The organism is Mycobacterium sp. DL592 (genome assembly GCF_011694515.1).
Lineage (GTDB): Bacteria > Actinomycetota > Actinomycetes > Mycobacteriales > Mycobacteriaceae > Mycobacterium.
Genome location: NZ_CP050192.1, coordinates 3,088,779 through 3,296,071, shown reverse-complemented (window position 1 = coordinate 3,296,071; position 207,293 = coordinate 3,088,779). Strand labels below are relative to the sequence as shown.

Below are 207,293 nucleotides of genomic sequence, written 5' to 3'. Positions count from 1 at the left end.
CGGATAGACTCTCGGGCAGACGGAGTTGGTCGTTTTGAATTTTTTATTGTTCTTGATGACGCAGCGACCACCGAGTACTACACTCTCCTGTTCGTCGGCTGCGTCGTATGTGTATAAGAGACGGCCGGCGCGGCGGCCACCGGCATTGCGGCGGCCGGGGCGGGAGCAGCCGCCGGCACAGCAGCCGGCGCCGGGGCGGGTACCGCGGCAGCCAGCGGGGCCGGGGCCAGCGCCGAGGAGTCCGGGGTCGCAGCCGGGATCGCGTTGCCCAGCATCTCGGGCAGCGTCTCCGGGGATGCGGTGAACTGCTCGATGATGCTTCCGCACGGCACCCCGGGGCTTGATGCGGTGTCGGCGCCGGCCAGCGGGTGCAGGGAGAAACCGAACAAGATCAGCGCAGAGATGCCGACCGACAGAACTGCCGGACGGTCGATGTTCGGTGACAAGACTTCCCCGTCTCTGGTGATCTTGATTCGTCAATCAGACGGTATCGGGTTGCGGGCCGCAGACAAGGCGACGTGGGCGCCTTTATGAAACCGATGCACGGCAGAGTCGCATCGGTGATACGAATTCTGAATCCATTGCGACTCAAGGCGTTTACCGCTGCACGAGCAGCGAACCGACCAGCTCAGGTGTTGTCGGCGTTGCTCCGCGGGAAACCGCCACCCTGGGGGAAGAGCGGGAAGACGACGTCGTCGAGCTTCTCCGGGTCGCCCGCGGTGCGGTTGATCGTTGCGCCCCAGATGTTTCCGTCCGGCGATACCTGCAGGGCCCACGCGTGGCCGTGCGTGTCCTGCCGCACCACCTCGGGCTGGCCGGTGACGGCGCCGGTGCCCTGGGCCAGCCGCACCGCGACCGTCTGCTTGGTGTTGACCAGGTTCACCAGGACCGTACCGTCCAGCGCCGCGCAGCCCGCCACGCCCGGCCGGTCGGGCCACGTCCACACAGTGGATGCTTTGGAGTCCGGGCCGATGCGCTGCAGCCGGTCGCCGGCCGGAGTGCGGTCGGTGATGTAGAGCGACTTGTCCGTCGGGTCGATGCACATACCACCGCCCGAACCCATGCCCGACAGGGCGGTCGTCGGCGCAGCCTGATTGACGGTGGTCGGCTGCTCGATGCGAATTACCTTGCCCGCCAACGAATTCGGGTCTGCTGCCAGGGCGGGATTGCCCGCGTCACCGGTCTGCACCACCAGGGTGGTCGGGCTGGTGAAGATCAGCGAACCCGTGTTGCCGACCGCGCCCTTGGGAATGCCGGCCAGGATCTCCTTGGGGATGTCGCCGTCGGCCACCCGGATCACCCGGTTGTCAGTCGGCGTGCTGATGTAGGCGTACATCAGCCGGTCCTGCGAATAGGTGGGCGACAGCACGATGTCCAGCAGTCCGCCGTCGCCGCTCGGATCGACCGGGATGACGGTGCGGATCTTCGGTTCGGCGCTGACCGACACCTCTTTGACCGCGCCGGTGGTGCGCTCGGCGACCAACGCCGTCTTGCTGTCCGGTCCCATGATCAGACCGCTGGTGCTTTCCAGGCAGCCCTGCATGACCCCCGGTGCGGGGCAGGCTTTCGGGAACGGCTTGGGCGGCAGCGGCGGGGGAGGCGGCGGCGTCGACGTCGGGCCCGGCGCGAGCTGGGGGGCGGTGGTGAACGGCTGCGAAATCGCATCGTTGAACTTCGCGCAGCCAGAGGACACCAGGGCCGCCGCGCACACCGCGGCCAGCACACCACGGACCGGGCGGCGCATTCGCATGCCCGCCAGGTTACGGATACAGCCCCGGTGTTCGCCACGACGGTACGGGCGAGCATGTCGGCGGGTAGGAATTTCCACTGGCGGAAGCGCCGCTCAAATCCCCGATTTGCGCGAAGTTGCACTTACTCTGACTTTCGTGACGAGTCAAGGCCCCGAAACGCGCTGGCAACGCCCCGACGACTCCTCGGCTCGACCCGCGTCGGCCCAGCTCGTCGACCCGGAAGACGATCTCCCGTCGGCCACCTACGGCGGCGACTTCGAGACCACGAAGATCCCGCACTACAACCCGACAGTCCCCGGTTCCGACGCGGCGCCGTCGACCGGTTACGGGTTGCTGCACGACCCCGAGCCGCTGCCCTACGTGCAGCCACATGCCCAGCCCGCACCGATCACCGCTGCCGGGCCGATGGAGATCGAACCCATCGACGCTGAGGAACGGGCCAAGGCGGCCGGCAAGCGCGGTACCCAGGATCTCGGTCTGCTGTTGCTGCGGATCGTCGTCGGCGTCATCTTCATCGCCCACGGCCTGCAGAAAGCATTCGGCTGGTTCGGCGGGCAGGGGATGGGCGGGTTCCAGACCGCGCTCGCCGATGCCGGCTACCAGCACGCCGGAATCCTCACCTATGTCGGCGCAGGCGCGCAGATCGTCATCGGCGTGCTCCTGGTGCTCGGACTGTTCACCCCACTGGCCGCGGCCGGCGGTTTGGCCTACCTGGTCAACAGCCTGCTCACCGTCATCGCCGCCCAGCGTCAGGACGGCTACTTGTCGGTGTTCGGCGCCCAGGGGATGGAATACCTGATCGTGCTCATCGCGGCCGTCGCCTCGATCATTCTGGTTGGTCCGGGCCGCTACGGATTCGACGCCGGCCGGGGCTGGGCACGCAGGCCGTTCGTTGGCTCGTTCGTCGCGCTGCTGGTGGGCGTGGGCGGCGGGGTGGCCGCATGGTTCTTCCTGCACGGCAGGCTGGGCTGACCACTCCGCGCGCGGAGCCTCACTCGTAAGGGTTGGGCACCCGGCCGCCACTGGCCGAGGTCAGCAGCGGCAGCGTCGCGAACGTCACCGCGGGCAGCCTCAACTCTGAGTCGTCGCGGAGGCGGGCCTTGGCCCAGGCGCTCCGGTCGAATCGCAGCCCCTGGACGTCGTCCCACCGCACCGTCCGGCTGCCCAACAGGGTGCGCGCGGTGACCGTCTCCCGGTCGGCCACGGTGCGAAACCGCACGATGGCCACCGAGGCGACCACCGGGATCACCAGCAGCGCCATGCCCCACCTCGGGAACAACGGCACCAACGCCAGCAACGCCAGGGCCAGGAAGCCGGAGGCGAAGTGAGCCATCGGCGACATCTTGATCACCACCGGCTTTGCGGGTTCGGTGGTGGCCGAGGTCGGGTCGGGGACGGAACCGGAGGGCATGCCTGCATCATCCCATCACCGCCGAGGCAACCGAGATTTGACGCCTGACCAGTGCGGAGGCTACCGTCGGCATATGAAGTTCGGCGGAATGCTCGTAGTAATTGGCCAGCGCGTTGGTGCCGCGCTTGCCCCGACCCGGGCATAGCCACTCGCACCAGCGCGCAACCCTCGTACAGCCGCCGACGCTGACGGGGGTTTTTTCTTGCCCCAAGGAAACAACACGAGGACATCGAGGACAACGTGAGCGCACCGACCACGCGAGCACCCGAGCCAACGGCGGCTGCCCCCGCCAACGGCGCCGACGCCGCAGCGCAGACCACCGGTAAGACCGCCCCCGCGTCGGCGTTGCCGGCACCCAAACGCATCGCCCCCTACCAGCTCACCGGGGCCGAGTCCGTGGTGCGGTCGCTGGAGGAACTCGGCGTCGACACCATCTTCGGGATTCCCGGCGGCGCGGTGCTGCCGGTCTACGACCCGCTGTTCGACTCCAAGAAACTGCGCCACGTCCTGGTCCGCCATGAGCAGGGTGCGGGCCACGCGGCCAGCGGATACGCGCACGCCACCGGCAAGGTCGGCGTCATGATGGCCACCTCCGGTCCGGGCGCGACCAACCTCGTCACGCCGCTGGCCGACGCCCAGATGGACTCCATCCCGGTGGTTGCCATCACCGGGCAGGTCGGCCGCTCGCTGATCGGCACCGATGCCTTCCAGGAAGCCGACATCTCCGGCATCACGATGCCGATCACCAAGCACAACTTCCTCGTGCGCGAGGGTGACGACATCCCCAAGGTGATCGCCGAGGCATTCCACATCGCCGCCACCGGGCGTCCCGGCGCGGTGCTCGTCGACATCCCCAAGGACGTGCTGCAGGCCCAGTGCACCTTCGCCTGGCCGCCGCAGATCGACCTGCCCGGCTACAAGCCCAACACCAAGCCGCACAGCCGTCAGATCCGCGAGGCCGCCAAGCTCATCGCGGCTGCCCGCAAGCCGGTGCTCTATGTCGGCGGCGGCGTGATCCGCGGCGAGGCCACCAGCGAGTTGCTGGACCTGGCCGAGCTGACCGGCATCCCGGTGGTCACCACCCTGATGGCGCGTGGCGCATTCCCGGACAGCCACCCGCAGAACCTGGGCATGCCCGGCATGCACGGCACGGTCGCTGCAGTGGCCGCGCTGCAGAAGAGCGACCTGCTCATCGCCCTGGGCGCCCGATTCGACGACCGGGTGACCGGCAAGCTGGACTCCTTCGCGCCCGAGGCCAAGGTGATCCACGTCGACATCGACCCCGCCGAGATCGGCAAGAACCGCAATGCCGACGTCCCGATCGTGGGTGACGTGAAGCTGGCGATCGCGGAACTCATTGAGGCGCTGCGGAAAACCACCGGCGGGCAGGAGCGAAGCGACCTGGGAATCGGCAAAGCGCCCGAGAAGGCGGATCTGGACAACTGGTGGGAGTACCTGTCCGGAATCCGGGCCACCTACCCGCTGAGCTGGGACCCCCAGAGCGACGGCAGCCTCAGCCCCGAGTACGTCATCTCCGAGCTGGGCAAAATCGCCGGACCGGACGCCATCTACGTCGCAGGCGTTGGCCAGCACCAGATGTGGGCCGCGCAGTTCATCAAATACGAGAACCCGCGCACCTGGCTGAACTCCGGCGGGCTGGGCACCATGGGCTACGCCATCCCGGCGGCCATGGGAGCCAAGATGGCCCGTCCCGACGCCGAGGTGTGGGCCATCGACGGCGACGGCTGCTTCCAGATGACCAATCAGGAGCTGGCCACCTGTGCCCTCGAGGGTGTGCCGATCAAGGTCGCGCTGATCAACAACGGCAACCTCGGCATGGTGCGCCAGTGGCAGACCCTGTTCTACGGCGAGCGCTACAGCAATACCGGCCTGTCCACGCACAGCCATCGCATCCCCGATTTCGTCAAGCTGGCCGAGGCCATGGGCTGTGTCGGATTGCGTTGTGAGCGTGAGGAAGACGTGGTCGACGTGATCAACCAGGCGCGCGCCATCAACGACCGCCCGGTGGTGATCGACTTCATCGTCGGCGCCGACGCACAGGTGTGGCCGATGGTCGCCGCGGGCACCGGCAACGACGAGATCATGGCCGCGCGCAACATCCGTCCGCTGTTCGACGACAACGAAGAAGGGCGCGCCTAATGGCCGGCTCAGCTAATAGCACTGTCACCCATACGCTTTCGGTGCTGGTCGAAGACAAGCCCGGTGTGCTGGCCCGCGTCGCGGCGCTGTTCTCCCGGCGTGGCTTCAACATCGAGTCACTGGCGGTCGGTGCCACCGAGCAGAAGAACATGTCGCGGATGACGATCGTGGTCACCGCGGAGGAGACCCCGCTCGAACAGATCACCAAGCAGCTCAACAAGCTGATCAACGTGATCAAGATCGTCGAGCAGGACGAGGAGAACTCGGTTGCCCGCGAACTGGCGTTGATCAAGGTCCGCGCCGACGCCGGTACGCGCAGCCAGGTGATCGAGGCGGTCAACCTGTTCCGCGCGAAGGTCATCGACGTCTCCACCGAGTCGCTGACCGTTGAGGCCACCGGAACCCCGGAGAAACTCGAAGCGCTGCTGCGGGTGCTCGAGCCCTACGGTATCCGTGAGATCGTGCAGTCCGGAGTGGTGTCGCTGTCCCGCGGCCCGCGCGGAATGACCAACGCCAAGTAACAGACCCCACCGAAGAAACAAACAGAAAGGCAAAGGCCACCGTGGCTGCAAATACCATCGAGATGTTCTACGACGACGATGCCGACCTCTCGATCATCCAGGGCCGCAAGGTCGGAGTGATCGGATACGGCAGCCAGGGGCATGCCCATTCGCTGAGCCTGCGGGACTCCGGCGTGCAGGTGAAGGTGGGCCTCAAGGAAGGCTCGAAGTCGCGGGCCAAGGTGGAGGAGCAGGGCCTCGAGGTCGACACTCCCGCCGAGGTCGCCAAGTGGGCCGACGTGATCATGCTGCTCGCGCCCGACACCGCGCAGGCCGAGATCTTCACCAACGACATCGAGCCCAACCTCAAGCCCGGCGACGCGCTGTTCTTCGGGCACGGCCTGAACATCCACTTCGGTCTGATCAAGCCCCCGGCCGACGTCACCATCGGCATGGTCGCCCCCAAGGGCCCCGGCCACCTGGTGCGCCGCCAGTTCGTCGACGGCAAGGGCGTGCCCTGCCTGGTCGCCGTCGAGCAGGACCCGACCGGTGACGGCCTGGCGCTGGCGCTGTCCTACGCCAAGGGCATCGGCGGCACCCGCGCCGGCGTCATCAAGACCACCTTCAAGGATGAGACCGAAACCGACCTGTTCGGTGAGCAGGCCGTGCTGTGCGGTGGCACCGAGGAACTGGTGAAGACCGGCTTCGAGGTCATGGTCGAGGCGGGCTACGCCCCCGAGCTGGCCTACTTCGAGGTGCTGCACGAGCTCAAGCTGATCGTCGACCTGATGTACGAGGGCGGCATCGCCCGGATGAACTACTCGGTGTCCGACACCGCGGAGTTCGGCGGCTACCTGTCGGGCCCGCGCGTGATCGACGCCGACACCAAGGAGCGGATGCGCGCCATCCTCAAGGACATTCAGGACGGCAGCTTCGTCAAGGAACTCGTCGCCAACGTCGAGGGCGGCAACAAGCGCCTCGAGAAGCTGCGCAAGGAGAACGCCGAGCACCCGATCGAGGTCACCGGCAAGAAGCTGCGCGACCTGATGAGCTGGGTCGACCGGCCGATCACCGAAACCGCCTGACGGCACCCGCCGCGAATCGGCGCGCTTGTCACCGCCCACCAGCGGTGATAAGCGCGCCGTTTTCGTTTCTCAGGGGGCGATCTCAGTTGGTTGTCAGTGGAAACTGGGAGAAGGCCACCTCCGGTCAGACCGCTGCGGCCTATGCGGGTTCAGTGAAGTTGTCACTTCCGCATTCCAGGTTGCAGTCGGGCGGGCCGGGGTCCGCAAAGGGTTTCTGAATGCGCTGATTGTTTGAGTGGCGGTTGCAAAACACCAGCTCAACGCCCCTTTTAAGCGCGTTGTCAGCGTTCTCGCAGCTGTTTGAGGGCGAGATCGAGGCTAAGTTTCTCTCACTCAGTACGCGTGAGGCAAGGAGCGGCCGATGACAGAGACTTTGGAGGGCGGGCCGGGTCGGTTGCTGGGCATGCCTTGGCTGAACATTGTGGGTGTTGTCGCCGTCGTGGTGGCATCGGTGCTGCTCGTGGCGAAGAACCTGCCTGACGACACTCCGAATCAGATCCTCAACGTGTCCTACGACCCCACTCGTGAGGTGTACGCCGCGCTGGACAAGGACTTCGTCGACAACTATCGCAAGCAATCCGGCATAACCCTCGATATCAAGCAATCCCACGGCGGTTCCGGCCGGCAGGCGCGAAGCGTTATCGACGGCGCGCAGAAGGCCAATGTCGTCTCGCTGGCGCTGATCAGCGATGTCGACGCGTTGCGCAAACGGGGCCTGATCCAGCCGGACTGGCAGAAGCGGCTGCCGCACAACTCGGTGCCGTACACCTCGACGATCGTGTTCGTGGTCCATAAGGGAAACCCCAAAGGCATCCACGACTGGCCGGACCTCGCCAACGACGGCGTCGCGGTGGTGACTCCCGACCCGCGTACTTCAGGCAACGGCCAGCTGACCGTGCTGGCGGGGTGGGGTGCGGTCATCACCCGCGGCGGGACGGAGTCGCAGGCGCTTGACTATCTGAAGGCGCTGTACCGGAACGTGGTCGTGCAGGACGAGGGCGCCAGGAGTTCGGCGCAGAGCTTCTCCGACCGCCAGATCGGCGACGTGCAGCTGGCCTGGGAGAACGAAGCGCTGCGTGAGGCGGCGGACAGCAAGGGCGCACTGGAGGTCGTCTATCCGCCGGTAAGTCTTCTCGCCGAGCCGGCCGTCGCGTGGGTCGACGCCAACGACACCAACAGCAAGACGGCCGCGTTCGCCAAGGCGTATCTGGAGTATCTGTACACCGATCCCGCGCAGGAGCTGTTCGCGCAGTACGGATATCGGCCGTCCAACGCAGCGATCTTGGCCAAGCACTCCGACCGGCTGCCGAACATCAAGCTGTTCCCTGTTACCGCTATCGCCAACGACTGGGACGATGCGCGGCAACGCTTCTTCGGCACGAACGGCATCTACGACATCGTCTCGGCATCGGTGCCGGCTGCGGTGTCCGGTCACTCGATCTCCAGCGGCCTGGGAAGGGGCGGAGCATGAGTCTTTCGCTTAACTACAGCTGGGCCACCGGCCGCCGTGATCTGGTCGCCGGTCTGACCGTCGCGGCCGTGGCGCTGCCGCAGGGCATCGCGTACGCCCTCATCGCGGGCGTGGACCCCAAATACGGGGTCTACTCGGCGATTGTCGTCACGACCATCGCCTCGATCTTCGGTTCGTCCTCGCATCTGATCAACGGGCCGACGAGCGCGATCTCGTTGCTGGTGTTCAGCTCGCTGGCGTTCATCGATCCGGAAAATCGGACCGTCCTGTTCGAAGCGCTGTTCGCGCTCGGGATCCTGGCCGGTACGTTCCAGATCCTCATTGCCGTGTTCAAACTGGGTGACCTGACGCGTTATATCTCCGAATCGGTCATCATCGGGTTCATGGCCGCTGCGGCGTTGCTGCTGGCGATAGGTCAGATCGCCAACGCGCTCGGTGTCAAGAACAAGGGCAACGCCCACATGCAGGTGCTGGAACGGCTGTACCTCACCGTGTTTCACGGTGACCCGATCAACCTGCGCGCAGTGTTCCTCAGCATCACCGCCGTCGTCCTGGCCGTCGGACTGCGAAAACTGGTGCAGCGCTTTGGGTTGCCGCAGATCGACCTGCTGACAGTGCTGATCGTCGCGGCGGTGATCGCGTATCTGGCGGGATGGTCCACCGCGGGTAAAGGTGGTAAGACGGCCGTCGCCCTCGCCGCAAAGGTTCCACAGAGCCTGCCGTCGCCCCACATTCCCTCTGTGGATCTCGGATCGCTCGCACAGCTGTCCCAGGGTGCGCTGGCGATCGCCTTCATCGGTCTCATTGAGGCGCTGTCGATCGCGAAGGCCATTGCGCACCAGTCACACCAGAAGATCGACTACAACCGCCAGATCCTCGCCGAGGGCCTGGCCAACCTGGTCGGCGGCTTCTTCCAGAGCGTGCCCGGTTCCGGCTCGCTGTCCCGATCGGCGATCAACTACCAGGCCGGTGCGCTGACCCGGTTCTCGGGAATCGTGTCCGCCGCCGCGGTCGCGGTGGCGCTGCTGCTCTTTGCGCCGCTGCTGCACTACGTTCCCGAATCTGCCCTGGCCGGGCTGCTGCTCGTCACCGCCGTGCGTCTCGTCGACTTCCGGCGGCTGGTCACGACGGTGAAGGCATCGCGTTATGACGCAGGGTTGGTGGTGATCACGGGCCTGACCGGTGTGCTGATCGACCTGGATAAGGCTGTGCTGCTCGGGATTGCGTTGTCCATCGTCTTGTTCGTGCCCCGTGCCGCTAAGCTCAAGGCCGCTGAACTGACCGTCACGCCGGACCGTGTGGTGCGTGAGCGCCTCGGCGATGATCCGGAGGATCCGTCCTTGGCCATCTTCGATCTGGAAGGCGAGTTGTTCTTCGGCGCTGCTCCGGAGCTCGATCGCTATCTGGATACACTGCGCGACCGGATACGGACTCAGCAGCTGCTGTTCGTCATCTTGCGGCTCAAGCGAGTACGCAACCCCGACGCAGTGACCATTGAGCGGCTGGAGCACTTCCTGCGTGAAGAAAACGGGCGCGAACACGAGGGTGTCCGCACGGCGATCCTGCTCGCCGGTGTGCGTCCCGATGCGCTGAAGGTCTTGCACAACATCGGGTTTGACGAGTGGTTCCCTGCCGAGCAGGTGTTCCCTGAAGAAGCCGAAGAGTACTCCGCGACACTGCGGGCGGTGCGCTTTGCCAGGTCCAGAATCAGCGTCGCAGAGCCGGAAGCAGTGCCCGTCGAAACCAATGGTGAGAAGCGTCGCGACCCGCTCTATTACCTGGTGTGACTAATCGTGGAACAGTCGGGGCTCGCCGAGGTCGTCGATTATCGCGGTGAGCTGATCGACGAGTCGTCCGCGGTCAGTTTGATGGCACACCGCCCAGCCAGGCGCTGATGGTGGTGGAGGCGCCCCGCATCGCAGCGCCGGCCGACGAAGGCTGGGCAGAGTGCCGGGCCCCCGACCACCGGATCGGCACGCTTCGGTCGGAACCGATCCGCTTCATCACCAGTGTCGACGTCAGACGTTGCACGCCCGGTAGCGCGCCGAGCCCGTTGTCGTAGATGTTCTGGTAGGCGAGCAGGTCGTGGGCGAGCACGCGCAACGTGAAGTCCGGCTCGCCTAAGAGCCGTTCGGGGGTGACGATGTATCGGTTGGCCGTGACGTCTCGCTCGAACGCGGCGATGGTTCTCCTGGTCGGTACGCACCATCGTGACGAAGACGAATATTTCGGTCAAACACTTTCTATGCGGATAGTTCTCCCACCGAAAGCCGTGGATCTGTCAGGATCGGCGAATCTTCGGAAAGATGATTCCGGACTGTGGTGGTTCGCATTGCCGGGAGACTTTTGGCGACGGAGGAATCCGGGTTGTCACGAGGTCGAGCGCCCTAAGCAGTGGAGGAACCCGCTGACGTCGACTGAAAATGAATCGCAGGCTTTGGGTGGTGCTCATGCCCGGCGGTTGGCGAATGCCATCAAGACTGTTCCGCAGTTGGCGGCCATACACTCCGACAAGCCGACACCGTGAGAACCACCAAACGGTTCCTCGTTGTCCGTCATCAGGCAATCACCCGTCTTGGAACGGCCTGACGATCGGCGGCAGCCGCCTCGACACGGTATTGCTGGCGTTCACTGGATGTCATCGCACCCCACACCCCGTGTGGTTCTGGGGTGTTCAATGCGTGTGAAAGACATTGGGCTCTCACCGGGCAGTCGGTGCAGATGCTCTTGGCTTGCCGCTCAAGTCGAAGACGATTAGCGCGTGGGCCGTCTTCGGGGAAGAACACCTCTACCGGCTCGCCGACGCATCGTCCGATCGTCTGCCACTCCCATTCGACGGCCAACGGCGGCGGCAGTCGTTGACCGGAGCGAGCAGACAGCGATAACGGATAGCGCGACACCACGATGGCAAGTACTCCTCTCGGCGGTTTGTTGCTCTGATCATCAGCGTTCAGCCTCGCCAATCCGAGGTATCCGATCGATGTGAATCTAGAGGATGGCGCTGACCGGTAGCGCCGACAGCTCGGCGACGTTTCTCCTTCGCCGGGGTCTCAGGTTTCGTAATGATCCGCCTGGTGCGATCCGGTCTGCGACCCAGGGCTTAAAGGAAAAGCCCTGCGCTGACGGGCTTTAGCTGAACGCGTCGTTGAGAGTCACGGAGCGCAGGTTGCGCTCGTGAATGAAATCAAGCAGCTGTCCGTAACAGCTCGTGGTCGGCGCCAGGATTGTTGTGGGCCAACACGATCTGTTGCGGTGGGAGGGAACTTGAGGCAGCGGTGACGAGGTCGGGCGCCGCGACCGGCTTGGATTGACCGACGGTTCCCGCTCTACAGCGTGATGGTGGGGCAGCCGAAATCGGCCGCTTCGCGGTCGGTGTCGGCGTTGTCGCGACCGTAGGGCGGCCGGAGAATGTAGGAGATTGGGGCGCAAGCGTGTACGCGGACTGCACCAAGCTTCCCCGGCGACCGGCCTCGGCGCCCATCGAGGGGACCGGACAACCTTCCCTGGGTAGTCCCGATGGTCGATAGACAGGTAGCTGGCGACGATCGCCTTCAAAGCTTCGGCAGGTTGATGACTCTCCGCTGTGGATCCTGCAACATTGAGTCGATCGGTAGTGCTGCTCACAGCAGTCGTCGGGGACGCTGTCGAAGGCGAATTGTTAGATGAGCCGGGGAGATCCGCTGCGAAGCGCTATCTGCTGCGCGACCCTTTTGAGGGTGCCGCGTCCGCATTCGACGCGGCTGCGGTCGCGGGCCTTACCGCGGACGGTCGAACGTTGGGGCCGTGTCAAGCCAGCCCTCGCCGCCAATGCACCACACGGCATGATGATCTTGTCCACGATGTTCGGGGAACCCGCATTATGACAAGGGCAGCCCGGGTGCCCAGATCCGATCTGGCGTCGACCAACTCGCCAGAACCCGATGCATTAAAGCGTGCTGGCCGGCCCGTATAACTTGATGATCGCCCAGCACAACGCCAACCACCTCGACGAACTAGCACAGGCTTGCGTGCAAGGAACATAGCTGCTGCCGATTGCATGGACGGTGGCACTCAGCGGCGCGATCGCAGCGCTGACCGGACTTGAACGTAGCAATGACCCAGGGGCGGCCACCTGACCATCACTTTGAGCTGATTTGCCGAACACCTTCAGGCGCTCAGGGGGCGAGACTCGGCAGCGGCAGGCCGAATTCGCGCTTGAGCACGGTACGCGCGGCGTAGTACCCCGACATGCCGTGCACCCCGCCGCCGGGAGGGGTGGCCGACGAGCACAGGTAGGCCTGGGGAATCGGCGTCGACCACGGGTTGACCCGCGGGGTCGGTCCGAGCAGCGCACGCACCACAGAGTTACCGCCCACCCCGATGTCGCCGCCGACATAGTTGGCGTCGTGGTCGGCCAGCCGGGCGGCCGGGATGCTGCGCGACGCGACGACGATGTCGCAGAAGCCCGGGGCGAAGCGCTCCATGATCGCGGTGATGGCCTGGGTCTGGTCGAGGGTCGATCCCGCAGGCACGTGGGCATAGGTCCAGAACGGTCGACGCCCTTGGGAGTCGATGCGTGTGAGATCGGCGGTATAGGGCGTGGCACCCAGAACCATCGGCCATTCGGCGTGGCGCCCGGCGGCGATCTCCTTCTCGGCGTGCGCCATCTGAGCGCGGGAGCCGCCGAGGTGGAAGGTGGCAGCCGAGGCCAGCCGGGAATCCGCCCACGGAATCTCATCGGAGAGCACGAAGTCGACCTTGGCGACGCCGGGCCCGAAGGTGTAGCGCCGCAACGCCTTTGCATACCGGTCTGGCAGCTGGTCGCCGTAGATGTTGAGCAACGCGGTCGGTGCGGTGTCGTAGAGCACCACCCCCGAGGGCGGTGTCCGCACTTCGGCATTGGTTTCCAGAACACCGCCGTGAGCCTGTAGGTCGGCGATCATGGCGTCGGTGATGGCCTGGCTTCCGCCCACCGGCACCGGCCAGCCGACCGTGTGGCCCAGCGTCGCCAGCATCAGCCCAGCGCCCGCGGCAACCAACGACGGCATCCGCGAAATCGTGTGTGCTGCAACACCGGTGAACAGTGCACGGGCGTCTTCGCCGCGCAGCGAACCCCAGGCCGGCGTGCCCTGCTCGAGCATCCGGCGCGCCAGGGCCACCGACGCCGGGATGTTGGTGGGGACCGAGCGTTTGTTGCCGAGCAGCAGCCCGAGCACGGTGTCCGCGTTGCGAGTCAGCGGCTCGAACAGCGCCTGCCACGAAGCCCCCTGCTGGAGGCCGGCACTGGTGCGCGCCAGGTCGTGGTAGGCGATCGCGGCCCCGCCACCGGGCAGCGGGTTCGCGTAGGAGATCTCCGGCACCGCCAGCCCGACCCCGCGCGCCGGTAGGTCGAACTCGGCGAAGAACGGTGACGCCAGCGCCAGCGGGTGGATCGCCGAGCAGATGTCGTGGCGCACCTCGCCGTATTCGGGGTCGGCCAGGGTGCGGGACCCGCCGCCCAGCGTGGGCTGGGCTTCCAGAACCCGCACGGACAGGCCGGCTCGCGCGCAGATGACGGCGGCCGCCAGCCCGTTGGGACCGCTGCCGACTACGGTGACGTCCACCTGTCCAGTACACCCCAGATGTCGCGACGAGGGCGAGCAGGGCGGGACAGGTGGGCCGCTGCGCTCGGTCCGTTCTGGCCCGCGGCGCCGCCACGATAGGCTGACCGGCGTGAATCTGCCCGTTGTGTTGATCGCCGACAAACTCGCCGAGTCGACCGTCGCCGCCCTCGGCGACAACGTCGAGGTGCGCTGGGTCGACGGCCCGGACCGCCCAGAACTGCTGGCAGCGGTAGCCGACGCCGACGCGCTGCTGGTGCGCTCGGCGACCACCGTGGACGCCGAGGTGATCGCGGCCGCACCCAAGCTCAAGATCGTCGCCCGCGCGGGCGTCGGCCTGGACAACGTCGACGTCCCCGCGGCCACCGCCGCGGGTGTGCTCGTCGTCAACGCGCCGACCTCCAACATCCACAGCGCCGCCGAGCACGCGCTGGCGCTGATGCTGGCCGCCGCCCGGCAGATCCCGGCCGCTGACGCCACCCTCCGGGAGCACACCTGGAAGCGGTCGTCGTTCAACGGCACCGAGATCTTCGGCAAGACCGTCGGCGTCGTCGGCCTCGGCCGCATCGGCCAGCTCGTCGCCGCGCGCCTGGCCGCCTTCGGCACGCACGTCGTCGCCTACGACCCCTACGTCCCGCCGGCCCGCGCCGCGCAGCTCGGCATCGAGCTGCTGTCCCTCGATGAGCTGCTGCCCCGGGCGGATTTCATCTCCGTCCATCTGCCCAAGACCCCGGAGACCGCCGGCTTGCTGGGCAAGGAGGCGCTGGCCAAGACCAAGCCGGGCGTCATCATCGTCAACGCCGCGCGCGGCGGCCTTATCGACGAGCACGCGCTGGCCGAGGCGATCACCAGCGGCCATGTCCGCGCCGCCGGGCTCGACGTGTTCTCCACCGAACCCTGCACCGACAGCCCACTGTTCGAGCTGCCCCAGGTCGTGGTCACCCCGCATCTGGGCGCATCGACCACCGAGGCGCAGGACCGGGCCGGCACCGACGTCGCCGAAAGCGTGAAGCTGGCGCTGGCGGGGGAGTTCGTCCCGGACGCGGTCAACGTCGGTGCGGGTGCGGTCAGCGAAGAGGTGTCGCCGTGGCTGGACCTGGTGCGCAAGCTCGGCGTGCTCGTCGGCGTATTGGCCACCGAGCCGCCCACCACGCTGTCGGTTCGGGTCAGCGGCGAGCTGGCAGCCGAAGACGTTGAGGTACTGAAACTTTCGGCCCTGCGAGGGTTCTTCTCCACCGTCACCGACCAGCAGGTCACCTTTGTCAACGCCCCCGGTCTGGCCAACGACCGCGGCCTGCAGACCGAATTGAGTACGGCCACCGAGAGCATCAACCATCGCAGCGTGGTCGACGTGCGTGCGCTCGCGGCGGACGGCTCGGCGATCAACGTCTCCGGCACCCTGTCCGGCCCGCAGCAGACCGAGAAGATCGTCCAGATCAACGGACGCAACTTCGATCTGCGGGCCGAGGGCGTCAACCTGATCCTGAACTACACCGACCAGCCGGGTGCGCTCGGCAAGATCGGCACCCTGCTCGGCGGTGCGGACGTCAATATCCTTGCCGCGCAGATGAGCCAGGACACCAGTGGCACGGCGGCGACGGTGATGCTGCGGCTGGACCGCGACGTGCCTGCCGATGTGCGTGGGGCGATCGGTGCCGCCGTCGGTGCGGTGACTCTGGAAGTGGTGGATTTCTCATGAAACGCGCCATCGACGATGCAGAGCGAAGCGATGAGGAGGAGTGGCGCAGATGAAATTGGCTGTGATCGCGGGCGACGGTATCGGCCCGGAAGTCATCGCAGAAGCACTGCAGGTGCTCGACGTCGTGCTGCCCGGTGTGGACATCACCGAGTACGACCTCGGTGCGCGGCGCTACCACGCCACTGGTGAACTGCTCACCGAGCAGACCATCGAGGAACTCAAGGGCTACGACGCGATCCTGCTCGGCGCCATCGGCGACCCGTCGGTGCCCAGCGGTGTGCTCGAACGGGGCCTGCTGCTCAAACTGCGTTTCGCCCTCGACCATCACGTCAACCTGCGGCCGGGCCGGCTGTACCCCGGTGTCAGCAGCCCGCTGTCCGGGGTGACGGGTATCGACTTCGTCGTGGTGCGCGAGGGCACCGAAGGTCCCTACACCGGCAACGGTGGGGCGCTGCGTGTCGGGACACCGCACGAGGTGGCCACCGAGGTCAGCGTGAACACCGCGTTCGGTGTCGAGCGCGTGGTGCGTGATGCCTTCGCGCGGGCCCAATCCCGCCGCAAGCATCTGACGCTGGTGCACAAGACCAACGTGCTGACGTTCGCGGGCAGTCTGTGGTCGCGGGTGGTCGCCGAAGTCGGCGCGCAGTACCCCGAGGTCGAGGTCGCCTATCAGCACATCGACGCGGCCACCATCCACATGGTTACCGACCCGGGCCGATTCGACGTCATCGTCACCGACAACCTGTTCGGCGACATCATCACCGACCTGGCTGCCGCAGTGTGCGGCGGAATCGGATTGGCGGCCAGCGGCAATATCGACGCCACCGGCACCAACCCGTCGATGTTCGAGCCCGTGCATGGCAGCGCGCCGGACATCGCGGGCCAGGGCATCGCCGATCCCACCGCTGCGGTGATGTCGGTGTCCTTGCTGCTGAACCACATTGGCGAGGACGCCGCCGCGGCTCGTGTCGACAAGTCCGTCGCCAACCATCTGGCCACGCGGGGAGATAAGACCTACTCCACCCGCGAGGTCGGCGAGCGGATTCGCGCGGCGCTCTAGCTCTGGGTGCTCGGCGGGTCGGCCGGCACCAACTTCAGCGCGGCGAGCGGGAACAGCGCGCACACCGCGAACGCCGCCGGAAAGCCCAGCACCCCGATCACGGCGCCGAACAACGGCGGCGTGATCCCGGTGGTGAACAGTTGGCTGGTGTTCTGCGTTCCCAGCGCCCGCCCGCTCCAGAACGGCCCGGCGATCTCGGCGATGGCGGTGAACGCCAACCCGTTGTCGCTGACCGTGATCACCGAGGCTGCGACCATCACCGCGATACTCAGCGGGGAGTGCAGCGCATCGGTGACCGCGAGGGCGAGCATCGAAGCGGCCGCGGCGACGGCGATGAGCCGGATCGGGCGCAGCCGCAGACCCATCGAGTCCGACCAGCGCCCGGCGGCGATGCGGCCCAGCGCGCCCAGCAACTGGGCGGCCAGCATCAGCACACCCGCGGATTCCGGTGACCATCCGCGATCGGCGATCAGCCACACCAGAGTGAAGGTCCACACCACACACTGCGGAACTACCAGCAGCACCGAGACCGCGTGGATTCGCCACAGCACGGCCGAACCGCGGTACGGGTTGGCCAGGTCTTCAGCGGGAGCCTCCGCGCGCGGCGTCCGTGGCGGGTCCAGCACCAAGCCCGCGCACACGATGGCCGCCACCGCGCACACCAATGCCGGGAACAGCAGAGCGGGCCCGACGCCGTGTTCCTGTGCCAGCCGCGGGATCACCAGAGCACCGAAGCCGACGCCCAGTGGCGTAGCGGTCTGGCGGATACCCATCACCAGCCCGCGCTGCTGCGGCGGAAACCAGCCCACCACCAGCCGACCGCTTGCCGAGTTGCTGCTGGCCGCTGCCATGCCCCCGAGCAGCAGGAACACGCCCATGACGGGCAGTGAGTGTGCGGTCGAGGCGGCGAAGGACGCCGCTGCGGTCAGCGCCGAACCGACGGTGAGGACGAACCGTTCCCCGATGCGGTCCACCACGTAGCCCCAGGCGATGAGGGTGACCACCATGCCGAAACTCGGCAGCGCCGAGATCAGTCCGGCCTTCGCCAGATCCATGCCCATCGTGGTGTGCAGCGTGGGAATCAGGAAGGCGACGCCGTTGATGAAGACGTTGGCCGACAGGGTGGCGAACAGCGCGATGACGAGCATCGACCAGCGCCGCACGGTGCTGATGTCGTCGGTGCTCACCCGGTCATGATCGCATGCAGTTCCCACGATGCTGAATCTGATTCCCACATAATGAGATACGCGAAGTGACAAATCTCGCAGTGGATGTGCGGGTGCAGGTCTGCGTGACTCCTCACTCAACGCGCAACGACCGACCACTAGGCTTTACCGAATGCGCCTGGGAAGAATTGCCAGTCCCGACGGGGTCGCCTTCGTCAGCATCGAAGGCGACGGGTCGGACCTCCAAGCCCGTGAGATCGCCGAGCATCCGTTCGGCACCCCCACCTTCACCGGGCGGAGCTGGCCGCTGGCCGACGTCCGGCTGCTGGCGCCGATCCTGGCCAGCAAGGTGGTCTGCATGGGCAAGAACTACCAGGCCCACATCGAGGAGATGGGTGGTGAGGCGCCGGAGGATCCGGTGATCTTCCTCAAACCCAACACCGCGATCATCGGCCCGGGCGTGCCGATCCAGCTGCCCGCCAACGCCTCGCCGGTCCACCATGAGGGGGAGCTGGCGGTGGTGATCGGCCGGCCGTGCAAGGACGTTCCCGCCGCGCGGGCGTTCGAGAACATCCTCGGCTACACCATCGCCAACGACGTCTCGGCACGTGATCAGCAGAAGGCCGACGGCCAGTGGATGCGCGCCAAGGGCCACGACACCTTCTGCCCGGTCGGGCCCTGGATCGTCACCGATCTGGACCCCTCGGATCTGGAGATCCGCACCGAGGTCAACGGCGAAGTGCGCCAACTGAGCCGGACCTCGATGATGATCCACGACATCGGCGCCATCATCGAGTGGATCTCGGCCGTCATGACCCTGCTGCCCGGCGACCTCATCCTCACCGGCACCCCCGAAGGTGTGGGTCCGATCGAGCACGGTGACACCGTCAGCGTCAGCATCGAGGGCATCGGCACCCTCACCAATCCCGTCGTGCGAAAGGGCAAATGATGACCGGGGCGGCTGATAAGCCTGTGCGCGTGCGGTTTTGCCCGTCACCGACCGGCATTCCACATGTCGGTATGGTGCGCACCGCATTGTTCAACTGGGCCTACGCCCGGCACACCGGTGGCACCTTCGTGTTTCGCATCGAGGACACCGACGCCCAGCGCGACTCCGAGGAAAGCTATGCCGCACTGCTGGAAGCGCTGCGCTGGCTGGGACTGAACTGGGACGAGGGACCCGAGGTCGGCGGCCCGCACGAGCCCTACCGCCAGTCCCAGCGCAAGGACCTCTACGCGGACGTGGTGGCCAAACTCGTCGAGGCCGGTGAGGCCTACCCGGCCTACTCCACCCCCGAAGAGGTGGAGGCGCGGCATCTGGCCGCCGGCCGCAATCCCAAACTGGGCTACGACAATTACGACCGGGACCTGACCGACGAACAGCGCGCCGCCTATGCCGCCGAGGGCCGTAACGCCGTGCTGCGGCTGCGGATGCCCGACAAGGACATCAGCTGGCACGACCTGGTGCGCGGCAAGACGACCTTCGCCGCCGGCACGGTGCCCGATTTCGCGCTCACCCGCGCGACCGGAGAACCGTTGTACACCTTGGTCAATCCCGTCGACGACGCGCTGATGAAGATCACCCATGTGCTGCGCGGCGAGGACCTGCTGCCCTCCACGCCGCGCCAAATCGCCCTGTATCAGGCGCTGATCCGCATCGGTGTGACCGATCAGGTTCCCGAATTCGCCCATCTCCCACCGGTATTGGGCGAGGGGACCAAGAAGCTGTCCAAGCGCGACCCGGAATCGAATCTGTTCCTGCATCGCGAGCGCGGGTTCATTCCCGAGGGTCTGCTGAACTATCTGGCGTTGCTGGGCTGGGGGATCGCCGAGGATCGTGACATCTTCAGCATCGAGGAGATGGTGGCCGCCTTCGACGTCGTCGACGTCAACTCCAACCCGGCCCGCTTCGACCAGAAGAAGGCCGATGCGGTCAACGCCGAACACATCCGGCGCCTCGACCCGGCCGAATTCGCCAGCCGGCTGGCCGGTTACCTCGCTGAGCACGGCCATGACACCGGCTTGGACGACGCCGCATTCGCCACCGCCGCGGAACTGGTGCAGACCCGCATCGTCGTGCTCTCCGACGCCTGGGGGCTATTGAAATTCCTCGACGACGGCTCCTACGAACTCGATCCGAAGGCCGCAGCCAAGGAACTCGGGCCCGATGCGGTGCCGGTGCTCGATGCGGCCATCACCGCACTCGAGGGAGTAGGCCTGTGGACGACCTCCGGCATCGAGGAGGCGCTCAAAGCCGCGCTGCTCGAAGGCCTCGAACTCAAGCCACGCAAGGCCTTCGGGCCGATCCGGGTGGCCGCCACCGGAGCCACCGTCAGCCCGCCGCTGTTCGAGTCGCTGGAGCTGCTCGGCCGCGACCGGGCGCTGCTGCGGCTGCGGGCGGCCCGGGACGGCGCCGGGGGGCTGGAATAGCCGGGCCGAAATCTTTGATAGTGTGCTCGTCGGCCCGCAACTGATGCCGGACAGGCGTACGTCACCCGCTAAACTGACAGCCTTCCGACCAGCGGTTATAGGCAGCCAATGGGGTATGGTGTAATTGGCAACACAGCTGATTCTGGTTCAGCCATTCTAGGTTCGAGTCCTGGTACCCCAGCAATTTCGTCGGTGAAGTGCCCGATTTCATCGGGTAGGTGCTCAATTTCGTCGGTACGACGCTCTGAGCTATGCTGACTTCCCGGTGCGCCGCAAGGCGCGCCACGGATTGGTTCTGGCCCCGTCGTCTAGCGGCCTAGGACGCCGCCCTCTCACGGCGGTAGCGTGGGTTCGAATCCCATCGGGGCTACCAAACCAACAACCCCTGGAATTTCTCCGGGGGTTGTTTTCTTTTTCCCAGGTGCGTGCGCGAGGCGCATAATGCGGCGATGAACGTGCACCGCGGGGGACGCACGCGAGTCCGGCCGGCGATCGCCATCGCCACCGCGCTGCTGATCGCAGTGGCGGCGGCGGGGCCGTGGCAGTCGCGGCTGGCCCTCGGCGCGCCGGTGATCCCCGGCCCCTACGCGTCGCTGCTGGCCGCCTCGAGCAACCTCGGCCCGTCGCACGCTGATGATGCCCAGCTCACGTTCACGCTGTCCGGGACCACCCGCCCCGGCACCCTGATCGGGTGGGCGCAGTCCCGCGGCCTGACGGTGCGCTGGCGGGACGGCGACGACTGGGCGGTGGTCAGCGGTCCCGCGCAACGGCTCTCGGACGCCTTCGCCGTGCCGATCCACGACTACCGGGGCCGTCGCGGTCAGGTGTTCTACGCCTCCCCGAGCCAGCCGGAGCTACCCGCCGCCGTGCGCGGTGAGGCCACCGCGGTCGGGCGGATCCTGAGCTACCTGCCCTACCGGATGGCGCGCCCCGATCTACCGCTGGATGTGCCCAGGCCGGGCTTGAGCCCTCGGCATCTACTCACCGCCTACAACGCGGCACCGCTCGCCGCCGCGGGCTACACCGGCAAGGGCGCCACCGTCGTATTCTTCGCCTTCGACGGCTTCGACCAACGCGATCTCGACATGTACGCCGACACCTCCGGGCTGCCGCGGTTCACCCCGGTCGTGGTCGACGGTCCACTCGGTCCCGCGCACGGCGAGACCGTGATGGATCTGGAAGTGGCACACGCCATCGCCCCCGACGCCCAACTCGTGGTGGTCAACGCGCGTCCGACGCTCGACGGCGGGGGCACGTTCGAGAAGATCGGCCGGATGTTCGACGTCGCGGCCGACCGGTACCCGGGCTCGGTGTGGAGCCTGTCGATCGGGTGGGGCTGTGAGGCTCTGGTCACCGCGGCCGACCTGGCGCCGGTGCGGACCGCCTTGACCAACGCCCACCGCCGCGGCATCGCGGTCTTTGACGCCAGCGGCGACGCCGGCGGGCTGGAATGCAAGGGCGGCCAAGACTGGTCGGCCGCCCCCGGACCCGACGACATAGGTGTGGACTCGGTGGCGTCGCTGCCGGAGATCACCTCGGTCGGCGGGACCACGCTGTCGACCGATCTGGAGGGCAGGTGGATCGAGGAGCGGGCCTGGGTCGACGTACCGCTGTCGCAAGGCTCCAGCGGGGGAGTGTCTCGGTTGTTCGACCGCCCCGGCTATCAGCACGAGGTGTCCACCGGACGCGATACGCAGCACCGGCTGGTTCCCGACGTGTCAGCCGTGGCCGACCCCTTCACCGGGGTGAAGCTGATCTTTGAGCAGAACCCCAGAATCGGCGGCGGCACCTCGCAGGCCGCGCCAATCTGGGCAGGACTGACAGTGTTGATGAATCAATACGTGATCGCCCGCGGTGGACGGCCGCTCGGTGACATCAACACCCTGCTGTATCACGTGGCCGAGGGGTCGAGACTCCCCGGATTCCGCGATATCGCGTTGGGCGGCAACGCAGTTGACGTCCCAGGCGACGGATACGACCTCGTGACCGGGCTCGGCAGCCCCAACGTCGCCAACCTCGCCAGCAACCTCCTCGACGCGCAGATCGCACGATCGATCGCCGGCGACTACCTGTCCGCAGGCGGATGACGAGTTCCCTCTTCCCGCAGCTCTCCCCGGGCGGGCGTAGGAGTTTCGGTGTCGCACTGCTGCTTCTGGTGGCGGTACTGGTGGGCCTTGCTCTGCTGCGATGGCAGGCGCCCATGATCACGATCGCCTCGTTCGGCCTGACGATGCTGTTCGGCCTTTATGTGTGGCAGATCCGGCCCGGGGTGCGCGACATCGTGGTCACGGTCGTCGTCGGCCTCGGATTGGGCGTGGGGTGGGCGGTGGTCGTCGGCCCGATCGTCGCCCAGGCCTACGGTGCCGCGCTCGGCTCGCAGACCAATCTTCGCCACGTGCTGGTGGCCGGCATCGCCGTTCCGATCAGCGGCGCGCTGTTGATGATCGTTCCCGCTGCGGTGGTGCGGGCGCTCGACCGGTGTGCCCGGGCGCCGTTGTACGGCTTCGCCATCGGGGCGCTCGGGGCGTCGGCTTTCAACTCCGCTGCCACCGCCACTCTGTTGGTGCCGCAGCTGGCGATGGGTGTGGTCGCACACGATCAGTCGGCGACGAGCCTGCTGGCCGAGGCGGTCGTCGAAGGCGTGGCGTGGGCGGTGTCGTGTCTGGCCGTCGGCGGAATCGTCGGTATCGCGCTGTGGCGCCCCGCCGACGACGCGCAGCGCCACCGCAGGGTCGTGGCCGTCTCGCTGGCGGTGGCGGTGTGCGTGGTGACCGCGCTGGGTTTGGTCGACGTCGCTCCGCTGCCATTGCGGGTCTACATTGCCGTGCAACTGCTCATTGCGGTGGTGGCTGTGATCGCGCTGCGGTTCGCCGTTAACGCAGCGACGCGGGACGGCGCCATCGAGCTGGCGAGCCCGAACCCGCGTCGCACCAACTACGTCGCCGTCCTGGCGCCGTTGGCGGCGATCCTCGGCGTCGTGGCCGCCGCGGGCGGGGGCACCTCGGCGCTCATCACCCCGGTGGCCAAGGCGTACGTGTGTCCGCCGGACTGCGGGCGGCCGCCGCTGGGCACGCCGGTGGAGACAAACCCGCGCTACAGCGGGGACAACGGTGCGTTCTCGGTGGCCTATCCAGACAAGGGTTCGGCCTACGACGTGAGTTTCGACCCGGATGGACTGCAGGGTGTGAAACTGAAGTACACCGGCGGCGACACGGGGACCATGCTGCTCTTCGGTGAGCACGCCGACGGTCGCGATCCCCGGCAGATCGTCGAGCAGGTACTGCGCAGCAAGTACCCGGATGCGTCCGTCAGCTACGAAATCCCCAACGCATCAGTCGGTTACCAGCCGGGCTACGGCGTCATCGCCGACGTCTACTCGCGCGACTCGGCGGCGTCGTTCACCAGGCTGCGGGTGATCGTCATGGCCGCGGTCAAGCACGACTACGCGCTGATCGCGGCTGCCGCGGGGCCCTACCACGAGTTCAGCCCGGATTACGGGACAGGCCACCCCTCGGGGGCCAACATGGAACTCGCCATGGACATGGGCAAGTATGTCAACAGTTTCCGGTGGGGAGGCGACCGCTACGGGCGGCGCTCGTGACGGCCTGCCTACTGCCCGGGCGCGGTGGAACCGGCGATCGGCATCGCCGGCATGCCGAGCTTGCGGTGATCCCACGAGCGGGTGCGGTTGGTGACGATCCGCACCGCGATCCGTTTGTTCATCATCATGTCGACGGCCGGCTTGAGCTCGTCGGTGTAGGGCCCGTTGTAGCGCTCCCACACGTTGACCCCGACCTTGAAGATGGTGTCCGGGTCGTCCACGATCTCGGCGGTACCCTCGAACGCCACACCGCGCAGGGTGTCGTAGGTCATGCCGTCCTCGATCAGGAAACTGACCCGAGGGTTGCGGCGCAGGTTCACCGTCTTCTGCGACTTGGCCTTGGTCTCGACCCAGATCTCGCCGTCGATCACGCCGTACCACATCGCCACCAGGTGCGGCTGGCCGTCAGGTCCGATGGTGGCCATCGTGCCGGTGCGGCTGCGGTTGACGAAGTCGACGATCTCCTCGTCGGTCATCACGATCTGGTTGCGCTGGTTGGTTCCCATGGCCTGTCAGTGTGGCAGGTGGCTCACCGGCCGTTGCACAGAGATCACAAACGGCGGGTGAGCGCCTCGGCGGCGGACAACAGGTCGGCCGCCCAGCGTGCGCCCGGACGCCGGCCCATCCGGTCGATCGGCCCGGAAACCGACACCGCCGCGATGACCGCGCCGCTGCGATCGCGAACCGGCGCAGAGACACTGGCCACTCCGGGCTCGCGTTCGGCCGCGCTCTGCGCCCAGCCGCGGCGGCGTACCTCGGCCAGGGTCCGCTCGGTGAACTTCGCCGATGGGAGCACGGCCTGCTGGGTGGCGGTGTCGCTGTAGGCCAGCAGCACTTTGGCCCCGGAGCCGGCCGTCAGCGGCAGGCGGGCCCCGACCGGAACCGTATCGCGAAGGCCCGCAGGCGGTTCCAGGGCTGCGATGCACACCCGCGTGGTGCCCTCGAGGCGGTACAGCTGCACGCTCTCGCCGGTGATCTCCCGCAGCCTGGGCAGAACGGCGGCGCCCGCGGCCAGCAGGGGATCGTTGACCTGTGCGGCCAGTTCGCTCAGTGCCGGTCCCAGCCGCCAGCGCCCGGCGCTGTCGCGGGCCAGCAGACGGTGCACTTCTAGTCCGGCGGCCAGCCGATGGGCCGTTGCGCGCGGCAGCCCGGTGCGCTCGCAGAGTTCGGCGAGCCCGCAGGGTGACTCGGCAATCGAATGCAGCACGCCCACCGCTTTGTCGAGCACGCCGATGCCGCTATCCTGTCTCATATCGAGATACTAACGTCCCGAAATGTGAGATGGCTAGCTTCCGCCCTGGAGCGGCCGACGGAGGAATCGAGAAGTGATGGCCCAGACCGACAAGCCCAGAACGCTGCCCGAGAAGGTGTGGGACGACCATGTGGTGGTCCCCGGCACGGGCACTGGCGGCTCGCGTGAACCCGATCTGATCTATATCGATCTCCACCTCGTCCACGAGGTGACCAGCCCGCAGGCTTTCGACGGCCTCCGGTTGGCCGGACGGCCGGTGCACCGCCCGGATCTGACGATCGCCACCGAGGACCACAACGTGCCCACGGTCGACATCGACAAGCCGATCGCCGACCCGATCTCGCGCACCCAGGTCGACACCCTGCGACACAACTGCGCTGAGTTCGGCATCCGGTTGCACCGGATGGGCGACGCGGAACAAGGCATCGTGCACGTGATGGGACCGCAACTCGGCCTCACCCAGCCCGGCATGACGATCGTTTGTGGCGACAGCCACACCTCCACCCATGGCGCGTTCGGCGCCATCGCGATGGGAATCGGCACCTCGGAGGTCGAGCATGTGCTGGCGACACAGACACTTCCGTTGCGTCCGTTCAAGACCATGGCGGTCAACGTCGACGGTCAGCTGCCGCCCGGGGTGACGGCCAAGGACATCATCCTGGCCGTTATCGCCAAGATCGGCACCGGCGGCGGCCAGGGCTATGTCATCGAATATCGGGGCAGCACCATCGAATCGCTGTCGATGGAAGGCCGCATGACGGTCTGCAATATGAGCATCGAGGCGGGTGCACGCGCCGGCCTGGTCGCTCCCGACGAGGTCACCTACGAGTTCCTGCGTGGCCGCCCGTACGCGCCGACCGGCGCGGATTGGGATGCCGCGGTGGATGCTTGGGAGAAGCTGAAGACCGACCCCGGGGCCGAATTCGACACCGAGGTCTACATCGACGCGACGACACTGAGCCCGTTCGTGACGTGGGGTACCAATCCCGGTCAGGGCGTCCCGCTGTCCGCGTCGGTGCCCGACCCGGAGTTGATGGCCGATTCCGAGCGGCAATCAGCCGAGAAGGCTTTGGCATACATGGACCTTCGACCGGGTACCCCGATGCGCGAGGTGGCTGTCGACGCCGTATTCGTCGGCTCGTGCACGAATGGCCGGATCGAGGATCTGCGGGCAGTCGCCGAAGTGCTGCGCGGCCGCAAGGTCGCCGACGGCGTGCGGATGCTGGTTGTGCCCGGCTCGATGCGGGTGCGTGCCCAGGCCGAATCCGAAGGCCTCGGCGAGATCTTCACCGCCGCAGGCGCCGAATGGCGTCAGGCGGGCTGCTCGATGTGTTTGGGAATGAACCCCGATCAGCTGGCGCCGGGCGAGCGTTGCGCCTCGACGTCGAACCGGAACTTCGAAGGCAGGCAGGGCAAGGGCAGCCGCACGCACCTGGTTTCGCCTGCTGTCGCCGCCGCCACCGCGGTGCGCGGCACGCTGTCCTCGCCCGCTGATCTCGAAAACTAGCCCTGCTAAGGAGAACACGATGGATGCCTTTCACACCCATACCGGCATCGGCGTTCCGTTGCGACGGTCCAATGTCGACACCGACCAGATCATTCCGGCGGTGTATTTGAAGCGGGTCACCCGAACTGGTTTCGAGGACGGACTTTTCGCCGCATGGCGCAACGATCCGTCATTTATCCTCAATCTGAGTCCATTCGACCGGGGCTCAGTGTTGGTCGCCGGCCCCGATTTCGGCACCGGCTCATCGCGGGAGCACGCGGTCTGGGCGCTCATGGACTACGGATTCCGAGTGGTCATCTCGTCCCGATTCGCCGACATCTTCCGTGGCAATGCCGGCAAGGCGGGCCTGTTGGCGGCCGAAGTTGCCCAAGATGACGTCGAACTGCTGTGGAAGCTGCTCGAGCAGAATCCGGGGCTGGAAATCACTGTGAATCTTCAAGATCGGAATATCACCGCCGGAACAGCCGTGGTGCCGTTCACGATTGACGATTACACGGCATGGCGGCTGCTCGAGGGTCTCGACGATATAGGCCTCACGCTGCGGAAACTCGAAGAAATCGAGGCTTACGAAGCAGCTCGGCCGAGCTGGAAGCCGCGCATCGTCGCCCCGTCCTGAGACCCCCCGAGAGCCGAATTCCCGCCCCTGGCGGGGGGTTCGCGGTTCGGGGATTCACCGCCCTAGGGCGGCAACCGGTTTGCTGAAATCCTCCTAAGCAATACCTGAAATTGGGCGTGGCACTTGGAAATCTGCTGGCCTTGGGTTTACCGTGTTTGTCAGTCGGTCCAGAAAGGACCACTGTTTTCGGAGGATTTGAATGAACAAAGCAGAGCTGATCGACGCTCTCACCGCGAAGCTGAACGTGGATCGTCGGCAGGCTACTGACGCGGTCGAGAACATCGTCGACACCATTGTGCGCGCGGTGCACAAGGGCGACAGTGTGACCATCACCGGTTTCGGTGTTTTCGAACAGCGTCGTCGTGCCGCCCGCGTTGCGCGCAATCCGCGCACCGGTGAAACCGTGAAAGTGAAGCCGACCTCCGTTCCGGCCTTCCGCCCGGGCGCTCAGTTCAAGGCTGTCGTCTCTGGCGCGCAGAAGCTTCCGGCCGAAGGACCTGCGGTCAAGCGCGGCGCTGTCGGTGGCCCGGTCAAGAAGGCTGCCGTCAAGAAGGCGGTCCGCAAGGCCGTCGTGAAGAAGGCTCCGGTCAAGAAGGCCGCTCCTGCCAAGAAGGCTCCGGTCAAGAAGGCCGCTCCGGCTAAGAAGGCTCCGGCCAAGAAGGCGGCTCCGGTCAAGAAGGCCGCTCCTGCGAAGAAGGCTCCGGTCAAGAAGGCCGCTCCTGCCAAGAAGGCTCCGGTCAAGAAGGCCGCTCCGGCTAAGAAGGCCGCTCCTGCCAAGAAGGCTCCGGCCAAGAAGGCGGCTCCGGTCAAGAAGGCCGCTCCCGCCAAGAAGGCCCCGGCCAAGAAGGCTCCGGCCAAGAAGGGCCGTCGCTAAAGTTCACCGTCGGATACGCCGCGGGCCCAGCGCCCGCGGCGTATTCGCGTTTTCGGGGTCCGAAAGCGGGCTAGCCTCTGCGGGCCAGCGGGCTGGCGATGTAGTCGGCCGCGACGATGTCGGCGCCCGACAGCGACAGCACCCAGGTACTTCCCTTGCGGTTGCGGACCTTGTCCGGCTTACCGACGTCGCCCTCGCGCCACCATGCCAGCAGATACGGAATTACTTTGCCCTGTGTGCAGATCACCGGGGTGCCGCCGCGGGCGACGATGTCGAGCACTCGATTCCGTGCGGCCTTCGGGTCCTCCGCGTAGGCCTCTTCGGTGAGGTCGGCCTCTTTGATGATCGAGACACCGAGTTCTTGTGCCAAGGGTTCGACGGTCTGCATGCAGCGGGCCCGGTCGGCGGCATGGATGACGGTGGGCCCGAACGCCATCAACTGCGCGACCAACGATTCGGCCTGCGCGCGACCGTTCTTGTCCAAGGGCCGGCTCCGGTCGTCACCCTTGTAGCGGGACTTCACCCCGGCAGTCGCGTGCCGCACGATCAACACCGTCTGGGTGTCAGCGGGATGTTCGGCGAACTTCTTGAGCACGTCGCGGTCATGCGGATAGGTGAGCCGTTCGGAGGCGTCCTCCGGTGAGAGCCACTCCAGCCGGTCGACTTCGTCGCCGGGAGTGAACTCACCCCCGACAGCGCGGGCCGCCCAGTAGTGCACCACCTTGATGCCTTCGGGGATGGGATAACTCACCTCGGTCAGCCAACGGCCCAGGTGTGACCGCTGCCCGGTCTCTTCCCAGATCTCGCGTACCGCCGCCGCCGGTTCGTTCTCGCCGGCGTCGAGCTTGCCCTTGGGCAGCGACCAGTCGTCATAGCGCGGGCGGTGGATCACCGCGAGGCGCGTCTCGCCGGTCTCGGGATCCGGCCGCCAGAGCACGGCTCCCGCAGCGATTACGCGCTGGGCAGGCTTGCCCTTCTTAGTCGAAACATTCTTCGCCGATCTGGTCTTCGTGTCGCTGCGTGACGTCCCCTTGGCCACTTCAACTCCCACAAGTCAATTCGGGTCCCGCCGCGGGGCAGAACCTGCCGGCTGCAATGGAAGGTGCTCTCAGCGCTGCCGATGGAGTTCCATCAGCCACACTTGGTGGTCGCGGACCTGGCGACCGTCCTGTGGTGACGCCGTCCAGCTGCCGTCGGATCCGAGTTCCCAGCATCGGGTCGACGGGTCCATCGCCGACTCGAAGATCTCGTCGAGATATCCGGTGAGGCGTGGATCCTTCACCTGAGCCAGCACCTCGACGCGACGGTCGAGGTTGCGGTGCATCATGTCGGCGCTGCCGATGAAGAACTCGTTGATGGCATTGAAGTGGAAAATCCGCGAGTGTTCCAGGAACTGGCCGAGAATCGACCGCACGACGATGTTCTCGGAGAAACCCTCGACACCCGGTTTGAGCGCACAGATCCCGCGCACGACGATCTCGACCCGCACGCCGTTCTGCGAGGCGCGGTAGAGCGCATCGATAACCTGCTCGTCGACAAGGGCGTTGGCCTTCAGGCGGATCCGGCCGTTGCCTGCGGCACGGTGTGCTTCGATCTCGCGATCGATGCGTTCGACAATGCCCCGCCGAACACCGTGCGGAGCCACCAGCAGGTTGCGGTAGCTCACCTTGCGCGAGTAGCCGGTCAGCGAGTTGAACAGGTCGGTCAGGTCGGCCCCGATGTCGGGCGAGGCCGTCAGCAAGCCGACGTCCTCGTAAAGCCGGGCCGTCTTCGGGTTGTAATTGCCGGTGCCGATGTGGCAGTAACGGCGGATCGTCGAGCCTTCGCGGCGGACCACCAGGCAGGTCTTGCAGTGGGTCTTGAGCCCGATCAGCCCGTAGACCACATGCACGCCAGCATCTTCCAAGGCGCGGGCCCACTTGATATTGGCCTGCTCGTCGAAGCGTGCCTTGAGCTCCACCAGCGCAACCACCTGCTTACCTGCGGCGGCAGCCTCGATCAGGGCGTTGACGATCGGGGAGTCACCGGAGGTCCGATACAGAGTCTGCTTGATGGCCAGCACATTCGGATCCGCGGCGGCCTGCTCGATGAACCGCTGCACGCTCGTCGAGAACGAGTGGTACGGGTGATGCACCAGCACGTCGCCGTCACGCAGTGTCGAGAAGATGCTCTTCGGGGTTTCGCGCTCACCGAAGGCCTGGTGGGTGGCCGGCACGAACGGGCGGTCCTTGAGTGCGGGGCGGTCGACGCCGTAGACCTGCCACAGCGCCGAAAGATCCAGCAGGCCCGGCACCTCCACCACATCTCCGGGATGGACGTCCAATTCACGCAGCAGCAATTCGAGCATGTGCTCGGTCATGTCGTCGGCGACCTCGAGCCGCACCGGCGGCCCGAACCGTCGCCGTGCCAGTTCCCGCTCCAGAGCCTGCAGCAGGTCTTCGTCGCGGTCCTCGACATCCATGTCGGCGTTGCGCGTGATCCGGAAGGCGTGCTGCTCCACGATTTCCATGCCCGGGAACAACACCGGAAGGAACGCCGCGATGAGCTCTTCCATGGGCAGGAACCGAACCGACTTGTCCTCCGGATCGGCGCTCTTGAGCACGACGAAGCGATCCACGTTGTCGGGCACCTTGACCCGGGCGAAGTGCTCGCCGCCGTCCTCGGGTGAGCGGACGGCGACGGCGAGGTTCAGGCTCAGGCCGCTGACGAACGGGAACGGGTGCGCCGGATCGACGGCCAGCGGCGTGAGGACCGGGAAAACCTGGTCGTGAAAGTACTTCGATAGATCGGCGCGATCGGCCTCGCTCAGTTCATTCCACGTGACGATGTGGATGCCCTCTTCGGCTAGGCCGGGCCGGACCGATTCCAGGAAAACCTGGGCGTGGCGCAGGGAAATCTGCCGGGTGCGGTCACCGATACGGCGCAACTGCTCGCGGGGTGTCAATCCGTCGGCCGAGCGGACCGACAGGCCCATCTCGTCGCGTCGCTTGAGTCCCGCGACGCGGACCATGTAGAACTCGTCGAGATTGGAGGCGAAGATCGCCAGGAACTTCGCGCGCTCCAGCAGTGGCATCGAGGTGTCGGCGGCCAGCGCCAGCACCCGGGCATTGAAATCCAGCCAGCTCAGTTCGCGGTTGAGGTAGCGGTCCTCGGGCAGAGCGTCGTCCACCGCCGCCGCGGTGGCCGCGGGCGGGGCGTCCGGTGTCTCTCCCGGCTGCCAGTCGTCGTCCGTGGATCTCGGTTCTGCTTCCGTATCGGTCACATCAGCGATCATCCCTCATCTGCGCGGGGCGCGGACGCCTGCCGCTCAAAGTCAACTGCAGTTCAGGCTTTGTTCAGGTCGATTGCCCGGATCGTCGCGCTTCCGACACCGAGCCGGCGGGCCTGCTGCAGGTCGTCGGGGGTGTCGATGTCACAGCGCAGCCCCGGCCAGGCCCCGGTCAGCTCGACCGCGCCGGACTCGCGATGCCACTGGGCCGACTGGGTGCCGAACCGCGGATCCAGGGGCACCCCGAACGCGAAGAGCGCCGCGGTTCCGCTCGTGTGGCGGTCGCTGACGAAGCTGCGCTCATAGGAGCGGGCCTGCGAAAGGGCCTCTTCGAGTTCGGCGGGCTTCAGCGCGGGCAGATCACCCTGCAGCACAACGGTGTTGGGGGTGTGGCTGCTCACCGCCGTCCACGCCGTCAGCACGGCGGTGTTGAGCGGATCAGGATGACCGGGCGCGGTGGGGTCGGGCAGAACATCGGCGCCGAGCGCGCGAACGGTCGCCGCTGCGGTCTCATCGGGGGTGACGACAGTGATCGAGCGCACCGCCTCGACTCCTTGGGCCGCGGTGATCGTGTCCACCAGCATCGCCAGCACCACCTGTTCGCGCACCCCGTCGGCGAAGACCGGCGCCAACCGGGTCTTGGCTGCCGAGAGCCGCTTGACCGCGATGATCAGTCCGACATCGGGCCCACTGCTCATGCAGGCCATCCTGCCAGCGCCGGCCGGTGCGGCACCGCCGCGGTGGTACCTGGCGCCCGCGAGCAGACCCAAAATCGCACTGTCGGGGCGCCAATCGCGCGATTTTGCGCCTGTTCGCGGGTGATCGGCTGCCCTGGGTACGTTATGGGGATGACGAGCACGGTGGGAACGGCCGCGGTGATGGGCGCCGGCGCATGGGGGACAGCGCTGGCCAAGGTGCTGGCCGACGCGGGCTCGGATGTGCGGCTGTGGGTGCGCCGGCCCGAGGTGGCCGAGGAGATCAACACCAAGCACACCAACACCCGCTATCTGCCCGGTGTCGACCTTTCCGACCGGATCCGCGCGACCACCGATCCGGCTGAGGCGCTCGACGGCCTGACCACCGTTCTGCTCGGGGTCCCGTCGCAAACCCTGCGCACCAACCTCGAACACTGGCGCGACCTGCTGGCCGACGGCGCCACCCTGGTCAGTCTGGCCAAGGGCATCGAACTGGACACGCTGATGCGGATGAGCCAGGTCATCGTTCAGGTCACCGGGGTGGATCCCGGTCAGGTCGCGGTGGTCTCCGGCCCCAACCTGGCTGCCGAGATCGCCGATGAACAGCCCGCAGCCACCGTGGTGGCCTGCACCGACTCCGGGCGCGCCGTCGCGCTGCAGCGGGCGATGAGCACCGGGTATCTGCGGCCCTACACCAACGCCGACGTCATCGGCACCGAGATCGGCGGCGCCTGTAAGAACGTCATCGCGCTGGCCTGCGGGATGGCGGCCGGGGTGGGTCTGGGGGAGAACACCGCCGCGGCCATCATCACCCGCGGGCTTGCCGAGATCATGCGCCTGGGCATCGCGCTGGGCGCCAAACCCGCCACCCTGGCCGGGCTGGCCGGTGTCGGCGACCTGGTGGCCACCTGCACCTCACCGCGGTCGCGCAACCGGACCTTCGGGGAGCGGCTCGGCCGCGGTGAAACACTGGACGCGGCGCTGCGTGCCACCGACGGGCACGTCGCTGAGGGCGTCACCTCCTGCACCTCGATTCTGGCGCTGGCCTCCAGCTACGACGTCGAGATGCCGCTCACCGACGCCGTGCAGCAGGTGTGCCACAAGGGACTTTCGGTCGATCAGGCCGTGGTCCTGCTGCTCGGCCGAAGCACCAAACCGGAGTAGGGCGATGGTCGACGGTTACGGCGATTCCACACGTGCGGTGAAAGCGGTTGGTGCCGAAGCTGTTCCGGGGCAGCCGGTGAGCCCCGGCCCGGTACCGGCCTCGGCGTTCCACCTGTCGCCCGATGAGGGCAGCGAGCCGGACACCTACGGGCGCAGCTCCAATCCGAGCTGGCGGCAACTCGAGTCGGCTCTCGCCCAACTCGAAGGCGCCACCGCCGCACTGAGCTTCAGTTCCGGGATGGCGGCGATCACCGCTGCGCTGCGAGTGGTGACCAAGCCGGGTTCGGTGCTGGTGGTGCCCGCCGACGGGTACTACCAGGTCCGCCGATTTGCAGCTGAAAGCCTTGCGCCCCTGGGCATTATCGTGCGGGAAGCGTCGGCGGCGTTGATCTACGAGGCGGCCGAGCAGGCGGATGCGGTGCTGGCCGAGACCCCGACCAACCCCAACCTCGACGTGGTCGACCTGCATCGGCTGGCCGGGATCTGTCGCCGGCGAGGCGCGCGGCTGGTGGTCGACAACACCACCGCGACGCCGCTGGGCCAGCAGCCGCTGTCGCTGGGCGCCGACCTCGTGGTGTCCAGCGCCACCAAGGCCCTGGCCGGCCACAGCGATCTGCTGGCCGGCTATGCCGCGGGCAGCCAGCCCGAGCTGATGGCCGCGGTGGAACGCGAGCGCCTGCTCTCCGGCGCCATCCTGGGCGCCTTCGAGGCCTGGCTGGTGCTGCGCAGCATCGGAAGTGTGGGTCTGCGCTTCGGCCGCCAGTGCCAGAACGCGCTGGCCCTGGCCGCCGCGCTGCGCAGCCATCCCGCGGTGCGTGCGGTGCGCTACCCGGGCTTGCCGGAGGACCCGTCGTACCCGGCGGCCGCCGCGCAGATGCGCCACTTCGGTGGGCTGGTGAGCGTGGAGCTCGCCGACGCGCAGGCCGTCCACGACCTGGTGGGCCGCAGCGAGCTGCTGGTGGCCTCGACCAGCTTCGGCGGGCTGCACACCTCGGTGGACCGCCGGGCCCGCTGGGGTGACCCGGTCAGCGACGGTTTCGCCCGGATCTCGGCAGGTATCGAGGACACCGACGACCTGGTGGCCGACGTGCTGCGGGCGCTTGACCCGAGGTGAACGGCATCACCGCTGCTCACGCCGCCGGATCGTGCGCCCCATCGCCGGGCTGTAGCCTCTCTAGGTTGTGACACGCATCCGCGTCGCCGTCGTCTACGGCGGCCGCAGCTCCGAGCACGCCATCTCGTGCGTGTCAGCGGGCAGTATCCTGCGCCATCTCGACCCGCAGCGTTTCGAGGTGGTGGCCATCGGCATCACGCCCGAAGGCTCCTGGGTGTTGACCGACGCCCGGCCCGAAACCCTGGCGATCAGCGGACGCCAGCTGCCCGAGGTCAGCGGTGCCTCGGGGGCCGCACTGGCGCTGACGGCCGACCCGCTGCGCCGCGGCGAACTGGTCTCACTCGAGCCGGGCGCGGGGGAGATCCTCACCTCGGTCGACGTCGTGTTCCCGATCCTGCACGGCCCCTACGGCGAGGACGGCACCATCCAGGGCTTGCTCGAGCTGGCCGGGGTGCCGTACGTGGGTGCCGGGGTCTTCGCCAGCGCTGCGGGAATGGACAAGGAGTTCACCAAGAAGCTGCTCGCCGCCGGCGGTCTGCCGATCGGCGATCACGTGGTGTTGCGGCCGCGGCAGGCCGCGCCGACTCTGGATGACATTGAGCGCCTTGGCTTCCCGATGTTCGTGAAACCGTCGCGCGGTGGCTCCTCGATCGGTGTGAGCCGGGTGATGCACGCTGACGAGCTGCCGGGGGCGATCGCCGAGGCGCGCAGGCACGACCCCAAGGTGATCATCGAGGCCGCGATCGTGGGTCGCGAACTCGAATGCGGCGTACTGGAATTCCCGGACGGCTCGGTGCGGGCCAGCGCGATCGGAGAGATCCGGGTCGCCGGGGTGCGGGGCCGCGAGGACGGGTTCTACGACTTCGCCACCAAGTACCTCGATGACGCGGCTGAGTTGGACGTACCGGCAAAGATCGACGACGATGTCGCAGAAGAACTGCAGCGCTTGGCAATTCGGGCCTTCGAGGCGCTGGACTGCCAGGGCCTGGCCCGAGTCGACTTCTTCCTCACCGAGGACGGTCCGGTGGTCAACGAGATCAACACGATGCCGGGGTTCACCACGATCTCGATGTTCCCTCGGATGTGGGGCGCCAGCGGCGTCGACTACCCGACGCTGGTCGGCACCATGGTGGATACCGCGCTGGCCCGCGGAACGGGACTTCGCTAGCGCGCCGCTCCCGGCCTGATCGCCACCGCGGGCAGCGTGCGCGCGATCAGGTCCGACACCGCCTGGATGGGGGTGGGACCCGAGCCGGACGGCAGGGTCAGCGCCACATAGACCGGCCGGTCCACGCTGACCCAGGTGCTGCGGTCGGTGGCGGAGTCGTCGAGCCGGAACCACTGCACCTGGTTGACCATCTGAATGGGGGAGCCGACGACGAACTCGGCAGGCCGGTCGATGCCGCATCGCAGGATCACCGCGTCGCCGTCGGCACCGGCCCGCCAGGCCGCGGTCCCGGCCGGGGCCGGTGCCATGGCCGCCGCGCGGTCGGCGTCGCCGAGTCTTGCGGGCAAGACGTCGATCAGGGCGTGGCAGTCGGCGGAGTCTGCCCGTGGGGCCGGCACCGACGCGATCGCCACCGGCTGGGTAGGAGCGCTGCGGGTGGCGGCGATGGCCAGGACCGCGCCGATGGCGATCACGGCGACCACCAGTGCGGCGATCAGGACGGCGCGGGGCGGACCGTCGGAGATGTCGGCCTCGTCCGCAGCGGGCAGCGGCTCAGTCGGCATCGGCGATCGGGCAGGTGAGCGTGCGGGTGATCCCGGCAACCTGCTGAACGCTGGGAACGATGTTCGTGGTGAGGTCGGCGGTGCTGTTCGCGCCGATGCGGACGACGACGTCATAGGGCCCGGTGACGTACTCCGAGGACAGCACGCCCGGCAACGAGGCCACCTGCTTGGCGACGACCTCGGCGCGACCCACCTCGGTCTGGATCAGCATGTACGCCTCGGCCACCCGTCGTCTCCTCGTCTCGATGTTTGCCGTGCGCGCTGCCGCCCCGCCTACACTGACGTGTCCTGTTCGCGACGCGGGCTGCGCGTCGGCAGGGACCAAACTTACCGCAGGTTGGGACGCCTTGCGGCGGTGGAGCGCGCCGCTGCGGAAGGGGAGACGTGGTGGCCGAGGGCCCGGAACCGACGCTGCACGAGTTGGGTGAGTTCCCGATGATCGACCGCCTGGTGGCCGGACGCCGCCAGCCACCCGGCGTGACGGTGGGCCCCGGCGACGACGCCGCGGTGCTGAGCACGCCGGACGGGCGAGTGGTGGTCACCACCGACATGCTCGTCGAGGGTCGGCACTTCCGCCTGGATTGGTCTGCGCCACATGATGTGGGGCGCAAGGCGATTGCGCAGAATGCCGCCGACGTCGAGGCCATGGGCGCCCGCGCCACGGCGTTCGTCGTCGCATTCGGCGCCCCGTCCGACACCCCGGCCCGGCAACTGCAGGACGTGGCCGACGGAATGTGGCAGGAGGCCGGGCAGTTCGGTGCCGGGATCGTCGGCGGCGACCTGGTTGCCAGCCCGCAGTGGGTGATCTCGGTGACGGCACTGGGCGACCTGGCCGGTCGCGCTCCGGTGCTGCGCAGCGGGGCGTGCGCCGGGTCGGTGATCGCGGTAATCGGTGAGCTGGGCCGCTCGGCTGCCGGATACTCCTTGTGGCGCAACAGTATTGACGATTTCGATGATCTGAAACGTTGGCATCTGGTGCCGCGGCCGCCGTACGGGCAGGGCGCGCGCGCCGCCGACGCCGGAGCCTTGGCGATGACCGACGTGTCGGACGGGTTGCTCGCCGACCTCGGTCATCTCGCGCAGGCATCTGGGGTGGTGGTCGACCTGGCTACGGACTCGCTGCGTCCAGATGTCGACGCCGTCGCGGCCGCGGCGGCGGCCGCCGGCGCTGACCCGTGGTCGCTGGTGCTGGCCGGTGGCGAAGATCACGCCCTGGTGGCATGCTTCGCCGGCGATGTCCCCGACGGGTGGCGGGTGATCGGCACGGTCACCGACGGTGCGCCCGCGGTGCTGGTGGACGGGCGACCGTGGGCCGGACCGGCGGGTTGGCAATCCTTCGACTGACCGCCTCGGTAGGTTTGCCTCCGTGACGACGACCGCCCGACCCCTGAATGAACTCGTCGAGGACGGCTGGGCCCGGGCCCTGGCACCGGTGGCCGACCAGGTGACGCAGATGGGCCAGTTCCTGCGTACCGAGATCGCCGAGGGGCGGCGCTATCTGCCCGCCGGCCCGAATGTGCTGCGGGCGTTCACCTTCCCGTTCGAGTCGGTGCGGGTGCTCATCGTCGGCCAGGATCCCTACCCGACACCGGGCCATGCGGTGGGTCTGAGCTTCTCGGTGGCTCCGCAGGTGCGGCCGTTGCCGCGCAGCCTGTCCAATATCTTCACCGAGTACACCGCCGACCTCGGATATCCGGCACCGTCCAACGGTGATCTGACGCCGTGGGCGCAGCGCGGCGTCATGCTGCTCAACAGGGTGTTGACCGTGAGCCCCGGCACGCCCGCCTCGCATCGCGGCAAGGGCTGGGAGGCGGTCACCGAGTGCGCGATCCGGGCGTTGGTCGCGCGTGACCAGCCCATGGTGGCGATCCTGTGGGGCCGCGACGCCGCCACGCTCAAACCGATGTTGGACGGTTCCGGCGGGCAGGAGCGAAGCGACTCGGGGATTCAGCACAGTAAGTGCCTGGCCATCGAGTCGGCCCACCCCTCGCCGCTGTCGGCGTCACGGGGCTTCTTCGGGTCGCGGCCGTTCAGCAGAGCCAACGAACTGCTGGCTGGTATGGGTGCCGAACCGATCGACTGGCGGCTGCCCTAGCAGCGACGACTGCCGTGGGCCCGGCCGACCGGCCAGGCGTCTGCGCCGACGGGCCGCTACCGCAGGGCACGTTCGTGTGCCCGCCGATCTCGTTCATATGCCCGTGACCGTCGGAGCGCCCGCGCCTGCGTAGTGCGCGAGACAGATCAGCCGCGGGTGACCTTGCCTGCCTTGAGGCAGGAGGTGCAGACGTTGACACGCTGCTTGTTGCCGCCGGGGCGGGTCACGGCGTGCACGGTCTGAATGTTCGGGTCCCAGCGACGGCTGGTCCGGCGATGGGAATGCGACACCGACTTACCGAAGCCGGGGCCCTTTCCGCAGATCTCGCACACGGCAGCCATGTAGAACTCCTCTGTAGTAAACGTCTGGTCAAGGGGCCAACGACCGAACTACGGGTGACCCGACAACCTGACAAGAATAGCCGTCGGGTGAACCGAACGCCAAAATGGCCCCGCTGATCGCGCTGAGCTGGGCCGTCAGAGCTGCCCGTGGCGCGGCGGAGGGGTGCCCGACAGGGTGTGCCTGCCGATGTGCTGCAACTTCCAGCGGGTCGCGTCGTGCAGCGTGTGCGTGCGGGCGTCGCGCCAGTACCGGGCCAGGTTGGCCGCATCGGTGGCGCTGCGGGTGCCGCCCAGCTCGAACAGCACGCTGGCGGCCTCCAGCGAAGCCCGCACCGCCGCCACCTTGGCCACCGCCACCGCGACCGACGCCGCGGCCGTCGTCTCGTCCGTGGTGTCGGCCCGCGCGGCGTCGACCGCCCGGGCGGCCTCGGCAAGCAGCGCCTGAGCGCCGCGCACGGTGACCGTGACCTCGCCGGCCACCTGGATCAGCGTCGGATCCTCGGCGGCGACCGGGACACCGGCCTCGAAGTGCGGGCGTGCCTTGCCGGCTTGTCGGACGCCCTCGGCGAGCGCGCCGGTGGCGATGCCCACGTCCAGCGCCGCGTGCAGGAGCTGGGCCCGCGCCCCGTAGATCGTCGGCCGGGTGAAGATCGGCGTGTAGGGCACCACGTGGGCGGCAGGCACCCGGACCCGGTCGAGCGTCACGGTTCCTGAAGCAGTGGTGCGCTGTCCCATCCCGTCCCAGTCGTCGACGACGTCCAGGCCCGCCGCGTCGCGTGGGACGAACGCCACTGCCTTGGGGGTCCGCGAATTCGGGGTGGCCCCGTTGCCGTCGGACAGCGACGCGCGCACCACGATCCAGTCGGCGAACAGCGCTCCCGTCGAGTAGAACTTGCGGCCGCTGAGCAGGAAGTCGCCCCCGGCGGGCACCAGTGCGGTCGTGTCCATGTCGATCGGGTGGGGGCCGCGCTCGGACTGTGCGTTGGCCACCAGCGCCCCGTCGAGGATCTGGCCGTAGAAGAACGCCTTCTGCTCGTGGGTGCCCTCCAACCGGAGCGCCTCGGAGAAGGTGAAGTGCGAGTGCGGAATCTGGGCCAGTGAGGGATCGCCGTGACCCAGCAGGCGGAACACCTCGGCGAGCACCGTCGCGGGGGCGTCGATGCCGCCGTAGGCCACCGGTACCGGCAAGGCCAGCAGCCCGGACCGTTTGAGTTGTTCGACCTGGGCGTAGGGCAGTTCGCGGCAGGCGTCCCGGGCGGGTGCCCCGACGGCGAAGGACTCCGAGAGTTCGGCGGCCACCGCCAACGCCTGCTGCACCGAGGCGATACGGGTGGTGCCGGCGTCGGCGCTGGGTGAGGCGGTCATCAGATCCCTTGAACGTGCCTGATAGATGCGCTGCCATGATCGCGCGTCACATCGGCGGTCGAGGCCGGCGTCGACGCGAAATGCCACGGCTGGCCGTGAATCCGTGGCGCCGCAGGTGTGCTGGGCAGGTCGAGGTGAGTCGCACACCGCCGCGGCACCGATAAAAATCACGCTGATCGAGATGCGCTGATGCCGCACGCCCGAAAGGTTCGCCGGTGACGGCGAACTGTCGGGCCGACTGGCTAGGCTGACGCGACGGAAGCGGTGTGCCAGGGATCGCGAGGGAGGTGCCGATGCCGGACCGACGGCTGGACGCATCAGCCCTGCGCGACTGGGCCCATACCGCCGTCGGCGACCTGATCACTCACACCGACGAGATCAACCGGCTCAACGTGTTCCCGGTGGCCGACTCCGATACCGGAACCAACATGTTGTTCACCATGCGGTCGGCGCTGGCCGAAGCCAAGTCCTCGGCCGGCTCGGGCGACGTGACCGCGGTGGCGGCGGCGCTGTCGGAGGGTGCGCTGCACGGTGCCCGCGGCAACTCCGGTGTCATCTTGTCTCAGATCCTCCGGGGGCTCGCCGACGTGACCGCGTCGGCTGCCGCCGACACCGAGGGCGCACTGGCCGATATTGACGCGGTTCTGCTCGGGGCGGCGCTGCGCCACGGTGTCGGGTTAGTGGTGTCCTCGATGGGCGGGCAGATGGTCGACGGCACCATCGTCTCGGTGCTGCAGGCCGCCGCCGAAACGATCGAGCATCGGGCAGCCGAGGGCGCCGGGCTGGCCGGCGCCCTCGCCGCGGCGGGCGACGCGGCCGCCGCCGCCCTCGAGCGCACCCCCGATCAGCTGGCCGTGCTGGCCGATGCCGGGGTGGTCGACGCCGGCGGGCGTGGCTTGCTGGTGCTGATCGACGCATTGACCGCGACGATCGGTGGTGACGCGGCGCATCGGCGCGCGTACGAACCGGCGCCGCCGCCGATGGAGAGCGTCCCGGCCGACACCGCCCCGCCGCAGTTCGAGGTGATGTATCTGCTGGCCGACTGTGACGCGGCGGCGGTGGAGGCGCTGCGCACGCGGTTGGGTGAACTCGGTGATTCGGTGGGTATCGCCGCCTCGGCGGGAGAGTCGGTGGACCGCTACTCGGTGCACGTCCACACCGACGACGCCGGTGCGGCCGTGGAGGCCGGGCTGGCGGTCGGTGCGGTCAGCAAGATCCAGATTTCGGTGCTGACCACCGGTGCAGCCCGGGTGTCGCCGGGCGGCTGGAGCCGTGAGCGCGCGGTGCTCGCCGTCGTCGACGGCGACGGCGCAGAGGAGTTGTTCAGCCAGGAGGGCGCTTTCGTGCTGCGGCCGGAGTTGGTGTCGGCGGACCCGGCCAACGGGATCAGCGCCCGCCGGCTGCTGCGTGCCCTCGTCGATACCGGTGCCGCCCAGGTCATGGTGCTGCCCAACGGCTATGTGGCCGCCGAAGAGATGGTGGCCGGTGCCACCGCGGGGATCGGGTGGGGGATCGACGTCGTCGCGCTGCCGGCCGCCTCGATGGTGCAGGGACTGGCGGCGCTGGCCGTTCACGATGCCGGTCGCCAGGCGGTCGACGACGGGTACACAATGGCCCGCGCCGCGGCAGCGGCCCGGCACGGCTCGGTGCGGATCGCCACCGAGCAGGCCCTCACCTGGGCGGGCACCTGCCATCCCGGCGACGGTCTGGGCATCGCCGGTGACGAGGTGCTCGTCGTCGGCAAGGACGTTACCGACGCGGCCGCCGGGCTGATCGACCTGCTGCTGGTGTCCGGCGGGGAACTGGTGACGGTGCTGATCGGCCAGGGTATCGACCCGGACATCGCCGACGCGCTGACCGAGCATGTGCACCGCAGGCATCCGGGCATCGAGCTGGTGACGTACTGCACCGGACACCGCGGGGACGCACTGTTGATCGGGGTGGAGTAGCCGTGGTCGGGCTCACGGACCGACTGGACGGGATCGTCGGCGCCAAAGCCGCCGGCCTGCTCGACGACGTGTTCGGCTTCCGGACCGTTGACGACCTGCTGCGGCACTACCCACGCAAGTACAGCCACGGCATGACGGTCTGGGGCGAAGACGAGGTGCCCCCGGAAGAAGGCGAACACGTCACGTTCGTCGGCGAGATCGACAAGGCTGAGGTGCGCTGGACCAACCGCAGCCCGAAGCGCGAATACCTGGTGATCACCCTGAATCAGGGGCGGCGCAAGGTCACCGCGACGTTCTTCAACGCCAAGTACCTCAAGAAGGGCTTGGTCGAGGGCACCCGGCTGATGTTGTCCGGCGAGGTCGGCTACTTCCGCAGCACCATGCAGCTCACCCACCCCGACTTCCTGGTGCTCAGCTCACCCAACGGCGATCGCCAGTTCGGCAGCAAGTCGCTCAAGACCATCGCCGACGTGTCGAAGGCCGAGACCGGTGAGTTCTCGATGTCGGCGTTCGAACGTGACTTCTTCCCGATCTACTCGGCCAGCTCCAAACTGCAGAGCTGGGAGATCTACGCCTGCGTGCGTCAGGTGCTCGCAGTGCTCGATCCGATCCCTGACCCGCTGCCGGAAAGCGTTGTGCGCCATTACGGTTTGCTCGACGAAGACTCCGCTCTGCGGGCTATTCATCTCGCCGAGAACGATGCCGAGCGGGAGGAGGCGCGCCACCGGCTGCTGTTCGACGAGGCCGTCGGGCTGCAGTGGGCGCTGGCCCAGCGCCGCAACAGCGAGCTGGCCGAGTCCGGCCCGCCCGCGCCACGGCGCGACGACGGCCTGGCTGCCGCCCTCATGGGTCGGTTGCCGTTCGAGTTGACCGCCGGCCAGCACGAGGTCCTCGGCGTGATCTGCGATGAGCTGGCCGCGACCAAACCGATGCACCGGCTGCTGCAGGGCGAGGTGGGGTCGGGCAAGACCATCGTGTCGGTGCTGGCGATGTTGCAGATGGTCGACGCCGGGTATCAGTGCGCACTGTTGGCGCCCACCGAAGTCCTTGCCGCCCAACATGCCCGGTCCATCCGCGATGTGCTGGGGCCGCTGGCGATGGCCGGGCAGCTCGGCGGCGCCGAGGGTGCGACGCGGATCGCGCTGCTGACCGGGTCGATGTCGGCGGCGCAGAAACGTCAGGTCCGCGACGAAGTGGCATCCGGTGAGGCGGGCATCGTCGTCGGCACCCACGCGCTGCTCCAAGACGCGGTCGAGTTCCACAACCTGGGCTTCGTCGTTGTCGACGAGCAGCACCGGTTCGGTGTCGAGCAGCGAGATCGGTTGCGGGCCAAGGCTCCTGAGGGGCTGACCCCGCACCTTCTAGTGATGACGGCCACGCCGATCCCGCGGACTGTGGCGCTGACGGTATACGGCGACCTGGAAACCTCGACGCTGCGCGAACTTCCGCGCGGGCGCCAGCCGATCACCACCAACACGATCTTCGTCACGGACAAGCCGCAGTGGCTGTCCCGGGCCTGGCAGCGGATCGCCGAGGAGGTCGCGGCGGGCCGTCAGGCCTATGTCGTGGCGTCGCGTATCGATGAGGACGACAAGACTGGCGGCGAGCAGGCCGGGCCGCCCGCCGAGACGGTGGTGAAGCTCTACGACCGCCTCAAGGGCGGGCCGCTGGCCGCGCTGCGGCTCGGGCTCATGCACGGCCGGCTCTCCGCCGATGAGAAGGACGCGGTGATGGCCTCGTTCCGCGCCGGTGAGATCGATGTCCTGGTGTGCACCACCGTCATCGAGGTCGGTGTCGACGTACCCAACGCCACGGTGATGGTGGTGATGGACGCCGACCGGTTCGGGATCAGCCAGCTGCACCAGTTGCGGGGCCGGATCGGTCGCGGCTCGCATCCGAGCCTGTGCCTGCTGGCCACCAAACTGCCGGAGGGTTCCAAAGCGGGTGAGCGGCTCAATGCTGTCGCGGGCACCCTGGACGGGTTCGTGCTGGCCGACCTCGACCTGCAGGAGCGCCGCGAGGGAGATGTGTTGGGGCTCAACCAATCCGGGCGCCCGATTACGCTGCGATTCCTGTCGCTGGCCGAGCATCTGGACCTGATCGTCGAGGCCAGGGAGCTTTGTCAGCAGCTGTATGCCGCCAATCCCACGGACGCGGGTATGGCGGTGTTGGCCGGACAGTTCACCGGCTCGGATCGAGTCGACTTCCTGGACAAGGCGTGAGACGCGTCCACCTGATCTGGCTGGCGGCGATCACCGCGCTCGCTGTGATCGTCGCCGTCCAGGTGGTCAGCGCCGCGGGTGACGAGCGGGAACTGACGGCCCGCGCCGACGTTCCCACCGTGGCCCCCGGTTCCGATGTACTGGCCGGGATTGTCGTTGTGCCGCAACGGCAACGCGGCTATGACTATCGGCGTGCCGCGTTCGGCGACGCCTGGGACGACGACAACGGTGCGCCGTTGGGGCACAACGGCTGCGACACCCGCAACGACATCCTCGACCGCGACCTCGTCGACAAGGCCTACGTGTCGGTCACCCGCTGCCCCCACGCCGTGGCCAGCGGTGTGCTGCACGACCCGTACACCAACGAGACCATCTCGTTCGTGCGCGGCGCCCAGGTCGGTGCCGCCGTGCAGATCGATCACATCGTGCCGCTGGCCTATGCCTGGGACATGGGCGCGCGGGACTGGCCGGATGCCATGCGGATTCGGTTCGCCAACGATCCGGCCAACCTGATCGCGGTGGCCGGGCAGGCCAATCAGGACAAGGGCGACCAGGGTCCGGGCAGCTGGATGCCGCCGAATCACGCGTTCTGGTGCCAGTACGCGATGCAGTTCATCGCGGTGCTGCGCGGCTACGCCCTGCCCGTCGACGAGAGCTCGGCGAACGAACTGCGCGAGGCGGCCAGTTCCTGTCCCAGCGGCTAGGCGCGTAGCTCCTTGGCCAGCTCACCGAACGCGCCCACCCACTTGTCCATGTCCGCGTCGGTGTGCGCCAGCGACACCAGCCACTGATCGTCCATGCCGGGCGGTGTCAATACGCCACGGTTGATACCCCACAACCAACCCAGTTCGGCGACCTCGAAGTCGGTGCTGAGTTTGTAGTCGCGGTAGTTGCGGATCGGGGTGGGTGACCAGGTGACCGCGCCCTTGACGCCGAAGCCGACGGTGTGGGCCGGCAGTTCGTACTCGCGGATGATGGTGTCCATCGCCTCCATCGCGTTGTCATTGACCTGTTCGGCCGCCGCCAACGCTTGAGGGGTGGCGATCTCGTCGACCGCGGCCGCCGCGGCCATGCAGAGCGGGTTGCCGTTGTAGGTGCCGAAGTGGGCCATGCGGTTGTCGACGACGGCCTGCATGACTTCAGCGGTGCCGCCGAAGGCGGCCAGCGGCAGGCCGCCGCCGATCGACTTGGCCAACGTGATGAGGTCCGGCTTGACGCCCAGACGGGCGGCCGCGCCATGGGCGCCGGCGGTCAGGCCGGTCTTGACCTCGTCGAAGATCAGCAGCACGTTGTGCGCGTCGCAGAGTTCGCGAACCCCGGCAAGATAGCCGGCGTCGGGCAACACGATGCCCAGGTTCTCGATGACCGGCTCCATGATCACGCACGCGATGCGTGCAGCGTTGGCGGCCAGGACGCGTTCCATCTGGCCGAGGTCGTTGTAGGCCACGACGAACACTTCGCCGGGCTCGACGTCGAAGGGCACCTGCGGGGTCGGGTTGTCCGCGGGACCGGTTTCGGAAAGGTCGGGCTTGACCGACACCGAAAGGCCGTCGTAGCCGCCGTGGTAGCCGCCTTCGATCTTCACGATTGCCTTGCGGCCGGTGTAGGCGCGTGCGGTGCGCACCGCATAGCCCGTCGATTCGGTGCCCGAGTTGGTGAACCGCAACATGTCCAGCCCGAAGCGTTGCTTGAACCTCTCGGCAACCTCGGTCGAGACCGGCGACGGGGTCACGAACAGCGTGCCGATGTCGTCGAGAGACTCCTTGACCTTGGCGACCACCGTGGGGTTGAGGTGGCCGACGAGCATCGCGCCGAAGCCCATCGACAGGTCCAGCACCTGACGGTCGTCACAGTCCGTGACGTAGGCGCCGCGGGCGGACTTCACACCCATCGGATACGGATCCCAGTACTGGAAGCTACTGGTCACGCCCAGCGGCAACGTCTTGCTCGACCGGGCCGCGTGATCGGCCGAGCCGGGAGTGGTCTTGGCGTACCGCTCCCACTCCTTGGCCATCAGTGCCGAGACCCGCGCAGGGTTCAGTGGCGTGTACGACGCCGGCAGCTGCCGCCAGCCGGCGGGATCATGGGCGGGAAACGTGCCAGTGTCTTGGCTCATCGAGATTCCTCTTCAACCAATCGGTATTACCTCGCGGCAGCCTAACCGTCAGCTCCACCCGGCGGTCGAAAACAGCCGGTGACGCCGATGGCATTGTCCGCCAGCGGGATCGGTAGCCGAGCTACGCGCCGGTGTAGGTGTCCGGATTGGGCCGGAACCGGGTGCCGTCGTCGAGACCGTTGATGGTCTCGACCTCGTCGGCGGTCAGCTCGAAGTCGAACACGTCGATGTTCTCGGCGATCCGCTGCGGGTTCGACGAGCGGGGGATCACCACGTTGCCCAGCTGCAGGCTCCAGCGGATCAGCACCTGCGCCGGGGACTTGCCGTGGGCGGCCGCCACCGCGGCGATCGCCGGGTTCTCCAACAGCTTGCCCACGCCCAGCGGGCTGTATGCCTCGGTGACGATCGAGTAGTCGGCGTGCACGGCACGGAGCTCAGCCTGGTTGAGCAGCGGATGCAGCTCGACCTGGTTGACCGCGGGGGTGAAGTACGACAGATCGATGATGTTCGACAGGTGCTCGGGGGTGAAGTTCGAGACGCCGATGGACTTGGTGTAGCCGTCCTCGCGGATCCGCAGGAGCCCACCCCATGCGTCGACGTACTTGCCGTTCTGTTCGGCGGGCCAGTGAATGAGGTAGAGATCCACGTAGTCGAGGCCGAGGCGTTCGAGGCTGGCCTTGATGGCGTCCTGCGAGGCCTGGAAACCCTGGTCTGCGGTGGCCAGCTTGGTGGTGATGAACAGCTCGTCGCGCGGGACACCGGAGGCGGCGACGGCCCGGCCGACGGCTTCCTCGTTGCCACCGACCGAGGCGGTGTCGATCAGGCGGTAGCCGGCAGCCAGGGCATCGGTCACCGCCCGCTCAGCCTCATCCGGCGACAACTCGGCGACACCAAGCCCGATCACGGGGATGGTGTTGTCGTCGTTGAGTGTGACGGTGGGGATCTCGGCCGCCGGTGCCATGTCACCTGCCTGTGCTGTCGAAGGTCATTCGCCGGTGACCTCCCAGATCGCGGGTCACCGACGTCGCCGCTGAGGATAGTACCCAGCACGACACACGTCTGATCAGGGCCGTGGCACCGCGCGGCGCGGGCCCGAGTAATTGTCGAATCCGTTAATCGAGCCCTGTGCGAAGCTGAGGCCATGGCAGCGAAACGAGGCCCCCTGGCGCAGAAGGCGCTCGCGGTGGGCAACCGGGCCGGGGTGAAGGCGATCCCGCATCTACCGGGTGGACTCAAGCGGCTGGTCTCCGGCGGGCGGGCCGTCACGATCGACGGAAACACCCTCGACCCGTCGCTTCAGATGCTGGCTACCGCGCAGCGGTTGCAGGGGCTGACCGGATTCAGCGCCGGCGGCGACCCGGTCGCCAGCCGCGTGCAGACGGCACAACTCTCTGCCAGCTTCGACGAGCCGGACATCCTGGTGGCCGGCACGGCTGCGGTGTCGATACCCGGGCCCGCGGGGGTGATCCCGGCCCGGCACTACCGCCCGCTGGGCGACGGCCGGGCGCCGCTGCTGGTCTTCTATCACGGCGGTGGCTATGTGGTCGGTGACCTGGAAAGCCACGATGCGGCCTGCCGGCTGATCTGCCGGGACGGCGGCGTCCACGTGCTGGCCGTCGACTACCGGCTGGCGCCCGAACAAAAGGCCCCGGCCGCCGTCGACGACGGCTACGCGGCCTACCTGTGGGCGTGCGAGCATGCCGCCGACCTCGGCGCCGACCCCGACCGGGTGGCCGTCGGCGGCGACAGCGCCGGCGGGAACCTGGCGACCCTGGTGGCTCTGCGGGTCCGCGATGCCGGCGGGCCCAGACCTGCGCTGCAGTGGCTGATCTATCCGGTCACCGACTTCCGAGGGCAGAGCCGGTCGCGAACGCTGTTCGCCGACGGTTTCCTGCTCACCCGCCAGGACATGGACTTCTTCACCGAATCGCTGCTCGGGGGGTCCGGCCTGGACGCCGCCGACCCGCGGGTATCGCCGCTGCTGGCCGATGACCTCAGCGGGCTGCCGCCCGCATTGGTCATCACGGCGGGCTTCGATCCGCTGCGCGACGAGGGCGAGCAGTACGCGGCAAAACTGCAGGACGCCGGCGTCGTCGTCGATGCGCGGCGGATGGGGTCGATGACCCACGCCTTCCTCAATCTCAATGCACTCGGCGGGCAGGTCGCCGGGGCCAACGCGGAGATGATCTCGGCGCTGCGCGCCCACCTGGCCCGCGCCTGACCGGAAGCCGGCACCGCGCCGGTACTCTTAAGAGGCCAACACGCCAGTCCTGAATCAGCGAGGATCTCCCGACCCGTGGCCAATAACAAGAAAAGCACGCCCCGCTACGACCTGAAGGCTGCGGACCGCAAGCGCAACCTGGCTATCCAGCTGGGCCTGACCGCGATCGTCGTCATCTTCGCCGTCGCCCTGGTGCTCTACATCGTGATGGGCCACGACAAGAAGACCGCCGCCGGCGACGCCCAGGCCGTCCGGATCACCTCGTCCGCGCTGATCAAGAAGGACGGCAGTGACGAGCCCAAGGCCGTTCTGTCGCTCTACGAGGACTTCCAGTGCCCGCACTGCCGCGACTTCGAGAAGGCCTACGGCCCGACCATCAGCAAGCTGGTCGACGCCGGTGCCATCGCCGCCGACTACTACTCGGTCGCCATCCTCAACTCGCGGCTCAACGACAACTACTCCACTCGCGCGGCCAACGCCGCCTACTGCGTCGGCGACGCGGACAAGGAAGCCTTCACCCGCTACCACTCCGCCTTGTTCGCCATGCAGCCCGAGGAAGGTGCGGGCGGTGCCCCGGACAACGCCCGGCTGATCGAGACCGCCCGGCAGGCCGGGGTGCCGACCGACAAGGTCTCGTCGTGCATCAACGGCGGTAAGTACAGCGACATGGTCGACGGCCTGGCGGCGGCGGCCAAGATCACCGCCACCCCGACGATCCGGCTCAACGGCCAGGACATCAGCCCCGCCTCGCCGGATGAGCTGATCGCCAAGGTCAAGGCGATCGTGGGTAACGTGCACGCGCTGGCGCCGGCGTCCTCCCCGGCTCCGCCCGCCCCGGCACCCGCAGCACCGTGAGCGTGGCGACGCCGGCACCCGTCGGGCCGACTGAACCCGCCGAATCGGCGGGCAGTACGGCCGGGGTCTCGGTGCGCGCAACCAGTGCCTGGTGGGTGCTGATCGCCGGTGTGATCGGCTTCGTGGCGGCGGCGACGCTGACGATCGAGAAGATCGAGATGCTGAAGAACCCGGCCTACGTGCCGAGCTGCAGTATCAACCCGGTGCTGTCGTGCGGCTCGGTGATGGTGACCCACCAGGCGTCGGTGTTCGGCTTCCCCAACCCGCTGATGGGTATCGCCGGATTCTCGGTCGCCATCGTGACCGGCGTGCTGGCGGTAACCAAAGTCCGCCTGCCGCAGTGGTATTGGGTGGGTCTGATGATCGGCACCGGCCTCGGTGTGGTGTTCGTGCACTGGCTGATCTACCAGTCGCTGTACGTCATCGGCGCGCTGTGCCCGTACTGCATGGTGGTGTGGTCGGTAACCATCCCGCTGTTCGTGGTGGTCACATCGATCGCGCTGCGCCCACTGGCCGGAAACGCCGTGCTGCGCGGCATCTACACCTGGCGCTGGTCGATCGTCACGCTGTGGTTCACAGCGGTGATTCTGTTGATCCTGGTTCGCTTTTGGAGTTACTGGTCGACGTTGATCTAGCAGCGTCGAATGTGCACTGAGGATAGGGTCCGACTGTGATCTCCAAAGTCCTGGTCGCCAACCGCGGTGAGATCGCGATCCGCGCTTTCCGCGCCGCCTATGAGATGGGCATCGGCACGGTTGCCGTCTATCCCTACGAGGATCGCAATTCTCTGCACCGGCTCAAGGCCGACGAGTCGTATCAGATCGGCGACATCGGCCATCCGGTGCGGGCCTACCTCTCGGTCGGCGAGATCGTCGAGACGGCGTTGACGTGCGGGGCCGACGCGATCTACCCCGGATACGGATTCCTCTCGGAGAACCCCGAACTGGCCGCGGCGTGCGCGGCGGCGGGCATCACCTTCATCGGCCCCGAGGCCGGCATCCTGGAGCTGACCGGCAACAAGGCGCGTGCGATCGCCGCCGCCCGGGAGGCCGGGCTGCCGGTGCTGGCGTCCTCGGTGCCCTCGGCATCGGTCGACGAGTTGGTCGCCGCCGCGGCGACCATGGAGTTCCCCCTTTTCGTCAAGGCCGTCGCCGGCGGTGGTGGGCGCGGGATGCGACGGGTGAGCGATCCTGATGCCCTGCCGGAGGCGATCGAGGCGGCCAGCCGCGAGGCGGAGTCCGCCTTCGGCGACCCGACAGTGTTCCTCGAGCAGGCGGTGGTCAATCCGCGCCACATCGAGGTCCAGATCCTGGCCGACACCCACGGCAACGTCATCCACCTCTACGAACGCGACTGCAGCGTGCAGCGCCGTCATCAGAAGGTGATCGAGCTCGCCCCGGCACCCAATCTCGACGAGGTTCTGCGCGAACGCATCTGCGCCGACGCAGTCGCCTTCGCCCGGCACATCGGGTACACCTGTGCGGGCACGGTCGAGTTCCTGCTCGACGAGCGGGGCCGGCACGTCTTCATCGAGATGAATCCCCGAATCCAGGTGGAGCACACCGTCACCGAGGAGATCACCGACGTCGACCTGGTGTCCTCGCAGCTGAAGATCGCCGCCGGGGCCACACTGGCGGAGCTGGGCCTGTCCCAGGACGCGGTGCGCCCGCACGGTGCGGCGCTGCAGTGCCGTATCACCACCGAGGACCCGGCCAACGGGTTCCGTCCCGACACCGGCCGGATCACCACGTACCGTTCCCCGGGCGGCGCGGGGGTCCGGCTGGACGGCGGCACCCATCTCGGTGCCGAGATCAGCGGGCATTTCGACTCGATGCTGGTCAAGCTCACCTGTCGCGGCCGCGATTTTCCGACTGCGGTGGCGCGGGCCATGCGTGCGGTCGCCGAGTTCCGCATCCGCGGGGTGTCGACGAATATCCCGTTCCTGCAAGCTGTTCTGGACGATCCGGACTTTCGGGCCGGCCGTGTCACGACGTCGTTCATCGACGAGCGGCCGCGGTTGTTGACCTCGCGTACGTCGGCGGACCGCGGTACGAAGATGCTGAAGTTCCTCGCCGAGGTCACGGTGAACTCGCCGTACCGGGATTCTGAGCGGGTCTACCCCCAGGACAAGCTGCCCGCGATCGATATCGCGGGCACCACCCCGGCGCCAGGCAGCAAGCAGCGCCTGACCGAACTCGGTCCCGAGGGATTTGCGCAGTGGCTCAAGGATTCTGCGGCCGTCAGGGTGACCGACACGACCTTCCGCGATGCCCACCAGTCACTGCTGGCGACCCGCGTGCGGGCCTCGGGGCTGCTGATGGTGGCGCCCTACATCGCGCGGATGATGCCGCAGCTGTTGTCGATCGAATGCTGGGGCGGCGCGACTTACGATGTGGCGCTTCGCTTTTTGAAGGAAGACCCGTGGGAGCGGCTGATCGCATTGCGTGAGGCCATCCCCAACATATGTCTGCAGATGCTGCTGCGCGGCCGCAACACGGTGGGCTACACCCCCTATCCGGAGACGGTGACGCACGCGTTCGTCGACGAGGCCGCCCGCAGCGGCGTCGACATCTTCCGGATCTTCGACGCGCTCAACAACGTCGAGTCCATGCGGCCCGCGATCGACGCGGTGCGCGACACCGGAACGGCGGTCGCCGAGGTGGCGATGTCCTACACCGGCGACCTGTCCAACCCGGCCGAGACGCTGTACACGCTGGACTACTGGCTTCGGCTGGCCGAGCAGATCGTCGATGCGGGCGCGCACGTGCTGGCCATCAAGGACATGGCCGGCCTGCTGCGGCCGCCGGCGGCGCACACCCTGGTCTCGGCGCTGCGCAGCCGCTTCGACCTACCGGTGCACGTCCACACCCACGACACCCCGGGCGGACAGCTGGCCACCTACACGGCGGCTTGGCATGCCGGGGCCAGCGCGGTCGACGGGGCGGCCGCTCCGCTGTCGGGCACCACCAGCCAGCCGCCGCTGTCGGCGATCGTCGCGGCCGCCGCGCACACCTCGTTCGACACCGGGCTGGATCTGGCTGCGGTGTGCGACCTCGAGCCGTACTGGGAGGCGCTGCGGCGGGTCTACGCCCCGTTCGAGGCCGGCCTTCCCGCGCCGACCGGGCGCGTCTACCACCACGAGATTCCCGGTGGGCAGCTGAGCAATCTGCGCACCCAGGCCATCGCGCTGGGGCTGGGCGACCGCTTCGAGGACGTCGAGAACGCCTACGCGGGTGCCGATCGCATCCTGGGCAGGCTGGTCAAGGTGACCCCGTCGAGCAAGGTCGTCGGGGATCTGGCGCTGGCCTTGGTCGGGGCCGGGATCACCGCCGAGGAGTTCGCCGCAGACCCCGCCCGCCACGACATCCCGGACTCGGTGATCGGCTTCCTGCGCGGCGAGCTCGGTGACCCGCCCGGGGGATGGCCGGAACCGTTGCGCACCAAGGCATTACAGGGGCGTGGCCCGGTGAAGCCCGAGCAGCCGCTGTCGGCCGAGGACGAGAAGGTGCTCGCCGAACCCGGCCCGGCCCGCCAGGCCGCGTTGAACCGGCTGCTGTTCCCCGGCCCGACCCGCGAATTCGAGGCCCACCGCGAGGAATACGGCGACACCTCGGGGCTGAGTGCCAACCAGTTCTTCCGCGGCCTGCGCCACGGCGACGAGCATCGCATTCAGCTCGAACGCGGTGTCGAGCTGATCGTCGGGCTCGAAGCGATCTCCGATCCCGACGAGCGCGGCATGCGCACCGTCATGTGCATCATCAACGGCCAGTTGCGTCCGGTGAAGGTTCGCGACCGCAGCATCGACGACACCGTGCCGACCGCCGAGAAGGCCGACCGCACCAACCCCGATCACGTCGCTGCCCCGTTCGCCGGGGTGGTCACCGTCGGACTGGCCGTCGGCGACGAGGTCGCGGCCGGGCAGACGATCGCCACCATCGAGGCGATGAAGATGGAGGCGGCCATCACCGCACCCAAGGCCGGCGTCGTCAACCGGGTCGCGGTCGCGAGCACCGCCGGTGTCGAAGGCGGGGATCTGCTGGTGGTGATCGGGGGTCCAGGTCCGGCGGGCTGGGGGTACCGCCCGGCCGCAGGCGAGGGGGCGAGCGAAGCGACCGGGGGATTATCCTGACCCGGATCGTCGCCGGTGTGGCGGGGGGCCGGCGAATCGATGTGCCGGCCAAGGGAACTCGACCGACCACCGACAGGGTGCGCGAAGCGCTGTTCAACGTCCTGGGCGCCCGGCGTGACTTCGACGGACTGCACGTCCTGGATCTGTTCGCCGGCTCGGGAGCGCTCGGGCTCGAGGCGCTGTCGCGCGGTGCGGCCTCGGCGGTGTTCGTCGAAAGCGATTCGCGCGCAGCCGCGGTCATCACCCGCAATATCGCGGCGCTCGGGTTGGCCGGTGCGACGGTGCGCCGCGGTGCGGTGGCCGCGGTACTGGCGGCGCTTGCACCGCGGCCGGCGGACCTGGTGCTGGCCGACCCGCCCTACGACGTACCCGCTGCCGAGGTCGAGGCCATGCTGGAGCTGTTGGCGCGCAACGGCTGGGTCGCGCCCGACGCGGTGGTGGTGGTCGAGCGGTCGGTGTCCTCGCCGCTTGTGAGCTGGCCGTCGGGCTGGACGGCATGGCCCGCGCGGCGCTACGGCGACACCCGGGTTGAGGCCGCCGAGGTGCCGTGAGCGCCTGCTAGCGTCTGCGTATGAGTGGCGCTGTCTGCCCGGGGTCGTTCGATCCGGTGACGTTGGGGCACGTCGACATCTTCGAACGGGCCGCCGCGCAGTTCGACGAGGTGGTCGTCGCGGTGCTGATCAACCCGAACAAGTCGGGGATGTTCGACATCGACGAGCGCATCGCGATGATCGAGGAAGCCACCAGCCATCTGCCGAACCTGCGAGCCGAGTCCGGCAGCGGCCTGGTCGTCGACTTCGTCAAGCAGCGCGGCCTGACCGCGATCGTCAAAGGTCTGCGTACCGGAACGGACTTCGAGTACGAGCTGCAGATGGCGCAGATGAACAGGCACATCGCCGGGGTGGACACCTTCTTCGTCGCGACCACGCCGCAGTACTCGTTCGTGTCGTCGTCGCTGGCCAAAGAGGTGGCCAGCCTCGGCGGCGATGTCTCGGCGCTGCTGCCCGATGCGGTGAACCGTCGCCTGCAGGCCAAGCTGGCGCAGCGCCGCTGACCTTTCGCCGCGAGCGTGCATGTCGGTACGCCGTCACGCGGCCGCCGGCGTACCTTCACGCACTCTGGCGCATCGGCACCTCCGGTCCGGCCAGGGCCACATAATGGTCGGAGAGTGCGGGGTGGGCCGCCCTCTGACCAGTGGTCCTGCCAGATTCGGTGGCCGACACACCGACACGGCACCGCAGTCACAGGCGTAACACCAGGCACACTGGTCACTACCAACTACGCCAGGAGGGCGGCGCCGTGTACCGAGTTTTTGAAGCGCTCGACGAACTGAGCGCAATCGTCGAAGAGGCCCGTGGCGTGCCGATGACGGCCGGCTGCGTCGTTCCGCGCGGTGATGTGCTGGAACTGGTCGACGACATCAAGGACGCCATCCCCGGCGAACTCGACGACGCCCAGGACGTGCTCGATGCCCGCGACGCGCTGCTGCGCGAAGCCAAGGAGCACGCCGACTCCATGGTCGCCAACGCCACCGCGGAGGCCGACTCCCTGCTCAGCCACTCCCGCGCCGAGGCCGACCGGCTGCTCGCCGACGCCAAGTCGCAGGCCGACCGCATGGTGGCAGAAGCTCGCCAGCACAGCGAGCGCATGGTGCACGAAGCCCGCGAGGAGGCATCGCGGCTGGCTGCGACGTCCAAGCGTGAGTACGAGGCGGCCACCAGCCGGGCCAAGGCCGAGGCCGACCGCCTGGTGGAAAGCGGCAACATGTCCTACGAGAAGGCCGTCCAGGAAGGCATCAAGGAGCAGCAGCGACTGGTCTCCCAGACCGAGGTCGTGCAGGCTGCCAACGCCGAGGCCACCAAGCTGATCGACACCGCACACGCCGAAGCCGACCGGTTGCGCGGCGAGTGCGACATCTACGTCGACAACAAACTCGCCCAGTTCGAGGACTACCTCAACGGAACGTTGCGCTCGGTGAGCCGCGGCCGTCACCAGCTGCGCACCGCCGCCGGAACCCACGACTACGTGCAGCACTGAGCCGCGCCGCTGACGGGTAACCGTCCTGATCGTGTCGGGCCGGGCCCTAAGATCGAGAGTCATGGCGAGCTCACACCGTGCGAAAACGCACCCCGATGCGCGGTTGCCGCTCATCTTCGACGTGTCCCGGCTCGGTCGCAGGCCCGGCTCCATGATGGAAGTGCACGAGACGGTACCTAGCCCGTCGCGCATCGGGCTCGACATGATCGCCATCGAACGCGGCGCCGACGTCGACCTTGACCTGCGGCTGGAGTCGGTGTCCGAAGGTGTCCTCGTGTCGGGCACCGTGGCCGCACCGACCAGTGGTGAATGCGCCCGGTGCCTGGGGCCGGCCACCGGCGAGGTGGAGATCGAGCTGACCGAGCTGTACGCCTACCCCGACAGTGCGACCGAGTCCACCACCGAGGAGGACGAGGTGGGCCACGTCATCGATCAGACCGTCAACATCGAACAGGCCATCGTCGACGCCGTCGGGCTCGCACTGCCGTTCGTGCCGCTGTGCTCCGAGGACTGCCCGGGGCTGTGCCCCGACTGCGGCGTTGCGCTGGCCGCCGCCGAGCCCGGCCATCACCACGACAAGATCGATCCGCGCTGGGCGAAGCTGGCAGGCATGGTGGGCGACGGCAACGAGGAGGCAGACCCGTCGTGACGCCCCCGCGCCAACACCTGCTGGACGCGCTTGGTGTCGAACTGCCCGAGGAACTGCTGACTCTTGCGCTGACCCACCGCAGCTACGCCTACGAACACGGCGGGCTGCCCACCAACGAACGCCTCGAGTTCCTCGGCGACGCGGTCCTCGGTCTGACCGTGACCGACGAACTCTTCCACCGCCATCCCGAGCGTACTGAGGGCGACCTGGCCAAGCTACGCGCCAGTGTCGTCAACACCCACGCCCTGGCCGATGTGGCGCGGGGCCTCACCGAGGAGGGTCTGGGCGCACATCTGCTGCTGGGGCGCGGCGAGGTCAACACCGGCGGCGCCGACAAATCCAGCATCCTGGCTGACGGGATGGAGTCGCTGCTGGGCGCGGTGTACTTGCACCACGGCGTCGAAGTCGCCCGCGAGGTCATCCTTCGACTGTTCGGCGAACTGCTCGACACCGCCCCGACACTGGGCGCCGGCCTGGACTGGAAGACCAGCCTGCAGGAACTCACCGCCGCGCGCAGCCTGGGCCCGCCGTCCTACGTCGTCACCTCGACCGGGCCCGACCACGACAAGGAGTTCACCGCCGTCGTGGTCGTGCTGGACACCGAATACGGCAGCGGTGTCGGCCGGTCGAAGAAGGAGGCCGAGCAGAAGGCGGCAGCAGCGGCGTGGAAGGCACTGGAAAAGGCTTGACGCACAGCATGATTCAACTCATCGATGCCTGAGCTTCCCGAAGTCGAGGTGGTCCGCCGCGGTCTGCAGGCCCACGTCGCAGGCAAGACGATCACCGCGGTGCGGGTACACCACCCGCGGGCGGTACGCAGACACGAAGCCGGCGCAGGCGATCTCACCGCCCGGCTGCTCGGCGCCACGATCCTCGGCACCGACCGGCGCGGAAAATACCTGTGGCTCAACCTCTCCGACGACGAGGCGCTGGTGGTGCACCTCGGGATGAGCGGTCAGATGCTGCTGGGGCCCGTCCCGAATACCGGCCACCTGCGGATCGCGACACTGCTCGACGACGGCACCGCGCTGAGCTTCGTCGACCAGCGCACGTTCGGCGGTTGGCAACTGGCCGACCTGGTGACCGTCGACGGCAGCCGCGTGCCCGCTCCAGTGGCGCACATCGCCCGCGACCCGCTTGATCCGCTGTTCGACCGCGACGCCGTCGTAACTGTGCTGCGCCGCAAGCATTCCGAGATCAAACGGCAGCTGCTGGATCAGACCGTGGTCTCCGGGATCGGCAACATCTACGCCGACGAGGCGCTGTGGCGGGCGAAGATCAACGGCGCCCGGCTGGCCGAGAAGCTGACCCGGCGCCAGCTCGGGGAGCTGCTGGATGCGGCCGCCGAGGTGATGCGCGAGGCGCTGGGACAGGGCGGCACGTCGTTCGACTCGCTGTACGTCAACGTCAACGGCCAGTCCGGCTACTTCGACCGGTCGTTGAACGTCTACGGCCGGGAGGATCGGAACTGCCGGCGCTGCGGGGGGGTGATCCGCCGGGAGAAGTTCATGAACCGGTCGTCGTTCTACTGCCCGGTCTGTCAGCCCGCACCGCGCAGACCGACTCGGTGACAAGGATGCCGGCAACGGCGGGAGGGTGACATGGAGCAACATCGCATCGAAATCCGTTCGGGCACAAACCTGGAACTGGCTCCGGGCGCCATCAACCCGGACTGGATCCTCGAGGGCGATCCGCAGATTCGCTCCACCTGGTGGTCCAGCGACACCGACGGTCTGGCGGGCAACTTCGTGTGGGACTGCACGGCCGGCCGGTTCCGCTGGTACTTCGGATCCGACGAGACCGTGCACATCATCGAGGGCGAGGTCGAGGTGAGCGCCGACGGTGTGCCCCCGACGTGGCTGCGCGCGGGCGACTCGGCGATCTTCCGGGCCGGCACCTGGGCGACCTGGTACGTGCCGACCTACCTCCGCAAGCACGCGGTGGTCCGCACCAACCTGCCCTGGCCGTTGCGCAAGCAGGTCACCGTTGGCCGGCGCGCCAAGCACCTGCTGCGGCGGATGCTCGGCCGCGGCCCGGCTCCCCAGCCCCGGCTGTGAGGGTGCGATGGAATATCCCCGCGTCGGCAGATGTAGGAATGTGCCATGACTGAACTGTGGGTTGAGCGCACCGGCATCCGGCGCTATACGGGGCGCAGCAGCCGCGGCGCGGAGGTCCTGATCGGCTCGGAGACCGACGAGGGTGTCTTCACACCGGGTGAGCTGCTCAAGATCGCGCTCGCCGGGTGCAGCGGCCTCAGCAGTGACCAGCCGCTGCGCCGCCGCCTCGGCGACGACTTCCAGGCGGTGATCAGGGTCTCCGGTGACGCCGACCGCGGCCAGGAGCGCTACCCGCTGCTGGAGGAGAACCTGGAGCTCGACCTGTCCGGCCTGTCGGCCGAGGACGTCGAACGGCTGCGCGTGGTCGTCAACCGGGCGATCGACCAGGTCTGCACCGTCGGGCGCACCCTGAAGAACGGCGCTCAGGTGAACTTCGAGGTGACCGACGTTGGCAGAGCCTGACGTTCGGCTGACCGCCTGGGTGCACGGCCACGTCCAAGGTGTGGGTTTCCGCTGGTGGACGCGGTCACGGGCGCTGGAACTGGGCCTGACCGGCTACGCGAGCAACCAGCCCGACGGCCGGGTCCTGGTGGTCGCCCAGGGCAAGCGGGCCGATTGTGAGCGGCTTCTGGAGCTGCTACGCGGCGATTCGACACCCGGTTCGGTGACCAAAGTGGTCGCCGACTTCACCGAACCCGGCGAGCCGATTGCGGGCTTCCGCGAACGCTGAGCCGCCCGCCGGTAATCTCACTGCACGTGTACCTCAAGAGTCTGACGCTGAAGGGCTTCAAATCCTTCGCCTCGTCGACGACTCTGCGCTTCGAACCGGGCATCACCTGCGTCGTCGGCCCCAACGGCTCGGGTAAGTCCAACGTCGTCGATGCCCTGACCTGGGTGATGGGCGAGCAGGGCGCCAAGACGCTGCGCGGCGGCAAGATGGAGGACGTCATCTTCGCCGGCACCTCGTCGCGCGCGCCGCTGGGACGCGCCGAGGTCACCCTGACCATCGACAACTCCGACAACGCGCTGCCCATCGAATACTCCGAGGTCTCCATCACCCGGCGGATGTTCCGCGACGGCGCCGGCGAGTACGAGATCAACGGCAGCAGCTGCCGGCTGATGGACATCCAAGACCTGCTCAGTGACTCCGGCATCGGCCGGGAGATGCACGTCATCGTGGGGCAGGGGCGGCTGTCGCAGATCCTGGAATCGCGGCCCGAAGACCGCAGGGCCTTCATCGAAGAGGCCGCCGGGGTGCTCAAGCACCGCAAACGCAAGGAAAAGGCGGTCCGCAAGCTCGAGTCGATGTCGGCCAACCTGGCCCGCCTGACCGACCTGACCACCGAACTGCGCCGTCAGCTCAAACCCCTGGGCCGCCAGGCCGAGATGGCCCGCCGGGCCCAGACCATTCAGGCCGACCTTCGCGACGCCCGGCTGCGGCTGGCCGCCGACGACCTGGTGACCCGCCGCGCCGAGTTCGCCGGCGCCGACAACACCGAGACGACGCTGCGCCGGGAACACGAGGATGCCGCCGCCCGCCTTGCGGTGGCCACCGAGGCGCTGGCCACCCACGAAGCCGCTGTCGCAACACTTTCGGAGCGCACCGACGCCGCCCAGCAAGCCTGGTTCCGGTTCTCGGCGCTGGCCGAGCGGGTCAGCGCCACCGTGCGCATCGCCACCGAGCGGGCGCAGTACCTGGACACCGAGCCGGAGGCCAGCACCGGACCCGACCCCGACGCGCTCGAGGCGCAGGCCGACGAAGTCGCCGCCCGCGAGCAGCAACTGCTGGCCGAGTTGACCGAGGCCCGCGCCCGGCTGGAAGCCGCCCGCGCCGACCAGACCGAGAAGGAACGTGCGGCCGCCGAAGCCGAACGGGCCCACATGGCCGCCGTGCGCGCCGAGGCCGACCGCCGAGAAGGCTTGGCGCGGTTGGCCGGTCAGGTCGAGACGATGCGCGCGCGGGTCGAGTCGATCGACGAGGGTGTGGCGCGGCTGACCAACGCGATCGAAGAGGCGGCCGCTCGCACCGAGCAGGCCAAGGCCGAGTTCGAGACCGTGCAGGGCCGGATCGGCGAGCTCGACCAGGGCGAGGTCGGCCTCGACGAGAACCACGATCGCAGCGTCGCCGCGCTGCGGGTGGCCGACGAGCGGGTGGCCGAGCTGCAGGCCGCCGAACGCGCGGCGGAACGTCAGGTGGCCTCGCTGCGGGCCCGTATCGAGGCGTTGTCCGTCGGCCTGGAGCGCAAGGACGGCGCGGCTTGGCTGGTGCAAAACCGGGGTGGCGCAGGGCTTTTCGGCACGATCGCCAAGCTAGTCAAGGTGCACGCCGGCTACGAGGTGGCGCTCGCGGTGGTGCTGGGTGCGGCGGCCGACGCGGTCGCGGCCGATGATTTCGAGGCCGCCCGTTCCGCGGTCCGAGCGCTGAAGGAAGCCGACGGCGGGCGGGCCGCAATCGTGTTGGGGGACTGGCCCGTTGCCACCGGCCGCGACACCGCGCCGCTGCCCGCCGGTGCCCGCTGGGCGGTCGATCTGATCGACGCCCCGCAGCGGCTGCGAGGTGCGCTGTCGGCGATGCTCGCTGACGTGGCCGTGGTCGAGGACCTTGGTGCGGCCCTTGACCTGGTGGCCGCCCGGCCCGCGCTGCGCGCGGCAACCCTCGACGGTGATCTCGTCGGCCCGGGCTGGGTCAGCGGTGGCTCGGACCGCAAGCCGAGCACACTGGAGATCGCATCCGAAATCGAAAAGGCCACAACGGAACTGGCCGCCGCCGAGACACAGGTCGAAGAACTCTCCGCCGCCCTTGCCGGTGCGCTGAGCGAACAGTCCAACCGGCAGGACGCCGCCGAGCAGGCGCTGGCCGCCCTCAACGAGTCCGACGCGGCGATATCGGCGATCTACGAACAGCTCGGCCGGCTGGGTCAGGACGCCCGCGCCGCCGAAGAGGACTGGCGTCGTCAACTCGCCCAGCGCGCCGAGCTGGAAACCAGCCGGGTGCAGACCGTCGAGGAACTGACCGCCCTGGAGGCCAGGCTCAGCGCAGCCCAGGAGACCCCGACCGAGACCGCCGACGCCCCGGCGGACCGCCAGCACATGCAGGCCGCCGCCGAGGCCGCCCGCGCGGTGGAGGTCGAAGCCAGGCTCGCGGTGCGCACGGCCGAGGAACGCGCGAATGCCGTTCGCGGGCGAGCTGATTCGCTGCGCCGAACCGCCGCCGCCGAGCGCGAGTCGCGCATCCGCGCCCAACGAGCCCGTGCCGCCCGCGCACATGCCGCAGCCGTCGCCGCAGCGGTGGCCGAGTCCGGCCGGCAGGTCGCCGAGCGCCTCTCCGGGGTTGTCGCAGCCGCCTCGCGTCGCCGCGACGCACTTGCCGCCGAGCGACAGCAACGCGCCACCGCGATGGCCGCGGCCCGGGAAGAGGTCAGCACTCTCAACAACCGCATCACCGCACTGACCGACTCGCTGCATCGCGACGAGGTGGCCAAGGCGCAGGCCGCGATGCGCATCGAACAGCTCGAGGAGATGGTGCTCGAACAGTTCGGCATGGCCGCCGACGACCTGATCGCCGAGTACGGGCCCGACCTGGCACTGCCGCCGTCGGAGCTGGAGATGGCCGAATACGAACAGGCCAAGGAACGCGGCGAGCAGGTGACCATGCCCGCCCCGATGCCGTTCGACCGGTCCAGCCAGGAGCGGCGCGCCAAGCGGGCCGAACGCGAACTGGCCGAGCTGGGCCGGGTCAACCCGCTGGCGCTCGAAGAGTTCGCGGCGCTCGAGGAGCGCTACAACTTCCTGGCCACCCAGCTCGAGGACGTCAAGGCCGCCCGCAAAGACCTGCTCGACGTGATCGCCGACGTCGACAACCGCATCCTTCAGGTGTTCGCGGAGGCCTACGCCGACGTCGAGCGAGAGTTCGGGCAGGTGTTCTCCACGCTGTTCCCCGGCGGTGAGGGCCGACTGCTGCTCACCGACCCCAATGACCTGCTGACCACGGGCGTGGAAGTCGAGGCCCGGCCGCCAGGCAAGAAGGTCAAGCGGCTGTCGCTGCTCTCCGGCGGCGAGAAGTCACTGACCGCGGTGGCGATGCTGGTGGCGATCTTCCGGGCCCGCCCGTCCCCGTTCTATGTGATGGACGAGGTGGAGGCGGCACTCGACGACGTCAACCTGCGCCGGCTGATCGGGTTGTTCGAGCAGCTGCGGACCCAGTCGCAGCTGATCGTGATCACCCACCAGAAGCCGACGATGGAGGTCGCCGACGCGCTCTATGGCGTCACCATGCAGGGTGACGGCATCACCACCGTGATCTCGCAGCGGCTGCGCGGGCAGGAGCTTGTCGCCGCCCCGACCTAGGCGGTGGGGGTGACACCCAGCCGGCGCAGCCCGGCCACATCGTCCACACCGCAACCGTGCAGGCAGATCCGCAGCTCCTCGACGAACCCCTCCAGCGCATCCAGCGCCGCCGCGGGTGACTCGATCGCGGGGGCCAGCAGTGGACGCGCCAGCGCCACCACGTCGGCACCCATCGCCAGCGCCTTGGCGGCGTCCATCCCGGTCCGGATGCCTCCCGAGGCCACCAGCGGCATGCCGGGCAGGGTCTGACGGACCTCCTGCAGCGCCTGAGCGGTGGGCACACCCCACTCGGCGATCGCCGGATAACGGACCTCGCCGTAGCGCACGAGTTGCTCCACACGCGCCCAGGACGTGCCGCCCGCCCCGGCTACATCGACCGCTGCGATCGGCAGGTCACGCAGCCGCTCGGCGGCGGCGGTGCCGATGCCGTGACCGACTTCCTTGACTAGCACCGGATACGGCAGCTCCTCGGCCAACCGGCGAAGCCGTTGCAGGGAGCCGCTGAAGTCGGTGTCACCGTTGTCCTGCATGGCCTCCTGCAGCGGGTTCGTATGCACCGCAAGGGCATTCGCGCCGACCCGCTCCAGCGCGGCGGCCAGCTTGGGGATGACGGCGTCGGACAGCTGTGCCAGGCCGATGTTGCCGATCAGCAGCACGTCGGGTGCCAGTTCGCGAACCTCGAAGCTGCGGGCTGCCTCGTCGTCGTCGAGCATGATGCGCTGCGAACCGAGCATCATGCCGACACCAAGCTTCTGCGCGGCCTCGGCCAGATTGCGGTTGATCGTCCGCGACAGCTCGGCACCGCCGGTCATCGCCCCGACCAGCACGGGGGCGCGCAGCTGAGCGCCCAGGAACCGGGTGCTCAAGTCGATGGTGGTCAGGCTGGTCTGGGTGAGCGCGTTATAGGGCAACCCGTAGCGCTCGAAACCGGTGGTGACCGAGACGTACTCGACCGGCCCGGTCAGGCAGGCGTCGATGTGGCGCAGTTTGCGGTTCGCGATGCCGTCGTGGTCCATGGTCACGGCCTACCCGGTTGTGCAGGCGCGACACAGACCCGCATCGCGCCCTGAAACAATGGCACGGTGTCACAAGGTCTCTGGATCGCTATCGCGGTCATCGCCGTCCTGGTCGTCGCTGCACTGATCATCGGTCTGGTTCGGTACCGGCGGCGTCAGATCAGCTTGCGCCGCAGCTCAGAGGCTGCCACACCGATCGACCGGTCGGGCGGCTATACGGCCTCGTCGGGCATATCGTTCACACAATCGTCAGCAACTGCGACGGTCGATACCGGCGGGCAGGAGCGAAGCGACTCGGGGATAGACAGCGGCGTGGGCCGGCCCGGGGTCGGCGACGACGCGGCGGTGCCGCGGGACTCGGTCAAACGGCCGATTTCCGACGTGCGGTTGCCCGAGCCGCCGGTGGTCGAGGAGCCCGTCGCGCACCAGGCCCAGGCCACCGAGCCTGCCGCACCCGACCTCGGCTCCATCGCGCCACCGGAAGGCCGGCTCGAGCGCCTGCGCGGCCGCCTCGCCAAATCTCAGAACGCTCTCGGGCGCAGCATGCTCGGCCTGCTGGGCGGCGGCGACCTCGACGAAGCGTCGTGGGAAGAGGTCGAGGACACCCTGCTGATCGCCGACCTGGGTCCCGTCGTGACCGCCTCGGTGGTCGAGCAGCTGCGCAGCCGGCTGGCCAGCAGCACCGTGCGGACCGAGGCCGAAGTCCGCGCGATCCTGCGCGCCGTGCTGATCGCCGAACTCAACCCCGGTATGGACCGCTCGATCAAGGCGCTGCCGCACGCCGACAAGCCCTCGGTGCTGTTGGTCGTCGGTGTCAACGGCACCGGTAAGACGACGACGGTCGGCAAGCTCGCTCGCGTCCTGGTGGCTGATGGGCGCCGGGTGGTCCTGGGTGCGGCGGACACCTTCCGTGCGGCGGCCGCCGACCAGCTGCAGAGTTGGGCGTCACGGGTCGGCGCCGAGGTGGTGCGCGGGGCCGAGGGTGCCGATCCCGCCTCGGTGGCCTTCGACGCCGTCGACAAGGGCATCGCCGCCGGGGCCGACGTCGTCGTCATCGACACCGCAGGCCGGCTGCACACCAAGACCGGTTTGATGGACGAGCTCGGCAAGGTCAAGCGCGTGGTCAGCAAACGGGCGGCCGTCGACGAGGTGATCCTGGTGCTCGATGCGACGATCGGCCAGAACGGTCTGGCACAGGCGCGGGTGTTCGCCGACGTCGTCGACATCACCGGGGTGGCGCTCACCAAGCTGGACGGCACCGCGAAGGGTGGCATCGTGTTCCGGGTGCAGCAGGAGCTGGGTGTCCCGGTCAAGCTGGTCGGCCTGGGCGAAGGACCTGACGATCTGGCTCCGTTCGAGCCCGGCGCCTTCGTCGATGCGCTGCTCGGATAACCGCAAATTCGTTCGCAGCGATGCGAATTGCGGGATGTAACAACCGCGAAACGCAGACTGCCGATCCGTTCACATATGCGAAACACCCAGGCGTCCTCGCGGAAACAACCACTCAGCATTGTCTTGGCCTAGGTCAACGGTGCCTAAACCGTGGCATGGGTGAAGGAGATACTGCGAGTGGATGGATTTCCCGTAATGGGTGTGCCGGACACCGGCGACACAGCATGGATGCTTGCGAGCTCCGCGCTCGTGCTGCTGATGACGCCGGGTCTGGCCTTTTTCTACGGCGGCATGGTGCGTGCCAAGGGCGTGCTCAACATGATCATGATGAGCGTCAGTGCGATGGGCATCGTGACGGTGCTCTGGGTGCTGTACGGCTACTCGATGTCCTTCGGCAACGACAAATGGAGTGTCATCGGCGACCCCGGTCAGTATTTCGGCCTCAAGGGTCTCATCGGTGGTAATGCTGCTGCCGCGGTCGCCGCGGATCCGGCGACTGGAACTGCGGCGAAAGCCGCGGTGGAAATCCCACTCGCGGGTACGATTCCGCAGCTGGTCTTCGTGGCCTTCCAGCTGATGTTCGCCATCATCACCGTCGCCCTGGTCTCGGGTGCCATCGCAGACCGCCTGAAGTTCGGTTCCTGGTTGGTTTTTGCAGCTCTCTGGGCGACGTTCGTCTACTTCCCTGTTGCACACTGGGTGTTCGCGTTCGACGGCTTCACCGGTGAGCACGGCGGCTGGATTGCCAACAAGCTCAAGGCGATCGACTTCGCGGGTGGTACCGCGGTGCACATCAACTCCGGTGTCGCCGGCCTTGCGCTATGTCTCGTTCTCGGCAAGCGCAAGGGCTGGCCGGGCACCCCGATGCGGCCGCACAACCTGCCGTTCGTGATGCTGGGTGCCGGTCTGCTGTGGTTCGGCTGGTACGGATTCAACGCCGGTTCGGCGTTGAACTCCAACGGCATCGCGGCGTCGACCTTCGTCACGACGACCGTCGCGACCGCCGCGGCCATGCTCGCCTGGTTGCTCACCGAGAAGATTCGCGACGGCCATGCGACCTCGCTGGGTGCGGCATCGGGCATCGTGGCCGGACTGGTCGTCATCACGCCGTCCTGTTCGTCGGTGAACGTGCTCGGCGCGTTGGCCATCGGTGCGATCGGCGGCGCCCTTTGCGCCCTGGCAGTCGGGCTGAAGTTCAAGTTGGGCTTCGACGACGCACTCGACGTGGTCGGCGTGCATATGATCGGCGGCCTCACCGGCACCCTGCTCATCGGCCTCTTCGCCGCCCCTGAGGCACCTGCCGCTGTCAAGGGCCTGTTCTACGGCGGTGGGTTCGATCAGCTGTGGCGCCAGGCAGTTGGTGCGTTCGCTGTTCTGGGGTATTCGTTCATCGTCACGACTATCTTGGCCTTGATCCTGAAGTACACCATTGGCCTGCGCCTCCCCGAGGAGGATGAATACAACGGTATCGACGAAGCCGAGCACGCTGAAACCGCGTACGACTTCGCCGTGGTTGGCAGCACAGGCTCGGTTCTCAGCCGTCACGGCGCGGAGGAATGAGGGAAATGAAACTGATCACAGCGATCGTCAAGCCGTTCACGCTGGAAGACGTCAAGACCGGTCTTGAGCAGGCGGGTATTCTCGGAATGACCGTCAGCGAAGTCCAGGGGTACGGACGCCAGAAGGGTCACACCGAGGTCTACCGCGGTGCTGAATACTCCGTCGACTTCGTGCCCAAGGTTCGGGTGGAGGTCCTGGTTGATGATTCCGCCGTCGACAAGGTGGTGGACGTCATCGTGCAGGCCGCCCGGACCGGCAAGATCGGTGACGGCAAGGTGTGGGTCAGCCCGGTCGAAACCGTCATCCGGGTTCGTACCGGCGAGCGAGGGTCGGACGCCCTCTGACGTACAAGATGTGAGTCTTCTTGCGGCCACACCGGATAAGAGTTTGTCGGCAACGGCCGCGGGAGGACTGAGATGACGAAGAACACAAGAGATTCCGCCGCCGGCGCGCCCCGATGGGAGGCGCCGGCGGCGGCTTCTTCTAAGCCCGCCAAAGACCTCGCCGCGGCAAACAAGCAATTGCTGGAAGGCGGCCAGCGCCAACTCGATTCGGCCGCGCTACGCGACGCTCTGCTGGATCTGCACGAGTTCTGGCTGACCACCAAGGCCACCGAGATCGGCATCACTGCTACCAGCGGCTTCGCGCTGGTGGCCACCGGGGGACTGGGCCGTCGGGAGCTGGTTCCGTACACGGACCTGGACCTGATGCTGCTGCACGACAACATGCCACCCGAGATCGTGAGTCAGGTGGCCGAGATGTTGTGGTACCCGTTGTGGGACGCCAATATTCGGCTGGACCACAGCGTTCGGACGGTTCCCGAGGCGCTTCAGGTCGCCGGGGAGGACATCTCGGCCGGACTGGCGATGCTGGAGGTCCGCCACATCGCCGGCGATTCGGAGCTGTCGACGCTTCTGATCGGTGGCGCACGCCGCCAATGGCGCACCGGAATCGCATCCCGCTTCGATGAACTCGTCGAGCACACCCAGGCCCGCTGGCAGCGCAGCGGGCAGATCGCGCACCGGGCCGAACCCGACCTCAAGTGCGGCCGCGGCGGGCTGCGTGACGTCCAGCTGCTCAACGCGCTGGCGATTGCCCAGCTCGCCGACGTCTACCCGAGTCATTCGCTTGCCTCGCCCACCGGTTCGCTGGGCGAGGCGCATCTGGCCCTGCTCAACGTCCGCACCGAACTGCACCGGGTGTCCAAGCGCGGCCGCGACCAGCTGCTGGCCCAGTTCGCCGACGAGATCGGCGCCTCGCTGCGGATCGGCGACCGCTTCGACCTGGCCCGAGTGCTCTCGGACGCGGCCCGGACCATCAGCTACTACGTCGATGCGGGGCTGCGCACCGCCGCGAATGCGCTTCCACGGCGCGGACTTTCGGTACTTCGCCGACCGGTTCGCCGACCGCTGGACGAAGGTGTCATCGAATTCGCAGGTGAGGTGATCCTGGCCCGCGACGCCCGTCCCGAGCGCGACCCCGGACTGGTCCTGCGAGTTGCGGCCGCCTCGGCCACTACGGGGCTGCCGATCTCCGGCTCGACGCTGAGCCGGCTGGCCGACTCGGCGCCCGAGTTACGCACCCCGTGGCCGCGGGATGCCCTCAAAGATCTGCTCGTGTTGCTGGCCGCCGGCCCGACCACGGTGACCGTCGTCGAGGCGCTGGACCGGACCGGGCTGTGGGGCCGGCTCTTCCCCGAGTGGGGTGCGGTGCGCGACCTCCCGCCACGCGACGTGATCCACATCTGGACAGTGGACCGGCACCTGGTCGAAACAGTCTCCCGGGCAAGCGCTTTCACCACCCGGGTGTCTCGCCCGGATCTGCTGGTGCTCGGTGCGCTGCTGCACGACATCGGTAAGGGTCGCGGGGGAGACCACAGTGCCATCGGCGCCGAACTCGCCGTGCAGGTGGGCACCCGGCTGGGACTGTGGCCCTCCGACATCGATCTGCTCTCGGCGATCGTGCGCTATCACCTGCTGCTGCCCGACACCGCGACCCGGCGGGATCTGCAGAACCCGAAGACCATCGCCGGCGTCGTCGATGCGCTCAAGGGTGATCCGGTGCTGCTGGAACTGCTCGACGCCCTGGCTGAGGCTGATTCGCTGGCCACCGGTCCGGGGGTGTGGGGGGACTGGAAAGCCTCACTGATCGGCGACCTGGTACGGCGCTGCCGGCTGGTGATGGCAGGCGAATCGTTGCCGCAGGCCGATCCCATTGATCCCCATCATCTTTCGCTTGCCACCGACCACGGCGTCCATATCGAGATGACGCCAGGGGAGAGCGCGCACACCTACAACGTCACGGTGATCGCACCGGACCGGCGTGGCCTGTTGTCCAAGGCGGCCGGTGTGCTCGCGCTGAACTCGCTGCGGGTGCACTCGGCGGCCATCAACAGTGCCAGCGGCGCGGCCATCAACACCTTCGTGGTCTCGCCGCACTTCGGTTCACCGCCGGCCGCAGAGCTGCTGCGCCAGCAGTTCATCCTCGCCCTCGACGGTGAGCTCGACGTGATCGCATCGCTGGAGAAGCGTGACCGCGAGGCAGCCCAGTACGGCACCGGCCGGGTGGGGGAGACCAAGCCGGCGGTGCCGGTCAACTCTGCTCCCGCCCCGCCGCGCATCCTGTGGCGTGAGGGCGCCGGCCCGGGCCAGTTGCTGGTCGAGATCCGCACCACCGACCGCACCGGGCTGCTCGCGATGCTCACCAACGTCTTCGAGCGTTCCGCCGTCGACATCGCCTGGGCCAAGATCACCACGCTGGGATCTTCGGTGGTCGACGTGTTCGGTATCACCGTGCCGGCGCTGGACTCGGTCGACGATGTTCGTAAGCAGCTCGATAGTGAGCTCTACGCGGTGCTGCCTGCTCCGCCGCCGGCGAAACCCGTCGAAGAGGCCAGCTGAAGTCACCGCGACCAGCGTCCAGATAGGCTTAGTGCGTGTTTGAATCCCTGTCCGACCGGTTGACCGGTGCGCTCTCAGGCCTGCGCGGCAAAGGCCGGCTGACCGACGCCGACATCGACGCCACCACCCGCGAGATCCGGCTGGCGCTGCTCGAGGCCGACGTCTCGCTGCCGGTGGTCCGCGAGTTCGTCAACCGCATCAAGGAGCGGGCCAAGGGCGCGGAGGTCTCCGCCGCGCTCAACCCCGCCCAGCAGGTCGTCAAGATCGTCAACGACGAGCTCATCGGCATCCTTGGCGGTCAGACTCGCCAGCTCGCGTTCGCCAAGAACCCGCCCACGGTCATCATGCTGGCCGGCCTGCAAGGCGCCGGTAAGACCACGCTGGCCGGCAAGCTGGCCAAGTGGCTCAAGGGCCAGGGCCACACCCCGCTGCTGGTCGCCTGCGACCTGCAACGCCCCGGTGCCGTCAGTCAGCTCAAGATCGTCGGTGAGCGGGCCGGGGTCAGCGTGTTCGCACCGCATCCGGGCACCGCCGAGGGGTCCCACGACTCCCCGCCGGGAGACCCCGTTGCCGTGGCGGCCGCGGGCCTCGCCGAGGCCAAAGCCAAGCACTTCGACGTCGTCATCGTCGACACCGCCGGCCGGCTGGGCATCGACGAGGAGTTGATGGCCCAGGCTGCCGCGATCCGCGACGCGACCAACCCCGACGAGACGTTGTTCGTCCTCGACGCGATGATCGGCCAGGACGCCGTGGCCACCGCCGAGGCCTTCGGTGCCGGAGTCGGGTTCACGGGCGTGGTGCTGACCAAGCTCGACGGTGACGCCCGCGGTGGTGCGGCGCTGTCGGTCCGCGAGGTCACCGGTGTGCCGATCCTGTTCGCGTCCACCGGCGAGAAGCTCGACGACTTCGAGGTCTTCCACCCCGACCGGATGGCCGGGCGCATCCTGGGCATGGGCGATGTGCTGTCGCTCATCGAGCAGGCCGAGCAGGTTTTCGACCAGCAGAAGGCCGAGGAGGCCGCCGCCAAGATCGGGTCCGGTGAGCTGACGCTGGAGGACTTCCTCGAGCAGATGCTGGCCATCCGCAAGATGGGCCCGATCGGCAACCTGCTGGGCATGCTGCCGGGTGCGGGCCAGATGAAGGACGCCCTGGCCGCCGTGGACGACAAGCAGCTCGACCGGCTGCAGGCGATCATCCGCGGCATGACACCGCAGGAGCGGGCCGACCCGAAGATCATCAACGCCTCGCGGCGGCTGCGCATCGCCAACGGTTCGGGGGTGACGGTCTCGGAGGTCAACCAGCTCGTCGACCGCTTCTTCGAGGCCCGCAAGATGATGTCGCAGATGGCCGGTGCGATGGGCATGCCGTTCGGGCGCCGCTCGTCGAAGAAGAGTGCCAAGAACAAGAAGGGCAAGAAGGGTGGGCGTGGCCCGACGCCGCCGAAGGCGCGCAATCCGTTGCTTGCCGGCGGCCTGCCTGGCGGGTTCCCGGACCTCTCCGGGATGCCCGAGGGGCTCAACGAGCTGCCGCCCGGTCTCGCCGACTTCGACCTGTCCAAGCTGAAGTTCCCCGGTAAGCCGTAAATCGTTGGGGCCGTTACACATCCGTGGCTTCGGCCTGCCTGACGGCGAGCCCGTCGAATGGTGGATCGTCGACGGTGTCCTACATGCCGACCCGGTCGCAGGGGCCGAGACGATCTGGGACGGCGGCTGGGTCATCCCCGGACTGGTCGACGCGCACTGCCATGTCGGACTCGGCCCGAACGGTGAGATGCCACTGGAGGAAGCCGTCACCCAGGCCGAGGCCGAACGTGCGGCCGGGGCTCTGCTGCTGCGTGATTGCGGATCGCCCACCGACACTCGCAGCCTCGACGGCCACCACGACCTGCCGCGAATCATCCGGGCAGGCAAGCATTTAGCCCGTCCGAAGCGCTACGGGCGTGGGCATGCCATCGAACTCGAGGACGAGTGGCAACTGCCAGAAGCGCTGGCGCAGCAGGCCCGAATCGGTGACGGCTGGGTGAAACTCGTCGGAGACTGGATCGACCGGTCGGCGGGGGACCTGGCACCGCTGTGGTCCGATGACGTGCTGCGCGCCGCCATCTCCGCCGCCCACGACGCGGGCGCCCGCGTCACCGCGCATGTGTTCAGCGAGGACGCACTGCCGGGCCTGATCGCCGCGGGCATCGACTGCATCGAGCACGGCACCGGCCTGACCGACGACACCATCGCGATGATGGTCGACCACGGCACCGCGTTGGTGCCCACCTTGATCAATATCGAGAATTTTCCTGGATTCGCCGACGCTGCAAGCAAATTCCCGCTCTACGCCGCGCACATGCGTGACCTCTACGATCGCTGCCCCCAGCGGGTCGCCGCCGCCCGCGATGCAGGCATCCCCATCTACGCGGGCACAGACGCGGGCAGCAATGTCCAGCACGGCCGCATCGCCGACGAGGTCGACGCACTCAAGGGCATCGGAATGACGCCGACGGACGCCCTCGCGGCGGCCTGCTGGGCCGCCAGGAGCTGGCTGGGCCGACCGGCTCTGGAGGACGGCGCTTCGGCGGATCTGCTGTGCTTTGCTGCCGACCCCCGCGGCGGCGCGGACGTCCTGTCCCGCCCTGATCGAGTGATCCTGCGTGGCAACGTGTTTTAGCCGCGATTGCTCGAGACTCCTGGGCTGGTGTGTCAACGTCCACCGATAGGGGGACGGGCGTCATGCTGCGCCGTCGCCTTCGTGGTGGTCGTTGAGCAATCGTTCGGGGTGGTGGTAAGTGTTGATGCCGGCGCCGTTGAAAGGCAGTTGGGGTGGGGGGATCCATTCGGTGGTGCCGTCGGCGCGTTTTCGTACAGTCCAGCCTTCGTCGAGCAGCTTGTGGTCGGGTGGGCAGGCTTGGGTGAGTTTGTCGATGTTGGTCAGCCCGCCTGCGGCCCATTCGTCGATGTGGTGGACTTCGGTGCGGTAGCCGGGGGCATCGCAGCCGGGCCGTGTGCACCCACGATCCCTGGAGTGCAGGACAATTCGTTGATCTCCCGTGGCGATCCGCTTGCTGCGCCCGAGCCAGAGTGCTTGGCCGGTGGCTTTGTCGAACAGGGCGAGGTAGTGGTAGGCGTGGATCGACATGCGGATCACATCCGACATCGGCACCAACGTGCCACTGGCGGTCACGGCCTGTCCAGTCTGGGCCTGGATGTCGTGCAGGGTGGCGGAGACAATGACCGTGACCGGAAGTCCGTTGTGCTGGCCGAGTTTCGGGTCGCCGAGTTGTCCGCGTACCAGGGCGCTGAGGGCGTCGTGTTGACGTTGGGGATGGCTGCGGGCGTCGCGTTCGGCGACCTGCGCGCTGGGTTCGGTTGTAACGGTGGGGGTTTGGTCGGCGGGGTTGCACATGCCGGGGGCAGCGAATTTGGCGAACCAGGCGTCGAGCATGGCGCGCAGTTCGGGGTTGGCGATCAGCTTGCCCACGCTCATGCCGTCGGGGCGTTGGCCGCCGCGCCAGGTGAATCCGCGTTTGCGGGCGCGGTCGTCGTCGCTGAAGGTGCCGTCGGGGTTCAGCGTCAGTGCCAGCCGGTCGGCCACCTTCTGCAGTTGGTCGGGGCGCAGGTTGGCGGCGTGCTCAGCCAGTGATCGTTCGGCTTTCTCGATCTCGGCGGGCCCGACGTGGTCGGGTAGCTCGCGCAAGAACTTCTGGATCACGCGGAGATGCTCGGCGTCGAGCAGCCCGTCGTGCCAGGCCGTTGAGGTCGTGGGCAGCAGTGGCGGCAGTGGCTCACCGGTCAGCGTGGTGCGCGGCTCGAGCTGCTCGGCATCCTTGATCCGGCGTCGGGCCTCGGTGCGGCTGATCCGCAGCATGTCGGCCAGGCTGATCGGTGGCGGTGGGCAGCCGGGAATGTGTTCGAGGCGGGCTAGGTGATCGTGGCTGATCGCGATCTGGCGTCGCCGGGCGGTTTCGAGCCGGTCGAGTACGCCGTAGCGCTCAACCGCCTCAACCGTGCCGAGGTCGGCAGCAGCGATTTCGGCGACCACGGTGTCAAGGTCGTCAAGCATCGCAGCGATCGAACGCATGTTCGAATGCTATCGGCGCGCACTGACAAGAATCGTGACCTGCTACTGCTGTGCGAAACCCCAGTCCAACAGCGTTCGGCCCTGATCCCACAGCGCGTCGTCGCTGTACATCATCACCGCGATCAGCCGCCTGCCGCCGCGCTGTGCCACCGCGACGTAAGTTTCCTTGGCCAGGTTGGTGAAGCCGGTCTTACCCCCGATGAAGCCGGGATAGCTCGCCAGGAGGCGGTCATGGCTGGCGATCTGTTTGGCCCCGCCCTTGCCGTCCGGGAACAGGGCGGTGCTCTGATGGATGATCTCGGCGAACAGCGGATAGTTCAATGCTGCCCGGTAGATGACGCCCAGGTCATGCGGGGTGGTGACCGTTTCCCAACCGGGCCCGTCGAGCCCAGATGGGGAGCCCGCCTTCGTGCTGCGGGCACCGAGTTGATAGGCCTTGATGTTCATCCGTTGGATCGCGACCTGGTATCCACCCACCATGTCGGCCAGCGCGTTCGCGGCATCATTGCCCGACACCATCAGCAAGGCGTCGAGCAGTTGCCGGGCGGTGTAGACCGCCCCGGGCACCAGGCCGACACAGGTGCACTCGACGTCGGTGTTCGCGGTCGTCGCGCGCATCGCGGCCGCTGGGTTGACCAGATCCATGACCACCATCGCCAGCAGCGGCTTGATAGTGCTGGCAGGCGCGTACGCGCCGTACGGATCGCGCCCACCGAGGATGCGTCCGCTGTCCAGGTCGGCGACCAGCGTCGCGCGGGCGGGGCCGTCCGGGGCGGCGACGAAGGCGGCCCCGGGCATCGGTTCGGCCGCGCCCGGCGCGGCTGACAGGAGGGCCATCGACGTCGCAGCCACCGCCAGCAAAGCACGGCGCACCCGCCCAGCGAACACACGCATGTGCGCCGAGGCTATCGGCGCAAGGACGCGTTGCGGGTTCGGCGAGGTCTCCAATTGATCGCGGCGAGGATAACTGCGGTTTGGCCGAGTGTTATCGGGTCGGACGCAGTAATGTTTCCCGAGAAACCGCCGGGAAAAGTCGGCCTTGATCAGCTAGGAGTGACCGTGAAGATCGCGAAACTGGCCGCAGTCGTTGCCACCACTGCCGTCACGTTCGGCGTGGGTGCTGTTAACGCCGCGACGGCGTCGGCGACCGACAGCATCAGGGTGTACGGCGAGCAGGAGACCCTGAACGGGCCCAATGGCCTTCCCTACATCGGTTACGCCGTGGGCAAGCTGAAGCCCAGTTCAGATCCGGTGCCGCACAACGGCAAGTTGTACTCGGCCAAACTGGTCGTCGATGGGTTCGGGGGCAATTTCCCGCCGTTCGTAGAGCGGTTCGGCGCCCGTGCCGAGTCGGGCGATTTCTACCCGTCGATCTGGGGTGCTTCGAACACCGGCAAGCTCTACTTCGATGTCGTCGGTGACATCCCGAACAGCGTCGTCTTCAACGACGGCACTCGCGACCTCCTCGCCTGGGTGCCGGGTAACCCCGGCAGCACTGCGGCCCCCGTGGTCGTGTCAGAGGATGACGAGGACCAATCGCAGATTGTGCAACCGCAGCCCACCGCAACCGGTCCGGCTCCGACCGAAGGTAATTCGTCCATCGTCGCCACCCCGAACGACCTCGCTGCCCCGCCGTTCCAGCTCACCGAGGGTGACGTCGCCACGCCCGGCTTCAACGGTGGCGGCGAAGGACCCGGCAGCGGCGGACACCGCTAGCTACAGCGCCGCGACGCTTTCGGATCGGCTCTGGGCGAAGCCCCAGTCCAGCAGCATGGCCGCCTGGTCCCAATAGGTCGGTCCGCCCTCGTGGATCAGGCCGTACATCATCGCGATGACCAGCCGGCGGCCGTCGCGGTCGGCGGCGCCGACGAACGTCTTGCGGGCGGCGTCGGTGAAGCCGGTCTTGCCGCCGATAGCGCCGGGGTAGCGCACAAGCAGTTCGTCCTGGTTGACCAGTGGCTTGTCGCCGGTGTCGGTGGGGAACATGGCGACCGGCTGTGCGGTGATCTCGGCGAACACCGGATTGGCCAGCGCGGCGCGGAAGATCGCGGCCAGATCATGTGGGGTGGTCCAGCCCGGTCCGCCCGGCCCGTCGAGCCCGGAGGGCGACGTGGCGTGGGTGTTGGTCGCTCCGATCGCGGCGGCCTTGGCGTTCATCTTGTCCACGGCGACCTGGTAGCCGCCGATCATGTCGGCCAGGGTGTTCGCTGCGTCGTTCCCCGACACCAGCAGCACGGCGTCGAGCAGTTGGCGCGCGGTGTAGCTGCGGCCGGGTTTGACCCCGGCGCAGTTGCATTCCACCCGGGTCGCTGCCTCGGAGGCCACTACGGTGGCGTTCAGGTCGACCTCGTCGAGTGCGGTGAGTGCCAACAGCGTCTTGATGGTGCTGGCTGGGGGATGCGGGGCGTACATATCGCGGCCCGCCAGAACCTGCCCGGTGTCCAGGTCGGCGACGATCCATGCCGGCGCAGGGCCGTCAGGGATCGGGACCGACCCGGCCGGCTGGACGCTCGGGTCCGCCAGGGCCGGCGCTGGGCCACCGATAGCGGTGCTGATGATCAGGGTGAAAGATGCCGCGAGAGCGGCCAGGAGCCTACCCATGGGGTCCGAGCCTAACCCGGTCTGGGCGCAACGCCACACGCAGTGTTGAATCGGACGGATGCTGAGCCTGGCGGAAATCTCGGACCGGCTGGAGATCCAGCAGTTGCTGATCGACTACTCCACCGCGATCGACAATCGTCGCTTCGACGACCTCGACCGGGTCTTCACCCCGGACGCGCACATCGACTACACGGCAATGGGCGGTATCGCCGGTCCCTTCGGCGAAGTCAAAGCCTGGCTCGCCGAGGTGATGCCGAACTTCCCGGCTTACTACCACATGCTCGGCAACGTCGACGTCCGCGTCGACGGCGACACCGCGACCTCGCGGTCGATCTGCTTCAACCCGATGAAACTCGGCGACGACGGCCAGATCATGTTCTGCGGGCTGTGGTACGACGACGAGTTCCACCGCACCGCGGACGGGTGGCGGATGACCCGTCGTGTCGAGACCAAGTGCATCCAGAAGTTCTTCTGAGCGCCACCGCCGAAGCCGAGGTCGCCGCCGTCCGGGGGTTACTGGACAGGCTGGGCCTCGACGCCATCGTGGACGTGCACACCCACTTCATGCCCAAGCGGGTGATGGACAAGGTGTGGGCCTACTTCGACGGGATCGGGCCGGGGGTCGGCCGGCCCTGGCCCATCGAATATCGGCTCGACGAAGCCGACCGGGTCCAGCGACTCCGGCAGTTCGGTGTCAGCGCCTTCACGTCACTGGTGTACCCGCACAAGCCGGACATGGCCGAGTGGCTCAACTCGTGGGCCACCCAGTTCGCTGCGCAGGTGCCGGAATGCCTGCACACCGCGACGTTCTACCCGGAGCTGTCCGCGCCCGCCTACGTGCGCCGGGTGATCGACGCGGGGGCACGGGTCTTCAAGGCCCACATCCAGGTCGGTGACTACGCCCCCACAGACCCGCTGCTCGAACCCGTGTGGGCGCTGCTGGAGGAGACGCAGATCCCCACGGTGATCCACGCCGGGTCCGGTCCCCAACCGGGGCGGTACACCGGCCCCGCCCCCGTCGCCGAGGTGCTGCGCCGGCACCCCGGTCTCCGATTGATCGTCGCTCACATGGGACTGCCCGAATACCGGGACTTCATGGAGCTCGCACTTCGCTATCCCGGCGTCTACCTCGACACCACGATGGTGTTCACCGAGTTCACCGAGCAGACCGACCCGTTCCCGCCCGATGCGCGGCCGACGCTGGTCGCGCTGGGGGAGAAGGTGCTGTTCGGCAGCGACTTCCCCAACATCCCGTACTCGTACCACCACGCGCTCGCGTCGATCACCGCTCTCGGCCTGGGCGACCAGTGGTGCCGCAACGTGCTCCACGACAACGCAAGACGGCTGTTTTGGCCGATCAGCACCGGTGCCGGCGATTAACACCTGATCCAGACGATCTGGCACAATGGGCGGCTGTCCGCGCGCGGCTTCTTCGGATGCGCCGTCCTGCGGTCACACACGTGAGGCAAAACCGGATCGGGCATCCCGCCCGCATCGCTGAATTGCAGCGTGGCAATGCATCAGGAGAAGTAGTTCATGGCTGTCAAGATCAAGCTCACCCGGCTTGGCAAGATCCGCAATCCCCAGTACCGCATCGCTGTTGCCGATGCACGCACCCGTCGTGACGGGCGGTCCATCGAGGTCATCGGCCGGTACCACCCCAAGGAAGACCCGAGCCTCATCGAGATCGACTCCGAGCGCGCCCAGTACTGGCTGTCCGTGGGTGCTCAGCCCACCGAGCCCGTCCTGCAGCTGCTGAAGATCACCGGTGACTGGCAGAAGTTCAAGGGCCTGCCCGGTGCCGAGGGCACCCTGAAGGTCAAGGAGCCCAAGCCGAGCAAGCTGGATCTGTTCAACGCCGCGCTCGCAGCTGCCGACGGTGCGCCGTCCGGCGAGGCCACCCAGCCCAAGAAGAAGAAGGCTCCGGCCAAGAAGGCCGACGAGGTTGAGGCCGCCGCTGAGCCCGCCGCCGAGGTTGTCGAGGCCGCTGAGCCCGCCGCCGAGGCCGCCGAGACCGCTGAGGCCGCCGCAGAATGAGCTCGGTCGTCGTCGACGCCGTGGAGCATCTGGTCCGCGGGATCGTCGACAATCCTGACGACGTCCGTGTCGACATGGTCACCAGCCGTCGAGGCCGGACGGTGGAGGTTCACGTCCACCCCGAGGACCTCGGCAAGGTGATCGGCCGCGGCGGTCGCACCGCCACCGCACTGCGCACCCTGGTCGCCGGCATCGGCGGCCGCGGTATCCGCGTGGACGTGGTGGACACCGACCAGTAGGTCTGGCGGGCTGGAGCGAAGCGACCCGGGGAGGAGCCGGCATGGAGCTGGTCGTCGGGCGCGTGGTGAAAGCCCACGGCATCACCGGTGAACTCGTCGTCGATGTACGCACCGATGAGCCCGAGGAGCGTTTCACGCCCGGTAATCGCTTGCGGCTGAGGCCTTCTCGCGGTGAAGGCGGACGCGACGTGGTCATCGAAACATCCCGGCCGCACGGTGGGCGGCTACTTGTCCGGTTGCCCGGGGTGTCTGACCGCACCGCGGCCGACGCGCTACGTGGGCATCTTTTCGTCGTCGACTCCGGCGAGTTGCCGCCGATCGCCGATCCCGACGAGTTCTACGACCACCAACTCGAGGGTTTGGTGGTGCGGACCGTTGCCGGGGCGGAGGTCGGCACGGTTGCCGAGGTGCTGCACACCGGTGCCGGCGAACTGCTGTCGGTGCGCGCCCAGGACGGCGCCGAAATCCTGGTCCCGTTCGTGAGCGCCATCGTCACCGCGGTGTCCCTGGCCGACGGAATCGTCGAGATCGATCCTCCTGAAGGCCTGTTGAACCTAGACGATGTCGCAGGCTGAGATGCGCATCGACGTCGTCACCATCTTTCCGGGCTATCTCGACCCGGTGCGGGAGTCGTTGCCTGGCAAGGCAATCGAGTCCGGCATCGTTGAATTCGGTGTGCACGATCTGCGGCGGTGGACCCACGACGTGCACCACTCTGTCGACGACTCGCCCTACGGTGGCGGGCCGGGCATGGTCATGAAGGCGCCGGTGTGGGGCGAGGCCCTTGACGAGATATGCACCGATGCAACGCTTCTGGTGGTTCCCGCACCCGCAGGCCGGCCGTTCAACCAGGGGGTGGCCCAACGCTGGACGGGCGAACAGCATCTGGTGTTCGCATGCGGCCGCTACGAAGGCATCGACCAGCGGGTTGTCGACGACGCTGCCAGACGGATGCGGGTCGAAGAGGTCTCGATCGGCGACTACGTGCTCGCCGGCGGCGAGGTCGCCACCCTGGTGATGATCGAGGCGGTGGTTCGCCTACTGCCCAATGTCATGGGCAATCCGGCGTCGCACCAAGATGATTCGCATTCTCCGGAGAATGCCGGGCTGCTGGAGGGGCCGAGTTACACCCGGCCGCCGCAGTGGCGTGGTCTGCCCGTCCCCGAGGTGCTGCTGTCCGGGGATCACGGCAAGATCAGGGCGTGGCGCCACGAGCAGGCACTGCAGCGGACGCGGGAACGGCGTCCGGACCTGTTGGGCGGGTAGGCCCTAGATCCGGCCACCCGGGAACATCGTCGTGATGACCTGGGTCATCGTGTTGCGGGCGGTGGAGTCGTCGACCGGCTGCAGGGAGGCCATCGCGATGACGAAGCGACGGTCGGGGCCGATCACTCCGGTGGACATGTGCAACCAGTTGTCCCCGTCCCAACCGGGCATCCAACCCTGCTTGACCGCAACGGGTTCGGCGAATAACCCATCCGGAATGCCGAACCGCTGCGGGTAGCCGTCCAAGCCGGTGGGGGTCGAGGCGGACAGGTCGGACAGGATGACCGCGGCCTCCTCGGGCGGCAGGCCGCCGGTGCCGTCGAGCAGCATGTCGTAGTAACGAACGAGATCGGCGGTCGTGCTCATGGTGGTCCACCAATGACCGTCGTAGGGCGCGGTGGTGCCGGACAGTCCGTAGCGGGCCTTGATCCGGCTGATGACCGCGTTGCCACCGCTCTCACCCCAGAAGACCTCGGCCGCGTCGTCGTCCGACGAGCGCAGCATCTCGTCGAACTGCTGGCGCTCGTCGGGGCTGAGCTGACGCTGACCCTTGGCCACCTGCAGCAGCAGGTCGTCGGCGATGAACAGCTTGCTCACCGAGGCGATCGGAAACGCGCCGCCGTCGCCGCCGGAGATGGTCTGGCCGGTCTTGCGATCCAGCAGGGTGAAGCTGATGTCGGCGCCCTTCTTGGCGGCGTCGGCGGCAGCCTGCCGGGCTCGGGCGTCGAGGCCCAGGATCGTGTCCGGCGGAGCCGCGGGAGCAGGTGCGAGCACGGGAGCTTCGGGAATCAGGTTCGGATTGGCACTGAGTAAGGTGACCCGCTGCGGTGCGGTATCGCCTGGCCCCGCATTGACCTGTGCGGACGAGGCCCCGACCGAGACACCGATCAGCACTGCGGCTGTACCGGTGACCAGCACCGACGGACGCCGTCGCATGGTCCTCTCCTTGTCGGGAATCGTGGTACGCAGGGGAAGGGCTTGCTGCGTCGCGGCCCGTCAGTTCAGGTTAACCGTACCTTTTGTACACCGCAGTGTTAGCTCACCGGTACATCCCCGTGACCTCGGCGGGTCGCGCGATTTCACTGCTCGCGGCCCATCTGGCACAATTGAGCAGTTGCCCGCGCGGGCCGAACTTCTTTCCGCCTGCTGCGACACACACCACGTGCCCGAATCCAATCGGCTCGACGGCCGCCTGCACCCCGTGTGCAGGTTGTCGGCCGCAGCCGCGAACGCAAGGAAGTGTCACCGATGAACACGCTGGACTTCGTCGATCAAGCGTCGCTGCGCGACGACATCCCGACCTTCAGCCCCGGCGACACCGTGAATGTTCACGTGAAGGTCATCGAGGGCAACAAGTCGCGCATCCAGGTCTTCAAGGGTGTGGTGATCCGTCGTTCCGGCGGTGGCATCCGCGAGACCTTCACCGTGCGCAAGGAGAGCTACGGCGTGGGCGTCGAGCGCACCTTCCCGGTGCACTCGCCCAACATCGACCACATCGAGGTCCTCACCCGCGGTGACGTCCGCCGCGCCAAGCTGTACTACCTGCGCGAGCTTCGGGGCAAGAAGGCCAAGATCAAGGAGAAGCGCTGAGCTTCGACATGCGGCCCCTGAGAAGCGCTGAGCTTCGACATCGGAACGCTGAACAGTCGGGCCGGCTGGCTACGCTGATCACGTGACCGACAACGCAGGCTCGGCCGACTCCACGCCGGACGTCTCCACGGAGGCGGATGCTCCGGGCGAATCCACTCCCGAACAGGGCGACAAGAAGCGCTCAGCGCTGCGCGAGGGCGCCATCCTCGTCGGCATCGCGCTGGTCCTCTACTACGTGATGCTCACGTTCGTGGCCCGTCCGTATCTGATTCCGTCGGAGTCGATGGAGCCCACCCTGCACGGATGCAACGGCTGCACCGGCGACCGAATCATGGTGGACAAGGTCACCTACCGGTTCAGCACGCCGGAACCCGGTGACGTCATCGTCTTCAAGGGCCCGCCGAACTGGAACGTCGGCTACAAGTCGATCCGCTCGGACAACGCCGCGATCCGTACCGTGCAGAATGCGCTGTCGTTCGTCGGCTTCGTTCCGCCGGACGAGAACGATCTGGTCAAGCGCGTCATCGCGGTCGGCGGTCAAACCGTGGAGTGCCGCGCCGATTCGGGCCTAACCGTCGACGGCAAGCCGCTCAAGGAGCCCTACCTCAACGCCCAGACCATGATGGCCGACCCGCTGGTCTACCCGTGCTTGGGCAACGAGTTCGGCCCGGTCAAGGTGCCGGACGGCCGGCTGTGGGTGATGGGGGACAACCGCACCCATTCGGCGGATTCGCGAGCTCACTGCACCAGCACCCCTGCCGACGCCCAGAAGGGCATCCTGTGCACTGGGGACCCTATGACGGGCACCGTGCCGGTGAGCAACGTGATCGGCAAGGCGCGGTTCATCGCATGGCCGCCGTCTCGGTGGGGTGGTGTGACCTCGGTCGACCCGCAGCAGGGCTGACCCGTGCCCGCGATGACGTGGCCGCCGCGCACAGTGATCCGCAAATCGTCGGGTCTTCGCACGCTGGAGTCCGCGCTGTACCGCAGTGGGCTGGGACCGGTGGCCGGGGTCGACGAAGTGGGACGGGGCGCCTGCGCCGGTCCGCTGGTGGTCGCGGCCTGTGTGCTCGGGCCAAACCGGTTCGAGAGCCTCGCCGCGCTCGACGATTCGAAGAAGCTCACGGAGAAGTCGCGCGAGGAGCTGTTCCCGTTAATCCGGCGGTACGCGCTGGCCTATCACGTGGTGTTCATCCCCGCTGCTGAGGTGGACCGGCGCGGTGTGCACGTCGCCAATATCGAGGGCATGCGCCGAGCCGTGGCCGGGCTGTCACTGCGGCCCGGATACGTCCTGTCCGACGGGTTCCGGGTGCCGGGGCTGCCGATGCCGTCGCTGCCCGTGGTGGGTGGGGACGCTGCGGCGGCGTGCATCGCGGCGGCCAGCGTTTTGGCCAAGGTGAGCAGAGATCGATTGATGGTGGCGATGGAGGCCGAGCATCCAGGCTATGGTTTCGCCGACCACAAGGGGTACAGCACTCCGGCACACAGTGCGGCGCTCACCGCACTGGGCCCGTGCAGCCAGCATCGCTACTCCTTCATCAACGTCCGACGGGTTGCGGGTGGTGCGGGTACCCACGTGGTCGCCGACTGCGCACCTGCGCGGCGTGGCGGGCAGGGGTGAGTCAAGATGGACAACGACGACGAGCAGACAAGAGGACCGCTGAGCCGATGAGTGCCGAAGATCTCGAAAAGTACGAAACCGAGATGGAACTCTCGTTGTACCGCGAATACAAGGACATCGTCGGTCAGTTCAGCTACGTCGTAGAAACGGAGCGCCGTTTCTATCTAGCAAACAGTGTCGAAATGGTTCCGCGGAACACTGACGGCGAGGTCTACTTCGAATTGCGGCTCACTGACGCGTGGGTATGGGACATGTACCGACCAGCACGTTTCGTCAAGCAAGTACGTGTTATCACATTCAAAGACGTGAACATCGAGGAAGTCGAGAAGCCCGAACTTCGTCTCCCTGAGTGACTTTTGGCCCCTATCTAATTGCGCAGTGGACTATTCCGCAGCAACGGCGCTCGTGCTGAGTTAATCTCGGCGTGAGCTACAGCGCCACGGTGCGCTGGGCTTTCGTGGGGGGACCATGAAGCACGCGAACTATGTCGGTAGGGTCGGCGCGCTCGCGGTCGCGTTGGGCATTGGCGGTGCCATGGCCGGTGGGATCGCGATCGCCGACGCCAGCCCGTCGTCCGACGGTGCCACATCGGCGACCGGGAGCTCAGCACCGCACGGCAACGCCGCATCACGGACGTCCACGGCCCGCCGTCAAGCCGCCGCCGGACCGCGCAGGCCCATCGTGCTGCAGCCGGCCGCCCCGGCCACCGCGGTGACCAGCGCCGCGGCTGCCGTCGGCCACAGCCGGGTGGTGGACGTCGCGACAACACCGGTGACGGCTGCCGCCCCTGCTTCCACGACTTCCACGGCATCCGTGCCCTCTGTCACGTCGGCCCACACCGCCGCGCCCGGCGGCGGGGTCATCGGCTGGTTCCAGCGCACCTTCTTCAACTCGACCCCAGTGTTCACCCCGCAGGCGGTGGCGGTGGCCCTGGCCAAGGGTCAGACCAGCCAGCCGTTCCTGCTCGGCGCCACCGACCCCGACGGCGACACCCTGACCTACACCGTCGCCAACAGCGGAGTCGGCACCGGCGGCGGCACCCTGGCCACCGCCGGGGACACCGCCACCTACACCCCGCCGTCGTCGTGGGGCGGGTTGACCGCTTATGACGACACCTTCGCCGTCACCGCATCCGACGCCGGCAGCGGATTCCACATCCACGGGCTTTCGGGCCTGCTGAGCATGCTCACCTTCGGCCTCCTCGGCGATCCCGGCCACACTGCTACCAGCACAGTCACTGTCCATGTCACGCCAGTGCCACCGGTGCCGCCGGTGCCGCCCGACGTGGTCACCCTGCCCGGGGAGCCGTTCACCGCCGCGGTAGCAGGCTCCGGCGGGGTGGTCTACCAGACCACGGTGAGCGGCACCGCGACCAGCGGCTACCACACCAACGTCACCGTCGTCCGTCCCGACGGCACGTCGACCACGGTCAGCCAGCCGGGCCAGACGTACACCGGCGTGGTGGTGGCCGCCAACGGCACCGCGTACCAGATCAGTTCGTCGGGCGGGCCGGGCAGCATCGACTACACCAACGACACCACCGTGCTGCGCGCCGTGCGCGCCGACGGCACCGTCGTGGACTACACCCAGTCGGGCGTCATCACCAACGGCAGCTCGGTGGTGGTCGGGCCGGACGGCGCCATCTACGCCACCAGCACCGCCGGAAGCGCCAATCCCGGCTACACCACCGTGGTCCGCACGGTGCGCGCCGACGGCACCACCACGACCCACACCCAGCAGGGCGAGCCTGCCGGTCCGATCGTGGTCGCTACCGACGGCACCGCGTACCAGACCTCGTTCGTCTACCAGACCGACATGGCGAAGTCGACAGTGGTCGACGTGCTCCCACCCGGTGGCTCGACGCGCGAGTACACCCTGACCGGGCTGCCGGATGGCCAGCTCGTCATCGGCTCGGGCGGAATCGCTTACCAGACAACATCGTTATGGGACGAGAGCGCCGCCACCTTCACCACCACGATCACGGCGATCCGCCCCGACGGAACCACGTCGGCGCGCACCAGCGTGCTGGGCGTGCGGCCGACCACGGTCGTCGCCGCCGACGGAACGGCCTACCAGACCAATGCCATCAACGGCTCCACGGTGACGATCATCGCCCCCGGCGGCACCCGGGTCAGCAAGACATGGTCCGGCACCCCCGTCGGCGGTGTGCTGATCGGCAGCGACGGCTACGCGTATCAGGCCTCGGTGTCCAACGGCAAGACGACCGTCGCCGCGCTGAGCCCCGATGGCAACATCGCGGTGATTAGTGTCCAGAATGGCTCTCCTGCAACTGATCTCGTTCTTGCAGCCGACGGCAGCGTGTACCAGACCAGCTACGACTCGGCGGCCACCACCACGTGGACGAACCAGTTCAAGCCCGACGGCACCGTGGTCTCGCGCAGTCAGGCCGGCCAACCCGTGGGCGGCCTGGTGGTCCGTCCCGACGGGCAGGTGTTCCAGACCACCGTCACGGGCAATGCCCAGAGCGGCTACACCACCGTGATCCGGGCCTGGGCGGCTGACGGGTCGGTCACCGACCGAACCCAGTCCGGCCAGCCGGTGGGTGGAGTGGTCATCGCCGCCAACGGCACTGTCTACCAGACGAGTTCGGGGGTCAACGCAGGCGGGCTCGCCACCTCGGTGGTGACGGTGATGGCACCGGGCGGCAACGTAGTGCGGCACACGATGGTGGGCCTGCCGTCCGGTGCGGTGACGATCGGGGCCGACGGAACTGCCTACCTGACGACCTCGACCGGGGTGTGGCGGGTCGACTCGCAGAGCGCCAGCTCCGAAACCGTCACCGACACAGGACCGTTGACGGTGCCGGTCGGCGCCGTGGACGCCACCGCCGCCCTGCAGGCCATCCTCGATGCGGCGACTCCCGGTTCCACCGTTCGGCTCCAGCGCGGCCGCACCTACAACGTGGCGGGACTTCTGTACCTGCGCAACGCCTCGGTGACGGTGGACGGCAACGGCGCGACGATCAACTCGACCAACGACGCCACCTCCTCGGTGCAGATCACCGCCAATGGCGTCACCCTGCAGAACATCAACCTGACCGCGGCGACCGAGGGCCTCCGCTACGGAGCCCTCGAGCAGCACAAGCTTCTGGTCACCGGCGACAGCGACACCCTCAAGAACGTCAGCGTCACCGGATCAGCGGCCGCCGGGATATTCGCTTACGGTGCAAGTAATTTCACATTCGATCACACGACGGTCCGATACACCCGCGCCGACGGGATCCACATGACCGGCGGTAGCCACGACGGCACCGTCGTCGATCCCTCGACCGCTTGGACCGAGGATGACGGCGTCGTGGTGGTGTCCTACACAGGCGAGCCGATCTCGCAGAACATCGTCGTCACAAACCCGGTGGTCAACGGATCCGATGGCCGCGGGATCGCCGTGGTCGGCGGGAACAATGTGACCTTCTCCAACATCCACGTGTGGAAGACCTGGGCCGCCGCGGTGTACGTCGCCGCCGAGGGCGCGCCCTGGTACACGCAATCGGTTTCGAACGTGACGATCAAGGGCGGCTCGCTGGTCGAGACGGCGGTCGGCACCGACATCGCCCAGGGCGCGATCCTGGTGTACTCGGGCAGCTCGGCATCCACGATCAGCACGGTGAGTATCTCGGATCTGGCGATCTCCGACACCCCGCAGTGGGCCCAGCGCTCCACCGGCATCATCCTCGACCCTGGTGCTGGGCGGATCTCCGGCGTGGTGCTGAAGAACATCGCGCTGACCGACAGCGCACTGCCTGTGTTCGCGACCAACGCCCCGTCGAGCAGTTACACCGCCACCGGGTTCACGCTCAACGGCCAGCCGATCACGGTGCCCTGACGCGTTCCGGCTGTGGACGAAGGGGCGTCTGGGGATAACCAGCGGTCTAACCGGCCTGCGCCGCCGTTGATGTCGACGAGATGTCGGGGTCGTGACCGACGCTGCGGGCATGACAATGTTGACGCGTGGCCAGCTGGGCGCGCTGGGTGAGCAGCGCGCCGTCGACCATCTGACATCCCTGGGATCGCGAATCGTGGCCCGCAACTGGCGCTGCCGCTACGGCGAACTCGACGTGATCGCGGCCGACGCCGACGGCACGGTGGTGTTCGTCGAGGTCAAGACCCGCAGCGGCGACGGCTTCGGTGGCTTGGCCTACTCCGTGACACCGCAGAAAGTTCGCCGACTGCGGCGGCTCGCCGGGCTGTGGCTGGCCGAGCAGGAGCAGCGTTGGCCGGCCATCCGCATCGACGTGATCGGGGTGCGGGTCGGCAGGCAGCGCGACCCGGAGGTCTTTCACCTGAAGGGCGTCGGCTGATGGCGCTGGGACGGGCCTACTCGGTGGCTGTGCGCGGGCTGGACGGCGAGATCGTCGAGATCGAGGCCGACATCAGCACGGGACTGCCCGGGGTGTATCTGGTGGGGCTGCCCGACGCCGCGCTGCGGGAGTCCCGAGACCGGATACGTGCGGCAATCACCAACTGCGGCCACGAATGGCCCACATCGCGACTGACGCTGGCGCTGTCCCCGGCGACCTTGGCCAAGGCCGGCTCGCTATACGACATCGCGATCGCGGCCGCGGTGCTTTCCGCGAGCCACAAGAAGCCGTGGGATCGGCTGGAAAAGACGGTGCTGCTGGGAGAGTTGGCTCTCGACGGCCGGATCCGGTCCGTGCGCGGCGTACTTCCAGCTGTCCTGGCGGCCAAACGACAAGGCTGGCCCACCGTCGTTGTTCCTGTCGCCAACCTCGCCGAAGCCAGCCTGGTCGACGGGATCGAAGTCCTTGGCGCCCAGACACTGCGGCAGCTGCACGGCTGGTTAAGGGGCAAGGCTGCGCTCGCCGATCGCGTCGACATATCGGTCCCGCAGACCGATCCGGTCGCCGACCTGGCTGACGTGGTGGGCCAGAGCCACGCCCGGTTTGCTGTCGAGGTCGCCGCCGCCGGAGCTCACCACCTGATGCTCACCGGCCCGCCCGGAGTGGGGAAAACCATGCTGGCGCAACGGCTCCCCGGGCTACTACCCGAACTCACCGAGAGCGAGGCGCTGGAGGTTACCGCCATTCATTCGGTGGTTGGAACGCTGTCCGAGACCACCCCGCTGATCACTCGTCCGCCCTTCATCGCGCCGCACCATTCGTCGAGTGTGGCCGCCCTGGTCGGTGGCGGCTCGGGCATGGCCCGTCCCGGTGCCGTCAGTCGCGCTCATCGCGGTGTGCTCTTCCTCGACGAATGTGCCGAGATTCGGGTCAGCGTCCTCGAATCCCTTCGAACACCCTTGGAGGACGGCGAGATTCGGCTTGCCCGACGTGACGGTGTGGCGTGTTATCCCGCGCGGTTTCAGCTCGTGATGGCGGCCAACCCGTGCGCCTGTGCGCAAACCGATCCGAAGGACTGCATCTGCACCTCGTTGGAGAAGCGTCGCTATCTCGGCAAGCTCTCCGGACCGCTGATGGATCGGGTGGATCTGCGGGTCGAGATGCACATGGTGCGCGCCGGTGCCTTCGCGCCCGATGCGGCCGAACCCACTGCCGCCGTGCGTGATCGTGTTGCGACGGCACGCGCGGCGGCTGCCGCCCGCTGGCACCGATACGGCTTCACCACCAACGCCGAAGTCACCGGCTCGGTGCTGCGCCGAAAGTTCCGGCTCGACAACAGCGCGATGGCACCGCTGAAAAGTGCACTCGAACGCGGCGTACTGAGCATCCGGGGCGTTGACAGGTCACTGCGGGTCGCGTGGACGTTAGCGGATCTCGCTGGACGCACGACGCCGAGCATCGACGACGTGGCGGTGGCATTGAGCTTCCGCCAGGGCGGAGCAAAGCCATGACGGTCGATGCCAGGACGTTGGCATGGGCGTATCTGTCCCGGGTCGCCGAACCGCCTTGTGACGAGATCGCCGCGTTGATCCGCGAAGTCGGGCCTGTGGAAGCTTCGTGCCGGGTCGCCCGGGCAGAGGTGAGCGATGCGTTGCGTGAACGCACGGCCGCGCGGCGTGACATCGATGCGGCTGAAGCGGATCTGGCTCTCCTGGCGCGCCGCGGAGGCCGGCTGATCACGCCCGACGATGACGAGTGGCCGACCCTGGCCTTCGCGGCCTTCGGCGGGTCCGCGGTGCGCGAGAAGCCACAGGGCCGGCCACCGATCGCGTTGTGGGCAATCGGCCCGGCCCGGCTTGACGAGGTCGCGGAGCGAGCTGCGGCCATCGTGGGGACGCGAGCGGCCTCCGGGTACGGCGAACACGTCGCCGCCGACTTGGCCGCGGGGCTGGCCGAGCATGAGGTCACCGTGGTCTCCGGCGGCGCATACGGCATCGACGGCGTAGCGCACCGCACCGCGCTGGCTGCTGAGGGGCAGACCGTGGCGGTGCTGGCCGGCGGTATCGATGTTCTGTATCCGGCCGGTCACTCGTCGCTGCTGCACCGCATCAGTGGTTCCGGCCTGCTGCTCACGGAGTACCCGCCGGGCGTACGCCCGGCGCGACACCGCTTCTTGACCCGCAATCGGCTGGTGGCGGCGCTGGGCGCGGCCACGGTGGTGGTGGAGGCTGGCGTGCGCAGCGGGGCGGCGAACACCGCCGCGTGGGCGCGAGCCCTCGGCAGGGTGGTCTGCGCGGTGCCCGGCCCCGTGACGTCGGCGTCCTCGATGGGATGTCATGTGCTGCTGCGTAGCGGCGCTGAGCTGGTGACCCGAGCCGAGGAGGTGGTCGAATTAGTCGGTCGGGCAGGTGAATTCGCCGATGAAGAGCCACGTCCGGTCGGCCCGCTCGACGGTCTGAGTGTTCCCGAGAAGCAGGTGTACGAGGCGCTGCCGGCGCGCGGCGTTCTCAGCGCGGATGAGATCGCGGTCGCTTCAGGTCTGGCGCCGACCGCGGTGCTCGGACCGCTGGCAATGCTGGAGATCGCCGGACTGGCCCGTCGCGAGGACGGCTGCTGGCGGCTCGTGAGCCGCCGCACGTAGCCACCCGCCGTGCCCTCATCAGCCCGTATGATCGCTGAGGTTAGCTAACGATTTGGTCAGGAGGCGTCATGGCGGGTCGGCCACTCCACACGTTCCAGGTGGTCAGCACCGAGCAGATCGCTCCCCACATGGTGCGGGTGGTGCTCGGCGGGACGGGTTTCGACACGTTCACCCCGTCAGAGTTCACCGATTCCTACGTCAAGTTCGCCTTCATTCGCGACGACATCGACGTCACCACCCTGCCGCAACCGCTGACCCTGGACAGCTTCGCCGGCCTGGCGCCCGAGCACCAGCCGACGGTGCGCACCTACACGGTCCGCCGCGCCGACCCTGCTACCCGCCAGATCACCGTCGACTTCGTTGTCCACGGCGAGCACGGGGTGGCCGGCCCCTGGGCTGCAGCTGCCCAACCTGGCGACACGATCCACCTGATGGGTCCCGGCGGCGCCTACGCACCGGACCCGGCCGCCGACTGGTATCTGTTCGCCGGCGACGAGGCGGGCCTCCCGGCGATCAGTGCAGCCCTGGAAGCGTTGCCGCCCAACGCTATCGGCAAGGCGTTCGTCGAGGTCGCCGGCCCCGAGGACGAGGTCGACGTGGCCGTGCCCGACGGTGTGGAGATCTACTGGATCTATCGCGGTGGACGCGCCGACCTCGTTCCCGAGGACAAGGCCGGCGACCACTCTCCACTGGTCGAGGCGGTCACCACCGCGCAATGGCTGCCCGGTCAGGTCCAGGTCTTCATTCACGGCGAGGCTCAGGCAGTCATGCACAACCTGCGGCCCTACATCCGCAAGGAACGCGGTGTGGACGCGAAGTGGGCATCGATCTCGGGTTATTGGCGCCGCGGCCGTACCGAGGAGACGTTCCGGCAGTGGAAGAAGGAGCTCGCCGCAGCCGAAGCCGGTGAAGGTTAGGCCGGCGACGTCACAGCACGGACACGGCTGCGCGTCGATCGGCGGTCGCGTCGTGGTTTGATGCGAGCGTAGGGGAGTGCACGATCCCGGCGACCACCACACCGCGATCCTCGACGACTATGCCGAGTACCTCGCGCTGGAGCGCGGCCGATCCGAACACACCCGGCGGGCCTATCTGGCCGACCTGCGTGCACTGTTCACCTTCATCGACGAGCGCGCTCCCGGCGCAGGCCTGCGCGCGCTGACTCTGCCGGTTCTGCGGTCGTGGCTCGCCGCGCAGGCCGGCGGCGGCGCCGCGCGCACCACCCTGGCCCGCCGCACCTCAGCAGTGAAGACGTTCACGGCCTGGGCCACCCGCCGCGGACTGCTCGACACCGACCCCGCTACCCGCCTGCAGCTGCCGAAAGCGCGTCGAACCCTGCCCGCCGTGCTGCGCCAGGATCAGGCGCTGGCCGCCATGGCAGCCGCTAGTCTGGGCGCCGAGCAGGGCGACCCGCTGGCACTGCGCGACCGGCTGATCGTCGAATTGCTCTACGCCACCGGTATCCGGGTCAGCGAGCTGTGCGGCCTGGACGTCGACGACATCGACACCGGGCGTCAACTGCTGCGCGTGCTGGGCAAGGGCAACAAGCAGCGCACCGTGCCGTTCGGCAGGCCCGCGCTCGCGGCGCTGGAGGCCTGGCTCGCCGATGGCCGACCCGAACTGGTCAACGCCAGCTCCGGTCCCGCGCTATTGCTCGGCCCCCGTGGTAAGCGGCTGGACCCGCGGCAGGCCCGAACGGTCGTCCACCAGACCATCAGCGCGGTCGACGGTGCACCCGACATCGGCCCGCACGGCTTGCGGCACAGCGCGGCCACCCACCTGCTCGAAGGCGGCGCCGATCTGCGCATCGTGCAGGAACTGCTGGGCCACTCGACGCTGGCCACCACCCAGCTCTACACCCACGTCACGGTCGCGCGGCTGCGCGCGGTGCATGACCAGGCCCACCCGCGAGCCTGAAAGATCAAGTACCGCAGAAGGTTTGGAAGCAGCGCCCGAACTCCTCGGGCGCCGGCTCGGCGTAGCGTTCCAGTCCTGGCCGCTCGTCGTACGGGGAGCTGATCGCGCCGAGCAGGCCGTGGAACGGCGCCATGTCGCCGTTGGCCGCGGCGGTCAATGCCTCCTCGACCAGATGATTGCGCGGAATGTAGACGGGGTTGACCCGCCGCATCGCAGCGGTGTCCGGACCCAGCTCGCGCCAGCGGTCGGCCCACTGCGCAACAGCGGGCTCGACGTCGCCGCGCGCCAGCCGGCTGAAGAACGAGGTGTAGTCGATGCGCTCACCGGCGAGCAGCGTCACCAGGTCGTCGACGAGCTGCTCGACGACGGCGTCGTCCACCTCGTCGGACAGCCCGAGTTTGCGGCGCATCCCCGCCGACCAGGCCGCGGTGTAGCGCTGCGGGAAGTTCTGCACCGCTTCGGTCGCCAGCGCGATCGCCCGGTCCTGATCCTCGGCGATCAGCGGCAGCAGCGCCTCGGCGAACCGGGCGAGGTTCCACGCGGCGACCGGCGGCTGGTTGCCGTAGGCGTAGCGGCCCCACGAGTCGATCGAGCTGAACACTGTCTGCGGGTCGAAGGCGTCCATGAAGGCGCACGGCCCGTAGTCGATCGTCTCGCCCGAGATCGTCATGTTGTCGGTGTTCATCACGCCGTGCACAAATCCGACCAGCATCCACTGCGCGATCAGCTGCGCCTGGGCGGCCACCACCGCGTCGAGCAGCGCCAGATAGGGATTGTCGGCCTGGGCGGCGGCGGAGTAGTGCCGATCGATCGCGTGGTCGGCGAGGCGGCGTAGCAGCACTAAGTCGCCGGTGGCGCCGACGTATTGGAAGCTGCCGACGCGCAGATGGCTGGCGGCGACGCGGGTGAGGACGGCACCGTCGAGCAGGGTCTCGCGTCGCACGCGGACACCGGTGGCGACGACGGACAACGAACGGGTGGTCGGAATCCCCAGCGCGTGCATCGCCTCGCTGACGAGATATTCGCGCAGCATCGGGCCGATGGCCGCCAGACCGTCGCCGCCGCGGGCGAACGGCGTGCGTCCCGAGCCCTTCAGGTGCAGATCGCGGAGCCGCCCCCGGGTGTCAGTCAGCTCGCCGAGCAGCAGGGCGCGGCCGTCGCCCAAGCGGGGCACCCAGCCGCCGAACTGGTGACCGGCATACCCCTGCGCGACCGGCTGCGCGCCGGCCGGCACCTGTGTCCCGACGAGCAGACCGATCCCGTCCGGACTGCGCAGCCATGCCGGATCGAGCCCCAGCTCGGCAGCCAGCGATTCGTTGAGGACGAGCAGCCGCGGATCGGGAGCAGCCTCGGCCTGCCACTGCACGGCGAGTTCGGGCAGCTCGGCGGCGAATCGATGGCCGAGGACGACGGTCGGGTCCGGCGCAATGCTCATCGTTGGCCAGCCTACGTAAGCCCAGCCGCTCAACCCAGCCCTGCCAGCGGCTTGAGGCGAATCGGTGTGTCCGCCAGCAGGCCGGTCGGGTCGACGTAGTCGGCCCGTGCCGCCGGCCCCCACATCGCGCCCCAGTGCAGGCAGGCCGGCGCCGGGCACCCGGCGTGCCCGGCCACCAGCCGCCCCAGCACCGACGACCCGTCGACCAGCTGACCCACCCGAACCAGCGCGTCGACGGGCTCATAACTCGTCCGTAATCCACCGGCGTGCGCCAGGGACACCACCGGCCGCCCGGCCAGCGTCCCGGCGAACACGACCGTCGCCGGCCCCGCGGCATAGACCTCCTGGCCAGGGACCCCGGCCAGGTCCACCCCGCGGTGGCCCCGCTGCCAGTCCGGGGCGGGTGCGTCGAAACCCCGCGTCACCCCCGGGGGCGGGCGCAGGGGCCACTGCAGGCGCGAGGTCTGGGCCGCGCTCGGCGCGGCGCACCCCAAAAGTGCGACGATCACCGCCGCCAGGATCCGCATCGTCCCAGTTCAGCGCTCCGATTGGGGTTTCGGTAGGCCGGATGGTCGCGGCTGTGCACCGGGGCGGCGCTGTGGACAAAGCACCCCTTCGGGGCGTGTAAACTTTGGAACGCAACTCGCGCGAGCGGGTTGACTTCGCGCGTCTGCGGTTCGAACCCATTTGGTTCGTCACCTGTATGCCGGGCGGTCCCGCTCCCCGGCGGGTCCGGCATCGAAGCGGGCGCCAGGATCCGGCTCACCCGATGCCGGATGACAACCGACAACAGGTAAGGCACAACCATGGCCGTAGTGACCATGAAGCAGCTGCTCGACAGCGGCACCCACTTCGGGCACCAGACCCGTCGCTGGAATCCCAAGATGAAGCGGTTCATCTTCACCGACCGCAACGGCATCTACATCATCGACCTGCAGCAGACGCTGACCTACATTGACCAGGCGTACGAGTTCGTCAAGGAAACCGTCGCCCACGGCGGTTCCATCATGTTCGTCGGCACCAAGAAGCAGGCGCAGGAGTCCATCGCCGAAGAGGCGACCCGCGTCGGCATGCCGTACGTGAACCAGCGCTGGCTCGGCGGCATGCTCACCAACTTCTCCACCGTCCACAAGCGTCTGCAGCGGCTCAAGGAACTCGAGTCGATGGAGCAGACCGGCGGCTTCGAGGGACGCACCAAGAAGGAAATCTTGATGCTGACCCGCGAGAAGAACAAGCTCGAGCGGTCGCTCGGCGGTATCCGCGACATGAGCAAGGTGCCCTCGGCGATCTGGGTCGTCGACACCAACAAGGAGCACCTGGCCGTCAGTGAGGCCATCAAGCTCGGTATCCCGGTCATCGCGATCCTGGACACCAACTGCGACCCCGACCAGGTCAACTACCCGATCCCGGGTAACGATGACGCGATTCGGTCGGCTGCGCTGCTCACCAAGGTGATCGCCTCCGCAGTCGCCGAGGGCCTCAAGGCCCGTGGTGGCGCCGGCAGCGGCGACAAGCCCGAAGCCGCCGCCGAGCCGCTGGCCGAGTGGGAGCAGGAACTGCTCGCCGGTGCCACGGCGTCGGTGCCCACCGAAGCCGGCCCCGTCGCAACTGAATCCGTTACCGAAGAAATCTCGTAAGAAAGGCTCTGATGGCTAACTTTTCCGCTGCCGACGTCAAGCGGCTTCGGGAGCTCACCGGCGCGGGCATGCTCGACTGCAAGAATGCCCTCGCCGAGAGTGACGGCGATTTCGACAAGGCCGTCGAGGCGTTGCGCATCAAGGGTGCGAAGGACGTCGGCAAGCGCGCCGAGCGCGCCACCGCCGAAGGTCTGGTCGCCGCCAAGGGCGGCGCCCTGATCGAGCTCAACTCCGAGACCGACTTCGTCGCCAAGAACGCCGAGTTCCAGAACCTGGCCGACCAGATCGTCGACGCCGCACTGGCCTCCAAGGCCGCCGACGTCGACGCGCTCAAGGCCGCCAGCATCGGCGACAAGACCGTGGAGCAGGCGATCGCCGAGCTGTCGGCCAAGATCGGCGAGAAGCTGGAGCTGCGTCGCGCGCAGTACTTCGACGGCAACGTCGAGGCCTACCTGCACAAGCGTGCCGCCGACCTGCCGCCCGCCGTGGGTGTGCTGGTGGAGTTCACCGGTGACGACCAGGATGCTGCGCACGCGGCCGCCCTGCAGATCGCCGCGCTGAAGGCCAAGTACCTCACCCGCGACGACGTTCCGGCCGAACTGGTCGAGACCGAGCGCCGGGTGGCCGAGGAGACCGCCAAGGCCGAGGGCAAACCCGAGCAGGCGTTGCCCAAGATCGTCGAAGGTCGCCTCACCGGCTTCTACAAGGATGTCGTGCTGCTCGACCAGCCGTCGGTGTCCGACAGCAAGAAGACGGTCAAGGCTCTGCTCGACGAGGCCGGCGTGACCATTACGCGGTTCGTCCGCTTCGAGGTCGGCCAGCAGTAAAGCTTGGGCGGAACACCAATCCGCTCACTGGAAAACCCCGCGCCAGATCCGGTGATCCCGGAGGCGCGGGGTTTTGCCATTTGAGGAGGCAGAGCTATTGAACACGTGTCTGCTAGCGTCGTTTCAGTGACCCGACACGTGCATGCCTTCCGCGACGACGCGCTGGGCGACCTCGACGCCGTCGCCCTCGTCGACGCCATTCGCACCGGCAAGGTGACGCGCCCCGAGGTCGTCGAGGCCGCCATCGCCCGCACCGAGGCCGTGAACCCTGAACTCAACGGGCTGGCGCACGAGATGTTCGACCGCGCCCGGGCCCGCGCCTCGGCGCCCGGAGGCGGCTACTTCGACGGGGTGCCGACGTTCATCAAGGACAACGTGGACCTCGAGGGCATGCCCACCATGCAGGGCACCGACGCGTGGGATCCGAAGCCGCAGCCCGACCACGGTGACTTCGCCCGCTTCTTTTTGGCCTCCGGCCTGATTCCGCTCGGCAAGACCCAACTCTCGGAGTTCGGGTTCAGCGCCTCGGCTGAGCACCCCAGGCTCGGTGCGGTCCGCAACCCCTGGGACACCGACTTCACCGCGGGTGCGTCCTCGTCGGGGTCGGCCGCCTTCGTCGCCGCCGGCGTGGTGCCGATCGCCCACGCCAACGACGGCGGCGGATCGATCCGGATCCCGGCCGCCTGTAACGGGCTCGTCGGTCTCAAACCGTCTCGGGGCCGGCTCCCGCTGGACAAGATGTCGCGCCAGATGCCGGTCCGCATCGTCAACGACGGTGTGCTGACCCGTTCGGTGCGCGACACCGCGGCGTTTTACCGTGAGGCAGAACGGATTTGGCGCGATCGCCGCCTGCTGCCGATCGGCGCCGTCACCGGACCTGGCACGCAACGGCTCAGAATCGCCGTCGTCACCCAGTCGCTGACCCGGCAGAGCAGCCCGGGCGTTCGGGCCCTCACATTGCAGACCGCCGAGTTGCTCGAGAGTCTGGGCCACCATGTCGACCACCTCGACCGCAACCCCATCCCGCGCTACTTCGTTGACGACTTCCTTTTGTACTGGTCGCTTTTGGCGATGACGCTGGTGAGGTCGGGGCAGCGCACGTTCGGGCCGACGTTCGACCGCAGCAGGCTGGACAACCTCACGCTCGGCCTCGACCGCCACGCCAGCCGCAACCTGCACCGGATGCCGATCGCGATCACCAGGCTGAGCCGGCTGCGCCGGGTCACCGCCCGGTTCTACCAAACCTACGACGTCCTGCTCACGCCCACGCTGGCCGAGGAGACCCACCGCATCGGCCACCTCGACCCGACCGCTGACTATCAGCAGATCATCGACAGGCTGGTGGACTGGGTGGCATTCACCCCATTGCAGAACGCCACCGGCGAGCCGGCGATCTCGCTGCCGCTGGCGCAGTCCGAATCCGGCATGCCGGTCGGGATGATGCTGGGAGCCCCGATCGGCCACGAACGCCGGCTCCTCGAGTTGGCTTACGAGCTCGAAGCGGCGCATCCGTTCCCGCGAATTCAGACCGTAGCGGCACCCTAATCAGATACAGCGCCGTAACGGCGGTGGGTGGCCGTTAACCAGACGGACACCCGGCGCTGCGACGTCTGAAACAACCCGCGCCCACCATCGTCGGTGTGGAGTCCACTGTGTCACCCACGATTTCGCGACCAACGGCGATCGCCACCTCAACCGGGAACAACACCTTCGTGCGTTTGCTCCGGTTCGCCTTGGCCAACATCCGCCGAAGGCCCGAACGGTTCGTGCTGTCCGTTCTGGGCATCGCGCTGGCCATCACCTGTGTCACCGTCGTGCGCACGATCTCGTCGAGTTTCGCTATCACAGGCCAAGATTCGGTCACCGACGTGATCGGCGGCGCCCAGCTGTGGGCAGTCCCCTCGGCCGGGGTGCACTATGACAGCACTGTCCAGGCACTCGTTGCCGACGGTCAGGCGCCCGCGTTGGAGATGCCGGACGGCTGGCGCGGGTTCCGGACACTGTCGGGCGTGACCGAGGTCGGCGGTAACCCCGTCTCCATCCGGGGCAACGACGAAATCGACTCTGGCAAAGCCATTCTCGGTTCCGCGCTGGCCGACCGACTGGGCCTGCACAATGGTGACCGGGTATCGGTGGGGGGCCGCGAACTGCAGGCCGACGTCGTCGGTACGGGTCAGTCGCTCACGGTCTCGACGGACGTGGCGCAGGCGGTCGTCGGCGACAACGGCTGGTGGACGATCTTCGCGCCGCCCGGCCAGGACAAGAACCGCGACCTCGGGCCGACCTTCGGCGCGGTTGTCGGACTGCCATCGACCACCGATCCGTCGGTGAAGCCGAAACCCAACGGCCCCGGCCTGATCTACGACACCGTGGGCGGGTCCGGACCGCTGACGTTCGAGCAGAAGTTCTCAGCGCTGTTCTCCGGCAAGGTCACCGGCTCCACTCTTGGCCTCATCTCGATCATCGGCCTGGGGCTGGGCTTCGTCATCGCGGCGTCCTCCTTCCTGGCCGCCGTTCAGGAGCGACGCCGCGAGTTCGGGATCATGTCGAGCATCGGTCTTGCCGACGAGGTGCTGTACTTCTTCCTGGTCGAGTCCGCGGTGATCTTTGTGGCGGCTTACGTCATCGGGGTGCTCGCTGCGGGAGTTGCTGTCGCACTTGTTATTCCGGGAATCGCCACCCCCGTCGCCTGGTTGCAGGCCGCCGGGATGGTGGCCGGCTTCCTGCCCGCGATGGCCATCGTCGGCGCGCTGGTACCGGTGCACCGGCTGCTCCAACAACGTCCCGTCGACCTGCTCGGAGACCGCTGATGATCGCTCGTGGTCTGTCCTACGGCTGGCTGGCCGCCCGCCGCCGGGTCGGCGAGATGATCCTGCCCATCGTCACCACCGCGACCGGCGCCTTCCTGGTCGTCACCGTCTTCGGTATGTCGGCCGGAATCCGCGAGCAGTCAGCCGCATTGGGCCATGCCGCCGAGATCGGCCGCGCGGTGATCCTCATCGCCTTGACAGTCCTGCTGGTCGGTGTCGTCGAGGTCGCGGTGGCCACCACCCGCACCGTCGCGCACCGCACCCGCGAACTCGGGGTACTGGGTGCCACCGGTGTACCGCGGGGGCCGGTGGTCGCCGCACTGCTCGTCGAGCCCGTCGTGGCCGCCACCCTCGGCGCCGTGCTCGGTGTGGTGCTGGCCGTGCTGGCATCGATCATGTTGGCGGCGTTGGGTTTTGTGCCTACCGGAGTGTCGCCGGCGGGCCTGACGCTGGGCGCGGTGATCGCGATCGTGGTCAGCATCATCGCCGCCGTGGCCACCAGCATCGTGCCTACCTGGAACGCAGCGTCGCGTCCGCCCATCCGTTCCCTGACCGGAGGTTAGCCGTGACCGCAGTCGAAGATGCCCCGTCGGATACCGCCGAGGTCACCGGCTCTCAACCGGTCATCGAGGTCAGCGATGTGTGGAAGCTGCACAAGCTCGGCGACGAGGTGGTCAAGGCACTCGTCGCCGTCGAGTTGACGGTCCAGCCGGGCGAATTCGTCTGCCTGATGGGTCCCAGCGGTAGCGGCAAGTCCACTCTGCTCAACATCATCGGCGGCCTGGACCGCCCGACCAAGGGATCGGTGAGCATCGCCGGCCGGGACACCGCGGCGCTGACCGAGAGCCAGTTCGCCGCACTGCGCCACGACACGATCGGGTTCATCTTCCAGAGCTACAACCTCATCCCGTTTCTGTCCGCGGTCGAGAACGTCGAGCTACCACTGATGTTCGAACCCTACGACCGCAAGGCGCTGCGACAGCGGGCCCTGGAACTGCTCGACCTCGTCGGCTTGAGCCACCGCGTGCACCACCAGCCGACCAAGATGTCCGGCGGCGAACAACAGCGCACCGCCATCGCCCGTTCGCTGATCAGCAATCCCACCCTTGTGCTCGCCGACGAACCCACGGCGAACCTGGACCACCGGACCGGGGAGACGGTGGTCCGCATGCTGCGCGACCTGTGCTCGACGCTCGGCGTCACGGTGGTCGCCAGCACCCACGATCCCACGGTGGCCGACGAAGCGAGCCGTGTCGTCCGGATGAAAGACGGACAAATCATCAATGGACAACCGCCATCGGGAGATACCGCATGACACAAGAGCTCGAGGCTTCGCCGCCAACTCAGCGCGACAAGCTGCTCACCACCGAACTGGTCCCGGAGCAGGTGCTGCCCAAGGTCATGACGACCTTCGGTCTCACCGCCACCTACGTCTTCATCATCTGCTGGATCACCGGCTCGTCGATCATGGCGGCCGGTGGCTGGACGGCGATCCCGATGTGGATCCTCGGCATCCTCACATTCCTCATCCCGGCGGGTATGGCCGTTGCCGAGCTGGGCAACCTGTGGCCCGGTGAAGGCGGTGTCTACATCTGGGCCACCCGCACGATGGGGGAGACGTGGGGCTTCATCGGCGGCTACCTGTCGTGGATTCCGGTGGTGCTCAACTCCGCGTCGTCCCCGGCGATCATCCTGCAGTTCCTGCTACTGGCGTTCCACGCCGAACTGGGCCTGACGATGTCGATCATCTTGCAGGTGGCGCTGCTGTGGGCGGTCATCGGTTTGGCGCTGGCCAAGCTGGCGGCCAACCAGCGCATCATGAACACCGTCTTCGTCGTGTACTGGGTGCTGACCGCGGTCATCTTCATCTCAGGTGTCATCTATGCGTTCCGCAATGGGTCGGCCCAGCCGTTCACCGCGCACGCGGCACTGGTGCCCGACTTCGCCGGCGCGGGCTTCCTCTACGGCACGGTGCTGCTCTACCTGGTCGGCGTCGAGACGCCCTACAACATGGGTGCGGAGTTCCTGTCGGTGCGCAAGAGCGGGCCGAAGATGGTGGTGTACGGGTCGATCGCGCTGATCCTGATCTACCTGCTGACCACGCTGGGCACCGTGATGGTGCTGCCCGCCGACCAGGTCGACCCCGTCACCGGCGTCATCGGGATGCTCGGCACCGCCGCCCCCAAGGGCGTGATGGAGGTCGCCGGCGTCGTCCTGGCCTGCATCGTGTTCGTGGCGTTGATGAGCTACCAGGTCACCTATTCGCGACTGATCTTCGTCTCCGGTCTGGAGCGCCATCTGCCGCGAATCTTCACCCACCTCAACCCGCGCACCCGCAACCCGGTGACCGCCGTGCTGATCCAGGGTGTGTTGTCCTCGCTGCTCATCGTCGGCCTCTATTCGCAGAGCAGCATGGCCAATGTCACGGTGTTCCTGCAGGGCGGCCTGTCGATCGCCTGGCTGATCTCCGGGTTCTTCTTCCTGTTCCCGGTCATCCTGGCCCGCAAGAAGTATGCCGATCGCTATGCCGCCGAACAGTTCTGGCGCATTCCCGGCGGCATCGTCGGCGTGTGGATCACGGTGGTGATCGGCACATTGGGCACGCTCGGCGGCATCTACTACTCGTTCGCCAAGTCGTGGATCAAGGACGTGCCGGACAGCACCTGGATGGTGTGGACCGGCAGCATCGCGGTGGGCATGTTCGCGCTCGGCGTGGTCGTCTACATCTTCGGCCGGCGCTCCGCTCGGAAGATGACCCAGGAGGACGCGCTGGCCCATCTGGCGGTCCTCGACCTGACCAAGACCGAAACCGGAACGGTGTAACAGCATGACGATGGACAGCATTGTGCTCAGCGGCTCTCCGACAGCCGATGCGGTGCGCTACCCGCTCGATCCGCTGTCGGGCGCCGAGATCGAGGCCGCGGCCCAGATCATCAAGGAGTCCGATTTCGCCTCGGGCACAGTCAAGTTCGTGATGATCCAGCTCGCCGAGCCGGACAAGACCCCGACGCTGACATTCGCCGGGCTAGCCGAGGACATCCCGCGGCGGGCATTCGTCACGATGTATGACCCGGCAGCCAAGATGATCTACGAGGCGGTGGTCGACATCGGCGCCCGCACCGTCGATTCGTGGACGCCGATCCCGGGGCGGTTCCCGTCCTACCTCGTCGAACACATGACGGGTGTGGAAGAGGTAGTCCGCGCCGATCCGCGTTGGCAGGAGGCGATGCGCAAGCGCGGAGTCACCGACTTCGATCTGGCGATGATCGATCCGTGGCCGGCCGGGTACTACGGCGCCCAGGATCACTACGACAACTCGCCGTTGATCTGCCGGCCGCTGACGTTCATGAGGGCCGCCCCCTCCGAACACGGCTACGCACGCCCGGTCGAGGGATTGATCGTCACGTTCGACCTCGATTCCATGAAGGTGTTCGACATCGAGGATCACGGTGTGGTTCCGTTGCCGCCCAAGGCCGGGAACTACACCGCCAAGTACATGTTCGACGAGGACAACCGGCCGGCTTTCACACAGTTCCGCGACGACGTGAAGACCATCGAGATCACCCAACCCGACGGCCCGAGCTTCACCGTGGACGGCTGGAACGTGCAGTGGCAGAAGTGGTCTCTGCGGGTGGGCTTCAACCCTCGCGAAGGTCTGACGTTGCACGAGGTCACCTACAACGACCGCGGGACGGTGCGGCCGGTGATGTACCGGGCCGCCCTGTCGGAGATGGTGGTGCCCTACGGTGACACCTCGCCGACCCACTGGAACAAGAACGTGTTCGACATGGGTGAAGTCGGGATGGGCTTTTCGGCGAACCCGTTGACGCTGGGCTGTGACTGTCTCGGCGAGATCTACTACTTCGACGGCACGGTTCACGACTCCGACGGCAACGCCGTGGTGATCCCGAACGCGATCTGCATGCATGAGGAGGACTATGGGATCTCCTGGAAGCACACCGATTTCCGCACCGACGAAGTCGAGGTGCGCCGGGCCCGCCGCCTGGTGATCTCGATGATCTGCACCGTCGGCAATTACGAGTACGGGTTCTTCTGGTACCTCTACAACGACGCCTCCATCGAGATGGAGGTCAAGCTGTCCGGGGTACTGACCACCGGCTCGATCCCCGAAGGTGAGACCCCGCGGTGGGGCAAGCTCGTCGCGCCGGGGATCTACGGCCCAAATCACCAGCACTTCTTCAACTTCCGGCTCGACATGACCGTCGACGGGCCGGACAACAGTGTCTACGAGGTCGATTCCATCCCGGAGCCCGAACCCGAGCTCAACCCGCACCACAACGCGTGGATCGCCAAGGACACGCTGGTGGCATCCGAGGCGCAGGGCGCCAGGGACTGGAACTGGTCGACCGGCCGGTACTGGAAGGTCGTCAACCCCTCGAAGCTCAACGAACTTGGCAGCCCGGTGGGCTACAAGCTGATGCCGCGCGATCCGGTGCCGGTGATGGTGCAGGAGGGCTCCTACATCTACGACCGGGCCCGCTTCGTGCAGCACAACCTCTGGGTGACCAAGTACGACCCCGCGGAGAAGTTCGCGGCAGGCGACTACATGTACCAAAGCGCCGACGCGCAGGGGCTGCCCCAGTATGTGGCCGACGACGCGCCGCTGGAGAACACCGACATCGTGCTCTGGTACACCGTCGGGGCCCACCACATCGTGTGCCCGGAGGACTGGCCGGTGATGCCGTGCCATTACACCGGGTTCAAGATGAAGCCGATCGGCTTCTTCGACGGCAATCCGGCACTCGATGTGCCGCCGTCACCGCCGAAGGGCTGCCACAGCCATCACTGACAGCCGACGACGATGCGCCGCAGCGAAGCGAGGCGCTGAGGAGCGGCTTATCAGCCTGCGTCGACAGCGGCGAGGATTCTGCGGAATCCTCGCCGCTGGTCGCTGCGGCGCGGCGCTTCTGCCTGGTGGCGCCCCTGCGGTGACGTACGCTGACCGGCTATGGAGCTACTACGCAACGTAGTCGTCTTGCTGCACATCGCCGGGTTCGCCGTGACGTTCGGGGCCTGGGTCGCCGAAGCCGCGGCCACCCGCTTCCGCGTCACCCGCGTCATGGATTACGGGCTGTTGCTGTCACTGCTGACCGGCCTGGCGCTGGCGGCGCCGTGGCCGGCGGGCACCGTGCTCAACTACCCCAAGATCGGGATCAAGCTGTTCATCCTAATTGTGATCGGCGGCCTCCTCGGGATGGGTGGCGCCCGGCAGCGCCGCACCGGCGAACCGGTCCCGCGGCCGATTTTCGTCGCGGTGGGCGTGCTGTCGTTCACGGCGGCCGCTGTCGCCGTGCTCTGGTGACGGCCGTTTTCGCGGCCGCAACCCGGGCATTCCGCCAGTTCGGCGATGAGGCAGGATGGAAGTGCCGTCTCGGGCGTCGCCGGGATGGCAATCTCATGCCAGGAGCCCGACGAGTCCGAGGAGTCTGATGGGGGAGCCGGCCAGCACCAACGGCGCCGAGCCGTCGGCGCACGAGTCCCAGCCACTGCGCCCGAAGTATGCGCGCGTACTGCTCAAACTCGGCGGTGAGATGTTCGGCGGCGGTGCCGTCGGACTCGACCCTGACGTGGTCGCCCAGGTGGCCCGCCAGATCGCCGAGGTGGTGCGCAGCGGTGTGCAGGTCGCTGTCGTCATCGGCGGTGGCAACTTCTTCCGCGGCGCGCAGCTGCAGCAGCGCGGTATGGAACGTACCCGCTCGGACTACATGGGCATGCTCGGCACTGTGATGAACAGCCTTGCGCTGCAGGACTTCCTGGAGAAGGAAGGCATCGTCACCCGGGTGCAGACCGCCATCACCATGGGTCAGGTCGCTGAGCCCTACCTGCCGCTGCGCGCGGTACGGCACCTGGAAAAGGGCCGGGTCGTCATCTTCGGCGCCGGTATGGGGCTGCCGTACTTCTCCACCGACACCACCGCCGCACAGCGCGCGCTGGAGATCGGCGCCGACGTGGTGCTGATGGCCAAGGCGGTCGACGGGGTGTTCACCGACGACCCGCGGGAGAACCCGGATGCCGAGCTGCTCACCGAGATCAGCCACCGCGAGGTCATCGACCGCGAGCTGCGGGTCGCCGACGCCACCGCCTTCAGCCTGTGCATGGACAACGGAATGCCGATCCTGGTCTTCAACCTGCTGACCAACGGGAATATCGCCCGTGCGGTCGCAGGTGAGAAGATCGGGACTCTGGTCACCACCTGAGGGAGAGGACCCCCGCACATGATCGAAGAGACCCTCTTCGATGCCGAAGAAAAGATGGAGAAGGCTGTCGCCGTCGCGCGCGACGACCTGTCCTCCATCCGGACCGGACGGGCCAACCCCGGTATGTTCGCCCGCGTCGTCGTCGACTACTACGGGTCGATGACCCCGATCACCCAGCTGTCGAGCATCAACGTCCCCGAGGCGCGGATGGTCGTCATCAAGCCCTATGAGGCCTCCCAACTCAAGGTGATCGAAGACGCCATCCGCCACTCCGACCTCGGCGTCAACCCGACCAACGATGGCAACATCATCCGGGTGTCGATCCCGCAGCTCACCGAGGAGCGGCGCCGGGACCTGGTCAAGCAGGCCAAGGCCAAGGGCGAGGACGCCAAGGTCTCGGTGCGCAACGTCCGGCGCAAGGCGATGGAGGAGCTGGCCCGGATCAAGAAGGACGGCGACGCCGGCGAGGACGACGTCAGCCGCGCGGAGAAGGACCTCGACAAGACCACCCACACCTACGTCACGCAGATCGACGAACTGGTCAAGCACAAGGAAGGCGAACTGCTGGAGGTCTGATGACCCCTCAGCAACCATCGCCCGTGGCAGACACCGAGTCCGGCACCGCCGGTTCCGACGCGCCGGACAAGAAGGCGTCGCGGGCCGGACGCAACCTGCCCGCCGCGATCGCCGTGGGCGCCGTCCTGGGCGCGATGGCGATCGGCAGCCTGCTGTTCGCGCCGAAGTGGTGGTTCCCGCTGCTGGCCGTCGCCATCGCGATCGCCACCCACGAGGTGATCCGCCGGCTACGCGAACACGGCTATGCGATGCCGACGGTGCCGCTGCTGCTCGGCGGCCAGGCGATGATCTGGCTGGCCTGGCCGTGGGGTGTGGCGGGGACGCTGGGCGCCTACGGCGCGACGATCGTGGTCGCCATGGTGTGGCGCCTGCTCGGCCACGGTCTACGCGAACAGCCGGTCAACTATCTGCGCGACATCGCCGCGACGGTCCTGCTGGCCACCTGGGTGCCGCTGTTCGCCAGCTTCACCGTGCTGCTGATCCTGGAGGACCATGGCGGCGCCCGGGTGTTCACGGTGATCGCCACCGTCGTCTTCGCCGACATCGGCGGCTATATCGCCGGCGTGCTGTTCGGCAAGCACCTGATGGCCCCGGCGATCAGTCCCAAGAAATCCTGGGAGGGCCTCGGCGGTTCACTGCTGTTCGGCGTCACCGCCGCGGTGTTGTCGGTGACATTCCTGCTGCACAAGCCCGCCTGGGTCGGCCTGCCGCTCGGCTTGATGCTCGTGATCACCGGCGTGCTCGGCGACCTGGTCGAATCCCAGGTCAAACGAGACCTGGGTATCAAGGACATGGGAACGCTGCTGCCCGGCCACGGCGGGATCATGGATCGCATCGACGCCATGCTGCCCTCTGCGGTAGTCGGCTGGATCGTGCTGACGCTGCTGGCCTGAGCCGGCCCCGCGGTCAGCGATACTGGACGTGATGAAACAAGAGCTGGTCTTCGAGGCACCCCGCCGCGCGCTGCCGCCGCGGCACCTCGCCGACCTCGACGCCGAGGGCCGCGCGGCTGCCGTGGCCGAACTGGGCCTTCCCGCCTTCCGGGCCAAGCAACTGGCCCAGCAGTACTACGGCAGGCTGCTGGCCGACCCGCAGCAGATGACCGATCTGCCTGCCGCGGTGCGTGACACCGTCGCCGAGGCGCTGTTCCCCACGCTGCTCTCGGTGGCCAAGGAGATCGAGTGCGACGCGGGGGAGACCCGAAAGACGTTGTGGCGCGCCCACGATGGCACGACATTCGAGTCGGTGCTGATGCGCTACCCGAACCGCAACACCGTCTGCATCTCTTCGCAGGCCGGCTGCGGGATGGCCTGCCCGTTCTGCGCGACCGGGCAAGGTGGGCTGACCCGCAACCTGAGCACTGCGGAGATCCTCGAGCAGGTGCGTGCCGCGGCCGTGACGTTGCGCGACGGCTTCGGGGACCGGCTGTCGAACGTCGTCTTCATGGGCATGGGTGAGCCGCTGGCCAACTACAACCGGGTGCTGGCGGCCGTGCGCCGCATCACTGCCGCGCCGCCGGACGGGTTCGGCATCTCCGCGCGCTCGGTCACCGTGTCGACGGTCGGCCTGGCCCCGGCGATCCGCAAACTCGCCGACGAGCACCTCGGGGTCACCCTTGCGCTGTCGCTGCACACCCCCGACGACGAACTACGCGACACCCTGGTCCCGGTCAACGACCGCTGGAAGGTCGCCGAGGCGCTGGAGGCCGCGCGTTACTACGCCGACGCGACGGGCCGGCGGGTGTCCATCGAGTACGCGCTGATCCGCGACGTCAACGACCAGCCGTGGCGCGCTGACCTGCTGGGCAAGAAGCTGCACCGCTCGCTGGGGGCGCTGGTGCACGTCAACCTGATCCCGCTCAACCCCACCCCGGGCAGCAAGTGGGATGCCAGCCCCAAGCCGGTGGAGCGGGAGTTCGTGCGCAGGGTGCGCGCGCAGGGAGTGTCGTGCACGGTTCGGGACACCCGGGGACGCGAGATCGCGGCCGCCTGCGGGCAGCTGGCCGCCGAAGGTTAGTCAGCCTTCTCGCCCAAACCGACGTTTCGCAGCAGAATCGCGAGTAGATCGCGCCAATTCGTCGATCTCGACGACGGAGGAGCTAGTGCCTAGCGCAACCAGCCGCGGCGGCGGCCCCACCAGTCGCGGATGACGATGCCCGCCACCAGGATCGCGAACCCGATCAGCACGTAGTCCTCGACGTGGCCGACGTGGTTGCCGCGCAACATGCCCAGCAGGAACACGATGGCGAAGATGCCGAAGGCGTACCAGCTGCGGTAGTTGATCTTGCTCCAACCCCAGGCAGCTGAGGGGACGTCGGCGGGATCGACGTCGTTGTAGCGCTCCACCTCGGTGCTGGGCATTGCGGCTCCTGTCGGACTCAGATGAGCAATTGCCGTCATTCTGGCACACCGACCCCCGCCCGGCTCAGCCGATCCGGCCGTAACGCGCCAGTGCTTCGACCCGCTCGGCGGCGTGGTCGACGATCGGGTCGGGGTAGCCCGGCGGGCGCCCCGCCTTGAGTTTGTGGACGTCGGTCCCGGCCAGTTCGGGGCCGGCCAGTTCGGGCACCCAGCGGCGCACATAGTCCCCGGCCGGGTCGAACTTCTCGCCTTGGGCGGTGGGGTTGAACACCCGGAAGTACGGCGCGGCGTCGGTCCCCGAACCCGCACACCACTGCCAGCCGTGCTGGTTGCTGGCCATATCGCCGTCGACGAGCTGCTCGAGGAACCAGCGCGCCCCCCACTGCCAGGGCAGATGCAGATCCTTGACCAGGAACGAGGCGACGATCATCCGGACCCTGTTGTGCATGAAACCCGTCTGCAGCAGCTGGCGCATCCCGGCGTCGACGATCGGGTAGCCCGTGCGACCCTGCTTCCACGCATCGAACGCCGCGCGGGCTGCTGCGTCGGTGTCGACGTCGATCGCGTCGTAGCTGCGGTTCCAGTTCTGCCACGCGCTGTGCGGCCATTCGGCCAGCACGGTGGCATAGAAGTCGCGGAAGGCCAGTTCCCGCAGATAGGCCGCCGGGCCGCTGTGGCGCACGTCGAGGTCGACGACCATGGTCCGCGGGTGGATGGTGCCGAATTTCAGGGGGGCCGACATCCGGCTGGTGCCCGGCTTGTCGGGGCGGTTGCGGTCCTCTGCGTAGTCGGCCAGCCCGGTCTCGACGAACTCCGCCCACCGGCTCTGTGCGGCGGCCTCGCCGGCCTCGACGTCCATCTGTGCCCCCGGATCGGGTGCGCCGACCCGCGTCACCCCGGTCAGGGCGGCGGGGTCGATCCAGCGCACCGCGGCCGGATCCGACTGGGCGGGGGCGCGCCAGCCGACGTCGCGCCACCGGGACAGGAACGGCGTGAACACCTTGTAGGGGGTGCCGTCGTCCTTGGTGACCCGGCCCGGTGAGACCAGATATGGCGACCCGGTCGGCTGCAGCGCCCGGCCGTCGGCGGCCAGCGCCGCGGCGACGGCCGTGTCGCGGCGCACCCCGAAGGGGCTGAAATCTGCCGAGATGTGCACGGTCTGGGCCCCGATGTGCGCGCTCATCGCGGGGATCTGCTCCTCGGGCCTGCCGCGGACGATCAGCAGCCTGTCGTCGAGCGCCTCGGACAGGGCCCGCAGCGAGTCGCCCAGGTATTGCAGTCGGCGCGGGCCGCAGGACTGTTCAAGCCTCGGGTCAAGGACGAAGACTCCCAGCACCTCGGCGTCGTCGGCGGCCGCCTCCAACAGTGGCGGGAGGTCGCGCAGCCGAAGGTCGCGGCGGAACCACAGCAGTGTGGACGGCATGACGTCCATGCTGCCTTGTCCACGAAGCCGGTGCCGGCCGGGGTTGGCTGCCACAATGGCGCAATGAGCCCTATGGACGGCGCGGCAGGCTATCCGCGTGACATGGTCGGCTACGGTCCGAACCCGCCCCACCCACACTGGCCCGGGCAGGCCAACATCGCGGTCCAGTTCGTGCTCAACTACGAAGAGGGTGCGGAGAACAACGTTCTGCACGGCGATGCCGCCTCCGAGACATTCCTATCGGAAATCGTTGGTGCGCAGCCATTTCCGAACCGGCATATGAGCATGGAGTCGCTCTACGAGTACGGGTCGCGGGCAGGATTGTGGCGCCTGCTGCGGGTTTTCGACAGACGCGGCCTGCCGCTGACCGTGTTCGGAGTGGCCATGGCGCTGGCCCGCAACCCCGAGGCGGTGGCAGCGTTCACCGCCCGCGGTGACGAGATCGCCTGCCACGGCCTGCACTGGATCAGCTATCAGCTCGTCGAGCCGGAGGTCGAGCGCGAACATATGGCGCGTGCCGTGCGGCTCATCACCGAGCTCACCGGGTCCGCGCCGCTGGGCTGGTACACCGGCCGTGACTCACCGCAGACCCGCAGCCTGGTCGTCGAGCACGGCGGCTTCCTCTACGACTCCGATTCCTACGCCGACGACCTGCCGTACTGGACGCAGGTGGGCGGAGCTGCCCACCTCGTCGTGCCCTACACGCTCGACACCAACGACATGCGATTCGCCACGGCGGGCGGGTTTCCTTCCGGGGAACAGTTTTTCGCGCATCTGCGCGATGCCTTCGACGTGCTCTACGCCGAAGGGGCCGCGGGGGCGCCCAAAATGCTCTCGATCGGGCTGCACTGCCGGCTGGCGGGGCGGCCCGGGCGCACCGCCGCGCTGGAACGGTTTCTCGACCACGTGCAGTCCCACGACAAAGTGTGGGTGACGCGGCGGGTGGACATCGCCCGGCATTGGGTCGAGCGGTTCCCGCCGCTGTGATTCCCACCATTAATTAACTGGCGCGACTGTAAATTCTGCGCCTAGGTTTTGCTGGTGGGACAACATTTCCCGTCGTAATGACCGCGGATTCGCCAGCGTTACATGAATTGCTGAAATGTGAACAAACGGACACCGGGGCCTTCTCGGGTTGTGGGTCCGGCCCGGGCAAGTTTCAATGTCAACTACGGGTCGGGGAACCTCAACCGCGCCAACGAAGCTCACGGTGCCACAGGCGCCGGATTGAGCAGGAGGCGTGGTCCGATCCTGGGAGGCCGACATCGGTCCGTACCCCGTGGCGATTGCGCACGACTACCTGACTCAGCGCGGTGGCGCCGAGAAGGTTGTGTTGGCAATTAGCCGGGCATTTCCGCAGGCTCCGATTTATACGTTGCTGTTCGATCCGGCCGGCACCTATCCGGAGTTCGCCGAACGTGACATCCGGGTCTCACCGCTGAACCGCGTCGGCCCGTTGCGGCGCAACCACCGGGCCGCGCTGCCGCTGCTCCCATTCGCCGCACAGGCCATGAAGGTCGACGCCGAACTGGTGATCACCAGTTCCAGCGGATGGGCGCACGGCTTTCGCGCCCACGGCGACAAACTCGTCTATTGCTACTCACCGGCCCGATGGCTCTATGCCAGCGAGATGTACCTCGGTGAGGGTGCCGGACCCCTCAAGAAGTCCGCGCTGGCCGTGCTGGGGCCCTACCTCAAACGCTGGGACCGCAGAGCGGCGCAGTCCTGCCAGCGCTACGTCGCCATCTCTTCGGTCGCCCGCGAGCGTATCCGCGACGCCTACGGCATCGACGCCGACGTCGTGCCCGCTCCCGTCGGCATGACTGGCCACGAGCAGGCCCAGCCTGTGCGCGCGGCACTCGACTGGCTCGGGCCGGCCGCTGCCCGGCGTCCGGCGGGCGAGTTCTATCTCTGCGTCTCACGGCTGCTGCCTTACAAGAACGTCGACGAGGTGGTGAGGGCATTCGGTGAGCTGGACCGGCCGCTGGTCGTCGTCGGTCGCGGCCCGGAAGCCGAGCGGATCCGTCGGCTCGCCGCGCCCAATGTGCTTATGCTCGAGGGCCTCTCGGATGACGAGATGGCCTGGCTGTACCAGAACTGTCGCGCTGTGGTGGCGGCCAGCTTCGAGGACTACGGGCTGACCCCGATCGAGGCCGGTGTGTGGGGCCGGCCGAGTGTGGTTCTGCGCTGGGGTGGATTCGTCGACACCGTGGTCGAAGGGGTCACCGGCGTGTTCTTCGACCGACCCGAGGCGGCCGAGATCGCCCGCGCCGTGCGGCGTTTGGAAAGTTCCCAATTCGACGAGAACAAGATCCGCGGCGCAATGGAGCGCTTCACCGAGGACCGATTCATCGACGGACTGCGGTCCGAAATACAAGCGACCATAGGGGTGGCGGCATGAGGCTCATCGACCAGCCGAAGAGATCGGCATTGATCACCGGTGTGACAGGACAAGACGGGCTGTACCTTTCGGAGCTGTTGCTGTCCAGGGGGTACACGGTCTACGGACTGATCCGTGGACAGAACAACCCCAAAGAGGCGATGCTGCGCCAGACCGTGCCCGGGGTGAAGGTCATCACCGGTGACCTGCTCGACATGTCGAGCCTGATGCGGTCGCTGACGATTGCCGAGCCCGACGAGGTCTACAACCTGGGCGCTGTGTCGTACGTGGCGTACTCGTGGCGCAACGCCCGGCTGACCACCGATGTCACCGGCGGTGGCGTGCTCAATCTGCTGGAAGCCATTCGGCTCTACCAGGACATCTCAGGCCGAAAAGTCCGGTTCTACCAGGCGTCGAGTTCGGAGATGTTCGGCAAGGTCCAGCAGGTGCCGCAGACCGAGTCGACCCTGTTGTGGCCCCGCTCGCCCTACGGGGTAGCCAAGGTCTACGGCCACTACATGACGGTCAACTACCGCGAGTCCTACGATATGCATGCGAGTTCCGGAATCCTGTTCAACCACGAATCACCGAGGCGTGGTGTGGAATTCGTCACCCGAAAGGTGACTCGCGCGGTGGCGCGGATCGCGCTGGGCGCCGAGAGTCACGTCACGCTGGGCAATCTCGACGCGCGGCGCGATTGGGGATTCGCCGGTGACTACGTCGAGGCGATGTATTTGATGCTGCAGCAGGACGTGGCTGACGACTACGTGATATGCACCGGCCGGACGCATTCCATTCGGGAGATGCTCGACATCGCCTTCGCCAGCGTCGGGATCGACGACTGGGAGCCCTACGTACAGCTGGACAAATCGCTCATCCGGCCGGCCGAGGTGGACCTGCTCGTCGGCGATGCCGCCAAAGCGCAGCGGGTTTTGGGTTGGCAGCCCACCGTCGGGTTCAAGGAACTCATCGAGATGATGGTGTCCAGCGATCTCGACAGCGAGTCGCGCGCGATGCGTGCTGCCGCGCTGTAGCGGCCTGTGATGACATCCCAACGGCCACCACGCGGTGCCGCACTGGTCACCGGCGTGACTGGGCAGGACGGCCACTATCTGGCCCGGCTGCTGACCGCGTCGGGCTTGACGGTGCACGGGGTGACGCGGCCCGGGTCGCTACCCGGACGCGCCGCACCCGGTGTCGTCGAACACCCGGTGGATCTGGAGGACGCCGATACCGTCCTCGCACTGGTGAGACGTGTTGCCCCGCAGTACGTCTTCCACCTGGCGGGAGTCACGTCGGTCGCGGCCTCCTGGCACGACCCGGTTACCGCGCTGAGTGTCAACTCGGGGTCGACCACCGCGCTGCTCGACGGCTGCCTGCGGGTGCAGGACGAACAGGGTCAGCCCATCGTCGTGGTCAACGCCTCGAGCGCGGAGATCTTCGCGGGCTCCTCGCAGTCACCGCAAACGGAAGCCACCCCGATCAACCCGACATCGCCCTACGGCGCCTCGAAGGCACTCGGCCACATGATGTGTGCGATCTACCGTACGCGGGGACTCGCGGCGGCCAACGCCATCCTCTACAACCACGAATCACCGCTTCGGCCAACCCGGTTCGTGACCCGCAAGATCAGCACTGCGGTCGCAAGGATCGCCTGCGGCCTGCAGGACTCGGTGCGCCTCGGTGACCTGCAGACCCGCCGTGACTGGGGCTGGGCACCGGACTATGTCGACGCGCTGTACCGCATCGCACTTCGCGGTGCCGGCGAGGATTTCGTGATCGCCACGGGCACCTCGTATTCGATCGCGGACTTCGTCCGCACCGCCTTCGCCGAGGTCGGCATCGACGATTGGCAGCGTTACGTCCACACCGACGCCGCGCTGATACGGCCGACCGACCCGGTGGACATGGTGGGGGATCCCAGCCACGCCGAACAGAGCCTGGGTTGGCGGCGGACCGCGGACTTCCCCGACATCGTCGCCGCGATGGTCCGCCACGACCTGGGCTCGATCGCAGCACCACAACATGCCATGGGAGGAAACAGATGACCAGCCAACCCCTGACCACCGGAGGTGCGCCGAGCCTTCAGCCGGTCAAACCACCCCCGATGCAGGACATCTCGTTCGCGCGCAAGCTGTACAACCGGGTCGGCCTGCTCGGCTTCAACCTGTTCTTCACCTACTTCCCGTCCCATCACGTGCGGCAGGCCTACCTGCGACTGTTCGGCGCCACCATCGGAAAGGACTCGTCGATCTTCCGTGGCACCACCATCCTGGACATCGGCAACCTGACGATCGGGGAGGCCTGCTCCATCGGCTTTCGCTGCATGCTGGACGCCCGCGGCGGAATCACCATCGGCGACAACGTCGTTCTGGCCTCCGACGTGCACATCATCGGGGGCTACCACGATCACAATGACCCGTCGTTTGCGCCGATCCTGGAACCCTGCGTCATCGAGGACTACGTGTGGGTGGCCAGCCGGTCCACCATCCTGTCGGGTGTGACACTGGGCCGCGGCGCAGTGGTGGGTGGGTGCTCGATGGTCCGCGGCGACGTCGCCCCACTGGCGGTGGTGGCCGGGGTACCCGCCAAGGTCCTCAGCACCCGTAACCCGGAGGCGCTACGGTACCGCCCCAAGTACCGGCCGCTGTTCTACTAGATGTCGCGCTCACTGGCCGAGGTTCGGCTCATTTACATCGGCCCCCGCGCGGGGGCCGGCGGTGTCGGTGACTACGCACAGCAGTTCCTCGACGCCGTGCGCGGCCTGTTCGGGTCGGTTGTCGAATACCGCCACGGCGGGCCCGGCGAGGATGGGGTGGCCGACCTGCGACGCCATCGCCGCGCCGTCAGCGAACTGATCGACTCGCCCCATCCCGGGCCGACGCTGGTCCACGCCGAACTCAGTGGCGGTGCGGTGACACCGTTTTGGGCGATCGCCGGCCGGCGCGACGTGGCGGTCAGCGCGACGGTCCACGATCCGCCCAGGCTCATCTGGTGGCCGTGGCGGACCCGGTTCATGGCCGGCCACCGGTTGGTCAACCATGGTGTGCACCTGCCGCTGCAGCTCGTCTCGCACCGCATCGAACGTTCCGTGGCCGCAGGCTTGCAGCTGTTCTCCCTGACCGACAGCGGCGCGCAGGCCCTGGCGGTCGCCTACCCACGTGCGCGGGTGGCTCGGGTCCCGCATATCGCACCGGTGCGCCGGGCGGTCAAACCCGTCGCGCAGCGGCCGCTGGCCGTGGGCTTCTTCGGATTGGTCTACCGCGGCAAGGGTTTCGAATTGATCGGCCGTATCAGGGAGTCGCTGCGCGACGACATCGCGATCCGGGTCGCGGGCCGCGGCACCGAAGAGCTGTCGCCGGCTCCCGGCATCGACATTCTCGGCGGGGTCGAGGGCGACGACGAAGACGCGTTCTTCGAGTCGGTGCGTGCCGTGGTCGTCCCGTACGGCCGGCGCACGTTCTACGGCCCGGCCTATCCGTCCTCTGCGGTGGTCACCCACGCGCTCGGCTACGGCACCCCGGTGATCTGCAGTGACCACGGGGCGCTGGCCGATCTCGACGAGCGGCACGGCGCGGTCGTGCTGCGCGTACCGGGTGCCGACCCGAGCGTGCGCCAGTTCTGCTCGGCCATCGACCATCTCGTCGACGACGGGGCGCGCCTGAACACCCTTGCCGCCAATGCCATCGCCGAACGGGAGCGGCGTTCCCCTCAGGCGGTGGCCGAGGCCTACGCCGAGCAGTGGTCGGCGCTGGTGCGGTCCCGATGACCGGGGTGTCGTCACCGGCCTCCGCCGGCCGGCTCGGCAAAACCGTCCTGGCGGCGGTGTGGATGTACGGCGGCCGCGGCGTCGGACTGCTCTGGACACTGGCGGTGATCAGCCGCCTCGGCATCGCCGACTACGGCTTGTACGCCATGGGTTTCGCGCTGGCGGCAATCGTCTGCGCCCCCCTGGACAATCCATTCAACGTCCGCGCGCTACGCGAGTCGAGGGAGCGGTTCCTGGGTGAACGCACCACCCGGGTGGGGGTGGGCCTGCTGCTGATGGCGGCGGGTGTCGCGGTCGTCGACGTGAACTACATCGCCTGGTTCGGACTGGTCGTCGGCGGCGGCGAGCTGGTGTTCAACGCCTACAAGAGCCAGGATCTGCGTGACGGGCATCCGGACCGCGTCATGCGGATGGACACCCTCCGCCAGACCACCAGCATCGCGATCGCCACCGGCTATCTGTTCGCCGTCGACCAGCCCACCCTGCTGGTGGCCAGCTTGCTCTACGCCGCACCGTACTTCGCGGTCGCGGTGCTGGCCGTGCTGGTGGTGCGCGGGCACCGGCCCGCGGTGCCCGGACCGCCGCGTCTGGTCGCGGCCCTGGTGCTCGAGCACCTCGGCAACGCGCTCTACATCCAGGGTGACGTGCTGCTGCTGGGGTTCCTGACCGACTCCCGCATCGCGGGCCTCTATTCGGTGGCGTCGGTGATGGCATGGGCGGTGGCGGCACTGGGCCAGTCGTATGTGGCCACCTACCACGAGCCGCTGCGCGAGTCGGGCGGCGATCTGGCGACCGGCCCCGCACCGAAGGCCATCATGAAACTGTCGGCGGTGGCGGGCGTGCTGGTGCTGACCGTCGGGGTGGGCCTGCTGCTGTCGCCGGCACCGCGGGAGCTGGGCGTCGCGATGGTGCTGATGGCGGCGTTCTGCGCTATGCGGGCCGCCAACTACGTCTACACCGCGGTGCTCTACATGCAACATCGCGACCTCGTGCGGGCCTGGGCCGCAGTGGGTTTGGTTCCGGTGAAGCTGGCGTGTGTCGCCGCCCTGAGTCCGCTGGGAGCGGTCGGCGCGGCGATCGCGTCGGTGCTGACAGACGCGGTCCTGCTGGGCGTGTATCTGAAGGTTCTGTATCGAGGGGGTGGTCGATGACCAAGGTGACGTTCCTGCTGTCCAAGGATCCCGAACGCGAGTACGGCGGTGACCTCACGCTGTCGCGGCTGGTGATCGACATCGCGGCGCAGGCGTGGCCGGTCGACGCCATCTGTCTGTCGGCGCACCGGGATGGCGCCGCAGCCACGGCGATGCCCGCCGGCGTGCCGCTGGTCAAGGTGTCCAAGCCGCCGGTTCGTCGGGTCCGGTTGGCGGCCAATGCCATCGGTTCGCGCCGGAGTCTCGTGCATGTCCGGTTCGACACCCCTGAGCTCGTGTCGGCGATCGAGCACAGTGACGCCGGGGTGTTCTTCGCCGAACACAGCTATATGGCTGAGTCGTTCCTGTCCTCGGCCCACGTCGGGCATCGTGGCCTCGTCGTCAACACCGTCAACTCCGAGTCCGAGGTGTGGCGGGCCACGCGTGGCCGGCTCGGCCGGTGGCAGGCACCCCGGTTGCTGCGCGACGAACTACGGGTGGCGCGGGCCGCCGACGCGGTAGGCACCTATGACGCCGAGGAGGCGGACATGTACCGGGGTGCCGGCGTGCCCGGCGCGCGGTGGGTCGCGCTGACGCTGCCACCGGCGCCGCGGTTGAACCTCGCCGACACCGGGCCGCGGCTGGCGTTCATCGGCACCCGGGACTGGCCACCCAATCAGGAGGCCTTCCTCGAGGCGCTGCGGTTGTGGCCGCAGATCTCCGAGGGCATACCCGGCGCGGAACTGGTGATCATCGGCGCCCGCAAACCGGGCGCGGTCGATCCGCACTACCCAACCGGTGTGCGTGATGTCGGCTTCGTCGACGACCTGCCTGCACTGCTGGCGACCTGCCGCGCGCTGATCGCCCCGGTGCGAACAGGTGGCGGGGTCAGGGTGAAGGTCCTCGACGCGGCATCTGCCGGACTGCCCATCGTCGGGACGACCGCCGCGGTGGGATCGCTGAAAGACCATCTGCGCCTGCCGGTTTTCGACCGCGATCAGGAGTTCGTGCAGGCGTGCCGGCGCTACCTGCTCGACCGGCGCTCCGCCGAGTCCGACGGGGCGGACCTCTACGAGATCAATGCCGGGCACTGGCAGGCTCGCCGTCCGCACCAGGCGGTGGCGGAACTGGTGACCCTGGCGGCGACGGCTACGAGCGGGTCGCCACCGCGCCTGCCGAAGGTGTCCAGGTGATGAAGCCGTGCTGGAAGTCGACCCGGACCCCGCCGCCGGACATCGGCACCTCGTCGGTGGTGGCCAAGCCGAGCGCCGATGTCCACGCCGAGGCGATCCCGCTGCCCACGACGTGGGCCCCGGTTGCCGCGGAGTAGAAGATGCGCACACCGGTCTCGAAATCCTGGTACCCGTTGGCGAATGCGCCCGTCGGTGCAACCCCGAGCGGGCGGGCCTTGAGTGCGACCGGGTTGGGGGAGGACACGTATCCCGCCGCGGCCGTCTCGAATACCGTGGCATTGGCGCGAACCTGGGCCCACACCGTGGACGTGGCCTTGTACACCGGACTGAGGACCGCGCCGTACGATGCGTCCGTGACGGCACTGAACCGTTGGTACTCCGGGGATTTCGGGATCCCGTTCGCGATCTGCCACTGCAGGACCTGCTGGGCGATCTTGGGTGCCCAGTCCGACCGGAACACCCCGAACGTGTCCTCCGGATCCGAACTCCCGGTCGACTTGTCACGCGTGGTGTAGATCATGACCGGACCGGTGTACGGCAGCTCCTGCCATTTGGTCACCACGTCGTTGATCATCGAGCTCTGCGTGTTCTCGTCCACCGCGGCGGTCGGCTCGCCGTACTCGGTGGCCCAGATCTTCTTCGCGGAATCACCGTTGGTGACCATGGTGGTCCGCATGTCCATCAATTGCTGCACAGGCGAATTGGCGATGTCCACGCCTGCAGAGAAAGACAGGCTGTACTGGTAGGGATGAAATGACAACGCGTCGAAGTAGTTCTTGGCGCCGGCGGCATACATCTGGGTCAGGAACGTCACCGGGTCGGTTGCCGTCGCGGAGGTGACGTCTGCGCCCAAGGCGCCCGCGACGACCTGAAGTGACGACGACACCGACTTGATCGCGGGGTAGGCCGCCTTGAGCAGCGCGGTGTAGCCGGTCGGGTCAGGTCCGGGGGAGTAGAACAGCGACGAGTTCGGTTCGTTCCAGATCTCGTAGGCCGAGATCTTACCGTTGTAGCGCGCGGCCGCCTTCTTCGCGAATGCCGCGAAATCGGTCACCGACGCCGGCCTGCCGATCATTGTCGCCGTACCCGCCGCCCTGGCCCAATCGGGGGTGAACGCGACGATACCCAGAATCGACATCGACCGTGCCACAGCGGCATTGACCACGGCGTCGACCAGCGACCAGTTGAGCGTTCCCTTGGTCTGCTCGACTACCGACCACGGGATAACCGTCCGCAGCGTCTTCGCACCGGTGGCCACCATGAGGTCGAGGGTGTGCCCGATATCGGCGGCGGTCATCGACATGAACTCACCCGGCTGGGAGAAGCCGATCGTCGTCGGTGCCGGATTGATCACGGCCGCCTCGGCCACGGCGTCATGGCGACTAGTTGTGCCCGGCCACAACACAATTCCGGTCCCGATCGCCGCGGCGATGAACACCGCGGTGCCCACGGTTGCCAGACGGTTGCCCCGCCGCGCTCTGCTCTTCGTCATCCCAACCCCTTCAGTGCGCTGCCGCGACGGCGAGCGTGCGGGTGGCCGGAACTCGTTGGTGCGCGGCCGGATCGTTTCTCGCCAGGAAGACGAGCAGAACCGAGAACATCATCGTCACCGACGGAATCGTGACGACGGGGAAGTCGAGTTGCAGGGCAACCAGCGTGAAGCCAATGAAGATGCCGGCCAGCGCCGCGTGCGAGGTATCGGTCGATCGCAGTGTCCGATACGCGATGGCGGCTGCCACCAGCAGAACGGTGAGAAATATCACGCCGGTGACGATTCCGCCGCGATACACCGTGAGCAGGGGGGCGTTGGCAACGTAGTTGACTTCGAAGCTCTTGCTGGGTTCCTTGAATTCCGGCCGGCCCCAACCGAGCCCGGACAGCCAGTGCCCGTGCATCACGGTCGCGAAGTTGTCCAGTGCGTCGGCGCGCGCTGACGATCCGGCGTCACCGCTGCCGAACGAGGAGAACACCCGCCGGCGTACCTGCGGGGTGGCGACCGCGGCCAGGACAGCAACAGCCAAGGCGGCGAAGATAGTTCGCCGTTGACGCGAGCTCAGCGTATGGAACAACACGAGCACCACCAGGCCACCGAGAATGCTGAACATGGCGGCGCGACTCAGTGTCAATGCCACGGCCACCACGAAAAGAGTGGCCAACGCCACACGATGCCAGCCGGTGAAAACCACGAGTGTGACGGCCAATGCGACCACCAAGCCGATTCCGGCGGTGTTGGGGTCGATATAGGTGCCCGCCAGCCGGACTGTGTTTCCGGCTTCGCTGTAGACGAAACGTGTGCTGTTGGACTCCCGTCCGTACCCCACGAAGGACAAATAGCTGATCAGGCGGCCGTTCGGATCGCCGACGACGATGACGATCGCGAACAGTGCCGCCACCGCCGAGGCGACCGCGTAGATGCGGCCGAATCGCGTCAGATCGGTTGTGGACAACCGCAAAAGGACGACCACGAGCAAGGTTGAGACCGTCCATTTGCCGAACTCTGCGAGATCTGTCGGTGACTGGAATGTGGCCGCCACCGAGACCGCCGACACACCGACCAACGCCAGCACTGCGATCTCCAGTGCGGACACCGTGACGGTATGGCTGCGATGCAGCAACGACGCGAGCAGGACCGCGGTGCCGAAGCCGAAGGTCAGCGGAGCGTGCACGCCCGGGAAGTAGCCGAACGGTAGCGCCGCCAGCGTCACCGCCAGTAACCAGAAGAGCCACAACGGATGACGCAGACCGATGTAGGTGCCGACAGCGGCGCTGCTGAGCCCGAGCAGGACCGCCACCGGTAGTGCCCCGCCTATCAGTGCGGCGCCCGACAGCAAACAGCAGGCGATCACGATCGCAGCGTCGGCAATTATTGTCCGACGCGTTATTTTGTTGCGCTGCACGGGAATATCGTTACATCTCCACCGCGCAATGCAACAGAGCGAAACGCCTCCCGCTATGCCGAATCGCGCCGCAGCGTCTAGGGTGATCGTTGGTCGGGCGCCACAGGGGAATGGAGATCCGGCTTGGGTATTGGCGACTACCTCACAATCGTGCGCCGCTACTGGTGGGTCGTTCTGGTCGTCACCGTCTCAGGTGGTGGCATCGGCTATGCCCTTGCGGCGACCAGCGTTCCGATGTACGAGTCCACGGCCCGGTTGTTTGTGAGCACCCAGGGCGGGACCTCGGTCGGTGAGGCCTACCAGAACAACCTGTTCTCCCAGGAGCGGGTGGTGTCCTACGCCGGGCTGGCCACCAGCGAGCAGGTCGCGGCACGCGCGGCCAACCAGCTCAAGTCCGGAATCCCGGCCGAGGAGTTGCGATCCCGGATCTCGGCCCGGCCCGTCGACAAGACCGTGCTGCTCGACATCGCCGTGAAAGACCGCGATCCGGCCACCGCGCAGATGTATGCCAATGCCGTGTCGGACCAACTCGTCGAGGTCATCAGTGAGCTGGAGACCTCGCGCCGCGGTGGTAGCCCCGCGGCGGGCGCGGTGGTGGTCGACGACGCGACCTATCCGCAACTTCCGATCGGCCCGACGGTGCTGGCGCAGGTCCTGCTCGGGGTGGCTGCGGGGTTCGCGGCCGGAGTGGTGCTGACCGTCCTCGTGGGTCTGCTCGACACCAGGCTGCGGCGCAGCGCAGCGGTTCAGACCGTCACGGACTCCCTGCTGCTGACGACATTGCCTGCCGATCCCGGACGCAGCGCCGTCGAGGTGGCCGACGTCGACGCCGGCGGTCCGTATGCCGAGCGGCTGGCGGAGCTGTGCACCAATCTCCAGTTCGCCCGCGGTGCGCACGGCCGCCGACCGCACGTCCTCGCCGTCACCGGCTGCGATCGCGGGGAGGGCCGCACCACCGTGGTCATCGACCTCGCCGCCGCCCTGACCAGCAGCGGGTATCGGGTTGCCGTCGTCGACGGCGACCTGGGCAACCCCGCCCTGGCCACCCGGCTGGGACTGTCCGCAGACCAGCAGTCAGCGGCCCGCAGACGCGGGCTGAGCACTGTGCTCGCCGGTCACCACGATGTCAGCAGGGCGCTGATCTCCGACGCAGGAGGACACCACTTCAGCCTCGTCCCGGCAGGTCCGGTGCCCAAGGCGAGCAGCCGACTGTGGCCCGCCGGCGACGCGGGCGAGGCCATCGCCGCGCTGCGTGACCAGTTCGACTACGTGCTGATCGACACCCCGCCGCTGTCATCCAGCACCGAGGGCGCGTTCGTCGCCGGTGCCAGTGACGGTGCGATCGTGCTGGCTCGCCTGGGCCGGACCCGCGCGCCCGTGTTGCGGCGTGCCGTGGCGATGCTGCAGGCTACCCACGCCGAGATCATCGGCACTGTGGCCACATTCGAACCCGGTCACCGTCGGGAGATCACTCAGCACCGGCGCCGTGGTGAGCAGACCGCACCGACGGAGCCCGCCGAGGAACCTGTCGACGTGCCCGCCGAGCCGGCGGCATTGTCCGGAGTCGGCGACCGCGAACCATGATGCCCGCCTTACGCAGGCGCACGGTCCCCATCGTAGCGCTCACCGTAGCGCTGATCGCCGGCTGCGGACCGCCCCCGTCGGCACCGCCGCCGCTGAATAGCGCATCCAGCAACGCGATTCGTGACCTGACACCGTCGTTCGAGGGTGCGGTGACGCTCCCGCCGCCGGAGATGGGCGGTAACGGACCCGGCTCGCTGGTGTCGGTCGACCGGTTCGACGGCAACGCCGAACTCGACGAGGTGGACGCCACCGCGTTTCGGGTCGTGTACCGATCGACGTCGGAGATCGGCGAACCCACCCAGGTGTCGGGTCTGGTGGCGATACCGGCCGGACCGCCCCCCAAGGGCGGATGGCCGGTGGTGTCGTTCGGGCACGGGACCTCCGGTGTGCTGAACCGGTGCGCGCCGACGATGTACGAGAACCTGCTGGGCAACGCTCCGATGGTCGCGGCGCTGGTGCAGAACGGGTTCGTCGTCGCGATGACCGACTACGAGGGTCTCGGGGTCCCCGGCTTCACCCATCCCTACCTGGACTCGCGGGTCTTCGGGCGGAACATGATCGACGCGGTGCGGGCGGCCCGCAAGATCGATCCGCGGACGGGACTGCGGTGGGCCGCCTACGGTGTGTCGCTGGGCGGGATGGCGGCGTGGGCCGCCGCCGACCAGGCCGGCAGCTACGGCGCGGGACTGACCCTCGTCGGGACCGCCGCGCTGGTGCCGGTCGCCGATATGACCTCGCTGGCCGATGCGGCTGCCAGTGGCAGCCTCACCCGTGAGCAGATGCCCCTGCTGGCGTTCGCGCTGCAGGGCATGGCGTGGTCGCATCCGGATTTCGCGCTGTCCGACTACGTCTCGGGCTACACGGCGAAGCACTGGGACGAACTGCTCGACTGCACCCCGGCGGATCCGTCCCGCTACGCCGGTGTGGTCGACGGCATGCAGGCCTCGGATCTGCGCCCGGCCACCCCGCAAGCCGCCGCCCGGCTGCGTGAGCTGTTGCGGCAGATGGCTTTACCGCAGCATCCCGCGACTGGCCCGTTGTTGGTCCAATTCGGCACCGTGGACCCCCTCGTCAACGACGAGTGGACCAAGAAGGCCATCGGCAACGCCTGCGCCCAGGGCGACGTGGTGGACTTCGAAGAGCGGATCGGTGAAGGGCACGCCGACCTCGACAGCAGCCGGTCGCTGCCCTGGGTGAAAGCCCGCTTTGACGGTCAGCGGCCGTTCAATGCCTGTGCGGGGCAACGATGATCGCTCCGGACCACGCGCCGCGCCTGCGCGACTATGCGGCCATCCTGCGGCAGTCCTGGCTGGTGATCGTGGGTGCCACCGTCCTGGCCGGTGTCGCCGGCTTCGGGGTGGCGCAGACCCGGGACACCACCTACACCGCGCATGTTCCGGTGTTCGCCACGGTGCCCGGTGCCCCCGAACCGCGCAGCGCGTTCAGCGGAAGCCGTGATGCCCTGGCCCGCATGCAGGGCTACTCGGCGTTGGCGGTGTCCCAGCAGGTGCTCGCCCGGACCATCGCGGAGCAGAATTTGGCGACCACACCGCGCCGGCTCGCCGAGCGGGTCACCGCGCGGGTGACGCCGGGTTCAGTGCTGCTTGATGTCGGCGTCGACGACACGTCGCGCCAGCAGGCGATGACGACGGCCGATGCGCTGGCGCGCAACCTCGTCGGAGTGGCCCGCGAACTGGAATGGTCGGCCCAGGGCCCGACCGGCGAGCTGATTCCGGTCGGCAGCGCCACCGCGGTCGAGGTCCGGGCCGCGGCGGGCCGCTACGTCACCCTGGGCGCCGTACTGGGGTGCGTCCTGAGCTGTGTCCTGTTGCTGGCCAGGGGAATTCGCGGCGCCACCGTACTGACCACGGGCCAACTCGATCATGTGGTCGTCGAAGCGATTGGGAAGGCAAACCGATGAGGTGGCGGCTGACTCCGCTCTGGGTGGCGACCGTTCTGGCGCTGGTGTCGTGTTCGGTGCTGGCGCACCCGCCCGCCCCGGCCCGTCCCGAGCTCGGCGCGATCGCGCTCGCCGGTGACTTCTCCGGATCCGGTCCCGGCGCGTTGCGGTCTGCGGCGACCCTGCCGACCATCGACCGCAGGATCACCGCGGTCACCTCGACGGCGGCGCGGATCACCTACACCTCCGAATCCGCCATCGACGGCAGTTCCCAACTGGTTTCGGGCACCGTGTTCGTCCCACGCGGCACACCACCCGAGGGCGGCTGGCCGATCGTCGCGTTCGGGCACGGGTCGACCGGCGTGCAGAAGGACTGTGCGCCGTCGCTGTCGCCGACGCTGCTGGGCACCTCGGAGGTCGTGGTCCCGCTGGTGAAGGCCGGCTACGTGGTGACGGTGCCCGACTTCCAGGGCCTCGGGCTCGACGGGACCTACCACCCGTATCTCGATGCCGGGACCGGTGGCCGCAACCTGATCGACGCGGTGCGTGCCGCGCGCAGGCTCGTTCCCGACACCTCGAAGCGCTGGGTGGCCTTCGGCGGCTCGCAGGGCGGCCAAGCCGCCTGGGCGGCAAACGAATTGGCCACCAGCTACGCCCCGGACCTGGACCTGCTCGGTTCAGTGAGCCTGGTGCCGGCCACCGACCTCACCGGGCTGGCCGACGCCGCCGCGGCGGGCACGCTGACCGCCGACCAGGGTCCGCTACTGCAGTGGGTTCTCTATGCGCTCGCCGAGGAGGACCCGCAGCTCAACCTCGACGACTACCGCCGCGGCGTGGTCGCCGACAACTGGGCCGTCCTGTCGTCGTGCGCCCCCGAGAAGTCGAGCCAACGTGCCGAAGTCGCCCAACGCATCACCGCCGACGACCTGCGGCCCTCGAGCCCGGCAGCCACCGACGTGCTGCGTGCACACCTGGCCAGGATGAGCGTCCCGCAGCAGCGGTCCACCGCGCCGATGCTCGTCATCTACGGCGGCCGCGACACCCTGATCTCACCCGCCTGGACCAAGCAGGCGCTCGAGAAGGCCTGTGCGATGGGTAGTACCGTGGAGTACTACCTACAGCCCGACAAAGGCCACGGCGACATCGATGCCGCGGTGGCGTTCGGTTGGATCCGCCAGCGGTTCGACGGCGACGTGCCGCTGAACGCCTGCTCACCCCGCTCACCTGATGAGCCAGTTGGGCAGGGCCGCCAATGACATTGCAGGACAAACCGGTCGGCGCTGCCACACCGGAGGCAGCGCCGGTCGCCAAGCCGGCGGCCCGCCGCATCGTCGGCCTCGACGGTCCGCGCGGGCTGGCCTGCGCGGCGGTGCTGGTGTTGCACGTCAACGCCCACTACTCGCCCAAGGTCATGGACGCCTTCAAGCTCCAGCTGCTCGGTCAGGCGCTGGTGTTCTTCTTCGCGCTCAGCGGGTTCCTGCTGTACCTGCCGTTCGTGCGCGCGATCCTCGCCGAGCCCGCGGCCGCGAAATGGCCCGACACCCGGGTTTTCGGCGTCCACCGCCTGCTGCGGGTGTTCCCGGCGTATCTGACCATCTTTCTGATCAGCAGCCTTGTCTTCGGCGCGGTGTACCTCGAGAACGTCGCGATCCAGCCGCCGGGTACCGACGCCGGGACGGGCCGGATGACCGACCCCGGCGCGTTGGTAGCGAATCTGACTCTGCTGCAAAGCTATCTGCCGCAGTACTTCCAGACCGGGCTGAACCCGTCGTGGTCGTTGTCGCTGGAGCTGGTGTTTTACCTGTCGCTGCCGGTGTTCGGGGCGATGGCGCTGGCACTGCGCAGGCGCACCGCGCTGGCGCCGATCCCGGTGGCGCTGCTGGCCCCGCTGATTCTGATCATGCTCGGGGCGCTCGGCAAGGCACTTGCCCCGGTGGTGCAGCAGTGGGTCGGAGTCAACGACCCCAATCTCGCCGAGTGGGGGCCGAACTGGCTTGCCGTGTACAACCGCAGCTTCGTCTCACTGGCCGACAACTTCGCCTTCGGCATGATCGCCGCGGTGCTCTTCGCCGCGATCGGCACCGGACTGCTCACCGGCCATGTGGTACGCCGGCTGCGGTGGTATTGCGTGCCACTGCTGCTGGCCGCCGCGGCCGCGAGCCTGGTATTGATCGCGCTGCACTCGCACGTCTCCAGCACTGCCGTGGCGCTGCTGTCGGCGCTGCTGATCCTGTTCATCGTCGCGCCCCTGGCCCGTGGCGAGCATTCCCGGTTCGCCGCCGCGCTGGACTGGGCGCCGCTGCGCTACGTCGGCGAGATCTCACTGTCGGTGTACCTGTGGCACTTTCCGGTGCTGCTGGTCCTCGGCCGGCATGGACTGATGGCCGGTGACACGGTCGCCGGCATGCTGCGCAACGTCGCGCTCGTGCTGGCGGTAAGCCTGGTCCTTGCTTCGCTGACGCACCGTTTCGTCGAGAAGCCCGCGATGGCGGTGGCGAAGCGGTACCGGCGATGAGGGTCCGACGCGCGGTGGTGATCGCCGGTGCGCTGCTGGCCACCCTGCTGCTGACCGCGGCAGGTGTGGTGGTCTACCGCACTGGCGAGCGGTGGGTGCGCGGTGCCGCCGAACAGGCCGTCCCGGTCAGCACGGCCACCCTCGGCGGCACCGGGCCCGGTACGTTGGTCAGCGCGATGACGATGCCGAATCTCACCGGCGTGCTGTCCTCGCTGGGCGTGCGGTCAGCTCGGGTGGTCTACCGGTCGACAGAAGGTGACACCGGCCAGGCCACTGTGGTGTCCGGGACGGTGTTCGTGCCCAAAGGATATGCCCCACAGGGTGGTTGGCCGGTAGTGGCGTTCGGCCATGGAACCACCGGGATCGACCAGCCGTGCGCGCCGTCGTTGTCCGACGATCTGCTTGGGCAGGCGCCGGTGGTCGCCGGGTTCGTCAAGCTCGGCTACGCGGTGGCCTTCGCCGACTATCAGGGACTCGGCGCCGCCGGTGTGCATCCGTACCTGGATTCCCGGACTGCGGGGCTCAACATCCTCGACGCGGTCCGTGCCCTTCGCGCCACCTTCCCCGAGGTGTCGAACACCTTCGCCGCGTTCGGCGGTTCGCAGGGCGGTGGCGCGGTGTGGGCGGCCGACGAGCAGGCCGCCGACTATGCGCCGGAGCTGAAGCTCGTTGGGGCGGTGGCATTGTCGCCGGCCGCCGACATGGTGGGGTTGGTGGACAAGGCAACGCGGGGAACGCTGAGCACCGATCAGCGCCCGCTGATGCAGTGGGTGTTGGCGTCACTGGGCCGACTGCACCCGCAGCTCAACCTCGACGACTTCCGCCGGGGGGTGGCCGCCGCGAACTGGGCTGCGCTGTCGGCATGCTCGGGCGCGCTCGTGCACACCAGGGCGGCGGTGGCACCCGACATCGGGCCGTTCGACTTCGCGCCCGCCGGCCCGCGCCCGGCCGCGGTGCTGACCGCAATGCTGCGCAACTGGGCGCTGCCTCAGCGGCCCTTGTCAGCTCCGCTGTCGGTGGTCTTCGGTACCGCCGACACCTACATCGACCCGGAGTGGACCTCCCGGGCCATCGCCGCGGCGTGTGCGCGGGGAGGAACAGTGGTGTGGCGTCTGGAAGATGGAAAAGGGCATGCCGATATTGACGCCGCCGACCAGATTGCATGGCTTCTCGATCGCTTCGGCGGCAAGAGTGTGGCAAACGGATGCGTCAATTTGTGACCGCCGTTTACCCGGTGGAGACCAAAGGAATGACGCTGTAAACACTTACTGCACAACGATTCATATGAGTTACATCATCTTTTCCATCGTGCACATAGCAAACAGATGTGCCACAGTATTCATTGCAAGCATCACAATTTTGCGGGTGCTGGTCGGGGAGATCGGACAGACGTCAGATGTCGGTTGAATCGACCCTCCTGGAGACCCGTGCCGCCCGGGTGTCGTGGCGAAAGGGCTATGCATCGCGGTTGCGCAAGGTGGACGCGGCTGCGGTCACCGCCGCGGTGTTTGCGGCGCACTGGCTGCGGTTCGACGTGGCCGCAGGATGGGGTGACTCCTTCAAATCGATCGACTACACGGTGCTCTCGGTATCGCTCGTCGCGGCGTGGCTCGCGGCCTTATCGGTATACCGGACACGGTCGCTGCGGATCATCGGCGAGGGAGCCGAGGAGTACCGGCTGGTGCTGTCGGCGACGCTGGCGCTGTTCGGCGGCATCGCGATCGTCTCGATGGTGTGCAAGCTCGATATCGCGCGCGGCTACCTCGCCATCGCCTTGCCGCTGGGTCTACTGGCCCTGCTCGTCGGCCGCTGGGTGGTGCGGCGTTCCATCGCCAGGGGCCGGCGCAAACACGGCCTGTATGCGACCCCGGTCGTCGCGATGGGGCAGCTGCATGCTGTGCGTGAGCTCGCCGAATCGATGTCGCGGCAATCTGATTCAGGGTATGTCGTGGTAGGTGTCTGCGTACCCGACGCAGGCAGCGCTGTCGGCGTCGAAATCGACTCGGTCGGCGTCGTGCCCGTCTACGACGGCGCCGAGCTGTTGCGTGCAGTGCAGGAGACCGGCGCCGACGCGGTTGCCGTGACGGCCACCGAACGCATGGGCGCCGGCGGCATTCGCGACCTGTCCTGGCAGTTGGAGAAGCATGACGTCGACCTATTGGTGTCACCGGGCGTCGTCGACGTCGCCAGTCCGCGGCTGCTGATGCGCCCCGTCGGCGGCCTGCCGTTGATCCACGTCGAGAAGCCGCGCTACAACGGGGCCAAGGGCTTCGAGAAGCGGTTGTTCGACATCGTCTTCTCCCTTGCCGTGCTGGTGGTCACGCTACCGCTGACGCTGGCGGTGGCGTTGGCGGTCAAAGCCACCAGCGCCGGGCCGGTGTTCTACCTGTCCGAACGGATAGGTTTGGACGGCAAGCCCTTTCGGATGATCAAGTTCCGGACCATGGTCAACGGCGCCGACCAGATGCTGGCGGAGCTGGCCGCGCTCAACGAAAGCGATGGCGGGGTTCTGTTCAAGATCCGCCGCGATCCGCGGGTCACGGCGGTGGGCAGGGTGTTGCGGCGCTACAGCCTCGACGAGATCCCGCAGTTCGTCAACGTTCTGCGTCGGGACATGAGCGTCGTCGGCCCGCGGCCGCCGCTGGCCAGCGAGGTCGCCGGCTATGACGCCGCCGTGCGGCGTCGGCTGCTCGTCCGGCCGGGCATCACGGGGCTGTGGCAGGTGAGTGGACGTTCGGATCTGCCGTGGGATGTGTCGGTAAGGCTGGACATCAGCTATGTCGAAAACTGGTCGCTGATGGCCGATCTGATGATCGTCGTCAAGACGGTGCGGGCCATGCTGCGCGCCACCGGCGCCTACTGAGACGACCCGCATACCAGAAGGCCGGCTGGGCGGCGTGAAGGAGAAACGCGCCGCCGCAGCCGGCCGGTCTGGTGGTGCCAGGAAGAACTATGCGGGCGGCAGCAGCACCGTGTCGATCAGGTACACCGTGGCATTGGCGGTCTTGACGCCACCGCAGACCACATTGGCACCGTTGACCGTCAGGTGATTACCGGAGCCGGTGACCGTCAGATCAGCACCCTGGACCGTCTTGTGGGTGCCGACCACCGCGGCCGGGGCAGCCTGGCCGGGGACCACGTGGTAGGTCAGGATGGAGGTCAGCAGATCCGAGTTCGTCTTCAGTGTCTCGATGGTCGCCGGATCCAGCTTGGCGAAGGCCGCGTCAGTCGGGGCGAACACCGTGAACTGTCCACCGTTGAGCGTGTCCACCAGGTTGACGTTCGGGTTGAGCTTGCCCGACACCGCGGCGGTCAGCGTGGTCAGCAGTGGATTGTTCGACGCCGCAACGGCAACCGGCGAGACCGCCATGCCGGCGACCGATCCCGGACCCGTCGGCACCTGCTCGGCGTAGGCCGCGCAGCCGGGCCCGACCAGGTTCGCGGCCGGGTCGTCTGCCGCCGCTGTCGGGGACACCGCCAGCGAGAGCCCGAGAACTGCGGCCGCGGTGAGACCGGCCATGGCGCTTGCCTTCTTATACTTCGTGGTCGACATTCGTCGTTCCTTTCGTGTTGTCGTACTTCGGGTTGGGGGAGCCGGCGCGGGACCGCCGACGTTGCCGGGTTGACGGCGGTCCCGCAGCCGGCTCATGCAGTGAGCTACTGGGCGGGCGGCATCAGCACCGTGTCGATGAGGTACACGGTCGCGTTGGCGGTTTGGACACCGCCGCAGACGACGTTGGCGTCGTTGACCTTCAGCGCGTCACCGGAGCCGGTGACCGTGACGGTGCCGCCCTGGACGGTCTTGTGCTCGCCGACGACCTGAGCGGGGCTGGCCTGGGCCGGAACCACGTGGTAGGTCAGGATCGAGGTCAAGAGATTCGAGTCGGTCTTGAGCTTGTCGACGGTGGCCGGATCGAGCTTGGCGAACGCGTCGTCAGTGGGTGCGAACACGGTGAACTGTCCGCTGTCGAGGGTCTGGACCAGGTTGACGTTCGGGTTGAGTTTGCCCGAGAGCGCCGAGGTCAGGGTCTTGAGCAGCGGGTTGTTGCTCGCTGCCACCGTCACCGGATCCTTCGACATGCCGGCAACCGATCCGGGCCCGGTGGGCACCTGCTCGGCGTAGCTCGCACAACCCGGGCCGACCAGGGTGCCCGCGGGTGCGGCGGCAGCCGTGGTGGTGGTTGTGGTGGTGGCTGCGGCGGTGGTCGTCGTCGTCGACTCTGCCGTCGTGCTGGTCGACGAGCAGCCCGCGAACAACACGGCGGCTGCGGTCAGTCCGGCGGCGGTCAGTGCGGTGCGGTGAAATCCCATGGGTGACTCCCTTGTCATCTCGATGTGTTCAGTCGAATCCGACCGCGTCTTGATCGGCATTGCACAAGGGATTCGGCGTGCACTCCGTCCCGGACGGGTGCAGCGGGGGTCGGGTCATAAACGCGTCATAGTTCCAGCGCAGGCAACTAGCGGCGAAGAAGCGCGGCCCGTCCCTTCCGGCTGCGCTCCACGACAGTCGCCTGGGCATGGGACATTGCCGCCGGAGGCGGCGCGCATGGGACATCGCCGCCGCAGGCGGCGCGCATGGGACATCGCCGCCGCAGGCGGCGCGCATGGGACATCGCCGCCGGAGGCGGCACAATGGACCGGGTGAACGCCGCCAACCGTCTACGGGTCCTGATCCTGGGCAGCACCGGCTCGATCGGCACCCAGGCGCTGGAGGTCATCGCCGACAACCCGGACCGCTTCGAGGTCGTCGGCCTGGCCGCCGGCGGCGGCAACCCCGACCTGCTGGCCCGTCAGCGCGCCGAGACAGGCGTCACCAACATCGCCGTCGCCGACCCGCAGGCCGCCGAGAAGATCGCCGACGTCACCTACAGCGGCCCCGACGCCGCCACCCGGCTGGTGCAGAACACTGAGGCCGACGTCGTGCTCAACGCCCTGGTCGGGGCACTAGGGCTGGAACCCACTCTGGCCGCGCTGGACAGCGGTGCACGGCTGGCCCTGGCCAATAAGGAGTCGCTGGTCGCCGGCGGCCCGCTGGTGCTGCGTGCGGCCAAGCCCGGCCAGATCGTGCCGGTGGACTCCGAGCACTCCGCCCTGGCGCAGTGCCTGCGTTCCGGCGCTGACGACGAAGTCGCCCGGCTGGTGCTGACCGCCTCCGGCGGCCCGTTCCGCGGCTGGGCGGCCGCCGACCTCGAATCGGTCACACCCGAGCAGGCCGGGGCGCATCCCACCTGGAACATGGGCCCGATGAACACGCTGAACTCGGCGTCTCTGGTCAACAAGGGTCTCGAGCTCATCGAGACACACCTTCTGTTCGGCATCCCGTACGACCGCATCGACGTCGTGGTCCATCCGCAGTCGATCGTGCACTCGATGGTGACGTTCACCGACGGCTCCACCATCGCCCAGGCCAGCCCGCCGGATATGAAGCTGCCGATCTCGCTGGCGCTGGGCTGGCCGGGCCGGGTCGCCGGTGCGGCCGCCGCCTGCGACTTCAGCACCGCCTCGACCTGGGAGTTCGAGCCGCTGGATGCCACGGTGTTCCCGGCTGTCGACCTCGCCAGACACGCCGGGCAGACCGGCGGCTGCATGACCGCGGTCTACAACGCCGCCAACGAGGAGGCCGCCGCGGCGTTCCTCGACGGCCGGATCCGCTTCCCGGCGATTGTGCGAACAATCGCTGACGTCCTGCACGCCGCCGACCAGTGGGCGGCCGAACCGGCTACCGTGGAAGAAGTACTGGACGCGCAGCGATGGGCTCGGGAACGCGCCCGCGCCGCCGTCACACAGGAGGTCGCGGCAATCCGATGATGTTCGCTCTCGGTATCGTGCTGTTCGCACTCGCCATCCTCGTCTCGGTGGCGTTGCATGAGTGCGGTCACATGTGGGTGGCGCGCGCCACCGGAATGAAGGTCCGCCGCTACTTCGTGGGCTTCGGTCCCACCGTGTGGTCGACGATGCGGCCCAACCGGCTTGGCTACACCGAGTACGGCCTCAAGGCCGTGCCCGCCGGCGGTTTCTGCGACATCGCGGGGATGACCTCGGTGGAGGAGCTTGCCCCCGAGGACGAGCCCTACGCGATGTACAAGCAGAAGACCTGGAAGCGCGTCGCGGTGCTCTTCGCGGGCCCGGCGATGAACTTCATCATCGGCCTGGTGCTCATTTACGCGATCGCCGTCGTGTGGGGTCTGCCCAACCTGCACCCGCCGACCAAAGCCATCGTCGGTGAAACCGCTTGTGTGGCAGCTGAAGTCACCAAGGGCAAGCTTGAGCCGTGCACGGGCGCAGGCCCGGCGGCGATGGCCGGTATAAAGCCCGGCGATGCCGTCATCAAGGTCGGCGACACCGAGGTGAAGAACTTCGACGAGATGGTCACCGCGGTGCGCAAGGCCTCCGGCCCCACACCCTTCGTCGTGCAGCGCACCCAGAACGGTGACGTCTACGAATTCACCACCAACGTCGACGTGGTGCCCACCCAGCGCTGGACCACCAAGGACGGCAGCAAGGAGGCCAGCCCGGCCAACGTCGGGGCGGTCGGTATCGGTGCCGCCAGTTTCGGCCCGACGCAGTACAACCCGCTGACCGCGATCCCGGCGACGTTCACCTTCACCGGCGACCTCGGCGTCGAACTGGCCAAGTCGCTGGCGAAGATTCCGACCAAGGTCGGCGCGCTGGTGCGCTCGATCGGCGGCGGCGAGCGCGACCCGGAGACCCCGATCAGCGTCGTCGGCGCCAGCATCATCGGCGGCGACACCGTCGACCACGGGCTGTGGGTGGCGTTCTGGTTCTTCCTGGCCCAGCTCAACTTCGTGCTGGGCGCGATCAACCTGGTGCCGTTGCTGCCGTTCGATGGCGGACACATCGCGATCGCGTTCTTCGAGAAGATCCGCAACATGATCCGGTCGGCGCGCGGCAAGGTCGCCGCGGCACCGGTGGACTACATGAAGCTGATGCCCGCCACCTACGTGATTCTCGTCGTGGTGGTCGGCTACATGCTGCTGACTGTGACCGCCGACCTGGTCAATCCGATCAGATTGTTCCAGTAGGAGATTCACGTGACTTCCATAGGCCTGGGCATGCCCGCCCCTCCCGCGCCCACCCTGGCGCCGCGGCGTAAGACCCGCCAACTCATGGTGCGCGACGTCGGAGTCGGCAGCGACTACCCGATCTCGGTGCAGTCGATGTGCACCACCAAGACCCACGACGTCAACGCGACCCTGCAGCAGATCGCCGAACTGACCGCGGCCGGCTGCGACATCGTGCGGGTGGCCTGTCCGCGTCAGGAGGACGCCGACGCGCTGGCGGCGATCGCCAAAAAGAGCAACATCCCGGTGATCGCCGACATCCACTTCCAGCCCAAGTACATCTTTGCCGCGATCGACGCCGGATGTGCCGCTGTCCGGGTGAACCCGGGCAACATCAAGGAGTTCGACGGCCGGGTCGGCGAGGTCGCCAAGGCCGCGGGCGCCGCGGGCATCCCGATCCGCATCGGCGTCAACGCCGGCTCGCTGGACAAGCGGTTCCTGGAGAAGTACGGCAAGGCCACCCCCGAGGCGCTGGTGGAGTCCGCGCTGTGGGAGGCCTCGCTGTTCGAGGAGCACGGTTTCGGCAACATCAAGATCAGCGTCAAGCACAACGACCCCGTCGTGATGGTGGCCGCCTACGAGTTACTTGCCGAAAAGTGCGACTACCCTTTACATCTCGGCGTCACAGAGGCGGGTCCGGCCTTCCAGGGCACCATCAAGTCGGCGGTCGCGTTCGGCGCACTGCTGTCGCGCGGCATCGGTGACACCATCCGGGTGTCGCTGTCGGCGCCGCCGGTCGAAGAGGTCAAGGTCGGTACGCAGATCCTGGAATCGCTCAACCTGCGTCCGCGCGGGCTCGAGATCGTGTCCTGCCCGTCCTGCGGGCGCGCGCAGGTCGACGTCTACACGCTGGCCAACGCGGTCTCGGCGGGTCTGGAAGGTCTCGACATGCCGCTGCGGGTGGCGGTGATGGGCTGCGTGGTCAACGGTCCGGGCGAGGCCCGCGAGGCCGACCTCGGGGTGGCCTCCGGCAACGGCAAGGGCCAGATCTTCGTCAAGGGCGAGGTGATCAAGACCGTCCCCGAGGCCCAGATCGTGGAGACGCTGATCGAAGAGGCGCTGCGAATCGCCGACGAGCAACGCGGTACGGGTGCATCTGCCAGCGGTTCACCTGTGGTGACCGTAAGCTGAGCGGGTAAACCGCGCAGCGGCTTTCACACTCCGCAGAAAGTAAGCCCATGTCGGCACCGCCACTGTTTCGTCTGGTCGACGAACGACGGGTGTCAGTGGCGCGCGATGCCGCCGCGGTGGGCCGGGTACTGGCCGACGATCCGGTGGGGTCCTGCATGGTGGCCGCCCGGGTCGCCGAGCATGGCGTCGACCCGCAGGCCATCGGCGGTGAGCTGTGGACGCGCAGGCGCGCCGAGGAGTCCCTGTGCTACGCCGGGGCGAACCTGATTCCGCTGCGCGGCTCGCAGGCCGATCTGTTCGCGTTCGCCGACAAGGCTATGAGCACCGCGCGGCGCTGCTCGTCACTGGTCGGCAGGGCCGAGCTGGTGCTGCCGATGTGGGACCGGTTGCAGCACGCGTGGGGCCCGGCGCGCGATGTGCGCGACCGCCAGCCGCTGATGGCCATCGGCGCGCGGCCGTCGTGTGGGGTCGACCCTGCCGTGCGCCGGGTGCGGGTCGACGAACTCGACGCCTACCTGGTCGCCGCGATCGACATGTTCATCGGCGAGGTCGGTATCGACCCGCGGATCGGTGACGGCGGCCGGGGGTACCGCCGCCGGGTCGCCAGCCTGATCGCCGCCGGGCGCGCGTTCGCCCGCTTCGAGCACGGTCAGGTGGTGTTCAAAGCCGAGGTGGGGTCGCAGTCGCCGGTGGTCGGCCAGATCCAGGGGGTCTGGGTGCACCCGGAGTGGCGTGGCCGCGGGCTGGGCACCGCAGGCACCGCTGCCGTCGCCGCGTCGGTGGTCGACAGCGGGCGGATTGCGAGCCTGTACGTCAACAGCTTCAACACCGTGGCTCGCGCGGCCTACGCGCGGGTCGGTTTCGCCGAGGTCGGCATGTTCGCGACCGTCCTGCTCGACTGACGGGTTCTTGTTGCCGCTATTCGGTTTTCATCGGCACTTCGCTGTGTCGGCCACGGTGCGCCTCCGACCGATCGGGGTCACAGACTCATAACATCTGCCCCAATGGCTACTTGCACCTCATTAGCAACACGAGTCACAGGCGCGCTGTCGGTGCTGTCGGTCGTGGCTGCCTCGGCCACGCTGTCGGCCTGCACCCCGCGCCCCGACGGTCCGGCGCCGACAGCCCAGCAGTTCCTCGCCGACCTGGCCAAGGGCGACACCTCCGGGGCGGCCCAGCTGTCCGACCGGCCGTCCGACGCGCAGTCCGCCCTCAACGAGGCGTGGTCGGGACTGCAGGCGAGACGTCTCGACACGCAGATTCTCAGCACGCGCTACGCCGAGGACACCGGCAGCGTGACCTACCGCTTCACCTGGCAGCTGCCGAAGAAGCGGACGTGGACCTACGACGGTGTGCTGCAGATGATCCGCGACGAGGGCACCTGGCGCGTCCGGTGGGCCGCCACCGACCTGCACCCCAAGCTCGGTGAGCATCAGACCTTCGCCTTGCGGGCCGACCCTCCGCGGCGCGCCTCGGTCAACGAGCTCGGCGGCAGCGACGTGCTGGTGCCCGGCAATCTCTACCGCTACCAGCTCGACGCCGCCAAGGCCGGCGGCGACCTGATGTCCACCGCGCGGATCGTCGTCGACCAGCTGCGCCAGTTCGACAACACCCTCGACCCGCAGCGCCTGGCCGAGCAGGCCAGCTCGTCGAGCCGGCCGCTGGACCTGATCACCCTGCGCCCGTCCGACCACGACAAGGTCGCCGGCGCCCTCGACCCGCTGCCCGGGGTGGTCGTCACGCCGCAGGCCGACCTGCTGCCCACCGACGACTCGTTCGCGCCGGCGATCATCACCGAGGTCAAGAAGTCGGTCATCGACCAACTCGACGGCGAGGCCGGCTGGCGGGTGGTCAGCGTCAACCAGAACGGCAACGACGTCGACGTCCTCAACGAGGTGCCGCCCCAGCCTGCACCGTCGGTCTCGATCACCCTGGACCGCGCGGTGCAGAACGCCGCCCAGCACGCCGTCGACACCCAGGGCCGCAAGGCGATGATCGTCGTCATCAAGCCGTCGACGGGGGAGATCCTCGCCGTCGCCCAGAACGCGGCAGCCGACGCCGACGGCCCGGCAGCCACCACGGGCCTCTACCCGCCGGGGTCGACGTTCAAGATCATCACCGCGGGCGCGGCGATCGACCGCAACTTGGCCACCCCGAACACCCTGCTGGGTTGCCCGGGCCAGATCGACATCGGCGACCGGACCATCCCGAACTACAACAAGTTCGACCTGGGCACCGTGCCGATGTCCAAGGCGTTCGCCAACTCGTGCAACACGACGTTCGCCGAACTGGCCAGCCGGATGCCGCCGACCGCCCTGACGGTGGCCGCCTCCCAGTACGGCATCGGCCAGGACTACACGATTGACGGCCTGACCACGGTGACCGGCACGGTGCCGCCGACGGTCAACCTCGCCGAACGCACCGAGGACGGCTTCGGGCAGGGCAAGGTCCTGGTGACCCCGTTCGGGATGGCGCTGGCGGCGGCCACGGTCGCCGCGGGCAAGACGCCGACGCCGCATCTGATCGTCGGGCGGCAGACCACCGAGACCGGTGACCATCCGCAGATCAGCCAGCCCATGCTCGACGGACTGCGCGAGATGATGCGGCTGGTGGTCACCAACGGAACGGCCAAGGACATCCAGGGCGCAGGCGACGTGCGCGGCAAGACCGGTGAGGCGGAGTTCGCGGGCGGCTCGCACGCCTGGTTCACCGGCTACCGCGGTGACATGGCATTCGCATCGCTGATCGTCGGCGGCGGCAGTTCGGAGTATGCGGTGCGGATGGTCAAGATGATGCTTGACGAACTTCCTGCCGACTTTCTGGCCTGACCGCGTCGCCGCGACCGGTTAGATGACCTTATGGACGACGGGGTGGACAAGCAGGCGATCCTCGACGCCGCGCTGGCCGAGGTGATCGCCTCGGGCATTGACGCCTTCTCCCTGGAGCGGGTCGCCCGCCGAGCGGGCGTCGACACGACCGTGATCACCAGAAACTGGGGTGATCGCCGGGTGCTGTTGCTCGACGCCCAGCTCAGCAGCTCGGCGCAGCGGGTGCCGATCCCGGACACGGGCAGCCTTCGCGGGGACCTGATGGCGCTGGTGCAGTCCATGGTGGCGCTGTCCCAGACTGCGGAGGGCCGGCGCTCGATGCACCGCTTCCTGGCGGCATCCGGTGACGCCGACCTCTCCGACGTCCGGATCGACTACTGGCGCGTGCGCCTCGACGAGCTGACGACGGTGCTGCGCCGCGCCGAGGAGCGCGGCGAACTGCGCGACGACGTGGACCCGGCGGAGGCGATCCGGATGTTCTCCGGCGCCTCGCTGTTCGACGTGGTGTTCGCCGATGCGCCGGTGCGCCCCGAATACATCACCCAGATGCTCGACATCTTCATCCGCGGGATCAGCACGACGCCGTGACCGTCAGTCGGCGACGACCAGGCCGCCCTTCACGGTGACCTTCACCGGCGTCAGAGGCTGCATCGCCGGCCCACGCAGCACCGCGCCGTCCAGGCCGAACCGGCTGCCGTGGCACGGGCAGTTGATGGAGTCGCCTTCCACGCCCGGGAGCACACAGCCGGCGTGGGTGCAGCGGGCGATGAACGCCTCGAACTTCCCGGCGGCGGGCTGCGTCACGACGGTGTCGCCGACCACCTTGCCCGACCCGACCGGGATGTCGGCGGTGCCGGCGAGGGCCTGACCGGACACCGGCATGCTGGCGGGCTTCACTTTGTCGGTCGAGGTGCCGCACGCCGCCAGCGGTCCGACCGCGCCCGCGATCAAGACGGTGCGCCGCGTCAGTTCAGTCATCGCGAGACAGGTTAATGCAGGCCCATCGGGTGCGGCGCTGCGCAGGTACCGTGGACAGGTCATGACCGGAATCGACAACACGCCCGCGATGCGGGTCTCCGACGCCGACCGCAATGGGACTCTGCGGCGGCTGCACAACGCCGTCGCCCTCGGGCTGATCGACATCGGCGAGTTCGAGGAGCGCTCCGCGCAGGTGTCGGCGGCCCGGATGCGCACTGAGCTCGACGTCCTGGTCGACGACCTGCCCGGGCCGGGGGCCATCGTCACCTCGGCCGCCGATCGGGTGGAACTGCGCGGCTGGCTCGGCTCGCTCAAGCGGCAGGGGGAGTGGACGGTACCTACTCGGCTGGCCCTGGTGCGCCGGGTGGGGTCGGTCGAACTCGACCTGACCAACGCCCGCTTCGCCGGCCCGGTCGTGGTGATCGAACTGGACCTGGTGCGCGGCTCGCTGGACCTGCGGTTGCCCGAGGGCGCCAGCGCCTCCATCGACGATGTCACCGTCTACGGCGGTAGTGCCCGCGACCGCCGCAAGGATGCGCCCGCCGAGGGCAGCCCGCACGTGGTGCTCACCGGCCGGGTGGTGATGGGCATGGTCAACGTGCGCGGCCCCAAGCGCCCACTGCTGCGTCGCCGCTAGGCTTTGATCATGACCGTACGCAGCGCTCTTCGTGCCGGAGTGGTTTCGCCGACCCTGCCAGTGCCCAAGTCGATCGAGCGTCCGGAGTATGTCTGGAAGCCGACGGTCCAGGAGGGTTCCGAGCCGTGGGTGCAGACCCCCGAGGTGATCGAGAAGATGCGCATCGCCGGCCGGATCGCCGCCGGTGCGCTGGCCGAGGCCGGTAAGGCTGTGGCCCCCGGGGTGACCACCGACGAACTGGACCGCATCGCCCACGAGTACATGGTCGACCACGGCGCCTACCCGTCGACGCTGGGCTACAAGGGCTTCCCCAAGTCGTGCTGCACCTCGCTCAACGAGATCATCTGCCACGGCATCCCGGACTCGACCGTCGTCGAGGACGGCGACATCGTCAACATCGACGTCACCGCCTACATCCACGGTGTGCACGGCGACACCAACGCCACCTTCCTGGCCGGTGACGTCGCCGAGGAGCATCGCCTGCTCGTCGAGCGCACGCACGAGACCACCATGCGAGCCATCAAGGCCGTTAAGCCCGGCCGGGCGCTGTCGGCGGTGGGCCGGGTCATCGAGGCATACGCAAACCGCTTCGGCTACAGCGTGGTTCGCGATTTCACCGGACACGGCATCGGCACCACCTTCCACAACGGCCTGGTGGTGCTGCACTACGACCAGCCCAATGTGGAAACCGTTCTCGAACCGGGGATGACGTTCACCATCGAGCCGATGATCAACCTCGGCGCACTGGACTACGAGATCTGGGACGACGGCTGGACGGTGGCGACCAGGGACCGCAAGTGGACGGCGCAGTTCGAGCACACCCTGGTGGTCACCGACGACGGCGCCGAGATCCTGACCCTGGCCCCATAGCGGTGGTGAGTGTGCGTCCTCGTACGCGGTCAGCGGCGTGTTGCGTACGACACCGCACGCTCGGCGCGGGGACGTGAGCGGCGGGGCGCTGCTGATCGCCGGGACCACCTCCGATGCCGGCAAGTCGATGGTGGTCGCCGGCCTGTGTAGATTGCTGGCGCGCAAGGGAATTCGGGTGGCGCCGTTCAAGGCGCAGAACATGAGCAACAACTCGGTGGTCACTGTCGACGGCGGTGAGATCGGCCGGGCGCAAGGAATGCAGGCCCGCGCCGCGGGCCTGGCCCCCAGCATTCGCTTCAACCCGGTGCTGCTCAAACCCGGCAGCGACCGCACCTCGCAACTGGTGGTGCGCGGCCGGCCGGTCGGGCAGGTCAGCGCCGTCGACTACATCGAACACCGCGACCAGCTCGCCGGTGTGGTGGCCGACGAACTGGCCGGGCTGCGAGCCGAGTTCGACGTCGTGCTGTGCGAGGGCGCCGGCTCCCCAGCCGAGATCAACCTGCGGGCAACAGATCTGGCGAACATGGGATTGGCCCGGGCGGCGAATCTGCCCGTCGTCGTGGTCGGCGACATCGACCGCGGTGGCCTGCTGGCCCACCTGTTCGGCACCGTCGCCGTGCTCGCACCCGAAGACCAGGCGCTGATCGCCGGCTTCATCGTCAACAAGTTCCGCGGCGACCCCGCACTGCTGGCCCCCGGGCTCGATCAGCTCGCCGCGCTGTCCGGGCGCCCCACCTATGGGGTGGTGCCGTATTGCGAGGACCTGTGGCTCGATGCCGAGGACTCGGTGTCGGTGGTTGCCAGGCAGGTGATCGGCGTGCCCGCCCCGCCGCGCGGGCAGCAGTGGCTGCGGGTGGCCGCGATCCGGTTGCCGCGGATCTCCAACTCCACTGACGTCGAGGCGCTGGCCTGCGAACCCGGGGTGCTGGTCGGGTGGGTCACCGATCCCGCTGAGGTGGCCGACGCCGATGTCGTCGTCATCCCCGGTAGCAAGGCCACTGTCGCCGACCTGCAGTGGCTGCGCGAGCGGGGACTGGACGCGGCCATCGAGTCGCACGCCCGCTCGGGTCGTGTGGTGCTGGGAATCTGCGGCGGATTCCAGATGCTGTGCCGCCGCATCGTCGACACCGTGGAGACCCGCAGCGGCGAGGTGCCCGGGCTCGGACTGCTCGACGCCGACGTCGAGTTCGCCGCCGACAAGGTGCTCGCCCGCTGGGAGGCTCCGCTGTCGGGGTACGAGATCCACCACGGCCGGCTCACCCGCTGTACCGAGGACACCTGGTTCGACGTCGACGGCACCGCGCACGGCTATCTGCGCGGCCCGGTGTTCGGCACCCACTGGCACGGCCTGCTCGACAACGACGAGCTGCGCCGGGACTGGCTGCGCGCCGCCGCCGCGGCGGCGGGCAGGCACGAATTCGTGGTCGCCGGCGACGTCAGCGTGTCCGCGCGCCGTGACGCCCAGCTCGACGTCATGGCCGACCTGCTGGCCGGCCACCTCGACATCGAGGCCCTGCTGGCCCTGCTCGACCGCGGCGCTCCAGGGCGGCCCACGATCACCACGGCACTGCGTCGGTAGCCTGGTCACCATGGCCCGCCGGGGAGTGCGCAGCGCGATGCTCGCGGTAACCGTCCTCGTCGCGGCCGGCTGCGGATCCACGGTCGCGGGCAGCCCGACCTGGCCGGGTGCCACGCTGGACAAGGTGGCGCTGGGCGCCGCGGACTTCCCGCCCGGTGTCCAGTTCGACCGCATCACCGAAACGCCCGGCCAGCCCGACGGGGCCGGTGCTCCGCCGTCGATGCTGTCGCGGCCGGAAGGCTGCGCGAACGCGCTGACCAATGTGATCGCCCAGTCGGCGCAGCGCGGCCCGGGCAGCGCACTCAAGTACGCGGTGAGCTACGACGGCGCACGCATGCTGATGACCGTCGTGTCGTGGAATCTGGATCTGGACAGGCTGCAGGCGGCCGCCGAACGCTGCGCGAAGTTCGAGGCCCTCTTCGACACCGCCTCGGCGGGTATCCCGATCACGACCACCAAGCTGGCCGGTGCGCCCGACGGTGCGCTGGCGTACCAGCAGACGATGCAGCTCGGTGGTGCGGCCAACAGCGTGTACATGGCGTTCCAGAATGTCGGATCCCTGGCCGTGTTCGGAAGCGCTTTTCCCACACCGAATCCCGGTGTTCCCGCCAAAGCGGCTCTGCCACAGACCTTCTTGGATTCATTTGCCAAGCAGGCCGCCAAGATGAGGGCTCGCTGAGGAGCGGCCGACTAAGGTTCGCGAAACGGCCCGCCGCACTCCGCTTTCGGAGTAGCGTGGCGAAATGCCTTCGACGATGGTGACTGTCGACGGGTTCCCCGTGCAGGTCAGTGTGACAGGCCCGGAGAAGGGACCGTACGTAGTCGTGCTGGGTGCTGCCCAGCACGCACCTGCCGCTTATGACGCGGTGTGTCACCGCCTGCACACGGCGTCGGTCCGCACTGTCGTCATCGGCCACGACCCGCGGCTGCATCCCAAGGCCGTGACCGGCCTGCTGGACACCCTCGATGTGCGCTGGGGCGTATTGGTCGGTGACCGCGCCGGAGCCGAACAGGCCTGGGAACTCGCGGCCACCCGCCTGGACCGCTTCACCGGCCTGATCGTGATCGACCGCGGCCACCCCCGGGTCCCCGATCAGCACGGCGTCATCCGCGACGAGGACTGCCCGCCGGTCGAGATCAACACCACCGCTCTGGTCAGCAGCCCGGCGGCCCGCGCACTGGCCAAAGCCAGCCAGCGCTACGTCTACAGCGACTACCGGTTGGTGGAGTTCACCGGACGGCGCAATGCCGCCGAGTCCACCGCGCAGCTGGCCGCCGAGATCGTTCTGCGCACCAGCACCTGGTGAATTCACACCCCGTTGGGCGTCCACGGCTGTGGTAGCCCCGGATTGCCGGGGAACAGGAAGTCGACGAACGCCGCGGCGGTGGGCTGCGGCTGGTGGTTGGCCAGCCCGGGCCGTTCGTTGGCCTCGATGAATACGTAGTCGGCACGGGTGACGTCGGTGACCAGCAGGTCGATGCCGGTGACCGGGATTCCGATGGCCTGTGCGGCGGCGACGGCCACCCTGCGTAACTCCGGATGCACGATCGCGGTCACGTCGTGGATGGTGCCGCCCTGGTGCAGGTTGGCCGCCCGGCGTACCCGCAGCCGCTCGCCCTCGGGCAGCACGGCGTCCAATGTCCAGCCGGCCTCGGCCACCGTGGTCTCGGTGACCGCATCGAGCGGGATGTGTGACTCGCCGCCGGTGGCGGCGGCACGGCGCCGGCTCTGGGTCTCGATCAGCTCCCGCACGGTGTGCCGTCCGGTGCCCACCACCTCAGCGGGTTTGCGCACCGCGGCGGCGACGACTTTGCCGTCGATCACCACCAGCCGCAGGTCGTCGCCCTGGGCGCGCTGCTCGATGAGCACCTCGGGATGGTGTTCACGCGCCCTGGCCAGCGCGTCGTCCAGCGCTTCGGGGCTGTCCACCCCGACGGTGATGCCCTTTCCCTGTTCGCCGCGGGTCGGCTTGACCACGACGTCACCGACCTCGGCCAGGAATGCGTGGTCGTCGGCGTCGAAGGTCGCCAGCCTGCCGGTGGGGACCGCGATGCCGGCCTCGGAGACGATGCGACGGGTCAGCCGCTTGTCGTCGCAGCGGCTCATCGCCACCGCAGAGGTGTACTCGCTCAACGATTCTCGGGTGACGACACTGCGACCGCCGTGTGACAGCCGCATCTCACCGGTTTCGGCGTCGAGGACCTCGATGTGGATGCCGCGGCGCATCGCCTCGTCGGCGATGATGCGGGCGTACGGGTTGAGGTCGTCGACGGTTTCCGACGCCGGGGTGAACAGCGGCTCGTTGATCGCGTTCTTGCGTTTGACGGCCAGCACCGGCACCCGCTTGAAGCCCAGCTTCTCGTAGAGGCCGATCGCCGCGTCGTTGTCGTAGGCCACCGACAGGTCCAGGTAGGCGCGGCCGCGGCCGCGGAAGATCGCGGCGAGCGTCTCGGTGAGTGCGGCGCCGATGCCCGGCAGGCTGGCGGTCGGATCGACGGCCAGCGTCCACAGGCTGGCACCGTCCTCGGGGTCGTTGAACAGCCGGCGATGGTCCACTCCGGTCACGGTGCCCACGACGGTTGCGTCGTCGTCGCGGACCGCGACGAGATACTCGACGGCGTCGGCGTGCAGGTGGTTGTCCCAGATCAGATCGGTCGGGGCGGGCACCATGCCGCAGCGCACGTACACCCGGTTCATCGCGTCGGCTTCGGCCTTGTCGCCCAGGGCCCGGATCGAGAAGCCGATGGGCTGGTGCGGCGCGACGTCCTCGCCGTCGCTGAAGCGGCGGCGGTAGGTGTGGCTGGGGTCGATGAACAGTTCGGCCGGTGACTTGGCCACCAGCACATGGGATTCCCGGGCGTAGATGCAGATGTCGCGGCGGCCCTGCTCCTCCTGCTGCAGGACACCGGCCAGCTTGTCCGGGTCGCTGAAGGTCTGCCCGAAAATCAAACGGCCCCAGCCGAGTTCGAGGACCACGTCGTCGTCCATCGCGTCGACGAGGTCGGGCGGGGAGGCGTCGTGCAGGCCCATTGTGATGGCTTCAGTGTGGATCATGCCGCGGCCCCGGTGATGTCGTGGTTCTGCAACCACAGTTCCAGCAGGCCGAGCTGCCACAGTTCGTTACCGCGCAGCGGCGTCAGGGTGGCATTCGGGTCGGCGAGCAGCCGTTCGACGGCGTCCGGACGGAACAGCCCACGCTCCTTGGCCTGTGGCGCGTAGAGGGCGTCGCGGACCAGGTCCAGGTACGGCCCTTCCAGGTGCGTCAGCGCCGGAACCGGGAAATAACCCTTCGGCCGGTCGATCACCTCGGCCGGAATCACCTGTCGGGCTGCCTCTTTCAGCACGCCCTTGCCGCCGTGGGCGGTCTTGAGTTCGGGTGGGCAGCTGGCCGCGAGCTCGACGAGTTCGTGGTCGAGGAACGGCACCCGGCCCTCCAGCCCCCACGCCATCGTCATGTTGTCGACCCGCTTGACCGGGTCGTCGACCAACATCACGGTGGTGTCCAGACGCAGTGCGCGGTCCACGCCGGTCTGCGCGCCCGGGCGCGCGAAGTGGTCGGTGACGAACGCCAGGCTGTCGTCAGCCGCGAGCTCCTCGGACAGCAGGGCATTGACTCCGCCGTGGTCGCGGTCGAAGAACGCCGCGCGGTAGCGCTGCACCGAACCCGCCACACCGGCCGCGTCGGCGTGGCCCATCGGGGGATACCAGTGGTAGCCGGCGAATACCTCGTCGGCGCCCTGACCGGACTGCACCACCTTCACGTGGCGGGAAACCTCTTGGCTCAGAAGATAGAACGCCACACAGTCGTGGCTGACCATGGGTTCGCTCATGGCGCCGATCGCCCCGTCGAGGGCGGGCAGCATCCGTGCGGTGTCGATGCGGATCTGGTGGTGATCGGTGCCGAACCGCTGCGCGACGAGGTCGGAGTAGACGAACTCGTCGCCCTTGACGCCGCCGACCGACTCGAAGCCGATGGAGAACGTGGACAGGCCGTGTTGGCCGGCCTCGGACAGCAGGCCGACGATCAGGCTGGAGTCGACTCCGCCGGACAGCAGGCACCCGACGGGCACGTCGGCGACCAGCCTTCTCTTGACGGCCGTCCGCAGGGCGGCGAGAACCGCGTCCTGCCAATCTTTTTCGGACCAGTCGGCACGGTCGGCGCGGCGGGTGAAGTCGGGTTGCCAGTAGGTGGTGGTGGTCTGGGTGCCGTCGGGTTCGACGGCCAGCAGGGTGCCCGGCGCCAGCTTGCGGACACCGCGCAGGATGGTGTGCGGCGCGGGCACCACCGAGTGGAAGCTCAGATAGTGGTGCAGCGCGACCGGGTCGATGCGGGTGTCGACGCCACCGCCGGCCAGCAGTGCGGGCAGCGACGACGCGAACCGGATGCGGTGGGTGTCGCTGCTGAGGTACAGCGGTTTGATGCCCAGCCGGTCGCGGCCCAGCAGGACTCTGCCGCTGTCGCGCTCGGCGATCGCGAAGGCGAACATGCCGTGCAGCCGCTCGACGAACCGGTCACCCCAGTGGTGGTAGGCCTTCAGCAGCACCTCGGTGTCGCTGTGCGAGAAGAACCGGTATCCGTGCCCGGCGAGTTCGCGGCGCAGCGCCTCGTAGTTGTAGATGCAGCCGTTCCAGCAGATGGTCAGGCCCAGTTCGGCGTCGACCATCGGCTGCGCACCGGCCTCGGACAGGTCGATGATCTTGAGCCGCCGGTGCGCCAGCGCCACTCGGCCCGCCGACCACACCCCGGAACCGTCGGGTCCGCGGCGCGTCATCGCCTCGGCCATCGCGGTCACCGCCGCCACGTCAGGTGCCTGGTTGTCGAGCCGGACCTCGCCCGTCGCTCCACACATCGTTGCGGTCATCCCGTCTGTCGCTTGTGTGCCGGGTTATGTACCCGCGGGGGCCGGTTTTCAATCTGTGCCGAGACCCGCGTCACGTCGGTCGGGGCGTCGATACCCCGCGAACGCGGGGGAAGGGGCGTTGTGCTCAGCTTGATCAATACTCGGCGGCCGTTGCCAGGGTGCTGCCGCCGCTGGCGTCAACTGTGCGTTTGAGTTCCGACGTAGGTCATTCGGCGTCCGGCCGCGTGGGCGCCGCGACTTGGCCGAACGGCCCGTGCAGGCGCCGGTGTTACCGTTTCCGGCACGCAGGACCCACGGGGTGCACCGCTGAGAGAGCAGGCCATCGACGGCCTCGCTAACCCGTAGAACCTGGATGAGCCGAGACTCACGCGAGCCGCTCATCGGAGGGATGGGACCACCACTTCGACTGGAGGTCTGATGCACCAGCTGTGTTGCCGATCTGAAAAGCTCTGTCCCGGAACGCTGTAACTCCAGCGAGTCAACTTCCGGCGGGTCGGTTCCGGCCCGCCGTCCCCAAATCCCGTTCGAAAGGAACTTCGTCATGTCTTCGGAAGCAGTCACATCCACCTCGTCGTCCCCGCTGCCGTCCACGCCGAAGTGGCGCGTGGTCGACATCGTCGTCGCAAGCGTCATCGGAGTGGCGTTCGGCGTCGTCTATTGGGCGTGGGGCATCGCCTACAACGGGCTGAGCACACCGCTGCAGGTTCTCCCCGGGCTCTCGTCGATCCTGGGCGGCGTCTGGCTGATTGCGGGAGTCACCGGCGGGCTCGTCGTCCGCAAGCCGGGAGCCGCCATCTACACCGAGTTGCTCGCCGCCGTGGTGTCGGCCGTCGTGGGCACCCAGTGGGGCTTCCTCACCCTGGTGTCGGGGGCGGTCCAGGGGTTGGGTGCCGAACTCGTCTTCGCGGCGTTCCTGTATCGCCGATTCGGTGTTCGGGTGGCCGCGCTGGCGGGAGCCGCAGCCGGCCTGGCACTGGCGATCAACGACCTCGTCCTCTGGTATCCCGGGGTGAGCGCGACGTTCCGGGTCGTCTACGTCGCGGGTTCTTTGATCTCAGGCCTCGTCATCGCAGGTGTGCTGGGCTTCTATCTGGTTCAGGCGCTCGCCCGCGCCGGTGTCCTGAGCCGTTTCGCGGCCGGCCGGGAAGTCACCCGGGAGGTCTGAACATGACCACCGGCGGTGTTCGTGTCGACGCGCTGGGCTGGGGCTGGCGGCACGCCGGACGGAAGGCCCGCGCGCTCTCGGATGTGACCGTGACGATCCAGCCCGGCGAACGGGTGCTTCTGCTGGGACGCTCGGGTGCGGGGAAATCCACGTTCCTGCATGCCCTGGCAGGGGTTCTCGGGGGCGCCGAGGAAGGCGAGCAGCACGGCCGGCTACTTGTCGACGGCGAGCCACCGGCGTCGCGGCGGGGGTCGGTGGGTTTGCTGATGCAGGATCCGGATTCCCAGATCGTGCTGTCGCGCGTCGGCGACGACGTGGCATTCGGACCCGAGAATCTCGGCGTGCCGCGGGAGGCGATCTGGCGGCGGGTGCGGGATTGCCTCGCCTCGGTGGGCCTCGACGTGCCGTTGGAGTCGTCGACGGCAGCGTTGTCGGGTGGGCAGAAGCAACGGCTTGCCCTGGCGGGCATCCTGGCGCTGCGGCCGGGTCTGCTGTTGCTCGACGAGCCGACCGCAAATCTCGACCCCGCAGGCGTCGTGGAGGTGCGGGACGCGGTGGCCCGGGTACTCGACGAAACCGAGTCGACGTTGGTGGTGGTCGAGCACCGGGTCGAGGTGTGGCTCAACGTGGTCAACCGTGTCATCGTGCTGGATTCCACGGCGGGTGTCGTGGCCGACGGGCCGCCGGAGCAGGTCCTCACCGCCCAGGCCGACGATCTTGCCGCTGCCGGGGTATGGGTTCCCGGCCGCCATTGTGCGCCGCCGCGAGAACAACGGAACTCGAGCGCGCCGGTACTGCTGTCGGCCGAGGCACTCGCTGTGGAGCGCTCCAAGCGTGAGCCGCTCGGACATTCGCTGGATTTCACCGTCCAAGCGGGCCGAGCGCTTGCCATCACCGGCCCTAACGGAGCCGGAAAGTCCACGCTCGCACTGACTTTAGCCGGCTTGCTGCGGCCGGCGGCCGGCGCGTTCGTCGCCGCGGACTCGCTCGCCGGCGGTCTTGGGACCCAGCCCATCCGGTGGCGGGCCAGGGATCTGCTCACCAGGATCGGCACCGTCTTTCAGGAGTCGGAACACCAGTTCCTCACCACGACAGTGCGTGCGGAACTCGAAGTGGGCCCGCGTGCGCTGGGGTTGGCCGAGGACGAGACCCGCGCTCGCATTGACGATCTCCTCGAGCGCCTGCGCTTGACGGCGTTGGCCGCCGCGCACCCGTTCACCTTGTCCGGCGGCGAGAAACGGCGCCTGTCGGTGGCCACGGTGCTGGCGAGCCGGCCCAGAGTCGTCATTCTCGACGAACCCACGTTCGGGCAGGACGCGCGCACCTGGCGCGAACTCGTCGAGCTGTTGGGATCGCTGTTGTCGGACGGGCATGCGGTGGTCGCCGTCACCCATGACGACGACTTCGTCGGCTCCCTCGCCGACGAGGTCATCGAATTGCCCGCCTACGCACGTGCTTCGGCGGCGCTGTGACCGAGACGGGTGAGGCGATCGCCTCGTGTTCCGATTCGGCCGTCCTCAATCACCCGGCTGGACGGCCTGGGTTTTGGCTCAACCCCGCCGCGAAACTGGTGTCGGTCCTGATTGTCACGGTGGTGCTCTTACTGTCCATCGACTGGGTTTCGGCTGCGGTGGCGTTGGGGTGCGAGGCGCTGTGGCTGGGGTGGGTCGGCAGCGGCAGCCCGCGCTGGCTGGTGACGACGTGGCCGGTCTGGGTCAGCGCAGTCATGGCGGGTATCACGACAGTGTTGTACGGCCAGGTCAGTGGCGTGGTCCACTTCTCCTTCGGTCCGGTCAACGTGTCCGACGGATCGATCCAGCTCGCCGTTGCGACCGCCTTGCGGATTCTGGCCATCGGACTTCCCGGAGTCGTCCTGTTCAGTACGACCGATCCGACTGACCTTGCCGACGCCCTGGCCCAGCGGTTGCGGCTTCCGGCCCGCTTTGTGCTCGGCGGGCTGGCGGGGTTGCGGTTGGTGGGGTTGTTCGTCGAAGACTGGCGCTATCTGTCGCTGGCGCGCCGGGCACGTGGTCTCGATGACGGATGGAACCTCGCCAGCCGGATACGGCGAACCGCGGCGCAGGCATTCACTCTGCTGATTCTGGCGATCCGTCGCGGCAGCAAGCTCGCTACGGCGATGGAGGCCAAGGGTTTTGGTGCGGCGGCTACGCGCACCTGGGCGCGGCCGTCGCCGTTGTCGTGGGCTGACGCGGTGCTCGTCGGAGTCGCCGTGCTGACGGCGGTGGCTGCGGTCAGCGTGTCCGTGTACACGGGCACCTGGCGGACCCTGTGAGCGGGTTGGCCGAGTGGGCCGAGGCGATCGTGCCCCATGTCGTGGCCCCTGACGCGATCGTGCTGATCGACGGCAGGTCTGGCGCCGGAAAGACCACCCTGGCTCGTGAGGTATGCGATCGAGCTGCTCTGCAGGGCGTTTCGGTTCAGTTGATCCACGTCGAGGACATCTATCCGGGCTGGGGCGGGCTCGCGGACGCGGTGCAGATCGTCGCCGCGCAGATCGTCGGGCCGTTGGCGGCAGGCCGTAACGCGCAATGGCAATCCTACGATTGGGATCGCGGCGCACCTGGGCCGTTGCGCCACGCGCACTCTGGACAGCCCGTTCTGATCGAAGGTGTCGGTGCGCTGTCCAAAGACAGTGCAGCACATGCCAGCTGGCGGGTGTGGATGGAAGCACCCACCGGCCTGCGGCGTAGCCGTGCCTTGGCCAGGGATGGTGATCTCTACCGGCCGCACTGGACGCAGTGGGCTGACGCCGAGACGGGATTCATCAACCTTCATCAGCCGGCGAAGCTGGCCGACATCATCATCACGACGAAGGAAAGCCCTTGACGAACAAGCGGATTCGCATCGTCAACGAATACTTCCACCCCTGGCCCAACTCCGCGGGGTTCTACCTGGCTCGTACCGAAGGCTGGTACGCCGAAGCGGGGATCGACCTTGAATTCCTGCAACCGGATCCCGGTGTCGGTGACGGGTTGCATTACCTACGCCGCGGTGACGCCGACGTCGCCATCGCCCCACTCAACCGCCTGCTGCAGCGGCGCAGCGCAGGCGAGGAGCTGGTGGCGGTGGCGGCGGTCAATCAGCGCGGGCTCGACACGGTACGGACCGTGACCGCGACCGGGATCACCAGGCTCGCCGACCTGAGCAATCGCAGAGTAGGGCTCAATCCGACACCGCGCGGAGTGGCGGTGGTCAGCGCCCTTGTCGAACGGGACGGGGGAGACCCGTCGACCGTGCAGTTCGTCGATCTGGGCAGCCGGGAGCTGACCCTCGCCGAGATCGCCGACGGCCACGTCGACGCCACGTTCGGCTCGTACTGGGCATGGGACAACCTGCGCGACGAGGCTTCCGATTCGCTGGCGTGGAACGTCGACGAACACCTCGGGGTCGGCTATCACAATTACGTACTCGTGGTCCGGCAATCCTGGGCACTCGACGACCCATCGACCGTGCAGGCCCTGGTGGCCGCCACGGCGCGCGGATATCTCGCTGCGGCCGCTGACCCGGAATCCGTGTCGGAGTTGTACGAAGCCGTCACCCCGTACTTTCCGCAGCGGCTCCTGCTGGATTCGGCACGCGCGGTGTCGACCACCTGGCTCTTCGACGGCCGATGGGGAGCACTGCGAGACGAGCTCATCGGCCCCTACGCCGAATGGCTTGCGCACCATGGGATCCTCCCTGAGGCATCGGTGTGGCGCGAAGTCTGTGCCACCCCCGCAGTGAAGGTCTGACCGCGGTGGCCGAGCTGATTTCCGCCGACGAACTGGCAGCCCTGCGCACGAGCCACGATCTGGTGGTCGCCGACGCCTCCGTTGACCTGCCCGCTGCGCGTTTCGACGGCGACCACCAGGTCCGCTCCGGGCGCCACCTGTGGCGCCAGGCCCACATTCCCGGGTCCGTTCACCTCGACCTCGTCGGCGAACTCCACGACGGCTCCGCGGGCTACCACTTTGCGGTACCGGCCGCAGCCGACCTGGCGGGCCGGTTGGCCAGGCGCGGAATCGGCCCGCACACAACGGTGGTCACCTATGACCGTGGCGACATGATGTGGGCCGCTCGACTGTGGTGGACCCTGCGCTGGGTCGGGGTAGACGCGCGGGTGCTCGACGGCGGGTTGCCCGCGTGGGCGTCGCGGTATCCCGTCTCGGCGGGGGCGGAGCCGGAACCCGTTGCGGCAGATCCCTGGACTCCGGCGCAAACCCTCGATGTGTGGGCGGACCAGGCCGCGGTCGCGGCAATCGCGGCCGGCGCGGCACCCGGAACTCTGGTGTGTGGGCTGTCCGGCGAGGCCTTCGCCGGCCGGGTTCCGTCCCGGTACCGCCGCCGGGGCCACATTCCCGGCAGCGTCAACATTCCGGCGCGGGCACATGTCGGGGACGACGGATTGCTCTCGGGCCCCGACGCGCTGCGGGCTCCGTACGCGACGATCTCGTCATACCCGTTGGTCCTCTACTGCGGCGGCGGGATCTCGGCCAGTTTGAACGCGCTGGCGTTGACGCTCACCGGGGTCAGCGACATTCGTCTCTACGACGGCTCGCTGGAGCAGTGGGCAGCTGATCCGTCCGCACCGTTGCAGGTTGACCTCGACGGCGCCTGAGCCACCTCACATGAACCGCGCCCCTCGGCCTGATGGCACGAGGGGCGCGGGGCCCGCCTCGCGGCGGGCCTGGAAATGACGTCTCCTTTGTTCTAGGAAACCCCCTCCAGTTCCTCGCCGCTGATGTCCACCTGCTTGATCGGTCCGGTGAACCAGTTCTTCACCGACGCATGCCAGTAGATCCACAGCAGGATCAACACGCCACCGACCAGAAGCGGGGTGTAGTTGACGAACTTCCATTCGAAGCTGGCATCCCACGGCGCACCGCTGATGGAGGTCGGGAACATCGCGATGATCGAGGTGACGACGATCTCGATCAGGGCCAGCGGCGCCATCCACTTGTGGTGGCCGCGCAGGTTCCACTTGCCCAGCGGGAACGAATCGCCGGCTTTCCACCGGTAGTAGATCGGCACCGCGAAGCACAGGTACAGACCTACAACGCCGATGGAGACGACCGCGAAGAACGCGATCGGCACCGGTGCACCGTTGATGTCCACCTCGACCAGTGCGGGCAGCGTGATGATCGCCGCGATCGCCGCAGTGACGATGACGGCGTTGGCCGGCACCTTCTTGGCGTTGACCTTCGACCACAACTGGTGGCCGGGCACCGCGCGGTCGCGGCTGAAGGCGAACAGCATGCGTGAGGAACTGGTCTGGCACGCCGTGGTGCAGAACAGCTGGCCGGCCGTCGAGATCAGCAAGACGATCGCGACCCACTTGGAGTCCATCGCCTGGGCGAAGATCGTGGCGACGGCGCCGCCGCCCTTCGTCACGCCGTCGACGTCCTGCACGGCGAACAAGAAGGTCAGCAGCAGGATCCAGCCGCCGATCGCCGAGTAGAAGATCGACCGCCAGATGCCCTTGGCGGCACCGTCGGCGGCGCTCTTGGTTTCCTCGGACAGGTGCGCCGAGGCGTCGTAGCCGGTGATCGTGTACTGGGTCAGGATCGCCGACATCGGCAGCACGAACAGCAGGAAGCCGAAGCCGGAGGTCGAACCGCCGAAGAAGCCGGTGTTGTTGACCGTGGTGGCGAAGACCGTCGAGAAGCTGGCGTGCTGCTCGGGGATGGCCCACAGGATCACGATGACGGCGGCGGCACCGATGACGTGCCACCACACCGAGATGTTGTTGATGACGGCCAGCAGGTGGCTGGAGAAGATGTTGATCACCGCGACCACCACCAGGATCACCAGGAAGATGATGAAGGTGCGCTGCAGGCTGTAGCCTGCCAGCCAGCTCTCGCTGAACGTGCCCAGTGTCAGGTCCAGGAACGTCGCCGACCCGTAGGCCACCGACGCCAGGATGGCGATCAGCCCGACCAGGTTCAGCCAGCCGGTGTAGTACCCGGCCTTAGGTCCGCCGAGTTTGGCTGCCCACCAATAGATTCCGCCCGATGTCGGGAACGCCGACACCAGCTCGGACATACACAACCCGATGAACAGGATGAAGACTGACAGGATCGGCCAGCCCCAGGCGATGGCCGCCGGCCCGCCGTTGTTCCAGCCGAGGCCGAACGAGGTGAAGCAGCCCGCCAGGATCGAGATGATCGAGAACGAGATGGCGAAGTTGGAAAATCCGGACCAGGACCGATGCAGCTCCTGGGAGTAACCAAGGCTGGCGAGGTGTCGTTCGTCCTCGTCGAGTATTTCGTGACCCTCTGGCACAGCGCTACTCCTTCTGATCCGTTCTGGGCGTTGGTGGTATGGAGGCGTCGACCGGCGCGCTCTAATTGGGCAGAATAGAGTGCTATTGGTCTGGTGTCCTACCTTTGGAGTGACAGTCATGTAAATCTGAAGGCTGAGGCTGCCGATGCGGCGGGCTCCAATGGTTGACTTTCCGTCGAATCATTCCATCGATGAAGGGACGCTCGTGACGCCTGGTAGTGGTGCCCGCCGGTCCGGGCTGTTGACTCACACCGAATTGGATCAGCTGGTGGCGGCCGGTGAGATCGACACCGTGATCGTCGCCTTCGCCGACATGCAGGGCCGGCTGACCGGCAAGCGGGTGGCGGCCCGGCTGTTCGTCGAGGAGGTCGCCGCGCACGGCGCCGAATGCTGCAACTACCTGCTCGCCGTCGACGTCGACATGAACACCGTCGACGGCTACGCCATGTCGAGCTGGGAGTCGGGCTACGGCGACATGGTGATGAGCCCCGACTTCGCCACCCTTCGGCTGCTGCCGTGGTTGCCGGGGACCGCCCTGGTGATGGCCGACCTGTCGTTCGTCGGTGGTGCGCCGGTGGCCCCGGCGCCACGGACCATCCTCTCGACTCAGCTCGACCGATTGGCACAGCGCGGCCTGGAGGCGTTCGTCGGCACCGAACTGGAATTCATGGTGTTCGACGACACCTACCGCGACGCCTGGGCGGCCGGCTACCGCGGGCTGAAGAAGTCCACCGACTACAACGTCGACTACGCCATCCACGCCTCCACCCGGATGGAGCCGCTGCTGCGCGACATCCGGGTCGGTATGGACGGTGCGGGGATGTACTGCGAAGGAGTCAAGGGGGAGTGCAACTTCGGCCAGCAGGAGATCGCGTTCCGCTACGACGGTGCACTGGTCACCTGTGACAACCACACGATCTACAAGAACGGCGCGAAAGAGATCGCCGACCAGCATGGCAAGAGCCTGACCTTCATGGCGAAGTTCGACGAGCGCGAAGGCAACAGCTGCCACATCCACATCTCGCTGCGCGGCGCCGACGGCAGCCCGGTGTTCGCCGACAAGAACGATCCGCTGGGGATGTCGGCGATGTTTCGCAGCTTCATCGCCGGCCAGCTGGCCACCCTGCGCGAGCTGACCCTGTTCTACGCACCGAACATCAACTCCTACAAGCGTTTTGTCGAGGGCAGCTTCGCCCCGACCGCGATCGCGTGGGGTCTGGACAACCGCACCTGCGCGCTGCGGGTGGTCGGTCAGGGCCATTCCATGCGGATGGAGTGTCGCGCCCCCGGTGGTGACGTCAACCAGTACCTGGCGGTCGCCGCACTGGTGGCCGGCGGCCTCTACGGCATCGATAACGCGCTGGAACTACCGGACGCGTGCGTCGGCAACGCGTATACCAGTGGCGCGCAGAAACTTCCGACCACCCTGGCCGAGGCCGCCGAACTCTTCGAAGGCTCGGCGGTGGCGCGCGAAGCCTTCGGCGACGAGGTCGTCGAGCACTACCTCAACAACGCCCGCGTCGAGCTGGCGGCGTTCAACTCCGCGGTGACCGACTGGGAGAGGGTGCGCGGCTTTGAGCGACTCTGACCACGGTTCGGCTGCCCGGCACCGCCCCGTGGTGGGCCTGACCACCTACCTCCAGCAGGCGCAGACCGGGGTGTGGGATGTGCACGCCAGTTTCCTGCCGGGTATCTACCTCGAGGGCGTCACGCTGGCCGGCGGTATCGCGACGCTGCTGCCGCCCCAGCCTGTCGACGCCGGTATCACCGACCAGGTGCTCAACCGCATCGACGGGCTGATCATTACCGGCGGCAAGGACGTCGACCCCGCCGCGTACGGCCACGACCCGCACCCGACCACCGACCAGCCCGATCGGCACCGTGACGCCTGGGAGTTCGCCCTGATCGACGGTGCGCTGCGGCGCCGCATGCCGGTGCTCGGCATCTGCCGCGGTGCCCAGGTGCTCAACGTCGCCCTCGGCGGCACGCTGCATCAGCACCTGCCCGACATCCTCGGCCATACCCGCCATCAGCAGGGCAACGCGGTGTTCTCCACCTCGACGGTGCGCACCGTCGAAGGCAGTAAGCTCGCCGCGCTGATCGGGGAGACCTCCGATGCGCAGTGCTATCACCATCAGGCCATCGACCGCCTCGGCGACGGGCTGGTGGTGAGCGCCCGGGACGACGACGGCGTGATCGAGGCGGTCGAAATGCCAGGCCATGATTTCGTTCTCGCGGTGCAGTGGCATCCCGAAGAGACGCTGGACGACCTGCGGGTGTTCGCCGGACTGGTGGACGCCGCGCGGGTGTATACGACCGAAAGGGCTGAGCTGTGACCTCCACCGAGCTGATCAATCCCGCCACCGAGCAGGTGTTGCGCAGCGTCGAACTGACCGACGTCGCCGGTGTCGACGACGCCGTCGCGCGGGCCAAGGCCGCGCAGAAAGCTTGGGCCGCCAAGGCGCCCGCCGAGCGCGCTGCCGCGCTGCGGTCCTTCGCCGCGGCCGTCGACGCGCACGTCGGCGAACTGGCCGCCCTCGAGGTCGCCAACTCCGGGCACCCGATCGGGGCCGCGGAGTGGGAGGCCGGCCATGTGCGCGACGTGCTGCAGTTCTACTCGGCGTCACCGGAGCGGTTGTCCGGCAAGCAGATTCCGGTGGCCGGCGGCCTCGACGTCACCTTCAACGAGCCGATGGGCGTCATCGGTGTGATCACACCGTGGAACTTTCCGATGCCGATCGCGGTGTGGGGGTTCGCCCCGGCGCTGGCAGCAGGCAACGCGGTTGTGCTCAAGCCCGCCGAATGGACGCCGCTGACCTCGATTCGGCTCGGTGAACTCGCACTGCAGGCCGGACTGCCCGAGGGCCTGTTTCAGGTGCTGCCGGGCAAGGGATCGGTGGTCGGCGAGCGGTTCATCAGCCACCCCGACATCCGCAAGATCGTCTTCACCGGCTCCACCGAGGTCGGCACCAAGGTGATGGCCGGGGCCGCGTCCCAGGTCAAACGGGTGACACTCGAACTCGGCGGCAAGAGCGCCAACATCGTCTTCGACGATTGCGACCTGCAGAAGGCGGCGGCCACCGCGCCCTACGGGGTGTTCGACAACGCCGGCCAGGACTGCTGCGCGCGTAGCCGGATCCTGGTGCAGCGCAGCGTGTTCGACAAGTTCATGGAAATGCTCGAACCCGCCGTCAAGGGCCTGGTGGTCGGCGACCCGGCCGCCCGCGACACCGAGATGGGTCCGCTGGTGTCGCGCAAGCACTTCGAGTCGGTGGCCGCCTACGTGCCTGACAACGCCCCGGTGGCATTCCGCGGCTCGGCGCCGAGCGGCCCCGGGTACTGGTTCCCGCCGACCGTGCTCACCCCGGCGCGCACCGACCGCACCGTGACCGAGGAGATCTTCGGTCCGGTCGTCACGGTGCTGCCGTTCGAGGACGAGGCCGACGCCATCGCGCTGGCCAACGACACCGAATACGGTCTGTCCGGCTCGATCTGGACCGACAACCTGTCCCGGGCGCTGCGGGTGTCGCGCGCCGTCGAGGCAGGCAACCTCAGCGTGAATTCGCACTCGTCGGTGCGGTACAACACCCCCTTCGGGGGGTTCAAGCAGTCCGGGCTCGGTCGTGAACTCGGACCCGACGCCCCGCTGCACTTCACGGAAACCAAGAACGTCTTTTTCGCGGTAGAGGAGAACTAGATGGATCTGTCCCAGCGTCTCAAGGACAAGGTCGCCGTCGTCACGGGCGGCGCGAGCGGCATCGGCCTGGCGGCCGTCAAACGGTTGCGGGCCGAAGGCGCGATCGTCGTCATCGGCGACGTCGACCCGAAGACCGGTCAGTCTGTTGCCGACGAGCTGAACGTCACCTTCGTCCAGGTGGACGTCTCGGATCAGGGTGCGGTCGATCGGCTGTTCGACACCGCTTTCGAGACCCACGGCGGCGTCGACATCGCCTTCAACAACGCAGGTATCAGCCCGCCCGATGACGACCTCATCGAGAACACCGGCATCGACGCCTGGGACCGGGTTCAGGACGTCAACCTCAAGTCGGTCTTCTTCTGCTGCAAGGCGGCGCTGCGGCACATGGTGCCGGCGCAGAAGGGGTCCATCATCAACACCGCGTCGTTCGTCGCGGTGATGGGCTCGGCCACCAGCCAGATCTCCTACACAGCGTCCAAGGGCGGCGTGCTGGCGATGTCCCGCGAGCTCGGAGTTCAGTACGCGCGCCAGGGAATTCGGGTCAACGCGCTGTGCCCCGGCCCGGTCAACACCCCGCTGCTGCAGGAGCTGTTCGCCAAGGATCCCGAGCGGGCCGCGCGCCGGCTGGTACACGTACCGATGGGCCGGTTCGCCGAGCCGGAGGAGCTGGCCGCTGCGGTGGCCTTCCTGGCCAGTGACGACTCGTCGTTCATCACCGGGTCGACGTTCCTGGTCGACGGCGGTATCAGCGGCCACTACGTAACTCCGCTGTAGGTCATCCAGATGTCGGCAGCGGCGGGCAGGAGCGAAGCGACCGGGGATGTAGCGCGGGACGATTCGGCAGTGGCTTCCGAGGCACTGCTGCGTCCGGTGCGCCCCGGAAACGCCTTCGAGGACACCGTCGGCCGGCTGCTGCAGACCATCCGGCTCGGTGTGCTCGCTCCGGGGGACTCGCTGCCGCCGGAGCGGGAGCTGGCCGCCCGGCTCGGGGTCAGCCGCGACACGGTCCGCGAGGCGATCAAGTCGCTGGCTGATGCCGGTTACCTGGTGTCGCGGCGCGGCCGCTACGGCGGGACGTTCCTGGCCGAGGAACTGCCCGCGCCGAGCGAGGAAGCCGTACGGGTCAATCGGGCCGAACTCGACGATGCGATGCGGCTGCGCGAGATCCTCGAGGTCGGGGCCGCCCGGATGGCGGCCTCGCGCACCCTGACCGCCGCCGAACGCGAAGGCCTGTGGTCGCGCCTGGTCGACGTCCGTGACGCCACCCCCGACGACTACCGGCGGCTGGATTCGCGGCTACACCTGGCCATCGCCGAGGCGGCCGGCTCGCCGTCGCTGGTGCCGTTGGTGGCCGAGAACCGGATGCGGCTCAACGCGCTGCTCGATCAGATTCCGTTGTTACGCCGCAACATCGTTCACTCCGACGAGCAGCACGAGGCGATTGTGATCGCGATCCTTGCCGGTGATGTCGCGGCGGCGGAATCGGCTATGCGGGCCCACGTCGCGGGGTCGGCCGCACTGCTGCACGGCTTCCTGGACTGAGCCGAAGGTCGGGCTGGGATCGCTCCAGCGGTGTCAGCACCGCCTGCAGCCACAGCACGGTCAGTGCCACCGACCACAGTGTGCCCACCGCCATCCACAGGCGTGGTCCCGGGGACTGGGCGATCGGGGTGGTCTGATGCCACCACACCACCCCCACGCCGACGACCGTACCGATACCGCCCCCGTACGCGGCCAGCGTGCACCAGCGAAAACAGCTGCGCAGCAAGGCAATCGATGACATCACGGCCGTCGAGGTGAACAGGGTCAGTGCGACGGCGCAACCGGCGATACCCGGTGTACCGGCAGCGGCCCGGGCGTGGACGTCGGCCCAGCCCAGCGCCGCGGCCGTGGCAAGACATGCGATGAGGACGGCGGTGACGAATCTGCGCCGCCGACTCATCCAGATGTCGTCGAGGACCCGTCGCTCGATAGCGCGCAGCATCACGTCGATATCGCTACTGGGCACCTCGACTAGTCGGATCGAGTTGGCCGCCGGTTCCCGGCTCAGCCCGCCTGGTCGTCGCGGTTGGCCGCGATCATCAGGTCGTCGCGGGCACGGGCGACTCGCGAGCGGATGGTGCCGACCGGGCAGCCGCACACCTCGGCGGCCTCGGCGTAGGACAGCCCCAGCACCTGCGTGAGCATCAGCGCGTGCCTGCGGTCCTCGTCCAAGCCGTCGAGCAGCATCCGGATCTCGATGATGTCCTCGAAGCGGGCCGCACTGCGCCGAGTGTCGAGCACCTGATCGAGGTCGGCGGAGTACGCGGAGCGGGGCCGGGCCTGGTTGCGCCGGATCTGGTCGACGACGACGCGGCGGGCGATCGACAGCAGCCAGGTGCGCGCCGAAGAACGCCCGGAGAAGCGGGGCAGCGAGCCCAGCGCGCGCAGGAATGTCTCCTGCGTCAGGTCGTCGGCGTTGCCCGGATCACCCAGGAAGGCCACGGTTCGCCACACATCGCGTTCGGTCGCCCGGATGAAGGCGTCCAGCGCGGCGTCGTCACCGCGCCCGGCGGCCAGTGCCCACACGGTCACCTGGTCGTCGTCGCGTTCGCTCACAGGAAGTCAGAGTAGGGGATGGCCCCCGACGGCACATCCCCAGCCCCACAGGAGCTTCGGCACACCCCTCGGGAGTACTTTGGAAGAGTCGAATGAGCCCAGCACCAGGGATTTCTTTTTTCCGGGAACCCGGAGCTGTCGGCATCCGACTATTCGACCTGAGCCGAACACTGTCGATCGACGAGGAGGATGATGACGGCATCTGTTGTCGGCGGCGTCGCCGACACCGACGTCCGCCGCGTCCAGCTCGACGTCTCGGGAATGTCCTGCGCGGCGTGCGCGGCGCGGGTGGAGACCAAGCTCAACAAGGTCGACGGTGTGCACGCGACGGTCAACTATGCGACCCGGGTGGCCACTGTCGACGCCGCCGAATCGGTACCGACCGAGACCCTGTGTGAGGTGGTCCGCAAGGCAGGCTACGACGCAGCCCCGCGCAACCCGACACCGGTCGAGGTGCCCGACCCCGACGACCAGACCGCCCGCAGCCTGCTGCGCCGGCTGGCTGTCGCCGCGGTGCTGTTCGTGCCGCTGGCCGACCTGTCGGTGATGTTCGCCGTGGTGCCCAGCACCCGGTTCACCGGGTGGGGCTGGGTGCTCACAGCCCTGGCGCTGCCGATCGTCACCTGGGCGGCGTGGCCGTTCCACCGTGTCGCCCTGCGCAACGCCCGCCACGGCACCGCATCGATGGAGACGCTGATCTCTGTCGGTGTCACCGCGGCCACGCTGTGGTCGCTGTACACGATCTTCCTCGGCCACGGCGTCCGCACGACCCGCGGAATCTGGGAGGCGCTGCTGCGCAGCGACGCCATCTATCTTGAGGTCGCGGCCGGAGTCACCGTGTTCATCCTGGCCGGCCGGTACTTCGAGGCCAAGGCCAAATCGCGGGCCGGTAGTGCGCTGCGTGCGCTGGCCGCCCTCAGTGCCAAGAACGTGACGGTGCTGCTCGCCGACGGCACCGAGATGGTGATCCCGGCCGACGAACTCAAAGAACAGCAACGCTTCGTCGTGCGCCCCGGCGAGACGATCGCCGCCGACGGTCTGGTGGTCGAGGGCAGCGCGGCGATCGACATGAGCGCGATGACCGGGGAGTCCAAACCGGCCCGCGCCCATCCGGGGGGCCGCGTCGTCGGCGGCACCGTGGTGCTCGACGGGCGGCTGATCGTCGAGGCCGCCGCCGTCGGCGCCGACACCCAGTTCGCCGGGATGGTCCGCCTCGTCGAGGAGGCCCAGGCGCAGAAAGCCGACGCCCAGCGGCTGGCCGACCGCATCGCCGGCGTGTTCGTACCCGCCGTGTTCGTCATCGCCGCCGTCACGGCCGCGGCCTGGCTGGCTGCCGGTGCCGACGCCGACCGGGCGTTCTCGGCGGCGCTGGCGGTGCTGGTGATCGCATGTCCCTGCGCGCTGGGCCTGGCCACCCCGACGGCGATGATGGTGGCCTCGGGGCGCGGCGCCCAGCTGGGCATCTTCCTCAAGGGCTACCGCGCGCTGGAGGCCATCCGCGCCGTGGACACCGTCGTCTTCGACAAGACCGGCACGCTGACCACCGGGCATCTCACGGTCACCGGCGTGACGGCAGCCGACGGCTGGCAGGCCGACGACGTGCTCGGCGTGGCCGCCGCCGTCGAGGCCGCCTCCGAACACGCGGTGGCCGTGGCGATCGCGGGTGCGCTCACTGACCGGTCACCGGTCGAGGACTTCCGGTCCTATGCCGGCCGGGGAGTCACCGGTGTGGTGTCGGGCGCCGCGGTGACGGTGGGCCGGCCGGTCTGGGTGCGCGGTGACGCACCGCTGGACGCCCAGCTGGAGGCAGCCTGGCGGACCGCGGAATCACGCGGGGACACAGTCGTTTTCGTCGCCGTCGACGGTGCGGTGTGCGGCGCGATCGCGGTGGCCGACGCGGTCAAGGAGTCGGCGGCCGCGGCGGTGGCGGCGCTGCACAGCAGGGGTCTGCGGACGGTCCTGCTGACCGGGGACAACGCCTCGGCCGCGGGTGCGGTGGCCGCCCAGGTGGGCATCGACGAGGTGATCGCCGAGGTGCTGCCCGAAGGCAAGGTCGACGTCATCGAGCAGTTGCGAGACCGTGGGCGGGTGGTCGCCATGGTCGGCGACGGCATCAACGACGGCCCGGCGCTGGCGTCGGCCGATCTGGGACTGGCGATCGGCCGGGGCACCGATGTCGCGATCGGGGCCGCCGACATCATCCTGGTGCGCGACGACCTCGACATCGTCCCGCAGGCACTGGATCTGGCCCGCGCCACCATGCGCACCATCCGGGTCAACCTGTTCTGGGCATTCGGGTACAACGTGGCCGCCATCCCGATCGCCGCGGCCGGCCTGCTCAATCCGTTGATCGCCGGTGCGGCGATGGCGTTCTCGTCGTTCTTCGTCGTCTCGAACAGCTTGCGGCTGCGCAACTTCGCAGGCCGCTGATCGGAAAGGCTGAAACACATGTCGGAGCAGACCTTCAAGGTAGACGGACTGCACTGCCAGAGCTGTGTGCGGATCGTGAGCACCGCGCTGGGCGCGTTGCCGGATGTCAGTGCCGTCGAGGTCGACCTCGGCGAGCCGTCGACCGTGCGGGTGCAGTCCGGCGCCGACCTCACCGTCGAGCAGATCCAGGCTGCACTCGACGAAGAGGGCGAATACTCCGTCGTCGGCTGACCGGGGAACCGGCCACCATCGTCTCCCGACTATGTAAAGCGTGAGGCGACAACGATTTCCGCGGCCGTCGGTGCAGGAGTGGGACTGGCAGCTTCGGGGCCGGTGCCGAGCGGTCGACGCGTCGGTCTTCTTCGGTCCCGACAGGGAGACGAACGCCGCACGTGTCCGTCGTGAGCGGGTCGCCAAGGACGTCTGCGGGCGCTGCCCGGTCATGGCGGAGTGCCGCAGGCATGCCCTGGCCGCCGGTGAGCCCTATGGAATCTGGGGCGGTCTGTCGGCGGCCGAGCGCCAGCAGTCGCCGGGGCGTCAGCGCCGGGTCTTGGACAGCTCCCGCAGCATCGCGTTGTAGGCGTCGAGGTCGTCGTCGTAGTGTGCGTCGGCGTGGCGGTCGGTGCGCACGGCGACCTTGCGGTCCTGGCGGGCCCACTGCACCACCAGCGCGACCACCACCACGATCACCGGCAGTTCGCTTGACCCCCAAGCGATTGCGCCGCCGAGGTGTTGGTCGTCGAGCAGGCTGGACAGCCAGGGCAGATCGAGCTTGCTGTAGAAGCTGTGCCCCATCACCGATGTCATCGTCATGGTGGCGATACCGAAGAAGGCATGGAACGGCATCACCGCGAACAACATGGCGAGCCTGCCGATGAAGGGCAGGCGGCGCGGGCCGGGATCGATGCCGATGATGCCCCAGAAGAACAAGTAGCCGGTGATCAGGAAGTGCACGGTCATGAACTCGTGACCCCAGTGGTAGCGCACCAGCGTGTCGAACAGCGGTGTGAAGTACACCGCGTAGAGCGAGCCGACGAACAGGACGAACGCCGTTGCCGGATGCGACAGGAACCGCGACACCGGCGAATGCACCAGCCACATCAGCCATTCCCGCGGCCCGGGTGGCTGACCGGCCGCCGCAGCGGGCAGCGTCCGCAACGCCAGCGTGATCGGGGCGCCCAGCACCAGGAACACCGGGATGAACATGTTCAGCGCCATGTGCTCGGACATGTGGACGCTGAACATCGCCGAACCGTAGGCCCGCACACCAGAACTGGTGGCCAGCAGCAGCGCCAGGCACCCGAGCAGCCAGGCCACCAGACGGCCCGGCGGCCAGGCGTCGCCGCGGCGGCGCAGCCGGACCACCCCGAGGACGTAGATCGCCGCCAGCGCCACTGCGCCGACACCGAGTAGCACGTCGAAACGCCACACCGTCAGCAGCCGAACCACATTCGGCGGCTGGGGGAGTGCGTACCCGAGGAAGACGTCCCATGCGGTGAACTTGTGGGCCAGCAGCCGCGGTGCGGTTTGAATCGCCATCGCCGAGACCGCCGCGAGCGCGACGATCAATGCCAGCGCACCGCCGCGGCCGCCCGCGCCGGCTCGGGCCCGCAGCCGGGTGATGTCGAGCAAGCAGGTCACCAGCACCACCGCCCCGGCCAGCAGCCCCAGGCGGCCGTAGTCGGAGCCGGTCACCCACCCCGTGTCGGTCAGCAGGTACAGCAGCAGCGCGCCATAGCCGAGCGCCGCCGCCCCGGTGAGGATCTCGACGAGTAGCACGCGGCGCTGCAGCGCCACCGACGGCGGGGCCACGGCGGCGCTGATCTTGACCCCGGCCAGCACCGCCAGGGCGAGGGAGAACACGATGACGGCGCTCGTCGAATAGTCGTGATCGGGGCCCTGCCCGGCGTTCCCGGTCACCCCCACGGCGATCACCGCGATCAGGCTTGGGATCAGCAGCACCACGTGCCAGACCCAACGCACCGTCAGGCGCAGAGCCACGGCGACGATCGCTGCGAACATGGCCACCGCCACCCACCCGCGGGCCGTCTCCGAGGCGCCCAGTGCCGCACCGATGCCGCCGCCGCTGACCAAGCGGCCGACTGACACCCCAGCGTCATTGGCCGCCTGGACCACCACCATGACCGTGGCGGTCGCCACCCAGAGCGGCGCGACCCGTTCGGCGAGCAGATGCACCCGGAACGAGGACGCGTCGAGCACCCCGCGTTCGTCGGGGCACGCCGTGATGACGACGAAGACCAGAGCGCCCAGGCAGATCGCGCCGGCCAGCGTGGCAGTGAAGTGGCCGACGATCTCGGCGGTACTGGTCGGCAGGCCGGGAAAGGAGTCCCCGGTGGCCCGGAACCGATCGCCGCCGGACGCCGCGGCGTAGCCGGTCAAAGCTGCGGCCATGGCGAGGTATCCGCCGACCAGGACCCATCGGCCGGCGGGTCGGGTGCCCGTGCGGCTCGACTCCATCGCCGCTAGTCTACGACTCTTCGTCGTAGCGAATCCCGTCCGGGGGAACTACGGGCCGCCGCCGTTCGACCAATTCAAGTTATGTTCCCGAGATCGAAAGATGATGCCCGATGATCCAGGACCTGACGTTGCGCTGGATCGTCACCCTGCTGTTCGTGCTCAGCGCTGCGGAGTGCGGTTTCGCCATTGCCACCGGGCATCGCCGGTGGCCCAGTGTCGTCAGCTACTCGCTGCACGCGGTCATGGCGGTGGCCATGGCGGTGATGGCCTGGCCGGGCGGCGCCGCTCTGCCCACGGTCCCGCCGATGGTGTTCTTTTTGCTCGCCACGGGGTGGTTCGCCGTCATCGCCGCCAGTGCGGGGGCGGCCGGTCATCGTCTGGTGACCGGCTACCACGCGCTGATGATGCTGGCGATGGCGTGGATGTATGCGGTGATGAACGGGCGTCTTCTGCCCGGCCAGTCATCGGTCGCTGCGGATTCCGCCGGTTCCGGCGGCCATCACGCGGGGCACATGAACATGCCGGGGATGGACATGCCGGATATGCCGATGGGTGACTCGGCACCGGCGGCCAGCGGGTATCCGGCCTGGATCGCCACACTGAACTGGGTGTGCGCCATCGGCTTCGCGGTTGCCGCGGTGGTGTGGCTGTACCGGTATCTCGTTGCGCGCCAGTCCCGGTCGGGTGGTGATGCGGTGCATCAGCTGGGCCTGCTCAGCCAGGCGATGATGGCCATCGGTATGGCGGTGATGTTCGGGGTGATGCTGTAGGCGCTGCGGCCCTGATCGGCGACAGTAACCTCACGGCGGCCGAAGGCCCGATTTTCCGCCGTGAGGTTACTGTCGGCATTCCGCGGCGGCCGTCGTCGTCAGGCCGCTGAGCCGTCGGTGGGGTAGAGGTGACCGCGCCTGCGCCCGCGCACGGCATTGTCGGGCAGCACCAGATCATCGGTCGCCGCTGCGGTCTCGGAGCGGTCCTGCGGGCCGGGGGTTTGGGCGGCGCGCCAGACCAGCAGTGCCAGGACCGTGCCGAGCAGGACGGGAAGGTGACTCAGGATCCGGTCGAACGTGACCGCGCCGGAGAGTGCGTCGCTGACGACGTAGCCGGTCAGGATCACGGTGAACACGGTGAGCACGCCGGCGAGCCCGGCGGCGGCCGCCGGCCGTACCGCGGCGACGATCATCACCACGCCCAGCGCCGCCGACCACGCCGTCGACTCGTTGAGCAGATGGCCGGCCATCATGGCGTGGTGACCGCCCGAGGTCCCGACGTTGGCGCCGAGGCCCTGCGCCAAGGCCAGCGCTACCTGGGCGCCGCCGACCACCCCGAGCGCCCGGCGTTGCCACCCGGCGACCCCGGCCGGTGCCCACCGGCGTCGCGCGGGTTCGGCGGGATCGGCGACGGCCTGAACCTGGGACCGGCCCGCCAGCCGCCGCAGCAGCTGGGTCTGATCGACGGCACGCGAATACCACTCGCTACACGTGTCACACGTGGCGAGGTGCTCGTCGACGCGGGGTGCCGGGACAGGCTCCCGTTCCCCGTCGATACGAGCTGACAGCGCCTCGCGGGCGACATCGCAGTCCACGGATCAATAGTCGCGCACCGGGGGCGGATTGTTCCAGCTGATCGGGATTGGCTGGCTGCTGGACTAGATTCCTTGTCATGGACGGGCCAGGTGACGAGGTGACGGTGGAACGTGCCTCGTCCGCGTTGGCGGACGTCGACATCAACGGCTGGACGCAGCGCTTCGACCTGCTGAGCGATCCGCATCGGCTGGAGATCCTGCTCTGCCTGCACCGGGCTCCTGGAATTTGCGTCGGCGATCTCGCCTCGGCGCTGGGCCGGTCGGAAAACGCGGTCTCCCAGGCTCTTCGGGTACTGCGCCAGCAGGGGTGGGTGACCTCGACGCGGGTCGGCCGGCTGGTCAGCTACCGCCTGGAGGATCACACAGTGCACGATCTGCTGCACTGGATCGGCGCCGCGCACAATGAGTAACAAATAGTTCATCTGAACATGTAGACAGATGACGGCTGCCCGCACTAGGTTGTAGCCCGGGCGCTGCACGGGCGCCCCGGGGCCGAGGAGGCACGGTTGAGCGTCTCGATCGCAGCCATGCATATGAGCGATGGCCTGGTGAATGCTCCCACCTCCCTGCTGTTCGGAGCCCTCGCGATCGCCGCCGTCGGCTTCTGCGCCTGGCGGGCCCGAACCGAACTCGACGAGCGCACCGTTCCGCTGGCCGGCCTGGTCGCAGCGTTCATCTTCGCCGTGCAGATGATCAACTTCCCGATCTTGCCCGGTGTCAGCGGTCACCTGCTCGGTGGTGCGCTGGCCGCCATTCTCGTCGGCCCTTCCACCGGTGTTTTGTGCATCGCGATCGTCCTGGTCGTCCAATCGCTGCTGTTCGCCGACGGCGGGGTGACCGCGCTCGGGATGAACATCACCAACATGGCCCTGATCGGCGTGGCCGCCGGCTACTCGACCGCCGTACTCCTTTTTGCGGTGGTCCGGCGGCGGGGTAAAGAGCAATCCGTACCCGCGCTCGGTGTGGTCGCCTTCGTGTCCGCGGTAATCGGGACAATCTGCGCGTCAATGGGATTCGTCATCGAGTACGCCATCGGGGGAGCGGCGCCCACCTCGCTGAGCACGGTGGCGACCTACATGCTCGGCACCCATGTGCTGATCGGAATCGGCGAAGGGGTGATCACCGCGGTCACGGTCATGGCGGTGGCCCGGTCGAGACCCGACCTGGTGTATCTCCTGCGGCGCAGTCGCACCGAGGCGGCGGTGCCCGCATGAAGCGGCACTGGCGGTTCTGGGCCGGCTTCGTCGCGGCCATCGTGCTGATCGCCGGAGTGGTGTCCTATTTCGCCAGCTCCAGCCCGGACGGGCTCGACTCGGCAACCTTGCAGGGCTGCCAGGTCGTCGAAACCCAGCATGGTGAGCAGCTGACCGGAAGCTGCATCGCCCAGCACGCCACCGAACACCCGATGTCGGTGTCGCCACTGGCCGACTACACGCTGTTCGGCCACGCTGGCAGCGTCGGCGCGGCCGGAATCATCGGAGCTGTGGTGGTGCTCGCGCTAGCCGGCGGGTTGTTCTGGCTGCTGGCCCGCAGCCGCCGTTCCGGGAGCTGAGGCCGGTGGGTGCGGGCCACTCCCATCCGCTCTACCGCGACGGCCACTCGGCGCTGCATCACGCACCTGCCGAGGTCAAAATCGCCGGGCTGGTGGTGTTCGTGCTGGCGGTGGTGGCCACCCCGCGAGAGATGATCTGGCCGTTTGCGATCTACGCCGGCATCGTGCTCGTCGTGTGGCGGGTGGCGCGCATCCCACTGCGCTGGATCCTGCCGCGGATGCTGATCGAGGCGCCGTTCGTCGTGCTGGCCGTGCTGCTGCCCTTCGCCGAGGGCGGCGAGCGCGTCGAGTTCGCCGGCCTGCAGCTGTCGGTGACCGGCCTGTGGGCGGCGTGGGGCATCGTCGTCAAAGGAACCTTGGGTGTCGCCGGCTCGCTGACCGTGGCGGCCACGACGTCGGCACGTGAGCTTCCACTCGCGCTGAGCAGGCTCGGGGTACCGGGGTTGATCACCTCTATGCTCGTGCTGATGATCCGCTACATCGACCTGCTGTCGGCCGAGATCGGCCGGATGCGGATGGCCCGGATCTCCCGCGGCGACTCACCGCGTGCGCTGCATCAGGCCGGTGCGATCGCCAAAGGTGTTGGCGCCCTGTTCCTGCGCTCCTACGAGCGGGGCGAACGGGTGTACCTGGCGATGACGTCGCGCGGGTTCGACGGCCACGTCCCCGAACTCGCGATCGTCGGCGCCCGGCCGCGGGCGTCGGCGACGCAGTGGGTGGCCGCGCTGATACCCGCGGCGGCAGCGGTCGCGGTGGCAGGGGCGGCATGGCTGCTCCGGTGAGCCCGCCGGCCATCCGGGTCGACGCCCTGAACTACCGCTACCCCGACGGCCGGGTCGCCCTCGACGGCGTCGGCCTGAGCATCGCGCCCGGGGAACGCGTCGCCGTCCTCGGACCCAACGGGGCAGGCAAGACCACTCTCATGCTGCACCTCAACGGTGTGCTCACCGCGACCTCGGGCACCGTCGAGATCGGCGGAACTGTGTTGAGCCGCAAGACTCTTCGCGATATCCGCCGCCGTGTCGGCCTGGTGTTCCAGGATCCCGACGACCAGTTGTTCATGCCCACCGTGGCCCAGGACGTGGCGTTCGGCCCGGCCAACTTCGGGGTCACCGGCGAGGACCTGGCCGCCCGGGTGCACGCCGCGCTCGACATCGTGTCGATGACCGAGCATGCCGACCGCAGCCCGGCGCACCTGTCCGTGGGCCAGCGCAGGCGCGCGGCACTGGCCACGGTGCTGGCCTGTGAACCTGAGATCCTGGTGCTCGACGAACCGTCGGCCAACCTCGACCCGGTGGCACGCCGCGAACTGGCCGAAACCCTGGCCACGCTGCCCGCGACGATGCTCATCGTCACCCACGACCTGCCCTATGCGGCGCAGCTGTGCGACCGGGCGATTGTCCTGGACCACGGTGTGGTCGTCGCCGACGACACCGTCACCGCCGTGCTGTCCGACAGTGCGCTGCTGGCCGCCCACCGGCTCGAATTGCCTTGGGGCTTCGTCGTTCCCACGCCCTGAGTCAGCCGCGAGTGTGCGGTGTCATCCTCGACGCGCCGCGGGCGGCGTATCGATTCGCACACTCGGCAGAAAGCTCAGTGCCGTCTGGCGGGCGGCCAGGGGGGCTCACCGCACAGGGCCAGCAGGGCGTTCTCGATCAGCTCGGGCAGCGCGGGGTGAATCCAGTACTGGCCGCGGGCCATGTCCTGGCCGGCCAGCCCGAAGCTCATCGCCTGGATCAGCGGCTGAATCAACGACGACGCCTGGTGGCCCATGATGTGGGCGCCCAGGATCGTACCGGTGCCGGCCTCCACGACCACCTTCGCGAAGCCCGTGGTGTCCTCCATCGCCCAGCCGTAGGCCACGTCGCCGTAGTCCTGGATCTTGACCTTGATGTCGTAACCGGCTGCGCGCGCCTCGTTTTCGGTCAGACCCACCGAGGCGATCTGCGGATCGGTGAACACCGCCGAGGGCACGAAGCGGTGATTCGAGGGCATCAGGGCCTCGGTGTCGTCCCAGTCGGCGAGCAGGTTGTTCTTGACCACCCGGGCCTCGTGGTTGGCGACGTGCTTGAGCTGATACGGCGAGGACACGTCGCCGAGTGCGAAAATGCCGCGCGCCGTTGTCCTTTGATACTCGTCGACCACCACCCGGCCGTCGTCGACGTCCACGCCCACCGACTCGAGGTTGAGCAGGTCGGCGTTGGGGATCCGGCCGGTGGCCACCAGCACCGCATCGGCGCGCACGGTCGAGCCGTCGTCGAGCTCGACGACGGTCTGCGAGCCGTCCATGTGCGCGCCGATCATGTTGCGGTGGCTGCGGATCTCCCACTTCTTGCCCGCGATGTCGGTGAACCGTTCGCAGACGGTGTCGTCGCAGTGCGACAGCAGGGTGCCGCCCCGGATCACGATCGTGACGCGCGAGCCCAACGACGAGAAGACGTGGGCGAACTCGGCGGCCACGAACCCGCCTCCGACGATGACCAGATGCTCGGGCAGTTCGGCCATCCGCATGATCGTGTCGCTGGTGTGGAACTCCACCCCGCAGCCGGCGATCGCGTCGGGCACCATCGCCCGGGCGCCCGCCGCGATCACGACTTGGTCGGCGGTGAACTCCTCACCGTTGGCGGTCCGCAGCCGGTAGCCGTGATCGCCGCGTCCGTCGAACGTCGTATGCGAGTCGTAGACGGTCACATTCGGCAACGACCGCCGGTAGTGCTCACCGCCCATCGCCAGCGGGTCGATCCGGCCGAACACTCGCGAGACGATGTCGCTCCAGCGCACGCGCTCGATGCGGGCGTCCACCCCGTAGCGCGCGGCGTCGCGCACCGTCGCCGCCACCTCGGCGGCGTAGACGAACATCTTGGTCGGGATGCAGCCGACGTTCAGGCAGGTCCCGCCGAACACGCCCTGCTCACAGATCGCCACCTTCTTGGTGGCGTAGCGCTCGTCGAGAACGGAGTTGCCCGAACCGGTTCCGATGATCGCGATGTCGAAATGCTCCACGAAGTCCCCTAGTCCCGGCCCGACGCCGATGCGGTCTCGGCGGTATGCGCGAGATAGAAGTCCAGCCAGGCGGCCAGCTCACGGTAGGCCGCTGCGCGCGGCTGCGCCAACGACAAGAACACGTCATGTTTGGCGTCGACGACCGGTACCACCGACGTCCGGTTGCCGATACACCCCGCCCAGCGGGCGATCTGGCTGACGTCGAGCACCGCGTCACCGCGCTGCATCGTGTCGGGCACGGTCGTCTCGCGCACACTGTGATCGGAGCGCAGGATCAGGTTGGGCACCCCGACGTCCAGGCCGCGGTGCAAGGTGGCGTGCCCGCGCCGGATCGCATGGATCCAGCCGAGCGTCACCGGGAACCCGCCGAGTGGTTTCCACTGCAGGTTGTAGTCGAACTCGCCGTGGTACTCGCGATGCAGGGTCAGCCCGTAGCCCCCGTTGCCGGTGCCGCGCACCACCGAGGTCTTTCGTACCCGCGACAGCGCACCGATGGCCGTCGACGTCAGCCGGGTGCGCAGGATGGCCGGCCCGTGCAGATCCAGCCACGGGCTGTTGAGCACCAGCCCGCCGATCCCGAGTGCCGCCGTCGCTGCGCGCCTGCGCACCCGATCCAGCCACAGCGATACGATCAGCCCGCCCGCCGAATGCCCGTAGACCAGAATCCGGGTGGCTGGAGCCGCTCGGCCGGCGACATCCGGCACGGTGTTCTCGGCGCGGATGATCGCGGCCGCCCATTCCAGCTCGCGGTCGTAGCGCGCCAGGTCGGTGGTGAAGTGCGGGGTCTGGCCGGTCCGCCACGACCGCCCGCACTTGTGCTGGTCGAGGGCGTAGAACCGGAAGCCGCGAGAAGTGAAGTGGTGCGCGAGTTCGGTGTTGAAGAAGTAGTCGGTGAACCCGTGCACCGCCAGTACGGTGTGCGTGGCCGGTTCGGCTTCGCCGCCGCGGCGCACCAGGGTGGCGAACAGATCGCCCTCACCGTCGGGGTCAGCTCCCAGCGGCAACGTGGTCTGCTGGAAGCCCAGCAGGACGTCGTCGGCCCATTCGGCGTGCGGTGCCGTCACAAGGGTTACCTTAGCGGCGGTGTGGTGCTGGCGACTCGACCGAATAGTTCCGGGTCGCTCGGGATAACCTGGCTAGTAGTACAGCCGTCACGAGTAAAGGACGAACTGGTGCCTGAAACCACCAAAACCGATGTCGTGCTGGTCGGCGCCGGAATCATGAGCGCCACCCTGGGTGCGCTGCTGCGGCTGGTCGAGCCGGACTGGTCGATCACCCTGGTGGAACGCCTGGACGCCGCCGCCGCCGAGAGCAGTGATCCGTGGAACAACGCCGGCACCGGGCACTCGGCGCTCTGTGAGCTCAACTACACCCCGCAGAACCCCGACGGCAGCATCGAGATCGCCAAGGCCGTCACCGTCAACGAGCAGTTCCAGGTCACCAGGCAGTTCTGGGCCTACGCCGTCGAGCACGGCATCCTGCCCGACGTCCGCAACTTCCTGAACCCGGTCCCGCACGTCAGCTTCGTGCACGGCGCCGAACACATCGACTACCTTCGCCGCCGGCGCGACACCCTGGTGCGCAACCCGCTGTTCGCCACCATGGAGTTCATCGACGGCGCCGACGAGTTCGCCCGCCGGCTACCGCTGATGGCCCAAGGCCGCGACTTCTCCGAGCCGGTCGCCCTGAACTGGACCACCGACGGCACCGACGTCGACTTCGGCTCGCTGACCCGCCAGCTGCTCGGCTACGGCACCGAGCGCGGCATGACCGCGCTGTTCGGCCACGACGTCCGCGACCTGCACCAGGAGTCCGACGGCAGCTGGACGGTCAAGATCCACAACCGGCGCACCGGGCAGAAACGCAATCTGTCGGCCAAGTTCGTCTTCGTCGGCGCCGGCGGCGGCGCGCTTCCGCTGCTGCAGAAGGCCGGCATCTCCGAGGCCAAGGGCTTCGGCGGCTTCCCGGTCAGCGGCCAGTGGCTGCGCACCGGCGACGCCGAGCTGGCCGCCGCACACCAGGCCAAGGTCTACGGCCTGCCGCCGCTGGGCGCCCCGCCGATGTCGGTGCCGCACTTGGACGCCCGCGTGATCAACAATCGGTCCTGGCTGCTGTTCGGGCCGTTCGCCGGCTGGTCGCCGAAGTTCCTCAAGGAGGGCAAGGTCACCGACCTGCCGCTGTCGGTCAAGCCCAACAACCTCGCCTCGATGATCGGCGTGGGCCTCACCGAGATGGGCCTGCTGAAGTACCTGATCGGCCAGCTGGCGCTCAGCGAGGCCGACCGCGTCGACACTCTGCGCGAATTCGCCCCCACCGCAAAGGATTCCGACTGGGAGCTGGATATCGCCGGTCAGCGTGTGCAGGTGATCCGCCGGGACGCCAAGAAACTCGGAGTGCTCGAGTTCGGCACCACCGTGCTGGCCGCGGCCGACGGCTCGATCGCCGGACTGCTCGGCGCCTCACCGGGTGCCTCCACCGCGGTGCCCGCCATGATCGAGGTGCTGCAGCGCTGCTTCTCCGACCGCTACTCGGGCTGGGAGCCCAAGCTCAAGGAGATGGTGCCGTCGCTGGGCGTCAAGCTCTCCGAGAACCCGGACCTCTTCGCCGAGGTCTGGGCGTACGGCAGCAAGGTGCTGGGCCTGGGTAGCGGAGCCGACGCCGCCCGCGCCGGCGAAGCTGTCGGTCCGGACTCCACCCCGGCCGCCGGTGACCCGGAGCCGGCAGGGGTGGTGTGACGGTCGCACTGCGCCGCTCCTGGGCCAAGGACCTTGACGCGGCCACCCTCTACGAGCTGCTCAAGCTGCGTGTCGAGGTGTTCGTCGTGGAGCAGGCCTGCCCCTATCCCGAGCTCGACGGCCGTGACCTGCTCGCCGAGACCCGCCACTTCTGGCTGGAAAAGCCCGGCGGAGAGGTGATCTCCACGCTGCGGCTGATGGAGGAACACGGTGGCGGCGAGAAAGCCTTCCGCATCGGCCGGGTGTGCACCCGCCGATCCGCACGCGGACAGGGCCACACCACCCGGCTGATGCAGGCCGCGCTCGCCGACGTCGGCGATCACCCGTGCCGGATCAACGCCCAGACCTACCTTGCCGACATGTATGCCCGGCACGGCTTCGTCGTCGACGGCGACGAGTTCGTCGAGGACGGCATCCCGCACGTCCCGATGCTCAAGAACAGCCCATCGTGAATACGGTGAGCACCGCCCCCTACCCGTTGAGCGCGATCGTCGGCCACGACCGGCTGCGGCTCGCCCTGGTGCTGTGCGCGGTGCGGCCCGAGATCGGCGGTGTGCTGATCCGCGGGGAGAAGGGGACCGCGAAGTCGACGGCGGTGCGCGCCCTGGCGGCGGTGCTGGCCCAGGTCGACGCCGGCTCGCGGCTGGTGGAGTTGCCCATCGGTGCCACCGAGGACCGGGTCGTCGGCTCGCTGGACCTGCAGAAGGTGCTGCGCGACGGCGAGCATGCGTTCTCACCGGGCCTGCTGGCCCGCGCCCACGGCGGCGTGCTCTACGTCGACGAGGTGAACCTGCTGCACGACCACCTCGTCGACATCATGCTCGATGCCGCCGCGATGGGCCGTGTGCACATCGAACGCGACGGGGTGTCGCACTCGCACGAGTCGCGCTTCGTGCTGATCGGCACGATGAATCCCGAAGAGGGAGAACTGCGTCCACAGCTGCTCGACCGGTTCGGCCTGACCGTCGACGTGCACGCCTCCCGTGATGTCGCCGTGCGCAGCGAGGTCATCCGGGCGCGGCTGGCCTACGAGGCTGACCCGGCCGGATTCGCCGCCCGCTACGCACAACAGGATCGCGACCTCGCCGTGCGCATCGCCACCGCGCGGGCCCGCGTCGACGACGTCGTCCTGCCCGACGCCGAACTGAATCGGATCGCGGCACTGTGCGCGGCATTCGACGTCGACGGTATGCGCGCCGACCTGGTGGTGGCCCGCACCGCGATCGCCCATGCGGCCTGGCGCGGCGCCGACACCGTCGCCGAAGAAGACATCCGGGTAGCCGCCGAGCTGGCGTTGCCGCACCGGCGCCGCCGCGACCCGTTCGACGACCCCGGCCTGGACCCGGCCCAGCTCGACGAGGCGCTGGCGGCCACCGCCGACAGCGGCCCGGAACCCGAGCCCGAACCCGACCCGCCGGGCGGCGGTCAGAACGTCGACGGCGATGCGGGACAGGCTGTGCCGCAACAGAACCCGTCATCGTCGACCACCCGTCCGTCGGCGCCGCCGGCAGCGACGTTCCGGACCCGCGCGCTGACGGTGCCCGGTGTGGGGGAGGGCACCCCGGGGCGGCGGTCGCGGGCCCGCAACCGGTCCGGGGCAGTGATCACCGCCACCGACCAGCCGGAGTCCGGCCACGGCCTGCATCTGTTCGCGACGGTGCTCGCCGCGGCCGGTCAGGGCCGGCGCCGCCCGGGTCCCGACGACATCCGCCGCGCGGTCCGGGTCGGCAGGGAAGGCAACCTGGTCATCTTCGTCGTCGACGCATCGGGTTCGATGGCCGCACGCGACCGGATGTCCGCCGTCACCGGTGCAGCCCTGTCGCTGCTGCGCGATGCCTACCAACGCCGCGACAAGGTCGCGGTCATCACCTTCCGCGGCGACGACGCCCGCCTGGTATTACCCCCGACGGGCTCGGCGCACATCGCCTCCCGGCGGCTGACCCGATTCGACACCGGCGGCACCACGCCGCTGGCCAAGGGACTGCTGGCCGCGCGTGACGTGGTGCTGCGCGAGCGGGTCCGCGACCGCACGCGCCGCCCGCTGGTGGTGGTACTGACCGACGGCCGCGCCACCGGCGGCCCGGATCCACTCGGCAGAACCCGCAGTGCCGCAGCACTTCTGGTGGCCGAAGGTGCTGCCGCCGTGGTGGTGGACTGCGAAACGTCGTATGTGCGGCTGGGGCTGGCAGGCGAGCTGGCCGGCCAGCTGGCGGCCCCGCTGCTGCGCCTTGAGCAGCTGCGCGCAGACTATTTGGCGCAGGCCGTGCGCCGCGCCGCCTGAGCCGGAAGGGGGATCGCCGATGCCACAGGGACAACCACTCGTGGTGCCCGACGACGGCCTGACCACCCGGGCCCGGCGCAACACCCCGGTGCTCGCGGTACACACTGGTTCCGGCAAAGGCAAGTCCACCGCCGCATTCGGAATGGCGTTGCGGGCGTGGAACGCCGGGATGAGCGTGGCCGTGTTCCAGTTCGTCAAGAGCGCCAAGTGGAAAGTGGGCGAGGAGTCGGCGTTCGCCGCGCTGGGCCAACTCAACGCCGAACACGGACTCGGCGGCACCGTCGAATGGCACAAGATGGGCTCAGGCTGGTCGTGGACCCGTAAGGGCGGCTCGGACGACGACCACGCCGCCGCGGCCGCCGAAGGCTGGTCCGAGATCGCCACCCGGCTGCGCGACCAGCGCCACGACTTCTACGTTCTCGACGAGTTCACCTACCCGCTGAAGTGGGGCTGGGTCGACGTCGACGCCGTGGTGAAGGCGCTGGTCGAGCGGCCCGGCGGCCAGCACGTGGTCATCACCGGACGCGACGCTCCCGGCCCGCTGCTCGACGCCGCCGACCTGGTGACCGAGATGGAATGCGTCAAACACCCGATGGACGCCGGCCGCAAGGGCCAGCGCGGAATCGAATGGTGAGCGTACCGGGCGTCATCATCGGCGCCCCCTCTTCGGGAAGCGGAAAGACCACTGTCGCAACCGGTTTGATCGGTGCGCTGCGGCAGGCCGGGCACCGGGTCGCGCCGTTCAAGGTCGGCCCCGACTTCATCGACCCCGGCTACCACGCGCTGGCCGCTGGAAGCCCGGGGCGCAACCTCGACCCCGTCCTCGTCGGCGAGGAACTGATCAGTCCGCTGTACCGGCACGGCTCCCAGGGCGCCGACATCGCCGTGATCGAAGGCGTCATGGGCCTTTTCGACGGCCGCATCGACGAGCAGGCGGTGACCCCGGCCCGCGGGTCCACCGCGGCCGTCGCCGAACTTCTCGGCGCCCCGGTGGTGCTGGTGGTCGACGCCCGCGGGCAAAGCCAGAGTATTGGCGCTGTGCTGCATGGCTTTTCGACGTTCCACCGAGGTGTCCGCGTCGGCGGGGTGATCCTCAACCGGGTCGGGTCAGCACGCCACGAGCGGGTGCTGCGCCAGTCCTGCGACGCCGCCGGTGTGCCCGTGCTCGGCGCGATTCCGCGCCACGACGAGTTGTCGGTGCCCTCGCGTCATCTGGGTTTGGTCACTGCCGTCGAACACGGTGAGGCGGCACGCTCGGCGGTGGCGGCGATGACGGGTCTGATCGCCCACCACGTCGACCTGGCCGCGGTCGCCGCGCTCGCCGGGTCCGCCGTTGGAGCCCCGCCGTGGTCGCCACGCGACGCCATCGGAGAACCGGTCGCGGGCCGCCCGGTGGTGGCGATCGCAGCGGGCCGGGCATTCAGCTTCGGCTACACCGAGCACACCGAACTGCTGGCCGCCGCCGGCGCCCAGGTCGTCGAGTTCGACCCGCTGTCCGACAGCCTGCCGCCCGGCACCGCGGCACTGGTACTGCCGGGCGGGTTCCCCGAGCAATATCTGCCCGAACTGGCCGCCAACACCGACCTGCACGCCCAGATCCGCGCACTGGCCGCCCACGCGCCGGTACAGGCCGAGTGCGGGGGACTGGCCTACCTGATGACCGAACTCGACGGGCACCCCATGTGCGGCGTGCTCGGCGGTGCCGCTCGGTTCACCCCACGGCTGACCCTCGGCTACCGCGACGCCGTCGCCGTCGCCGACTCGTCGCTCGCCGAGGCGGGCCGTCGGGCCGTCGGCCACGAATTCCACCGCACCGCAGTCGAATTCACCGATTCCTACGATCCCGCGTGGGTGTTCCGGGGCACCGACGGGCAGCCGGTGCGCGACGGAGCGATCCTCGCCGGGGTGCACGCGTCATATCTGCACACCCACGCCGCCGCCGCACCCGCATCGGTCGCGCGGTTTGTCAGCACCGCGGCCTCAGTTACTAAGCTCGCCGGGTGACCGAGAACGCCTACCTCGTCGGACTGCGCCTGACCGGTAAGAAGGTCGTCGTGGTCGGCGGGGGAACCGTCGCGCAGCGGCGGGTGCCGGTGCTGATCGGCGCCGGCGCCGAAGTGCACGTCATCGCCCGGGCCGCCACCCCGGCCGTCGAGGCGCTGGCCGAACAGAAACCCGGCATCACGCTGCAGTTGCGTGACTACCGCGACGGCGACCTCGACGGCGCCTGGTACGCCATCGCGGCCACCGACGACCCGGCGGTCAACGCCGCCGTGGTCGCCGAGGCCGAGAGCAGGCAGATCTTCTGTGTGCGGGCTGACTCGGCCCGCGAGGGCACCGCGGTCACGCCCGCCTCGTTCGACCACGACGGCTTGCTGGTCGGTGTGCTCGCCGGCGGGGAGCACCGCCGGTCTGCGGCCATCCGGTCGGCCATCCGCGAGGCCTTCCAGCAGGGTGTCATCAACCCCGACACCTCCGAGACCATGCGCGGCGGTGTGGCGCTGGTCGGCGGCGGCCCCGGTGATCCCGAACTGATCACCGTGCGGGGCCGGCGACTGCTGGCCCGCGCCGACGTCGTCGTCGCCGACCGGCTGGCGCCCCCGGAACTACTCGCCGAACTCGGCGCCGACGTCGAGGTCATCGACGCCGCCAAAATCCCCTACGGTCGGGCGATGGCGCAGGACGCCATCAACGCCGTCCTGGTCGAACGGGCCCGCGCCGGCCAGTTCGTGGTGCGCCTCAAGGGCGGCGATCCGTTCGTGTTCGCGCGCGGCTATGAGGAAGTCCTCGCCTGCGCCGAAGCTGGGATTCCGGTCACAGTCGTGCCCGGTGTGACCAGTGCCATAGCTGTTCCGGCGCTGGCCGGAGTTCCGGTCACGCATCGCGGTGTCAATCACGAGTTCGTCGTGGTCAGCGGCCATTTGGCGCCCGATCATCCGGAATCGTTAGTGAATTGGAATGCGCTGGCCCAATTGTCGGGCACGTTAGTTCTGCTGATGGCGGTCGAACGTATCGAATTGTTTGCCGACGCTCTTATCGCAGGCGGCAGACCAGCGGAAACGCCGGTCCTTGTGGTGCAGCACGGAACTACGGCCGCCGAACGGATTGTGACGACTACTCTCGGGGACGCACCGATGCGAATTCGCGCCGACGGTATTCGGCCGCCGGCGATCGTCGTAATCGGTCCGGTGGCGTCCTTCGCCACTTAAAGTTCTCTTAAAATTACTGTAGGGTAGCCAGACATGACGGCTCTCAACGATGCGGAGCGAGCGATGAATCGCCACGCCGACAGTTCAGAGCGCGCCCTCCCGATGCGCCTCGAGCCCAAGGCTCTGACCAAGACCAGCAAGTTCTACCCGGACTGGCTGCCGTCGCGGCGGTTCATCGCCGCTGTCATCGCCATCGGCGGTATGCAGCTGCTGGCCACGATGGACAGCACGGTGGCGATCGTGGCGTTGCCCAAGATCCAGGACGAACTCAGCCTGTCCGACGCCGGACGCAGCTGGGTCATCACCGCCTACGTGCTGACGTTCGGCGGTCTGATGCTGCTCGGCGGGCGCCTCGGCGACACGATCGGCCGCAAGCGCACCTTCATCGTCGGCGTCGCCCTGTTCACCATCGCCTCGATCCTGTGCGGCATCGCCTGGGACGAGGCCACCCTGGTCATCGCGCGTTTGCTGCAGGGTGTCGGCGCGGCCATCGCCTCACCGACCGGCCTGGCGCTGATCGCCACCACGTTCCCGAAGGGGCCGGCCCGCAACGCCGCCACCGCGATCTTCGCCGCGATGACCGGCATCGGCTCGGTCATGGGCCTGGTCGTCGGCGGCGCCCTGGTCGAGGTGTCCTGGCGGCTGGCCTTCCTGGTGAACGTGCCGATCGGCCTGCTGATGATCTACCTGGCGCGCACCACCCTGCGGGAAACCCAGCGCGAGCGGATGAAGCTCGACGCCGCCGGCGCCCTGCTGGCCACCATCGGCTGTACCGCGGCCGTGTTCGGCTTCGCCCAGGCGCCCGAGAACGGCTGGCTGACCCCGGTCAGCCTGGCCTCGGCGGTCGCCGCGGGGCTCGCCTTCATCGCGTTCTTCTTCGTCGAGCGCCGCGCCGTCAACCCCGTGGTGCCCTTCGATCTGTTCCGTGACCGCAACCGGCTCTCGACGTTCGCGGCGGTGTTCCTGGCCGGCGGCGTGATGTTCACCCTCACCGTGCTGATCGGCCTGTACGTGCAGGACATCATGGGCTACAGCGCGCTGAAGGCCGGTATCGGCTTCATCCCGTTCGTGATCGCCCTCGGTATCGGCCTGGGCGTCTCGTCTCAATTGGTGTCGAAGTTCCCGCCACGAGTGCTGGTGATCGCCGGCGGTGTGCTGGTCCTGGCGGCCATGCTCTACGGCTCCACGCTCAACGGCGGCATTCCGTACTTCCCGAACCTCGTCATCCCGATCACGGTCGGCGGCCTTGGCATCGGCATGATCGTCGTCCCGCTGACCGTGTCGGCCATCGCCGGTGTCGGCTTCGACCAGATCGGCCCGGTCTCGGCGATCGCGCTGATGCTGCAGAACCTGGGCGGACCGGTGGTGCTGGCCATCATCCAGGCCGTCATCACCTCCCGCACGCTGTACCTGGGCGGTACCACCGGCCCGGTGAAGAACATGAACCCCGCTCAGCTGCATGCCCTCGACCAGGGCTACACCTACGGCCTGCTGTGGGTCGCCGCGGTGGCGGTCATCGTCGGCGCGGTCGCGCTGTTCATCGGCTACACCTCCGAGCAGGTGGCCCACGCGCAGGAAGTCAAGGAAGCGATCGACGCCGGAGAGCTGTAGGGCTCGACATCGGGCAGGGAGAGCTGTAGGGCTCGACATCGGGCAGGGAGAGCTGTAGGGCTCGACATCGGGCAGGGAGAGCTGTAGGGCTCGACATCGGGCAGGGAGAGCTGTAACGCGATTTCGGCGCGCTGTTGACCGCTGGGCGAACATAAGCGCGCCGAAGTCAGCCCCGGCGCGGGTCTGGGTAGGGTAGCTACCCATGTCTGGCGCGAGCGGTCCACTGCCCGTCGCCAGACCGCTGGCCACCCGCATCCTGGGCGTGGCCATCGTCGCCATCACCGGCATGCAGCTTATGTCGACGTTGGACGGCACCATCGTGATCGTGGCCCTGCCCCGGATGCAGGCCGAGCTCGGGCTCTCCGACGCCAGCAAGAGCTGGGTGATCACCGCCTACGTGCTGACCTTCGGCGGGCTGCTGCTCCTCGGCGGCCGGGTCGGTGACGCGATCGGCCACAAGCGGGCCTTCCTCTCCGGCGTCGGGGTGTTCACCATCGCCTCGCTGGCCTGCGGGCTGGCCGACGAACAGTGGACGTTGATCGTGGCGCGCGCCGTACAGGGCATGGGTGCCGCTGTGGCCGCGCCGACCGGGCTGGCGCTCATCGCCACCACCTACGCCGTCGGGAAGGCCCGGACGCAGGCGATGGCGGTCTCGGCAGCGATGCAGGGCCTGGGATCGGTGCTCGGCCTGGTGCTCGGCGGGGCGCTGACCGTGGTGTCGTGGCGGCTGGCGTTCCTGGTGAACGTGCCGATCGGCCTGCTGATCATCGGCATCGGACTGACCCGGCTGGAAGAAACCCGCCATGAACGGCTCAAGCTTGATGTCACCGGCGCGCTGCTGGCGACGCTGGCGTGCAGTGCGGCGGTGCTGGTGTTCACCCAGGGCCCGCCGCGCGGCTGGGTCGACCCGTGGGTGATCGGTGCCGGCGTGGCCGCCGCGGCGTTCTTCGTGGCGTTCCTGGTCGTCGAGCGCAGCGCCGACAACCCGCTGGTGCCGTTCTCGGTGTTCGACAGCCGCAGCAGGGTGGCCTCGTTCGCCGCCTACTTCCTCGCCGGCGGGGTGATGCTGACGCTCAGCGTGATGATGGGCCTTCTGGTGCAGGACGTGCTGGGCTATTCACCGCTGCGCGCCGGGGTGTGTTTCATGCCGTTCGCGGCGGCCTTCGTGGCGGGCAACGTCGCGGCCACCCGGCTGGCGCTGCGGGTGGCGCCGCGCTGGGTGATCCTGGGCGGCGGCCTGCTGGTCCTGGCCGCCATGCTCTACGGGTCGACGTTGAACCGGTCCATTCCGTACTTCCCGGACCTGTTCGTGCCGATCACGGTCGGCGGGCTGGGCATCGGCATCATCTCGGTGATCCTGCCGTTGTGCACCCTGGCCAATGTAGGCCCGCGTGAGGTCGGCCCGGTGTCGTCCATCACCCTGATGGTGTTCAACCTGGGCGGGCCGCTGGTGCTGGTGGTCGTCCAGGCGGTGCAGACCTCCCGCACGCTGTATCTGGGCGGGACGACGGGCCCGGTCAAGTACATGACCCCCGCCCAGCTCGACGCCCTCGGCTACGGCTACACCTACTCGCTGCTGTGGGTGGCCGGCATCGCGGTACTGGTCGGCGTGGCCGCGCTCGGCATCGGATTCACCACCCGCGACATCGCGACCGCCCAGCACACCCGCGAAGCCGTCGAGGCAGGCGAACTCTAGGCCCGGCGCGTCCGCCACCGGCGGTAGCCGCCGTAAACAGCGGTTGCCACAAGGAAATTCACGAAGTAGGCCAGATCTGCGCCGTGCAGCGCGGTGGACACCGGGCCGACGATCAGATTGGTGTGCATGAACGGCACCGCCGCGGCGAACGCCACGAAGAAGCTCACCAGGGCCACCACACCGTCGGTGCGGTCGGTGCTCTCCTCGGCGGGGTTGACCCCGTCGCGGCCCGCCGCGCGGTACCGCCAGTCGATCGCCACGATCGCGACGAACGCCGGAATCCAGTAGCTGACGAACAGCAGCACACCCTGGAAGCGGGCCGCCATGTCGCCGGAGTGCAGCCACATGATCAACGCGAACGCGATCACCACGACCACGACCGCCGACACCGGTCTGCGCACCCGCACGCCGACGGTCTGCAACGCCAGCGAGCCGCTGTAGTCGTTCATCGCGTTCGAGGCGACCGAGCCCAGCGCGATCACCAGCAGGGCCAGCGCCCCGAGCACCCCGCCACCCATGATCTCGCGGACACCGGCCGCGGTCTGGTCGGTCAGCGTTCCCGCCGCGGCGACCCCGATGGCCTGCACCGCGATGTAGGACACCGCCAGGCCGGCGAAGGTGTAGCCGAAGACCGCACGGCGCGAGGTGTCCACCGGCAGGTAGCGGCTGTAGTCCGAGGCGTAACTCGCCCACGAGATGGCCAGGCTCAGTGCGATGGTGACCTCGAGGACGAAGGCGCCACCGAGGTCGGCTCCCGACAGCGTGGGCAGCGAGACCACCTGGTGGCCGCCGATCAGCTTCCATGCGAACACCGCGAAGGTCACGATGAGCACGACCGTCATCACCGCCTGCACACGGTGGATCACCTCGTAGCCGAACACACCCACCACACCCTGGGCCGCCAGCACGATCACCACCGCCACCCAGAACGGAATGCCGAGCAGCTCGGCCAGCGCCTCACCACCGAACAGACCGACCAGCCCGTCCCAGGCGATCGAGGACAGCCATTGGATGACCGCCACCACCGATACGGTGCCGCCAAATGCCATGCGGGCGTTGGGAAGTTGCGCCGTCCCGGTCCGCGGGCCCCAGGTGGACAGATAGCCGACCGCCAGGCAGCCGACCACCGTGCCGATCACCATTGCCAGCAGGCCCAGCCAGAAACCCAGGCCCAGCACCACAGCCAGCGTGCCGGTGAAGACCACCGTCATGTTCACTTGCGGGGCGAACCACACAGTGAAGAGCCGGCGCGGGTTGCCATACCGGTTGCCGGCCGGCACCGGTGCGATGCCGTGGGTCTCGACGGCCATGTCGCCGGCGTGGGCCGGCATCCGCCCGGAGTACGTGTGGCCCGCCAGGGCGGAACCGACCGACGATGATTCAGCTGTCACCTGACCACCCTAGTGGCTCGTGGGCCTACACCTCGATCGGCGGGTGCAATCGCTCCATCGTGTACTGGCGGTTACGGCGGGCCGCCCACGCGGTGGCTGCCAGCGATGCGGCGAGCACCCCGCTCAGCACGGCAACCGCAATCCAGAGCCGGTGGTCGATGCCGCCGTTGATGAGTTGGCGTAAACCGTTGACGGCGTAGGTCATCGGGTCTGCCGGATGAATCACCTGGAACGGCTTGGCGGTGGTCTCCACCGGATAGATCCCGCCTGCCGACACCAGCTGCAGCATCAGGAACGCCAGCGTCACCACGCGTCCGACGGCCACGCCGAACACCGCGTTGAACGCCTGGATGAGGCCGAGGAACGTGGCGATCACCAGGATGAGGAATCCGACCGTGGCCAACGGGTACTGCGCTTTGAGGCCGACGCCGTAGTGCACCACGGCATACATGACGACGACCTGGGCTACGGCTACCAGCAGCGCAGGCCAATAGGACGCCAGAACGACACGTAATGCGCCGAGCCCGTTGATGATCGGGCGGGACTGCAACGGCGTCAACAACATCCAGATGATCAGCGCCCCGATGAACAGCGCCAGCGGCAGGAAGAACGGCGCAAAACCGGTGCCGAAGGTGGCCGCCGGGTTGTGGGTGACCAGATCGAGCTTCACCGGGGCGGCGACGGTCTTGGCGACGAGCTGCCGTTGCTGTGGTGTCCATGACGGCACCTGGGTCGAGCCTTCCCGCAGCTTGCCCGCGAGTTCCTGGCTACCCGCCTTCAGCTGGCCGGTGCCATCAGCCAGCCGCTGGGCCCCGGCGGCGAGTTGGCGGCTACCGTCGGTCAGCGCCGTCAGACCGGAGCTCAGCCGCTGCGCGCCGGAGTCGAGCTGTTTGGCGCCGGACTGCAACTTGAGTACATCGGCGCGCAGGGTGCCGTCCACCGTGTGGGTGAGCAGCATCCGCAGCTTGCTGGCGGGATCGCCGAGTTCGTCCTCGAGCTTGGATGCGCTGTCGCGCAACCGCGTCAGGCCGTCGTCGGTCGCGGGGTCGATGCCCTGGGCGTTCAACAGCCGGCGGGCACCGGCCAGCACACTGCCGACGTCGCGCACCGTCGGATCAGGGTTGGCCGACAGGGTCGCGACCGCCTGATCGATGATCGCCGCCGCCTGGGTCTGGTCGATGTGTAGCGCGGCAATGCGGTCGGTCGTCGATCGGACAGCGCCGCTGAGGTGTTCGGCGGCGGCCCCGACTTCGGCGGGGTCGATGCCCAGGCTGTCGATACGCGCCAGCACGTCGACCAGCGGCTCGGTCGCGGTGGAGATCGCCGAGCTGAGCTGGCGGGTGCCGGAGGCCAATTGGGCCGCGCCGTCGCGGGCGGTGGTCATGCTGGTCGCCAGCGTCGCCGAGCCGGTCGCGAGCTGATGCGCCCCCGAGTCCGCTGTCACCAGGCCGGAAGCCAGCCGGTCTGCGCCGTCGGCTGCGGCCACGAGGCCCGCCCCGGCGTCCGTCAATCCGGTCAGGACGGTCCCGACGGTCTGCTCTCCGACGCTCGCGTTGACCTGGTTGATCACCTCACGCGCGGCGTTCTGCCCGATGATCGAGCCCAGATAGTTGTTGGCGTCATTGAAGGTGAACTGCAAGCTGGCCTGGGCGGGGTCGCCACCGGACGGCGAGGTGATGTTCGCGCTGAAGTCGCGCGGGATCGTGATCGTGAAGTAGTAGGTGCCGTCGGCCAGGCCTTTGGCGGCGTCGCTTGCCGACACCTCATGCAGCTGCAGTTGGCCGGATTCCTTGAGCGCTGTGGCAACCTGCTCGCCGGCTCGAAGGGGCTTGCCCTGCGCTACTGCGCCGGTGTCTTCGTTGACCAGGGCCGCGGGCACCTTGTTCACCGCGGCAAACGGATTCCAGAACGCCCACAGATACATCGCGCCGTACAGCAGCGGCATCAACACGATGGTCATCAAGGCGATGCGGGGGAGAAGACCTCGCGAGTAGCGCTTGAGATCGGTGCCCAGCGACATTCCGGAGAGCATCGTCACCCCGTCCCTTTCTGCGTCTGAGCCAATTGCGCCCGATCGGTGTTGGCGACCTCGATCTGTGAGCGCACGTCGTGGCCGGTGACACCGTTGACGGTGGCCGTGACGACCGTCTGGTCGGTGCCGAGGTCGATGAGCCGCTCGATGAGAAGGTCCCGGTTGACGTCACTGGTCACGAAGTCGAGGTTCCCGACGACGAGCAGTGGCGGAGTCTTGGTGTTGGCCAACGCTATGCGGAGCAGGAGACGATCGAGTTCGGAGAGTTCCTCGAAGTACTCGTCGAGTGGGGGCAGCGGATGGGGCCCGAACACCCGGGCGCACATCGTCGTCAACGCAGCCTCGTCTGCTCGGGGCACCAGGCGGTACCACGCTGCGTCCCAACGCATTTGCTCGGTGATCAGGTCACGCACGGTGACGGACTCGGGCACCGTATCGAGTTCGTCGATACCGGCGAGGGCGGCCAGCGCGAAGATCTGGCGGGCGCTGCGGGCGCCGAGCACGTCCAGTTCGCCGGATTGCGGAGCCATCCGTCCGGCGATCGTCATCAGCAGCGCTGTCCGCCCGGATCCTGCCGGGCACACCAGGACATTGAGCCCACCGCGCGGGATGTCGAGGTCGACGGGCCCGTAGACCGGTCCCCATGGCCCCCGCATGCGAATTCCACGTGCCGCAACGGCAGGCGGACTGGGCTCGTCGGTACTTTCCGGTGACACTGCGTCCCTCCCGCTCGTGAGTACCCGCACATCACAACACGCACGGCGGTGGGTGCGCCCGGGAAAACCTGCGTGGCGGGGATTTGTCACCGGTCATTACTAGGCTGCGCGCTATGAGTCCCGACCGCCCGAGTCGCCAAGAGATCTCCGACGCGATCGGGGGTGTGGGCTGGCGGCTGATTCTCGGCGCGATCTACACCGAGGTCGCCACCGACTCGCTGGCGCAGGCCGCCGAGGTCGCCGCACTGGCGGCCGAGGCCGCTGGCGCTGACGGCGACGGCCACCTCGGCATCGACGTCCGTGCCGACCGCGCTGTACTGCGACTGCACTCCGCGGCGCTCGGCGGGGTGACCGCCCTCGACGTCCGGTTGGCCGGCACGCTGGCCACCGCTCTCACCGCACGGGGATGGCAACTGCGCCCGGCCACCGTGCAAGCACTGGAGATCGCCATCGACGCCCTGGACATCCCCGCGGTGCGGCCGTTCTGGAAGGCGGTCACCGGCTACATCGACGAGCCCGGACCGTCCGACCTCAGCGACGGCCTGATCGATCCGTGGGCGCGGGGACCGGCGATCTGGTTTCAGCAGATGGATGCGCCCAGACCTCAACGCAATCGCATCCACCTCGACGTCGACGTGGCCCACGACGTCGCACTCGGGCGCATCGACGCCGCGCTCGCCGCGGGCGGCCGGCTGCTGTCGGACGCCGCCGCGCCGGCCTTCTGGGTGCTGGCCGACCCGGAGGGCAACGAGGTCTGCATCTGCACCTGGCAGGGCCGCGACTGACGACAGATAGGCTGGCCCACTGTGATCACCCGCATGTCCGAGCTGTTCTTGCGCACGCTGCGCGACGACCCGGCCGACGCCGAAGTGCCCAGCCACAAACTGTTGATCCGGGCGGGCTACGTCCGACCGATCGCGCCAGGCCTGTACAGCTGGCTGCCGCTGGGCTTGCGGGTGCTGCGCAAGATCGAGAAGGTCGTGCGCGAGGAGATGGTGGCCATCGGCGGTCAGGAGATCCTGTTCCCGGCGCTGCTGCCCAAGGCGCCGTATGAAACCACCAACCGCTGGACCGAATACGGCGACGGCGTATTCCGTCTCAAGGACCGCCGCGACAACGACTACATGCTCGGACCCACCCACGAAGAGTTCTTCACCTTGACGGTGAAGGGGGAGTACAGCTCCTACAAGGACTTTCCGCTGCTGCTGTTCCAAATCCAGACCAAGTACCGCGACGAGGCCCGGCCCCGGGCCGGCATCCTGCGCGGCCGCGAGTTCGTGATGAAGGACTCGTACTCGTTCGACATCGACGAGGGCGGGCTCAAGAACGCCTACCACGCGCACCGCGACGCCTACCAACGGATGTTCGACCGGCTTGCGATCCGTTACGTGATCGTCTCGGCGGTGTCCGGGGCGATGGGCGGCAGTGCCTCGGAAGAGTTCCTGGCCGAAAGTGAAGTCGGCGAGGACACTTTCGTGCGCTGCCTGCAATCGGGGTATGCCGCCAACGTCGAGGCCGTGACGACCGCGGTGCCCGACGCGATCCCGTTCGACGGCCTGCCCGAGCCGACCGTCCACGACACCGGCGACACCCCGACGATCGCCACCCTGGTGGAGTGGGCCAACTCCGTGGGCCTCGGCCGGGAGATCACCGCGGCGGACACGCTGAAGAACGTGCTGCTGAAGACCCGCCAGCCCGGCGGCGACTGGGAGTTGCTCGCCATCGGCGTGCCCGGCGACCGCGAGGTCGACGACAAGCGGCTCGGCGCCGCACTCGAGCCGGCCGACTACGCGATGCTCGACGACGCCGACTTCGCCAAGTATCCCTTCCTGAAGAAGGGTTACATCGGCCCGAAGGCATTGCTGGCCAACGGTGTTCGCTATCTCGTCGATCCGCGCGTGGTCGACGGTACATCGTGGATCACCGGGGCTGACGAGACCGGCAAGCATGTCGTCGGTCTGGTGGCCGGCCGCGACTTCGTCGCCGACGGCACCATCGAGGCCGCCGAGGTGCGTGACGGCGACCCGTCACCCGACGGTGCCGGGCCGCTGGTGTCGGCGCGCGGTATCGAGATCGGCCACATCTTCCAGTTGGGCCGCAAGTACACCGACGCGTTCTCCGCCGATGTCCTCGGCGAGGACGGCAAGCCGGTGCGGCTGACCATGGGCTCCTACGGCGTGGGCGTGTCGCGACTGGTCGCGGTGATCGCCGAACAGCACCACGACGGGCTCGGTCTGCGCTGGCCGACGTCGGTGTCGCCGTTCGACGTACACGTGGTGATCGCCAACAAGGATGCCGAAGCCCGCACCGGCGCCGAGGAGCTGGCCCGCGACCTCGACCGGCTCGGCCTGGAGGTGCTGCTCGACGACCGCACCGCCTCGCCGGGGGTGAAGTTCAAGGACGCCGAACTTCTCGGCATGCCGTGGATCGTGGTGGTCGGCCGCGGCTGGGCCGACGGAGTGGTGGAACTGCGCAACCGGTTCAGCGGCGACAGTCGGGAAGTCCCGGCCGCGACCGCGGTGGCCGAGATCGCGTCGGCGATCGCCGAGGCTCAGCCCTAAACCCGGCCGACAGTAACCGCACGGCGGCAGAACACAGCTCTGACCGCCGTGGCGTTACTGTCGGCGTTTACTCGCTGCCGCCGGGGAAGGCAGATGTCAGCGGCCACACCCCGAGCACCTGGTTCCAGCGGGCGGCCAGCACCGCGCACTCGGTCAGCGCGGTGACCGCGAACCGGCGGTCGTCCTCGGAACCCGCCTGCTCGATCACCGCACGCCAGGCGACAGCACAGTCGGTCTCCATCTGCACGGCGAGCTTGGCCGCATCCTCGGGCGTCGCGACCGTGAACGGCAGCTGATAGCCGACGGCCGGCAGCGGCGCCTTGGCCGACCGTCCGGTGAGCATTGCGATCGCCGCCTCCCGGCGGTCGCGGTGCTGGGCCAGCGCGTCGGACACCAGCGGGTTCTCCTCCGGTGAGCTGTGCGCCGAGACGATCCCGTAGCCGTAGATCGCGGCGTGTTCGACGGCGACGGCATCGAACAGGGCGCCCTTGTCGGGCTCCGATGGCCGGTCGGGGTCGGGCGTTGCCGAGGGGGTCGGTGAGGTCATTGCGGTCGCTTTCCGGGCGGCAGCGCCACCGAATACAGCGTGGTGCAGGACGCCGCGATCGATCCGAGCAGGCCTGCGCGATACCCGGACAGGGTCGGGGCCAGTTTCTCGGCACTCTCGGCGGAACTGCGCACGGTGGAGACGATCTCGGCGAGGCTCGGCGCGGGGGCGGCTGCCGCCGACATGGTGGTGGTCGACGGACTCGTCGTCGGCACCGGGGTGCGGGCCACGCGGGCGATCTCCTCGAGCAGTGCGGCGGCGTGCCGGGAACGTTCGGTGGCCACCTCGGTGAAGGCCCGGGCCAAAGCGGGTGCGGCGCCGACGGCGGCCGCGGTGGCCAGCTCGCTGTCGTGGCGGGCCAGCTCTACCTGCTGCTCGAGCGGATCGGGACCCGCCGGTTCACCCGATCCACAGGCCGTGATCGCACCGCCGAACAGGGCGAGCAACACCAGGCCGCGACCGCCGTCGGCGAGGACCCGTCGTCGGCTGAGGGCGGCTTCCCCGCCGCTGTCCTGCGTGAGCACCCGAAACATCCTGCCATTGACCCGGGCTGCGCTGGCGTATCGTTGATGGCTGATCAGGACAATTCAAGATGAGGAGCTCGCCGTGACTGGCCGGTCAACGGGATTGCCGTCCCCGCAGCAGGTGATCGAGCTACTCGATGGCGAGTTCGCGCGCGCCGGATACGAAATCGAAGACGTCGCGATCAATACGCGCACCCGTCCGGCTCACATCACCGTGATCGCCGACGGCGACACCCCCCTGGACCTGGAGACCGTCGCTGAACTCGCACGCACCGCATCGGGGCTGCTCGACCAGTTCGACACCGGCGGCGAGCCCTACGTGCTCGAGGTCACCTCGCCCGGGGTGGATCGTCCGCTGACCGAAGAGAAGCACTTCCGCCGCGCGCATGCCCGCCTGGTAGAGGTCGAACTCGAGGACGCCGGTACCGTCAAAGGCCGGCTCGGCGCGGTGTCCGACGGTGTCGTCGACCTGGTGGTGCGCGGCCGCGGCGACTGGACGGTCCGGCGCATCCCCCTTACTGATATTCGCAAAGCCGTTGTGCAGGTGGAGTTTTCGCCACCCAATCCGCGGGAACTCGAGCTGGCCGGAGCTGCCGGAACGGAGGCCGGAGCATGAACATCGACATGGCTGCCCTGCACGCGATCGAGATCGACCGCGGCATCTCGGTCGACGAGTTGCTCGACACCATCAAGTCGGCGTTGCTGACCGCCTATCGGCACACCGAAGGCCACCAGCCCGAGGCGCGCATCGAGATCGACCGCAAGAGCGGTGCCGTCCAGGTGCTCGCCCGCGAAACCGATGAGGACGGCAACCTCATCAGCGAGTGGGACGACACCCCCGAGGGCTTCGGCCGGGTCGCAGCCACCACCGCCCGGCAGGTGATGCTGCAGCGCTTCCGCGACGCCGAGAACGAACGCAGTTACGGCGAGTTCTCCGCCAAGGAGGGCGACATCGTCGCCGGCGTCATCCAGCGCGACAACCGCGCCAACCTGCGCGGCCTGGTCGTGGTGCGCGTCGGCAGCGAGACCAAGGGCGCCGAAGGTGTCATCCCGGCCGCCGAGCAGGTTCCCGGCGAACGCTACGAGCACGGCGAACGGCTGCGCTGCTATGTCGTCGGCGTCAGCCGCGGCGCCCGCGAACCGGTGATCACGCTGTCGCGCACCCACCCGAACCTGGTGCGCAAGCTGTTCTCGTTGGAGGTTCCCGAGATCGCCGACGGCTCGGTCGAGATCGTCGCGGTGGCCCGCGAGGCCGGCCACCGCTCCAAGATCGCAGTGCGCTCACGGGTGTCCGGACTCAACGCCAAGGGCGCCTGCATCGGTCCGATGGGCCAGCGGGTGCGCAATGTGATGAGCGAGCTGTCCGGCGAGAAGATCGACATCATCGACTACGACGAGGACCCGGCCCGGTTCGTCGCCCACGCCCTGTCCCCGGCCAAAGTGGTGTCGGTCAGCGTCATCGACGCCGAGGCCCGGGCGGCCCGCGTCGTGGTGCCGGACTTCCAGCTGTCGCTGGCCATCGGCAAAGAAGGGCAGAACGCCCGGCTGGCGGCGCGGCTGACCGGCTGGCGCATCGACATCCGCAGCGACGCGGCCAACCCGGACGAGGCCGCCGATCCGAGCGCGGCGCACGGCGCCGGGCAGGAACGCCCGACCTGAGGGTGGTACTGAGCAGTGCCGCGGTGACGGTAGACTGTGCCGTGATCCAGCGCGAGACTCCGGCTGCCCAAAACCGGCATCGCCGCACCGAAGGACCGGTGCGAACATGCATCGGGTGCCGGAAGCGAGAGTTGGCCGTCGATCTCCTCCGAGCGGTGGCGGTATCGAACGGGAACGGTCAATTGGCCGTCACCGTTGATACAGCAGGTAATCTCCCGGGGCGGGGTGCGTGGTTGCACCCCGACGATCGGTGCCTTGAGGCAGCGATTCGACGGCGAGCTTTCGCCCGAGCGTTGCGGATCACCGGTTCACCGGACACCACCGCGGTGGGCGAGTACCTCTCGACCGCCACGGCCCATGAAGAACAGGTAGCGAAGAACATGAGCACACCGTGAAGTTCCGACGATGACCATGCGTTGTAGCTAAACCCGAGGCGCGGCCTACCACCGCTGTCGCCTCCTGAGTAGGAGATTCAGTGGCAGCACCAGGTAAGGCCCGCGTACACGAGTTGGCCAAGGAACTCGGTGTCAGTAGTAAGGAAGTTCTCGCCCGCCTGAGCGAACAGGGCGAATTCGTCAAATCCGCGTCGTCGACGGTGGAAGCCCCCGTCAGAGCCAGGCCCCGGCGCCCGCGCCGTCTGAGGCCGGCCCCACGCCGGGCCCGCGTCCCGGCCCGGCCGCACCCAAGCCCGGCATGCCCAAGCCGCCGCGCGTGGGCAACAACCCGTTCTCCAGCGCGCAGCCGGTCGAACGTCCGATCCCGCGTCCGCAAGGTCCGCGTCCCGGCCCCGGTGCCGGCGGCCCGCGCCCCGGCGCCCCCCGCCCGGGTGGCGCGACTCCCGGCAACATGCCGCCGCGTCCCGGCGGCGGTGCCGCACGCCCGGCGCGTCCTGGTGCTCCCCGGCCCGGCGGCGGACCTCGTCCCGGCCCGGGTGCCGGCGGCGGTCGTCCCGGTGGCGGCGGCGGCGGCGGTAACTACCGCACCGGCGGCCCCGGTGGTGCCGGCGGCGGTGCCGGAGCTCCGGCCGGCGGCGGTGGATTCCGCGGTCGCCCCGGTGGTGGCGGTGGCGGTGGTGCCGGCCGCCCAGGCCAGCGTGGTGGCGCAGCCGGTGCGTTCGGTCGCCCGGGTGGTGCACCTCGCCGCGGCCGCAAGTCGAAGCGGGCGAAACGCGCCGAATACGAGAACATGCAGGCTCCGGTCGTCGGTGGCGTGCGGTTGCCGCACGGCAACGGCGAGACCATCCGGCTGGCCCGCGGTGCCTCGCTGAGCGACTTCGCCGAGAAGATCGACGCCAACCCGGCCGCGCTGGTGCAGGCGTTGTTCAACCTTGGCGAGATGGTCACGGCCACCCAGTCGGTGGGCGATGAGACCCTCGAGCTGCTGGGCAGCGAGATGAACTTCAACGTTCAGGTCGTTTCGCCCGAGGACGAGGACCGCGAGCTGCTGGAGTCCTTCGATCTGACCTACGGCGAAGACGAGGGCGGCGAGGACGATCTGGTGATCCGTCCGCCGGTGGTCACCGTCATGGGTCACGTCGACCACGGCAAGACCCGCCTGCTGGACACCATCCGCCAGGCCAGCGTCCGCGAGGGCGAGGCCGGTGGCATCACCCAGCACATCGGTGCCTACCAGGTGGCTGTCGAGCACGACGGCGTCGAGCGTCTGATCACCTTCATCGACACCCCGGGCCACGAGGCGTTCACCGCCATGCGTGCCCGCGGTGCGAAGGCCACCGATATCGCGATCCTGGTGGTCGCCGCCGACGACGGCGTGATGCCGCAGACGGTGGAGGCCATCAACCATGCGCAGGCCGCCGACGTGCCGATCGTGGTCGCGGTCAACAAGATCGACAAGGAGGGCGCCGACCCGGCCAAGATCCGGGCCCAGCTCACCGAGTACAACCTGGTGGCCGAGGAGTACGGCGGCGACACCATGTTCGTCGACATCTCGGCGAAGAACGGAACCAACATCAAGGCGCTCGAGGAAGCGGTCCTGCTGACCGCCGACGCCTCGCTGGACTTGCGGGCCAACCCCGACATGGAAGCCCAGGGTGTCGCGATCGAAGCTCACCTGGACCGCGGTCGCGGCCCGGTGGCCACCGTGCTCATCGCGCGCGGCACGCTGCGCGTCGGCGACTCGGTGGTGGCAGGCGACGCCTACGGGCGTGTGCGCCGCATGGTCGACGAGCACGGCGAGGATGTCGAAGAGGCATACCCGTCGCGTCCGGTTCAGGTCATCGGCTTCACGTCGGTGCCCGGTGCCGGTGACAACTTCCTGGTTGTCGACGAGGACCGCATCGCCCGCCAGATCGCCGACCGGCGCAGCGCGCGTAAGCGCAATGCCCTGGCGGCCCGCGCCCGCAAGCGGATCAGCCTGGAGGACCTGGAGTCGGCGCTGAAGGAAACCAGCCAGCTCAACCTGATCCTCAAGGGCGACAACGCCGGTACCGTCGAGGCGCTCGAGGAGGCCCTGCTGGGCATTCAGGTCGACGACGAGGTCGAGTTGCGGGTCATCGACCGCGGTGTCGGTGGCATCACCGAGACCAACGTCAACCTGGCCTCGGCATCGGATGCGATCATCATCGGCTTCAACGTCCGCGCGGAGGGCAAGGCCACCGAGCTGGCCAACCGTGAGGGCGTCGAGGTTCGCTATTACTCGGTGATCTACCAGGCGATCGACGAGATCGAGAAGGCCCTCAAGGGCATGCTCAAGCCGATCTACGAGGAGAAGGAACTCGGCCGGGCCGAGATCCGGGCGATCTTCCGGTCGTCGAAGGTCGGCAACATCGCCGGCTGCCTCGTCCAGTCGGGCATCATGCGGCGCAACGCCAAGGCGCGGTTGCTGCGTGACAACGTCGTGGTCGCCGAGAACCTCACGGTCTCGTCGCTCAAGCGGGAGAAGGACGACGCCACCGAGGTGCGCGAGGGTTACGAATGCGGTCTGACGCTGACGTACTCCGACATCAAGGAAGGCGACGTCATCGAGACCTACGAGCTGGTCGAGAAGGCGCGGGTCTGATGAACCGCCTGATGAACGAAGTGAAGAAGGCTGTGGCACCAGTGAAGCAGACCAAAGGGCGGAGTTGAGTCCATGGCTGACCCTGCTCGGGCGAAGCGCCTCTCCAAGCGCATCGCCACGATCGTCGCCTCGGCGATCGAGTTCGAGATCAAGGATCCGCCGCTGGCGTTCGTGACGGTCACCGATACCAAGGTGACCGGTGACCTTCACGACGCGACCGTGTTCTACACGGTGCGCGGCAACACCCTTGACGAGGAGCCGGACTACGCCGCCGCGGCGGCGGCGCTGGAACGGGCCAAGGGGACGCTGCGCACCAAGGTCGGTGCCGGCACCGGCGTGCGGTTCACCCCGACTCTGTCGTTCGTGTTGGACAAGGTGCCCGACACTGCGCAGAAGATGGAGGAGCTGCTGGCCCGCGCCCGCGCGGCCGACGCCGACGTGGCCCGGATTCGGGCCGGCGCCACTCCCGCGGGAGACGCGCAGCCGTACCGTGTGGTAGGAGAAGAGGGAAGCCCCTCAGAGCAAGACGACCAGGACGCCGGTGACGACGATCGATTCGACGACTGAGATCACCCGCCTCGACAGGCGGGTGGACGCCCACGGCGCGGTTGAGGTCCTGACCGCTGCGCGGTCGGTTGCCGTGATCTGTCATGTCCATCCCGATGCCGACAGCGTGGGTGCCGGTCTGGCGCTGGCCCTGATCCTCGAGCGCGCGGGCACCGCCGTACAGGTGAGCTTCGCGACACCGTCGACACTGCCGGAGTCGTTGCAGATGCTTCCGGGCGGGCACCTGATGGTGGCGCCCGGCGACATGCGCCCCGACGCCGATCTGGTGGTCACCGTCGACGCGCCGAGCGTCAACCGGCTCGGCGGTCTGGCTGTGCTCACCGAGGGTGGCCGCGAGGTCCTCGTCATCGACCACCACAAATCGAACACCCTGTTCGGCACCGCCAATTACGTTGACCCGAAGGCGGATTCGACCACCATGTTGGTGGCCGACCTGCTCGACGCCTGGGGCAAGCCGATCGACCGCGATGTCGCGTCATGCCTGTACGCCGGGTTGACCATCGACACCGGATCGTTCCGCTGGGCCACCCCCCGGGCGTTGCGGCTGGCGGCCAGGCTGGTCGAACTCGGCGTCGATAACGCCGCGATCAGCCGCGAGCTGTTCGACACCCATCCTTTCGTGTGGCTGCCGCTGCTGTCGCGGGTGCTCGCCACCGCGCAGCTGGTATCCGAGGCGGCACGCGGTGACGGACTGGTGTACGTGGTGGTCACCCATGACGACTGGATGACCAGCCGCTCCGAGGAGATCGAGAGCATCGTGGACATCGTGCGCACCGCGCACGAGGCCGAGGTGGCGGCCGTCTTCAAGGAGATCGAGCCGGCCCACTGGTCGGTGTCGATGCGTGCCAAGAGCTACGACCTGACCACTGTGGCGAGCGGTTTCGGCGGCGGCGGGCACAGACTCGCCGCCGGTTACTCGACCGCAGGCCCGATCGCGGACGTGGTGGCGGAGCTGACCGCCGCCCTCGGCTGACGGCCCTCGCCCACAATCGAGTTTCACCTTTGGTAGCGATCTACTCGCACTTCGAGTGCAAATGGTGAAATTCGATCTCGATGATGACGGCGGTCTGGCTTGACTGACTCAGGCGATGCCGCGTCCCCGCGGCGGATCGCGGCGTTGGCAATACCGGCCCTCGGCGTTCTGGCCGCCGAACCCCTCTACCTGTTGTTCGACCTCGCGATCGTCGGACGGCTGGGCGCGGTGGCCCTTGCCGGGTTGGCCATCGGCGGGCTGATCCTGTCCGTAGTGAGCTCGCAGCTCACCTTCCTGTCGTATGGCACCACGGCCCGTGCGGCGCGGTTCTTCGGCGCCGGCAACCGGCCCGCGGCAGTCGGTGAGGGGGTACAGGCCACCTGGCTGGCCTTCGCCATGGGGGCGGTGATCGTGGCCGCCGTCGAACTCGCCGCGGTGCCTCTGGTCTTGGCGATCGCCGGGGGCAAGTCCGGGGGCGGGGACATCGCGGCTGCCGCGCTGCCCTGGGTACGCATCGCGATCTTCGGGGTGCCGGCGATCCTGGTGTCGGCGGCCGGCAACGGCTGGATGCGCGGTGTGCAGGACACCATGCGGCCGCTTCGCTACGTGCTCGTCGGATTCGGCACCTCCGCGGTGCTGTGCCCGCTGCTGGTCTACGGCTGGCTGGGGCTGCCGCGCCTGGAGCTGGGGGGCTCGGCGGTGGCCAACCTGGTGGGGCAGTGGCTGGCCGCGGTGTTGTTCTGCAGCGCACTACTTTCCGAGAAGGTGCCGCTGCGGGTGGACCTGTCGGTGTTGCGGGCGCAGGTCGTCATGGGTCGTGATCTGGTGGTGCGGACCCTGGCGTTCCAGGCGTGCTTCGTCTCGGCGGCCGCGGTGGCCGCACGGTTCGGTGCCGCCGCGGTGGCCGCCCACCAGGTGGTGCTGCAGCTGTGGAATTTCCTTGCGCTGGTGCTTGATTCGCTGGCGATCGCCGCGCAGTCGTTGGTCGGCGCGGCGCTCGGGGCGGGCAGCGCCGAGCACGCCAAGTCGGTGGCGTGGCGGGTGACGACGTTCTCGACGATCGCCGCGGCGGGGTTGGCGACCGTTTTCGCGGTGGGTGCCTCGGTGTTGCCCGCACTGTTCACCGACGACCGCTCGGTGCTCGACGCGATCGGGGTGCCGTGGTGGTTCATGGTGGCCCAGTTGCCGATCGCCGGCATCGTCTTCGCCCTCGACGGGGTGCTGCTGGGGGCTGGCGACGCGGCGTTCATGCGCAGCGCGACGTTGATCAGCGCGCTGGTCGGCTTCCTGCCGCTGATCTGGCTGTCGCTGGTGTTCGGGTGGGGCCTTGTCGGCATCTGGGCCGGGCTGAGCGCCTTCATGGTGCTGCGCCTGGTGTTCGTGGGCTGGCGGGCGTTTTCCGGGCGCTGGCTGGTGACCGGAGTCAGTTGACGGCGCCCCGCGTTGAGTGAGAACCTACGCACACAAAGTGCGAGTAAACCTCTGCGAGGTTTCTCACTCAACGCATCCAGGCTAATTGACCTGGGCGCGGCCCCGCTCGATCACCGAGGCACGGCTGGCCGCGATGTCGTCGCCGCTGGCCTGGGCCATCCACGCCTTGGCCGAGGCCGCTTCGATCCATAGACCGGAGTTGGTCTGATCCTCGTCGATGCGGTGATAGGACGCCAGCAGCGCGCGCACCGCCTTCTGGTTGTTGCCCACGATCGCGGAGGCGATGGCCCGCGCGGTCGGCAACAACTCCTCGTGCGGCACCACCTGGGTGACCAGGCCGGCCCGCAACGCATCGTCGGCGGACAGGTAGTCACCGGTCAGGCTCATCCGGCGGGCCAGCCCCACGCCCACCTTCTGCGGCAGCCGCACGCTCAAGCCCCAGGTCGGCAGTAGGCCCACCCGGGCGTGGGTGTCGGCGAAGCGCGCCCGTTCGGAGGCGATCAGGATGTCGCAGTACAACGCCAGTTCGAGGCCGCCGGTCACCGCCGCGCCGTTGATCGCACCGATCACCGGCTTGGTCATCGGCGGCCATTTCGGCGAGATGTCCGGCAGTTCAGTGGTGTCGCCGAGTTCCTTGAGGTCCAGACCGGCGCAGAACACCGGGTCGGCGCCGGTGAAGATCACCACGTCGACATCGTCGTCGGCCTCGGCTTCACGCAGTGCCGCGAAGAACTGCGTCCGCAGCGCCGACGAGAGCGCGTTGCGGGAGCCGGGCCGGTTGAGGGTGATGGTGCGGACCCGGTCGGTGGTGTCGATGAGCAGAATGGCGTCGCTGGTCATAGCGACACCGTAGTGGCACCGTCTTCGGTCACCGGGAAGGGCCTGGCTCCGGGGCCTGCCGGGCTCTCGTGTCCCTGATCCGGTGGGTTCAGTTGTCGGACGCGCGGGCCGAGCGGCCTGCCGAGGTCTGCGACGACTTCGTGTTGTCGCGTCCCGAGGAGTTGGCGGATGGATCCGCGCTGACGGTTGGCGGCGGTGGCGGCGGGAAGAACGGCAGGCCCGCGGCCGGCAGCGGCAGGTTGATGACAGGAAGCCCGGATCCGGGCAGCTGCGGGCGCGGTGTCGGGAAGCTGGGCCGCGGCCCGCCGCCGGTCGAGGTCACGCGTCCCGGGGCCGCGGTGATGCAGCTCGGCTGGCTCAGGCACGGCGCCTGCCCCGACCTCGGCGGCGTAGCCGGCCGTGCTCCCTCGGCGATCTGGTTCCGCAGGTCCGGTACGGCAACCGGGACCACAGCGTTGCCGGGATCTTGTGCTGCCGTTGACGATTCGACCGGCGGGGTGGCGGGCGACGGGCAGGTGTCGATCTTGGCCTGCAGGCGCGCCTGAAGCGTCGAGATGCCGCCCTCGTTGCCCATGTGCTGCGCGACGCTCTGCACGCCGGCGACGGGGTGCACCGAGCAGCCGTGGACCTCCACGACACCGCCGTAGGCTGGCGCGCCGCCGAAGGTGGGGTAGTACCAGGCCAGCCACATCTGCTCGGCTGCGACGGGCTTGCTGGCCTCGATGACGGCGGTTAGATCCTGCTCGGCGGTGGCCGGATCGTGCGTCATGACCTCCATCGCGCGGACCGCTCCGGTGTCCACCCGCATCCCGAAGACATCGAGGGGAACCTGGTCGACCAGCCGCGTGACCGCGGTCTGCTGGTCGGCAGTGAACGGGAAGTTGACCACCAGGCGGGGGTTCTGCCGTGACGGTGTGACCGGGGAGACCGACACCGTCAGGCCGGTCTGGTCCGCGGTGTGGCGGACGACGTCGAGCAACACATCCCCGGGACCGTGGCCCTGATCGATGGATAGCTGATTGGTGGTGCCGTCGTCGCTGCGGAACCAGTCGATCCGCCCGTCGGTGCCCGCGGCCATCGTGCGCAGTTCGGCGGCGTCGTCGGCGGCCTGGGTCGGGTCGAAGTGTGCTTGCCTGCGCAGCGTCACCGGCCGGTCCGGTGTCACCCAGAACTGGACGTTCTGGGTGTAGTTCGAGATCAGGCCGATGCGGTTGGAGTCGATGCGGTCGGCGATGTCGACAAGTTGCTGGTGGGTAGCGGTCGGCACGTCGACGGCGATGTTGAAGATCACGCCCTCGGCGTAGCTCTCCTCGTGGTAGACCCACGCGTCGGCGACCCCGGGCATCGACAGCAACGAGGACTGCAGGTCATTGGCAACTTGGGTGAGGCTGCCCGGCGAACCGCAGCCGGGTGCTGTCGCGGTGACACCGATCAGGAGGGCGACGGCCGACGCAATGCGCGTCGTGCGTCGGCGTCGGGCGCCCAAACGTGCCGGATTCACAGACGTGCGCCTCCAGCCTTCTCGTCAAGACATTCGGCGCTAAATCTACACGTGCGACAGATAAAACGGTGCAACGTTGGCACCATTGAGCAGGAGATATCGAGTTCGCGCCGGTAGGCGCGGCGGCCTTAGGCCCGATCGGAGTCCAGCGGCGGCAGCGTCGCAGCGGTCAACACCCACTGGCCGATGATCGTCGCGGTGAGGATTTCCTCGCCGGCGCCCGATCCCACCCCTGTCGCCGCGGACCGGCACAGCTGCCTGACCTCGTCGGCGATCCCGGTGATCATGGGCGCGATTTCGGCCAGCCGACGGCTCTGGGCCAGAGAGGTGCCCAGCAGGGCGCAGGCGAATCGAACCTCATCGTCGCTGGTACGGCCGCTCAACAGCCCCGCTGTTGAGCCGGTCCAGTTGGTCAGGACGATCTCTCGGGCCCGCTCGAGGGAGGCTTGGTACAGCGGCGCCTTGCCGGCGAAATAGTGGTGCACCGCGGGACGGGTGACGTCGACGAGGTCGGCGACCTCCTTGAGGGTGGCCGCGTCGTAGCCGCGGGCGGCAAAGACCTGAATCCCGGCAGCGACGATCATCTGGCGGCGCGCGTCGCTGTTGGAACCGCGGGGACGGCCCACCCGGCGGGTGCCCACGGGCGGCACCGGACGCAGAGCGCGCTCAGCAGGGCGTTGCTGCGGGGTATACGGTGCGTCGGCCAGAGCCAGCCTGGAAGCCATGTCGGCCACGGTAAGACGCGAACGTGTGAGCCAGATGTGTGCGGCCTAGCAATCGACTCAGAGGCTCCGGCGGTGAATTCAGGCCTGATCGGGGGCATGCTGGACGTCATGTGTCGCAACATCACCGAACTGCGCGGCCTCGAGCCTGCGGCCACTGCCGAGGAGATCACCGCGGCGGCCCGGCAGTACGTGCGCAAGGTCAGTGGCATCACCAGGCCCACCGACGCGGTGTCCGCGGAGTTCGAAGCCGCGGTGGCCGACGTGGCGGCGGCCACCACCCGGCTGCTGGCCGGGTTGCCGGCGCGCAGGCAGCCGCCGAAGACCGTTCCACCGCTGCGCCGTCCCGAGGTTCGGGCGCGGATGACGGCGGGATGACCCCCGCCCTCAAAGAGTGGAGCGCGGTGGTCCACGGGTTACTCGACGGCCGACAGACGGTCCTGCTGCGTAAGGGCGGTATCCACGAGAAGCGGTTCGCGCTGGCGGCCGAGGAATTCCTGTTGTTCCCGACCGTCGCGCACAGCCATACCGAACGGGTGCGCCCGCAGCATCGCGACCTGTTGTCCGCGGCCGCACCGGACAGCACCGAGAACCAGGTGGTTGTCCGCGCCGCCGCGAAAGTCGTTGCCGCCGTGGCTGTTCAACGCGAAGAAGGTCTCGCCGACATCGAAGACCTGCACATCTGGACCGCCGAGTCGGTGCGCGCCGACCGGCTGGACTTCCGGCCCCGGCACCGGCTGACGGTGTTGGTGGTGCAGGCCAGCCCGCTCGTCGCGCCGATCACGCTCAGGCGCGAAGCGCAGTACGGCGGGTGTACCAGCTGGGTGCAGCTGCCGGCCGCGGCCCGGCTCGCCGGCCCGGTGCACGACAGCGACACGCTGGCCGCCACTGCCGAGCGGGTGCGCTCAGCCGTCAGCTGACGGAGGTCCGGCCGAGGCGGGCATGATCAGCCGCGAGAGCCCTCCGCTCCCGTGGTGGACGGTGTGGCGCGACGCCACCATCCGGTGCCCGCTGATCGCCGGCTCGCCGGTACCCAGATTGCGGGCGTAGCGGGGGTGCGAGCCGCCTGCCACCAGGACCCGAAGGCGGGTGCCGGCCCGGAACCGGTGGGCGATCGCGTCGAGTTCGATGCGGATCAGGCCGTCCGGGTTGGCGGTGAACCGGCGGTAGCCGTCGCTGACATTGCGCGAGCGGCCCTGCGCGTCGACCTCGCTGATCCGGACGAACAGGTCGAAGTGCCCGATATCGGACTCGTGGGTCAATTCGATCACCGGGTTGCCGCACACGTAGAGGTCGGCGTCGAGCGGTCCGCTGGTGAAGCTCAGCACGTCGCCGCGCTGGGCCAGTGCGGTGTCGTCGCGGTATCCGCTGATGCGCGCCAGGAGCCGGCCACCCACTGTCGGCGTCGGATCGGCGGGGTCGTAGCGGAAGGTCGACGGCCCGGCCTCGGGCGCGGGCGCGGTGGCGGCCAGCCGTCCGGCCGGCTGCAGGTACATCACTCCCTCGCCGGTGGCCGGCGGCCAGTCCGGCAGGTCGACCCAGCCGTGGTGATCGATGTGGACATGCACCCGGCCCGGCCGCGGCGGGGTCGGCACCTTCGCCAGGTGCGCACCCAACCAGGTCAGCGTCTCGTTGGCGGCGAGTCCCGCGGCCTTGGTCACCATGTCGGAATGCGTCCACGGCCCGATCGTCATCGCCACGTCGACACCGCGGCCGTGCAGGTGCTGGAACTGGTGGATCGTCTGGTCCAGAAAGAGGTCCTGCCAGCCGGTGAGCAGCAGCACCGGCACGTCGCAGCGCTCCAGTGCCGTCGTCATCCGCATGGTCTCCCAGAACGGGTCGTCGGCCTCGGGGTGCTCGATCCACGACTCGTACCAGGGCGATCCGGTGCCGAGGAAGGCGCGGCCGGCGCCGCCGAGCGGAAGCCCGTGCACCCCGCGCTCCAGCCGGCGCCCGGAGCGGACCTGATAGGCCAGCCGCCGCAGCGGGGGAGCCTCCTGGTGGGCCACCATGTCCGACCAGCCGAGGAAGTCGTTGAGCGAGAACGCGCCGGTGCCCCAGGACGAGGTGTGGAAGTCGTGCGGGCCCACCGTGATCACCGCCGCGGCCAGCTCCGGTGGCGGGTCGGCCAGCAGTGCCCACTGGGTGTACCCCAGGTACGACAGCCCGATCGTCGCGAAAGTGCCTGTGAACCAAGGCTGTTCGCGCAACCACACCACGGTGTCGGCGGCGTCGGGGGCCTCGTGGACCATCGGCACGAACTCGCCGCCGGAACCGAATGTGCCGCGCACGCTCTGCAGCACCACGTGGTAGCCGCGGGCGGCGTACAGCTGGGCGTAGATCAGGGAGAACGGGAACGACCGGCCGTAGGGCCCGCGGACCAGGATGGTGCCCAGCGGGGCGTCGGTCAGCGGTGCGTAATGGGTGGCCCGCAGGTCGACGCCGTCGCGCATCGGGATGGTGACCCGGTGGTCGACGACGTAGTCGGTGCTCGGCGCCGGGAGCCGCAGCGCACGGCTCACCGCGCGATCGGCGAACTGGCGGACCCGGGTGCGTGCCGGGAGATAGTTGCCGCGCGCAACGGTGTTGGTCACGTTGTCCACCATATGCAGCGTGGGCACTGCGACGCGGCCCGCATCAGGATTCCTGTGCGGGCCGCGTCGGCGGCGATCAGTTGAGGGTGATGACCGACAGCTGGTCGTTGTCCGCCTCGGAGAAGTACAGCGTGTGCCCGTCGGCACTCACGTCGACCCCGACGAGCGGACCGTTGGTGAGGTCGCCGAGGTTGGTGATGATGGTGTTGGTCGTCGTATCGACGGCCGTGACGCCGCCGCCGGTGCCGGCTATGTAGACGACGCTGCCGTCGGGGCTCACGGTGATGGGGCCGGGAAGCCCGGGAATCGAGACCTTGCCGAGGAAGGTCAGTGTGGCAGCGTCGTACACCGCGAGGCTCCCGGCGATTCCGCCGGCGACATATAGTCGCGTGCCGTCGGGGCTCAGTGCGGTGGACCGGATCAGGGCCGAACCCGTCGAACCCAGCGGTTTGGTCAGCGCGACCACTTCCAAACTGGTGTCGATGATCGACAGCGTGCCGCCCCGGTTGACCGTGTAGACCTTGCTGCCGTCGGCGCTCATCAGCAGTGTGGTCGCCGCCGCACTGATCGTCGGCCCGACGATGTTGTTGACGACGTCGACCACGGTCACCCCACCGGTCGCGGAGCTCACGTACAGCTTGCCGCCGTCAGGTGTCAGGACCAGCTGTTCGGTCTGGCCGCCGGTGGTGATGGTGGTGACGGTGTCAGCGACGGTGTCGACAGCGGTGATCGTGGTGTCCTGGTTGGCGACATAGGCCTTGGTGCCGTCGGCGTTGACCGCCAGGCCCAGCGGCGCTTGACCCATGGCGTACTCGCGAAGCTTTGCGCCGGTCTTGGTGTCGTAGATCGCCAGGGTGCCGTTCGCGTCCGTGGAACTCTGGATGGTAACGAAGGCTCGGGTTCCGGCGCTGTTCAGCACGATCGAGACGGGCCTGCCGCCCTGGATGGGGATGGCGTTCGAGCTGGTGAAATGCGCTGGTGCGACGGTGATTCCAGCGACGGCGGAGGTGCTGGGTGTGTTCACGCCGTAGGATGCGGAGATGGTGAACCCGTCGGTCACCGTCGTCGCGCTCAGGCCGGCCAGGATCTGGCTGGCTTGAGTGGGGGTGTAGGTCCAGGTGTACTGACCGCTGGCGACGTCATATCCGAGAGTGACGCTGCCATGGGTGGGATTGCCGGCGCTGACGCTGACGGGATCGCCCTCGGAATCGGTGACCGTGAAGCGCCCGGTCACGATGCCGTTGGCGTTCGGCGTGCTCGGACCCGAGACGGCTGTGATCACCGGCGCCTGGTTGACGTGTTCGGGCACAACGACATTCACGGCCTCGGTGGTCGAATGTCCGGTCTGATTGAACAAGTCGAACAGATGGAAGTGCAGGTGGAAACCGGTGTCGCTGATCTGTACCTGGAAGCTGTCGGGCCCGGTGTAGCCGACCACCGGGGTGTAGGTGAACGTGCCGTCGGCGTTGACTTTGGCCAGTCCGTGTTCACCCTGGATGACGGTGTAGGTCAGGGTGTCTCCGTCGTAGTCGGTGGCGTTGAGATTGCCGGTGATCTGGCCCTGGGCGTTGGGTGTGGAGCTGACGTTGGGGGTGCCTGCGGTGGGGGTTTCGTTGGCGACGAAGGATTCGATGCGGCGGTAGAGGCCCCAGATACCGGCGAGGATCGGGTTGGGTGCCGGGTCACCGGGTGAGGGAGTGGCCAGTGGGTTGTAGCCGAACACACTCAGCACCCCGGCCACGAGAGCCCGGATCGGCCGGAACGGGGTGCTGGTGGTCGCCGCGGCGGTGTTGGTGGTCTGCGCCGCGACGGCTGTCTTGACGGTGCTCACGACGACCGCAGCCGGGGCCGCAGGTTCATCCGTGCCGGCCGCCGGGGTGGTCGTCTGCTGAGCAGAGCCGGTGTACACCGCAGGCGCGGAGGCCTGTTGTGCGCTCTGCTGCGATTCGGCGGTATCGGAGACCGTGGTGACTTCGACTGTATTGCTGGCCTTTTCGTCGTTCGTGTCGGTGACGCCCTTGAAGCTCGCCCGTCCGGTCGTCGCGGCCGCTGCGCCGGGTAAATCGTTCTGGTGCTCCGATGCCGACCCTGACGGATCCTTGGTCCGGCTGCGTGCCGAGGAGCCGGTGGACTTCTTCGCCGGTGTCGAGGCCGAACTCGACGAGGATTGGGTGCTCGTCGGCGCGGCGGAGGCGATGTAGGGCGCGTAGGTGGTCACGGCGACGCCGATGCCCAGGGCGACTGCGAGTGCGCCCACTCTGCCGACATGCTGTGCGTACACCGATTGACGGGAAGTCGACACGATGGTCATGAGGGTCTCCTTGTTTCGAAAGTGCTTGACGGTCGGTGGGTTACGGGATGTGAGTTAGGTCAACAGGCTGCCGGAGCCCGGCGTGACGACCAGATCGATGACCGTGTCGTGGGCGGTGTCCACCACGTAGACGTGCTGGCCGTCGGAGCTGGCCACCACGTCGGCGATGCTGTTGCTGTTGACGTCTGGTGAACTGCCGATCACGGTGTTGGTGGCGGCGTCGATGACGGCTAGGCCGCCGTTGGCACCCCCGACGTAGACGAGGCTGCCGTCGGGGCTCACCGCGATGGGGTTGGGCAGGCTCGACAGCGAGATCGTTGTCGTCAGGGCAAGGGTCTTCGCGTCGTATACGGCGATCTTGCTGGAGCCCGGATAGAAGTACGTGGCGTACAGGTGCTGACCGTCGGGGCTCAGTGCGAGCCTGCACGTCACCGCGACCACCGTGTTGGCCGGCTTCTGCAGGGTGACCGTTCCGGTGGCGGTGTCGACGATCGAGATCGTGGCATCGCGGTTGAGTGAGTACAGCAGCGAGCCGTCTGCGCTCAGGGCGATGTCGGTCGACCCCAGGTTGATGGCCTCGGTGCCGACCACGGCTTTGGTGCCGGCATCGATGACCTTGATGCCGCCGTTGTCGGTGGTGACGTAGAGCCGTTGGGCGTCGGCGGTGAGGACCAGTGTGCCGGGCTGGCCGCCGACATCGACGTTCGTCACTGTGCCGGAGCCGGTTTCGATGATCGAGACGGATCCGGATCCGGCGTTGGCGACGTAGATGGTGTCGCCTCCCGTTGTCGCGACCACCGACTGGGGTGCATCCCCGACCGTGTACTGGGCCTCGATCGCTCCGGTGCCGAGATTGACGACCTTGACGGTGTTCGGGTCGCCGGCGGACGGGCCGGCGTCGGTCACGTATGCGCGGGTGCCGTCGGGGCTGACGAACACCCCACCGGGGCTGCCGGTGGTCGTGATGGGGGTAGCGGCCTCGAAGTGAATCTGTGGCACGGTCAGATTCACCACCGCCACAGTCGGATTGGCGCCGTCGGTGGCGTTGATCGAGAAGCCGTCGGTCGACGGTGTCGCACCCAGTCCGGAGATCAACTGACTGGCCTGGGTGGGGGAGTACTGCCAGTTGTAGACCCCGAGTACCGGGTCGTAGTCGACCAGGAAGCTGCCCTTGCCTGGCTCGACATCGTTGGTCACCGTGATGGGATCGCCGTCCGGGTCGGCGACGACGTAGGAGCCGTTGATGACGCCCGTTGCAGTCGGTGTGGTGGGGGCGAGA

The 207,293-nt window shown here is 68.2% G+C and carries 189 protein-coding genes, 2 tRNA genes and 1 pseudogene (1 of these 192 only partly in view); 140 read left to right on the top strand and 52 right to left on the bottom strand.

The genetic code is table 11. The features are described from left to right. Positions 1 to 77 precede the first annotated feature (77 nt). Positions 78 to 446: a hypothetical protein gene (locus tag HBE64_RS24490; RefSeq protein WP_208300491.1), complete on the bottom strand. Its 369-nt coding sequence runs from the start codon at positions 444 to 446 to the stop codon at positions 78 to 80. A 182-nt stretch (positions 447 to 628) separates the two neighbouring features. Continuing rightward, complete coding sequence (locus HBE64_RS15780) at positions 629 to 1,750, bottom strand: sorbosone dehydrogenase family protein (protein ID WP_167103969.1); 1,122 nt, start codon at positions 1,748 to 1,750, stop codon at positions 629 to 631. A gap of 136 nt (positions 1,751 to 1,886) precedes the next feature. On the opposite strand from HBE64_RS15780, the gene HBE64_RS15775 reads away from it, so the two are divergent. After that, positions 1,887 to 2,723: a DoxX family protein gene (locus HBE64_RS15775; protein ID WP_208300490.1), complete on the top strand. Its 837-nt coding sequence runs from the start codon at positions 1,887 to 1,889 to the stop codon at positions 2,721 to 2,723. A gap of 19 nt (positions 2,724 to 2,742) precedes the next feature. Here the strand turns inward: HBE64_RS15775 and HBE64_RS15770 are convergent, their stop codons facing one another. Then, positions 2,743 to 3,162 carry a PH domain-containing protein gene (locus tag HBE64_RS15770; RefSeq protein ID WP_208300489.1) on the bottom strand — a complete coding sequence of 140 codons (420 nt, stop codon included), beginning with the start codon at positions 3,160 to 3,162 and terminating at the stop codon, positions 2,743 to 2,745. A 345-nt stretch (positions 3,163 to 3,507) separates the two neighbouring features. Between HBE64_RS15770 and HBE64_RS15765 the strand changes: the two genes are divergently transcribed. The 5 genes from HBE64_RS15765 to HBE64_RS15745 all read left to right on the top strand — a co-directional run bounded on the left by HBE64_RS15765 (position 3,508) and on the right by HBE64_RS15745 (position 10,165). Beyond that, the gene (locus HBE64_RS15765; RefSeq protein ID WP_243841666.1) at positions 3,508 to 5,322 is read left to right on the top strand and encodes an acetolactate synthase large subunit; all 1,815 of its coding nucleotides are present in this window, start codon (positions 3,508 to 3,510) and stop codon (positions 5,320 to 5,322) included. Continuing rightward, the gene (gene ilvN, locus HBE64_RS15760; protein WP_167103960.1) at positions 5,322 to 5,843 is read left to right on the top strand and encodes an acetolactate synthase small subunit; all 522 of its coding nucleotides are present in this window, start codon (positions 5,322 to 5,324) and stop codon (positions 5,841 to 5,843) included. The genes HBE64_RS15765 and ilvN overlap by 1 nt, the downstream gene beginning before the upstream one ends. Positions 5,844 to 5,905: 62 nt before the next feature. Then, positions 5,906 to 6,907 (top strand): ketol-acid reductoisomerase, encoded by a 1,002-nt coding sequence (gene ilvC / locus HBE64_RS15755; RefSeq protein WP_167109273.1) that lies wholly within the window; start codon positions 5,906 to 5,908, stop codon positions 6,905 to 6,907. A 361-nt stretch (positions 6,908 to 7,268) separates the two neighbouring features. Further along, positions 7,269 to 8,378: a sulfate ABC transporter substrate-binding protein gene (locus HBE64_RS15750; protein ID WP_167103957.1), complete on the top strand. Its 1,110-nt coding sequence runs from the start codon at positions 7,269 to 7,271 to the stop codon at positions 8,376 to 8,378. Next, complete coding sequence (locus HBE64_RS15745; RefSeq protein ID WP_167103954.1) at positions 8,375 to 10,165, top strand: SulP family inorganic anion transporter; 1,791 nt, start codon at positions 8,375 to 8,377, stop codon at positions 10,163 to 10,165. The genes HBE64_RS15750 and HBE64_RS15745 overlap by 4 nt, the downstream gene beginning before the upstream one ends. A gap of 73 nt (positions 10,166 to 10,238) precedes the next feature. On the opposite strand, the gene HBE64_RS15740 is transcribed toward HBE64_RS15745, so the two are convergent. The 3 genes from HBE64_RS15740 to HBE64_RS15730 form a co-directional block, all read right to left on the bottom strand. Beyond that, complete coding sequence (locus tag HBE64_RS15740; protein WP_243841665.1) at positions 10,239 to 10,523, bottom strand: Lrp/AsnC ligand binding domain-containing protein; 285 nt, start codon at positions 10,521 to 10,523, stop codon at positions 10,239 to 10,241. A gap of 413 nt (positions 10,524 to 10,936) precedes the next feature. Beyond that, entirely contained in the window at positions 10,937 to 11,281 is a 345-nt protein-coding gene (locus tag HBE64_RS15735; protein ID WP_243841334.1) for a WhiB family transcriptional regulator, read from the bottom strand. Between the two features lie 1,251 nt (positions 11,282 to 12,532). Beyond that, on the bottom strand, positions 12,533 to 13,960 hold the full coding sequence (locus tag HBE64_RS15730; protein WP_208300488.1) for an NAD(P)/FAD-dependent oxidoreductase: 1,428 nt from the start codon (positions 13,958 to 13,960) through the stop codon (positions 12,533 to 12,535). 109 nt (positions 13,961 to 14,069) lie between these two features. Here HBE64_RS15730 and serA point away from each other — a divergent pair, with 109 nt between their 5' ends. Together serA and HBE64_RS15720 are read left to right on the top strand one after the other, a co-directional pair. After that, positions 14,070 to 15,656 (top strand): phosphoglycerate dehydrogenase, encoded by a 1,587-nt coding sequence (serA, locus tag HBE64_RS15725; protein WP_167103951.1) that lies wholly within the window; start codon positions 14,070 to 14,072, stop codon positions 15,654 to 15,656. A gap of 49 nt (positions 15,657 to 15,705) precedes the next feature. After that, entirely contained in the window at positions 15,706 to 16,716 is a 1,011-nt protein-coding gene (locus HBE64_RS15720; protein ID WP_167103948.1) for a 3-isopropylmalate dehydrogenase, read from the top strand. Here HBE64_RS15720 and HBE64_RS15715 read toward each other — a convergent pair. Further along, positions 16,713 to 17,903 (bottom strand): MFS transporter, encoded by a 1,191-nt coding sequence (locus HBE64_RS15715; RefSeq protein WP_167103945.1) that lies wholly within the window; start codon positions 17,901 to 17,903, stop codon positions 16,713 to 16,715. The two genes, HBE64_RS15720 and HBE64_RS15715, sit on opposite strands and share 4 nt — an antisense overlap. A 151-nt stretch (positions 17,904 to 18,054) precedes the next feature. Between HBE64_RS15715 and HBE64_RS15710 the strand changes: the two genes are divergently transcribed. The 6 genes from HBE64_RS15710 (at position 18,055) to HBE64_RS24760 (ending at position 23,913) form a co-directional block, all read left to right on the top strand. Continuing rightward, a complete protein-coding gene (locus HBE64_RS15710; protein ID WP_167103942.1) occupies positions 18,055 to 18,831 on the top strand; it encodes a fumarylacetoacetate hydrolase family protein in 777 nt (258 codons plus the stop codon). Continuing rightward, entirely contained in the window at positions 18,831 to 20,312 is a 1,482-nt protein-coding gene (gltX, locus tag HBE64_RS15705) for a glutamate--tRNA ligase (RefSeq protein WP_167103939.1), read from the top strand. The genes HBE64_RS15710 and gltX overlap by 1 nt, the downstream gene beginning before the upstream one ends. A gap of 109 nt (positions 20,313 to 20,421) precedes the next feature. Beyond that, a tRNA-Gln gene (locus HBE64_RS15700) sits at positions 20,422 to 20,493 on the top strand. A 116-nt stretch (positions 20,494 to 20,609) separates the two neighbouring features. Next, a tRNA-Glu gene (locus tag HBE64_RS15695) sits at positions 20,610 to 20,685 on the top strand. 76 nt (positions 20,686 to 20,761) lie between these two features. Beyond that, positions 20,762 to 22,399, top strand: a complete 1,638-nt coding sequence (locus tag HBE64_RS15690) for a protease pro-enzyme activation domain-containing protein (protein WP_167103935.1) — start codon at positions 20,762 to 20,764, stop codon at positions 22,397 to 22,399. Beyond that, positions 22,396 to 23,913, top strand: coding sequence for a zinc ribbon domain-containing protein (locus HBE64_RS24760; RefSeq protein WP_243841333.1), 1,518 nt, complete (start codon positions 22,396 to 22,398; stop codon positions 23,911 to 23,913). Before HBE64_RS15690 ends, HBE64_RS24760 begins: the two co-directional genes overlap by 4 nt. Positions 23,914 to 23,921: 8 nt before the next feature. Here HBE64_RS24760 and HBE64_RS15680 read toward each other — a convergent pair whose 3' ends face one another. Continuing rightward, complete coding sequence (locus tag HBE64_RS15680; RefSeq protein WP_167103932.1) at positions 23,922 to 24,419, bottom strand: PPOX class F420-dependent oxidoreductase; 498 nt, start codon at positions 24,417 to 24,419, stop codon at positions 23,922 to 23,924. Between the two features lie 44 nt (positions 24,420 to 24,463). After that, a complete protein-coding gene (locus HBE64_RS15675) occupies positions 24,464 to 25,165 on the bottom strand; it encodes an IclR family transcriptional regulator (RefSeq protein ID WP_167103929.1) in 702 nt (233 codons plus the stop codon). 76 nt (positions 25,166 to 25,241) lie between these two features. On the opposite strand from HBE64_RS15675, the gene leuC reads away from it, so the two are divergent. From leuC to HBE64_RS15660, 3 genes are all read left to right on the top strand, one after another. Continuing rightward, positions 25,242 to 26,672 (top strand): 3-isopropylmalate dehydratase large subunit, encoded by a 1,431-nt coding sequence (gene leuC / locus HBE64_RS15670; protein ID WP_371743992.1) that lies wholly within the window; start codon positions 25,242 to 25,244, stop codon positions 26,670 to 26,672. Between the two features lie 19 nt (positions 26,673 to 26,691). Next, complete coding sequence (gene leuD / locus HBE64_RS15665) at positions 26,692 to 27,288, top strand: 3-isopropylmalate dehydratase small subunit (RefSeq protein WP_167103923.1); 597 nt, start codon at positions 26,692 to 26,694, stop codon at positions 27,286 to 27,288. A 199-nt stretch (positions 27,289 to 27,487) separates the two neighbouring features. After that, positions 27,488 to 28,162, top strand: coding sequence for an HU family DNA-binding protein (locus HBE64_RS15660; protein WP_167103920.1), 675 nt, complete (start codon positions 27,488 to 27,490; stop codon positions 28,160 to 28,162). 70 nt (positions 28,163 to 28,232) lie between these two features. Here the strand turns inward: HBE64_RS15660 and HBE64_RS15655 are convergent, their stop codons facing one another. From HBE64_RS15655 to cofC, 3 genes are all read right to left on the bottom strand, one after another. Continuing rightward, on the bottom strand, positions 28,233 to 29,201 hold the full coding sequence (locus tag HBE64_RS15655; protein ID WP_167103917.1) for an NUDIX hydrolase: 969 nt from the start codon (positions 29,199 to 29,201) through the stop codon (positions 28,233 to 28,235). Between the two features lie 69 nt (positions 29,202 to 29,270). Then, the gene (locus HBE64_RS15650) at positions 29,271 to 31,436 is read right to left on the bottom strand and encodes an RNA degradosome polyphosphate kinase (protein ID WP_167103913.1); all 2,166 of its coding nucleotides are present in this window, start codon (positions 31,434 to 31,436) and stop codon (positions 29,271 to 29,273) included. Positions 31,437 to 31,486: 50 nt separating this feature from the next. Further along, positions 31,487 to 32,128, bottom strand: a complete 642-nt coding sequence (gene cofC, locus HBE64_RS15645) for a 2-phospho-L-lactate guanylyltransferase (protein WP_167103910.1) — start codon at positions 32,126 to 32,128, stop codon at positions 31,487 to 31,489. A 150-nt stretch (positions 32,129 to 32,278) separates the two neighbouring features. On the opposite strand from cofC, the gene HBE64_RS15640 reads away from it, so the two are divergent. The 3 genes from HBE64_RS15640 (at position 32,279) to HBE64_RS15630 (ending at position 35,571) form a co-directional block, all read left to right on the top strand. Further along, on the top strand, positions 32,279 to 33,289 hold the full coding sequence (locus HBE64_RS15640; RefSeq protein WP_208300487.1) for an NAD(P)H-dependent glycerol-3-phosphate dehydrogenase: 1,011 nt from the start codon (positions 32,279 to 32,281) through the stop codon (positions 33,287 to 33,289). 4 nt (positions 33,290 to 33,293) lie between these two features. After that, a complete protein-coding gene (locus tag HBE64_RS15635; RefSeq protein WP_167103907.1) occupies positions 33,294 to 34,403 on the top strand; it encodes a cystathionine gamma-lyase in 1,110 nt (369 codons plus the stop codon). A 67-nt stretch (positions 34,404 to 34,470) separates the two neighbouring features. Further along, on the top strand, positions 34,471 to 35,571 hold the full coding sequence (locus tag HBE64_RS15630; RefSeq protein WP_167103904.1) for a D-alanine--D-alanine ligase family protein: 1,101 nt from the start codon (positions 34,471 to 34,473) through the stop codon (positions 35,569 to 35,571). Here HBE64_RS15630 and HBE64_RS15625 read toward each other — a convergent pair. Next, a complete protein-coding gene (locus HBE64_RS15625; protein ID WP_167103901.1) occupies positions 35,568 to 36,134 on the bottom strand; it encodes a DUF3515 domain-containing protein in 567 nt (188 codons plus the stop codon). The two genes, HBE64_RS15630 and HBE64_RS15625, sit on opposite strands and share 4 nt — an antisense overlap. Beyond that, positions 36,124 to 36,360, bottom strand: coding sequence for an Lrp/AsnC ligand binding domain-containing protein (locus HBE64_RS15620; protein WP_167103898.1), 237 nt, complete (start codon positions 36,358 to 36,360; stop codon positions 36,124 to 36,126). Before HBE64_RS15620 ends, HBE64_RS15625 begins: the two co-directional genes overlap by 11 nt. 209 nt (positions 36,361 to 36,569) lie before the next feature. Between HBE64_RS15620 and HBE64_RS15615 the strand changes: the two genes are divergently transcribed. Then, positions 36,570 to 37,478: a thiamine-phosphate kinase gene (locus HBE64_RS15615; RefSeq protein ID WP_167109263.1), complete on the top strand. Its 909-nt coding sequence runs from the start codon at positions 36,570 to 36,572 to the stop codon at positions 37,476 to 37,478. A gap of 22 nt (positions 37,479 to 37,500) precedes the next feature. Next, entirely contained in the window at positions 37,501 to 38,229 is a 729-nt protein-coding gene (locus HBE64_RS15610) for a uracil-DNA glycosylase (RefSeq protein ID WP_167103895.1), read from the top strand. Positions 38,230 to 38,375: 146 nt separating this feature from the next. On the opposite strand, the gene rpmB is transcribed toward HBE64_RS15610, so the two are convergent. Together rpmB and HBE64_RS15600 are read right to left on the bottom strand one after the other, a co-directional pair. Beyond that, on the bottom strand, positions 38,376 to 38,570 hold the full coding sequence (gene rpmB, locus HBE64_RS15605) for a 50S ribosomal protein L28 (RefSeq protein ID WP_167103892.1): 195 nt from the start codon (positions 38,568 to 38,570) through the stop codon (positions 38,376 to 38,378). 135 nt (positions 38,571 to 38,705) lie between these two features. Then, the gene (locus HBE64_RS15600; RefSeq protein WP_167103889.1) at positions 38,706 to 39,935 is read right to left on the bottom strand and encodes an SfnB family sulfur acquisition oxidoreductase; all 1,230 of its coding nucleotides are present in this window, start codon (positions 39,933 to 39,935) and stop codon (positions 38,706 to 38,708) included. 293 nt (positions 39,936 to 40,228) lie between these two features. On the opposite strand from HBE64_RS15600, the gene HBE64_RS15595 reads away from it, so the two are divergent. The 3 genes from HBE64_RS15595 to HBE64_RS15585 are packed head-to-tail and all read left to right on the top strand — an operon-like array spanning position 40,229 to position 44,810. Next, positions 40,229 to 41,884, top strand: a complete 1,656-nt coding sequence (locus HBE64_RS15595) for a DAK2 domain-containing protein (RefSeq protein ID WP_167103886.1) — start codon at positions 40,229 to 40,231, stop codon at positions 41,882 to 41,884. A 2-nt stretch (positions 41,885 to 41,886) separates the two neighbouring features. Then, a complete protein-coding gene (recG, locus tag HBE64_RS15590) occupies positions 41,887 to 44,106 on the top strand; it encodes an ATP-dependent DNA helicase RecG (RefSeq protein WP_167103882.1) in 2,220 nt (739 codons plus the stop codon). After that, a complete protein-coding gene (locus HBE64_RS15585; protein WP_167103879.1) occupies positions 44,103 to 44,810 on the top strand; it encodes an HNH endonuclease family protein in 708 nt (235 codons plus the stop codon). Before recG ends, HBE64_RS15585 begins: the two co-directional genes overlap by 4 nt. Here HBE64_RS15585 and HBE64_RS15580 read toward each other — a convergent pair. Beyond that, positions 44,807 to 46,222: an aspartate aminotransferase family protein gene (locus HBE64_RS15580; protein WP_167103876.1), complete on the bottom strand. Its 1,416-nt coding sequence runs from the start codon at positions 46,220 to 46,222 to the stop codon at positions 44,807 to 44,809. The genes HBE64_RS15585 and HBE64_RS15580 overlap by 4 nt on opposite strands. A 121-nt stretch (positions 46,223 to 46,343) precedes the next feature. After that, positions 46,344 to 47,183, bottom strand: a complete 840-nt coding sequence (locus HBE64_RS15575; protein ID WP_167103873.1) for an aldo/keto reductase — start codon at positions 47,181 to 47,183, stop codon at positions 46,344 to 46,346. A 180-nt stretch (positions 47,184 to 47,363) separates the two neighbouring features. Here HBE64_RS15575 and HBE64_RS15570 point away from each other — a divergent pair, with 180 nt between their 5' ends. The 14 genes from HBE64_RS15570 (at position 47,364) to smc (ending at position 62,517) form a co-directional block, all read left to right on the top strand. Then, positions 47,364 to 48,443: an alpha/beta hydrolase gene (locus tag HBE64_RS15570; protein ID WP_167103870.1), complete on the top strand. Its 1,080-nt coding sequence runs from the start codon at positions 47,364 to 47,366 to the stop codon at positions 48,441 to 48,443. Between the two features lie 75 nt (positions 48,444 to 48,518). Continuing rightward, positions 48,519 to 49,298, top strand: coding sequence for a thioredoxin domain-containing protein (locus HBE64_RS15565; RefSeq protein ID WP_167103867.1), 780 nt, complete (start codon positions 48,519 to 48,521; stop codon positions 49,296 to 49,298). Beyond that, positions 49,295 to 49,933: a vitamin K epoxide reductase family protein gene (locus HBE64_RS15560; protein ID WP_167103864.1), complete on the top strand. Its 639-nt coding sequence runs from the start codon at positions 49,295 to 49,297 to the stop codon at positions 49,931 to 49,933. Before HBE64_RS15565 ends, HBE64_RS15560 begins: the two co-directional genes overlap by 4 nt. A gap of 35 nt (positions 49,934 to 49,968) precedes the next feature. After that, positions 49,969 to 53,427 (top strand): pyruvate carboxylase, encoded by a 3,459-nt coding sequence (locus HBE64_RS15555; RefSeq protein ID WP_167103861.1) that lies wholly within the window; start codon positions 49,969 to 49,971, stop codon positions 53,425 to 53,427. Further along, entirely contained in the window at positions 53,424 to 53,978 is a 555-nt protein-coding gene (rsmD, locus tag HBE64_RS15550) for a 16S rRNA (guanine(966)-N(2))-methyltransferase RsmD (RefSeq protein WP_167109260.1), read from the top strand. The genes HBE64_RS15555 and rsmD overlap by 4 nt, the downstream gene beginning before the upstream one ends. Positions 53,979 to 53,998: 20 nt before the next feature. After that, positions 53,999 to 54,481 (top strand): pantetheine-phosphate adenylyltransferase, encoded by a 483-nt coding sequence (gene coaD, locus HBE64_RS15545; RefSeq protein WP_167103857.1) that lies wholly within the window; start codon positions 53,999 to 54,001, stop codon positions 54,479 to 54,481. A gap of 245 nt (positions 54,482 to 54,726) precedes the next feature. Continuing rightward, a complete protein-coding gene (gene sepIVA, locus HBE64_RS15540; RefSeq protein WP_167103854.1) occupies positions 54,727 to 55,464 on the top strand; it encodes a cell division protein SepIVA in 738 nt (245 codons plus the stop codon). Positions 55,465 to 55,525: 61 nt separating this feature from the next. Further along, on the top strand, positions 55,526 to 56,113 hold the full coding sequence (locus tag HBE64_RS15535; RefSeq protein ID WP_167103851.1) for a DUF177 domain-containing protein: 588 nt from the start codon (positions 55,526 to 55,528) through the stop codon (positions 56,111 to 56,113). Beyond that, on the top strand, positions 56,110 to 56,802 hold the full coding sequence (rnc, locus tag HBE64_RS15530; protein WP_167103848.1) for a ribonuclease III: 693 nt from the start codon (positions 56,110 to 56,112) through the stop codon (positions 56,800 to 56,802). Before HBE64_RS15535 ends, rnc begins: the two co-directional genes overlap by 4 nt. Positions 56,803 to 56,826: 24 nt before the next feature. Then, positions 56,827 to 57,684, top strand: coding sequence for a bifunctional DNA-formamidopyrimidine glycosylase/DNA-(apurinic or apyrimidinic site) lyase (mutM, locus tag HBE64_RS15525; RefSeq protein WP_167103845.1), 858 nt, complete (start codon positions 56,827 to 56,829; stop codon positions 57,682 to 57,684). Between the two features lie 30 nt (positions 57,685 to 57,714). Next, positions 57,715 to 58,170, top strand: a complete 456-nt coding sequence (locus HBE64_RS15520; RefSeq protein ID WP_167103842.1) for a cupin domain-containing protein — start codon at positions 57,715 to 57,717, stop codon at positions 58,168 to 58,170. 45 nt (positions 58,171 to 58,215) lie between these two features. Further along, positions 58,216 to 58,632, top strand: a complete 417-nt coding sequence (locus HBE64_RS15515) for an OsmC family protein (RefSeq protein WP_167103839.1) — start codon at positions 58,216 to 58,218, stop codon at positions 58,630 to 58,632. After that, positions 58,619 to 58,900 carry an acylphosphatase gene (locus HBE64_RS15510; protein WP_167103836.1) on the top strand — a complete coding sequence of 94 codons (282 nt, stop codon included), beginning with the start codon at positions 58,619 to 58,621 and terminating at the stop codon, positions 58,898 to 58,900. Before HBE64_RS15515 ends, HBE64_RS15510 begins: the two co-directional genes overlap by 14 nt. A 26-nt stretch (positions 58,901 to 58,926) precedes the next feature. Beyond that, positions 58,927 to 62,517 (top strand): chromosome segregation protein SMC, encoded by a 3,591-nt coding sequence (smc, locus tag HBE64_RS15505; protein ID WP_167103833.1) that lies wholly within the window; start codon positions 58,927 to 58,929, stop codon positions 62,515 to 62,517. On the opposite strand, the gene fni is transcribed toward smc, so the two are convergent. Further along, entirely contained in the window at positions 62,514 to 63,533 is a 1,020-nt protein-coding gene (fni, locus tag HBE64_RS15500) for a type 2 isopentenyl-diphosphate Delta-isomerase (RefSeq protein ID WP_167103830.1), read from the bottom strand. The two genes, smc and fni, sit on opposite strands and share 4 nt — an antisense overlap. 66 nt (positions 63,534 to 63,599) lie before the next feature. On the opposite strand from fni, the gene ftsY reads away from it, so the two are divergent. From ftsY to HBE64_RS15470, 6 genes are all read left to right on the top strand, one after another. Then, positions 63,600 to 64,925, top strand: a complete 1,326-nt coding sequence (ftsY, locus tag HBE64_RS15495) for a signal recognition particle-docking protein FtsY (protein ID WP_167103827.1) — start codon at positions 63,600 to 63,602, stop codon at positions 64,923 to 64,925. A gap of 177 nt (positions 64,926 to 65,102) precedes the next feature. Continuing rightward, complete coding sequence (locus HBE64_RS15490; RefSeq protein ID WP_167103824.1) at positions 65,103 to 66,485, top strand: ammonium transporter; 1,383 nt, start codon at positions 65,103 to 65,105, stop codon at positions 66,483 to 66,485. 5 nt (positions 66,486 to 66,490) lie between these two features. Continuing rightward, on the top strand, positions 66,491 to 66,829 hold the full coding sequence (locus HBE64_RS15485) for a P-II family nitrogen regulator (protein WP_167103821.1): 339 nt from the start codon (positions 66,491 to 66,493) through the stop codon (positions 66,827 to 66,829). Positions 66,830 to 66,901: 72 nt separating this feature from the next. Further along, the gene (locus HBE64_RS15480; protein WP_167103818.1) at positions 66,902 to 69,385 is read left to right on the top strand and encodes a [protein-PII] uridylyltransferase; all 2,484 of its coding nucleotides are present in this window, start codon (positions 66,902 to 66,904) and stop codon (positions 69,383 to 69,385) included. Between the two features lie 35 nt (positions 69,386 to 69,420). Continuing rightward, entirely contained in the window at positions 69,421 to 70,968 is a 1,548-nt protein-coding gene (gene ffh, locus HBE64_RS15475) for a signal recognition particle protein (protein ID WP_167103815.1), read from the top strand. Positions 70,969 to 70,972: 4 nt separating this feature from the next. Further along, positions 70,973 to 72,043: an amidohydrolase family protein gene (locus HBE64_RS15470; RefSeq protein WP_167103812.1), complete on the top strand. Its 1,071-nt coding sequence runs from the start codon at positions 70,973 to 70,975 to the stop codon at positions 72,041 to 72,043. A 60-nt stretch (positions 72,044 to 72,103) separates the two neighbouring features. Here HBE64_RS15470 and HBE64_RS15465 read toward each other — a convergent pair whose 3' ends face one another. Continuing rightward, on the bottom strand, positions 72,104 to 73,453 hold the full coding sequence (locus HBE64_RS15465) for an HNH endonuclease signature motif containing protein (protein WP_167103809.1): 1,350 nt from the start codon (positions 73,451 to 73,453) through the stop codon (positions 72,104 to 72,106). A gap of 42 nt (positions 73,454 to 73,495) precedes the next feature. Further along, positions 73,496 to 74,347, bottom strand: coding sequence for a D-alanyl-D-alanine carboxypeptidase family protein (locus tag HBE64_RS15460; RefSeq protein ID WP_167103806.1), 852 nt, complete (start codon positions 74,345 to 74,347; stop codon positions 73,496 to 73,498). Between the two features lie 165 nt (positions 74,348 to 74,512). On the opposite strand from HBE64_RS15460, the gene HBE64_RS15455 reads away from it, so the two are divergent. Next, positions 74,513 to 75,169 (top strand): DUF1942 domain-containing protein, encoded by a 657-nt coding sequence (locus HBE64_RS15455; RefSeq protein ID WP_167103803.1) that lies wholly within the window; start codon positions 74,513 to 74,515, stop codon positions 75,167 to 75,169. Here HBE64_RS15455 and HBE64_RS15450 read toward each other — a convergent pair whose 3' ends face one another. Then, the gene (locus tag HBE64_RS15450) at positions 75,170 to 76,054 is read right to left on the bottom strand and encodes a D-alanyl-D-alanine carboxypeptidase family protein (protein ID WP_167103800.1); all 885 of its coding nucleotides are present in this window, start codon (positions 76,052 to 76,054) and stop codon (positions 75,170 to 75,172) included. A 58-nt stretch (positions 76,055 to 76,112) separates the two neighbouring features. Here HBE64_RS15450 and HBE64_RS15445 point away from each other — a divergent pair, with 58 nt between their 5' ends. The 6 genes from HBE64_RS15445 to trmD all read left to right on the top strand — a co-directional run bounded on the left by HBE64_RS15445 (position 76,113) and on the right by trmD (position 79,596). Next, entirely contained in the window at positions 76,113 to 76,529 is a 417-nt protein-coding gene (locus HBE64_RS15445; protein ID WP_167103797.1) for a nuclear transport factor 2 family protein, read from the top strand. Positions 76,530 to 76,618: 89 nt separating this feature from the next. Next, the gene (locus tag HBE64_RS15440) at positions 76,619 to 77,434 is read left to right on the top strand and encodes an amidohydrolase family protein (protein WP_167109258.1); all 816 of its coding nucleotides are present in this window, start codon (positions 76,619 to 76,621) and stop codon (positions 77,432 to 77,434) included. A gap of 156 nt (positions 77,435 to 77,590) precedes the next feature. Beyond that, positions 77,591 to 78,091 carry a 30S ribosomal protein S16 gene (gene rpsP / locus HBE64_RS15435; RefSeq protein WP_167103794.1) on the top strand — a complete coding sequence of 167 codons (501 nt, stop codon included), beginning with the start codon at positions 77,591 to 77,593 and terminating at the stop codon, positions 78,089 to 78,091. Next, on the top strand, positions 78,088 to 78,330 hold the full coding sequence (locus HBE64_RS15430; RefSeq protein WP_099040063.1) for an RNA-binding protein: 243 nt from the start codon (positions 78,088 to 78,090) through the stop codon (positions 78,328 to 78,330). Before rpsP ends, HBE64_RS15430 begins: the two co-directional genes overlap by 4 nt. A 41-nt stretch (positions 78,331 to 78,371) precedes the next feature. Then, complete coding sequence (gene rimM / locus HBE64_RS15425) at positions 78,372 to 78,905, top strand: ribosome maturation factor RimM (RefSeq protein ID WP_167103792.1); 534 nt, start codon at positions 78,372 to 78,374, stop codon at positions 78,903 to 78,905. A 1-nt stretch (position 78,906) separates the two neighbouring features. Beyond that, on the top strand, positions 78,907 to 79,596 hold the full coding sequence (trmD, locus tag HBE64_RS15420) for a tRNA (guanosine(37)-N1)-methyltransferase TrmD (protein WP_167109256.1): 690 nt from the start codon (positions 78,907 to 78,909) through the stop codon (positions 79,594 to 79,596). Positions 79,597 to 79,599: 3 nt separating this feature from the next. On the opposite strand, the gene HBE64_RS15415 is transcribed toward trmD, so the two are convergent. Beyond that, a complete protein-coding gene (locus tag HBE64_RS15415; protein WP_167103790.1) occupies positions 79,600 to 80,532 on the bottom strand; it encodes a beta-lactamase family protein in 933 nt (310 codons plus the stop codon). 312 nt (positions 80,533 to 80,844) lie between these two features. On the opposite strand from HBE64_RS15415, the gene rplS reads away from it, so the two are divergent. The 10 genes from rplS to HBE64_RS15365 all read left to right on the top strand — a co-directional run bounded on the left by rplS (position 80,845) and on the right by HBE64_RS15365 (position 91,683). Continuing rightward, entirely contained in the window at positions 80,845 to 81,186 is a 342-nt protein-coding gene (rplS, locus tag HBE64_RS15410) for a 50S ribosomal protein L19 (RefSeq protein WP_163802753.1), read from the top strand. A gap of 82 nt (positions 81,187 to 81,268) precedes the next feature. After that, positions 81,269 to 82,090, top strand: coding sequence for a signal peptidase I (gene lepB / locus HBE64_RS15405; protein WP_167103788.1), 822 nt, complete (start codon positions 81,269 to 81,271; stop codon positions 82,088 to 82,090). A gap of 12 nt (positions 82,091 to 82,102) precedes the next feature. Next, entirely contained in the window at positions 82,103 to 82,807 is a 705-nt protein-coding gene (locus HBE64_RS15400; protein WP_167103786.1) for a ribonuclease HII, read from the top strand. Positions 82,808 to 82,854: 47 nt separating this feature from the next. Continuing rightward, on the top strand, positions 82,855 to 83,160 hold the full coding sequence (locus tag HBE64_RS15395) for a DUF2469 domain-containing protein (RefSeq protein WP_167103784.1): 306 nt from the start codon (positions 82,855 to 82,857) through the stop codon (positions 83,158 to 83,160). A gap of 115 nt (positions 83,161 to 83,275) precedes the next feature. Continuing rightward, positions 83,276 to 86,650, top strand: coding sequence for a right-handed parallel beta-helix repeat-containing protein (locus tag HBE64_RS15390; protein ID WP_167103781.1), 3,375 nt, complete (start codon positions 83,276 to 83,278; stop codon positions 86,648 to 86,650). A gap of 109 nt (positions 86,651 to 86,759) precedes the next feature. Then, positions 86,760 to 87,125: a YraN family protein gene (locus HBE64_RS15385; RefSeq protein WP_167103779.1), complete on the top strand. Its 366-nt coding sequence runs from the start codon at positions 86,760 to 86,762 to the stop codon at positions 87,123 to 87,125. After that, on the top strand, positions 87,125 to 88,636 hold the full coding sequence (locus HBE64_RS15380; RefSeq protein WP_167103776.1) for a YifB family Mg chelatase-like AAA ATPase: 1,512 nt from the start codon (positions 87,125 to 87,127) through the stop codon (positions 88,634 to 88,636). Before HBE64_RS15385 ends, HBE64_RS15380 begins: the two co-directional genes overlap by 1 nt. After that, complete coding sequence (dprA, locus tag HBE64_RS15375; RefSeq protein ID WP_167103773.1) at positions 88,633 to 89,766, top strand: DNA-processing protein DprA; 1,134 nt, start codon at positions 88,633 to 88,635, stop codon at positions 89,764 to 89,766. The genes HBE64_RS15380 and dprA overlap by 4 nt, the downstream gene beginning before the upstream one ends. A gap of 68 nt (positions 89,767 to 89,834) precedes the next feature. Beyond that, a complete protein-coding gene (locus HBE64_RS15370; RefSeq protein WP_167103770.1) occupies positions 89,835 to 90,683 on the top strand; it encodes a siderophore-interacting protein in 849 nt (282 codons plus the stop codon). Between the two features lie 76 nt (positions 90,684 to 90,759). Continuing rightward, positions 90,760 to 91,683, top strand: coding sequence for a tyrosine recombinase XerC (locus HBE64_RS15365; protein WP_167103767.1), 924 nt, complete (start codon positions 90,760 to 90,762; stop codon positions 91,681 to 91,683). A 4-nt stretch (positions 91,684 to 91,687) separates the two neighbouring features. Here HBE64_RS15365 and HBE64_RS15360 read toward each other — a convergent pair whose 3' ends face one another. Both HBE64_RS15360 and HBE64_RS15355 read right to left on the bottom strand, forming a co-directional pair. Next, positions 91,688 to 93,118 carry a YdiU family protein gene (locus tag HBE64_RS15360; RefSeq protein WP_167103764.1) on the bottom strand — a complete coding sequence of 477 codons (1,431 nt, stop codon included), beginning with the start codon at positions 93,116 to 93,118 and terminating at the stop codon, positions 91,688 to 91,690. 29 nt (positions 93,119 to 93,147) lie between these two features. Beyond that, positions 93,148 to 93,645 (bottom strand): M23 family metallopeptidase, encoded by a 498-nt coding sequence (locus tag HBE64_RS15355; RefSeq protein ID WP_167103761.1) that lies wholly within the window; start codon positions 93,643 to 93,645, stop codon positions 93,148 to 93,150. 279 nt (positions 93,646 to 93,924) lie between these two features. Between HBE64_RS15355 and rpsB the strand changes: the two genes are divergently transcribed. The 13 genes from rpsB (at position 93,925) to rlmN (ending at position 107,202) form a co-directional block, all read left to right on the top strand. Beyond that, positions 93,925 to 94,755 carry a 30S ribosomal protein S2 gene (rpsB, locus tag HBE64_RS15350; protein ID WP_167103758.1) on the top strand — a complete coding sequence of 277 codons (831 nt, stop codon included), beginning with the start codon at positions 93,925 to 93,927 and terminating at the stop codon, positions 94,753 to 94,755. Positions 94,756 to 94,766: 11 nt separating this feature from the next. Then, positions 94,767 to 95,582, top strand: coding sequence for a translation elongation factor Ts (gene tsf / locus HBE64_RS15345; RefSeq protein ID WP_167103753.1), 816 nt, complete (start codon positions 94,767 to 94,769; stop codon positions 95,580 to 95,582). 126 nt (positions 95,583 to 95,708) lie between these two features. After that, positions 95,709 to 97,127: an amidase gene (locus tag HBE64_RS15340; protein WP_167103751.1), complete on the top strand. Its 1,419-nt coding sequence runs from the start codon at positions 95,709 to 95,711 to the stop codon at positions 97,125 to 97,127. 95 nt (positions 97,128 to 97,222) lie between these two features. Continuing rightward, positions 97,223 to 98,392: an ABC transporter permease gene (locus HBE64_RS15335; RefSeq protein WP_371743991.1), complete on the top strand. Its 1,170-nt coding sequence runs from the start codon at positions 97,223 to 97,225 to the stop codon at positions 98,390 to 98,392. Next, positions 98,392 to 98,955: an ABC transporter permease gene (locus HBE64_RS15330; protein WP_167103749.1), complete on the top strand. Its 564-nt coding sequence runs from the start codon at positions 98,392 to 98,394 to the stop codon at positions 98,953 to 98,955. The genes HBE64_RS15335 and HBE64_RS15330 overlap by 1 nt, the downstream gene beginning before the upstream one ends. 2 nt (positions 98,956 to 98,957) lie before the next feature. Beyond that, the gene (locus tag HBE64_RS15325; protein WP_167103748.1) at positions 98,958 to 99,707 is read left to right on the top strand and encodes an ABC transporter ATP-binding protein; all 750 of its coding nucleotides are present in this window, start codon (positions 98,958 to 98,960) and stop codon (positions 99,705 to 99,707) included. Beyond that, on the top strand, positions 99,704 to 101,215 hold the full coding sequence (locus tag HBE64_RS15320) for an APC family permease (protein ID WP_167103745.1): 1,512 nt from the start codon (positions 99,704 to 99,706) through the stop codon (positions 101,213 to 101,215). The genes HBE64_RS15325 and HBE64_RS15320 overlap by 4 nt, the downstream gene beginning before the upstream one ends. Positions 101,216 to 101,219: 4 nt before the next feature. Further along, on the top strand, positions 101,220 to 103,202 hold the full coding sequence (locus HBE64_RS15315; RefSeq protein ID WP_167103742.1) for a primary-amine oxidase: 1,983 nt from the start codon (positions 101,220 to 101,222) through the stop codon (positions 103,200 to 103,202). 159 nt (positions 103,203 to 103,361) lie between these two features. Then, positions 103,362 to 103,715: a Fe-S protein gene (locus tag HBE64_RS15310; RefSeq protein WP_167103735.1), complete on the top strand. Its 354-nt coding sequence runs from the start codon at positions 103,362 to 103,364 to the stop codon at positions 103,713 to 103,715. Between the two features lie 127 nt (positions 103,716 to 103,842). Beyond that, the gene (pyrH, locus tag HBE64_RS15305; RefSeq protein ID WP_167103731.1) at positions 103,843 to 104,610 is read left to right on the top strand and encodes a UMP kinase; all 768 of its coding nucleotides are present in this window, start codon (positions 103,843 to 103,845) and stop codon (positions 104,608 to 104,610) included. Positions 104,611 to 104,628: 18 nt separating this feature from the next. Then, positions 104,629 to 105,186, top strand: coding sequence for a ribosome recycling factor (gene frr / locus HBE64_RS15300; protein ID WP_167103728.1), 558 nt, complete (start codon positions 104,629 to 104,631; stop codon positions 105,184 to 105,186). Further along, positions 105,186 to 106,079 carry a phosphatidate cytidylyltransferase gene (locus tag HBE64_RS15295; protein ID WP_167103725.1) on the top strand — a complete coding sequence of 298 codons (894 nt, stop codon included), beginning with the start codon at positions 105,186 to 105,188 and terminating at the stop codon, positions 106,077 to 106,079. The genes frr and HBE64_RS15295 overlap by 1 nt, the downstream gene beginning before the upstream one ends. A gap of 31 nt (positions 106,080 to 106,110) precedes the next feature. Further along, on the top strand, positions 106,111 to 107,202 hold the full coding sequence (rlmN, locus tag HBE64_RS15290) for a 23S rRNA (adenine(2503)-C(2))-methyltransferase RlmN (RefSeq protein WP_167103722.1): 1,092 nt from the start codon (positions 106,111 to 106,113) through the stop codon (positions 107,200 to 107,202). An 89-nt stretch (positions 107,203 to 107,291) separates the two neighbouring features. On the opposite strand, the gene HBE64_RS15285 is transcribed toward rlmN, so the two are convergent. Continuing rightward, positions 107,292 to 107,546 carry a DUF2631 domain-containing protein gene (locus tag HBE64_RS15285; protein WP_167103718.1) on the bottom strand — a complete coding sequence of 85 codons (255 nt, stop codon included), beginning with the start codon at positions 107,544 to 107,546 and terminating at the stop codon, positions 107,292 to 107,294. Between the two features lie 64 nt (positions 107,547 to 107,610). Then, positions 107,611 to 108,969: a deoxyribodipyrimidine photo-lyase gene (locus tag HBE64_RS15280; protein ID WP_167103715.1), complete on the bottom strand. Its 1,359-nt coding sequence runs from the start codon at positions 108,967 to 108,969 to the stop codon at positions 107,611 to 107,613. A gap of 72 nt (positions 108,970 to 109,041) precedes the next feature. Here HBE64_RS15280 and puuE point away from each other — a divergent pair, with 72 nt between their 5' ends. The 8 genes from puuE (at position 109,042) to HBE64_RS15240 (ending at position 117,441) form a co-directional block, all read left to right on the top strand. Then, the gene (puuE, locus tag HBE64_RS15275; protein WP_167109252.1) at positions 109,042 to 109,956 is read left to right on the top strand and encodes an allantoinase PuuE; all 915 of its coding nucleotides are present in this window, start codon (positions 109,042 to 109,044) and stop codon (positions 109,954 to 109,956) included. 253 nt (positions 109,957 to 110,209) lie between these two features. Continuing rightward, positions 110,210 to 111,370, top strand: a complete 1,161-nt coding sequence (locus tag HBE64_RS15270) for a glycosyltransferase (protein ID WP_243841332.1) — start codon at positions 110,210 to 110,212, stop codon at positions 111,368 to 111,370. Continuing rightward, entirely contained in the window at positions 111,367 to 112,383 is a 1,017-nt protein-coding gene (locus HBE64_RS15265) for a GDP-mannose 4,6-dehydratase (protein WP_167103712.1), read from the top strand. The genes HBE64_RS15270 and HBE64_RS15265 overlap by 4 nt, the downstream gene beginning before the upstream one ends. A gap of 9 nt (positions 112,384 to 112,392) precedes the next feature. Next, a complete protein-coding gene (locus HBE64_RS15260) occupies positions 112,393 to 113,397 on the top strand; it encodes a GDP-mannose 4,6-dehydratase (RefSeq protein WP_167103709.1) in 1,005 nt (334 codons plus the stop codon). A gap of 59 nt (positions 113,398 to 113,456) precedes the next feature. Continuing rightward, positions 113,457 to 114,008 (top strand): DapH/DapD/GlmU-related protein, encoded by a 552-nt coding sequence (locus HBE64_RS15255; RefSeq protein ID WP_371744191.1) that lies wholly within the window; start codon positions 113,457 to 113,459, stop codon positions 114,006 to 114,008. Beyond that, a complete protein-coding gene (locus tag HBE64_RS15250) occupies positions 114,009 to 115,118 on the top strand; it encodes a glycosyltransferase (protein WP_167103703.1) in 1,110 nt (369 codons plus the stop codon). Then, positions 115,115 to 116,269: a lipopolysaccharide biosynthesis protein gene (locus HBE64_RS15245; RefSeq protein ID WP_167103700.1), complete on the top strand. Its 1,155-nt coding sequence runs from the start codon at positions 115,115 to 115,117 to the stop codon at positions 116,267 to 116,269. The genes HBE64_RS15250 and HBE64_RS15245 overlap by 4 nt, the downstream gene beginning before the upstream one ends. Then, a complete protein-coding gene (locus tag HBE64_RS15240) occupies positions 116,266 to 117,441 on the top strand; it encodes a glycosyltransferase (RefSeq protein WP_167103697.1) in 1,176 nt (391 codons plus the stop codon). The genes HBE64_RS15245 and HBE64_RS15240 overlap by 4 nt, the downstream gene beginning before the upstream one ends. On the opposite strand, the gene HBE64_RS15235 is transcribed toward HBE64_RS15240, so the two are convergent. Both HBE64_RS15235 and HBE64_RS15230 read right to left on the bottom strand, forming a co-directional pair. Beyond that, complete coding sequence (locus tag HBE64_RS15235; RefSeq protein WP_167103694.1) at positions 117,398 to 118,933, bottom strand: LGFP repeat-containing protein; 1,536 nt, start codon at positions 118,931 to 118,933, stop codon at positions 117,398 to 117,400. The genes HBE64_RS15240 and HBE64_RS15235 overlap by 44 nt on opposite strands. Positions 118,934 to 118,943: 10 nt before the next feature. After that, positions 118,944 to 120,287, bottom strand: a complete 1,344-nt coding sequence (locus HBE64_RS15230) for an O-antigen ligase family protein (protein WP_167103691.1) — start codon at positions 120,285 to 120,287, stop codon at positions 118,944 to 118,946. 174 nt (positions 120,288 to 120,461) lie between these two features. Here HBE64_RS15230 and HBE64_RS15225 point away from each other — a divergent pair, with 174 nt between their 5' ends. The 7 genes from HBE64_RS15225 (at position 120,462) to HBE64_RS15195 (ending at position 129,200) form a co-directional block, all read left to right on the top strand. Next, the gene (locus HBE64_RS15225) at positions 120,462 to 121,922 is read left to right on the top strand and encodes a polysaccharide biosynthesis tyrosine autokinase (protein WP_167103688.1); all 1,461 of its coding nucleotides are present in this window, start codon (positions 120,462 to 120,464) and stop codon (positions 121,920 to 121,922) included. Further along, positions 121,919 to 123,172 carry a lipase family protein gene (locus HBE64_RS15220; RefSeq protein WP_243841331.1) on the top strand — a complete coding sequence of 418 codons (1,254 nt, stop codon included), beginning with the start codon at positions 121,919 to 121,921 and terminating at the stop codon, positions 123,170 to 123,172. Before HBE64_RS15225 ends, HBE64_RS15220 begins: the two co-directional genes overlap by 4 nt. Beyond that, the gene (locus tag HBE64_RS15215) at positions 123,169 to 123,843 is read left to right on the top strand and encodes a YveK family protein (protein ID WP_167103685.1); all 675 of its coding nucleotides are present in this window, start codon (positions 123,169 to 123,171) and stop codon (positions 123,841 to 123,843) included. Before HBE64_RS15220 ends, HBE64_RS15215 begins: the two co-directional genes overlap by 4 nt. After that, positions 123,840 to 125,078: a lipase family protein gene (locus tag HBE64_RS15210; RefSeq protein WP_167103683.1), complete on the top strand. Its 1,239-nt coding sequence runs from the start codon at positions 123,840 to 123,842 to the stop codon at positions 125,076 to 125,078. Before HBE64_RS15215 ends, HBE64_RS15210 begins: the two co-directional genes overlap by 4 nt. Beyond that, positions 125,075 to 126,337: an acyltransferase gene (locus HBE64_RS15205; RefSeq protein ID WP_167103681.1), complete on the top strand. Its 1,263-nt coding sequence runs from the start codon at positions 125,075 to 125,077 to the stop codon at positions 126,335 to 126,337. The genes HBE64_RS15210 and HBE64_RS15205 overlap by 4 nt, the downstream gene beginning before the upstream one ends. Further along, on the top strand, positions 126,334 to 127,557 hold the full coding sequence (locus HBE64_RS15200) for a lipase family protein (protein WP_167103679.1): 1,224 nt from the start codon (positions 126,334 to 126,336) through the stop codon (positions 127,555 to 127,557). The genes HBE64_RS15205 and HBE64_RS15200 overlap by 4 nt, the downstream gene beginning before the upstream one ends. A gap of 176 nt (positions 127,558 to 127,733) precedes the next feature. Then, positions 127,734 to 129,200: a sugar transferase gene (locus tag HBE64_RS15195; RefSeq protein WP_167103678.1), complete on the top strand. Its 1,467-nt coding sequence runs from the start codon at positions 127,734 to 127,736 to the stop codon at positions 129,198 to 129,200. Positions 129,201 to 129,287: 87 nt separating this feature from the next. Here the strand turns inward: HBE64_RS15195 and HBE64_RS15190 are convergent, their stop codons facing one another. Together HBE64_RS15190 and HBE64_RS15185 are read right to left on the bottom strand one after the other, a co-directional pair. Next, positions 129,288 to 129,890 carry a fasciclin domain-containing protein gene (locus HBE64_RS15190; protein WP_167103677.1) on the bottom strand — a complete coding sequence of 201 codons (603 nt, stop codon included), beginning with the start codon at positions 129,888 to 129,890 and terminating at the stop codon, positions 129,288 to 129,290. A gap of 104 nt (positions 129,891 to 129,994) precedes the next feature. After that, positions 129,995 to 130,648, bottom strand: coding sequence for a fasciclin domain-containing protein (locus HBE64_RS15185; RefSeq protein WP_167103676.1), 654 nt, complete (start codon positions 130,646 to 130,648; stop codon positions 129,995 to 129,997). Between the two features lie 321 nt (positions 130,649 to 130,969). Here HBE64_RS15185 and dxr point away from each other — a divergent pair, with 321 nt between their 5' ends. The 6 genes from dxr to HBE64_RS15155 all read left to right on the top strand — a co-directional run bounded on the left by dxr (position 130,970) and on the right by HBE64_RS15155 (position 137,966). Then, positions 130,970 to 132,145: a 1-deoxy-D-xylulose-5-phosphate reductoisomerase gene (gene dxr / locus HBE64_RS15180; RefSeq protein ID WP_167109246.1), complete on the top strand. Its 1,176-nt coding sequence runs from the start codon at positions 130,970 to 130,972 to the stop codon at positions 132,143 to 132,145. Next, positions 132,142 to 133,380: an RIP metalloprotease gene (locus HBE64_RS15175; RefSeq protein WP_167103675.1), complete on the top strand. Its 1,239-nt coding sequence runs from the start codon at positions 132,142 to 132,144 to the stop codon at positions 133,378 to 133,380. The genes dxr and HBE64_RS15175 overlap by 4 nt, the downstream gene beginning before the upstream one ends. Before the next feature lie 30 nt (positions 133,381 to 133,410). Further along, positions 133,411 to 134,550 (top strand): flavodoxin-dependent (E)-4-hydroxy-3-methylbut-2-enyl-diphosphate synthase, encoded by a 1,140-nt coding sequence (ispG, locus tag HBE64_RS15170; protein WP_167109244.1) that lies wholly within the window; start codon positions 133,411 to 133,413, stop codon positions 134,548 to 134,550. A 47-nt stretch (positions 134,551 to 134,597) separates the two neighbouring features. Continuing rightward, positions 134,598 to 135,452: a GNAT family N-acetyltransferase gene (locus HBE64_RS15165; RefSeq protein ID WP_167103674.1), complete on the top strand. Its 855-nt coding sequence runs from the start codon at positions 134,598 to 134,600 to the stop codon at positions 135,450 to 135,452. A 102-nt stretch (positions 135,453 to 135,554) separates the two neighbouring features. Beyond that, a complete protein-coding gene (locus HBE64_RS15160; RefSeq protein ID WP_167103673.1) occupies positions 135,555 to 137,378 on the top strand; it encodes a penicillin-binding transpeptidase domain-containing protein in 1,824 nt (607 codons plus the stop codon). Between the two features lie 30 nt (positions 137,379 to 137,408). After that, positions 137,409 to 137,966 (top strand): TetR/AcrR family transcriptional regulator, encoded by a 558-nt coding sequence (locus tag HBE64_RS15155; protein WP_167103672.1) that lies wholly within the window; start codon positions 137,409 to 137,411, stop codon positions 137,964 to 137,966. Between the two features lie 3 nt (positions 137,967 to 137,969). On the opposite strand, the gene HBE64_RS15150 is transcribed toward HBE64_RS15155, so the two are convergent. Then, positions 137,970 to 138,356, bottom strand: a complete 387-nt coding sequence (locus tag HBE64_RS15150; RefSeq protein ID WP_167103669.1) for a ubiquinol-cytochrome c reductase iron-sulfur subunit — start codon at positions 138,354 to 138,356, stop codon at positions 137,970 to 137,972. Positions 138,357 to 138,417: 61 nt separating this feature from the next. Here HBE64_RS15150 and HBE64_RS15145 point away from each other — a divergent pair, with 61 nt between their 5' ends. The 5 genes from HBE64_RS15145 to HBE64_RS15125 all read left to right on the top strand — a co-directional run bounded on the left by HBE64_RS15145 (position 138,418) and on the right by HBE64_RS15125 (position 142,749). After that, positions 138,418 to 138,993, top strand: a complete 576-nt coding sequence (locus HBE64_RS15145) for a DUF1707 domain-containing protein (protein WP_167103666.1) — start codon at positions 138,418 to 138,420, stop codon at positions 138,991 to 138,993. A 9-nt stretch (positions 138,994 to 139,002) separates the two neighbouring features. Beyond that, the gene (gene map / locus HBE64_RS15140; RefSeq protein ID WP_167103663.1) at positions 139,003 to 139,863 is read left to right on the top strand and encodes a type I methionyl aminopeptidase; all 861 of its coding nucleotides are present in this window, start codon (positions 139,003 to 139,005) and stop codon (positions 139,861 to 139,863) included. Positions 139,864 to 139,936: 73 nt separating this feature from the next. Next, positions 139,937 to 141,442, top strand: a complete 1,506-nt coding sequence (locus HBE64_RS15135) for a cobyric acid synthase (protein ID WP_167109242.1) — start codon at positions 139,937 to 139,939, stop codon at positions 141,440 to 141,442. A 10-nt stretch (positions 141,443 to 141,452) separates the two neighbouring features. Beyond that, positions 141,453 to 142,121, top strand: coding sequence for a hypothetical protein (locus HBE64_RS15130; protein ID WP_243841330.1), 669 nt, complete (start codon positions 141,453 to 141,455; stop codon positions 142,119 to 142,121). 64 nt (positions 142,122 to 142,185) lie between these two features. After that, entirely contained in the window at positions 142,186 to 142,749 is a 564-nt protein-coding gene (locus tag HBE64_RS15125; RefSeq protein WP_167103660.1) for an alpha/beta hydrolase, read from the top strand. A gap of 2 nt (positions 142,750 to 142,751) precedes the next feature. Here the strand turns inward: HBE64_RS15125 and ngg are convergent, their stop codons facing one another. Together ngg and HBE64_RS15115 are read right to left on the bottom strand one after the other, a co-directional pair. Further along, positions 142,752 to 144,497, bottom strand: coding sequence for an N-acetylglutaminylglutamine synthetase (gene ngg, locus HBE64_RS15120; protein WP_167103657.1), 1,746 nt, complete (start codon positions 144,495 to 144,497; stop codon positions 142,752 to 142,754). Next, positions 144,494 to 146,293 (bottom strand): N-acetylglutaminylglutamine amidotransferase, encoded by a 1,800-nt coding sequence (locus tag HBE64_RS15115; protein ID WP_167109238.1) that lies wholly within the window; start codon positions 146,291 to 146,293, stop codon positions 144,494 to 144,496. The genes ngg and HBE64_RS15115 overlap by 4 nt, the downstream gene beginning before the upstream one ends. 553 nt (positions 146,294 to 146,846) lie before the next feature. Here HBE64_RS15115 and HBE64_RS15110 point away from each other — a divergent pair. The 6 genes from HBE64_RS15110 to HBE64_RS15085 all read left to right on the top strand — a co-directional run bounded on the left by HBE64_RS15110 (position 146,847) and on the right by HBE64_RS15085 (position 152,088). Next, on the top strand, positions 146,847 to 147,470 hold the full coding sequence (locus HBE64_RS15110) for an ECF transporter S component (RefSeq protein WP_167103654.1): 624 nt from the start codon (positions 146,847 to 146,849) through the stop codon (positions 147,468 to 147,470). Between the two features lie 2 nt (positions 147,471 to 147,472). After that, the gene (locus HBE64_RS15105) at positions 147,473 to 148,942 is read left to right on the top strand and encodes an ABC transporter ATP-binding protein (RefSeq protein ID WP_167103651.1); all 1,470 of its coding nucleotides are present in this window, start codon (positions 147,473 to 147,475) and stop codon (positions 148,940 to 148,942) included. Between the two features lie 98 nt (positions 148,943 to 149,040). Beyond that, entirely contained in the window at positions 149,041 to 149,763 is a 723-nt protein-coding gene (locus tag HBE64_RS15100) for an energy-coupling factor transporter transmembrane protein EcfT (RefSeq protein ID WP_243841329.1), read from the top strand. Continuing rightward, positions 149,760 to 150,317 carry a hypothetical protein gene (locus tag HBE64_RS15095; RefSeq protein WP_167103648.1) on the top strand — a complete coding sequence of 186 codons (558 nt, stop codon included), beginning with the start codon at positions 149,760 to 149,762 and terminating at the stop codon, positions 150,315 to 150,317. The genes HBE64_RS15100 and HBE64_RS15095 overlap by 4 nt, the downstream gene beginning before the upstream one ends. Beyond that, the gene (locus tag HBE64_RS15090) at positions 150,314 to 151,222 is read left to right on the top strand and encodes an ABC transporter substrate-binding protein (RefSeq protein ID WP_208300486.1); all 909 of its coding nucleotides are present in this window, start codon (positions 150,314 to 150,316) and stop codon (positions 151,220 to 151,222) included. The genes HBE64_RS15095 and HBE64_RS15090 overlap by 4 nt, the downstream gene beginning before the upstream one ends. Positions 151,223 to 151,227: 5 nt before the next feature. Next, positions 151,228 to 152,088 carry a sulfurtransferase gene (locus HBE64_RS15085; RefSeq protein WP_167103645.1) on the top strand — a complete coding sequence of 287 codons (861 nt, stop codon included), beginning with the start codon at positions 151,228 to 151,230 and terminating at the stop codon, positions 152,086 to 152,088. A gap of 92 nt (positions 152,089 to 152,180) precedes the next feature. Here HBE64_RS15085 and HBE64_RS15080 read toward each other — a convergent pair whose 3' ends face one another. Next, on the bottom strand, positions 152,181 to 153,752 hold the full coding sequence (locus HBE64_RS15080) for an amino acid permease (RefSeq protein WP_167103642.1): 1,572 nt from the start codon (positions 153,750 to 153,752) through the stop codon (positions 152,181 to 152,183). A 205-nt stretch (positions 153,753 to 153,957) separates the two neighbouring features. Between HBE64_RS15080 and HBE64_RS15075 the strand changes: the two genes are divergently transcribed. The 5 genes from HBE64_RS15075 to HBE64_RS15055 are packed head-to-tail and all read left to right on the top strand — an operon-like array spanning position 153,958 to position 158,991. Further along, complete coding sequence (locus tag HBE64_RS15075) at positions 153,958 to 155,340, top strand: glutamine synthetase family protein (protein ID WP_167103639.1); 1,383 nt, start codon at positions 153,958 to 153,960, stop codon at positions 155,338 to 155,340. Next, positions 155,327 to 156,088, top strand: a complete 762-nt coding sequence (locus HBE64_RS15070; protein ID WP_167103636.1) for a gamma-glutamyl-gamma-aminobutyrate hydrolase family protein — start codon at positions 155,327 to 155,329, stop codon at positions 156,086 to 156,088. Before HBE64_RS15075 ends, HBE64_RS15070 begins: the two co-directional genes overlap by 14 nt. Beyond that, a complete protein-coding gene (locus HBE64_RS15065; protein WP_167103633.1) occupies positions 156,085 to 157,449 on the top strand; it encodes an aldehyde dehydrogenase in 1,365 nt (454 codons plus the stop codon). Before HBE64_RS15070 ends, HBE64_RS15065 begins: the two co-directional genes overlap by 4 nt. Further along, positions 157,450 to 158,223, top strand: coding sequence for a 3-oxoacyl-ACP reductase (locus tag HBE64_RS15060; protein WP_167103630.1), 774 nt, complete (start codon positions 157,450 to 157,452; stop codon positions 158,221 to 158,223). It begins immediately after the preceding gene. A 9-nt stretch (positions 158,224 to 158,232) separates the two neighbouring features. Beyond that, positions 158,233 to 158,991: a FadR/GntR family transcriptional regulator gene (locus HBE64_RS15055; RefSeq protein WP_167103627.1), complete on the top strand. Its 759-nt coding sequence runs from the start codon at positions 158,233 to 158,235 to the stop codon at positions 158,989 to 158,991. Here the strand turns inward: HBE64_RS15055 and HBE64_RS15050 are convergent. Beyond that, a complete protein-coding gene (locus HBE64_RS15050) occupies positions 158,936 to 159,457 on the bottom strand; it encodes a hypothetical protein (protein WP_167103624.1) in 522 nt (173 codons plus the stop codon). The two genes, HBE64_RS15055 and HBE64_RS15050, sit on opposite strands and share 56 nt — an antisense overlap. Before the next feature lie 38 nt (positions 159,458 to 159,495). Further along, positions 159,496 to 160,047, bottom strand: coding sequence for an RNA polymerase sigma factor SigC (sigC, locus tag HBE64_RS15045; RefSeq protein ID WP_167103621.1), 552 nt, complete (start codon positions 160,045 to 160,047; stop codon positions 159,496 to 159,498). A gap of 192 nt (positions 160,048 to 160,239) precedes the next feature. Between sigC and HBE64_RS15040 the strand changes: the two genes are divergently transcribed. From HBE64_RS15040 to HBE64_RS15030, 3 genes are read left to right on the top strand one after another with little or no spacing between them, the layout of a single operon-like run. Beyond that, a complete protein-coding gene (locus HBE64_RS15040) occupies positions 160,240 to 162,477 on the top strand; it encodes a cation-translocating P-type ATPase (protein ID WP_167103618.1) in 2,238 nt (745 codons plus the stop codon). Positions 162,478 to 162,495: 18 nt separating this feature from the next. Beyond that, complete coding sequence (locus HBE64_RS15035; RefSeq protein ID WP_167103615.1) at positions 162,496 to 162,708, top strand: heavy-metal-associated domain-containing protein; 213 nt, start codon at positions 162,496 to 162,498, stop codon at positions 162,706 to 162,708. Between the two features lie 40 nt (positions 162,709 to 162,748). Further along, positions 162,749 to 163,057, top strand: coding sequence for a WhiB family transcriptional regulator (locus HBE64_RS15030; protein ID WP_167103612.1), 309 nt, complete (start codon positions 162,749 to 162,751; stop codon positions 163,055 to 163,057). Here the strand turns inward: HBE64_RS15030 and HBE64_RS15025 are convergent. Beyond that, complete coding sequence (locus HBE64_RS15025) at positions 163,015 to 164,955, bottom strand: cytochrome c oxidase assembly protein (RefSeq protein ID WP_167103609.1); 1,941 nt, start codon at positions 164,953 to 164,955, stop codon at positions 163,015 to 163,017. The two genes, HBE64_RS15030 and HBE64_RS15025, sit on opposite strands and share 43 nt — an antisense overlap. 110 nt (positions 164,956 to 165,065) lie before the next feature. Here HBE64_RS15025 and HBE64_RS15020 point away from each other — a divergent pair, with 110 nt between their 5' ends. Next, entirely contained in the window at positions 165,066 to 165,725 is a 660-nt protein-coding gene (locus tag HBE64_RS15020) for a DUF5134 domain-containing protein (RefSeq protein ID WP_167103606.1), read from the top strand. 98 nt (positions 165,726 to 165,823) lie between these two features. Here the strand turns inward: HBE64_RS15020 and HBE64_RS15015 are convergent, their stop codons facing one another. After that, positions 165,824 to 166,540, bottom strand: a complete 717-nt coding sequence (locus tag HBE64_RS15015; RefSeq protein WP_167103603.1) for a zf-HC2 domain-containing protein — start codon at positions 166,538 to 166,540, stop codon at positions 165,824 to 165,826. Positions 166,541 to 166,617: 77 nt separating this feature from the next. Here HBE64_RS15015 and HBE64_RS15010 point away from each other — a divergent pair, with 77 nt between their 5' ends. The 5 genes from HBE64_RS15010 to HBE64_RS14990 all read left to right on the top strand — a co-directional run bounded on the left by HBE64_RS15010 (position 166,618) and on the right by HBE64_RS14990 (position 169,611). Next, on the top strand, positions 166,618 to 166,950 hold the full coding sequence (locus tag HBE64_RS15010) for a helix-turn-helix transcriptional regulator (protein WP_059020603.1): 333 nt from the start codon (positions 166,618 to 166,620) through the stop codon (positions 166,948 to 166,950). A gap of 117 nt (positions 166,951 to 167,067) precedes the next feature. Beyond that, positions 167,068 to 167,754: an energy-coupling factor ABC transporter permease gene (locus HBE64_RS15005; RefSeq protein ID WP_167109231.1), complete on the top strand. Its 687-nt coding sequence runs from the start codon at positions 167,068 to 167,070 to the stop codon at positions 167,752 to 167,754. Further along, positions 167,751 to 168,092: a PDGLE domain-containing protein gene (locus HBE64_RS15000; RefSeq protein WP_167103600.1), complete on the top strand. Its 342-nt coding sequence runs from the start codon at positions 167,751 to 167,753 to the stop codon at positions 168,090 to 168,092. Before HBE64_RS15005 ends, HBE64_RS15000 begins: the two co-directional genes overlap by 4 nt. Positions 168,093 to 168,097: 5 nt before the next feature. Beyond that, complete coding sequence (cbiQ, locus tag HBE64_RS14995) at positions 168,098 to 168,874, top strand: cobalt ECF transporter T component CbiQ (protein ID WP_167103597.1); 777 nt, start codon at positions 168,098 to 168,100, stop codon at positions 168,872 to 168,874. Beyond that, positions 168,859 to 169,611 (top strand): energy-coupling factor ABC transporter ATP-binding protein, encoded by a 753-nt coding sequence (locus tag HBE64_RS14990; RefSeq protein WP_243841328.1) that lies wholly within the window; start codon positions 168,859 to 168,861, stop codon positions 169,609 to 169,611. Before cbiQ ends, HBE64_RS14990 begins: the two co-directional genes overlap by 16 nt. Positions 169,612 to 169,685: 74 nt before the next feature. Here the strand turns inward: HBE64_RS14990 and mtr are convergent, their stop codons facing one another. Together mtr and HBE64_RS14980 are read right to left on the bottom strand one after the other, a co-directional pair. Further along, positions 169,686 to 171,095: a mycothione reductase gene (mtr, locus tag HBE64_RS14985; RefSeq protein WP_167103594.1), complete on the bottom strand. Its 1,410-nt coding sequence runs from the start codon at positions 171,093 to 171,095 to the stop codon at positions 169,686 to 169,688. An 8-nt stretch (positions 171,096 to 171,103) separates the two neighbouring features. Continuing rightward, positions 171,104 to 172,159 (bottom strand): alpha/beta hydrolase, encoded by a 1,056-nt coding sequence (locus HBE64_RS14980; protein ID WP_167103591.1) that lies wholly within the window; start codon positions 172,157 to 172,159, stop codon positions 171,104 to 171,106. A 108-nt stretch (positions 172,160 to 172,267) separates the two neighbouring features. On the opposite strand from HBE64_RS14980, the gene mqo reads away from it, so the two are divergent. The 8 genes from mqo to HBE64_RS14940 all read left to right on the top strand — a co-directional run bounded on the left by mqo (position 172,268) and on the right by HBE64_RS14940 (position 182,627). Next, positions 172,268 to 173,830 (top strand): malate dehydrogenase (quinone), encoded by a 1,563-nt coding sequence (gene mqo, locus HBE64_RS14975; RefSeq protein ID WP_167103588.1) that lies wholly within the window; start codon positions 172,268 to 172,270, stop codon positions 173,828 to 173,830. After that, positions 173,827 to 174,282 carry a GNAT family N-acetyltransferase gene (locus tag HBE64_RS14970; protein WP_167103585.1) on the top strand — a complete coding sequence of 152 codons (456 nt, stop codon included), beginning with the start codon at positions 173,827 to 173,829 and terminating at the stop codon, positions 174,280 to 174,282. Before mqo ends, HBE64_RS14970 begins: the two co-directional genes overlap by 4 nt. Positions 174,283 to 174,287: 5 nt before the next feature. Further along, positions 174,288 to 176,111 carry a magnesium chelatase subunit D family protein gene (locus HBE64_RS14965; protein WP_167103582.1) on the top strand — a complete coding sequence of 608 codons (1,824 nt, stop codon included), beginning with the start codon at positions 174,288 to 174,290 and terminating at the stop codon, positions 176,109 to 176,111. A 19-nt stretch (positions 176,112 to 176,130) separates the two neighbouring features. Further along, positions 176,131 to 176,745 (top strand): cob(I)yrinic acid a,c-diamide adenosyltransferase, encoded by a 615-nt coding sequence (cobO, locus tag HBE64_RS14960; RefSeq protein ID WP_167103579.1) that lies wholly within the window; start codon positions 176,131 to 176,133, stop codon positions 176,743 to 176,745. Beyond that, the gene (locus HBE64_RS14955) at positions 176,739 to 178,115 is read left to right on the top strand and encodes a cobyrinate a,c-diamide synthase (RefSeq protein WP_208300485.1); all 1,377 of its coding nucleotides are present in this window, start codon (positions 176,739 to 176,741) and stop codon (positions 178,113 to 178,115) included. Before cobO ends, HBE64_RS14955 begins: the two co-directional genes overlap by 7 nt. Further along, positions 178,112 to 179,320: a uroporphyrinogen-III C-methyltransferase gene (gene cobA, locus HBE64_RS14950; protein WP_167103573.1), complete on the top strand. Its 1,209-nt coding sequence runs from the start codon at positions 178,112 to 178,114 to the stop codon at positions 179,318 to 179,320. Before HBE64_RS14955 ends, cobA begins: the two co-directional genes overlap by 4 nt. A gap of 33 nt (positions 179,321 to 179,353) precedes the next feature. Then, on the top strand, positions 179,354 to 180,931 hold the full coding sequence (locus tag HBE64_RS14945) for an MFS transporter (RefSeq protein WP_167103570.1): 1,578 nt from the start codon (positions 179,354 to 179,356) through the stop codon (positions 180,929 to 180,931). Between the two features lie 202 nt (positions 180,932 to 181,133). After that, on the top strand, positions 181,134 to 182,627 hold the full coding sequence (locus HBE64_RS14940) for an MFS transporter (protein ID WP_167103567.1): 1,494 nt from the start codon (positions 181,134 to 181,136) through the stop codon (positions 182,625 to 182,627). Here HBE64_RS14940 and HBE64_RS14935 read toward each other — a convergent pair. The 3 genes from HBE64_RS14935 to HBE64_RS14925 all read right to left on the bottom strand — a co-directional run bounded on the left by HBE64_RS14935 (position 182,624) and on the right by HBE64_RS14925 (position 186,706). Continuing rightward, entirely contained in the window at positions 182,624 to 183,958 is a 1,335-nt protein-coding gene (locus HBE64_RS14935) for a cytosine permease (protein ID WP_167109227.1), read from the bottom strand. The two genes, HBE64_RS14940 and HBE64_RS14935, sit on opposite strands and share 4 nt — an antisense overlap. Before the next feature lie 85 nt (positions 183,959 to 184,043). Continuing rightward, positions 184,044 to 186,050 carry a YhgE/Pip domain-containing protein gene (locus HBE64_RS14930; RefSeq protein WP_243841662.1) on the bottom strand — a complete coding sequence of 669 codons (2,007 nt, stop codon included), beginning with the start codon at positions 186,048 to 186,050 and terminating at the stop codon, positions 184,044 to 184,046. Positions 186,051 to 186,052: 2 nt separating this feature from the next. Further along, the gene (locus HBE64_RS14925; protein WP_208300484.1) at positions 186,053 to 186,706 is read right to left on the bottom strand and encodes an ATP-binding cassette domain-containing protein; all 654 of its coding nucleotides are present in this window, start codon (positions 186,704 to 186,706) and stop codon (positions 186,053 to 186,055) included. 173 nt (positions 186,707 to 186,879) lie between these two features. On the opposite strand from HBE64_RS14925, the gene HBE64_RS14920 reads away from it, so the two are divergent. Together HBE64_RS14920 and HBE64_RS14915 are read left to right on the top strand one after the other, a co-directional pair. After that, positions 186,880 to 187,551 carry a VOC family protein gene (locus HBE64_RS14920; RefSeq protein ID WP_167103561.1) on the top strand — a complete coding sequence of 224 codons (672 nt, stop codon included), beginning with the start codon at positions 186,880 to 186,882 and terminating at the stop codon, positions 187,549 to 187,551. A 21-nt stretch (positions 187,552 to 187,572) separates the two neighbouring features. Beyond that, positions 187,573 to 189,327: a proline--tRNA ligase gene (locus HBE64_RS14915; protein WP_167103558.1), complete on the top strand. Its 1,755-nt coding sequence runs from the start codon at positions 187,573 to 187,575 to the stop codon at positions 189,325 to 189,327. A 67-nt stretch (positions 189,328 to 189,394) separates the two neighbouring features. On the opposite strand, the gene HBE64_RS14910 is transcribed toward HBE64_RS14915, so the two are convergent. Then, the gene (locus HBE64_RS14910; RefSeq protein WP_167103555.1) at positions 189,395 to 189,874 is read right to left on the bottom strand and encodes a ferritin-like domain-containing protein; all 480 of its coding nucleotides are present in this window, start codon (positions 189,872 to 189,874) and stop codon (positions 189,395 to 189,397) included. Next, entirely contained in the window at positions 189,871 to 190,398 is a 528-nt protein-coding gene (locus tag HBE64_RS14905) for a hypothetical protein (RefSeq protein WP_243841327.1), read from the bottom strand. The genes HBE64_RS14910 and HBE64_RS14905 overlap by 4 nt, the downstream gene beginning before the upstream one ends. Positions 190,399 to 190,480: 82 nt before the next feature. Between HBE64_RS14905 and rimP the strand changes: the two genes are divergently transcribed. From rimP to HBE64_RS14870, 7 genes and pseudogenes are all read left to right on the top strand, one after another. Further along, a complete protein-coding gene (gene rimP / locus HBE64_RS14900) occupies positions 190,481 to 191,014 on the top strand; it encodes a ribosome maturation factor RimP (RefSeq protein ID WP_167103549.1) in 534 nt (177 codons plus the stop codon). Next, the gene (gene nusA, locus HBE64_RS14895; RefSeq protein WP_167103546.1) at positions 191,011 to 192,057 is read left to right on the top strand and encodes a transcription termination factor NusA; all 1,047 of its coding nucleotides are present in this window, start codon (positions 191,011 to 191,013) and stop codon (positions 192,055 to 192,057) included. The genes rimP and nusA overlap by 4 nt, the downstream gene beginning before the upstream one ends. 2 nt (positions 192,058 to 192,059) lie before the next feature. After that, positions 192,060 to 192,452, top strand: a complete 393-nt coding sequence (locus HBE64_RS14890; protein ID WP_371743990.1) for a YlxR family protein — start codon at positions 192,060 to 192,062, stop codon at positions 192,450 to 192,452. A gap of 80 nt (positions 192,453 to 192,532) precedes the next feature. Further along, positions 192,533 to 195,075 (top strand): annotated as a pseudogene (gene infB / locus HBE64_RS14885) (translation initiation factor IF-2). A 72-nt stretch (positions 195,076 to 195,147) separates the two neighbouring features. Further along, a complete protein-coding gene (rbfA, locus tag HBE64_RS14880; protein ID WP_167103542.1) occupies positions 195,148 to 195,642 on the top strand; it encodes a 30S ribosome-binding factor RbfA in 495 nt (164 codons plus the stop codon). Beyond that, a complete protein-coding gene (locus HBE64_RS14875; protein WP_167103539.1) occupies positions 195,617 to 196,615 on the top strand; it encodes a bifunctional oligoribonuclease/PAP phosphatase NrnA in 999 nt (332 codons plus the stop codon). The genes rbfA and HBE64_RS14875 overlap by 26 nt, the downstream gene beginning before the upstream one ends. A gap of 99 nt (positions 196,616 to 196,714) precedes the next feature. Then, positions 196,715 to 198,046, top strand: a complete 1,332-nt coding sequence (locus HBE64_RS14870) for an MATE family efflux transporter (RefSeq protein WP_167103536.1) — start codon at positions 196,715 to 196,717, stop codon at positions 198,044 to 198,046. An 81-nt stretch (positions 198,047 to 198,127) separates the two neighbouring features. Here the strand turns inward: HBE64_RS14870 and HBE64_RS14865 are convergent, their stop codons facing one another. From HBE64_RS14865 to HBE64_RS14855, 3 genes are all read right to left on the bottom strand, one after another. Beyond that, entirely contained in the window at positions 198,128 to 198,886 is a 759-nt protein-coding gene (locus tag HBE64_RS14865; RefSeq protein WP_167103533.1) for an enoyl-CoA hydratase, read from the bottom strand. Positions 198,887 to 198,974: 88 nt separating this feature from the next. Next, the gene (locus HBE64_RS14860) at positions 198,975 to 200,387 is read right to left on the bottom strand and encodes a hypothetical protein (RefSeq protein WP_167103530.1); all 1,413 of its coding nucleotides are present in this window, start codon (positions 200,385 to 200,387) and stop codon (positions 198,975 to 198,977) included. 128 nt (positions 200,388 to 200,515) lie between these two features. Further along, positions 200,516 to 201,112, bottom strand: coding sequence for a TetR/AcrR family transcriptional regulator (locus HBE64_RS14855; protein ID WP_167103527.1), 597 nt, complete (start codon positions 201,110 to 201,112; stop codon positions 200,516 to 200,518). Between the two features lie 108 nt (positions 201,113 to 201,220). Between HBE64_RS14855 and HBE64_RS14850 the strand changes: the two genes are divergently transcribed. Together HBE64_RS14850 and HBE64_RS14845 are read left to right on the top strand one after the other, a co-directional pair. Next, on the top strand, positions 201,221 to 201,487 hold the full coding sequence (locus tag HBE64_RS14850; protein ID WP_167109221.1) for a DUF2277 family protein: 267 nt from the start codon (positions 201,221 to 201,223) through the stop codon (positions 201,485 to 201,487). Continuing rightward, the gene (locus HBE64_RS14845) at positions 201,484 to 202,029 is read left to right on the top strand and encodes a DUF1802 family protein (protein WP_167103524.1); all 546 of its coding nucleotides are present in this window, start codon (positions 201,484 to 201,486) and stop codon (positions 202,027 to 202,029) included. Before HBE64_RS14850 ends, HBE64_RS14845 begins: the two co-directional genes overlap by 4 nt. Here HBE64_RS14845 and HBE64_RS14840 read toward each other — a convergent pair. The 3 genes from HBE64_RS14840 to HBE64_RS14830 all read right to left on the bottom strand — a co-directional run. Then, positions 202,015 to 203,703, bottom strand: coding sequence for a CocE/NonD family hydrolase (locus HBE64_RS14840; RefSeq protein WP_243841326.1), 1,689 nt, complete (start codon positions 203,701 to 203,703; stop codon positions 202,015 to 202,017). The two genes, HBE64_RS14845 and HBE64_RS14840, sit on opposite strands and share 15 nt — an antisense overlap. Positions 203,704 to 203,779: 76 nt before the next feature. Further along, a complete protein-coding gene (locus HBE64_RS14835; protein ID WP_167103521.1) occupies positions 203,780 to 206,014 on the bottom strand; it encodes an Ig-like domain-containing protein in 2,235 nt (744 codons plus the stop codon). 54 nt (positions 206,015 to 206,068) lie between these two features. Beyond that, positions 206,069 to 207,293, bottom strand: partial view of an Ig-like domain-containing protein gene (locus tag HBE64_RS14830; RefSeq protein WP_167103518.1) — the final stretch only. The gene runs 3,572 nt beyond the window's last position; the window shows 1,225 of its 4,797 coding nt (coding positions 3,573-4,797); its start codon lies beyond the right edge, outside the window; the stop codon is at positions 206,069 to 206,071.

Coding starts and splice junctions, on each gene's coding strand:
- HBE64_RS15780 (WP_167103969.1), bottom strand. CDS start 1,750: ATGCGAATGCGCCGCCCGGTCCGTGGTGTGCTGGCCGCGGTGTGCGCG.
- HBE64_RS15770 (WP_208300489.1), bottom strand. CDS start 3,162: ATGCCCTCCGGTTCCGTCCCCGACCCGACCTCGGCCACCACCGAACCC.
- ilvN (WP_167103960.1), top strand. CDS start 5,322: ATGGCCGGCTCAGCTAATAGCACTGTCACCCATACGCTTTCGGTGCTG.
- ilvC (WP_167109273.1), top strand. CDS start 5,906: ATGTTCTACGACGACGATGCCGACCTCTCGATCATCCAGGGCCGCAAG.
- HBE64_RS15750 (WP_167103957.1), top strand. CDS start 7,269: ATGACAGAGACTTTGGAGGGCGGGCCGGGTCGGTTGCTGGGCATGCCT.
- HBE64_RS15745 (WP_167103954.1), top strand. CDS start 8,375: ATGAGTCTTTCGCTTAACTACAGCTGGGCCACCGGCCGCCGTGATCTG.
- HBE64_RS15720 (WP_167103948.1), top strand. CDS start 15,706: ATGAAATTGGCTGTGATCGCGGGCGACGGTATCGGCCCGGAAGTCATC.
- HBE64_RS15710 (WP_167103942.1), top strand. CDS start 18,055: ATGCGCCTGGGAAGAATTGCCAGTCCCGACGGGGTCGCCTTCGTCAGC.
- gltX (WP_167103939.1), top strand. CDS start 18,831: ATGACCGGGGCGGCTGATAAGCCTGTGCGCGTGCGGTTTTGCCCGTCA.
- HBE64_RS15690 (WP_167103935.1), top strand. CDS start 20,762: ATGAACGTGCACCGCGGGGGACGCACGCGAGTCCGGCCGGCGATCGCC.
- HBE64_RS24760 (WP_243841333.1), top strand. CDS start 22,396: ATGACGAGTTCCCTCTTCCCGCAGCTCTCCCCGGGCGGGCGTAGGAGT.
- HBE64_RS15680 (WP_167103932.1), bottom strand. CDS start 24,419: ATGGGAACCAACCAGCGCAACCAGATCGTGATGACCGACGAGGAGATC.
- HBE64_RS15675 (WP_167103929.1), bottom strand. CDS start 25,165: ATGAGACAGGATAGCGGCATCGGCGTGCTCGACAAAGCGGTGGGCGTG.
- leuC (WP_371743992.1), top strand. CDS start 25,242: ATGGCCCAGACCGACAAGCCCAGAACGCTGCCCGAGAAGGTGTGGGAC.
- leuD (WP_167103923.1), top strand. CDS start 26,692: ATGGATGCCTTTCACACCCATACCGGCATCGGCGTTCCGTTGCGACGG.
- HBE64_RS15660 (WP_167103920.1), top strand. CDS start 27,488: ATGAACAAAGCAGAGCTGATCGACGCTCTCACCGCGAAGCTGAACGTG.
- HBE64_RS15650 (WP_167103913.1), bottom strand. CDS start 31,436: ATGATCGCTGATGTGACCGATACGGAAGCAGAACCGAGATCCACGGAC.
- cofC (WP_167103910.1), bottom strand. CDS start 32,128: ATGAGCAGTGGGCCCGATGTCGGACTGATCATCGCGGTCAAGCGGCTC.
- HBE64_RS15640 (WP_208300487.1), top strand. CDS start 32,279: ATGACGAGCACGGTGGGAACGGCCGCGGTGATGGGCGCCGGCGCATGG.
- HBE64_RS15635 (WP_167103907.1), top strand. CDS start 33,294: ATGGTCGACGGTTACGGCGATTCCACACGTGCGGTGAAAGCGGTTGGT.
- HBE64_RS15625 (WP_167103901.1), bottom strand. CDS start 36,134: ATGCCGACTGAGCCGCTGCCCGCTGCGGACGAGGCCGACATCTCCGAC.
- HBE64_RS15615 (WP_167109263.1), top strand. CDS start 36,570: ATGATCGACCGCCTGGTGGCCGGACGCCGCCAGCCACCCGGCGTGACG.
- rpmB (WP_167103892.1), bottom strand. CDS start 38,570: ATGGCTGCCGTGTGCGAGATCTGCGGAAAGGGCCCCGGCTTCGGTAAG.
- HBE64_RS15600 (WP_167103889.1), bottom strand. CDS start 39,935: ATGACCGCCTCACCCAGCGCCGACGCCGGCACCACCCGTATCGCCTCG.
- HBE64_RS15595 (WP_167103886.1), top strand. CDS start 40,229: ATGCCGGACCGACGGCTGGACGCATCAGCCCTGCGCGACTGGGCCCAT.
- HBE64_RS15580 (WP_167103876.1), bottom strand. CDS start 46,222: ATGAGCCAAGACACTGGCACGTTTCCCGCCCATGATCCCGCCGGCTGG.
- HBE64_RS15575 (WP_167103873.1), bottom strand. CDS start 47,183: ATGGCACCGGCGGCCGAGATCCCCACCGTCACACTCAACGACGACAAC.
- HBE64_RS15570 (WP_167103870.1), top strand. CDS start 47,364: ATGGCAGCGAAACGAGGCCCCCTGGCGCAGAAGGCGCTCGCGGTGGGC.
- coaD (WP_167103857.1), top strand. CDS start 53,999: ATGAGTGGCGCTGTCTGCCCGGGGTCGTTCGATCCGGTGACGTTGGGG.
- HBE64_RS15535 (WP_167103851.1), top strand. CDS start 55,526: ATGGCGAGCTCACACCGTGCGAAAACGCACCCCGATGCGCGGTTGCCG.
- mutM (WP_167103845.1), top strand. CDS start 56,827: ATGCCTGAGCTTCCCGAAGTCGAGGTGGTCCGCCGCGGTCTGCAGGCC.
- HBE64_RS15520 (WP_167103842.1), top strand. CDS start 57,715: ATGGAGCAACATCGCATCGAAATCCGTTCGGGCACAAACCTGGAACTG.
- HBE64_RS15515 (WP_167103839.1), top strand. CDS start 58,216: ATGACTGAACTGTGGGTTGAGCGCACCGGCATCCGGCGCTATACGGGG.
- fni (WP_167103830.1), bottom strand. CDS start 63,533: ATGGACCACGACGGCATCGCGAACCGCAAACTGCGCCACATCGACGCC.
- HBE64_RS15485 (WP_167103821.1), top strand. CDS start 66,491: ATGAAACTGATCACAGCGATCGTCAAGCCGTTCACGCTGGAAGACGTC.
- HBE64_RS15480 (WP_167103818.1), top strand. CDS start 66,902: ATGACGAAGAACACAAGAGATTCCGCCGCCGGCGCGCCCCGATGGGAG.
- HBE64_RS15465 (WP_167103809.1), bottom strand. CDS start 73,453: ATGCGTTCGATCGCTGCGATGCTTGACGACCTTGACACCGTGGTCGCC.
- HBE64_RS15460 (WP_167103806.1), bottom strand. CDS start 74,347: ATGCGTGTGTTCGCTGGGCGGGTGCGCCGTGCTTTGCTGGCGGTGGCT.
- HBE64_RS15450 (WP_167103800.1), bottom strand. CDS start 76,054: ATGGGTAGGCTCCTGGCCGCTCTCGCGGCATCTTTCACCCTGATCATC.
- HBE64_RS15445 (WP_167103797.1), top strand. CDS start 76,113: ATGCTGAGCCTGGCGGAAATCTCGGACCGGCTGGAGATCCAGCAGTTG.
- HBE64_RS15440 (WP_167109258.1), top strand. CDS start 76,619: ATGCCCAAGCGGGTGATGGACAAGGTGTGGGCCTACTTCGACGGGATC.
- rpsP (WP_167103794.1), top strand. CDS start 77,591: ATGGCTGTCAAGATCAAGCTCACCCGGCTTGGCAAGATCCGCAATCCC.
- HBE64_RS15430 (WP_099040063.1), top strand. CDS start 78,088: ATGAGCTCGGTCGTCGTCGACGCCGTGGAGCATCTGGTCCGCGGGATC.
- rimM (WP_167103792.1), top strand. CDS start 78,372: ATGGAGCTGGTCGTCGGGCGCGTGGTGAAAGCCCACGGCATCACCGGT.
- trmD (WP_167109256.1), top strand. CDS start 78,907: ATGCGCATCGACGTCGTCACCATCTTTCCGGGCTATCTCGACCCGGTG.
- HBE64_RS15415 (WP_167103790.1), bottom strand. CDS start 80,532: ATGCGACGGCGTCCGTCGGTGCTGGTCACCGGTACAGCCGCAGTGCTG.
- rplS (WP_163802753.1), top strand. CDS start 80,845: ATGAACACGCTGGACTTCGTCGATCAAGCGTCGCTGCGCGACGACATC.
- HBE64_RS15400 (WP_167103786.1), top strand. CDS start 82,103: ATGACGTGGCCGCCGCGCACAGTGATCCGCAAATCGTCGGGTCTTCGC.
- HBE64_RS15395 (WP_167103784.1), top strand. CDS start 82,855: ATGAGTGCCGAAGATCTCGAAAAGTACGAAACCGAGATGGAACTCTCG.
- HBE64_RS15390 (WP_167103781.1), top strand. CDS start 83,276: ATGAAGCACGCGAACTATGTCGGTAGGGTCGGCGCGCTCGCGGTCGCG.
- HBE64_RS15385 (WP_167103779.1), top strand. CDS start 86,760: ATGACAATGTTGACGCGTGGCCAGCTGGGCGCGCTGGGTGAGCAGCGC.
- HBE64_RS15380 (WP_167103776.1), top strand. CDS start 87,125: ATGGCGCTGGGACGGGCCTACTCGGTGGCTGTGCGCGGGCTGGACGGC.
- dprA (WP_167103773.1), top strand. CDS start 88,633: ATGACGGTCGATGCCAGGACGTTGGCATGGGCGTATCTGTCCCGGGTC.
- HBE64_RS15370 (WP_167103770.1), top strand. CDS start 89,835: ATGGCGGGTCGGCCACTCCACACGTTCCAGGTGGTCAGCACCGAGCAG.
- HBE64_RS15360 (WP_167103764.1), bottom strand. CDS start 93,118: ATGAGCATTGCGCCGGACCCGACCGTCGTCCTCGGCCATCGATTCGCC.
- HBE64_RS15355 (WP_167103761.1), bottom strand. CDS start 93,645: ATGCGGATCCTGGCGGCGGTGATCGTCGCACTTTTGGGGTGCGCCGCG.
- rpsB (WP_167103758.1), top strand. CDS start 93,925: ATGGCCGTAGTGACCATGAAGCAGCTGCTCGACAGCGGCACCCACTTC.
- tsf (WP_167103753.1), top strand. CDS start 94,767: ATGGCTAACTTTTCCGCTGCCGACGTCAAGCGGCTTCGGGAGCTCACC.
- HBE64_RS15330 (WP_167103749.1), top strand. CDS start 98,392: ATGATCGCTCGTGGTCTGTCCTACGGCTGGCTGGCCGCCCGCCGCCGG.
- HBE64_RS15320 (WP_167103745.1), top strand. CDS start 99,704: ATGACACAAGAGCTCGAGGCTTCGCCGCCAACTCAGCGCGACAAGCTG.
- HBE64_RS15315 (WP_167103742.1), top strand. CDS start 101,220: ATGACGATGGACAGCATTGTGCTCAGCGGCTCTCCGACAGCCGATGCG.
- HBE64_RS15310 (WP_167103735.1), top strand. CDS start 103,362: ATGGAGCTACTACGCAACGTAGTCGTCTTGCTGCACATCGCCGGGTTC.
- pyrH (WP_167103731.1), top strand. CDS start 103,843: ATGGGGGAGCCGGCCAGCACCAACGGCGCCGAGCCGTCGGCGCACGAG.
- frr (WP_167103728.1), top strand. CDS start 104,629: ATGATCGAAGAGACCCTCTTCGATGCCGAAGAAAAGATGGAGAAGGCT.
- HBE64_RS15295 (WP_167103725.1), top strand. CDS start 105,186: ATGACCCCTCAGCAACCATCGCCCGTGGCAGACACCGAGTCCGGCACC.
- rlmN (WP_167103722.1), top strand. CDS start 106,111: ATGAAACAAGAGCTGGTCTTCGAGGCACCCCGCCGCGCGCTGCCGCCG.
- HBE64_RS15285 (WP_167103718.1), bottom strand. CDS start 107,546: ATGCCCAGCACCGAGGTGGAGCGCTACAACGACGTCGATCCCGCCGAC.
- HBE64_RS15280 (WP_167103715.1), bottom strand. CDS start 108,969: ATGCCGTCCACACTGCTGTGGTTCCGCCGCGACCTTCGGCTGCGCGAC.
- puuE (WP_167109252.1), top strand. CDS start 109,042: ATGGACGGCGCGGCAGGCTATCCGCGTGACATGGTCGGCTACGGTCCG.
- HBE64_RS15265 (WP_167103712.1), top strand. CDS start 111,367: ATGAGGCTCATCGACCAGCCGAAGAGATCGGCATTGATCACCGGTGTG.
- HBE64_RS15260 (WP_167103709.1), top strand. CDS start 112,393: ATGACATCCCAACGGCCACCACGCGGTGCCGCACTGGTCACCGGCGTG.
- HBE64_RS15255 (WP_371744191.1), top strand. CDS start 113,457: ATGCAGGACATCTCGTTCGCGCGCAAGCTGTACAACCGGGTCGGCCTG.
- HBE64_RS15250 (WP_167103703.1), top strand. CDS start 114,009: ATGTCGCGCTCACTGGCCGAGGTTCGGCTCATTTACATCGGCCCCCGC.
- HBE64_RS15245 (WP_167103700.1), top strand. CDS start 115,115: ATGACCGGGGTGTCGTCACCGGCCTCCGCCGGCCGGCTCGGCAAAACC.
- HBE64_RS15240 (WP_167103697.1), top strand. CDS start 116,266: ATGACCAAGGTGACGTTCCTGCTGTCCAAGGATCCCGAACGCGAGTAC.
- HBE64_RS15235 (WP_167103694.1), bottom strand. CDS start 118,933: ATGACGAAGAGCAGAGCGCGGCGGGGCAACCGTCTGGCAACCGTGGGC.
- HBE64_RS15220 (WP_243841331.1), top strand. CDS start 121,919: ATGATGCCCGCCTTACGCAGGCGCACGGTCCCCATCGTAGCGCTCACC.
- HBE64_RS15215 (WP_167103685.1), top strand. CDS start 123,169: ATGATCGCTCCGGACCACGCGCCGCGCCTGCGCGACTATGCGGCCATC.
- HBE64_RS15210 (WP_167103683.1), top strand. CDS start 123,840: ATGAGGTGGCGGCTGACTCCGCTCTGGGTGGCGACCGTTCTGGCGCTG.
- HBE64_RS15205 (WP_167103681.1), top strand. CDS start 125,075: ATGACATTGCAGGACAAACCGGTCGGCGCTGCCACACCGGAGGCAGCG.
- HBE64_RS15200 (WP_167103679.1), top strand. CDS start 126,334: ATGAGGGTCCGACGCGCGGTGGTGATCGCCGGTGCGCTGCTGGCCACC.
- HBE64_RS15195 (WP_167103678.1), top strand. CDS start 127,734: ATGTCGGTTGAATCGACCCTCCTGGAGACCCGTGCCGCCCGGGTGTCG.
- HBE64_RS15190 (WP_167103677.1), bottom strand. CDS start 129,890: ATGTCGACCACGAAGTATAAGAAGGCAAGCGCCATGGCCGGTCTCACC.
- HBE64_RS15185 (WP_167103676.1), bottom strand. CDS start 130,648: ATGGGATTTCACCGCACCGCACTGACCGCCGCCGGACTGACCGCAGCC.
- dxr (WP_167109246.1), top strand. CDS start 130,970: ATGGACCGGGTGAACGCCGCCAACCGTCTACGGGTCCTGATCCTGGGC.
- HBE64_RS15175 (WP_167103675.1), top strand. CDS start 132,142: ATGATGTTCGCTCTCGGTATCGTGCTGTTCGCACTCGCCATCCTCGTC.
- ispG (WP_167109244.1), top strand. CDS start 133,411: ATGCCCGCCCCTCCCGCGCCCACCCTGGCGCCGCGGCGTAAGACCCGC.
- HBE64_RS15165 (WP_167103674.1), top strand. CDS start 134,598: ATGTCGGCACCGCCACTGTTTCGTCTGGTCGACGAACGACGGGTGTCA.
- HBE64_RS15160 (WP_167103673.1), top strand. CDS start 135,555: ATGGCTACTTGCACCTCATTAGCAACACGAGTCACAGGCGCGCTGTCG.
- HBE64_RS15155 (WP_167103672.1), top strand. CDS start 137,409: ATGGACGACGGGGTGGACAAGCAGGCGATCCTCGACGCCGCGCTGGCC.
- HBE64_RS15150 (WP_167103669.1), bottom strand. CDS start 138,356: ATGACTGAACTGACGCGGCGCACCGTCTTGATCGCGGGCGCGGTCGGA.
- HBE64_RS15145 (WP_167103666.1), top strand. CDS start 138,418: ATGACCGGAATCGACAACACGCCCGCGATGCGGGTCTCCGACGCCGAC.
- map (WP_167103663.1), top strand. CDS start 139,003: ATGACCGTACGCAGCGCTCTTCGTGCCGGAGTGGTTTCGCCGACCCTG.
- HBE64_RS15130 (WP_243841330.1), top strand. CDS start 141,453: ATGGCCCGCCGGGGAGTGCGCAGCGCGATGCTCGCGGTAACCGTCCTC.
- HBE64_RS15125 (WP_167103660.1), top strand. CDS start 142,186: ATGCCTTCGACGATGGTGACTGTCGACGGGTTCCCCGTGCAGGTCAGT.
- ngg (WP_167103657.1), bottom strand. CDS start 144,497: ATGATCCACACTGAAGCCATCACAATGGGCCTGCACGACGCCTCCCCG.
- HBE64_RS15115 (WP_167109238.1), bottom strand. CDS start 146,293: ATGTGTGGAGCGACGGGCGAGGTCCGGCTCGACAACCAGGCACCTGAC.
- HBE64_RS15110 (WP_167103654.1), top strand. CDS start 146,847: ATGTCTTCGGAAGCAGTCACATCCACCTCGTCGTCCCCGCTGCCGTCC.
- HBE64_RS15105 (WP_167103651.1), top strand. CDS start 147,473: ATGACCACCGGCGGTGTTCGTGTCGACGCGCTGGGCTGGGGCTGGCGG.
- HBE64_RS15060 (WP_167103630.1), top strand. CDS start 157,450: ATGGATCTGTCCCAGCGTCTCAAGGACAAGGTCGCCGTCGTCACGGGC.
- HBE64_RS15055 (WP_167103627.1), top strand. CDS start 158,233: ATGTCGGCAGCGGCGGGCAGGAGCGAAGCGACCGGGGATGTAGCGCGG.
- HBE64_RS15040 (WP_167103618.1), top strand. CDS start 160,240: ATGACGGCATCTGTTGTCGGCGGCGTCGCCGACACCGACGTCCGCCGC.
- HBE64_RS15035 (WP_167103615.1), top strand. CDS start 162,496: ATGTCGGAGCAGACCTTCAAGGTAGACGGACTGCACTGCCAGAGCTGT.
- HBE64_RS15025 (WP_167103609.1), bottom strand. CDS start 164,955: ATGGAGTCGAGCCGCACGGGCACCCGACCCGCCGGCCGATGGGTCCTG.
- HBE64_RS15020 (WP_167103606.1), top strand. CDS start 165,066: ATGATCCAGGACCTGACGTTGCGCTGGATCGTCACCCTGCTGTTCGTG.
- HBE64_RS15010 (WP_059020603.1), top strand. CDS start 166,618: ATGGACGGGCCAGGTGACGAGGTGACGGTGGAACGTGCCTCGTCCGCG.
- HBE64_RS15005 (WP_167109231.1), top strand. CDS start 167,068: ATGCATATGAGCGATGGCCTGGTGAATGCTCCCACCTCCCTGCTGTTC.
- HBE64_RS15000 (WP_167103600.1), top strand. CDS start 167,751: ATGAAGCGGCACTGGCGGTTCTGGGCCGGCTTCGTCGCGGCCATCGTG.
- HBE64_RS14990 (WP_243841328.1), top strand. CDS start 168,859: ATGGCTGCTCCGGTGAGCCCGCCGGCCATCCGGGTCGACGCCCTGAAC.
- cobO (WP_167103579.1), top strand. CDS start 176,131: ATGCCACAGGGACAACCACTCGTGGTGCCCGACGACGGCCTGACCACC.
- HBE64_RS14955 (WP_208300485.1), top strand. CDS start 176,739: ATGGTGAGCGTACCGGGCGTCATCATCGGCGCCCCCTCTTCGGGAAGC.
- HBE64_RS14945 (WP_167103570.1), top strand. CDS start 179,354: ATGACGGCTCTCAACGATGCGGAGCGAGCGATGAATCGCCACGCCGAC.
- HBE64_RS14940 (WP_167103567.1), top strand. CDS start 181,134: ATGTCTGGCGCGAGCGGTCCACTGCCCGTCGCCAGACCGCTGGCCACC.
- HBE64_RS14935 (WP_167109227.1), bottom strand. CDS start 183,958: ATGCCGGCCCACGCCGGCGACATGGCCGTCGAGACCCACGGCATCGCA.
- HBE64_RS14930 (WP_243841662.1), bottom strand. CDS start 186,050: ATGCTCTCCGGAATGTCGCTGGGCACCGATCTCAAGCGCTACTCGCGA.
- HBE64_RS14925 (WP_208300484.1), bottom strand. CDS start 186,706: ATGCGGGGGCCATGGGGACCGGTCTACGGGCCCGTCGACCTCGACATC.
- HBE64_RS14920 (WP_167103561.1), top strand. CDS start 186,880: ATGAGTCCCGACCGCCCGAGTCGCCAAGAGATCTCCGACGCGATCGGG.
- HBE64_RS14910 (WP_167103555.1), bottom strand. CDS start 189,874: ATGACCTCACCGACCCCCTCGGCAACGCCCGACCCCGACCGGCCATCG.
- nusA (WP_167103546.1), top strand. CDS start 191,011: ATGAACATCGACATGGCTGCCCTGCACGCGATCGAGATCGACCGCGGC.
- rbfA (WP_167103542.1), top strand. CDS start 195,148: ATGGCTGACCCTGCTCGGGCGAAGCGCCTCTCCAAGCGCATCGCCACG.
- HBE64_RS14865 (WP_167103533.1), bottom strand. CDS start 198,886: ATGACCAGCGACGCCATTCTGCTCATCGACACCACCGACCGGGTCCGC.
- HBE64_RS14855 (WP_167103527.1), bottom strand. CDS start 201,112: ATGGCTTCCAGGCTGGCTCTGGCCGACGCACCGTATACCCCGCAGCAA.
- HBE64_RS14850 (WP_167109221.1), top strand. CDS start 201,221: ATGTGTCGCAACATCACCGAACTGCGCGGCCTCGAGCCTGCGGCCACT.
- HBE64_RS14845 (WP_167103524.1), top strand. CDS start 201,484: ATGACCCCCGCCCTCAAAGAGTGGAGCGCGGTGGTCCACGGGTTACTC.
- HBE64_RS14835 (WP_167103521.1), bottom strand. CDS start 206,014: ATGACCATCGTGTCGACTTCCCGTCAATCGGTGTACGCACAGCATGTC.